Source organism: Terribacillus halophilus (assembly GCF_900162685.1).
In the GTDB taxonomy this organism is placed as follows: Bacteria; Bacillota; Bacilli; order Bacillales; family Amphibacillaceae; genus Terribacillus; species Terribacillus halophilus_A.
In genome coordinates this window covers 1,572,936-1,739,666 of record NZ_LT727828.1, presented here as the reverse complement: position 1 = coordinate 1,739,666, position 166,731 = coordinate 1,572,936, and the positions used below count along the sequence as shown (strand labels likewise).

Here is a 166,731-nt window from a genome sequence, read left to right as displayed (position 1 = left end):
ACAAAATCGCTTGACCCTTTGAAGTCTTACTTTGAGGAAATCAGCAAAAGTATTGATGCTTCGGCAGCGGAGCCAAACTTCGACGCAGCTCAGAAACACTTTGATACATTCCAATCTGACCTAGAGGGTATCTATAAAGAAGCTGACTTGAACGTACCAGACATGGCACAGGCATTAAGCTAAAAAAACGATGCAGATTTTCTGCATCGTTTTTTATTATAGTTGATAAATCTTGCTGTATTTCTCTGTCAAGTAGGTTACAAGATGATCTGCGTTCAATCCTTCGCCTGTAACATCTTGCAGCAATTCCAATGGCTTCTTCGCTTTTCCGTATTGATGAATCTGCTCTGTGAGCCATTGTTTTATCGGTGCAAAGTCCCCTGCTTCTATTAAGCTGTCTGTATCCAAAGATTCTCGCATTTTTTTATTAAATTGCGCTGCATACATGTAGCCTAATGCGTAGGATGGGAAATATCCGAAATCTCCGCCGGACCAGTGGATATCCTGGAGCACACCTTGTGCATCACTTTCTGGTACAATGCCAAGATACTCTTCCATTTTCTTGTTCCATATGTCTGGAAGTTCTGCAACCGTAATCTCATCTTTAAATAAGGCTTTTTCCAGTTCATAGCGGATCATAATGTGCAAAGCATAAGTCAATTCATCTGCCTCAATACGAATAAAAGAAGCCTTGACTTCATTAACAGCCTGATAGAAAGCAGCAAAATCAATCTCCTTTAGGGATGCAGGAGCGTATGTCTTAAATTCCTCGAAATGCCCTTTCCAGAATGCTTCGCTTCTCGCAACAAAATTCTCCCAGAATAAAGACTGTGACTCATGGATTCCCATGCTCGTGCCGCCAGCTAAAGGCGTAGCTGCCAATTCATCACCGATATTTTGTTCATACAGTGCATGCCCGCCTTCATGAATGGTACCAAACACAGCCATTCGGAAGTCTTCTTCGTCATAGCGCGTTGTAATTCGGACATCTTTGGAATTCAGCGTAATTTCAAAAGGATGAATCGTGTCGTCCAGTCTGCCTGCATCGAAGTCATACCCCATTTTCTTTAAGACAGCAACGGTAAATGCTTTTTGCTGTTCCTTGGAGAAGTGCGTTTCCAGTACGCTCACATCTGGCTTTACAGATGATTGTTTAATTTGCTCCAGCAAATGTGTCAGTGACTTTCTAAGCGCCGGGAATACATCATCAAGCTTTTCCATTGTGATGCCTGGCTCGTAAAGGTCTAAAAGCACATCATAAGCATGCTGATCAGGGTTCCAGTACGAAGCGAATTTCTTTTTGTATGCAACGAGTTCTTCTAGATAAGGCTGAAGCAGACGAAAATCGCCTTTTTCTCTCGCCTCTCCCCACACAGATTCCGCTTTAGACTGCAGCATAATATAGGCTTTATGCTCGGCTTCAGGAATTTTCTTATTACGGTCGTATTCTTTTTCACTTTCTGCCAATGATTTCACTAAAATATCATCCGTCGCAATTGGCTTCAGTTCATCAATCAGTTCCTTCATTCTGTCAGATGTAGACAGGCGGTGTGCTTGCTGCGACAGATAACCAATCGCTTCAGCCCGCTGTTCCATACCGGCTTTTGGTGCCTTCGTACGCAAATCCCAGTGCATAAGGGCTATTGCTTCTTCGTAGGCTTTCTGTTCCTGTATTAAGTCCCAATATTGCTGTGTTGCATCTGACATACTATCCGCTCCCTTTTTCAGATATGTTTACCGAAATACTGATAATAGTCGGTCTTAATGAAACCATTGAAAAGCTTGCGTTTCTTCGTCGCCTGTTTTCCGTAACAAGATTCGAAACCTTCATGTGATGTCAGGATATACCCGCTCCAAGAAGGGTTTTCCTGCATAATTCCGCCAAGCTGTCGATATGCTTTTTCCACCTCTGGCCGATCTCCGAGTCGCTCACCATACGGCGGGTTGGTGATCATATAGCCATTGTGAAGCTTAGGATTCCAATCAGAAACTTGCATCTGTTTCCAATCAATCAATTCGCCTAGGCCGGATTCCATGCTGTTCTGTTTGGCAATCTCGATCATCTTATGATCAATATCAGAACCTGAAATATGGAGTTCCTGATCGTAGTTGGCCAAGTCCTCTGCTTCTTCTAATGCTTTTTCCCATATATCGGATTTTATCCAGTGCCAATTTTCCGCATCGAATTCACGGTTGAACCCAGGTGCGATATTTTGACCAATCAAAGCAGCTTCAATGGCAATCGTACCACTGCCGCAAAACGGGTCATGCAACGGAAATTCCGGACGCCAATTTGTCAAAAGTACCAACGATGCCGCCAAGGTTTCTTTAATTGGTGCCTCACCTTGTCCGACGCGATAGCCGCGTTTATGCAAGCCAGTACCGCTCGTATCCAACGTCAAACTTACTGTATCTTTCAAAATGGCAACTTCAATACGGTGTCGGGGACCTGATTCGTCAAGCCACGAAGCAATACCGTATTTTCTTTTTAAACGTTCCACAACAGCTTTCTTCACGATACGCTGGCAATCAGGTACACTGTATAATGTTGATTTTACACTCTTTCCGATAACTGGAAATTCACCATTTTCTTGTATGTACGTTTCCCATGGTAAATCCTTCGTTTGTTCGAAGAGCTCATCAAAAGTAGTTGCTTTAAACTCTCCAACCAGCACTTTAATCCGGTCAGCTGTCCGAAGCCATAAGTTACAGCGCGCAATTGCCGATGGATCTGCCTGAAACAGCACTCTTCCGTTGTCTACTTTTACGTCTTGATAGCCCAGCTGCTTCACTTCACGTGCCACAACAGATTCTAAGCCCATTGCTGCTGTCGCAATCAGGGTCACTTGCCTGTTCATCATGTAAAACCTCGCTTTTATGTATTAAAAAGCCCTCTCTAGCTGAAACCAGTTAGAAAGGGCTGTTTGTTGTATACAGTGGACCAAAATGAATGTTCTGTAAGCCATGTTCTGTACCGATGCACTGCGAGCGGTGGTCAGCCTCGTACAACGGTAGTAATCATCTATCTACAAGCGTATTGCCTGTCCCTTTTTAGGTTGAATTCCCATAATCAAGGGTGCCCCTACCAACATTTGGGTTGCTCACTCGTGGGGTTTACCTCGTTCCACTCAGCAAGTTTCCAAGCTGACTACGTCACTGTGGCACTTTCAAGACATGTCGGCCATATCCGAAGACTTAGGCGTTCTGCCTGCCGTTAGCACATAATGCTACCTTGGCTTATGAATTCGCCAAGCACGAACACTACAGACATCTCAGTCTGTGTGAGCATGGACTTTCCTCTGCATTGCTGCAGCGATTACTCAAACACTCATTAAAGTTGCTTTCTTATTGTAGACGTTTCGACGTTAATAGTCAAGACCGTCCAGACTCAAACATCGTTTTCAGCAAATTTTTTGCCAAATACTGCTTTTTCCAAGTTAGACAAACGCTTTAAAATATCATAATTGACTTGATGATTCGTTTGCGTTTCTCGCACAGGAGCAGTTTGCTGCGGTGCTTGTTCCCTTTGTTGCAACACAGACCGTGATTGTCTGTCCTCACCTGACTGCTGCTGTCTCAGTCGTTCGTTTTCACTCTTTAATCGATCGATTTCTTTTTGGAATGTCTCATAATCTTGAATGATTTTATCCAAGTACTCGTCAACTTCATCTTGATTATAACCGCGCATGCCGGTTTTGAAGTTTTTTTCAAAAATCTCTTTTTGTGTTAGTTGGATATTTGCCAAAGCCATACACAATTCACCTCTTTATACGATTGTATATAAGTATATTCTTTCAAAACTAGCTGGGATTGTCAATTTTCAACTCACGTCTGATCCCAATAAGATGGATCATTCATCTGTTCTCGCTCGACAGTGTCCTGTAAGTCCAGTGCCGTCATATAGTACAGTTCATAGTCATGTGAATCTTTATAGACATGCGCTTCCTTCAAAAAGAAATCCACACTGCCTGTTTGATTTTCATCATACATGACGAGAGCCGCATCGGTTTTGGACAGCATCCATTTATCTCGTGCTTTGAATTGATGAGGTCCTTTATAGTCCCCTTCATAAATAGGCTGGTAAAAGTCCGCCAGCATGATCAGTTCCTGATATTCTTCCTGCAGTTCTTCCGACCAGCGTGCATCTTGGTTATCGAAGGGCGGGATGACCGCGAGCTGGATATCATAGTCTTCTTCTTTTAAATCAAGCACTATTTGCCCTGCCCATAACTCGATACCAGTCTGTCCGGATAAAAGCACCCATTCCAAACCGATCTCCATTAATCCGAGCAGCTTGTCTCGTATCGTTTCTTTCACATAGTGGATACGCGGGTCGTTCATCTTAAAGATTCCCATTTCATAATGCTTGTATCCTGTGAGGTATAATTTCTTCATTAGATACATGCTCTCCTATCTGCTTGCTGTTACTATCTAAACATAAAAGAGCTGGCTTACGCCAGCTCTTTTGTCAGTTTAATACCATTTCTTTTGCGTTGGTTTCGGTTTCGGAGCCATTTGCGGCTGTGGCTGCATTGGCTGCTGGTACATTTCTGGGCTCACTTGCTGCGGCTGTGGCATCGGCATTGGCTGCTGCATTGGCATTGGCATTGGCTTTGGACCGCAATCTTTGCAAGGATTAGGCATTGGTTTGTTGTCATGTGTAGGGCTTAGATGTGTTTCTTCGCACGTTTCTTCATTTGCGAAGGATGTTGAATGCGGGTACATATGAACATTGTTCACTTTATGATGGTTCACCACTGTTGTGTGGACAGGGTGTATATGCTCAATTACCTCTTGAGAGTAAGTGTGTTGTACATTGTTCATGACAGGGTCAACGACAGTCTTCGTCCCGCAGTGTACTGGGTGCGGCGGGCAATGGTGTCTTCTGCGCATGTTCTTTCCCCTTTCTGTATTGGATTCTTTATAAGATATGAAAGGAAGAAGGAACATGTACTATGACAACTACCTATATTTCAGGCGTTTCTTCTGATTAATCTATCCGTATGCCGTAATGCAGATAAAGATTGGGCTCCAATACCAAACATGCTGATACGCAGTTCGAGTTCCAGCTGTTCGAACCTTTCAATCAGCATATCAACTGATTGAACAGCCTCCGGTAAGATGGAACGGCCAAATCCTGCCATGTTGGCTCCGAGTGCAATTGCTTTTGCTGCCTCTACACCATTTGTAATCCCGCCGCTCGCGATTAAGCATGCTGGCGGTGTGGACAACTTACTCAGCTGCTCGACGCAAAGAGCAGTCGGAATGCCCCAATCGAGAAAGGCAGAAGCAGCTTTTTGCTTAATTGCATCTTGGGAGCGGTACTTTTCCACTTCAATCCAGGAAGTGCCCCCCGCCCCTGCCGTGTCTATAAACTGAACGCCCGCTTCTATCAGTTGTTTACAAGTATCCGGAGCGATACCGAACCCTACTTCTTTCACTCCAATGGGTACAGATAATTTTTCAGCTACATCGGCGATTTTACTCAACAAGCTGCTAAAATCTGTGTCTCCTTCATCTTGGAAGATTTCCTGCATACTATTCAGATGCAGTACAATTGCGTCAGCTCCTGTGATCTGAATAATTTGCTCACATTCAGCAGCAGCGTAACCATAATTGAGCTGCACGGCGCCGATATTGGCGAAGATGGGAATAGTAGGTGCTTCCTCACGCAATTGGAAACTGGCAGCTGCCTCCTTATTCTCCAATGCAACGCGGCTGGAGCCGAGTCCGAGCGCCCAGCCCTTCGCTTGTGCAGCTTTTGCTAAATGTCGATTAATTTCATGGGCACGCGGTGTCCCCCCGGTCATGCTGCTAATCAAAAATGGGACTTTCACTTGCTTGTCGAGAAATGCAGCAGAGGTGTCAATGGATTTAAAGCTGAATTCAGGCAATGCTTGATGTTCAAAACGATATCCTTCAAATCCGGTCGTAATTCCCTTTCCTTGCACTTGTTCGTTTAACGTAATATGTATATGTTCATCTTTTCGATTATGTATAGATCGTTGTTCTGTCATTTCTTTTTCCCCCTGGCTTTTGCATCTATCCTTTTATGATTGCTTGTGCTGTCATTTTTCCGCTTAGCGTGACCATCGGTGTGCCACCGCCGGGGTGAGTTGATCCTCCAGCAAACCATAAACCTTTAATATGCTGGTCTTTATTGCTGATTCTGAAAAATGCCTGCTCAAAACTGTTGGAACTCATCCCATAAATAGCACCTCGATAAGCGCGTGTACGAACGGCTAAATCTGCTGGTGTTTGGATTTCCTCATAAATGATTTCTTTCGAAAGCTCGGTAAGACCTCTCTTCTCGAGCTGCTGGACGAGCTTCTTCTTGTACTGTTCTTTATCCTGCAATTGGTTTATGCCTGTTAGGTACGGCGCATTTGCCAGAACAAACAGATTGCTCATAGCAGCTGGCGCCAAATCTGAGTCATCCGCTCCCGAGAAACAAATATACAAAGCTGGATTCTTTACATATTGCTTTTCCTGAAAAATCGAGGAAAATTCTGCTTGATAATCGTCTGGAAAGAACACATTATGATGTGCTAATTGACTGTATCGCTTCTTCACTCCCAAAAGCATGGTAAAACCAGACAAAGAAGGCTCCATTTTTTTTATTTTTTTATCCGTAAAATGCGGCCGGTCAGATGCTTTTAAGAGTCCGCTGTATAAACTAATCGCATCACCGTTGCCAATTAATGTATCACACGTATAATCACCTTTGGTTGTTGTCACACCAGTTACAGCACCATCGTTAACTTGAATACTCGTTACATCTGTCTCTTTTTGAATATGTATGCCTAATTCGGCAGCAAGTTTTTCAAAAGCTTCGATGAGTTTATAGGTACCGCCCGTTATGCCATATACACCTTTTCCGGTTTCCAGAAATGCGAGCATCGCAAATATAGACGGTGCCTGATAAGGAGATGAACCAATGTAAGTCGCGTATCTGCCGAAAAGTCTCCACGTATTCGGATGACGAAAATACCGGCGCAGCAGAGTCTGAAATGTTTGCAAAGGCCGGATACGAGCAAAATTGAGCAGCAGTTTTGGCTGCAGCTTTTCCTCCCAAAGAAATAGCGGCTTCTCGAGAAACGCCGCTTCCGAAATTTGAAACAAGCGTTTGCTTTCAGCTAAGAAAGCTGGATAAGCTTTGGCATCTGCCTTGCTGTAAAAAGCAATTTGCTCCTGCATCATTTCTACGTCGGCTGTCAGCTCCACAACCGAACCATCCGGAAAAAAATTCTTCCCGATTGGTGTAATTGGATAAAAATCAAGATAGTCCTCTGCTTTTCGCCCTGTATCATGAAAAACTTGTTCAAATATATGTTTCATTGTAATCGTACTTGGACCTAAATCAAAATGAAATCCTGCAGCATTCACTTGCTGCAGCTTTCCGCCGAGTGTTTTGTTTTTTTCCAGGAGTTGGACTTGCCAGCCTGCATGCGCAAGATAAATGCTGGCAGTAAGACCGCCCAATCCTCCTCCGATGATAATAGCACGTCTCATTGGTAATATCTCCTGCCTTTCCATTCGTATCCTTCCCCTCGCCAATGAATACGTATAGCATCTAAAGCGAGTAAGATGAAGAAGCTGCATGCAAGCGGATGAAGAAAACATGGCCATTTCTGTATCCGCGCTTGGTAATCAATATGAAATTTAATCAGTACGCCAAGTGCATAAGCAATCGCTGCCATGAGAACCGTCTGCATATCACCGGTCACGGCACCAAAAACGGCTAATGCGACTGGAACAATATAAAGAACACTGTAAAGCAGACAGATAAATAAAGTTAAGAAAATGTTGTTGCCTGTTCCCGAGAATATGTTTTTCCGAAAACCAAGCCAAACTTCATGATTCTTTTCATACATTCGCATACTGGCAAACTGCTCACCTCGAAGCAAGGCAACCGGGTAATTTGCTTGCTTCATTAAACGCATCAATTCCATGTCATCCAGAATAGCGGATTTTATAGCCGCATGTCTTCCCGCTTCGTGGTAGCTTTGCTGGTGAATGCAAATAAAAGCACCATGAGCTGCTGCAAATTTAGGATCGTAACTTCTTTGCACTTGTTTAATCGGTAAATGACATATCACTAAAAAAAGCATAAACGGAATAAGCATTCGTTCCATAAACGTATGGACGCGCTGTCTCGGGAAAGCAGAAACCATCTGAAATCTGCCATCCAAATAGTGCTGAAGCCGCTGAAGTCCTCTCGCTTCCAATGTGACATCTGCATCTAGAAATAAAAGCCACTCACCCTTAGCGTACTCGCCAAGCTGCTGGCAAGCATAGTTTTTCCCTGTCCATCCAGGAGGCAGCGCTTTACCGGAAAATAAACGTAAAGGCAGTTTATGCTCATATTGACGGACAATAGCTGCTGTCTGATCATTGGAATGGTCATCTAATACAAGAATCTCTTTTATGTAAGCTTGCTGAGGAATCAAGCTCTCCAGCAACCGGCCAATGGTTGCTTCTTCATTCCGTGCAGGTATGAGCACGCTCAGTTGCTGTTTGTTTGCCGCTGGCAGATGTTTAGCTGCTTTTGGGAAAGAGCGACTATTATGGAGATTCCAAATCAGCTGCAGAAGGAGTATGCAAATAATCGTAAATAATAAAGGAAACATCGTCCTCCTCCTTTTAGCTGATTTGTGCTTGCGGGTTCGTATTGGACCCGCCTATGATATTCTGTTTTTGTATATCCGCTTGGTCTTCAAGTATTTTTGATAAATACATACTAATGCTGTCTCTCGTCATACTTTGCCAGTCTTCTATAATTGGGTCACCGAAATGGAGAGAAGCATTTGGTTTTTTCTTTTCCCCAAAGTAATAATGAAGCGTCACAGGAACAACTGGGCAGTCCGACTGCTGCAGTAAATAGCCGACACCTGATTGAAACTGGAATGGACGCGTGTCTTGATGCATAATCTCACCTTGCGGGAACAGCCAGACATAATTCTTATCCTCAAGCAGCTGCCGCGCATAGTAAAGCGTGATAAGAACATCACGTATTCTTTGTTTATCTACCGAAAAGGCGCCTAATTTTTGAAAGAAACGATGCTTTTCCATACCTTCTTGCGCCATCAGCATATAATGACTTCCTTTGAGAAGCTTTTCCGCCGCTTGAAAGATTAATAATCCATCCCACCAAGAACTATGATTCGCAATGAAGATGGCAGGCTTTACTGGTGACTGCACAACACCAGTCGCTTCTACGCGGTCGAAATAACGGGGAAGTAAATAGTATTTTTGATATGCAGCGAATAGTTCAATGAACCAGCGCTTTTTTTCTGCCTGGATCAATTATTTTCCTCCCTTGTGTAATCAATACAAATACAATGGAAATTCCTGCCACGATGACAAATCCTTTTTTTAAAGCAAGCAATCCGAAAAACAAGAACATAAGCTGAAGCAGTCGAAATGACGGATGACCTGCAACCTTATCTTTTTGTAAAGGAAGCAGCAGAGACAATACTGCTGCCAGCACGAACCACGTTATAAAGTTGGTTGCCGGAATGCCATAATAAAATCCGCCTTTCCCCCATTGCCAGAAATCCCACGCCAGCGCGACCGGGTCCAGTATTAAATCAATTAACACTACCCAAGCGCCAGTCTCTAAAGCACGAAGCCATTTATTTTGCTGTGTACTAATCATGGTGCTGTTCACAATGAAACCTACCCAAGCAATGGCAATTGTAAAGGGTACATTCAGGATATGAAGTCCCAGCATTGATGTATATGCATACTCACCAAAAGGAAAGCCGGTATAAACACTTAGCGCTTCGATTAACAACGTCGTCACACCTATCGAAACTAGAATGGCGAGTGACTTCCTTTTTCTAGCTTTATGGAAAAAATAAGGATATCCTTGTTCTAAAACTGCCGCCGTATATAAAATCATAAAAATACTATTTGCAAAGTATAACCATTCTGGAAGTTCCCAGAACAATAGCACGAAAAGACCGATCAGCAGCCAAACATTGAAAATGCGATAAATCACGTGATGGATTCTCGTTTTCGGCTAGTTTTTTGTTTTCTGGCAGCTTGATAGAGTGCCAGTTTTCGTACGTGTGGCACATATGCACGTTTTCGAAACACGTCGTAGTCGTTTTCTTTAATAACATCCATAATGGCAGCATAGTAGCTGCTAGCTAGTGTAATGGCAAATGCGCTGTCCTCCGGATACGTGTCGATACCAGTTAAGCCTTCTTCAAACCATCTTTCCGCAATTGTCATCATATTGTCCACCATCTGGCGGAATTGCGGAGATAGCTCTTTGGCACGAAGAGCTTCATCCGTATAATCAAACGCAGTCATAATGGTAAGCGGCAAATAGCGCCGCCCGCGCTCTAGGTCTTCCCCGATATCCCGTAATATGTTGACGATTTGCATTGCTTTACCGAGCTGTATGCCTACTTGTACAATCTGTTCGTTCGGATAATCGTGCAGTACGGGCAAAAGCATCTCACCTACTGAACCCGCAACGTGATAGCAATAATCCTCCAGCTGATCAAAAGTTAGATACTGCGTATCCGCTTCGTCCATTCGCTGCCCTTTCATTTGCGTAAGAAAAGGTGCAGGTTCCAGGTTGGGAAAAGTATCAAAAAGCCAACGCAAAGAAGGCCAGATAAAATGCCCGTCTGCTTGTTCGAGATTACGGAAATGTGCTTCCAGTTCATCTAAGGTGTACACACTGTTTTCAGGTTCATCCATGCTGTCATCAATCATCCGGCAAAATGTATAAATCACAAATACAGCCTCTCGACGCGGTGAAGGAAGTCCGCTGAATGCTTGATAAAAGCTTGTGGAGTGCTGCTTCATCGCTTTTTCACATGCTTTCGCGTATGGTTTTTTGAGCATTATTTCCCACCTCACTCTTGATTAATTCACTCAGATTTTTAGCACCTTGCATTACAATTGGCACGCCTCCGCCCGGATGGACAGAAGCGCCCACAGCATAAAGTCCTTTTACGGGAAATGGTTTATTTTGCGGACGAAAACCGCCAGATTGGAACAAGCTGGGAGCAATCCCGAAGCTTCCGCCTTGATAAAGACCAGCGTCCTGTGCATCCGCTGGTGTCCGCACCTTCAACCACTGAATTGACTCTTTTAAACCGGGCATAAGCATGCGCTCTGCCTTGTCTAGAACACGCTCTGCCAGTAAATCTTGTTCCTGTTCCCAGTCAATCTCATTACCTGATGGAACAGGAACAAGAAAATAAAGAGCAGAGTCTCCCGGCGGCGCAGCCGATGGATCAATTGATCCTGGATGAAAGACGTAAAAGGACGGATCCTCTGGAACGGTTTGCGATTCAAAAACAGCTCGCATATTCTGTTCAAACTGCTCTGGAAGCACAAATTGATGTGTTTTTAAGTTGTCCCATTTCCGGTTTGCGCGGATATAAATGAGCAGACAGCCGCTCGAAGCCTCTGGCTGTTTTTTGGCAGTTTTTTTCTCACCGAGCAAATCGTGTATCGCTGGAAAATCGCCATTGAATACAACGCTGTCATAAGCTGCAAACGAACCGTTTACTTCAATTCCAGTGACACGTTTTGCTGATTTTCGTATCCGGTTCACTTTGGAACTGCAATGAAGTTTTATACCCCTTTTTTGGCAGTAAGACACTAATGTGCTGACAAATCCAGCATAACCGCCTTTCATATACCAAATGCCATGAACATGTTCACTGTAAGAAATCAATCCGTAAATAGCTGGTGTTGCATAAGGTGACCCTCCAATGTATAACGATTGCAGTGCATAAGCATGCTGCAGTTTTGGGTTCGTAAAGTATTTTCCGATATAAGTGTGCACATCACGGTGCGCTTTAGACTTATAAAGAAAATGTAAGTTAGCAGGTGTAAAGAAACGGCGTTTGTTGGAAAAATCCTGTTCCAAAAACTGTCTAACTCCAATCTGGTAGACGTCTTTCATATTCGTCATAAACCGATTAAAATGCCGCAGCTCACCCGGAAACTTCTGCGACAGCTCCTCCCGCTGACGGGCAGGATCTGAATACTTTGTATAACTCGTCCCATCTGCATAATGAATGTCATATAAAGGATCACATTGGACTATATCTAGCTCCTCGGCCGGTATCTCACATGCTTTTAGTACATTGCGAATCATATCCGGCAGCAGTACAATCGTTGGCCCTTGGTCTATTTGAAAGACACCGTCTGATTCATATTGCATTCTGCCGCCAGGCTGATCATGCTGTTCATAGATCGTTACTTGATGTCCTTGCCTTTCCAAAAGCAATGCCGCAGTCAGACCGCCAATGCCGGCACCAATAATGGCAATCTTCACGTTGTCACCTTCTCTTTCGTCGGGTTAACCGGCTGCGGAGCTTTTTTACCATAATAGTCGTTCACCAAATCAGCACTGATTTTGGCTGATTGAAAAATGGTCGGCAGCCCGCTTCCAGGATGGGTTCCGCCTCCTACAAGATAACAATGCGACAGCTCCTTCACTTGATTATGCGGACGATTGTACATCATCTGATCCAGTGAATGAGCCAGATTGAAAACAGCTCCATGATGAATATTCATTGCTTCCCAATCTGCCGGCGTGATGCAATGCTCGGCTTCAATCAACTCTTCTGCATTTTCCACATTTGCTTCCCGTTCCAGTATCCTTAGCATTTTTTGACGCATACGCGGTGCTGCTTCTCGCCAATCTATACCGGACTCGTTGTTCGGCACAGGCATAAGCATGTATACCGCTGATTTCCCTGCAGGTGCCGTAGTTGGATCCAATTTTGTTGGATAGTGGATATAGACGGATGGATCTTCTGAAAGAACGAACTGCTCCGTCATTTCCTCGACGTTCTTTTTGTAATCATCCGCAAAAACGACAGTATGATGTGATAAATCAACTTCCTTTTTCAAACCAAGATAAAGCATCATTGTAGAGCACGAGTATTTTTTATCGGTCATTTTCTTCTGGAATTTATCTGCCCATTTCTTCTCGAACAAATGCTGCACGCTATAGCTGTAATCTGCATTAATAACAACATCGTCGGCATCGATTTCTGCTCCATCTTCTAAGCGAATACCCTTTGCCTGTTTTCCATCTGTTAGTACTTGTGCAACAGGAGCATCGGTATGAACGATGCCGCCGTATTCCTCAATAACCTGGCGCATTGCTTCACAAACACGATTGACACCGCCTATCGGGTGGTACAAGCCAAATTTATGCTCCAGATAAGAAAGAATCGTGAATGTTCCGGGACATTTCCAAGGGGACATTCCTAAGTATTTAGCTTGGAAGGTAAAAGCATATTTCAGGCGTTCATCATAAAAGTAAGTGGACAGTTTGCTGTATACAGTTTGAAACATATCGAGTTTCGGCAGCGCATGCAGCACGTCTTTGCTTAAATATGTTCTTCTATGTAGAAAGGGACGGCGCAGCAGTTTTTCTACCCGATTGAATTTCTCTCCTTCTTTATCCATAAACCTGACAAATCCATCACTCTCACCAGGAAAGACTCGCTCAATTTCTTCCAGCATATCCTTTCTGTCGACTCTAGGGGTAAATGTTGTATCGCCGAAGCGAAGTGTATATAAAGGATCCAGTCTTTGTAACTGGACATAATCATGCAGATTTCGGCCAGCTTCCCCAAACATCTCTTCCAAAAGCTGAGGCATCATAAAAAAGGTGGCACCTAAATCAAACTGAAAGTCTCCCAGTTTCAAACGTGATGTTCGCCCGCCAATCACACTGTTTTTTTCATATATTTCTACGTTGTATCCTTTTGAAGCTAACAGCATTCCTGCTGTTAAACCTCCAGGACCTGCCCCGATAACTATGACCTTTTTCTTACGCAACGGACAAACCTCCATTCTAATTAGTTCTGTATACCCGGTTCACAAAAGAAAAAACCTATCAAACGATAAATTAATAAAAAAGCAAAACCAAAGTGCTGCACACACTTTGGTTTTGCTTTGCCTTTACTATTTAGATGCTCCTTCATCGGAGAACAAATCCTCCGGCTGAAAAGAAAATGGAAGCAGGTTTTCCATTGTAATGCTCTTACTGTTCCCGTGCATATTGGAGATATGGATTACCGCATCAGGAGTGAAGAACTCTGCCATTACCTGACGGCAGGAACCGCAAGGCGGCACCGGGCGCTCGGTATTTGCTACAACAGCAATTTCCGCAAATTCCTTTTCACCATTAGCTATTGCTTGGAAAATTGCGGTTCGTTCTGCACAGCATGTAACAGGATAAGCTGCATTCTCAATATTGCAGCCTTGGTAAACGTTTCCTGCTTTCGTCAAAACCGCAGCTCCTACACCGAACTTCGAGTATGGGATATAAGCCCTTTCTCTTGCTTGTTTCGCCAGGCTGATTAATTCGTCTTTTGTCATCTTACTCTCCCTCTCCTTCTAACCGTTCCAAGTCTTCATTAAGCAGTTGAATGACATAACCGATTGAATGATGATAATCCATGTAACGCTCCGATCGGATGTCTATGTAATAGCTGTGGAGAATGATTAGATGGATGTTTTCTTCTGTAGACTGAATTTGCTGCGGGTGCACACTCACTTCCCGCTGCTGTACAAACGCAGCAGCAGATTCGTTCCACTGCTGCAACAGGTCATACATCGGTTTTGTTTCTCGCTTTACCAGTTCGAAAAATTGTTTATCTTTTTTATCTAATGGCGGTTCATGCGTTAAAAAACGCTCTTTAAGAACCGCCATCTGGTCTGAAAGCTGTTTATTATAGATGCGTAATGTTGTCAATAAAATCCCTTCTCTGCTGATCGTGTTGTTCTATTATACAAGCTCTCAGGCTAATTTACCATGTTGAAGACAGCTTTTTTCCTGCTTTCTATCCAGACGATATTCGGCGCGCAGCAATCGTTCAATTAAAGGCTGCTTCATTTCCATGCGAGAACGGTTAGCCTGGACAGTAAGTCGTTGATCCATTTTTCGATAAGTACCAGTCAACTGAAACAGTGCAAGCTGCAGCTCTTCTTTTGTTGCCCCTTGTTGATTTTGCATATGAATACCTCCTTTTAATGTGTAAAGTTCTGCTAGCATCTGACTTCTCCTGCTCACCTGACAAAACAACAAAAAATACGTCGTGCTTCGCATGAATCAGACCTGTTTCGCTCATCCTAAGTTTAAAGGAGGGTGATAGTGATGAAAAAGCAAGAAAAGAAAACATCAACCGGACAGAAACGTCCAACAGCCCGCACAGCAGGCGATGGTTATGATAAGAAGTTAGATGGACCAAATCGTCCTTCCATATAAGCTGAAAAAGCAAAGCGATCAATCGACCGCTTTGCTTTTTCTTTTGAATAATTTACTCGTTCTATTCATCATACTTCGTTTCCAATAAAACAACGCACCTGCAGGACGGTGTGTTGTTTTATCGGGCTCGGACAGCCAATTCTGTTTTACACCCCCATAATGATACCAATCCGGTCGAATATTATCTTCATGCTGTATGATCTTATAGCACTTTCGCAGTGTTTTGCTGTTGTTCGTTCTGTATTGGCAATACCGTTCATAATCTTCACGTGAGCCAGAATGCGGCACAGTTTTAGCGAACTGAAGGAACATATCATGCAATTTCGGATCAAAAAGCAGCGCACTCAGCTTCTTTCCAAGCTGTATTCGCTTGTCCACACTTGTGAAATGGTGGGCATTCAGCCCGTACAATTCACCTTTTAAGGTAGGGAAAAAGACTGCATTAAGCCGGAGCAAATCCTGCAGCTGATACGGCCAGCGGCTAAAAATATGTTCTTTATAGAAAGATTGCACAATTACAGGCGAACCGATAACATGCTGTTCGTTAATGATTAAACTATACAGCAGTTGCTGTCCATTTCCTTCCTTTATGTAAAGCCGCCAAACTTTTTCCATAAAAGCGGATACACGAAAATGGCGCAGATGATCAATCATGTTAATTTGTTCTTTCTTATGTGCTTCGTACAGCAAAAGCTGCGGATAAGCATCCGAAAAAATAAGCCAATTAGCTCGTTCATACAAGGAGAATAGTTGTTTCCTGACACGAGCCGGCAGCAATCTTTGAAACATATCCAGCTTTAAATCTGTCATATTCCAGCCGGCATTCCTTGAAACCATGGAAGCTAAGAAGGACCAGCGTATTTCTGGATTTGCTTCATAAAATGCTTGATATGCCATCGTTCTTCGGATATTATCTAAGTTCGCAGCATTTGTTTTCTTTTCTATAGAAGCAAGCAGCCGCAGAGTATCATTATTTGTCATGAAATTGCCCCTTTTAGCAGTTGAGATCACCACACAAAGTGAAGTATTCTAAGGATTATGGTATGATCAATCCTATAATGGGGGGAGAAATGTGCAATATCCTAATGGGAAAAAGATCATCAAACAGACTGCTGCCCCTAAAGTAAAGCAGCATGTCGATTTTGGAAACAGGGGGATGACATTAGAGGAAGATATCAATGAGACAAATGAATATTATCTTGCCCAGAAAAAGGCTATCATCCATAAGAAACCTACCCCAGTTCAGATTGTCCAAGTCGATTACCCGAAACGAAGTGCAGCGGTAATTAAGGAAGCTTATTTCAAACAAGCATCCACTACGGATTATAATGGCGTATATCGCGGAAAATATGTAGACTTCGAAGCGAAGGTCACCAAAAACAAGACCTCCTTTCCGTTGTCCAATTTTCACGAACACCAAATCAATCATATGGAGCATGTATGCAGCCATGGTGCTATTTGTTTTGTCATCATGCGCTTTTCTGCGCGTGATCAGACATTTTTTTTTGAAGCAGAGAAACTTTTTCCATGGTGGAAACGTCAATATGATGGTGGCAGAAAATCTATCCCATATGAGGCTATAGCGGAAGAAGGATACCTGATTCCGATGAGATATCAGGCAAAGGTCGATTATTTACACATCATCGATCAGCTTCATTTTAGAACGGAGGAAGAGGAGTAATGGCAGAAAAAGGCCAATCTCGTGCATCACGCAGAAAACAGACAAAGAAGAAAAAACCTTTATGGAAGAAAATCATTTTAACGATTGTATTGTTAGGTGTATTATGTGTTGTTGCAGGCGGTTCTGTATTTGGATATTACGCAGCTACCGCTCCAGATTTGGATGAAGAAAAATTGACTGATCCCGCTTCTAATATCATCTACGATATGAACGGTGAAGAGTTTGCAGAATTAGGATCTGAGAGCAGACGGAAAGTTAACTTTGATGAATTACCGCAGCAGCTAATCGATGCTGTCACAGCAACGGAAGATTCTCGTTTCTTTGAACATAACGGAATCGACTTTATTCGTACTGGAGGCGCGGTGCTCGCCAACTTCCAAGACGGGTTTGGCGCGGAAGGCGGAAGTACAATCGATCAGCAGGTAATCAAACGTTCCTTCCTCTCTCCAGAGAAAACTGTCAAACGGAAAATGCAGGAATGGTGGCTCGCCTTAAAGCTTGACCGCCAATATTCCAAAGAAGAAATTTTAGAAATGTATCTAAATAAGGTGTTTTATGGACAATATGCTTATGGTGTAGCTACTGCAGCAGAAACGTACTTTGGCAAAGACGACTTAAACGAACTTACCTTGCCGGAAACTGCTTTGCTGGCAGGTTTGCCACAGCGTCCAACGGCATATAACCCGTATGAAAACCCTGACTTGGCGCAAGAACGAATGAATACCGTTCTCGACTTGATGGTACAGCACGAGAAAATAACACAAGCAGAAGCCGATGAAGCGAAGCAAACAAAAGTCGAAGACCTGCTTACCGAAAAGCAGCCGCAAGCAAATAAATACGGCGCTTTCCTTGATCAAGTACAAAAAGAATTAAGCGAACGATTTGAAGATACCAATCTTAACCTGGACGGCATGAAGATCTATACGACGTTAGATCCAGATGCACAGGAAACCGTTGAAAGTGCACTTAGTGAAGACAGCGGCATTGTGTGGCCGGACGAACAGCTGCAAGCTGGTATCACCTTGCTCGATACGAAGAGTGGTGCTATCCGCGCTATCGGCGGTAACCGAAATAACCAGCTTGGCGGATTTAATTATGCTATTCAAGGAGATGGCCGACAACCAGGATCGAGTATGAAACCACTCGTTGATTATGGCCCGGCATTAGAGTATGGCGTTTACACGTCCACTTATGAGCAAATCAATGACGAACCAATCGTTGTCGAAGAAGCGCAGGATTGGGAACCTCAGAACTATGATGATCGTTTCCATGGCTGGATGAGTGCAAGAACCGCACTTATGAAGTCTTACAACATACCTGCAGTCAAAACGTTTGAGGCTGTTGGTTTGGATAAAGCCGAAGAGTTTGGCAATGGATTAGGTCTGGAATTTAACTCAGAAACAGGTATTCAGTATTCCGACGCAATCGGAGGTGGTAGTCGCTTCCACTCCATTGATATGGCCGGAGCTTACGCTGCTTTTGGTAACGAAGGCATATATACAGAGCCTTATGCCATTACAAAGATTGAATTCAGCGATGGCAGTACGTTAGATATGAAACCAGAATCTAACGCAGCTATGAGTGAATCGACTGCATATATGGTAACAGATATGATGCGTTCGGTTATGACAGAAGGCACAGGGACCTTAGCTAACGTTCCAGGGTTAGATATTGCCGGTAAAACAGGTACAACGAATCTTCCCAACAACAAACCAGGTAGCCCTGATTCTTGGATGAATGGTTTGACAACCAATTATACCTTATCCATCTGGACTGGTAATCCTGATGGGAACAAGGCAATTAATGACGGCAATGGCGTCAAAGGCACAAATGTTGCCAAATACTTGTTTAAACAAATTATGACCGAAGTGCACGAAGGCAAAGACACAGGAGAGTTTCAAAAACCCAGCAGCGTAGTGGAGGCGAAAGTCGAAAAAGGCTCTCGCCCCGCTGCTTCTCCAAGCTCTGCTACCCCCTCTTCCTCAATCTTGACGGAGCTATTTCTGAAAGGCCACCTTCCAGGAACAACTTCAGAACGTTATGTAGAGGAAGAAATTGATCCTGTCACTGGTCTTTCTGCCAACTATGATGAGGGAAGCAATAGCATTAACGTAAGCTGGAATTACGATGGTGATGCTGAGTTCAGTTTAAAAGCTGATCCTAGCGGTTCCCAAACAACTTCTGACACATCTGCTGTTATAGAGAACGTCGAAGCTGGACAAACCTATGATATCTCTGTTACAGCTTCTGTTGATGGTGAGACAAGTGAAGCAAAAACCACTTCCGTAACTGTTCCTGGTGAAGAAGAAAATGCAGAAGAAGAAAATCCGGATGAAAATGCGGACGAGCAGCAGCAGGATCAAAACGCAGAAGATCAGCAAAATGAAGACGAGCAAAATTCAGAGCAAGACGAAAATCAAGAGCAGAATGATCAGAATGATGATCAAAATGCAAATGATAATAATAACGAAAATAATGGAAACCAAGGTAACAATGGTAACGGAGATTCCAATCAGAATGAAGATCAGTCAGGCAATGGGCAAGATGAACAGCCAGCCAATGGCGATCAAGAAAACGGCGGTTCTGAGGAAGAAGCCGATGATGGCTCTGGTTCCGAATCTGATCAAAATCAGAACGAAGAATCCGAGCAGCAAACAGAATAAAATGCCAACCAAAAAGACAGTCACTCCTATTAGGATGACTGTCTTTTTAATTTGCTTCCGCTTTTAAGCGTTTTTTACCTTCACGGCATATCTCATTCAGTGGACATGCCAAACAGTTAGGATTTCTTGCCTTACAGTGATAACGACCGAAAAAAATCATGCGGTGATGCGTATCACTCCATTCATCTCGCGGCACTTTTTTCATCAATGTGTTTTCTACTTCTGTCACATTATCTTTCCATCGGCATAATCCTAGACGCTTGGACACACGCTCAACATGTGTATCGACTGCAATAGCTGGTTCATTGAATGCTACCGATGCCACAACATTGGCAGTCTTGCGCCCTACTCCGGCAAGCTTCACCAATTCATCGCGGGTATCTGGTACAATCCCATCATATTGGTCAATTAATGTTTGACACAGCTTCTGGATGTTTTTCGCCTTGTTACGGTATAGACCGATAGAACGAATATCATGCTGCAGTTCCTCTAGTGACACAGCTAAATAATCTTCTGGTGTTTGGTATTTGTTAAAAAGGTCCTTTGTTACCTTATTTACTAGGTTATCTGTACATTGCGCAGATAACAATACTGCGATAACAAGCTCAAACGCATTTTTGTGGACCAATTCACAGGCTGCTTCAGGAAACATATCCTGCATTGTATCCAACGCTCTGCGTATTTGTGTTTTGTTCAGCATTGGCTTCTCCTCCTCAGTCTTCTTCCAGCCAATTGTAATACACACTCACATCGCGTGCTGGCGCTGCTTGCTGTTCTGCGCGCACGGCGGCTGCAGCTGGTCGTTGATTCTCATGGAAGGATTTGCTCTCTTTACGTGCCTGTTCTACGGAGCGGACACCTTTGCGTTTCCATTCCCGCAAAATACGGTCGATATAACGGAAATTCAACTTACTCATCAGTACCGCTTCACGAAGAGCGGCTTTGATTAAGGATGGCGGCTGCATATCCTCATCCAGCCATAATGTAACCGTTTCTATCTCAAAAGGAGATAGCGGGCGGCCAAATTCCTGCTCAAATAAAATGAAGATAGCAGCTTCTTCTTCTTTATCTGTGTTCTTTTCCGGCTCCGGATATACAGTTTCCTGAAAGACTAGGTTCCACAGGCCGTTCAAGCTGTATGCCTGGCTGCGCACAGCATTATCCTGTACATCATCTATCTGAATCATATTGCGCTGCACAAGCTTACGTAATATTAATGCTACATCACGCTCCGACAGCGTTACTCTGGCTGCCAATTCGTCTGTTGTTGGAAACATCGTACCTTGCTGCTGGAAAAAGCAAATATGCAAGATAACCATCATTTCTGTCTCGTTTAAACCAAGTGCTGTATATCGTTCCATTAAAATACCGGGAAAGGAAATTGGATTTCCCAGTATTTTCTGGTAGTTCAAATTGTTGTTGTTCATCTGGGTTCTCCTCCTTTAATAGGACAATCCCTCGTCTAATGGACAAGGGATTGTTAATATTTCTATTTATTATTATGGGTACAAGCGATTCAGCAAGCGCGGGAATGGAATCGTTTCGCGAACATGCTCGACACCTGAAAGCCAAGCAACGGTTCTTTCTAATCCAAGTCCGAAGCCTGAATGCGGCACACTGCCGTACTTGCGCAGTTCCAAATACCAGCTGTAAGCATCGCCAGTTAGGTTATGCTCTTCATAGCGTTTTTCCATCAGCTCTAGATCGTCAATTCGCTGCGATCCGCCGATGATTTCTCCGTATCCTTCTGGAGCGATTAAGTCGGCACAAAGGACAACATCTTCGCGATTTGGATCCGGCTTCATGTAGAATGCTTTGATTTCAGCTGGGTAGTGCGTGATGAATACTGGTTTGTCGAAGCTTTCCGCGATTGCAGTTTCGTGCGGTGCACCGAAGTCTTCTCCCCACTCCACATCATCAAAGCCCTTTTCTTTCAGCAAGTCAATTGCTTCATCATACGTAATACGCGGGAAAGGTGCTGTCACTTTAGCAAGTTTCTCTGTATCACGGCCTAAGATTTCAAGGTCCAATTTGCAGTTCTTCAGTACAGAAGCAACTAGGTAACTGATGTAATTCTCTTGAATTTCCAAGCTTTCATTGTGTTCAACAAACGCCATTTCCGGTTCAATCATCCAGAATTCAATCAAGTGACGACGTGTTTTGGATTTTTCAGCACGGAAAGTCGGGCCGAATGAGAATACTTTGTTGAACGCCATTGCAGCAGCTTCCATGTAAAGCTGTCCGCTTTGGGAAAGGTATGCTTCTTCATCAAAGTATTTTGTATGGAACAATTCCGTTGTACCTTCTGCAGAGGAACCTGTCAGAATTGGCGGATCAATTTTTGTATAACCATTTTCATGGAAGAATTCGTATGTTGCACGAATAATTTCATTTCTGATCTTCATCACAGCATGCTGTTTTTGTGAACGAAGCCATAGATGGCGGTTGTCCATTAAGAATTCTGTTCCATGTTCTTTAGGTGTAATAGGGTAATCTGTAGCCGCATGAATTACTTCCACGCTGCTCACTTGAATTTCATAACCAAAAGAAGAACGGCTGTCTTCTACTACTTTCCCTGTTACATACAGAGAAGTTTCCTGTGTCATATTTTTGGCAGTTTGGAATACTTCCTCGGATACGTCGCTTTTTACGACAACGCCTTGGACGAATCCAGTACCATCACGAAGCTGCAGGAAAGCAATCTTCCCGCTGGATCGTTTATTGCGGAGCCATGCCCCGATTGTTACTTCTTCTCCTACATGCTCATTAAGCTTTGCAATTGTAGTCTTCAAAAAAAAACCTCCAATGTCTGTCTACATATGTAGTTGTCTTATTTATATTGGCTGGATAGAGCAAAACTTTCCAACTGCTCCAAACCATCAAGTGTGTAGTAGCTGTAGCCCAAACGGTCATCACCGTCGCGGAACGTTATCTCCCATGCTGGTTCATCCTCATACAGTCCAAGTCGGATATCATCCAGTTCACAGTTATTGCCGCATGCAGACTGCCAGCTGTCTTCTGCCTGCTGTTCATCAGCAGTTTCTGTCGTATAAATGATTTTTTTCGGGTCTTTCTCGCCTTTTATTCTGTAAGCGATGGCTTCCTGTCCGTCAGCTTGTTTGCCCGTGACAACATGGTATACGTGCTCGCCATTAAAGCGTGTCACTTCGTCTGCATTTTCGAGATCGGTATGTTCTGCAACAAAGTTCTCTGAGGATTCAAAGCCTGCTGTACGCTTGTCCTGCGCTGTATAGTAGACATAAATGCCACAGCCAAGTAAAAGCAGCAGTACAGCTGAAACAGCGAGAATAGTGATTTTAGCCCACTTAGGTCTGGTAAATCGTGAATATCGCCTTATCATGATCTTCCTCATCCAATGCTAGTCCGAACATCAAGTCCTTTTCTTTCAGTGTACGATTCAGGGAATCGACCAGCTTGTACAAGTCACTGCTGTATTGTACACGAACGGTGGACAATGTCTCCATTTTATTATTTTCCATCCTGCAACCTCCGAGCAATCCATTTACATGATTTGTTACTCATAGAGACAGCTTTCTGCAACAAACTAATACATGTTGAGAAGCAATCCATTCTTATTATACCAGTTGTACTGGTGTAATTCTAAGACGAGTTCAAAGTTTTTTCAACAAAAATCTTCCTTCACCCAGCAGTTGTGCGTCCTAGTGGCGCACTTTTTTTATAACCAGTGCTCTGCAAGCTCTAAAAGTTCTGCTGTACTTTGGTAATGCGTCGGTACTTCCGGGATTGATGCTGTGAAATAATTGCCGTATCTTGCCTTTATCATTCGATCATCGCAAACAAAAACGATACCTCTGTCACTGGAAGAACGAATAAGCCGGCCAAATCCTTGTTTAAACCGAATAACAGCATTTGGCAGTGCAAGTTCCATAAAGGCATTCTTACCCTCCGCTTTCAGCTTGGCCGCTTTCGCTTCGTAAATCGGATGATCAGGCGGCTGAAAAGGCAGCCGAACGATGACAAGACAGCTTAAGTCCTCTCCAGGAATATCTACTCCTTCCCAGAAAGAGCTCGTACCAAAGAGAATCGATTTCTTATTGCTTTGGAAATTCTTCTTCAATCTGTCACGGCTTCCGCTCGTGATTCCTTGTGCAATTAACATATAATCCTGATCATCTGTCAATTCCTTCACCAAACCATGCGCTTTTTTCAACATGTCATAGGAAGTGAACAGCACGAGCATCCGTCCATCAGTCACAGCAGCAAGACTAAGAATGGCTTCGCATACTGCGTAAATAAACGGATAGTTATCTTTCCCTCGAACATCTGGAAAATCGTTCGGAACGAGCAGCTGCACTTGTTCTTGATAGGAATACGGCGAATCAAATCGCTTCGTGACGGTCTGTTCATCTAACCCTAATTGCAATTGAATAAATTCAAATGACTGTTTCATCGTCAATGTGGCACTTGTCAGCACAATGCTTTTCTTTTCCGAAAAGAAGCGCTCGAACAGCATGTCTGCAATAGCAAGCGGCTCACTATACAAGTAAACGGAATTGCGTGCACCATACACATCAACTTCAATCCATTTAACCTCTTCATCATCGGTTACAAGGAACATACGTTCAATCGAATCAATGATTGACTGCAGTTGATTGACTGCATTTTGCAGCGAATCAGCCATCTTTTTATCAGCTTGCTTTTCCGCTGTTTTCACTAGCTGCAGCAAATGATGGATACAATCTCTGATACCGAATAACAGCCTGCCGCCCATCTCCGCTATTACTTGCAACGCCTTCGTGTTACGCACTTCTTCCAGCCGCAGCTGCATCCGTCCGATGTCGTTCGTTCCCAACTTATTACGATGCTGAGATAGAACGAATTCATGAATATAGCGAAACATATCATCAGCTTCGATTTTTGTTTGTTCCCATAAGCTTTGCCATATTAGCATTTCAGCTTGCGGATGCGGTAGCTGCTCTGTTGCTTTGTCATAAACCTTATTAGCGTGGGAAAGCATATGATGGATAGATACGTAATCAAGCGCCAACCCAAAATGCTTGGCAGCTGTTGCTTCAAAATGATGCGCCTCATCAATGATAGCTCGCTCATATGAAGGCAGAAGCTGGTATTCTTCCTGCATATCACTGCAAAGTAATGCATGGTTTGTCACAATAATATCAGCTTGCCAAGCCGCTTTTTTGGCCCGTTGGTAAAACGAACGAGAAAACCATGGCGAAAAAGGATCTTGTGTATCCTCTGAATCAGCGGACATATGCAAAAAGAAGCGTTTGCCGCTGGAAGGCAGGTTTACCTCATCAATATCCCCAGTTTCTGTAATGGTCAGCCATACGAGCAAGATTGCTTTCGTTAACGTGATATCATAATTGTCATTAGCTTTCTGCTGCAGCTCCGATTCGAATCTGCTGAGACTAAGATAATGCTGTTTTCCTTTCAACAGTGCTGCTTTAAAGGAAAAAGGCAGCAAACGCTGGAGAAGCGGAATCTCTTTTTCCATCAATTGTGCCTGCAGCTGTGTCAAATGCGTACTAATTACCACTCGGCTCTTTTCCTTGACCGCTGTGAACACTGCCGGCAGCAAATAAGCAAGTGATTTTCCTGTTCCAGTCTCTGCCTCGAGCAATGCATGTCTGCTGGAATGAAAAACATCATAAATCTGCTCACTCATTTCCTGCTGACTGCCCCTTGGCTCATAGCTCCGCATACCTTCCGATAATAAGCCATCTTTCCGATATACCTGATCGGCTAGTTCACCGAAAGACTGTGCAATAACTGAATTTGTACGTTCGTTTTCCGGGAGTCTGCGGATCGCCAAACCACGGTACACTTCCAAACCACTGTCTTGTTCGGCTTCAAAAGCAAGGTCCTCCAGCCTAGCATCAAGCAACGCCCTTAGATCACTTTTAAGTGCGCGTTCTAGTGTGAGAAGATGCGCAATAGTTTCATAAGGAAGCTTGTCCATTTTCTCGAGCAATGACAGCAGAAGTTCAGCTGTCACTAGCGTATCCGACAGCGCCCGATGCGGCTGATCATGCTCAAAGGATAGGTATTCACTAAGTACGCTCAGCTTATAGCTTGGTGCGGTCGGCAGCATAATCCGTGCGAGCTCAACCGTATCAAGTACCGGGCATGAAATGGGCGCTAAGCCCGATGCTTCCAATGAACTATTCAAAAAGCGCAAATCGAAATTTGCATTATGCGCTACTACATAACTATCTTGAAAAAATGCCGCTATTTCTTCCGCAACTTCCTCAAAGCGTGGTGCTCCTGTCACATCCTCATCAGATATGCCTGTCAGCTGCGAAATGAAAGGTGGAATCGGCATGCCGGGATCCAGCATTGTCTGAAACTGATCTGTGACTACACGTCCTTGGATAACGACAATCCCTACCTCTATAATTTTATCGCCATTCGACGGCGCGTGTCCGGTTGTTTCTAGATCCACCACTACAAATTTTTCCATGTTCCACCCTCCATACTGCTTAGAAAAGAAAGACTCTTATCCTGGATAAGAGTCCGATAAACTACCTATTTCTGTCCTTATATCATGACAGTAAGCGGCGGTTCTTCCTCGATGATCTCTTGAATTGTATTATCTTCATTCATCAGCGCAATTTTCGGCTTAAAATGAATGAGCTCATCATCTGAAAGCATCGCATAGGAAACGATAATTACCACATCATCTTTTTGTACCAGCCGCGCAGCAGCACCGTTTAAACAAATAACACCGCTGCCAGATTCGCCTGGAATAACATACGTCTCAAGGCGGGCGCCATTGTTATTATTCACGATCTGTACTTTTTCATGTGGAAGGATACCTACCTTCTCCAATATATGTGTATCAATTGTTATACTTCCGACATAATGCAAGTTCGCTTCCGTCACACGGGCGCGATGAATTTTAGCTTTCATCATCGTGCGGAACATATACTAGCCCCCTATATTAGAAACGGTCCATCATAGAACCGTCTGCTTCCAAAACAAGATTATCAATCAATCTGGCCTTCTCAAAAAAGACTGCAGCTGCAATGATAATGCGCTCGCTTATATCGTCAACAGGCTTTAGCGCCGGATATGACAAAATTTCAACGTAGTCTATTCTACCACTTGTTTTGCTGATAATAAATTCTTTTACGTGCGTTATCACATTTTCCACTTCGTTTTCACCATCAGCAATCAGCTTTTTGGCTTGCTGCAGTGCCTGCTGAATGACTGGAGCCTCTTGTCTTTCTTGCTCTGATAAATAAACATTACGACTGCTTTTGGCTAGTCCGTCAGCTTCTCGTACGGTCGCGACCGGAACAACTTCCAGCGGAAAATTAAGATCCTGTACTAATGCTTGAACAACAGCGACTTGCTGTGCATCTTTCAACCCAAAATAGGCCCGGTCAGGCTGAATCAGGTGAAATAATTTTGCTAAGACCGTTACAACACCATCAAAATGTCCTGGACGAGATTTGCCGCATAGGACATCTGCACGATCCGTTACGTGCAGTTTGATTGCACTGTTACCTGGATACATAGCGGATGCATCCGGCATAAAAACAATATCAATACCTTCCTGCGCAGCAATCTGCTGATCACGCGCCATATCTCTCGGATACGTTTCAAAATCTTCTCCTGCACCGAATTGCAGCGGATTTACAAAGATACTTAACACGGTAACATCATTTTCTGCTTTCGAACGTTTCATTAACGCTTGATGACCTTCATGCAGATACCCCATAGTCGCTACGTAGCCGACTGATTTTGCTGTCTTTGCCAAGGTCTGTCTTTCCTGCTGCAAGTCTTTAAGATTTGTAATGATTTTCATAACTCAATCTCCTATTTTAGGCAGCGCCGCCTCATCCATTGTAAAGCTTTGGTCCTCATTCGGAAAAACGCCATTTATTACATTTTCCCGATACGTTGTAAACACATTTGTAACTGTTTCGTTTAAGTCTGCATAGCTGACTGCAAATTTAGGGAGACGCTCAACGCCAAAACGGCTTATATCATGGAAAACGAGTACTTGCCCATCGACTTCTGCTCCAGCCCCAATACCAATAACTGGAATCGTTAACTCTTTTGCAATTCGCGCAGCAAGCTGTTTTGGAACACACTCTAATACAACAGCCATCGCCCCATACGCTTCTACCTTTCTGGCATCTTCCAGTAATTGTTTGGCTGTTTGTTCACTCTTGCCTTGCACCTTATACCCGCCAATTATATGGACGGACTGCGGTGTTAAACCAAGATGACCAACTACTGGTATACCTCCGACGCTGAGCGCCTTGATATTATTCAGAATTACTTGGTCGGCTCCTTCGAGTTTCAGCGCCTGCGCTCCTGTTTCTTGGAATATCCGTCGTGCTTGCGGTACCGTTTCTTCTACAGATACATGATAGCTCATAAATGGCATATCTACGACTACAAACGTATCCTTGCCGCCCCGGGTTACCGCTTTGCCATGATGAATCATATCTTCTACAGTTACAGGAATGGTTGATTCATAACCCAGTACAACCATTCCTAAAGAATCACCTACAAGCAGCATGTCAATTCCTGCTTGTTGTGCTAACTTGGCGGTCGGATAATCATACGCAGTGACCATGGTGATTTTCTCATTGGTTTCTTTCATCTTTTGAAAATCAAGTCTCGTTTTCATTGCTTCACTCCTCTATCCATTCTAATTCTGCAGAGTAAATACGCTGAGTCAACCCATCTGATTTTTCCAGGATCAGCTCACCTTCTTCACCAATTCCTTGAAATAACGCCTCAAAAACAGCTGTAGGAGTCGTCACTCTTACTCTCCGGCCAAGACGGGAAGCAAGCTGCATCCATTCTTCCCGAATACTTGCAAAACCAGCTGTTGTGTAAAGCGCATAGACGCTCTCAAGTTCTTTCCAAATAAGATGAATAAGCTCTTGGCGTTTCCATTCTTTCTGCGTCTCTATATGTATGGAGGTTGCTTTGTCCCGAATATCGGGGGGCAGGTCTGATTCTGTCTGGTTGACATTAATTCCGATACCCAGCACGATATGATGTATATAATCCTGTTCTGCTTGCATCTCTGTCAATATTCCAGCTAGTTTCTTTTCGTTTAGATAGATATCATTTGGCCACTTAATGCCTGCTTCTATCCCTTCCTTGCGAAAAGCTCTTGTTAAAGCTACCGCTGCCGCTAACGTTAACTGTGCTGCTTCTCGCGGTCCGAAATCCGGACGGATAATTAAACTCATCCAAATACCAGTCCCAGCCGGTGAATGCCAGCTTCTTCCCTTTGTTCCCTTTCCGCTCGTCTGTTTATCAGCAAGAACCACTGTTCCGTGTGCAGCTCCTTGGTCAGCCAGCGCTTTGGCCAATACCTGGGTGGAATCAAGTTCTGTTTCAAAGATAATCTTCCGCCCAATCCAAGAAGTATCAAGCTGCCAGTTAAGCGTATTTTTGCTTAATTTGTCAGGCGACTGCCGCACTTGATAGCCTTTGCGCGGAACAGCATCAATCTCGTAGCCATCTGCCTCTAATGCTTTCATATGCTTCCAGATAGCAGCTCTGGAGATACCAAGCTGTTCGGACAAATATTGTCCTGATACATATACACCTTCATGCTCCTGCAGCACTCTAATCAGCCGGTTACGCGTTGTATCCATGAAGCATCCACTCCTTCAGCCGTTCTTTATCATTTGGAATCCGGCTTTCCACAACTGCTTTTTCAGCAGCTTGGACTAATTCACGAATCCAGCTGCCTTTTTTTCTGTCTGGAAACCAGCTGACAAGATCTCCGCCTGAAACAGCCAAGTCAGCACTCTGATGAATCGGCAGTTTCGCTCTTATACGCGCAACATCGTCTTGCACGTCTTTTTCCTTATAAATTCCTGCCAATCGGCAATATCCTGCATCTAAATGGGGCGGCAGCTGGTAAACTGTCCAAGCCGTCAAATCGCTTTGCAGCATGTGAGACAATGCTTGCGCCTCTTGTTTGACGCTATTGGACAGTTTCCAATGTTTCACCCAGTCTTGTACAGAAATGCCGCTGTAAATGGCGCAGAGTGCTATCCATTCACTTAGTCCGCCGAGCGGCTGCATACGCTGCTCCAGCTTTTCAATCAGAGCAGGATGATCGTTAAAGACCGGCAGCGCTTCCCACAGCTTTGCTTGCAAAAGTAAACGAACAGCTGTCTTTACATAGTCGCCACGGCACAATTTCTCAAGTTCGATTGCGATACGTTCAATAGCAATCCGGTTCAGCCACGAACGTCTGCTTTCCATCACTTCGCGGGCTTCCTGATCTAACTCGTAGCCAAGTTGGGAAACGAATCGAACTCCTCGCATCATACGCAGCGGGTCTTCTTCAAAGCGATCATATGCATTACCAACTGTAATAAGCTGCTGTTTACCGATTGCTTCTCTGCCTGAAAATGGATCTACTATCCGGCCATTTCTGTCCATTGCAATCGCATTAACTGTATAATCGCGCCGCGCTAAGTCAGCCGTGATATCCGTTACGAACTCCACACGATCTGGGTGGCGGTAATCCGAATAGGTCCCTTCTGTTCGGAATGTCGTGATTTCAAAGCTTTCTTTTTCAAAACGAACTAAAACCGTTCCATGCTCAATGCCGACTGGAATAACTTTATCAAAAACTTTCATGACTTGTTCCGGTTTAGCAGAAGTTGCAATATCCAGATCCCCGACAGACTTGCCGATCAAGTAATCTCGTACAGCGCCGCCGACCAGATAGGATTCATAGCCATGCAGCTCGAGTTCGTTCATTACTCGAAACGCTTTTTCAAATATCTTCATTGTAATACCTCTTCATAAATAGCTTCGTATTGTGCAACAATATGGTCCGAGTGAAAAGCTTCTTCTGCGTGATGTATTGCTGCTTCGGAGTAGTTTTTCCACTTCTTCTCATCGGTCAGTAAATCCAATGCATAAGCAGCCATTTGGTTCACATCCCCAAGTTTTGTTACAAAGCCATTCTTCTTATGCTGAATAACTTCCGGTATACCGCCTACATCCGAGGCTATACATGGTACTCCGCATGCCATTGCTTCTAATAAGACAAGTCCAAAGCTTTCTTTTTCAGATGGCAGCACCATTAAATCAGCCATATTTAGAAGTGCAGCTACGTTGTTTTGTTTACCAAGGAAAAGAACATTCTCCTCTAATCCTCGCTCCTGTACATCGCGAAGTATATCGGAGTATTCCGGTCCATCTCCTATCAGCAGCAACTTACTAGGCAGTTTTTCCTGCACATACGAAAAAACCTGTACAACATCCTGTACACGCTTCACCTTCCGGAAATTGCTTATATGTACGAGCACCTTTTCATGATCCTCGATTCCAAACTGTTTCCTAATCTTCTTCACGTCGGTTGGATGATAAATCGCTTCATCGATAAAATTATAGACAACGTCAATTGGACTTGTCACATCAAGCATCTCTCTTGTTTGCTTAACAAGGCTCTCGGAAACCGCAGTCACTTTATCGCTCTCTTCAATTGCATGAACAATCATTTTGCGAAGTCCATTATCAATACCAAGCACAGTAATATCCGTGCCATGCAGCGTCGTCACAATCTTCACATCACGCTTGGCAATCGCTTTTGCCAAAATAGCGCAAATTGCGTGCGGTACAGCATAGTGAACATGCAAAACATCAAGTTCTTCTTCATCAATGACTTCAGCCATTTTATTGGCCAGCACTAAATCATAAGGCGGATATTGAAATACAGGATAATGACTCATCTCTACCTCGTGAAAGAAAACATTAGGCAGCAATGTGTCAAGCCGAAAAGGGACACTTGACGTAATAAAATGTATGTCATGCCCTTTCTTGGCAAGTTTTTTACCGAGCTCCGTCGCAATAACGCCGGAGCCCCCAAGTGTTGGATAACAGGTAATACCTATTTTTAGTTTTTTCATAGATCAGGCTCGCGATCCCGGATGATTTCACGCCAATCAAAATCGCCTCTGTCCAAGCCGCGGATAAAGATCTCAGCAGCCGCCAGATTGGTTGCAAGCGGAATACGATGTACATCACACAAACGCATAAGGGCACTCACATCTGGTTCATGCGGCTGAGCTGTCAGCGGATCACGGAAGAAAATAACAAGATCCATTTCATTCGTTGCAATGCGGGCACCGATTTGCTGATCTCCTCCTATTGGACCTGATTGAAACAGCTCCACTGGCAGACCAGTTGCTTCCTTGATACGTGTTCCTGTTGTTCCTGTTGCATAAAGTGTATGTTTTTTTAGCATTTCTTGGTATGCAACAGCAAAACGGACCATCTCTGGTTTCTTCTTATCATGGGCAATTAATGCAATATGCAATGTCGACACCTCAATCCAATATATTTTCCAAACCGTATGCTAACACATCCATTTTCATAACACGTTCTACAGCAAGTTGCACACCAGACATGAACGATGTGCGGTTAAAGGAATCATGTTTGACCGTAAACTGCTCTCCCGGTGCACCGAAAAGCACCTCCTGATGCGCCACAAGGCCTGGCAGACGTACACTGTGGATGCGCATGCCATCGAAATCTGCACCGCGAGCTCCTGCGTGTGTTTCTTTCTCATCAGGATGCCCTTGTTTAACAGGCTCCCGTACTTCCTGGATTAACTGCGCCGTCTTAACAGCTGTACCGCTCGGTGCATCCAGCTTCTGATCATGATGCTTCTCGATAATCTCTACTGTCGGGAAATATTTTGCCGCTTGTTTGGCAAATTGCATCATAAGCACTGCACCAATAGCGAAGTTGGGCGCAATAATGGCTCCAACACCTTTCTCCTCGCTCAGTGTGTGCAGTTCTTCCAGCTGTACATCTGTGAAGCCGGACGTACCTACCACCGGTCGCACACCATGTTCAATTGCAAGCTTTGTATGTGTATAGCCTGTTTCCGGTACGGTCAAATCAATTAGCACATCCGCTTCCACTTCTGCAAAACAGCGAGCAGCGTCTGTATAGATGACCGCGTCGCTGGATGTAAGTCCTTCGATATCTTTGATACGTTCACCCTCGTGTTTGCGATCAATCGCTCCAGCTAATTCAAAGTGTTCTGTGCGCGCTATCAGCTGCAGCGCTTCTGATCCCATTCGCCCTCTAGGTCCTGCTACGATAATCTTAATGGTCTCTTGTGTCATTCTAACTCATCCTCCTGTGTCTTCTTCGTCCATCTGTCTTTATCTCTTGTTTCGAATTTTGACATTGACTTCTCAAATGCTTCAGATAGGTCAATGTCCAAGGAGTTAGCAAAGCATGTCAGCACAAAGATGATATCTCCGAGTTCATCTGTTACAGTGTTAGCTGCTTCACTTTTTTTCTTCGGCTTTTCGCCATATGTATGATTTACTTCTCGAGCCAGCTCCCCTACCTCTTCGGTCATTCGGGCAAGCATGCTGAGCGGAGAAAAATAACCTTCTTTAAATTGGGAAATATAAGCGTCAACACGTGCTTGTATTTCCTCTGTTGTATATGTTGAACTCATGCGCGATCTTCCTTTCGCTATATCATTACCATGTTAGCTTAAATGAGTCATCTTTGACAAATGTTTTTACCTGCAGGATAAATTTGTAGCGTTCGCCATAGTTGTCTATAATATAGAAGGAATTGTCACTTTTAGGAGGTAAGTTATGTTTAAACTGCGTTTGAAGAACATCTTGTTCATCCTGCTTGGCGCGGCTATCTTTTCATTCGGTATTGTGCATTTTAATATTGCCAACAAGCTTGGAGAAGGCGGATTCACCGGTATCACACTTATTTTGCTTTTCGAATTCGACTGGGATCCAGCTATTACGAATTTAGTGCTGAATATTCCGCTGTTTCTGATCGGCTGGAAGTTCCTTGGCCGCACAACATTCGCATATACCATTATCGGAACAGTTGCTGTATCTGTGTTTCTACGATTGTTTCAGACGTATTCCTTCCATATTGACTTAGGAAATGACCTCTTGATTGCATCGCTTTTAGCGGGTGTATTTATTGGCGTCGGACTCGGCATTATTTTTCGGTTTGGAGGCACAACTGGCGGTGTTGATATTATCGCTCGCCTAGCAAATAAATATGTCGGCTGGACAATGGGACGTACGATGTTTATGTTCGATGCTGTCGTAATCGTCACTTCGGTCCTTACTTATCTTGATTTGATTCGCGGCATGTATACGCTTGTTGCCGTATTTGTCGGCGCACGTGTAATTGACTTTATTCAAGAAGGTGCCTACTCTGCGAGGGGAGCTACTATCATTTCCAATAAAAGTGCCGATATCGCCAATCAGATCCTTAAGCAAATGGACAGAGGCGTAACAGTACTTGATGGCCGCGGCAGTTTCACAGGCGAAAAACGGGATGTCTTGTACTGCGTCGTTGCCAGAAACGAAATTGTCCGACTGAAAGCAATCATTACATCGGTTGATCCGCATGCTTTCGTCGCTTTAAGCGAAGTGCACGATGTTATGGGAGAAGGATTCACCCTTGATGCAGAAAAAAATCCATATCAAACGGATTAAGCTCACAGGTGCATCTTGCTCGGTGAATTGGTAAAGTAGAGTAGACTAAAAGAATGGGGTGATAATATGGAACTTTCCGGAAAGAAAATACTTTCTTTTGTAAGTGATGATTTCGAAGATTTGGAGTTATGGTATCCGGTTTTACGATTGCGCGAAGCTGGCGCAGAGGTTCATTTAGCAGGTGAGGCTGCTGATACGGTCTACAAAGGGAAATACGGCGTTCCAGCAACGTCCGATATATCCTTTGAAGATGCAGACCCACAGCAGTATGATGCCCTTCTCGTACCCGGCGGATGGTCGCCGGACAAGCTGCGTCGTTACGACAGTGTATTAGAAATCACGCGTCATTTCCATACGCATCAAAAAGCGATCGGCCAAATTTGTCACGCTGGCTGGGTGCTCATTTCTGCCGGCATCCTGGATGGAGTAAACGTAACCAGCACCCCTGGCATTAAAGATGATATGAAAAACTCCGGAGCCATTTGGCATGATGAAGCAGTTATTGTCGATGGACATATCGTCAGCAGCCGCAGACCACCTGACTTGCCCGATTACCTTCGTGAACTGATTAAAGTGATACAAGCTCAATAATAAAGCAAGTATACACAATTCATTTTCCATGATTAAAAAATCCAAACGATGCTGTCGGGACTGACCCCCGTTTCTGAGACAGGGATCAAAAAACCTTCAAACAGCCGATTGCCGATATTGTATCGGTGATTGGTTGTTTAGTTTCGTTTGGATACGAATATTGTTATAATAATAAATATATTCTTCAACAGTACGTTCTACGATGGCAGTCGAAGTTCGATTTATGCTGTTAAGATAGAATGTTTCAGACTTTAGTATGGAATGAAACGATTCGATAGAGGCATTATCAGCGGGCGTTCCTTTTCGGGACATACTCATGGTAATGCCTTTTGCTTTTACAGCTTCTTGGTACTTATAAGATGTGTACACCGACCCCTGATCACTGTGTAATATGCAGTTCTCAGGCAATGGTGGCAGCTGAGCGAGTGTCTCCAACACGAAAGCTGTATCTTGTTTATCTCCAATAGAGGACGCCACTACTTCGCCATTGCACAAATCTATTATACTGGAAAGATACATTAGTTTCTGACCATAAGGCAGGTATGTAATGTCGGTTACGAGCTTCTCAAGAGGACGATCAGACTGAAAGTTCCGATCCAATAAATTTTCTGCGACGGCATATGGCTGTCCAGTTTTCTTACGTTTCTTCACTTTAACCCGGCACTGCCATTGATTCTCCTGCATTACTCGCTGCACGACTTTGTGGTTAATGCATTGCTCCTGTCTCAGTAAGGCAGTAATCTTTCTGTAACCGTACCGATACTTGTGTTCTCGGCACAATATGCCAATTTGCGTTTTAAGTAGTTCTTTCGAATCGTCTTTCTCTTTGTTCTTCCAGCGATAATAAGATGCTCTCGAGATACCTAAATGTACACAAATATCCTGTATTGTCATTGTGTTATGCAGTGATTCTACAAGTTCGACTGCCGTTTCTCTATCAACTTCCTTTCCAATTCCTTGTACTTTTTTAAAACTTCATTTTGTTGCCTTAAAAATCGGTTCTCAGCTTGTAATTCCTCTACTTCTGAAGAATAGGCTGGCCCTTTCCCGTAGGTGTACTGCTTGCCAACTGGCTGTTCAAAACGATGCGTCTCTTCAGATTTATACCATCTGACCCATGTCTTCACTTGCGATCTACTCTTAATATTTAGTTCGTTCAAAATCTCTTTTACAGGTACGCCTGCCAAGCGCATTTCAACTGCCTTCATTTTTATCTCCACTGGATAACTGACTCTAGTTCCCATAGAAAAAACACCTCCAAGTATTATTTCGGATAACAATCGTCCGTTTTCAACCTTGAAGGTGTTTTTTATTTGTCTCAGCGTATGGGGTCAGTCCCGTCATAAAAACACAGGGTTGTTTGGATTTTTAATTGGCTAAACTATTTCAGCCTTAATTCTACTAATCATTCATCCCTCTGTTAAGCCCAGCTTGCACCCACAATGATCAAAAGAATAAACAAAACAACGATCAGATAAAATCCTGCATTTCCGTATCCGCCTGCACTCATGTTTGACACCTCCTGCTTCTGTGTTAGAACATCTTATGTTAGAAGCAGATGTATGGGTGGGCGAATACGAGAAAATAGGGTATTTAGGAAATTCTTAGATCGAGCTTTTTAAAAAGATGCTAGTCCACCTCCTTCTGGCATGAGCACAGCAATCAAGTTGGCCTCGGTCATTCACAAAGAACAGCCTCCCCCCTTCATGCCAATTCAAATTTGCGCAAAAAAAAACACCCCGAAGGATGTTTTTAATTAGTCTTCATTACCGCCGACAAAGAACATAAGGATGAAACGAACAAGCTCGGCTACAGCTACAAGCGCTGCTGCTACGTAAGTCATTGCTGCTGCATTCAATACTTTCTTCGTCGCCCGCTCTTCATCGTTACGGATGACGCCTGTCGATACAAGCTGCGTCATTGCCCGGTTAGAAGCGTTAAACTCGACCGGTAATGTAACTACTTGGAACAGTACCGCAACACTGAACAGTACAATACCGAACAATACAAAGTTCATAATACCTAACAGCGCACCAGCAATAATAAGAATGAAGGAAAGATTATTCCCCCAAGCTGCTGCTGGAGCAAGCGCTGTACGGAATTTCAAGAAGCCATATTCTTCTGCATCTTGCATTGCGTGTCCCACCTCGTGGGCAGATACAGCTGCAGCTGCCATGGAATGACCATGATAGTTGCTGCTGGAAAGACGGACAACTTTATGACGAGGATCATAGTGGTCAGACAATAGTCCGCGCGTCTCTTCAATTTGCACATCATATATGCCGTTATCATCTAAAATCTTTCTTGCGACTTGTGCACCAGTCATAAGCGATGACGTTTCTACTTTTGAATATTTCTTATACGTGCTTTTTACCTTCGATTGTGCCCATAAAGGGATAATCAGAAGCAGTGCTATATAGATAATATAAGCACCTAGTGACATTATGCATTCCTCCGTAAAATGGTTTATGGAACAACTTATTAAGGTCAATTTTAGTCAAGATTTCGAAAAAAATCAACTATTACGGTCCCTGTTCACACTTTTGTCATTTTCTGCTCGGTATTTTTTATAGCCGACATAAACCAATGTGCCGACAATGCTCGCACTAATACAAAGTATTCCCCAGAACTTTGTTGTATCATAACTGCTTTTTTCCGGGACAGTGACAGTGTACAAATACGCAGGCAGCGCATAATCTTGTTGGTCAAACGTTTGATTTAAATTGTCGTAAGATGACGATTGTGCCTCTGTACGCGATGGCTGCAGGAAATTAGTAACGTTGGCAACGATAAAAAAAGAGGCTGTCAGAACAACAATGACGAGAAGCAGCTTTTTCATCAGCATCCCCTCTTTTTTAGGTGTTCCTACAGGCTATGCAGTAATGATTAGTTGTATGACAACATACGCCTCAATTGACAGAATTATCTTTCCGCTGTGTGGCAGCATATCCGACCATAATGGAGACGATGCTCAGCCAGAACGTAAAATAACCAATTTCGTTACCATAATCTGCTGTCAGCCTTCCATAGATCGGCATCATGTCAAACACATAATCAATGATATCATTATGCAGAACGACGATAGCTGCAACAGCTAAGTGCTGAAGCTTCACTTTATAAAGCGGAGCATAAAGCAATCCTTGAACTGCCATCGCCAAATGAGACGCAATCAGCATGTACCCTTGCCCAGAAAGCGATCCATTCATAGCGAGTGTCAGCAGGTTCATGACAACCGCCCAGATGCCATACTTAAATAATGAAACAACAGCAAGTGCCTCAATATAGCCATTGTGCTTTCCAACAAGCAGCAGTCCTAAGAATATAGTGAAAAAGAGACTGGCTGTCGGACTGTCTGGAACAAAAGGCAGAAATACAGCCGGGGTTAATTCGAGCTGCCAGCCGTACCATATATAACCGTATATTGTTCCGAATAGGTTAACTAGAAATAAAAGCATGATTATGTACCGATGAAAAAGAAGCTGATAGATCATAGACGCGTCCTTCCCTAAAACTGTTATGTATTACTTTTCTATTTTAGCAGATAATTTCTTGTCTATCTGAATAATTAAAATAGAAACAAGAAAAAAGATGCGCAAATCTGCGCATCAATTTAAATGTGTTCAATTAAGTTTCCTTCTTCTTCTTTCAATTGTTTCATTGCCCTGCTAAGCAAGCGGAATTTCTTCTCATCTCTCTTATCAAGCGCTAAATCAATCGCTTCTTGCAACTTTCTCTTTTTGTATTGAAAGTGTGATGCATCAAGAAGTCTCGTTGCCAGCTGACGGTCTTCTTTTGTTACATAATGATCTTCCGGCAAGAAAGGATTGTCTTCCAGTACCGCAACATATTCCATGCTTTGATTGGCATTCTTGAAATTGAGTTGAATATAAACAGGGTCTTTCTTGTTCATGCGAATATCATGGAATGATTTCTCCGCATCAGTTGTGACAATATTGTCTTTATAAAACCGGAATGGTACTTCCTCTGAACAATGGGCTGATATGATGATTCCTCTGGGACTGAATCTTGCTTCACGAATAAAATGAACATTATCAAGAAATGAATCATGATTGATTAAGTAATTCAAGATCCAGACACTTTCCCTGCGCTTCAATTGGTAATTGTCTAAGAACCAGCGAATGAACGTTTTCTTATCCTGCATGGTAACGGAAATATGCATATGTGCCCCCTCCCAGAAAGCGAAATGATTTCAATTCAATACATTTATTGAGACAAGAGCCGATTGATATTCTCTTCCACTTCGATATCAGATGGCTCCAAACGAAGATACTCTTTTAGTATTTCGACAGCCTGTTGCATCCTCCCTTCTTCTAATAAGAAATATCCATATTCTTTTAGAAAATCGCTATCATCTTTGAAGTTAGTATATGCTTCCCCATAAGCGTTTAATGCCTCTTCAAACGATTCTGTTTCATTATAGGCGCGTGCCAATTCCCATCGATAAGCGGCATCTTCTTCATCTGTATCCAATACGTGCGTCAATAATTCAATGATTGCTTCATGGTCTTCATCTAACTTGAAGTTCTCAATCAGATAAAGAACGGCTTCTTTATAACCTGGATCGAGCGCAATTGCATGACGTACAAGGTAATAGCTGCGGTCATTCTTTCCAAGCTGTCTAGCAAGACGGCCTGCTGTAAAGTACAGCTTCTGGTTAAACTCATCCAATGACAACCCTTTTTCTGCCGTTTCAAATGCTTTTTCCATCAAACCTTCTTCTTCATACGCTTTTGCTAAGTATTCATAGACAGAAAGATAATCAGGTTCTTGCTTGACTAACTTTTCCCACGTACTGATTGCAATATCGTATCTGGATAATTTGAAAGCTGTAAAACCATAGCTGAACAGCTGTTCCACGTCATCTACATCTGTTTCTTGGTAGTAAGTCAAAGCCTTTTCAAATTCACCGGTAGCTGCATACGCTTCTGCAAGTCGGAGCGCGATATCAATATCACCCATTGCTGTTTGTATTTCGTATACCTTTTCATAATACGTAATTGCCTTCAAATAAGAACCAGTAGATAAAGCAAGTTCTCCTAACGCTAAATCGAGCACCGGCTCTGATGGATCGAAGCGTTTTGCTGCAAGCAGCTTCTGTTCTGCAACTTCAAATAATCCTTGTGCCTCATATAAATCGGCAAGCTGCATTTGAGCAGGAACATAAAATTCTTCATCTTCCACAATTTGATCTAGCTTATCGATTGCTTCTTGATCTTCATTTAAATCAATAAACAATTCAGCAAGCATCATTTTGAGTTCCATTTCGTCCGGAAACATCTGCTCCAATTGCAGCAAAACAGTTTTTGCTTCTTCGTGCAGTCCCCACTGTATATACAGTTCCGCTATCGTGAACTTTTCTTCTTCACTTGCAGAAGGCAAATACGCTTCCAACGTATCGACTGCTTCTTGAGGTTTGTCATTTTCCATAAGAGTTATTGCTTTACTTAATTCTTCCATTCTAAACACTTCCTTCTATTTAAAACGCCTATCGGCTTTTGCTTCTTTCTTCAGTGTAACCTATAGCTAGTGTTTACGCACAGCAAAAAAGCCTGATTCCCCTAAAAGGGAATCAGACATTATCTATTTTGAAGCATTTTTAAGTCGTTAAAGAAAGCCGGGTAAGAGATGTTGATACTGTCCGCATTCTTTAAATTCGTTTCTCCATTGGCAATTAAGCTGGCAATACTAATCATCATCCCAATACGATGATCACCAAAAGAGTCGGCTTCGGTTCCTTGCAGTGTTTGATTTCCCTTGATCACAAGTCCATCCGGCGTCGTGTCCAATTCTGCTCCGAAACTTCGCAGCGTGCTGGCGATTGCTTCAATACGATCACTTTCTTTGTAGCGCAGCTCTTCGGCATCCTTAATAACTGTTTCCCCTTCTGCCTGTGTTGCAAGCAAAGCTAAGATCGGCAGCTCATCAATCAGACGCGGAATAACATCGCCCCCGATTTCTGTTCCTTTCAAAGAACCGTATCGGACTGTAATATCACCAATCTTTTCCCCTGCTTCAGTCTGGTGCTCTTGAATTTCTATCGCAGCGTCCATGGATTGCATCACATCCAAAATGCCAGTTCGTGTTGAATTAAGTCCGACATTCTTTAAGGTGACGTGACTGCCAGGCACAAGACATGCGGCCACCAAGAAGAACGCGGCCGAGGAAATATCACCCGGCACGTACACATCAGCTGCTCGCAGTGTCTGTCCCCCCCGAATGGTAACAGTCGTCCCATTTACATCAACTTGCGCACCAAAGCTAGTGAGCATCTGTTCCGTATGGTCTCTTGTTTTCACGTCCTCCGATATCTTTGTCTCGCCTTCCGCTAATAAACCCGCCAATAATAATGCTGATTTCACTTGTGCACTTTTGACTGGCGTATGATAAGTCAGTTTAGATAGCTTTTGTCCATCAACTGCCAAAGGTAAAAATTTCCCTTCTTCGCGCCCGTTGATTTTTGCACCCATTTGCCGTAAAGGAAGCACAACACGATCCATTGGCCTTTTCGTCAAAGATTCATCACCATATGCAGTAATGTGAAATGGCAATGCTGCAAATACGCCAAGCAGCAGGCGGGCAGTAGTGCCAGAGTTGCCAAAGTTAATCGGTACGGTTGGTTCTTTAAAGCTATCTTTCCCGTCACTGTTGATGATAACCGTATTTCCTTCTTGCTCAATCGATACACCGAGCGCTCGAAACGCATCAATTGTCCGGAGACAATCCTCTCCGTCCAGAAAATGACGAACAGTTGTCCGGCCTTTTGCAAGTGCCCCAAAAATAATGCTTCGATGTGAAATCGACTTATCACCTGGAACAGTAATAGTTCCAGTAAGTTCTTTTGCAGCCGGCTGCAGTTTTATATTTGTCAATTCTATCATCCTTTTAATCTTGTATCTTCACTTCGTAGCCGAATACTTCCAAAACACCTTTTGCCTTCAGCTGCATCTTTTGTTCCGCAAAGCTGAGACGAAGCACACCTGTCAGCCCTTCGCGAAGTTCGAGTATTTGAATGTTGACAATGCTCAAGCCAGCATCCGCTATGATAGCAAGTACTTTTTGCATGGCACCTGGCTGATCAGTAATGTCGACGTATAAATCAAAATAACCTGGGATGGCACCTTTTTTCCGAGGTTCTAGTCCATCTCGATATTTTTTTGCATCGGTAAGATACGTATGAATTTCATCACGATTATCCTCCGCAAGAAGTGTACGAAGAGTTTGCATTTCCTCTATCCAATCATCTAGAAGCACGGCTATTTTTTCTTTGTTTTGGAAGAAAATATCCTGCCACATGCCCGGATTACTAGAAGCAATACGTGTAATATCCCGAAATCCTCCTGCGGCAAGCTTTGGCAAAAAGCTATGTTTCACTTCCCATTTTTTCGCTTGCTGGACGAGTGCAGATGCAATCAGATGCGGAAAATGTGAGACAACGCCTGTCATCTCGTCATGCTCCTCCGCCGTTAACGTGATAAACGTACTTTTCGTTCCAGATAACAGTTGTTTCAGCCTGTCAATATGCACATCGGTTGCTTGCTGCACCGGTGTCATCACATAAATCGCGTTTTCAAAAAGATGCGCCTTGGAGGCTTCAATGCCATGTTTATGAGAACCAGCCATCGGATGACCGCCGACAAATGTTATTTTATCCGAGCGCATAGCAGCTGCCTGCTGAAATATCGGCCCCTTAACAGAAGAAACGTCTGTAACTAACACGTCCTTTTGCAAATCCATACTGTCGAGCTGCAGAAGCAGCTCAACAGATTTGGAAACAGGAGCTGCTAACAGAATAATGTCAGCCTTACTGGCAGCTTCTTGAAAGGAAGTCATTGCTTCATCAATAATTTGATGCTGAAGTGCATATGCCAATGTACTTTCCCGCTGGTCCACTCCAATTAGATGGACATCTTGATGCATGTGAATATTTCGAGCAAGTGAGCCGCCAATTAAACCGAGTCCTGCAATTACAACGGTCTCCATTTTAGCTTTCTTTCACACTAGTCAGGTATTGGTCGAGCAATACAGTAAAGTCTGTCATATCTTTTTCATTGCCAATCGTGATGCGGACACTGTTCGGAATGCCGAGCGCATCACCGGAACGGATAATATACCCTTTGGACAGCATATGCTGGAACAGTTCATCTCCGCTAACAGGCAAGTCATAGATTAAGACAAAGTTTGTATGTGATTCAAAGTACTTGATGTGATGAGCATCACAGAATGCTAAGAAACTATGTTTTACTTGATTGTTCTTAGCAATTGATTCTTTTATGAACTGCTGATCATCAAGTGCGACAATGGCGGCTTTTTGAGCGATGGTAGTATTGTTGAATGGACTTCTGACCACATTTATTTTATGGATCACATCCGGATGACCAATCCCATAACCGACACGAAGGGCAGCTAATCCATATGCTTTTGAAAAAGTCCGAAGCGTTAGTAAATTCGGATATGTATCTAGGGCAGCTAATGTGTCAAAATAATCATCTGTTTCCAAGAATTCGATGTAAGCTTCATCAGCTACAACAAGCACTTCCGGAGGAACCTGGCGAATGAAGTTCTCAAAATCGGCTTTGCTAATATGGTTGCCAGTTGGGTTGTTTGGCGTACACAACCATACGATACCCGTTTTTTCATCGATTGCATCCAGCATTGCGGGCAGATCATGGAATCCATTTATTGTTTCAATGGACCGGACTTCTGCCCCTTCAATTAGAGCATGATGCGGATATTGAGAGAAAGATGGATGTGCCATTACGGTGTTTAACCCAGGCGCAAGGAAAGTACGGCAAAGCATCATAATAATTTCATCGGAGCCAGCACCCAATACAAGCTGATCCAGATTAACACCAAAACATGCTGCCAGCTTTTCCTTCAGTGCTGTACCGTAACCATCGGGGTAAATCTCCTGCTCATCAGCAAAAGTTGGCAGCGCCTCTCTTACTTTTGCAGAAAAACCATACGGATTTTCGTTGGAAGCTAGTTTTACAATTCGTTTCAATCCGAATTCTTTACGAACTTCTTCCATCGGCTTTCCTGGTTTGTAGGCTGTCAATTCATTTAATATCTGTTTTGCTTTCATTGATGCTCCTCCTTTAGGTCTGGACGCAACTTGATTGCTTGCCCGTGGTAAACGTGATGAATATCCGGCTGTGACAAATCCGTATTTGCTGTCAGCATGACTCGAATACATTTTGACAGGCCGCTCTCGATAGCAAGCTCTTGCATGCACATGACAGGAACATATGTCCAGTCATCGCGAAACAAACGCAATGCCTTTGCCGGGAACGTTTTCGTTAGATCAGGCGTTGCCGAAATTAACACTTGTACAACATCTTCAGGTTCGATGTTGTTCTTGGATACCATTTCTTCTAGCATAGCTGCTGTTGCTTCAATTATTTGTTCCTCCTCATTCTCCTGTACAGTCGTTGCCCCGCGGACTCCACGTATCATGCTCGGCTCATCCTTTCAAGGAAAGATGTAACGGCACGAGAAAGCGTATCGTGATCTACCTTCTCTGTTACCGGCTTTCCGATTTCTCGCAGCAGTACCATATGTACTTCTTTGTTCTCGGACTTCTTATCCATCTGCATTCTTTTGATAAGTCTTTCAGCTGAAAATTCAGGTAATTGTAAAGGGTATTCATTTCGTTCGAGCCAGCTGCGGAATGCATCCAGCTGTAAGTCTGTGCCAAATTTCTCTTCGCTTAATTCCAAGGCAAACAACATGCCGATGGCAACTGCTTCTCCGTGTGTAAAGGTGCCGTAACCAGCTTCAGCTTCGATAGCATGACCAAGTGTATGACCAAGGTTTAAAAACTTTCGCAGATCTTTTTCTTTCTCATCCGCTTCGACAATTTTTGTTTTCACTTGAATACCATGAGATAAATCCCGTATAAGCTGTGCTTGGTTTTCTTTATCGAGCTGTTTTCTTTCAAGCAGTTCATGCAGGAAATCTGTATCACCGATATAGGCTTCCTTCATTAACTCAGCGTACCCGCTGCGCACTTCTTTTTCTGGCAGTGTTGAAATTGTTTCTACATCGTAAACAACAGCTGTCGGCGGATAGAAACTTCCAATTAGGTTCTTACCCGTTTCATGATTGATGGCCACCTTCCCGCCAACACTGGAATCATGAGCAAGAATAGTTGTAGGAAGCTGAACAAAGTCGATACCGCGCATATACGTACTTGCGACAAAACCAGCTAAGTCACCAATCACGCCGCCGCCGAGTGCAAGGACTAGTGCTTTGCGGTCCAGCCCTGCCTCGAACATGCTGTCTAATAGTTCAAAATACATATCCTTGCTCTTCGCTGCCTCACCCGGCTCAATAATCTTGACCGTAACATTGGCTGCCGGCTGAAGCGAAGCTACATACTCGTCCAGATAATGAGGGGCAATGGAAGTGTCCGTCACGACAAATACGGACTGATAGGGTTTTGGCAGGAATGCAGCTAGATTATGCCGGATACCTGCCCCTACAGAAACGTTGTAACTTGACTGACTTGCTTGGACTGTAATTTGTTCCATTAAAACACCCGGATTTCTTCCCGGTAATTTTTGATCGCTTCTTGCAGCTTTGGAAACTGATCATGCGGGAACTGTTCTAAAATCGCCTTTGCAATTTCAAATGCAACAACGTGCTCCATTACCAATGCAGCAGCTGGTACAGCACAGCTGTCGGACCGTTCGATACTCGCATTGAACGGCTCTTTCGTCTCGATGTCTACGCTTTGCAATGGTTTATAAAGTGTTGGAATAGGCTTCATGACACCTTTGACGACAAGCGGCATCCCCGTAGTCATCCCGCCTTCTAAACCACCAAGACGATTTGTCTTTCGGTAATATCCTCTTTCTTCTTCCCATGCGATTTCATCATGCACTTGACTTCCTGGCAATCTAGCAGCTTCAAAACCAATTCCGAATTCCACACCTTTGAATGCATTGATGCTCGATACGGCTCCAGCAATTCGTCCATCTAGCTTACGATCATAATGAACATAAGATCCAATTCCAGCTGGAAGACCTTCTACGTAAACTTCCACGACACCACCAATGGAGTCACCATCTTTTTTCGCTTGGTCAATTGCTACCACCATCTTTTCGGCAGCTTCTGGATCAAGACTGCGCACAGATGAAGCTCTGGAAATAGTGTTTCTTTCTTCGTATGTATATTCCGGATACTCAGCAGCTTTGATACCGGCTATTTCTTTTGTATAGCCGACAATATGTATATCAAGTTCTGCTAATATTTTCTTCGCAACCGCTCCAGCTGCCACGCGTGCAGCAGTCTCCCGAGCAGAAGATCTCTCCAGCACATTTCGCATATCACGATGGCCGTACTTTAAAGCTCCATTCAAATCAGCATGTCCAGGCCTCGGACGGCTGACAATACGGCGGACTGCCTGCGGATCTTCAACTGGGTCTTCCCCCATTACATCAATCCAATGCTTGAAATCATCGTTATGAATGACAAGAGCAATCGGCGAACCAAGCGTGTATCCGTGACGCACGCCGCCAACAATATCAACTAAGTCTTTTTCGATTTGCATGCGTTTTCCGCGGCCATGCCCCTTCTGTCTCTCTAACAAAGAAGCGTTGATATCAGCGGCAGTCAGCGGTAAATAGGAAGGAACACCTTCTAGGATAGTTGTTAGCTGTTTACCATGTGATTCACCTGCAGTTAAGTAGCGCATCTATATTCCTCCGTTGTTTGTAGTTCTTAGTAATTTTATTTACTATAACATAACTCGTTTCTTATGTGGGAACTATTCTGACAATATTTCCGTTTCTGTTTCTCGCATCTATTTTCTAGTCAAATTGTCAAATACCTGCCGAAGTTTTCCCATACGGGCTTCGACTTTTTGGGATGACGCTTCTACTGTATAACCATCTTCGATTAATTCTTTCATTAAGACAACTTTCTTAATCATGTAATAATCAAACCTTCTAGTGGTGTGTGCTTGTTCGTCGACACTCTTGATATACCCTTTGTCTTCCCAATAACGAAGCTTACGAATTGGTATATCGGTAATTTTGGCAACTTCTCCAATGGTCACCGCCATTTGCTTCAGCAGACTGTAATCAATGCCGTCCACTGTTTTCACCCCTTTGTCTTTAATTAATGCCTATTATACGGCATTTTTAACATTTGACAACTTATGAAGATTAGATATAATAATTGGAGATTAGTTACAAAAGGAGTACAATCATGCTTGTAAATTTAAGAACACACCGTATTGTTTGCAGCTTTGTTACTGCAGCAATTATGACTGCTATCATTTCTTTCACTTTAACAGTCGTTAATTCAGGGTTGCATGCTTTTTCTTATCATACTTGGTTCCGCTCTTGGATTATCGCTTTCCTGCTTGTATTTACCGTATCTTTCTTCCTTCCGAAATTTGTACATCGCCACGTATCAAAAATTGTGAGAATTAAGGAATAGAAAAAAACCAAACGTGCTGTGATTTAAATCGCAGTATCGTTTGGTTTTTAATAGCTATAAGAGCATTTTCTTATTGTTTTTGATAAAAGAATGTATCTACAGCTTTCATTCCATATACACTAGGATTAAATATTTGCTCAGTGCTGCCGACAAAAAGATAGCCGTTGTTTGCCAGCGATTTGCTGAATTTATGGTAAATGTTTGCCTTGGCTTCTTCTGTGAAATAAATAAGCACATTTCGGCAAATGATCAAATCATAATTTGTGTCGTAAGCGTCCGCAAGTAAATTATGCTGCTTAAATTGAATGTGCTGCTTTAACTCGTCTTTGATTTGATAAATCGGACCATCTTGGGTAAAGTATGCAGATTTGATGGCAGCCGGCATTTCTTTTAAGGCTCGATCGGTATACTTTCCGTTTTGAGCTGTTTCCAACACACGCTGATCTAAATCTGTCGCATGAATCGTATAAGAAGTCCCTTTTGCATAACGATCTAAAAGAATAGCCAATGTGTAGGGCTCTTCGCCAGTAGAACAAGCAGCGCTCCATATTTTTAAAGGCTTCTTTCTTCTCAGCAGTTCTGGGAGGATACGTTTTTCCAGCACTTCCCACCTTTGATAGTTGCGGTAAAATTCAGACACATTAATTGTCATCCGGTCTAGGAACTCATCCATTAACGAAGCATCTCCGCGTATCGCATGGACATATGTCTTGAAATCTGCAAATCCCTTTTTCTCTCGTAGTGTAGTTAATCGCCTTTTCATTTGGGCTTCCTTATATTGCGACAAATCAATGCCTGTACTTCCTTTTATCTGTTCTACAAAATATTCATAATCAGCTGACATGTTACGTTTCCCCTGTCTGTCTATATGTATGTAGTTCTATCATACTGTATAACAGGAATACTTGGTAGCTGAAAATAATAAAAAAGTAGCAGATATTGTTGCTAGTTATACAATTAGAACAATCGACTAGGATAAAATTAAAGGTGCAGGAGATATCCTAAAAAGTACAATTTCCCAAATAGAACAGGGGAGAAGATGCCAACTACTTCACATCTCCTCTCCTTTTTACGGTTTGCCATTTTAAAAGTTTGTAGACCCTTATCAAGCTCTTTGCAATATTTTTGAAGGAAGTAAAGATACCCGGAAACCTAACTTAGATAAAAAATATCATGAGATCTCAGAATTGGAAATCACCATCTTTCATTAATAAAACTTCCGCACTGCCTTCTTTCATCCCTACCACGTTCATATCTTCGGTACCAAAGGCCACATTGACTAACAAGAGGGACGTATTCAGTCCTGCTTCCTTCAACGCTTTCTCCGATAGGTTGCTGCCATGTTGTAGGTTGGAAGGAGAAGCGTTGCCGATGCCAATATGGCAGGTCGTATTTTCATCAAACAAGGTGTTGTAAAAAAGCATATTTGCCTGAGCAAGAGGAGAATGGTTAGAGGCCAAGGCAATTTCCCCTAGATAATGGGAACCTTCGTCTGTTTCGATGAGACGTTGTAACGCTTCCTGGCCAGTGGCGGCATCATAGGCTGTAATCCGCCCATCTTGAAAAATGATGGAAACATCATAGAGGACCCTTCCCTCATAGACAAGCGGTTTCGTGGCTACGAGTTTGCCATTCACCTTATCCTTATGGGGGGCCGAAAATATTTCCTCTGTGGGAATGTTCGGAAAGAACTGGATTCCCTGTGGATCTGTCACTCCGCCGCCGATAAAGACATGATTGTTAGGCATGCCGACAATCAAATCCGTTCCACGGCTATTGGTAAAATGCAGGGCGTCAAACTGGCGATCGTTTAGAAACGCTTTCCGCGACTCGAAGGATTGGTCATGATTTTCCCAGTCTTTGATAGCATTTGTTCCATCTGCCCGCGCTCCACTTAAGATGGCTTGCCATAACGATTGTACAGCTTCCTCTTTACTTACGTAAGGAAATACTTTCGCGGCCCATGAGAAGGACGGGACAGCTAGAAGACACCAGCGTACCTTGTGGGACCTAATCTTTGCATAATAATCCTCCAACTTGGTGCGGAAGGCCTTTTGAAAGCGGCTGATCCGTTCTGGGGAAACATCCTTAAAGACACCGAAGTTTTCAGAAATAATATGGATGTAAGCAGCACCCGCATCGTCCCACTCCTTAAAGCGGGTATGCTGCCAGTCAGGAAAGTGATCGATGGCATCATCTGAGGCATGTATATAAAATGCTTGGGTCGACTTTTCATCTGTCCAGTCCATCACCACATTTGAAGCCCCTGCTTCATAGGCTGCCGTTTGGATAAGACGTGCAAAAGTTACATTTTTTAAGTCACTATGAATAACCACTAATTGATTTCTTTGCACATTTACACCAATTCGTACCGCAAGCTCGGCATACTTTTGCAAATGTTCTTCACTAACGAGCTCATATATTCCTTTCATCATCACACACTCAGCTCCTAACATTTTATTCCTTGTTAAAAGGATAAATTGTCAAATAAAGTTAGACAAGTATCGCCTCATGAACGTGGTGCCATAATTGAATGATTTTCTTGGGATGTGATTTCTTCTGGAACCCACGGCGGAAACATGCAAAACATGCTGATCCCCCTATTGATGCCAAAATTAAATGTTCTTAGGCTGACTGAAATAAGGGGGTGGTTAAGTATTTATATCACCAGTGACAATAATTCTAACAGTAGGTATATTAATTGATTCCTTTGTCAAATCGACAAACAAAACATCACAACTAGCTAATTTTTTCTTCAATTGTTTAATAACATATCTACCCGCTTGGTTGACACTCTTTATTTTTGGGTTAGATTTATCTAGCATTGAAATATTTGATGTCTTTCCAATGAAGTCTCTTCGGCAACGAGATAATTATCTCTTGCCAGCCAACACTTGAACATAGAAGTTTATACTCAGTTAACGTAGGAAGTGTAATTGGACATAATAAAAATCCGAACTAAAATAAACTCTTATTCAAGAATTCATTAAAGTTCGGAATTTATTTCTAGCTAAAGAAGTTAGCTATATTCATTATTCATATAACCATTTTGCTGTAACTTGTTCGTAACTGAGCAGTTCATCCGCATCAAACATATTCGCGATTTCCCGTTCTGCACTTTCTGCACTGTCGGAACCATGGATGATATTGCGGCTCATCTCCACAGCATAGTCTCCTCTGATTGTACCCGGTGCTGCCTCTGTCGGTTTGGTAGCGCCAATCATGCTGCGAGTTAGCGCAATGGCGTCTTTACCTTCCCAAACCATAGCAAATACCGGTCCTGATGTTATGTAAGTAATTAGCGAACCAAAGAAAGGTTTACTTTCGTGTTCTTCATAATGTGTTTTAGCTTGCTCTTCCGTCACAACCATCATTTTACCAGCACAAAGCTTGAGACCCTTCTTTTCGAATCTCGTTACTATCTCACCAACTAGTCCGCGTTGCACGCCATCCGGCTTCACCATCAAAAATGTTTTTTCCATTGTGCAGCTGCTCCTTTTCGTGTACTTGCTGTCATCATATCAAACATGTAAGCGTTTTACAATCAGGAGCTGCGCTTACCGATATGTCTAGCAATTTGTTTTAATGTATTACGATCTCTTGTAGGCGGCAGCTTGTCCAATTCTTGATATGCTTTCTGTAAGTAACGATCACTCACCGCCAGTGAACGTTCAATGGCGTCTGACGATTTGATATGCTGAATGAATGGCTGTAATTTTTCCTGATTCAACTGTTCCGGATTACGAAATGCTTCCATTAGCCGTTCTTTAAAAGCAGCATCTTCACATGCTAATAAAGCAGGCAATGTCATATTTCCCTGCAGCAGATCGCCTCCGGCTGGTTTTCCCAAATCAGCTTCTGAAGAAGTAAAGTCAAGCACATCGTCGATGATTTGGTAGCTCATTCCCACATAATAGCCGTAACGATACAATGCCCGTTCATAAGCAAGCGGTGCACCAGAAGCTATTGCCCCAATTCGAGAACTTGCTGCTATTAGGATGGCTGTCTTACGCCGTATTCGTCGCAAATAATCTTTAACATGCTGTTCAATGCGATATTTATCTCTTATTTGTTCTACTTCACCTATACAAAGCTCCACAATCGTTTGCGAAAGAATTTGATGGGCACGAGGTTCTTTTAACCTGGATAAGTATTCCAAAGAACGGGCAAAGATGTAGTCACCTGCATACATGGCTACTTTGTTATCCCATTTTGCTTTCACAGTCGGTTTTCCGCGCCGGAGCTCTGCGTCATCAATAACATCATCATGCACGAGCGAAGCCATATGAATCAGCTCAAGTGTCACGGCTACCGTTTGAATACGCGGTAATTCGTATGTGCCGAATTTCCCGCTCAGCAAGACAAACACTGGGCGAATTCGTTTGCCGCCGGCACGTAAAAGCTGTACCGACGCATCCTCCAGGACTGGATGCTCCGCGCGAATTATATCAGTCATCGCATCCTCGATTTTGTCCAGGTCCTTTTTTATATATGAGTAAATCATCGGTAATTTCAATTCACGTCACCTTCATCCGTTCAAGACTGCTGCCAGCTTAGTCTTTTATTGCTGGCTTCTCCCCCATATGCATAGCAGCTACACCGCCTGTATATGTCTTAATCTTTACATTAGTCAACCCGGCTTGTTGGAATAAGCTCCGAAGTTCTTTCTTCCCAGGAAAGTCTTTTGCAGATTCCTGCAGCCAGCTGTATTCATCATAACTTTTAGCCAGTAGTTTCCCCAAGATTGGCATGATTCGCTTGAAATAAAAATAGTACGCTTGTTTGAATCCAATTGTTGTAGGCTGCGATGTTTCAAGACATACTACTTTACCGCCAGGCTTGACCACCCGATACATTTCTTTCAGCACTTGCAGATAATCAGGAACATTCCGCAGACCAAAACCAATCGTTACAAAGTCAAAGGTATTATCCTCAAAGGGAAGCTCCATTGCATTTCCCCAAGTAAATGTTAATTGTTCATGCGGCTTTTCTTCTATCTTTTTTTCCGCTACCGACAGCATGTTCTTGCTGAAATCGAGTCCAGTTACATGCCCTGTCGGTCCAACAGCTTTTGCAAGCGAAAATGACCAGTCTCCGGTGCCGCAGCATACGTCAAGCGCTGCATCTCCAAGCTGTACATTCATCTTCTTCATGACACTCCGTCTCCAAGCTCTATGGCGCCTGAAGGAAATGACAGAATTCATAAAATCATAGCGATCGTATATTTTTTCGAAAACGTGGTGTACACGCTGCTCTTTCGTCTCTTGTGCCATAATTACCCTTCTTCCAGAAATAACTCTTCCTGCCGCTTTCCCTGAAGCAAAAGTTTACGAGTTGCAGCTGCAAAAACCTGCGGCATCGAGTGGAGGTTTTTCGTGAGTCTAGCTCTCGCTTCCTCCAGCTCCTGATTGATTGCTTCGGTAACGGTCAGGGTGCTCTGATCTTGTTCTAAAATTTTGCTCAGTCTTAAAAAGAGCGGTGTCGGCTCATTCATAAATTCTTCCTGATGCAGTCTGCTGATAATAAAGTAATCAACTAGCGGTTCCAAATCCTCTGTCTTTATGAATGGTGAAGCAGCAGCATAAAACAATGTGCCCTCCATTCGGCCAAGAATGCGGAAAAACTCAGCAGCAGAAGAGGTATCATAATATAGTGCCATTTTCTGCTCGTTGATTTCTTTAATTGCAGTGGCTAATTGAGCCACCATATCAATATCTTCAAGTTCAGCTAATATCTTATAGTAGAGTGCACTGTAATAATTACCTGCCAACACGGTCAGCTGTCTATCTACTCTTTCATCTGCTGTCTCATCAGCCTTCGTCGTCCGGATTACGAGATCATGTGTATCCAGCGCCATCTGGATCAGCATAATTGTGACTATATAGTCTGTCTGCTGCTTATCGGGCAGGTTAGCTTGACCAAATAGTGTCTGCAGCAGCAGCAGCTTGTAGTCATCTAAGTATGGTATATCCAAATTCTCGTCAAGATAAGCCTGCTGCATGCGATTCTCTATTTTTTTTCGTAGTGTATGTAGTTCTTCCATGGATGCATAGGACAAAACAATCACCTGCGCCCTTTTTCGTATTTCAAACTGTATAAGAAGTATTATAGCATAGCATGGTGTGATTCGTCTTGTCTGCCATCTTGTTATAGAAAAATGAGGGACACCTGATAGAATCAGGTGTCCCTCATTATAGCCCATATGTAATTACTTCAAGACATCCTTTAGGGCTTTGCCGGCTTTGAACGCTGGCACTTTGCTAGCTGGGATTTCGATTTCTTTCCCAGTTTGCGGGTTACGGCCTTTACGTGCAGCACGCTCGCGTACTTCAAAGTTACCGAAACCAATCAATTGTACTTTGTCACCTTGTTTCAAAGAATCCATAATTGAATCGAAAACTGCATCAACAGCATTCGTAGCATCCTTTTTGGAAAGGTCGCTTTTCTCAGCAACAGTATTAATTAGATCTGTTTTATTCATCATTACACCTCCCTGGCATTACCTTGAACAATAAGACAATAGCATGTGCTATCATTTGTTCACTAAGACGACAGGTTTTATACCTATCTATACCGCTCACTTTGCGATATCAACGCTTATCATATACGACTTAGCATGATATTTCAACAATAAACGCCAGAATTCCTTAAATTTATCGTTTAGCGGGCCAATTTATGCAAAAAAATAAAGCGGCTCATTGCCGCTCATAGAATGATCGCAATAAGACCGCCTGATCCTTCGTTGATAATTCGCTCCAGCGTCTCTTTAAGTTTATATCTAGCATTTTCCGGCATCAAGGAAATTTTTCCTTGAATCCCTTCTCGTACGATAGAGTTGAGGGAGCGGCCGAAAATATCTGAATCCCAAATGGAAAGCGGATCTTCCTCGAAGTCTTGCATCAAGTAACGAACGAGCTCCTCACTCTGTTTCTCTGTACCGATAATTGGAGCAAACTCGGAATGAACATCAACCTTGATCATATGGATACTTGGCGCGACAGCTTTCAGACGAACACCGAAGCGTGAGCCTTGGCGGATGATTTCCGGTTCATCAAGAGCCATATCCTGCAAACTCGGCGCCGCAATGCCATAGCCAGTTTGTTTTACCATATGAAGGGCGTCGGATACTTGATCATATTCCCGCTTAGCATGTGAGAAATCCTGCATTAGCTGCAGTAAATGATCCTTCCCGCGGATCTCTTCGCCGACAATCTCTTTGAGCACCTGATCATAAAGCGCATCCGGCGCATGCAAGTCAATTTCAGCAACACCTTCGCCTAGCTCCATACCGGCAAGATTTGCTCTTGCGATATAATCGTATTCATCAAAATAACCTACGACGCGGTCAACATCACGAAGTCGTTTTATATCTTTTACCGTTTCCTGAATGGCTGCCTGATAGTTCGAGCGAAGCCAATGATCTTCCTTGAGTACCATGACCCAGCTTGGCAAGTTTACGTTCACTTCAAGCACTGGAAACTCATATAACGACTCCCGAAGTACGCTGTATACATCATGTTCTGTCATGCTTTCGACACTCATCGCCAGTACAGGAATATCATATTTCTCAATCAATTCCTGGCGAAGCAGCTCTGTATTCTGGTTATGAGGTGTAACGGAATTGATTACCATAATAAATGGCTTGCCGACTTCCTTTAATTCCGATACAACACGTTCTTCAGGCTCCACATAGTCTTTGCGCGGAATCTCACCGATTGAGCCATCTGTTGTCACAACGACACCAATCGTACTATGTTCTTGGATAACCTTTCGCGTGCCAATTTCAGCAGCATCATGGAATGGAATTGGTTCCTCATACCACGGTGTATTAATCATCCGCGGTCCATTTTCGTCTTCGAAACCTTTTGCACCTTCAACTGTATATCCTACACAGTCTACAACACGAACACTCACTTCCAACCCTTCATCCACTTGCAGCGACACAGCGTTATTTGGAACGAATTTAGGCTCTGTGGTCATAATCGTCCGGCCGGCTGCGCTTTGAGGCAGTTCATCCTGGGCGCGGGCTCTCTCCGCTTCATCCTCCATATTAGGCAGAACAACCAATTCCATGAATTTCTTAATAAATGTTGATTTCCCAGTTCGGACAGCCCCTACCACCCCAAGGTAGATATCGCCATTTGTCCGTTTCGAGATATCTTTAAAAATATCTACTCTTTCCAAAAGATCCCCTCCCGATCTAATTCGATGCATGGACAGTCTTAGCTACATACACTAGCAGTTTATGATGTTGTCCTATCCAAATATGCTAGAAATAATGGATTCCTTGCCTGCTGGCATCAAGGGCTAATTTTTGCAGGAAAGGACGAACAGCATATTGCCCTCTGCCGTAATCTATGCGCCAAGATTTAGGATCATACCTATAAAAAAAAGAAGAAGCGAAAGCTTCTTCTCAAAAGAGACTAAATATACCTAAGGCAACCTAGAAAAATATGCTGGTGCGAGTTAGTTTATGCGTAAAGGGCGAGGGATGGTAAGTTGTTCTGCCCATTTCACGCTTCTTAGTTTTTAAAAAACTTACTTAGCGTGTTCATATCCGCTGGCATGTTGTTTCCGACAATCGCTTTAACGATTTTGTCTTCTTTTTCTGGTGTCAGCGGTTTGCCCGCCATTGCAGCCAGCTGCTTTACCAGACCGCGAACAGTCGCTTCATCTTGGAAATTCGCACTTTTTACAGAGTTAGCCACCTTATAGATATCATCAGCCTTGACATTAGATTTCTTTTGGATCTGATCAATCAAGTTTTTCTGAAAGTCCGCCACGTTAATTCCTCCTTGCAGTTTAACTACGAAACAGTATATGCAAGAAGTGAAAAAAGGTTAGCGTGCATTCAATACATTTTGAAGATCGTTCATTTCATGCTTCGGTAGTCTTGTCATCAATTGATCAACAATATCCTTTGCCTTCGCACCATGGAAGAGGACTTGGTTAATACCTTGCGTAATTGGCATCTCCACACCAGCCTGCTGGGCAAGCTCGGCAACTGCTTCTGTCGTTCGCACACCTTCAACAGCCATCCCCATTTGGTCCAATGCTTCTTCCAGAGTCATTCCTTTACCAAGCATATTACCGGTGCGCCAGTTGCGGCTGTGCACACTCGTACACGTCACAATCAAATCTCCCATACCGGAAAGTCCGATAAATGTAAGCGGGTTGGCTCCGAGCTTCGTACCTAGACGTGCGATTTCTGCTAGTCCGCGTGTGATTAATGCAGCTTTCGCATTATCTCCATAACCAAGACCATCCGAAATGCCTGCGCCTAATGCAATTATATTTTTAAGAGAACCGCCGAATTCTACTCCTACCATGTCGGTAATCGTATATACTCTGAAATTCTCGTTCATGAAGAGCTCTTGTATCTTCTGCGCTTCTTCCATATCGACAGAAGATGCACTAAGTGTCGTTGGCTGCCGTTTGGCAACTTCCTCGGCATGGCTTGGACCAGAGAGAACGACAACAGGACGGTGATCCACTTCCTGCAGTTCCTCTTCTATCATTTCAGATACCCGTTTGCTTGTTTTTGGTTCAATTCCCTTTGTCGCGTGGGCAATAACAGCATCTGCTGGTACATGCGCAGCAAGTTTTGCTGCCACTTCTCGTATAGCTTTAGCAGGAACGACTAAGATGACCGCTGCTGCATCGCGCACAGCTTCTTCTATCGCCTCATAAGCAGTAATACCTTCAGGCAGTACAATGCCCGGAAGGTATTTCTCATTCTGATGTGTAGCGTTCATGCTAGCAACTTGATTAGGATTATGCGACCAGAGCCTCACATTATGACCATTATCCGCTAAGACCATGGCAAGGGCAGTTCCCCAGCTGCCAGCTCCGAGTACTGCTATCTGTTTCGGCATAAGTATCCTCCTCGTTATTGGTTAAGACCTTCTTCTCGGGAAGATCTTGATTGGTGTTCCTGTGAATCCGAATGCTTCTCTGATCCGATTCTCTAAGAAACGGACATAAGAGAAGTGCATTAATTCTGGGTCGTTTACGAATACGGCAAAAGCTGGCGGCTTGACTGCTACTTGTGTCGCATAAAGCACTTTCAAGCGCTGGCCCTTATAAGTTGGTGCCGGATTCATTGCTAAAGCATCCATAATGACATCATTTAGAACGTTTGTCTGAATGCGTTTCGCGTGATTCTCACTCGCTGTCAAAATAGCGGGCATGAGTGTATGAATACGCTTTTTCGTTTTGGCAGACAAGAAAACAATCGGTGCATAGTCAAGATAAAGGAAATGCGCTCTGACCTCGTCCGTGAATTCTTTCATTTTCTTCTCGTCCGACTCGACTGTATCCCATTTATTTACAACAATAACAATTGCTTTACCTGCATCATGTGCATATCCTGCGATTTTTTTGTCCTGCTCAATAATACCTTCTTCGGCATTAATTAAGACAAGCACAACATCCGACCGCTCAATGGCCTTCAAAGCTCGCAAAATACTATATTTCTCGGTCGTTTCATATACTTTTCCTCGTTTACGCATTCCAGCAGTATCGATAATGACAAAATCCTGGTCTTCACGTGTGAATGTTGAGTCAACCGCATCACGAGTAGTACCCGCAACGTCACTAACGATAACACGGTCTTGGTTAAGCAATGCATTCACAAGAGATGATTTTCCTACGTTCGGACGGCCGATTAAGCTGAAGTGAATTGTTTCTTCATCTTCCACCATCTCCGCACGTTCTGGGAAGTGTCCAACGACAGCATCCAGCAGATCTCCAAGTCCTAAGCCGTGTGTTCCGGATATTGGAAACGGTTCCCCGAACCCTAAGCTGTAAAACTCATAAATCTGATCGCGCATTTCTGGGTTGTCCACTTTGTTAACTGCCAGTACAACTGGTTTGTTAGAACGGAAGAGAATTTTTGCCACTTCTTCATCCGCTCCTGTAATTCCTTCACGTCCATTCACCATGAACACAATGACATCTGCTTCTTGAATAGCAAGCTCTGCCTGTTCTCTGATTTCTACTAAGAACGGCGCATCACCAATCTCGATACCGCCTGTATCAATTATGTTAAACGGCTGGTTCAGCCATTCCGCTTCTGTGTAGATTCTGTCACGAGTCACACCTGGGGTATCTTCTACAATTGAAATCCTTTCCCCGGCAAGACGGTTGAATATCGTTGATTTTCCTACGTTTGGTCTGCCTACGATGGCAACTACTGATTTCCTCATGAAAGGAACATCCTTTCCTACTTTCCTTTATATGCTGGTTCTCCACATGCAACCTAACTGTTTTATTCTAGCAAAAGCACCATGTGGAAACAATCTTTTTCGACATCAACTGCTGCTGCCGGTTGTCCATTTCGACTTTTTCCGCAAATAATGTCTTAGTTTATAGAGAAGTTGGGTGCCTATTAAAAGCAGCATTGTCACGCCTAGCACATCCATAGCTTTGAAGTTGCCTGCCTCCTGATACAGACCATACATATTCAGTAATAATAAATAAACGACTTCCCCAACGGCGAAACCGACACAAATAATGCCAATCTGCAAATACATATCTCTTGTCAGATAGAAAGCAAGCGCAAATAGGAGCAGTGCAAATAACAAAGTTCTTGGTAAAAGTATAGCTACTGGGTTTGTGAGTTCCCATAGGAGTAAACCTGCATAACCGACTCCAATACATATACTGCCAAACGTACCGCGTCCGACGCGTTTGCTGGAAAAAATAAATAAGTAGCCGATTACAGCGAGCAAAAATACGGTTGCAAAAATACGGTGACCAGCAAGGTCCATAGAAAAACCGGAAACAGAAATAGTAAGCAGGATGGCTAAAGCAAATAAAGTCCGCGCGAGTGAGTGCCGCATAAAAAAGGTCACAAGAACCCAGCTGATCCAGCATGCCCAATAAAAATAAAAGCCCTCCATCTTCACTCCTCCTTTTATCTGCATTATGACTAGTAAGGAGAAAAACTATACGCTAACACAAAAAAAACACGGCAGCTTTAGCTGCCGTGTTTTTCACTTATTGCTTGTACTTATTCAGTTTATCACCGAGGATATCGCCGAGCTGGAAGCCAGAATGCTCTTCTTCCTTCTCGTATTCCTTGATGACAGCGTTATTTTCATCTTGTTCCAATTCTTTGATGCTCAAGCTCATGCGTTTTTCAGCTTCGTTGACATCAAGTACTTTTACTTGTACCTGCTGACCTGGCTCAAGTACTTCCTGCGGCGTACCGATATGACGGTTCGCAATTTGGGAAATATGGACAAGCCCTTCAATACCAGGGAAGACTTCAACGAATGCACCAAAGCTAACAAGGCGCTTCACTTCTCCATCCAGAACGTCACCTGCTTTTGCACGTCCTCCGATGTTTTCCCATGGTCCAGGGAGTGTTTCTTTCAAGGATAAGCTGATTCGCTCGTTTTCTTTATCCACACCAAGTACTTTAACTTTGATCTCCTGACCTTCTGTTACCACATCCGATGCTTTTTCGACATGCTCATGAGAAAGCTGGGAGATGTGTACTAAACCATCGATGCCTCCGCCAATACCAACGAATACACCAAAATCAGTCAGACGCTGTACCGTGCCGTCAATCACTTGACCTGCTTCCAAGCTATCTAATACATCCTGTTTCTTGGAAGATTCTTCTTCTTCAATAACTGCACGGTGAGAAAGGATCACACGATTCTGTTCGCGATCCAGTTCTACTACTTTCAACGTAAGCGGTTTACCTTTGTATTCGTCGAACTCTTCGACAAAGTATGTTTCCACAAGGGAAGCAGGGATGAATCCGCGCAGACCGACGTCTACAACAAGACCGCCTTTTACGACTTCTTTCACTTCTGCTTCAAAGACCTCACCGGACTCGAATTTCGCTTCCAAATCGTCCCAAGCAAGTTCCGCAGTAACTGCGCGCTTGGATAGAACGACTTCCTCATCGTCTACTTTTTTCACTTTTAGTGTCAACTCTTCACCTTCGCTTACTGCATCAGCAGCATGCTCAACATGAAGACTGGATACTTCGCTGATCGGCAGGATACCTTCCACTTTGTAGCCAATGTCTACCAAAGCTTGTTTATCTTCCACTTTCACCACTTTACCGGTTACAGTATCGCCTACAGACAATTCTTTGAAATCCGTAGCTTGCTCATTCATTTCATCCATCAAAGAGACCTCCTTCAGTTTACGAGACAAAACATAAGTAAAAAAACATAGAAATGTCCTTTTTTCTAACTTCTAACATTTGAGGATATTTGTCAAGTGATAGGGTCTCTATCAGACATGCTCATTTATTAGAAGTTGTATTTCATCCATAATCGCTTGTGACACTTCCTTGGCAGGCGCTTTCCTTTCGCGTAATTCCTGCATGTCAATTGGCGGACCATAGATGACCTTTAATGGCTTTACCCCTTTATAAGAGCCGATAATCGCACATGGAACAACTTTTGCTTCTGAACGCATGGCAAAAAAACCAATGCCCGGTAGCGGTGCACCAAGCGTTCCGTCCTTACTTCGCGTTCCTTCCGGAAATAGCCCCATCGTTTTGCCTTCTGCGAGTAAATCCAATCCGACTCGCAAAGCGGATCGGTCCTGCATACCGCGTTTGACTGGGAATACATTTAAATTCTTCATGAGCCATCCAAGCGGCTTGAACTTGAATAATTCGCTTTTTCCCATGAATGCAATGTCACGCGGACAGGTAATGCCAAGGACAGGCGGATCAAAATTGGAAATATGGTTGGAACATACGAGCACCGGACCTTCTTTCGGAACATGTTCTTTCCCGTATACTTTAATGCGGAATACGGGATAAAGGACAGTGCTGACTACCATCTTGCCAAAAGTGTATAATGACATAATATTCTCTCCTTATCGCCCGATTGCTTCATGCACGACAGCAAGAATCTTATCCACTACACCTTCGATTGATAGTGCCGTCGTATCAATCTCTACAGCATCTTCTGCTTTGACAAGCGGTGATGCTTCTCTTTCAGAATCAAGCTTATCCCGCAGACGAATATCCTCTTTCAGCTGTTCTAAATCTGCTTCATACCCTTTAGAAATGTTTTCTTTATAACGGCGCTCTGCCCGTTCATTAACGGAAGCAATCATAAAGATCTTGACTTCTGCATCTGGAAGAACACGTGTGCCGATATCCCTGCCATCCATGACGATGCCATTGTTTGCAGCCAGCTTTTTCTGACGTTTTACCATTTCTTCTCGGACTAATGCATGTTTAGCCGCGATAGATACATGGTTTGTCACTTCATTCGTACGAATTGCTTCTGTTACATCTTTGTCATTAACGAACACTTTCTGTCCCTCTTCATGCTGCATTAACACAATATCAATGCCTTGAAGCAAGGTTAGCAGCGCATTCTCCGATTCCAGGTCAGCACCAGCTTCCAATGCGGTAAGCGTAAGTGCGCGATACATAGCTCCAGTATCCACATAAACAAATTGCAGCTTTTTAGCAACCAGTTTGGATACGGTACTTTTGCCTGCCGCAGCAGGTCCATCAATTGCGATAGCGATTGTCTTCGAGTTCATTTAATTCAATCCTTTTTCTCTACATAATCATAAATTAAACCTCATAAAGCATACCATAGGTTGCCGTCCTGGTCTATTTGAAGTCTACCTGATCCGCAATCCTTTTTTGCGCTGTTCCCGCTGCCGCTCAAAGCAAAATCGAATGATTGCTTGCCTGTCACGCTCATGAATTTCAACGAATTCAATGCTCGCAGTATTCTTCCTGCTTCTTTCGTTTTTGACGAGACGTACAATACTCCCTGTTGCCTCAAGAAAAGCCGGACCGCTTTTTTGCAGATAATACGCAATATAAAGTTTTACCTGCATTCCTTCTGTAAATGCATGCTTTTCAGGCAGCAGCAGCGAAAGTCCCCCACCGCTTATATCGACCGTTACGGAAGAGATTGGCGGGACATCAGTTTGGACGCCATACATTGCCACATCCGTGCTCGTTTGAATCCGGACATACTGCCGTCTCTGAATTTTTGAGACGTCGTCCGGTTTTGGCATATGCAATTTTAAAGATGGTACTGTCAGTATTGCTCTGCCAATTAACTCTGTACTAAAAGTAAAGGCACTTTCTGCTGTTACGTATATCGCTTTAAAGGTTGTCCCAACCGGAAATATGTCTGTCCGCTTTGTCTGTTCGTTAATCGGATAGTCAATATAAATCATTCCATCCTTCAATTCAATTACCTTCGCCCGATAGCGAACACATTTTCCTCTATCTGTTGTATCTATCTTTTCTAATACTAAAGTGCTACCTATCTTCAGCAAGAGTCTTACCCCTTCCCCCTACATCGTTCTTTCTTCCTATTATTGCAAAAATATTTAAAAAGGGGAAGGCTGATTGCCATTCCCCTTACGTCGTTTGCAAAAATCTTGCCTCAGTTGTAGTCTGTTTCTCGATTTCTTCTTCTTTTCCTGTGTTGGCGTTCACATAGATCCTGTACGTGTCGTTATTTCTTGTTCCCATAATCTCATAGACAAGCGTTTCCTCATGTGTGTCATTCTCAATTAAAGCAAGATGTGTTTCTTGGACTGTAACATTTTGGTTGAGATTTTCCGTGGCTTCTTTTTCTGTCAGCTTTGGTTTTTCTAGCTGCCGTTCATGGTGATTCATGAAATAGTCTCGGGAATTAAGTCCTAGAATATCACCATTATCCAAAGCTACTTTAACTTGAACGATATCCGCATAAATGCGAACGTCATCCTGAACAGGGACAAAGAAGAAAATACCAACCGAATCATATTGACTGCTTTGGACCATTTCCATGTTGGAAAGCTTTTGCTTCTTCAGAAATTCCTCTGCTTTTTGCTGTGCATCGTGTAATCCCAGTTTCGGTTCTTCTCGCTCACGTTGCATCATCAGCGTCAGAATATGGCCGCCTTTTTGACTGACATCGGCATAGCCGCTTTCTCCATCTTTCTGATAAGAAAGGCTATAAAGCGGAACATCTGATCCTTTGCCTGATTTTCCGCCTTCAATACCGGTAATTGTGTTGAGATTAAAAGCATTGGCAGCTATTTTTTTAGCTTGTTTCTGATTGATGCGTTCGCCTGTAACGCCTTCGAATTTATGTTCCTCATTCGAAGAAGGCAAAGCGCCATTGTTGAAATTTTTCTCTTCAGAAAAACCTCCTGTCGTGTCCTCTACTGATTGAAAGCTGCTGATAATCGTATTATCAGAATGATCATTCTCGTCATCCGACAGCGCAAGCTCCACATCTGTCCAATGCAGGTTATTCCCTAGCACTGTATTTTGCACATTTCGCAGTTCGTTTTTGATTTGGCCAGCCTGGTCATGCAGCTTTTCCAGACGCTGCATTTCCTCTTCGGACAGCGGCTCTTTATCAAGATCACGAACAGCTGTCTTGTACGTGAAATCACCGATATTCGTCAGAAACTTTTCTGTCTTCTCAAATGGCAGTAACGCAAGCGGCAGCTGACCTACGTCTGTGTGCGCTTCTGAAGATAGTCGCCATATTTCTGCCAGCTGCGGAGATAGCGAATCTCTCGAGTTCATTGCTAAGGTACCACCAATTTTGTCATGCAATGTATCCATTCGGTAGGTCAGTTCATGAAAGGATCGCTGATAATTATTCTCCGCTTGCATCTGAATATCATTTTTTTCCCGGCGTTCATTCACACCCCAAATCGCTGTTCCTGTCAGCGCAAGAGCGAGTACACCGATTAGCACCCATTTATACATTGTTCGCTCTCCTTTCTACATACAGAAAATGTGCTCACCAATCGTTTTAATTTGCTGTCTGGACCAAATCCAAGGTGAGGTAGCTGTATTCGGATTAAAGTAATAAATTGCCCCTCCAGAAGGGTCCCAGCCATTTATCGCATCTAATACTGCTTGTTTCGCTGATTCATCCGGAGTCAGCCAGATTTGCCCGTCAGCAACCGCTGTGAAAGCTCTTGGCTCGAAGATAACACCAGATATCGTATTCGGGAATGAAGGGTCCTCTACTCTGTTCAGAATAACAGCAGCTACAGCAACTTTACCTACATACGGTTCACCGCGCGCTTCCCCGTTAACGGCATTGGCTATTAATTTAATATCGTTTTGGGAGTAGCCATTTGGTACGTTAACTGCCGATGTATTCGGCGCTTTCTCGTTGTCGCTGCCTCCTCCTCCACTTCCGCCATTGCCGCGTTTCTTCACTTGCTGTTCCTGCGGTGTACCGCCGTAATAAGTAAATGTATTACCTTCTTGAATTTGTTGCATAACAAAGGCTTTATCATATTTCGTATTTGCAGCTAATTTATCTTTCGCCTGCTGCCCTGCAACACCATCAATCTCCATTCCAAATTCATATTGGAAGTTTCGCAGTGCCCAATACGTGCCCCATCCGAAAACACCGTCTATTTTGCCATTATAGAAGCCTGCATACTGCAGTCTTGCCTGCAGTTCCACTACATCATCACCGGTGGCACCGTGCTGAATCACCTGGTCTGAGAATGCGTTTGTCTCGAGCGGTGATACAGCGACTACACTAAACAAGATGAAACCGGCACAGATCCATTTATAAAGCCGAATTTGTCTTTGTCTCATTGTTCATTTCCTCCAACCTAAACTTATCTGACTACCAATAGCTTTCTTCCAGCAAAGTGAAAATATGCAATCAGCTATCAAAAAAAGAGTCAGGCAGTGTTGTCTGCCTAACTCTTTCATTTGGTCGTCTGTATTTTTTCAATTGGATGATTCGTTGCTGCCCTTACCTTCCGCAAACCAATCGTCCATAAAATAATCATGAACGGAACTTGTATGTAGATCCAATGGAATTGCACCACTACTAAGATGTAGTCATAAAATCCATGCAGCAGGAAAGGGATTAGCATCGCAGCTATTATTCGCAGACGAGGATGTCTACTGCCGAATTTCGCTCTGCCAAGATAATAGCCCATAAGAACTCCGAAAAGTGCGTGAGAAGACACAGGAAATAGCGCCCGTGTGAATGCATAATCAACACCGTGAGCAAATAAATACAAAACATTCTCCACCGCTGCGAAACCTAAACTGATGCTGACGCCATAAATAATGCCATCATAAACCGAATCCATCTCCGTGTGCCGGAACGCCGTATACAAGAAGATGAACCATTTAAAAAATTCTTCCAAAAAACCAATTGTAAAAAACGAATAAATGATGGGGTGAGTTCCAATCCCTTCAGCTTGCAATGCATACTGAATAAACATGATTGGAAATACGAGCAATGCCCCGTAAAGAAACGTCCGCAGTACCATGCTCAGTGGCTCTGGCTCCAAACGATCCTTTAAATAAAAGAAAGTAAGGAGTGCGAGTGCTGGGGCAATCGCAGCGGAAAGAATCGTAAGCATGGTAGCACCTCTTCCAACTAACAATCTGCCTTTATCGTACCACGCCCTTTATTTTTTGGGAATATGATACTGGAAAGTAAAAGGAAATAGGTCCTCCGTTCTAGAGTAATCTTTCTTTCTGTTCAGAAGCCAATGCAACAGCAAGCTCCATGCGGGCTTTTTTGCTGTCTGCGTCTTTTCCGAGCAATACACCAGCTTTGTATAAATCATAGGCGCTGCCTTCGTAATCATACGTCGTGTATACATTTCCTTCTTCGGAAGCTGTTGTAAGCATGATCGTTATCCCAGCTTGCAAGCTGCGAAGGATTTCCTCTTTCATTTTAGGGGACACTTGTCCACGGCCTACTCCCTCTAGGACAATTCCTTGCACACCAGCTTCACGGGCAGCTTTTATGAACTTGCCGTCTGCCTGTAAATAACATTTAATAATCTCCACTTGCGGGAGCGGTTTTTGCAACGCATATGTATGTCGTTTAACCGGTTTTTGATACAGATATACTTTATCATTATCAATGATACCTAAATAGCCGAATCCAAATGCATTGAAGCCTTGGATATTCGAAGCATGCTCTTTCTTAACATACTTAGCAGGAAAGATGCGCTCGTTAAACACAACAACAGTACCACAGTCGCGCAATTGCTCGTCGTACGCGGTCAAAACAGCGTGGCGCAAGTTGATGTATACGTCGGAACCTAATTCATGAATAGCACGCTGAGAGCCTGTAACAACGACTGGTCGTGTATCCTGGATCGTCAAATCGAGGAAATAGGCTGTTTCTTCTAACGAATCAGTACCATGCGTCACGACAACACCGTGTACTTCTGGGTCCTTCAGTTGCTGTTCGATTAATTTCTTCAAGTAAACCAAGTCTTCAAAAGTGATGTGCATACTCGGTTTTTGGAGCGCATTTACGACAGATACTTCAATATGTTCTGGCAATGCGATTTGGCTGCGCAAATCCTCTCCTGACATTTCGCCGGATGCAAGTTTTCCGCTTTCTTCATTCGGTACGCTGGCAATTGTACCGCCTGTCGTTACCAAGACAACTTTACCTTTCATTGGATGAACCCTTCCCTTCAGCTCCGTGATGCAATTGATGCGGCAATCTTCCCACCGTGAAAACGGCCATTTTCAATGAATACTTCATTATTATTGTTTCCGGCTGCAATAACGCCAGCAATGTAAATACCTTGTATGTTAGACTCCATTGTTTCCGGATTATAATCTGGTTTACCCGTCTCTGGATGAATGCTGATTCCCATGCCTTGCAGTAAGTTTAAATCCGGACGATAGCCGGTCATCGCAAATACGAAATCCGCCTCCACAGTGTGCAGCTCGCCATTTTCTTCAAAGATGACATGCGTTTCCGTGATTTCTTTAATATGCGCATTGAATCTATGATCAATGTATCCATTACGTGCTAACGATTCGTATTCAGGTAAAATCCACGGTTTGACGCTTTTTGAATACGTGCTCCCACGGTAAAGAGCCGTAATATTGGCACCAGCTTTATGAAGTTCCAGCACCGCATCCACAGCAGAATTCTTTCCGCCGATAACCGTTACATTTTTACCGAAATAAGGATGTGCTTCTTTGAAGTAATGAAACACATGCGGCAGTTTTTCACCAGGTACCTGCATCAAGTATGGCTGATCATAATAGCCTGTTGCCACAATTACAAAATCAGCTTGGTACGTTTTTTCTTCGTCTTTAATCGTTTTCGTTGAGACTGTGAAATCCCCTTTCTCACCTGTTACTTGCATGACGCGTTCGAACGTATGTATCCGTATATCTCGTCGCTGTGCTACTGTCCGGTAATAAGCTAGCGCTTGATTTCGTACGGGCTTTTTCATTTCCGTTACAAATGGCATGCCGCCTACTTCCAGCCGTTCACTTGAACTGAAGAACGTTTGATGTGTCGGATATTGATAGATAGAATTGACAACATTTCCTTTTTCGATAAGCAGCGGCTCTATGCCAGCTTGCTGCAGTTCAATTGCTGCGGAAAGCCCGCATGGTCCTGCTCCGATAATGATTACTTTTTCTTTTTGCATGGTCCTGCTCCTTTCTGCCTCTCTTTTACGAAAAAGAGAAAGCTCTTACCCTGACAGCTGCAGAATAAGAGCACTGTTTTTGTTCTAATTAGATCCAGCCTCTGAACCTGGATGCTTCGGCCATTTTTCTTACACCGACCATATAAGCTGCCAAGCGCATATCGACCCGCCTCGTTTGCGAGGTCTGGTAGACATTGTGGAAACCTTTCAGCATCACTTTCTCTAGTCTTTCTTCTACTTCCTGCTCCGTCCAATAATAGCCTTGGTTGTTTTGCACCCACTCAAAATAAGACACCGTCACACCGCCAGCAGAAGCCAGCACATCAGGCACTAACAAAATACCGCGCTCTGTCAGTATTCTAGTCGCCTCAAACGTTGTTGGTCCATTCGCTGCTTCAATGACAATCTCAGCTTTAATTTGGTGTGCATTATCCTCGGTAATTTGATTTTCTACTGCTGCTGGTACTAATATATCGCAATCAAGCTCCAGAAGTTCTTTATTGGAGATTGTACTTTTGAATAAGTTGGTTACTGTGCCGAAACTGTCTCTGCGATCAAGTAAATAGTCAATATCCAAGCCATCCGGGTCATGCAGCGCACCGTAAGCATCAGAAATACCGATTACTTTCGCACCAGCTTCGTGCATGAATTTCGCTAAATAGCTGCCCGCATTACCAAATCCTTGGATGACAACACGTGCACCTTCCAAAGTTATGCCTTTTTGTTTCGCAGCTTCACGCAGACAAATTGTAACACCCTTGGCAGTGGCAGTCTCCCTGCCATGCGATCCCCCGAGAACAATTGGTTTTCCGGTAATAAAACCAGGATTGTTAAATTCATCCATTCGGCTGTATTCATCCATCATCCAGGCCATAATCTGGGAATTAGTCATCACATCCGGTGCAGGTATATCCTTCGTCGGCCCAACAATCTGACTGATTGCCCGTACATATCCCCGACTCACTCCTTCAAGCTCCCGGAAACTCATTTCCCGTGGATCACAGATAATACCGCCTTTACCGCCGCCATATGGCAAATCGACGATACCGGCTTTCAGACTCATCCAAATCGATAAAGCCTTTACTTCACTCTCACTTACTTCCGGATGGAAGCGTACGCCACCCTTCGTTGGACCAACAGCATCATTATGCTGCGACCGATATCCAGTAAAAATCTTTGTACTTCCGTCATCCATTCTAACTGGAATACGGACTGTCATCATTCGAATCGGTTCCTTTAATAATTCAAAGACTTCCTCCGGATACCCAAGTTTCTGCAAAGCCGATTGTACGACTCTCTGTGTCGATTGTAATACTTCCCTATGCTTGTTGTTGGTGGATTCCGCAGCTTTGTCGGCCACTGTTCTTTACCTCCTAAAAATTTCCCCATCATTATTAAAAAAATTCTTCTTTCTATTCCATAACCATTCTATCAAAAAAGCAGACAGATGGATAATAAGAACAAATAGAATAAGATAAAATCAAAAAGATACCGGCAATAGTGAACTGCACCCCAAAAGTTAGTGTTACTCTAACTTTCAGGGTGCACTTCATAGACCGGTATCTTTTATAGCTTAAGCAAAGTACGAGCAAATCTGCCGTACTGCATCTTTTTCGAAAATTTTCTTGCCATATTCATTAAGCCGCACCGACGTTACAATGCTTGGACTGGCGAATTCGGACATCACTGCAATTAAATTCTCCCGCTGTTCCGGGTGCAGCAGGGTCTGAATCTCCATATAATATAAATCATTCATAAAATAGACGGCAGCGTCTTCAATACCCACCTGCTGTAATTGATGGGAAACGCTGATGATATCTTCAAAATCAGTGAAGGAAAAGATAAGCTCTCTGCTCTCGTCCAATGTCACTTTCATTTCGATATAATCCTCTTCTTCTTCAAAGTCTTCTGTCTGCGGATACTGGGTAACAATGATTTGCATCCCTTGTGCTTGCAGAATATGAACTTGAACAAGAAGTGTTCCTTCCAATTCAAAGCCCAATTCATCACTTGCCTCAAACATCATATCGTGAAAAAGCTGATGAACGCCAGGAAGATCATGCCAGAGATCTTCTTTTGTCAAGCCTCTCTCGATTAAATCGTCGAAAGTAAGAAAGATCTTGAATTGATTTAATGATACGCGCTCTAACTTCATCACTTTTCCCCCTTGGATGCCATTCTAGATATAGATAGCATATGATTCGCCTTATATTTTGTACGCGGCACATCCCTAGAGATGCGTCCATTTTTTAAGTTGATTTCCCTATTCAAACAATTAGCTTTGTACGTATAGTTAGTATATTAATCTTTGTGCTAAAAATACCCTTGTTGTCCAAACTGAAAACGGACTAAAACAAGTCTGGTAACAATGACGGGACATCCGTATACAACATGATATACGAGATTCCGGCTAACACGATGACTGTCAAGATGATAAACCTCACAAGAACGCCATTCCAGCGCAATCGAAAGCCTGTCCGTGCTCCATCATGGATCGTGCGGCGCGGCGGTAAGTTCAAAACATCGATTCGCTGACCTTCTGACTCCGCTTCCTCTTTTATGGCGGGTGCTTCTTCTGGTTCTGCTTTCTGTGCCTCTTCCGATGATTGGGTCACGGACGCTACCAATTCTTCGAGATCGAGGTCTTTCTCTTCTGTCTTTGCCATTGAAGTGTCCTTCCTTCCATTATCCGTTTTCATTGCTGTAAAAGGAAACGGAGTTGCTCCCGCCAGCCTGCTGCATCGTGCTGTGCGCTCACTGGTACTGTTTCCCAGTCCTTGAGGGTATCTCCGCAATTGTCGCAGCAGCGTCCGCTTGCAGGACGTACTGTGCGCTGGAAGTGAGCAAATAATATTCGGCGTCTGCATGTATCTGTGTAAATCCATTCTTTCATACGCTGCAGCTGCACCAATTTATGTTTTTTTCGTTCACCAACAAGGTTCTCTATCTGCTCCAGAAAATCCTTCCAAGTTTGTGCGTTATACTGCAGTTGATTTCCCTTTACTATATCATGTTTTTCCATCTGATATAGTAAAAATCGCCATTGCGTTTCGCCAATCGGAATGTGCTGCACAATTAACTCGTAAGCAGGTAAGTCTGTCATCCCAGCTTGTACCCGCTGATATAAGTGTCGCATCAATTGCTGGATGGAAGACTGTTCTGGCAAATCTTGTTCAATAAGATGTACAGGTATCTGCCAGTCACCAGGACTATACAGGACAACACTAACACTTTCCTTGCCATCTCGGCCAGCTCTGCCTACTTCTTGAATAAAAGATTCCTTGTCATTTGGCAGATGATAATGAATGATCAAGCGCACATCTTCTTTGTCTACACCCATTCCAAATGCGCTCGTACAACAGATGATCTGAAGCTGGCCAGCAAGGAACTGCTGCTGGATCAGAATGCGGTCTTCATTCTCCATTCCGCCATGGTAATAGGCACATGCCATATCTGGCATGTTTATTCGAATCAACGCCGCAACACTTTCCGCCATATTCCGGCTGGAGAAATAGATGATTGTCGGAGCCTGCATTTTCCTTAGTAAGGCCAGCATCGTTTCGTTCTTTTCTTGTTGATCTTGTACTTCTTGCACAAAATAAGCGATATTCGGTCTATCCATTGGGTAGATATGTTTCTCCATCTCCAAATCTCCCAGAAGATGCTGAATATCAGTCTGAACTTCTGGCGTAGCTGTTCCGGTGAGTGCCAGGACAGGTGGGCTTCCAAGTGTTCGAATAACCTCAGCCAAGCGCAAGTAATCGGTGCGGAATTCTTTTCCCCACTGTGAAATGCAGTGCGCTTCATCTACAACAAACAGCTGAATCTTCAGCTGCATCAGGCGGCTGATCAAATAATCATTTTGAAGCATTTCTGGTGAAACATACAGAAGATCATAAGACGCTAGATTGCGAGTCACTTGCTGCTTATCTTCATAATTAAGAAAGCTGTTTAATGCCGCTACTCGTTTGAAACCTTTTGCTCGCAGCTGCTTCACTTGATCTTCCATCAGGGAAAGTAAAGGTGAGACGACAATGACTTGTCCGCTCCGCATGAAGGCCGGCAGCTGATAGCAAACAGATTTGCCGGTACCAGTCGGTAATACACCAAGTGTATGGCGATTCTGCATCACACTCTCTAGTATTTCCAATTGGCCAGTACGGAATTGCTCATATCCGTAATATTTTAATAATGCTTGCTGCAAATCTGTCTTCACGCCTCCACCTCCTGTTCATTACGCAGTGCAAGTGCCATTCTGATCTGAAAATAGTTATACTTTCCGTTGAGCGCAGCGTGGATATGTTTTAGTTTATTTGTATCTGTTTTTTCAGCACAATCCATAATAACTGCTGCATCGGCTTCGCCAATAAATCTGCTTGCCAGCCTTCTGCCTTCCAGCCAAGTCATCTCTACAATATGATCTTTAATCGTATTTTCGGACAATCCCCTAGCCGCCGCAATCTGATCCAGAGTCAACCCGCGTTCGAGCATCATCCTCGTTTTATGTGCGGTAGATGTAATCGTGTTTGACTGCTGTTTCGGTTGTTCAATCAGCGTTCCAAGATACGGAAACAGCGCCTTGTTTGCACTCACTTGATTCAGAAAGTAATGAATCGTAGATGTTTGATAAAGCGGTACATCTATTTCTTGCAAATCATATTTGACCGCTAGCTGCGCTGCCGTTAAACCGATATGCTGGTAACCGCTTATTCGATCGACGAATAAACCTGCCTGCTCTTCTGGCAGGTTCTCAAGCAAGCCGTATAACTCTTCATATAAGGAGCTTCGCCAATTCCCCAGCTGCGTCAGTTCCTGTCGATATAATTGCTTGACCCAATACTGCACTTGCCCTTGGTCGGTAACAGGAATATAACGTTTTTCTCCGTGTGCTTGATTTGACAGCATTTGGAGCAGCAAAAGAAGCCGATACAAAAAGGCGTCGGTTTGTGATTGATAAGCCATTCCATTGAAATATGGAATTGGCGTTTTATTAACCTGTATTTTATTCTCCAGTAAGTCCGCTGCCAGCTTGTCAAATAAATCTCGAGAAAGCTTCGGATAAATTCCAAACAAATTTGTAAGACCATACATGTGGGCATCTTGAAGTGTTTGGGCTGAGCGTTTGCCTTGAAGGAGATGGTAAATGGAGGCCGTACTCCGTTCATTACGGATAGGCTGGACTGCATGAAGTATGATGGAAGCCAGGAGCATGAGGATCAACCTTTCTAAACTTGTATTCCGATTCCTTACGCGCTACACTTAGTATAAAGCATGTGATAGCTTTGTTGGAAGCGGAAGGGGGAAATCTCCGATGGTAATGTATACATATGTTGACCAGGATACGTGTATTGCCTGCGGAACATGCGGAGCTGTCGCGCCCGATGTGTACGATTACGATGATGAAGGACTGGCATTTGTCCTGCTTGATCGTAATACTGGTACTTTTGCTGTACCGGAGGATTTGCAGGAAGATGTAACAGATGCACACGAATCTTGTCCTACGGAATCTATTAAGCTAAGTGATTTAGTTATCGGAAAAGAAGCATTAACACATATATAAGAACCACTTCCCTTGTTAAGAGGAAGTGGTTCTTTTCCTATGAGCCGGTATCCACTTGTCAAATAACCTGCGCAGAACAGGATACAAAATAAAGAAGAAAATACCATTTCCAATTGCATGCATCGTGTCAAAGCTTAAGCCTGCAATATAATAAGCAAGAAAATGCTCCATAATAAACAGGTTAGGCAGTGAAATAAGCAGTCCATAAACATAGCCGGTCAGCACGCTGGCGGCCGTCATAACAAGCAGATGCGGATTCTTCCACAGCTTCCCAATCGAACCGAATAAAAGCCCGATGAGTCCCCAAGCAATTATTTGCCATAATGTCCATAACCCCATACCCAATATCATGTTCGATAACAAGGTAGACAAAACGGCAATAATAACACCCGCAGCTGGACCTAACAAAAGCGAACAGATAATGATGACACTCGTCATCGGCTGCATATTGGGCAGAAATGGGAACAATACATTCGCATAAATCCTGCCTACCGTAGCAAGTGCTGTCAGCATGGCCAACAGTGTCAGTTTACGAGTCGCAAACATTAAGAAGCTTTTTGTAGATTGAAGGCTACTTCATCTTCATCTGAAAGTTCGAGGTCAGCTGCTCCAACTTGTGCCATTTCGCCGTTGACCGTATAAAGCCAGTATTTACTCGCGCCTTCATCCTGACTGTGACCTTCAATGGACGTTATCATACCAGCATCTTCTTCCACTTCAAAATTCTCTTTCATCACATCCATCAGATTAGCACCTTCCTCAAAAGCAACTTCTTTTGAGCTAACTTCTTCCCCATCTTCTGTCAATGTGATGGTGGCTTGCTGCTCGGTCTGCTGCTCTGCCTGCTGGTTATTCTGCTGCGATTGTTCGGTTGTACCGCAGCCTGCGAGTATGCCTGCTGCCAATAGCAGTGCACTCAGCATATGTAGTGCTTTCTTCATAAAAAAATCCTCCCTTTTTGTAAAGGAAAGAGCATCAGAAGCTGTCGCTTCAGCCGCTCAGTCCCCGAAGCGGTGAAACAGAAGCATACAGGCAGGTCTGCTGACTGATACCTTCTTCTACTAAGAACCCTTCCCATCCATCGGACAGTGGTTATGTTCTTTTCGCTGGTAATCACAGCTGCGAGGACAGTCACGGAGTTTCACCGTATTCCCTATCAAGTCTGATCGACACCGTACATGCTTTGAATCGAGCTTATTTTATCATATTATCTCTTTTTTGTATGCTGAGGGAGGCGGATAATGAAGGTCGTCCCTTCATGAAGTCTGCTTGTCACTTTAATCGTTCCGCCGTGCGCCTGCACAATATTGTTAGCGATAGCAAGTCCTAAGCCATTCCCTGTTTTGCCTGTTTTTCTTGTTCTGGATTTGTCCGCCTTATAAAATCGCTCAAAAACGAACGGTAGATCTTCTTCTGGAATACCGCTGCCGGAATCCTTAACAGATATAACGAGCTGCTCTGTATCATCAGAAACTGTCACTTGAACAGAACCAGCATTTTCTGTATGCGTAATTGCATTATCAATCAAATTCGTCAATACTTGCTCTAACGAATCAGGCGCAAATCGGTACGTCTGTTTATCTACCGCATTCACTAAGCCAAGCTTAATCTCTCTATCATCTGCCAGACCTTGGAACTTACGAACAATCCGTTCTAAGAAAGGATTGATGTCTACATCTTCGATTACCAAGTGTGTATCTCCAGCTTCCATTCTGGCCAAATCAAGCAGCTGATTAACGAGTCGGCCAATCCGCAGTGATTCATCATGGATAATTTGAGCAAGTTCATTTTTTGCTTCGACTGTATCAGCTATATCATCAATGATTGCTTCACTGTACCCTTGAAGCAGAGAAATCGGCGTACGAAGTTCATGAGTAACGTTCGTTATAAAATCTTCTCGAAGTTTATTCAAGCGACGTTCCTGGGTCATATCGCGTACAACTGCTACTGCACCTCGTATCGCAGCTTCGTCATACAGCGGGGTGGCAATAATTACCCATTCTCTTCCCTGTATCGTCAATTCCCGTGTTACTTCCGATGCAGTCGTAACTACACTCTCCATAATCTCCAGCCAAACACCAGGCACTTCGCGGAATGTTTCCCCATTTTCAAACTGCCAGTCATGAATGAAAGCCTCCGCGGGTGGGTTTGTTACCGTCAGTTCACCTTGCCGGTTAATCATAACAACGCCATCTACCATGGCATTCACCACTCTGCTAAGATGCTCTTTTTCCTGGCTGAGTGCATTGATATTAAATTCCAGTTGTTTCCCCATTTTGTTAAAAGCAGTTGCCAGCATACCAATTTCATCATGTGTGACGACGGGTACAGTTGTCCCAAATTGGCCGCGAGCTACGTTAAGTGCTGCATCCTGCATTTTAATAAGCGGTTTTGTAATTCTGGAAGATAGGAAAAATGCAAACACAGTCGTCAGAACAAATGCGATACCGGCACCAAGCAAAATTATTTGCGTTGTCTGATTGCCTGTTTCCTTTACAACAGATAATGATTGGTATACATATACAGCACCATTGCCATCCTCAAGCGGCGTACCTACCGCAAGGACACTTACATCTGTATCAGGAAGAACAAGCTGTTTTGACACTTCTTTTCCATCCGTAACTGCCTTGCTTAGTTCAGCATCTTCTAAAAACCAATCTTTGTTCACGCTGGGCAAAACGTCAGACTGTTTATCAGGCACTGACAGCCAAAATGTATCTCCCTGTAAGATAGCGATCCGGGAGTTTGGATCTTGCACGCGATCGGCCGTATCAAAGACCGTACTCCGGTTATCTATCTCCTCAAGTAAAATAGAAACTTTAGCTGCTGTTTGCATAAGCCTTTCTTCAGCTTCTTCAATATGGAAATTACCAAAGAACTCGAGCAGTAAAAAGGTCAGCAAACCGAGAACGACCGAGACAAGCAAGAGAATGGTCAGCCAAAGCTTGTTGACAACACTTCCCCAAAGCATTAGCTGTTATCCGCTTCGAATTTGTATCCGACACCCCAAACAGTCACAATCATACTAGCTGCGTCTTCGGATACTTTGCTCAGCTTCTCTCGAAGTCTTTTCACATGCGTATCAACAGTCCGCAAATCCCCGAAGAATTCATACTTCCAAACTTGTTTCAATAAGTCTTCCCGCCCATAAACCTTGTCAGGTGTGGATGCCAAGAAATGCAGCAACTCATATTCTTTCGGTGTTAACGTCACTTCTTGGTTATCCGCAGTTACGCGGTGCGCATCCTTATCAATTGTCAGATGAGCAAAAACAAGCAGATCTTTCGCTTTCGCATCGGTATGCAAGTATTTAGTTGTCGAAGACCTTCGCAGCAACGCCTTGACTCGCAGCACAACTTCACGAGGACTGAAAGGTTTTACGATATAATCATCAGCTCCAACCTCAAAACCTTCTACCCGATCCGCTTCTTCGCCTTTTGCGGTCAGCATAATAATCGGCGTGCCTTTTTCTTTACGAATCTCCTGACAAACTTCAATTCCATCTTTGCCAGGCATCATAACATCGAGCAGGATAACATCGTAATCGGTTTCTGTCGCCATCTGGAGGCCTTGCTCTCCATCCGCTGCTTCGTCGAGCGTATATCCTTCTTTTTCCAAGTACATACGCACCAGTCTGCGGATTCTTTCTTCATCGTCTACTACTAGAATATGTGCTTCTGATTCCATGATCCTTCCCCTTTTCTCTTGTTATGTTAAGCATAAGCATGCAGGCCTACGATAAGCAAATTTACGGCCAGTAAATTGAACATAATAATACAAAATCCGATTACAAGCAGCCAAGCGGATCGAATTCCCTGCCAGCCTCTCAGCATCCGTATGTGCAAGAAAGCAGCATAAAAAAGCCAAGTAATCAATGCCCACACTTCTTTTGGATCCCAGCCCCAAAAACGATCCCATGCTTGCTGCGCCCATATCATTGCAAAGATAAGTGCACCAAGTGTAAAAATCGGAAATCCAATAGCAACTGCCCGGTAGCCGATATCATCCAGCGTGTCCTTTGGCAGCTTCTGTACAATTGGCTGGAGAACTGCCCCAATTCTTTTTCTTGCAAGTGCAATAATAATGATATATAGAAAAACACCAGCAATGATAGATAAGGTAACTGTATTCAGCTGCTGCGCTGCATTTTCTCCGCGCATCCACTCTGAAACGCTGATATGCACGGGTAACACGGTCGTGACGGTATCATGCGGAACAAACAATGGAGGCAGCTGATACATGACAGAATCTTGGGCAGTTATTACAGCAGCTGTATAACCACTCAGCCGGAATATAAATGCCAGCAGCATATAACCGATAACGGAAAGAAGGATAAGAAACAACCCTTCAATCGCCCATACGCTCTTATGCTGTTTTGTTTGATCGGTTTCATGCAGGATATAAAGAAAACCAGTGAAAAAGCTGATTGAAAGCACGGCTTCCCCAAGTGCAGCGGTTGTGACATGGATATAGAGCCAATGGCTTTGCAAAGATGGCACGAGCGGCGCAACCTCTTGCGGAAACATGGCGGCACATCCAATAATTAAAATTGCAATGATGAGTGCAAGTATTGCTAACAGCGGATAAGGATAAAACCAATAAACAACGAGCAGAACCAAAACCATCATCATGCCAAAGAAGGTCATAAATTCAAATAGATTGCTTACAGGTGCATGTCCGCTGTAAACCCATCGCAGAATGAAAAAGCCAAGCTGTGCAAGCCAGCCAAGTGCTGTTATTCCCCAGGCGAGATTCCTAAACACAGGCTGCCTTCGTCTCGCAGCGGCCCAAGTGAAAAGAATAACACCAATTAAATAGCTAAAAAAAGCTACTTCCAGCAAATGGCCGCTTAACAGATGCAGTTGTTCCATCAGTACCTCCCTCCTTTTCGATAGTTATCTAACAACCTATCTGCTTCTTTTTCTAAGGAGGAAGTATGCTTGTTTGTATACCCAGCAAGCAGATACGTACCATCTTGCTGTTTATGAAGCCATAATCTCCGGTGCTGCCAATAAAGTCCTTGTATAAGGCCCATCATGAAGATGATACCGCCCAGCAGGAATACCGGCAGCGTCCAATCGCGCTTAACCGATAAACCGGTCACATGGTGCGTCTCGTAATCGACTGCAGAAATACTGTAACGGTTAGAGCCTGTCTCAGAGACAACCTCATCCACTGCTGCAAATACTCTTTCGGTATGTTCGCCATCGGTTATATCCATAACAAACGCGGGGTTTCGTGGGAATTTGGAAACTGTTACCACGCTATCTCCATCCAGCTGATAATCCGGATAATAATCAATCAGCACCGCACGCAGACCGTTTTCAAGTTGATATTCTGTATTGGGATCTTGGGTATCAATCTTTATGTCAGCTGTCTGGCCATCTTCATTGAAGGTACGAAATGTCAGGCTGCTGAACTCATTTAATTGATAACCAGACTGATAAATCGTGTACCCTGCTGCCCTGACAGGGTGGTTGACAGAAACTTGAAGATGCGACAGCAAATCAAGGTCAGCCATTTCGCCTGCAAGATGTTTCTCCGTTTGGAAGATGCTTATATTTGTAGTAAAGCTTTTCGGAATGTTTCTTCCTTCCAGTTTGATCGCCTCACTGAATTTCGGGTCATCTGCATTATATGTATCCACAATAAAACGCTCGTTTTTAATAAATAACGACTGATTGGTATTCGGTACGACAGCTGTCTCTCCGTCTCGTATCCATACAAAAGAATCTTGATAAAAAGATGGAAACAGCCTTAGAAATGCAGCAGTTAAAATTAGCAGCAAGCCAATATGGTTCACATACGGCCCCCATCTGGCAAACCTATTTTTCTCCGCCAGGAAATCTTCCCCATCCTGCCGAACATGATATCGCTTTTCTCTCATTTCCTTTACCAGAAGTTCAGGCGCTGTAATTTCTAATTCCCGGACATACTTTTGTTGCCTGAGAAAAGATATACGACGTTTGATTGGCTGCTTTTTCAGTGCGCGGTATAAAGGGAAAAACCGATCAATACTCGCAATTAGAATACTTGCACCAAGCAAGCCAAGCAATATCATATACCACCACGAACTGTAAAGCATATCAAAACCCAAGTAATGGTATGCCCGGCCAAACAGACCATATTGTGATGCATAAAATTCCTGAGGTATACTGCCAGGAGGTATGTAGGCCCGCTGCGGCAGAATTGTTCCCAGCGCAGTCGCAAGCAATGTGACAATCAGTATGTACATGCCGTTTCGTACTGAAGAGAAAAAACGCCATACGTTATCGATAACTGTTCGCTTTTGCTGCTGTGATCTGCGCAGAGCACCTTCATATCGCATATCCCAATTCTTTCGCTGCTCTTCGCATTGACTGCAAAATTTCTCAGACTGCTGCTTTTCCTTTTTGCAAACAGGGCATTGCTGCATCGTCCTCGCCTTCTTTCTCAAGGCACAATCTCATCCAGATACTTCTCAAGCTTTTCTATCTGCAGCGGTCCATAAACCGTTCTGCTTATCGTTCCATCGGCTCGAATAAAAAATGTAGCCGGCAGCGCATCAACACTATATGCCTCCATTACCTGGTTTCCGTTATCTTGTAATAGCGGAAACGAGAGATCATAACGATCACGAAACCGATTGATCACGAGGCTGCTTTGGTCAGCACTGATTGCTGCAAGAATAACGTTTTGTTTTTCATATGTAGGAGCTGCTTCTTCAAATACAGGCATTTCCTGCTTGCATGGTTCGCAATAGGTTGCCCAGAAGTTTACGAGTACACCTTTCCCTTTCAGGTCAGACAGTTTAAATTTCTCGCCTGTCTGGATATTTTCCAATACAAAATCCGGTGCCTTCTCCCCTGCCTCAAGCTTTTGAGACTTTCCTTCATTCAGCAGCTTCCAGCCAGCTGTCAGCAGCACACATGCCAGAACTGTAAGTACAAACAGTCGAATGAGAAAACGCCGTTTTTTCAAGGAATCCATGTGTACTCACCTCTTGCCAAGTATAGCATGTTGCCCGGCTGTCATATTTGACAACTTTTTTACTTTTCTTTGTATTCCTTTTTAATACGATGTACTTCCTCCGGTGTCAGCTTGCGGTGAGCCCCAGGCTGCAGTCCTTCGAGTGTTAAAAATCCGAAACGTTCCCGTTTAAGTTTTTGAACAGGATATTGGATGCTTTCCATCATTTTTCTTACTTGACGATTACGTCCTTCATGCAAAATAATTTGGACAAGACTGGTATTTTTCTTTCTATCTGCACTCATCAGTTTGGTATAAACCGCTTTACATTTATGCCCATCAATCATGACGCCACGCTTTAGCTGTTTTAACTCTTCTGGAGTTGGTATTCCTTTTACTTTCGCTACATAGACTTTATCAATCTTCTGACTTGGATGCATAAGCATATTGGCGAATTCGCCGTCATTCGTCAGCAGCAGCAAACCAGAAGTATCGTAATCCAGCCGTCCGATTGGGTAAACTCTTTCGGTTACTTCCGGCATCAAATCAAGCACTACTTTACGGTCTTTCTCATCTTGCACACTGGAGATAACACCGCGAGGCTTGTACAGCATATAATAAACCGATTTCTCTTTTTCAAGTGGTATACCATTCACTTCAACTGTATCGCTTGATGTAACTTTAACGCCAAGTTCCTTTACGACTTTGCCGTTCACTTTCACTTTACCTTCCAAGATCATCGTCTCGGCTTTCCTTCTTGATGTAACACCGCTATGGGCAATTACTTTTTGCAGACGTTCTGCTTGTTTATCCATTTATTGATCCTCACTTTTTTTTACAAGAACAAAGAAAGAGCGTTAACGATTGTCAACGCTTCTCATGCTCCGAATATAATCGTTACTACAATGATTGAAGCAATTATACCAATAACATCCGCTAACAGTCCAACTTTTAATGCATCCCCCATCTTACGAATCCCTACTGCTCCGAAATAAACGGTCAGCACATAAAAGGTCGTGTCGGTGCTGCCTTGCAAAACAGATGCTAGTCGACCGATAAATGAATCCGGACCATGTGTGGCGATTAGTTCTGTTGTCATACCAAGTGCTGCTGTGCCGCTAATTGGCCGCACGAGTGCCAACGGAACAATATCAGCCGGCATACCAAGTATGCTCAGAACCGGCGTAATGAGACCAATTAAGGCATCCAGCGCACCTGAAGCCCGCAGAATAGAAATGGAGATGAGCATGCCAAGCAGAAAAGGCAGAATCGAGATAGCTAAGCTAATGCCTTCTTTACCACCGTCGACAAACAGTTCATATGTTGGGAGTCGTTTAGCGGTAGCAATGGCTAGCACCACTAAGATTAAGCATGGAATAATCCACAAGCTGGCAGTTGCAAGCAGGCTCATATACGACGCTCCTTCCGTCTTCGAATCTCATAAAAGAGCCGATCGATCAGAATAGCACCTATGAAAGAAAGAATGGATGCCAGCAGCGTCGCACTGACTATCTCAGTCGGCGAATTAGATTCGTACTTCATTCGCACAGCAAGCACAGTTGTTGGGATGAGCGTTAAGCTGGAGGTGTTTACTGCCAGAAAGGTAATCATAGATCGGCTTGCTTTCGGACTGTTACTGAGTTTTTTCATTTCTTCCATCGCTTTAATCCCCATCGGTGTCGCTGCGTTGCCTAAACCAAAGAAGTTAGCTGTCAAATTAGACAGAATATATCCCATTGCCGGATGATCCTTCGGTATGTCAGGAAATAATCTGGAAATGAATGGTTTGGCTAGTCGTACAAGTGCATTTAAAAGTCCAGCAGCTTCCGCTATTTTCGTAATGCCGAGCCAAAATACCATCACACTTATAAGACTGATAGCCAAAACGACCGCATCATCCGCACTTTTAAAGATTGCTTTGTTCACTTGATCCATCGTACCAGTAAACATGGCATAAATAATGCCGCCTATCGCCATTATTGCCCAGATATAGTTCACCATAGACGGACACCCGCTATTTCATCAAATACTTGTTTTACCGTACCAGCCAAAGTTGGCTCCTCCGGTACGGTATAAATAGGGACAGAGCCAATTCGAGTTTTATCCAAGTAATAAACATCCGTCCCGATTTGCTGTTGATGCTCCTGCTGCTTTAGCATGTAAGTGACGCTATGTGCCGCTTTCTTCTCCTTGTCTGTCAGAGGATAAATAATGGAGGTACCTGTCTCCGGCTGCTTTAATTTTGTCAGGCGATATTCATCAAATCCCCATTCGAATAAGTTCTTATGATCGCGCCAATCGTCCGGATCATTGATCGTAACGACGACTAACTCCATCCCATCCTTTTCTGCTGTGCTTACTAGCGTCCTGCCTGCTTTTTTTGTATAACCTGTTTTCCCTCCAGTAGAGTGCTCATAATAACGTGTCAGCATCTTNTTTTGTATAACCTGTTTTCCCTCCAGTAGAGTGCTCATAATAACGTGTCAGCATCTTATTTTTATTGCCCCAGGCGTACCGCTTGGAATCTGCTTTATAAGTTTTCGTACCGCTGATTTTTCGGAAGGTATCATTCTTCATCGCATACCTAGTCAATAATGCCATATCATACGCTGAACTGTGGTGTGATTCGGTATCCAGACCATGCGGATTATCAAAATGGGAATCTTGCATGCCCAGCCATGCTGCCTTTTCATTCATTAGATGCGCAAATCCTTCTTCACTGCCTCCAACATGTTCTGCAATAGCCACAGCGGCATCATTTCCAGAACGAAGCATAAGACCATATACCAAATCGGCAAGCGGAATTTCCTCCCCTTCCTTGAGATAAATGGAGGAGCCTTCCGTATAGATTGCATTTTTACTAACTGTCACTGTTTCATCCATCTTACCTGATTCAATTGCAATAATTGCTGTCATTATCTTTGTAATACTGGCAATCCGCTTTGGATCGGCTGCATTCTTCTCATATAGCACTCTGCCTGTAGAAAGCTCCATCAAGATTGCCGAATCTGCAGCTACGCCAGGTTTCGCTGCTGCTTGTCCAGGCAGAAGCACGGCGCAAAGGGATAAGGCAATCATTATAACGAGCATGCGCTTGAACATGTTACGAACCTCCCTTGATCATCTAACATCATTGTATGCAAGAGAGACAGGCTTATGAACAAGTGAAAAAACCCCTTCTAATTTAGAAGAGGTTATCTTTTAAAATGGCGCCCATTTTACTTGCTTAGCAGTTTCGAAGCGCTGAGCTGCGTTGGCCCAGTTGACGATTTTCCACCAATTTTCTACGTATTGTTTTTTATTCGTCTTATATTGCAGGTAATAGGCATGCTCCCACATATCCAATACGAGAAGCGGAATCGTATCGAGCAGCCCGAAGAACTGATGCTTCTCCAGCGTTTGAATAGCAAGATGATGAGACCTAGGTTCCCATACAAGTATTGTCCAGCCCACGCCCTCGACACTATCTGCCGCTTTAGAGAACATCTCTTGAAAACGACGGAAAGAACCAAAATCCTTCCTGATTTGCTGCGCCAGCTGACCGGAAGGCTCGCCGCCTCCATTAGGCGACATATTATACCAGAAGATTGTGTGCAGGAAATGTCCGGAACCATGGAAAGATTGTTCTCGCAAGTAATGCTTGTAATCGGAGCTTGTTTTATCATCTCGGTTCACATATAGCATTTCCTCGGCCTTATTCAGACCATCGACATAAGATTGATGATGCTTCGTATAGTGCAATTCCATGATTTCCTTGCTGATGTATGGCTCTAAAGCATCAAATCGGTAAGGCAGGGGCGGCAGACGATGCTGTCCCCAGCGGACACTATTTTGGCGATTTGCGTGTTCCGCTCTATCAGCAATCACTTGCGCAGCCTGCCGGAATTGCACAGCAGTTGCTTGATGAACTGCCTCTCCTGCTGCTAACTTGCTTTCTAACTGCTTCTGCAAATCTTCTACATCGGCGCGCCATAACGCATCTCCAGCATGTTTCTCCATCTGCTTACTCCACTGTAATAACTCTTCCAAATATGCTCTCATACTCAAAATCGCTCACCTCACCTCAACGTATGCATACGCCCGGGTGAAGGAAGCTTGTCATTCAGGATCAGCAGGAAAATCTTCAAAGAACAAATCAGCTGCACCTTCTGGATCTTCGGTACCTTCTGGTAAAGGCGGTAAATCGTCCAATGAGTGCAGACCAAAATAAGCTAAAAAGGCTAGCGTCGTAACATAAAGAATCGGCCGGCCGATTCCCTCTTTGCGGCCGTTTTCTTCGATAAAGCCTCTTGCCACCAATGTCTGAATTGGCCTTTCACTTTTGACGCCCCGCACTTCTTCCACCTCAATACGCGTAAGCGGCTGTTTATAGGCAATAATAGCAAGCGTCTCCAACGCTGCTTGTGACAGCTTGCTGTTTTGCGGCGAATCCAGAAGTCTTCTATGATAAGCGGCATGCTCTGCCTTCGTGGTCAGGTGATAGGAACCTTTCATTTCCATAATGGAGAGTCCTCTGTTTGGGGAAGCGTACGCCTCTTTCAAAGCAGCCAGCTCGGTGTTTATTTCTTCTTCTCCGATTTCTAAAGCGTGCATAAGCTGCTTTTTAGTTAGTCCTTCATCTCCAGCTGCAAAAAGCAGCCCTTCTAAAATACTGTTATACGGTACTTCCATCATAGATCCCCATTTCAAATACAGTTAACTCTTCAAAATGCTGTTCTTGCTTGCAAACAATCTGTTTCTTTTTCATTAACTCCAATATGGCCATGAACGTAACCACGATATGCTGCTTCGTCCTTTCGGGAAACAATTCGAAGAAACCAACGCCTTGTTTGCGGAGCTTCACTGCTTCCAGTACTTCCCCCATCCGATCTTCAAGGGCTATTTCTGCCCGCTGTACTTTCGTATCAAGCGGTTTCGTCCATGCTTTTCTGCGGAAAACACGCTCTAGTGCTGCCACCATATCATAAACCGTAACCTCTCCAGGTTCGAGCGGCTTTAGTTCTGGTTTATCCGGCAGCGGTGCTGGTGGTCTCGTATAAAGTTTATCGGCAGACATTTCCTTGTCTTTCAAGTCAGCAGCCGCTTCCTTATATTTTCGGTATTCAATTAACCGATGCATTAACTCATCACGCGGATCTTCCTCATCTGCTTCCAGTTCGTCCTCGAGAGCAGCTTGATTTGGCAGAAGCAGCTGGCTCTTCATCGCGAGCAGCGTGGCAGCCATTACAAGATACTCGCTTGCGATATTCAGCTCTAATTGCTGCATGGTATGTATATAATGCATATATTGCTCGGTGATGACCGCCACCGGAATATCATAAATATCGATTTCATATTGATTGATCAAATGCAGGAGCAAATCGAGCGGGCCTTCGAATCCGTCCAGCTTTACGCTGTATCCTTGCATAAAATCTCCTCCTCCCGAAAAAAGTTCATCACCGCCCATACCACTGCCGGGATTCCTACATACCTTATACCGTAAGATAAATGTTCAGCATTTAAGCATTTATCTGTCACATTTCACAAGGGAGGAATTTCACATGGGTAACTACGGCGGAGGATTTGCTTTAATCGTTGTGCTTTTCATTCTTCTAATCATCGTAGGTGCAGCTTGGCTATAAGCCGATAAGCACAAAGAAAACCAGCCTTCTAGGAGGCTGGTTTTTATTTTAAGCTTCTGTTCCGCATTTCTCAAGGAAATTTTTNCACGTGATGCATCGGCGCATACATATTCCGTACTTCGCAGACAATCTGCCTGCCGATACCGTTGCCGCGATGAGATGGATCAACCGAAATATGCTGCACGATTGCACTATCTCCTTCAATCGCTACACCAACCGCTCCAAGAATATCATCTTCGTCCTTCCAAAGAAATAAATGCCAATCTGGATTATTGTTATATTCCTGGATTAACTGCTGCAATTTCTTTACTTGTTTTACATCGGGCATGAATGATAGTAGTCCCATTGCGATTTTTTCCATTGACTTCTTGTATCGTATTAGCATAATAACCCCTCATTAAGAAAATAACCTTCTGAGCATCGACAGCAGAAAAAGAAAGCTCGCTCCCATCATGACCCAAAAAAGTTTCTTCTCTTGTTTGTCACTATCCTGCAACTGTATTCCACTCCTGTCGTACGTAGTCTTATTTAAAACCTATCTACGTTTTTTGTCAACTTTACACTTCATTCCCTGCCATTTTTTACGCTTTTTTCTGTTCCAACACAGTTAATTCCTGCATAGTTTCTCCAGCAGTGCACATCATCATGCAAGTGATGCAAGCAGAATCTGGCGAGATAGCTATATTATGTGGTAGAATCATCAAGGAGTACATACTCACTTCAATTTTTAGGAGGACAAGCAAAATGGCGAAAAAAGGTTATATCTTAATGCTAGATGGCGATAAGATTGAATTTGAACTTTATCCGGAGGAAGCACCAAACACTGTAGCGAACTTCGAAAAGCTCGCAAACTCCGGTTTTTATAATGGCGTAACATTCCACCGGGTTATCCCTGGTTTCGTAAGCCAAGGCGGCGACCCAACAGGAACAGGTGCTGGAGGCAGCGGCGAAACAATCAAGTGTGAAACAGAAGGAAACCCGCATAAACACGAAGCTGGCAGTCTTTCTATGGCGCACGCTGGTAAAGATACTGGTTCAAGCCAGTTCTTCATCGTGCATGAGCCGCAGCCGCATTTGAACGGTGTTCATACTGTTTTCGGTAAAGTTACTTCCAATCTTGATGTTGCCCGAAACATGGTGAACGGCGACACAATGGAAACTGTTAAAGTTTTCGACGAAGAATAAAAGAAAATCCTGTATGCCATGAGCATACAGGATTTTTTTATTCGTATGACAAGTCCAGCCTTGTTAATTCCTCGGCCTCTTCTCTTTTGACTACAAGTTTATCCACGCCATTTTCAACAAACACAACAGCAGGTCTGCCAAAACGATTATAATTGTTCGCCATCGCATAGCCGTATGCGCCGGTACTAAACACAGCCAGCAGATCACCAGCTTCCGCTTTTGGCAGATCGATATCCCAAATCAGCATATCACCAGATTCACAGCATTTCCCGGCGATTGACACTGTTTCAATCGCTTCCTCATCGGCTCGGTTTGCTAGCTTAGCCTCATAAACAGCTTTATAAAGAGCAGGACGCAGATTATCGGTCATGCCGCCATCCACTGCTACATACTTACGCACACCAGGAATTTCTTTCACAGAACCAATTGTGTAAAGCGTCACTGCCGCATTTCCAACAATGGATCTGCCCGGTTCAATCCAAATTTCCGGCATTGGGATGGAAGCTGCTTCTGCTTCCGCTTTAATTCGGGACACTAAAGCGTGAATATATTCTGACAACGGCAGCGGCTCATCGTTTTCTGTATAACGAATACCAAATCCACCACCGACATTAAGCACTGATGGTGCATAATTATACGTATGATGCCACGATTTAACCAGCTCAAATAGTCTGCTGACAGCCATCAGGAAACCATCCGTCTCAAAAATTTGCGAACCGATATGGCAGTGAAGGCCTTTCATCCGAATGAATTCACTATCTTTTACTAGCTGGAAAGCTTCTTCTGCTTGTCCGTTCGCAATATCAAATCCAAATTTGGAATCTTCATTCCCTGTCAGGATATAGTCATGTGTATGTGCTTCTATTCCGGGCGTAACACGAAGCAAAACATCCATTTGTTTGCCTTGTTCTTTCAATACTGCCTCCAGCAGTGCTATCTCATGGAAGTTGTCTACAACAATACAGCCAATATTATGGGCAACTGCCATAGAAAGTTCTTCATAGCTCTTATTGTTGCCATGTAAATGTATTCTGTCCGCAGGAAATTCCGCTTTTAATGCTGTATGCAATTCCCCGCGGGAAACAACATCCAAACTGAGTTTCTCTTGTTTGGCTACCTGCAGCATAGCGACAGAAGAAAAAGCCTTGCTTGCATAAGCGACCTGCGCGTTGACACCTAACGTTTCAAATGCGTTAACGAAAGCCTTGGCATTTTCCCTTATAATACCAACATCATATACAAATAAAGGAGTACCATATTTTTTTGCTAATGTGACGGCATCAACACCGCCAATTTCTAGAATATGCTGATCATTAATAACAAAAGGATGCTGCATAAAACCATAACCTCCAACTCAGGACTATCGGATAAGCAATCAAACAACGAAAGCTCATCTTTCCGCATAGGAAGAAGATGAGCTTATCGCTTCACAAGCTACACTACCCGAATCTGACAAAATAGATAGAGTAAACTTATCATATTCTTATTTTTCTAGCAACTAAGAATTCGGCATTCTATTCTTATCCTGCGGGTTGGTAATACCTGGACGGATTTTTGATAATGGTGTTGGTGTCCGGTAAATCACTTGTATCAACCCTTTCAAGTTGAATGGGATTAACGGCCACATATAAGGCGTATTTAAAGACTTGGTACCAACAAGTATGAGCATCATCAACGTAATGCTGATAACAAACCCCGGCACTCCAAAGATAGCAGTTGCAAATAAAAAGATAATACGCGTTATTTTATTCGAAACACTAAGCTCAAAACTTGGTGTCACAAAAGAACCAACTGCCGATATAGCTACATAAAGAATAACCTCAGGTGTAAATAATCCAACATTAATCGCTATTTCACCAATAAGTACAGCAGCAATCAGACCCATGGCCGTAGACAGCGGGGTTGGCGTATGAATAGCAGCTAGCCGGAGGAATTCTATCCCTAAATCTGCCAGTAAGATTTGGAGAAATAACGGAATATGCCCTCCACCTTTATTTGGTCCAATAAAGTCAATAGACGCTGGCAAAAGTTCTGGATGAACCGTAACCAAATACCAAAATGGCAATAAGTATAACGATGCAAAGATTCCGATTAGCCGTATCCAGCGGATGAATGTTCCTGGCGCTGGCGATTCTCGATATTCCTCTGCATGCTGCAGATGATGGAAGTATGTTGTCGGTGTGATAATAACACTTGGAGAAGTATCCACGATTATTATGACGTGCCCTTCATATAAATGAATTGCACTTATATCAGGTCTTTCTGTATAGCGAACTAACGGGAAAGGTTTATTCCCTTGTTTAACGAGAAATTCCTCCACTGATTTATCCGCCATCGGAATGCCATCAATCTCTATTTCCTTCAGTTCTTCCTTAATTAATTTGACCAAATTCGGATCTGCAACATCTTCAATATAGGCAATACAAATATCTGACTTGGACCTTTCTCCAACTTGCATCATTTCCAGACGCAATCGCTCATCGCGAATTCTTCTGCGAGTTAATGCCGTGTTTATAATGATATTTTCTGTGTATCCATCCCTCGGTCCGCGAATAACTTTCTCGGTGTCAGGCTCCATTGGCTGCCTGCCCGGGTAAGATCTCGTATCAACCACAAACGCAAAGTCACAACCATCAATGAAGACGACAATTAACCCGGATAGAAAGGCATCGACACAGTCATCAATATTTTCCTTCCGGTTGACTTGCATGTGGACCAAACGATTCTCGATGATTTCTGGAATTTTGTTTGTGTTCTTTTCATCATCATTAATACTTATTAATTTGGAAATAACACGCTGTACAATTTCAGCATCGGCGAGACCGGTTGTGTAGTAGATTTCAATTTGTTTTTTGAGAATGATCAGCTTTCGGTGACCAACATCAAAGGAGATTCCAAGCCCGACACGCTCTTTCATAAAGTCGTTTACTTCATCTATTTTGGACGGGATTGGGTTCTTTTCTCTTTCATCCATGATTGGTTCCCTCCCTTTCTAGAATGATTCGAAGGGCTTGTGCGGTAATCGGTGACCCGATCTCGATTCTGTCTTTACCTCGCATTTTCCCTATGTCTCCAATGGCAACGACTATTGGAAGATCAAGCTGATCGAGTAAGTAAATCGTGTCACCGTTAATACGCCCAAGCTCATCCGTAATCACACCTTCTTTGTCCACTCCAAATGGCTGCAGTTCGCCAGCTTGGTCAATGGAAAAGCTGACTCGGCTCCATTCCCTGTTTTGCGTATGAGCTGCAACGGCCAGCGCCCCAATAATATTAATTTCCGGGTCGGCGGCAATGCTCTGAAGAATCTTCTCTCCGCTTCCGACTCCCGGAACCCCTCCATCGTCCAGCAGCACATATACTGGTTCTTGAGGAGCTGCTTGTATGGCAGCTTTTATTGCGCTCTCATCTGCTGTCATCGGATTATCCGCCAAATAGGACAGCGAGGTTCCCCCAATCTTATGTGCCAGATAATCGATGGTTCGTTTAGCATAAGCGTCTCCGTCGGTTATGAGAATAACTCTTTTCATCTTGTTCATCCCTTCGGCTTAAAGAACACTGCAACAAGAAAACCAAACAGAATGGCAGCAGCAATTCCGGCGGATGTCAGCTGAAACATTCCGAGCGCAATTCCCCAGAACCCATGTTTATCCGCTTGTTCCATCGCACCATGCAGCAAGGAATGACCAAAGCTCGTAATTGGAACTGTAGCTCCAGCGCCAGCGAAAGAAATGAGGTTATCGTACAAATCAAAACCATCCAGTACACATCCTGCCACAACAAAGGTGCTCATTACATGTCCTGCATCCATTTTCGCCACATCCAAAAGCAGCTGACCAACAACGCAGATCAGCCCTCCTATAACAAAGGCCCAGAAAAAGTCCATGTTTATCCCTCCTCTCTGACAAGTACCACACTGTGCGCAATGGCAGGAATGGATTCTTTCTGGCGAATTACGGTCGGGCTCATTAACGCTCCTGTTGCAGTAACCAAAATCCGCTTGTACGTCCCTTTTTTCATTTCATCCAAAAGGTGACCATACGTTACAATAGCAGAACAGGCAGTGCCGCTTCCGCCGGCTAGCATGCCTTGATCACTCGTGTAAAGCAAATTGCCGCAGTCTTTATGAACGGCATCAATATTAATTCCATCACTTCGCAGCATATCCTTAAGTATCGGGGACCCTACACTTGACAAATCACCTGTTACAATCAAGTCATAATCTGCCGGCGTCCTGCCGAAATCACTCAAATGTCTTTTAATCGTATCGTGAGCAGCTGGCACCATCGCACTGCCGAGATCAAACGCATTCGTAGCACCAAAGTCAACAACTTTCCCAATGGTCGCCCCTTCGATACGGATTTTACTTTTTTCCCGGCTTACTAGCGCACAGCCTGCTCCAGTGGCCGTGCTAGTGGCTGTCTCAGGCTTTTGATTGCCGTATTCTGTCGGGAAACGGAATTGCCGTTCTGCAGTGGCATTGTGACTTGAGACAGCAGTCAGGATACGGTCTGCTGCTCCCGCATCGACTAGCTGAGAAGCGATTGCCAAGGTTTCCATACTAGTCGAACATGCGCCAAACATACCAAGATAAGACATATCCATGTCACGTGCCGTATAGTTAGCACTAACATTTTGATTCAGTAAATCTCCTGCAATGAACATATCAATATGCTGCGGTTTTAGTCCTGCTTTTTCTAGTGTTACTTGGATGGAATCCTGTAAAAGTTTGCGCTCTGCCATTTCCCAGTTGTCTTCTCCGCAATAAAGATTCTCATAAGATTTGTCAAAGGAGCTGCCTAGCGGCCCTTTCCCTTCCTTAGGTCCCACGCTTGTACCAGTTTCCTCAATATAGACGGCGTTGTTCAGCGTCCAGGATTGTCTGCCCATCTTTGCCATTTTCTCACCCTCCAACTAGCTGATTAAATACATAGCGGATAATACCGACGATATACGCTGAGGTAACTCCGAACACAATGACGCTACCTGCCAATTTGAACATATTTCCTCCAATTCCCAATACATAGCCTTCCGATTTAAATTCTAAGGCAGCACTTGTAATGGAATTGGCAAATCCCGTAACTGGTACAGCAGTTCCTGCACCAGCAAACTGAGCAATTCGGTCATATACACCTATTCCTGTCAATAAAGCAGAAAGGAGGATAAGTGTCGTAACCGTCGGCGTCCCAGCTTCCTGCTGGCTCATATCGAATACTTGCATATAAAATTTCGTCAACAGTTCGCCGATGAGACAAATGAAGCCGCCGACTAAAAATGCTTTTAAACAATTGCGGAATAACGGGACTTTCGGATAATACGATTTTGCTGTTTTGTTGTAATTTTCTTTTTTGAACTTGGAATCCATACTCTGTCACCTCTTAAATTAATAGGAAAATAAAAGCCATTGAAATAATGATCCTGTAATCTTTCCTAACACGATTGCCATAAAGAACCAGATGATGCTCCCATCCAAGCCGATTCTCCTAGTTAAGATAGGGAATACATTGAGCACCTCTGTCAGCGCTGCAGCCAGCATACCGACAAAAACACCGTGCAATAGACCCCAAAAGCTGATTACAAGCAGCGGTGCATGGAAGTGGAAATAGTGAAAGGAAAGAATTGTACCGGCAAAGGCGCCAGCAGTGACACCAGCTTCATACGTAATAATAAACCCATGTGTTTTGCTTAGCTGTATCAATCTGGGGATGATACCGAGAACGGTTAGAAAGGCAACAAAACCCGCTCCAGTTGCAAGCCCGGCACTGAGCCCCATACCCGTTTCAGCTATGGCGATCCACATTTTGTTTCTCCAAACTGTTTTCGTGGTATGCCACGTAAACGTCCATTTCCCGCTGGTATTTGTGCATTTCTACTTCCAGCGGACTGGGCTCCTCATTCAGTCTCTTCTTGAACACATGATTGAAAAAGAGGATCATCCCCACCCCAATTCCAATACTATAAGGAATTTGCATCCATAGCGGATGGACAAGCTTTTCGCCTGTAAGCAGAAAATGAATCTTTTGCTGGACGGGCTCCATGGCGACATCAAAATGAAAATTCATGATCGTCATAGCGGATCCTATAAACAGAAGCAGCCAAATAAGAATGACAAGCGGCCACACCGTTCTTTTCTTCGAACGCTGCACACGCACGATCGTCTGTTCGGATCCAATCAGCTGCAATTCATGCTCCGGAAAAATCCTCATAAGCTGCTGAAATACAAGAAAGGAGTCGAGGACTACAATATTGCGGTCATTTTCCGTTATCCGGTAAATGACCGTATCCAGCATGCGCTCTTTTTGATCACCGGCATTTGCAATATGGGCAATGTCCTTTAATTTGATTACTGCTTCTGGAGCAGTGGTTATTTTCCGGATAAACCGGATGTATACGATTGCTGGCATAAAAGCACCTCTCCTATGAAGAAGGGTTTCTGTACTTAGTATGGTATAAGCACTTAGAAAACATGCTGGTAATTGCAGGCAATAAAAAAAGCCTTTGCACAATATGTGCAAAAGCTATTTTTCCAGCTGCTCCTTGATGGCAGCCAACAGTTTCTTTTCCAGGCGGGAAACTTGGACTTGTGAAATCCCGAGCCGTTCTGACACTTCTGATTGTGTTTGGTCCTTATAGAAACGCAAATATACAATCAGTCTTTCTCGCTCGCCAAGCGATTGTATTGCTTCCTGTAGAGCAAGCTTGTCGAACCAATTATTGTCTTGTTCTGCAATCTGGTCTAACAAAGTAATTGGATCGCCATCATTCTCAAATACTGTCTCATGAATGGAGTGCGGCAGCTTGGCAGCCTCCTCTGCATGGACGATTTCCTCTGGAGTAAGCTCGAGTTCCGTAGCAATCTCCTGTATGGTTGGCGCACGATTCAGTGTTTTCGTCATTTCTTCTTTTTTCTTGCGTACTTTATTGGCCGTTTCTTTCAAGGATCGGCTCACTTTTAAGCTGCCGTCATCTCGGATAAACCGCTGAATCTCACCAATAATCATTGGTACTGCATAGGTGGAGAATCGGACGTCATAAGCCAAGTCGAATTTATCAATCGATTTGATCAGGCCGATACAGCCGATCTGAAATAAATCATCCGGTTCATAACCGCGGTTAATGAACCGCTGAACGACAGACCAGACGAGTCTTACATTTCGTTCGACAAGGATATCACGTGCTTCTTTATCACCATTCTGACTTAACTGGATGTATGTTTTTACTTGCTTATCGGTCAATTGTTCCTTTGCCTTCTGCTGTTTCAAATATACATCCATTTTCCCCACCTACTGACTCATGGCTTTGCTTCGATTGAACTGCTTATTCATTGTAACTGTTGTGCCTTCGCCTTCTGCTGAAAACACATACACATTGTCCATGAAGTTTTCCATGATAGTGAAGCCCATTCCAGAACGCTCTAAGTCAGGCTTTGATGTATACAAAGGCTCCATTGCCTGTTCCACATCTGAAATGCCCACTCCCTCATCCCGGATAATCAATTCTACATCTCCGTCTTCCAATGTACAGATAATCGTAATCATCTGATCAGGATCGGAATTATACCCATGTATAATCGCATTTGTTACCGCCTCAGAGACGACTGTTTTGATCTCTGTAAGCTCATCCATAGTCGGATCAAGCTGTGAGACAAAGGAGGCAACAGTTACACGAGCGAAAGCTTCATTCCTGCTTTGGCTAGAGAAAGAAAACCGCATCATATTCGTATTCATGATAGCACCACCCCAAATGTTTCCAGCGCAAAGCGCTCATTTTCTTCAAACCTGATAATCTTAAACAAGCCAGACAGCTGGAACAGCCTGTCCACAGCTGGTGTAAGACTGCAGACAACCATCTCTCTTCCTTCTGCTTTCAGTTCTTTATATCTGCCAAGGATGACACCAAGACCGGAGCTGTCCATAAAAGAGAGAAATTCCAAATTCAATACCATATGCTTTATACCTGGCTGCTGCAAAGCAAGCTGCCAGCTTTCTTTTAATTCTCTCGCCGTATGATGATCTAGCTCCCCGCTGAGACGGGCTAGCAAGATGTTCTCCTTCAATTCGTACTCTACTGTCAACCCCATAAATCTCTCCTCCTTTATCCTGCTTATACATTTCTGCAGAAAAAGGCGAAAACCTTTTGGATGACAAAAATAGAAGAAACATTAGTCAATCTGCCATAATCAGCGGAATTTCACCATATCATCAAAACTGCGCTTAATTAACAGCCAATAGCTGGCCGTCGGTACATCTTCTTTCATCACAAGCGGCGTAGAAGAGATTTGTTTGTCCCCACTCCGCACTTCGAGCACGCCTACTTGTTCTCCTGCTTTCAGCGGAAGGGATATTTCTTTTTCATAGACAATCTTCGTTTCTAATTTACCCAGCTCTTCGCCTTTCTTTTGCAACAATGAAACAGGTTCCTCTGTCATAATCGGAACGTTTTGTCTCGCTGCCTTCAGCATATCCAGCTTCGCAACAACTTGATTCTCTCTGTAAAGCTGTTTGACTGCATATTGATTGAAACCGTAATCCAGCAAGCGTGATACTTCATTATTACGCTGCTTTGGCGTTTCTGCACCCATGACGACAGCGATTACTCGCATTCCGTCTTTTTTAGCAGTTGCTGTAAGGCAATATTTCGCTTCTTTTGTAAAACCAGTTTTCAGGCCATCTACACCTGGATAAAATTTTACTAGCTTGTTTGTGTTTACAAGCCAGAATGGGTCTTCAGAATCCTGCCTTAGATAATCCTCATAGATACCTGTGAATTCCGTAATTTCTTCATGACCAACCAGTGCTCTTGCCATCATTGCCATGTCTTTAGCTGTCGAGTAGTGATCGGATGCCGGAAGCCCCGTCGCATTTTGAAACTTAGTATGCGATAGCCCAAGCTCTCTCGCTTTTTCATTCATTTTCTTCACAAATGCATCTTCTGTGCCTGCAATCTTCTCTGCCATAGCGACACTTGCATCGTTCCCGGAAGCAACCGCAATTCCTTTAAGCAGATCTTTAACAGTCATCTCTTCTCCAGCTTCAAGGAAAATCTGCGATCCGCCCATACTTGCTGCGTATTCGCTTGCTCTTACTTTATCTTCATACCGCAGCTTTCCGGCTTCGATTTCCTCCATTATCAAAAGCATCGTCATTATTTTCGTCATACTTGCAGGCGGCAGCTCTTTTTCCATATTTTCGCCTGACAGCACTTGACCAGTGTCACGCTCGATTAAAATAGATGATCGGACCGTTTCTTCTTTTACCTTCTCAGCAAAAACGTGCGGCGGTACCGCTGCAATACTGATAACAAAAGCTAGCAGCACACTGACTAGACTCATTTTTTTCATATCGGGTTCCTCCGTTTACGGTAATACAGTTAGAATCTCCCAAACGAATTGATTTATGAGTTGTTTTTGCATACAAAAAAAGCAGCCCTTTACAGGACTGCTTTTTGGACTAAGAAATTACGTCGTAAATCAACGTCATTTTTTCTATATGTTCTTCGTTAATTGTATACGATTCTAATACTTTGTTGCGAGAATCTGCTGCTTCTGCATCGCGTGCATGTAAGATGGCAATTGTTTCGCCTTCTTTTACAGCATCTCCTTGTTTTTTCTTCAGTGTAATTCCAACAGCATGATCAATGTCGTCATCCTTTGTCGCACGTCCTGCTCCAAGATACATTGCAGCTGTTCCGATTCCTTCCGCGTCGATGCTGTGGACAAAGCCAGCAGCTGGCGCTTTCACTTCGATATGATAATCTGCTTGAGGGAAAAGGTCTGGATTATCGACAAGTGCTGTATCTCCGCCTTGTGCTCCGATGAATGTCCGGAAAGCTGCAAGCGCAGTACCATCATCTAAGCATGCTTCTAGATGAGCGCGTGCTTCTTCGTAGGTGGCAAACTTACCAGCAAGCAGCGCCATATGTGTTGCAAGCTCTACGGAAATTTCACGCAAATCGGTGATCTTCTCTCCGCTTAGCACTTGAATCGCTTCTTTGACTTCATTGCTATTGCCAATTTCAAATCCTAGCGGCTGGTTCATGTCTGTAATGACAGCAACTGTTTGACGGCCTAAATTATTGCCGATTTTAACCATAGTTTCTGCCAATTGACGGGATTCATCAAGTGATTTCATGAAAGCCCCAGAGCCAGTTTTAACGTCTAAAACAATTGCTTCTGCACCAGAAGCAAGTTTTTTACTCATGATAGAACTTGCAATTAGCGGAATCGTATTAACAGTTCCTGTAACGTCACGTAAAGCGTATAGCAACTTGTCAGCAGGTGCCAAGTTACCTGTTTGCCCAGCAACAGCTAATTTGTTTTCATTAACTAAGCCCATAAACTGCTCCCGGCTCAAGTCGATGGAAAAGCCTTTAAACGATTCCAGCTTATCTAGAGTTCCGCCTGTATGTCCAAGTCCGCGTCCTGACATTTTTGCAACCGGTATACCAATGGATGCGACAAGCGGACCTGTAATCAAGGTAATTTTATCTCCTACGCCGCCTGTGCTGTGTTTATCAACCTTTTTACCTGCGATGCTGCTCAAGTCGAAAGTCTCGCCAGAATTGGCCATTTCTTCTGTAAGCCAAGCTGTCTCTTCTTCCGTCATCCCATTAAAATACACAGTCATTAAAAAGGCAGAAGCCTGATAGTCTGGGATATTCCCGCGCGTGTACCCTTGTACAAAAAAGCTAACTTCTTCTTTTGAAAGTTTGCCGCCATCGCGTTTTTTTGTAATTAAATCAACCATTCTCATACTCGATCACCTGCTTTATTTTTTTGGAAGCTGTTTGACGATTTGTTTTACGAATCGCAGGAAGTCTTCACGAACCTGGCTTGTTGTTTCCATTACTTCATCATGTGTTAGCGGCTGATCCAGAATGCCCGCTGCCATATTGGAAATACAGGAAATACCAAGAACGTCAATTTTAGCGTGACTGGCAACGATAACTTCCGGAACTGTCGACATACCGACTGCATCTCCGCCCCAAGTGCGGAGCATCCGTACTTCGGCACCCGTTTCATACGAAGGACCTGTATTGCCCACATAGACGCCTTCTTGCACTTTTAAATTAATTTCTTCAGCAACTGCACGTGCATGCTTCAGAAGTTTTTTGCTGTAAGCAGCAGACATATCCGGGAAGCGTGCTCCTAGCTCATCGTCATTCGGTCCAATTAAAGGATTCGTGCCCATATTATTAATATGATCAGTTATCAGCATCAGATTGCCTGGTTCGAAGCTCTCATTGATGCCGCCAGCTGCGTTCGTCACAATCAACGTTTCTACACCTAGCGCTTTCATCACGCGAATTGGCAATGTGACCAATTCCATTGGATAACCTTCATAGAAATGGAATCGACCTTGCATCGCAATCACTTGCTGGCCCTCCAGTTTACCAATTACGAGCTGGCCCTTATGTCCGCTTACGGTAGAAACCGGGAATCCTGGTATGTCACCATAAGGAACGACAGTTGCATCGGTAATTTCTTCAGCAAGAACACCTAAACCAGATCCAAGAACGAGACCTATTTCCGGTGCAGCAATTAATTTACTTTTAATATAATCGGCTGCCTGTTTAATCGCTTCTGTCTGCATGTTTATTTCCCCTTTTTTAACGCTTGTAAAAAGCTTGTTCCGTGTTCTGGCATGTCAATGTTAAAGTTTTCTGCAATAGTCGCAGCAATATCAGCGAACGTATTCCGAAGCGGAAGTTCTTCCCCTTGCGCTGTACCCGTATGATAAGCGATCAACGGTACGTACTCTCTTGTATGATCTGTTCCATGATGAACCGGGTCATTTCCGTGATCAGCAGTAATCAGCAGCAGATCATCTTCTTTCAGCTTGTTTAATACTTCCGGCAAGCGTTCATCAAAATCTTCCAATGCTTTTCCGTAGCCTTCTGGATCGCGGCGATGTCCATATTTTGCATCAAAGTCAACTAAGTTGAGGAAGCTGATGCCAGTAAAGTCTTCATCCATGCTTTCCACAAGTTTTGTCATACCGTCGTCATTATCTTTTGTGCGGACAGACTTTGTCACGCCTTCTCCATCATAAATATCAGAAATTTTTCCTAATGCGATGACATCATAATTTGCATCTTGCAAACTGTTCATCGTTGTTCTGCCAAAAGGCTTCAGAGCATAATCATGGCGGTTTGATGTCCGCTCAAATGCACCTGGATTTCCAACGAAAGGACGTGCAATGATGCGGCCGAGCATATAAGGATCATCAAGCGTAAGCTCCCGAGCGATTTCGCAAATACGATACAGTTCATCGAGCGGAATGATATCTTCGTGTGCTGCAATTTGCAGCACTGAATCAGCAGATGTATAAACGATCATATCGCCAGTTTCCATATGCTGCTCGCCAAGTTCGTCCAGGATTTCTGTTCCAGAAGCTGGTTTGTTGCCAATAATGCCGCGTCCTGTACGTTCTTTCAATTCATTTAATAATGCGTCCGGGAATCCATCCGGGAATGTACGGAATGGCTGGTCGATGCGAAGCCCCATGATTTCCCAGTGCCCTGTCATCGTATCTTTACCGTTTGACGCTTCCTGCATTTTTGTATAAAAAGCTTTCGGCTGACCGGCAGCTTTGATGCCTTCTACTTCTCTGATATTACCAAGACCTAGAGATGCCATATTCGGCATTTTCAGTCCGTTTCTATGGGAAGCGATATGGCCGAGTGTATCTGCTCCTTTATCACCGAAAGCTTCTGCATCCGGTGCCTCTCCAATCCCGACAGAATCCATTACGATAAGAAATGCGCGTTTAAAATCCAATGTTATTGCCTCCTATATGTATAGCTTAAGCCCGAGGATGGTGGGTTTTGTAAATATCCTTCAGTCTCGTTTTCGTCACATGGGTGTAAATCTGTGTCGTGCTTATATCCGCATGTCCGAGCATTTCCTGAACAGCACGCAAATCAGCCCCATTCTCCAGCAGATGCGTTGCAAAAGAATGACGCAGCGTGTGTGGGGTAATCTCTTTTTGTATGCCAGCATCGCGGCCAATTTGTTTTAATACTTTCCAGAAACCTTGACGCGACAAAGAATTACCATGATGGTTCACAAATAAGATATCACTCGATTTAGACTTAAGCAGCACTTTTCGCGAGCGATTCAAGTAGTCTTCCAATCTTGCCTTGGCTATATCCCCCAGCGGAACAATTCGCTCCTTCGACCCTTTCCCAAAGCAGCGAACAAAGCCCATTTCCAAGTGCAAATCATCAAGTTCCAAAGCCAAAAGCTCTGATACGCGCAGCCCCGTCGCATACAGCGTTTCCAGCATGGCGCGATTGCGAATGGTTAATATGTCTGTTCCTGGACAAGACAAAAGCTTGTCCACTTCATCAGAAGATAGTATCTTCGGAAGCTTGCGTTCTTTTTTTGGTGTGTCAATATGTATACTCGGATCTTCCTTCAGACCATATTCCCGAAGCAAGAACTGATGAAAGAGTCTGATGCTAGATAAGGTTCTTGCGATTGTCGCTGCCGACTTCCCATTATCATGCAGCCAGCGAAGATAAGCGGTCAGTTTAGCCCGGGTGACATATTCCCATTCCTGCACCTCATTTGCCTGCAGATACTTGGAATAAGTACGCAAATCACGTGCGTACGACTGCAATGTATTTTCCGATAAACCTCGCTCGATCTGCAGATAATGGATAAAATCATCCAAAGCTTCTTGCATGTAGCCTACTCTCCTAACCGGAAAAATAACGTCATCCTATCTACTAGACTATTCTCCTGCTCCATTGACGCTACTTTCACCGCATTTCCCTCGGGGGGATCATACCGGTGATAGCTCTCATATTCACTATGGATGAAACGCAATCCAAAATAGAAAAATGTGGAGCATGCAACAAAAACGAGCAAAAGCTTGCCTGTATCAAAAATGAATCGCTTCATATACACTTCTCCTTTCCCTGACATCGTCTTTGTACAGACTATGCCAAAGAAAGCGGAAATTATACGTATAGGTTAACGTTACCCTATTCCTCTGGTTTTGTAAATCAGTTAGTAAAACGAAAGAAAGCCTTATCCATTTGCTAGGAAAGGCCTCCGATGTTTAAGATGTTCGGTTTACTTGAACTGCAGCTGCTTCTAAATCTTCTTCCTTTTCAGCCGCCTGACAAACGCGGCAAATACCGTGGAAAGTAAGACGGTGATCTTTTACTTTGAATCCCCAGTCAGTTTGGACAATTTTCTCAACGTCCTCCAGCAAATCTTCGTCAATCTCCTCAACAGACCCACATTCCATACAAACAAGATGATGATGGAAGTGCGTAGCGCCCTCTTTACGAAGGTCATAACGGGATACGCCGTCCCCAAAGTTTATTTTATCAACGATTTTCAGTTCAGATAGTAATTCCAGCGTTCGGTAAACAGTAGCCAAGCCGATTTCCGGTGCTTTTTCCTTTACGAGGAGGTAGACGTCTTCAGCGCTTAAATGATCCTCTTCTCGCTCTAGCAGCACACGTACCGTCGCTTCTCGCTGCGGTGTCAGCTTGTAGCTCTGCGCATGTAATTGCTTTTTAATGCGTTCAATGCGGTGTTCCAAGTGAATTCCTCCCTCGTAATCCCACACTTATTATATACCGACAGCAAAAAAAGTGTCAAATTATAATTATTATAAATAGTTAATTATAATAATTCTTAACACCCATCTTACAATAATTCCTTCACAAGTAAGGATAGGAGCGGATTTGACAGAAAAGTCTCCAACATAGAAGCAGCAAAAGAACTCCCTAGCAAAATGAGAAAAATAATGCTGTATTGAATAAAATAGCGCCTTAATGATAATGGAGAGCGTTTAGCAATTAATTTGCGCAGCAGTGTCACCGAAAACAGCATGGCGCTTGTACCTGCAATCAAGTAAAGCGGAATCACGATCAGGTTTTGCGGAGCGACTGCCGCTGCTGCCAGCATCAACCCTTTCCATCCAAGCTGATTAACAAGAAATCCTACACTAAAGCCCATCATCAGCCCTTTACTGAACAAAAGCATCCATATAATCGGAATACCGATAATGGAGAGGCCGAGTACATACAAAAACAGCAAGAACTTAACATGTGACAAAAAGCTGGATTGCAAAATCTCCTGCTTACTCATTGCTTGACCTTGCTGCAGCTGGGCAAAGAAACGTTCCAAGTAATAAAATAAATCTTCTTTTTGCGTAAAGTTCATACTATTGACCACAATAGCGCCGAAAATAATTCCAATTAGAAATAAAACAAGCATAAACAAGTAACTTGTCGCATGCTGTCTGACATGCGACAAGAGAATGAATTCTCGCTGCTTCATTTATATCTTCCTCCACATTCTAGTCTAGTTACTAGAATCTATGAAGAAAGCTTGTCTGCTAGAACCATTAGTTGGATGTGTGCTTTAAACGAAGATGCAGCAGTGCATACATTGTTTTTGCATCATGAATGCGTTCTTCTTCTACTAATGCCTCTGCTTCCTCAAGCGTCAGCTCCAATAGCTCAACAAATTCATCTTCATCTCCTGCTACCTTCTCTGTCAGAAGCTCAAGTTCCTCTGCTTCATATACATGAAGTAATTCGTCCGCAAATCCTGGTGAGGTATAAAATGACCCTAGCTTTTTCAGTTGTTTCGCTGTATAACCTGTCTCTTCTTCCAGTTCTCTAATCGCTGTTACTTCCGGTGCTTCTCCCAACTCAAGCTTTCCAGCAGGTATTTCGACAATTGATTTTTCTAATGCTTTCCGGTACTGCTCGACAAAAATGATTTTACCTTCTTTTGTTATTGGTATAATCGCGACAGCACCTGGGTGTTTAATTAATTCACGCTTTGATTTATTCCCATCAGGCAGCTCCACTGTATCAACACGCAAGGAAATCACTTTTCCGTCATATACAGGTTTTGTTTCAATTGTTTTTTCTTCGAATTTCTTCATTATGTACACTCCTTTATCTCATACCTCTAGCTTAACATAGCTATATGTCATTTCGCTTTCTTCATTAGGACACATAAGTTGTTCAACAGCGCCTTTGCCTTTACACTGAAACTGCAGGATAAAAAAAGAAGGTGGGATAATATGCGGACAAGACGTGTTGGTACTTCTGATCTTCACGTTTCTGAGATTTCTTTTGGAACGATGAGCATCGGTACAGATGAACAGCAAGCTATTAAACTGCTTCATGAAGCACAAGATCTTGGAATTAATTATTTTGACACGGCTGATTTGTATGACCAAGGCCGGAATGAAGAGATAGTCGGAAAAGCCTTCAAAGGTCGTCGGGACAACATCATTTTAGCGAGTAAAGTCGGCAACCGGATGAACGCAGACGGAAATGGATGGCATTGGGATGCCAGCAAAGACTATATTATTTCGCAAGTAAAAACGAGCCTGCAGCGGCTGCAAACAGACTATCTTGATCTTTACCAGCTGCACGGCGGTACAATGGAAGATAATATTGACGAGACCATTGATGCATTCGAAACATTAAAAAAAGAAGGGTTAATCCGTTATTACGGCATTTCATCCATTCGCCCAAATGTCATCCGGGAGTATGTGAAGCGGTCAAATATTGTCAGCGTCATGATGCAGTACAGTTTATTAGACCGCAGACCAGAAGAACAAACACTTGATTTGCTTGCCAAAAACAAGATAAGTGTGTTTGCACGCGGAAGTGTGGCAAAAGGTATGCTGAGTGACAAGACAGCTGAAAAAGTGAAGCAAAAAGGCAGCGACGGCCTTTTGACTTACAGTTATGAAGAATTGCTGGCGGCAAGTGAAAAACTGCAGCTGCTCGCAAAAAACGAACAAGCATCTGTCACTGATTTAGCAGTCTGCTATATCTTGCAGCACCCAGCTCTAGCCAGCGCAGTAATGGGCGCAAGCTCCTTGGAGCAAGTGAAGCAAAACGCCGCTTTATCAACCGATCGGCTGCCAGATGGTTTATATGCACAACTTCAGCAAATCACCAAACCGATAACCTATGAAAATCACCGATAGAGTAAACCCGGAACCTAGCAGGCATCTCCCCTGCTAGGTTCCGTTTTTTTCTCCCGAAAATCTGTTTGTGTCAAATGCGTCTGTGGAATCAAGGCATTCAAGTAACCTTCTTTGCTTGATAAGCGGAAAACATTATTGCTAAAGTCCAGTTTCACTTCATCTGCAAAAAACACCTCTTGATGCACATCAATTATGGCCGGGATAGAATCGCTTTCTACCTCCACATCCTTCGCACGCGGTTCTTCCGCCAATCGCACCGTCGGAATGCCATTCACTTTGCAGCCGATCCCTTCTGTATCGTAATATAAAACCAGATAACGATGTGCCTCATCCTGCNCGAGCCTGCAGCGGCTGCAAACAGACTATCTTGATCTTTACCAGCTGCACGGCGGTACAATGGAAGATAATATTGACGAGACCATTGATGCATTCGAAACATTAAAAAAAGAAGGGTTAATCCGTTATTACGGCATTTCATCCATTCGCCCAAATGTCATCCGGGAGTATGTGAAGCGGTCAAATATTGTCAGCGTCATGATGCAGTACAGTTTATTAGACCGCAGACCAGAAGAACAAACACTTGATTTGCTTGCCAAAAACAAGATAAGTGTGTTTGCACGCGGAAGTGTGGCAAAAGGTATGCTGAGTGACAAGACAGCTGAAAAAGTGAAGCAAAAAGGCAGCGACGGCCTTTTGACTTACAGTTATGAAGAATTGCTGGCGGCAAGTGAAAAACTGCAGCTGCTCGCAAAAAACGAACAAGCATCTGTCACTGATTTAGCAGTCTGCTATATCTTGCAGCACCCAGCTCTAGCCAGCGCAGTAATGGGCGCAAGCTCCTTGGAGCAAGTGAAGCAAAACGCCGCTTTATCAACCGATCGGCTGCCAGATGGTTTATATGCACAACTTCAGCAAATCACCAAACCGATAACCTATGAAAATCACCGATAGAGTAAACCCGGAACCTAGCAGGCATCTCCCCTGCTAGGTTCCGTTTTTTTCTCCCGAAAATCTGTTTGTGTCAAATGCGTCTGTGGAATCAAGGCATTCAAGTAACCTTCTTTGCTTGATAAGCGGAAAACATTATTGCTAAAGTCCAGTTTCACTTCATCTGCAAAAAACACCTCTTGATGCACATCAATTATGGCCGGGATAGAATCGCTTTCTACCTCCACATCCTTCGCACGCGGTTCTTCCGCCAATCGCACCGTCGGAATGCCATTCACTTTGCAGCCGATCCCTTCTGTATCGTAATATAAAACCAGATAACGATGTGCCTCATCCTGCAGTGCTTTAATCTTCTCTAACGCTGTTTCGGTAACGGTTAATTTCATAACATATTCCTCCTTTATTTCTTGCTAAGCTGACTGCCAAGCAGCTTCTCCATGAATGCGGGGAAGAGCTGAAACAGTTTACTGCCTGCGCCCATCCAGACTGGCAGATTGATTTCACGCTTCGGATTGCCGATGCTTGCCACAACTTTCCTTGCAACTTGCTCAGGCGCCAGCATATAACGGGAACTTGCTTCACGATAACGTCCGCTCGGATCTGCTGTATCGAAAAAGTTTGTATCCATTGGTCCTAAATTGACTGCTGTCACATAAATTCCATAAGGCTTCAGCTCCTGGCGCAATCCGTTGCTAAAACCAATGACGGCATGCTTACTAGCGGCGTAAATAGCCGCTTTCGGGGTGGCCACCTTACCAGCCATTGAACCAATCATCATAATATGTCCGCTCTGCTGCTTTAGCATGCCTGGCAGAACCGCTGCTGTGGCTTCCATCCCAGCAAGTGCATTGACACGCATCGTTGTTGCCAGCTGCCCAGGTTCTGTTTCTGTAAAATAACGAAAATAGCCAACACCAGCATTGTTGATCAACACATCAATTCGCTGCTCTTGCTGCTGCATTTGTTCTAGCACGGCACGCCACTCTGCTGCTGCGTTCAAATCTGCGCGATATACAGAAACATCTGCACGAAAACGTTCTTCTAACTCTGCAGCAAGCTGATTCAGTTTATCCAGTGACCGAGCGACTAGCAGCAATTTGTGCCCAGCTGCAGCCGCTTCAATCGCAAGTGCCTTGCCGAGACCGCTGGATGCACCGGTAATTAAGACATTCTTTTTAGCTACTTTCATGTGACGTACCTCTTTCTGTTTACCCAACTAACGCGCCAGTTATGTACGAAATGCATACTGGATTGTCTGTTCCATCAAATCAGGGAGTTTGCCAAAACTATAGGTTACTTCCAGACGCTCTGTCCATTGATGTGCATCTTTGCCGTACGGACCTAAATGTAAGACGGGCATCTGCAGCCCTTCCATTAAGTCAGCCGGAAGTGTAAATCCTTTCTCCTGCAACGGCATATTAGAAATCAAGTCTTGAATAGCTGTCGGTGATGTTGGTTTGCCAATAAAACTCGAGTCAGACAAACCCGGGAAAAACTGCACTTCCGTCAAATCCGCATCAAAATCCTTTTTTGCTTCCGTTTGGATCTCCTTAACAAGCTTCTGTACGTACGGATCTTTCTTCGAAGAAACCGCAGGATAAAACGGCGGACTGTAAAAAAGCACGATAACAGGTGCCAGCTCATGACACATGCTCACCAATTCTTTAACAAGCTTCGTCGAGAAGTCTCTGTCCCCTTCTTTTCTTGTCGTTATTAGCCAGTTCTGTCTTCTTTCCACTTCGGCTCTGCCAAACCGGTTGACTGCATAGTCATAAAGCTCTTCATAAAGTATCGTTTTTACTTGGAAGCCAATTGGCTGAAATGCATGGGATTTGGCAGCCGACGCCTTCGCTTTTTCTTGGTAATGTGTTTCTATCTTACTGGCTGCCTGATTCATAGCGACTTTTAATTTATCATTAATCGTTTGAATGGACTGCTCCAGGAACAGAACATTATACATCGCTACTGCAGAAACAGGCGTTTGAACGGAATACGCTTCCTTTAAATCACGCAGCATCAAACTGACTGGCGGCGGCGTCACCTCTCCGTACACTTCTTCGATAAATGCTTCCTGCAGCTCGAGTTCCTGTGACAAATAACTGATCATCAAATTAGCATTAAGTCCGCCAAACGGCTCTCCCACATGCGTCTCTTTTCCGTAGCAGAAAAAGCCGGGAAGTACTTTACCGATGGAACCAGTATATAAATAGTTTCCCGTATCCCCAGGGTACTTACTGAAAACAGGCTCTCCATTCATGCATAACTTATAATTCAACCTTTCCTTATCCTGCAGCTGCTGCAGCACTTCTAAAGCACACAGCATTCCCGCAGAGTTCACTTCCTCATCCGGAACTGACAATAACAGAATATTGCCGTCAAAAACTCCATCCATGGCTCGCTCCAGCATAGAAAGATGAACAGTCAATCCCGCTTTCATATCCATTGTTCCACGTCCAAACAGCCATTCGCCATGCTGTATTTCTGTTTTGATCGCTTGCGGCAGCTCTACATCCCCATTTTGATAAGCTGCTGTCAAATCGCTTACCTTGCAGGCCAAATGCTGTAACGTGCCGAAATCTTCTGTTCCTACCACATCAAAATGGCTAAGAAGAATAATGGTGTCTTTTTTATCAGCTTTCTTTACCAATGCAGTGAGCAGCTGTCTTCCGTCTTGCAAGGGATGCAGCGCTACATAATCAGGGTGCTGCTGAAAGTATGGCTTTTGTTCAAGTAAACTGTACACATGTTCCGGAAAACGTATTTCCTCGGCCGAACCTGTAATGCTTTCAATTTCCACCAGTTCTGCTAGTAATGCGACCAATTCTTCAACTGTTTGCCACTGTTTCATTCTAGCACTCCCTTTTCAAATTGACTTTTGCCGGTTTTTCTCGCACAATTCTACTATACGTATAAGTTCGGGGTGAAAACATGTCTACTAAAATATTTGCACATCGCGGTGCAAGTAATTATGCACCGGAAAATACAATGGCTGCTTTTCAAATGGCTGAAAGAATGCAGGCGGACGGAATTGAAACCGATGTACAACTGACGAAAGACCAAGTTCCCGTGCTGATTCATGATGAAAGCATTAATCGTACGACGAACAAACGCGGATTGGTCCGCAGTCTTACTTACGAACAATTACAACAGTTAGACGCAGGCAGTTGGTTTCATCGTGATTATGCGGGCGAAAAAATTATTTCGCTTGATTCTTTTCTTTCTTGGATCAAACAAACATCACTGCTTTTGAATATAGAGCTAAAAACAAACCAGTTTCCTTACCCGGGCATTGAGGAAATAGTGTTGCAGCGACTTCAAGAACATCAGATGACAGACAGGACAACGATATCTAGCTTTAATCCAGATAGCATCCGCAGAACCGCTGCTCTTGACCCTGCTATTGATACAGGGTTCCTTACGTCGAAACGGCCAAGGGAGCTGTTTTCCCTCATGGAAGAGATTGGTGCTAAAGCTTTGCATCCAAAATTTCGCTTGCTGAATAAAAAGCTGCTTAATGAATGCCAGCAGCGGCACATACCGATTCGTGTGTACACCGTCAATCAGCCGATGTATATCTTAAAAGCACTCGAAGCAGCATGCGATACAATCATCAGTGACGTTCCAGACAGAGCACTGGAGTTGCGCAAAAGCTATATAACTAGTTAATCAAACAAACGGAGGTCCTACAATGGCTACACCTAAATTATTTCAACCTATTACTTACAGAGATTGTACGTTAAAGAACCGTATTGTTGTATCTCCTATGTGTATGTATGCAGTGGAAGAGGAAGATGGGAAAGCAACAACTTTCCATGTCTCCCACTATGAAAGCAGAGCAATCGGCCAAGCAGGCCTTGTATTCGTGGAATCAACAGCTGTTACACCGGAAGGAAGAATATCCAATAACGACCTTGGTATCTGGTCTAATGAACATATTGAAGACCTCCGCACCATCAGCAGCCGTATTCAAGCACACGGCGCTAAAAGCGGTATTCAGCTTGGACATGCGGGCAGGAAATCCAGAGCCAGCGACCCAATTGTAGCACCAAGCAATGTGCCATGGGACGGAGAATCAGCTGAACCAACACCATTAACGATAGACAAAATAAAAGAACTAGTCGAGGCGTACCGCCAGGCAGCGCTTCGCGCGAAAGAAGCAGGGTTTGACGTGATTGAAATTCATGCTGCGCATGGGTATTTGATTAATCAATTCCTCTCTCCGCTAACAAACAAACGAATTGATATGTACGGAGGCGCCCGTGAAAACCGCTACCGTTTTCTTCGAGAAGTTATTGACGCTGTGAGACAAGTTTGGGATGGCCCTTTGTTTGTCCGTATATCGGCAAATGAATACGCAGAAGATGGCAATGATATGAATGCATTCATTTACTATAGCATCGAAATGAAAAGACAAGGCGTCGATTTAATTGATTGCAGTACTGGCGGCGTTGTAGCACAAGGTCCGGACATCGTCTATCCTGGTTATCAAGTGGTTCACGCTGAACGAATCCGCAAGCATGCGCTTGTCGACACGGCTGCGGTTGGTTTGATCACGAACGGTCCATTAGCCGAAGAGATTCTCCAGAATGGACGCGCTGATCTTGTTTTTGTTGCCCGTGCCATGCTGCGAAATCCGTATTGGCCGCTCGAAGCAGCAGAACAGCTGCATTATAGTTTGGAAGCACCAGTCCCTTATAAGCGCGGCTGGTAATAGCAGGAGGCATTTTAACATGGAATTACATTTTCTCGGGACCGGTGCCGGTCTCCCCTCAAAGGATCGCAATGTAACGAGCATTTGCCTTTCAATGCCCCAAGAAAGGCAAGCCGTATGGATGTTTGACTGCGGGGAAGCTACACAGCATCAAATGCTCTATTCCCCGCTGAAAGCTGGAAAAATTGAAAAGATATTCATCACACATCTTCACGGTGACCATATATACGGATTGCCTGGTTTATTATCGACGCGTTCTTTTCAGCAATCTGATTTACAGCTCGAAATTTACGGTCCTCGCGGCATAAAGCAATATATTGAAGTTTCATTGAATATAAGCGGGAGCAGCACAGCGAACAGCTTGATCATACATGAAATTGAACCGGGCCGTATTTTTGAAGACGAAGGCTGGACAGTAGAAGCGATTGCATTGTCACATGGAATCCCTTGCTTTGGCTATATTGTCAAAGAAAAGGATACACTTGGAGAGTTGCGGGTAGATAAACTTAGAGAATTGGGCATTACGCCAGGCCCCATTTACCGGGAGATTAAAAATCAGGAAGTAACGAAATTGCCTGATGGACAGCTAATCAAAAGAGATGACTTTCTCGGACCCGATAAACCTGGCCGCAAGCTGGCAATACTCGGAGACACAACCTATTTACCGGAGTTAAAAGAAGTACTGCAAGATGCCGATATTCTTGTGCATGAAGCGACTTTTTCATCAGACGAACCGGAAATGGCCAAAGCATACGGCCACTCTACTGCCCTGCAAGCCGCCACGTTGGCAAAAGAAGCAAACGTACAAAAGCTGATTCTTACTCATATCTCTGCTCGTTACCACAAAGATGAAGCAGAAATCTTAGCCGAACAAGCGCAAACTATTTTCCCAGCAACTGAACTTGCCGAGGATATGTGCGTTTTTGAAGTGATGAAAAAATGATATGATAAGTAAATAACCCAAGCTATAGCGAAGTCTTTTATGGACTAGTATAGCTTGGGTTTTTATTTTAAAAAACTGTGTAGTCAATCGCCGACAATGTGCTGATATACCTATTCATATTTAATTTACCAAGATACAGGTTTCTATTTTGCTGAAGGTCTTTTAGACTCAAGTGGTACATTATTCTGGATAGGGTTTATTTTCGAAATTCCATTTCTGATTTTAAGCAATCTTCCTCTCATAATTCTTGCTTTAACTAGTATCAGTTTCTATAAAGCATATCGAAATTACTGTATGTTAAAAGAAGCATAAGTCGGAAAAATAAGATCCGTATGTTCTAAAAATGTATCAGTATTCTGCCGAAGCGGCCGACAGAGGATTACATTTAAAAGAGATTCTGAGGCCGTTCGAGTTTTCTTTCATCTTTCACTAAAACTCAAAAAAGAAAAAAGTGGGTAAAGTCATCCGTCGATGACCTTATCCACTTTTTTTAGTATGTTTAATCTGTTTTTTATCATTACTTGCAAGAAGTTTAGACAATGATAAATCCACTGAGAAAGTGCATTTGGTTACCATAAAATCTATGAGTTTAAGTACAAAGTCAACGTTCAATAAAGTACACTTTTCAGATAATGAAGAACATTGCTAATCAGTCTAGTATCACTGCTACTCCTCTGCATTTTTCTTTACCAAAAACCGCAAGTATTGGAAGTACTATGCTCACAAATTAATGAGAGACAAGAAAATAAGAGGTTAAGCTGTTATTACACTTCTTGAACAAGAGCTATTTATGGTATGTTTTCACCATATCTATAGAGTTAAAGTACCGCTTTAACAGAAAGTTCATCTCTGTTCTAACGTACCGCATATTTATGGAATAGCAGCTCTATTTCTTATAATCATCCAAAAAATCCTTCTGAAAACTTGTGCGAACTTCATCTGATGTACTAGTTTGTACGCGGCGGAAAGGATTCTTGCCGAATTTGGAGGTTAAGTCGTCGATTGCTTTATATAGCCCCTCTTTTTCGGCTTCTTTTTCATAAGTAAACAAATCCAGTTGTTTACCAACTTCCTTCTTCTCTGCCACATCGAATACACTGACACCGAGCAGCCGGATCGGCTCTCCGTTCCAATGCTTTTGCAGCAGCGTTTGGGCATACTGGAATACTTCATCTGCCGACTCCAGAAAATGCTGCAGCTTCATGCTTCTGGTAATGGTTTTGCGGTCGTGGTAACGAATCATTAGCTGAATGCCTTTTGCGATGGCTTCTTTTCGGTGCATCCGTTTTTCTACACTTTTACTCAATTGGCTTAATAACTTATCCAGCTCTTTATCATCCGTTGTATCACGCGGCAGCGTTTGGGAACTGCCGATACTTTTAAAGCTGTGTACAGCTTCGGGATCAACAGGTCGGTCGTCTATTCCATTTGCCCGATTGGCAAGCCGTTCACCGTTCACGCCGAAGATCCGTTTTAATTGGTATTTATCTTTATGTGCTAAATCTCCAATCGTCTTAATACCAAGTGTCCGCATCTTCTCTGCTGTCTTGGCTCCGACTCCGTACATCTCCTCTATCGCAAGCGGCCACAGTATAGAAGAAATATCTCTTTTTCTTAAGACGGTAATGCCAAGCGGTTTCTTCATATCTGAAGCCATCTTAGCCAAAAACTTGTTAGGTGCTATGCCTATGCTGCAAGGAAGATCCAATTCTTGTAAAATACGTTCTTGAAGCTTTTGGGCAATTTCTAAGGTGGAACCTAAATGAGAACAATCCGTTACATCCATATAGCCTTCATCAATAGAAACGGGCTGAATAATTGGTGTTACCTCTTGCAAGAGTTTAAACATTTCACTGGAAGCTTTCCGATAGCGATCGAAATTGGGGCGCATGACAAGTAAATCAGGACATAAGCGACGAGCTTCCCACAGCGGCATTGTCGTACGTACGCCTTTCTTTCTTGCTTCATAACTGCTTGTTACGACTATGCCTTTCCGTTCAGCTGGATTACCGCAAATAGCTAATGGCTTGCCGCGAAGCGATGGATCAAAAGCCATCTCAACCGAAGCATAAAAGCTATTCATATCTACATGAAATATCGCCCTTCCTTTACTCTGCATGCTGCTCCTCCTCTCGATGCGAACTGTCGTTCTATTATAGCATGTTTGCAAAATAAATAGGAGGCATGTGCCCCCTATCCTAATTAGCTGTTGGAAACTTCCTGGATGATTGCCGCAACCATTTCTGCGGTCTTAACCAACTCTGTTACCGGTATCCGTTCATTTGTCGTGTGAATCTCTTCGTAACCGACAGACAAGTTTACTGTTGGAATGCCAAATCCAGCAATAACATTGGCATCACTTCCACCGCCGCTTTGTGTCAGTTTACTTTCCCGGCCGATTGTCTTTGCTGCACTGCGCGCAACTTCGACAACACGGTCACCTGCTTGCTGCTTGTAGCCTGGGTACATGATTTTGACATCTACATCTGCATGTCCCCCAAACTCCTCAGCAGTTTGTTCAAATGCTTGCTTCATTTTTTGTACTTGTGCTTCCATCTTGCTCGTCTCTAATGATCTAGCTTCTGCTAAGATTTCCACATAATCGCATACGATATTTGTTTGCTTCCCGCCTGCAAAGCTGCCGATATTCGCTGTCGTTTCCTCATCAATGCGGCCAAGCGGCATTTTTGAGATCGCTTTGGCTGCCAATGTGATTGCGGAAATACCCTTTTCTGGCGCCACTCCTGCATGTGCAGTTTTGCCATGGATTTTCGCAAGCAGCTTTGCTTGTGTTGGTGCTGCCACGACAATATCCCCTACAGAACCGTCACTATCGATTGCATAACCGAATGATGCCTTCACCAAGGACGGATCAAGCGCACGGCTGCCAACAAGGCCAGACTCCTCACCTGCTGTAATAATAAATTGAACAGTGCCATGCGGCAGCTTCTGTTCATTATACACTTGCACTGTTTCAAGTATTGCTGCAAGACCAGCTTTGTCATCTGCGCCTAGAATCGTGGAACCGTCACTCGTAATATAGCCGTCCTTGATTTGCGGTTTAATGCCTTTGCCAGGTACAACAGTATCCATATGAGAGGTAAAGTAGATGTCTTCTTTTCCATCAACAGTGCCTTCCCATGTGCAAATCAGATTGTTTGCTCCGTGACCCGTCTTCTCCATGGAATTATCTTCTTGAACGTGTACGCCTAAATCCGTGAATTTTTTTTTCAGTACTTTTGCGATCTCTTGTTCTTCGCCTGTTTCGGAATCCACTTGAACAAGTTCTAAGAATGTTTCAATCAAACGATCTTTGTTTACTTTTATCATGGTTATGTACTCCTATCTGTCTGTTGGTTTCTCCTTGTCCCCTTACCCGCTTCCCTGTACAATGTACATAAACAGATAAGGGGGCTATACGACATTGGCTAATCAAAAGAAAAAAAGATCCAAGCAAAGTATTGCCATGAAATTCATGGTTTACTTGATGATATTCACGATGCTTATCTCCACTTTAGCAATCACAATGAGCTATTTTGTCTTCTAGGAGACAAAATAGCTCCATCTTCTCTTCCAATCTCTTCAAATGATTTTCCATCTGTAACAATGTGTACTTTTGTACCGACGGGTATTTGTTCATACAATTCTTCCACATCTTTATTTTGCATCCGGATGCAGCCCGCCGATACACTTCTTCCAATTGATTCTGGCCTGTTCGTTCCATGAATGCCGTAGGTCCGGCCTTGTGTATCTTTTGCATTAAAACCAATCCATCGGCTTCCGAGCGGATTATCTTCGTCACCGCCGGCTATTCCCTTTTTCGTATACGAAGGGTACTCGGTCTTGAACAAAGTCATGAATAATCCTTCGGGTGTTGACTCCGCTGTTTTGCCAGTAGCTACTGGGTAGATTTTTACAATCTCTCCCTCGTCTACAAGTGCAAGCTGGTTCGTCGTTTTGTTTACAATGATAAGCGGCCTGCCCGGCATTGGATTTTCGCCAAACGGCCATAACGGTGACAAGATTGATACACAAGTAAAAGCCAGCAGAAGCGCACGCATAAAAGCACAATCCCTTCTAGGTGATGATGCTTTTATTGTTGCTCTATCCGTCTATTTCTATGTTGCAGATCGCTGTCTTTGAATGCTTGCTTTAATTTTAAATAATTTTCCATTTCGTACAGCAACTGAAATAGGTGTGCCCTTGTCTCAAATTCTTCTCTTGATTTTGGAAGCGGATCTTTATCGAAGGACTGTCGTAACGATTCTAATTCTTCTAGAAATAGAACTGCCGTATTTCCCGGATGCACAGAGTCTGCCAATCCAAAATAAAAGTGAGCTAATCGATCGCATTGTGAATACGACGTTTCTGGAAGCCGGCTGACTAGCGGCAGGATTCGTTTTAAGATGGCAAATTGGTTAGTACGCATTTCAAAATAATCATAATACGGATGCTCCGACCGCAGTACATGATTTTCAACGTCACGTCCCACGAGCTGATTCGCTTCCTTGAGAATCTTCTCCGTCTTAGCAATTTCTTCGCCAGACCACGCTTGGTCTCCTTCTTTTAAGTACGTCGCAATCTCTTTCAGTATTTTGGCGAAATTACGTTCCAGCGCAATTTGTTTTCGCCGAATAGTCGCTTCTAAACTTGGCATATAAAGGTTTACAAGTAACGCAATTCCGATACCCACTGCTATTAAGATAAGTTCATTTATAACCAAATCAATGGTAATATTACCGGCACTGTATAAATGCAGAATAATAACAGAACTGGATACAATACCAGGTGAAACGCGCAGCGTAACCGTTATCGGAATAAATAGAAGCAGCAAGATGCCAATACTGTATGGATAGAATCCGATTGACTCGAATAGCAGAAATGAAAGCACAATCGCCAGCAGACAAGCCGCTATGCGATGCCAAGCGGCTAGGAAGGATTTCTTTCTTGTGATTTGTGTGCATAGTATTGTGAGTATTCCTGCCGATACGCTGTTATCCAGCTGCAGCAGTTCCGCTATCCAAATCGCAAGGGGTGTTCCTACCGCAGTCTTAATTGTACGATAGCCTATTTTCACTTTGGTGCTCCTCGTTTAAAATAATCAAAAGCAGAATAGTCCCGCATCCTTTAGGATGGGGACTACTGCTCATACTTCTTTGCAGTGCTCGTCGAACAGTGACTGCAATTTATTGACAACTTCCATCGGTTCATGACCTTCGATATCATGACGCTCAATCATCGTGACGATTTCGCCGTCTTTCATGAAAGCAAAGGATGGAGAACTTGGCGGGAATCCTGTAAAATATCCACGCGCTTTTGCCGTCGCATCTTTGTCTTGACCTGCGAATACAGTCACAAGCTGATCCGGGCGTTTATCATAGTGAAGACTATGTGCTGCTGCAGGACGTGCAATGCCGCCAGCACAGCCGCAGACACTATTGATCATAACAAGTGTTGTGCCTTCTTTCTTCAAGGTACTGTCCACTTCTTCCGGCGTCGTCAATTCGACATAGCCTGCATCTGTCAGGTCTTTTCTCGCTGTTGTTACGATATCGTTCATAAACATTCTGAAATCAGCCATCGCTATTCCTCCCCTTTTACACTAGTTCAAGTGTATCAGCAAATTTAGCTTCTTTCAATTTCTAAAGACTCACTTAATAGACAGGCATAGTAGATTCAGATATGTTCTCGAGAATCTCTTTCACTCTTGCCATAAATTGACCGCAAACAAGTCCGTCCAACACGCGGTGATCAAGACTCAAACATAAATTCACCATATCGCGCGCTGCAAACATATCATTGATAATTACCGGACGTTTTACGATTGATTCTACTTGCAGAATGGCAGCTTGCGGATGATTAATAATTCCCATGCTTTGTACAGAACCGAAGGAGCCTGTATTATTAACGGTAAATGTACCGCCCTGCATGTCAGCTGCTGTCAGCTTGCCATTTCGTGCTTTTCCTGCAAGAGAAGTAATCTGTTTCGCTATCCCTTTTACACTTAAATCATCTGCTGATTGAATGACCGGAACGAACAACTCTTGCTCTTTTGCTACAGCAATAGAAATGTTCACTTCATCATGCTGAATAATCTTATCTCCTGCCCAAGAACTATTCAGCTGCGGGAATTCTTTTAACGCTTGTGCAACTGCTTTGACGAAGAAGGAGAAGAACGTAAGCGAATAACCTTCTTTTGCTTTAAACGCATCTTTTACTTTGTTTCGATATTTAACCAATTCCGTCACGTCTACTTCTACCATCATCCATGCATGCGGTATTTCTGTCGCAGCTTTTACCATGTTGTTAGCAATTGCTTTGCGCACACCTGTAACTGGAATTGCCGCACCTGAAGCAGCTGCTTCTCTCATTGGCGCTGGTGCTGCTTGCTGTTCTGCGGCTGCCGGTGCAGCAGTTTGCGTTTCTGGCTGTGATTTCGTTTGTGCTTGCGGTTTCTCACCGGAGGCAATAATTGCTTCCACGTCTTTTCTCGTGATGCGGCCGCCTTTTCCGCTGCCGTTTATAGCGGAGAGATCCAAGTCATGTTCTTGTGCGAGCCGCATAACAGCAGGTGAATACCTTGCTTTCATCGCTGTTTCTCCAGTCGTTTGCTTTTCTGACTCAGCAGGAGCAGCGCTGCCAGAGGCAACAGAATCAGTTTCTTGTTTCGGTGCCTCTCCTGCATCCTCTGTCTCGATTGAACAAATGAGTGCTCCTACTTCAACGGTGTCACCTTCTGCTACTGTTAATTCTTTGATGACACCTGTGTAAGAGCTGGGAATCTCCGCGTTCACTTTGTCGGTCATCACTTCTGCAATGGCATCGTATTTACTGACTTTGTCACCAGGTTGGACGAGCCATGTGCTGATCGTGCCTTCTGTTACACTCTCGCCAAGCTTTGGCATCAATATCTTTTCTATCGTCATCATTACACCTCGTTTAATATTCCGCTAGTTCTCGCATGCTAGCTTCCACTTTGGCAGGATTAACCATGAAGTATTTTTCCGTACTAGGCGCATATGGCATAGCAGGTACGTCTGGTGCAGCTAATCGCTGAATCGGTGCATCCAAGTCGAAGAGGCAATTTTCACCGATAATTGCTGCAACTTCTCCAATAATGGAGCCTTCTTTATTATCCTCTGTGATTAGCAACACTTTTCCTGTTTTAGAAGCAGCCTCAATAATCGCTTCTTTATCAAGTGGATAAACGGTCCGCAAATCAAGAATATGCGCTTCAATGCCTTCAGCTGCTAGTTTTTCAGCTGCCTGCAGTGCAAAATGAACACATAATCCGTAGGTGATGACCGTAATATCAGAACCTTCCCGCTTTACGTCTGCTTTTCCAATCGGCAGCGTGTAGGATTCTGCTGGTACCTCCCCTTTAATGAGGCGGTAAGCTCGTTTATGTTCAAAGAACAAGACCGGATCGGGATCTTGGATTGCTGCTTTTAGAAGTCCTTTTGCATCATAAGGTGTAGAAGGCATAACTATTTTCAAGCCTGGCTGGTTGGCAAATACCGCCTCTACAGATTGCGAATGATACAACGCGCCGTGTACACCACCGCCATATGGAGCACGAATGGTTACCGGGCAAGTCCAGTCATTATTGGAACGATAGCGGATTTTAGCTGCTTCCGAGACAATCTGGTTTACTGCTGGCATAATAAAATCAGCGAATTGCATTTCCGCAATCGGCTTCAAACCGTACATAGCCGCCCCGATTGCTACACCAGCGATGGCTGATTCAGCGAGCGGTGCATCCAGTGTACGCTCCTCCCCGAATTGATCATACAATCCATCGGTAGCACGGAATACGCCGCCCCGCTTTCCGACGTCTTCTCCTAATACAAATACTTTTTCATCTGCTTCCATTTCTTCACGCATTGCTTGCGTGATCGCTTGGATATAAGACATTACTGGCATTGTTTTTCCTCCTTAATCGGCATACACATGAAGCAATGCGGATTCCGGTTCCGGGTCTTCAGCATGCTCAGCATAGTCTGTTGCTTCATCTACGATTTGCTTGATTTCTTCTTCTAATTGTTTTTCTGCTTCCTCTGTGAGCACACCTGCTTCTCGAAGGTAAGCAGCGAATGTCAGCACGCCGTCTTTTTTGCGCGCTTCTTCGACTTCTTTCTTTTCTCGGTAGGTCATATCATCATCATCACTGGAGTGCGGTGTTAGGCGGTAAGACACTGTCTCGATTAGCGTCGGTCCTTCCCCATTCAGCGCACGCTCCCGCGCTTCTTTTACCGTTTGATAAACAGCTAGCGGATCATTCCCATCAACTGTGAAACCAGGCATACCATAGCCTTGCGCGCGGTCAGATACATTAACACAGCCGAGCTGTCTTTCCTGCGGTATACTGATGGCATATTTATTGTTTTCGACCATTGTTATTACTGGCAATTTATGAACACCAGCAAAATTCAAACCTTCATGAAAATCACCCTGGTTAGAAGAACCTTCTCCAAGTGTTACAAAGCTGACAAGCTGTTTTTTCTCCATTTTAGCTGCAAGCGCGAAGCCAACTGCATGCGGAACTTGTGTTGTTACAGGAGAAGAACCAGTAACAATTCGGGAAGACTTCTTGCCAAAGTGTCCCGGCATTTGTCTTGCGCCAGAGTTTGGATCTTCCGCTTTAGCGAATGCAGACAGCATTAAATCCTTTGCTGTCATCCCGAATGGAAGCACCATGCCTAAATCACGATAATAAGGCAGCAAATAATCAATATCCTTATCTAATGCCATCGCAGCGCCAACCTGCGCTGCTTCTTGCCCTTGACAAGATACAACAAACGGAATTTTACCAGCGCGATTCAATAACCACATCCGTTCATCAACTCTTCTAGCCAAAAGCATCCACCTATACATTTCTACTACTTTTTCATCTGATATTCCAAGAGAAGCATGTCTTGATTCTGACATCGCCGCTCCCCCTTTCTTCATTGTCTCAGCCATGTATTTGCTCTCCATCAACTGCTAAAGCAGCTTCCCCGATAATTTCCGATAAAGTCGGATGCGGGTGGATGGATTGTCCAATTTCCCACGGAGTAGCGTCAAGCAGCTTCGCAAGCCCTGCTTCAGAAATCATATCTGTCACATGCGGACCAATCATATGAACGCCTAGTAAGTCATTTGTCTTTTCATCAGCAATTACTTTGACGAATCCTTCTGTTTCTCCGTAAACTAGCGCTTTACCAATCGCCTGGAAGCTCATTTTACCTGTTTTAACAGTGTAGCCTTCTGCCTTCGCTTGGGCTTCTGTCATCCCGACACTGGCTGTTTCCGGGTAGCTGTATACACAAGCGGGCACAGCACTGTAGTCCAATTCTTCTGTTTGCACGCCTGCAATATGCTCGACTGCCACGATGCCTTCACGTGACGCAACATGCGCGAGCTGCATGCCGCCGATTACATCACCAATTGCATAAATGTGGGATTCGTTTGTTTGATAGTATGCATTTGTGGCGATATAACCTTGCTCTGTGAGCTGGATCTCCGTATTTTTCAAGCCAATATCTGCTACATTAGCAGCACGCCCGACAGATAGGAGAATTTTATCAGAAACAAATTCTTGTTTTTCTCCATCCATCTGCGCTGTTACCGTTACCTTGCTGTCATCCGCAGTACTGCTTTCTACTTGCACATTTGTATGGATAGTAATGCCGCGTTTTTTGAGCTGTTTTTCCATTTCTTTGCTGATTTGTTCATCTTCTGTCGGAAGAATACGATCTTGATATTCAAGCACCGTCACTTTTGTACCAAGATCCTGAAGCATGGACGCCCACTCAATCCCAATCACACCGCCGCCAATAATTGTCATTGTTTCCGGCAGCTCTGTTAGCGCCAAAGCACCCTCTGAGCTTAGAATTCTGTTTTCATCAAATTCGATTCCCGGAAGTGAACGCGGAGAAGAACCGGTTGCTACGATGACGTTCTTCGGCAGCAATATTTCATTTTCACTAGCATCAGCAAATTCAACTGATATTGTTCCTGCTGTCGGAGAAAAGATAGATGGTCCTAAAATACGGCCCAATCCTTGAAATACATCAATCTTTCCTTTTTTCATTAAATGCTGCACACCGCGGTGCAGCTGGTCAATGATTGCTGTTTTTCGCTTTTGTACCCCTTCAAAATCAAGGCGCACATCTGTTGTATGTATACCGAAAGCTGCCGCTTCCTTTGTTTGCCGGTAAACTTCTGCCGACCGCAGCAATGCCTTTGATGGAATGCATCCGCGGTGCAAGCACGTTCCGCCAAGTTCTGCTTTTTCTACAATTGCCGTTTTCAATCCTAGCTGGGAAGCACGGATGGCGGCAACGTAACCGCCCGTACCGCCTCCTAAGATGACAATGTCGTATTCTCTAACCATTGTTATTGCCTCCTATACGGCATAAACTTTCGCCGCTTCTTCTTTCCGCATAACGCGAAGCGCACCTTCTGTCAGGGCACGAAGCTCATTTTCACCTGGATATACAAGCACGTCCGCTATCCAGCTTACCCTGTCTTTCAGCATGGAGATGAACAATTCATCATGTGCCAGTCCGCCGGTGATGGCTATCGCATCTACCTCACCTGTCAGAACGACACTCATCGCACCAATTTCTTTGGCAGTCTGATAAATCATCCCTTCGAAAATGAACTTTGCCTTTTCGTCGCCTTTCTTAATTCTATCGGCGACAAGCCGTCCATCATTTGTTCCGAGATAACCCATGAACCCGCCTTTTGTCGTCAGCATACGCATCAGCTGATCCTTTGTGTATTCGCCGCTTAATGCCAGTTCGATTAAATCACCAGCTGGTACGGTTCCCGCTCTTTCCGGTGTGTACGGACCTTCTCCATTCAAACCATTATTCACATCAATTACAAATCCTTGCCGATGAGCGCCAACGGTAATACCGCCTCCGAGATGAACAACGATTATATTCGCTTCCTCGTATGGCTTCTCTTTCGCTGCAGCAGCTTTACGGGCAATCGCCTTATGGTTCAACGCGTGAAAGATGCTTTTCCGTTCCACACCTGGTAAACCAGATAGACGCGCCAGCGGATCCAATTCATCCACAACAACGGGATCGGTAATGAATGCTGGAATTCCGAGACTGCTGGCAATCTCATAAGCAATCAGTCCGCCAAGATTGGAGGCATGCTCGCCATTATAACCTGCCTTTAGGTCAGCAAGCATCGCTTCATTTACTTGATAAGTCCCGCCTTCAAGCGGTCTGAGCAGTCCGCCGCGTGCACAGACTGCAGTTAGCTTGGAAACATTGATGCCTTCAAAATCCAATGCATCCAAGATGATTTGTTTCCGAAAAGGATATTGATCCATTACTTTTGCGTATCCGCCGATATCTTCCAAATCATGCCGGATAACTCGTTCAAAAATGTTATGCTCATCATCAAACACACCAATTTTAGTGGAAGTAGAACCTGGATTTATCGCTAAAATACGGTTTTCAACAGTATGCACGCGGTTTCCCCCTCGATATTATCTTCTGCTTAATGTATGGTGGCCGTTACGCAAAAATTGGCTTCTGGATCGGCGCATTGTTTCAATTCTTTCTTCGGCCATTCGATCTGCTGCAATACTTGTCGGGATGTTGTCGCGTTTCGCAATTTCGAACACGCGCTGCAAGCTGTCATAAATTGTTTCTACTTTACGAAGCGCGCGTTCGCGATTGTAGCCATGCAATTCGTCCTCTACGTTAATAACACCGCCTGAGTTGATTACGTAGTCTGGCGCATAAACAATGCCGCGTTCGTACAAGATCTGTCCGTGCTGTTCTTCTTTCAGCTGGTTATTAGCTGCTCCAGCAATTACTTTCGCTTTTAAAACACGCAATGTGTCATCATTGATAACTGCACCAAGTGCACATGGAGCGAAGATATCACAATCGACGCTGTAAATCTCTTCTGGATCAACTGCAGTTGCACCGAATGCTTCCACCGCTTTCTGAACAGCTTCCTTGTTAATATCCGTTACAATCAGTTTGGCGCCTTCCGCATGAAGGTGTTCACATAAAGCATAAGCAACGTTCCCAATACCTTGTACAGCAATTGTCTTGCCTTCCAAACTGTCATCTCCAAATGCTTCCTTCGCACTTGCTTTAATTCCTTTGTACACACCATAAGCTGTGACAGGAGAAGGATTTCCCGATGAACCGGATTCGGCAGAAATTCCTGTAACAAAATCAGTTTCTGTATGAATTAGTTCCATATCTTCTACCGTTGTTCCTACGTCCTCTGCTGTAATATAACGGCCATTTAAAGATTGTACGTAACGTCCAAATGCGCGGAACATTGCTTCGTTTTTATCTTTTTTCGGATCACCGATAATAACTGTTTTACCGCCGCCAAGATTCAGTCCAGCCGCTGCATTTTTATACGTCATGCCTTTTGCCAAACGAAGCGCATCGACAATGGCATCCTCTTCCGAAGCATATGTCCACATTCTCGTGCCGCCTAGTGCTGGTCCTAATGTTGTATCGTGAATAGCAATAATCGCTTTCAAGCCAGATTCTTTGTCCTGGCAAAGGACAAGCTGTTCGTAATCATATTGTTCTAAAGTTTCGAAGATTTTCATGTTTCTTCCTCCTAAGCAACTGATGCTGCCGCAATGGCGAAGCATATTGCATAATATTTACTTGTACTGTCATCAGCACGTGATGTGAGAATGACTGGTGCTTTGGTACCAACGAGCAGTGAAGCACTCACCGCTCCCGCTGCATAGGTAAATGATTTATATAACATATTGCCGCTTTCAATGTCCGGAACCAATAGAATATCCACATCTCCTGCGACAGGTGAATCAATCTTCTTGATAGCAGCAGATTGTGCCGACAGCGCACTATCCAATGCAATCGGACCATCAAGCTCACAAGCAGCCAGCTGGCCCCGCTCCTGCATGACGCGAAGCAGCGCAGCATCTGTCGTAGCAGGCATTACCGGATTCACTTTTTCGGTTGCGGCAAGTGCAGCTACTTTCGGTTCTTGGTGCAGCATTTGCGTATAAACATTGACAGCATTTGCAAGTATCTTCTTTTTCATCTCCAATGACGGCGCAATATTAATGCCCGCATCCGTCAAAAAAAGGAGCTTATGATAAGATGGTATATCGAAAATTGCCAGCTGCGATAAGAGATGACCTGGTTTTAACATAGATTTGTCTTTTAAAAGCTTGCCTGCTAGTACATCTGTACTAACGATCCCTTTCATCAGCAAATCTGCTTTCCCTGTCTTCCAGGATTCAATCGCCATGTCTGCTGCCCTGTCTGCTGTTTCGGCATGGACGCAGTTTACACTTTCCTCTCCAAGCTGTTCTTCTTGCATGAACTGCTTCAGCCGATCAATATCTCCATATAATAAAAAGGACGCCATCTGCTGATCGGTTACTTTCTTTACAGCTTGCACAATGGACGGATCATCTGCTGCTGCAATGGCAATAGTGCACCCTTGCTTGGCAGCAGACATTTTTTCAAGAGCGGTAAACTTATGCATCGTATTCTTCCTTCCCCGTTATGAAAAATCTTGCATGCCACTTCTATCAAAATTATACTTATCCATTTTATAGTAAAGGTTACGGATTGATACACCAAGCTGATCTGCTGCCGCTTTCTTATTGTAATCATTGGCTTGTAAAGCAGCTTCTATCAGCTGTTTTTCCAACAGCTCCACTTGCTCCTGCAGCGTCCCATTTGAAGCAGAAAGTGCAGAATCGGCGCTCTGCTGCTGTATATGCTTTGGCTGCACAACACGCTCATGTTTCTCCATAAAAGTCATAGCCTGAGCAATAGCTGTTTCCAGCTCTTTTACATTATGGGTCCATTTCTTTGCTTTCAATACATCAATTGACGATTCAGAAATGGATTGAACAGATGTTTGCAGGAGCTGCCTTTGCTTGTGGATAATTGTGGATAATAACCCTTCAAAATCATCCAGACGCGCCGTTAAGTCTGGGATATAAATCGTAATTCGCTTTAGCTTTTCAAATAAGGGTTCATGAAATCGTTTTTCAAAAACAGCCCGTTCCAGCGGGTGACGCGCGCTGACAACTATTCGCACATCCATCTGTTTTGATTTACCAGCATGAAGCAGAAGCTTCCCCGTTGTCATGAAGTCTGAAAGCTTCTCCTGTAAACGAACCGGCAAGAAGTCTACATCATCCAAAAACAAGGTGCCTCCATTACTTTTTTCGATTAAACTACCAGCACGCTGCTGGCGAACAGAACCAAACAATTGATTTTCTAATGTTTCCTCATCATTTGCTGCACAATCAACACGGATAAATGGGTGATGTCGCCGTTTACTTTCATTATGAATAATTGCAGCAAACATCCCTTTTCCAACACCTGCGTCTCCGCGTAAAAGACACGGCGCATCTGCATGAACTGCAAATTTCACTTGTTCAAGCGTTACTTGCATCGTACCAGAGTCAGCGATCACATCTTTTAACGTATACTTATTTTCCAGACTGCGGATTATCTTCCGAGCGCGCTGTACCTCATCCTGGAGTTCATGCAGTTCGGATATATCATGCAGCACACCGACACTGCCGCGAAGCTTCCCGTCAACGATGATAGGAGCAGCATTAACCATCATTTCTTTGCCGTGCTTCCCGACTCGCATACGAGCTCCTGTCGCTGGTCTGCGTGTACGCAGCACCTGCATATGCAGGCTTTCTCCTTCCATAATATCCGTTATCGCCGGCTTCCCGACAATCTGGTCTGCTTCATAGCCGGTCAAGCGTGTGTAAGCAGGATTAACAATCAAGCCAATACCGTTTTCGTCAACAACACTGATTGCTTCCTGTGACGAATCGATGATTGCTGCCAGCATCGATTTTACTTCACGGACATCCGTTAGCTCTTCTGCCAGCGCCACTATATCAATCGTCTTTTTCAATACTGCAAATGCGCCAGTCACACGCTCTTGGTCATCTTCAATCGGCGCACATGTGTACACGACATCCTCCCCATTCGGGAGTTTTAATTGTTCATCTGTAAAACGTTCCCTTTTTCGAATGGTTTCAGATAGTCTGGAACCGGGTAGTACGGTATTTATGGGTTTCCCGATTACTTGGTGTTTGCAGCTGCCAAGCAGCTTCTCTGCTGCTTCGTTCAAATACATAATTTCATCCTGGCGATTCATGCACAGGATCCCCTCATGCAAGTATTCCAGCGTTTTACTGCGAAATTGCTGGCTATTATATGTAGAAGTCTTTTCTGTATCTTCTGGTGATGCGAATGCAAGCATCATTTGTGCACTTTGTCTGGATATAATCTCTGCCTTACAGAGCGAAGGATTAAGGAAATCTGTTAATTCGCCTGAGACTTCCAGCACAAAATCGACCTGCTCTAATGATTCAGCGGTCACATCTTTCCAAAGCGGGATATCCAGTCGTTCTGCTTGGTATTTTACGATGGCACTCGGGCTTTTAACTAGCATCCCAGCGATGCGAAATTCCTTAATTCGCTGCAACTGCTTAATAAATAAGACAGCCTCATCGCCAGCACCGATAATGAGTAGGTTTTTCATTTTTGATCACATCCTGCAAAGTTTTGCACACTTATAGGGTATACTAGTCTGCAGAAATTAGCAATAATAAGATCTTTGACATGCAAGGAGCGACTTTACGATGACACAATTAACCAATTTATATGAAAAAACAATGCCGTTCTCCCTGCTGAACGACAAAGAGCGCAATGCGCTGTTCGAACAAGCAGAAATCGAGGAATTCTTGGAAAACGAGTATATTGTCTCAGCCGAAGAAAACGAGGAAAATGCGCATGTGCATTATTTTGTCTCAGGTGTTGCAAAAGATATCATTTATCAAGCGAACGGAAAGCAAGTCGCTGTTCGTTACGACTATCCCGGAGATTTCGCCGGCTTATTAACGTTAGTAGCAAATGGCGATATGCAAATCGCTGTGCAAGCGGCAGAGAAAGCGAAATCCATTGTTTTCCCGAAAGCTTCTTTCCAGCAGGCTATGCAGCAAAATGTACAGTTTTCTCAAGCGATTCTCGAACGTGTCAGTCAGATGATGAAAAGCTTGTATGAAGAGGTTAAATACAAAACAAGTGACCTATCCGACCAAACCGAACCGGCTCTTTATAAAAAGCGCGTATCCAGTTTCATGGAGCGGCCAACATTCATTCATCCCGATGAATCCGTTTATGCAGCCGCCGAACTGCTGCAAACTGCTGAAACAGAAGGCGTAGCGGTCAGTGCCAATAAACAGGATATCGAAGGCATGATTGGGTACCGGCAAATATTTGATGCATTAAAAGCCGGCAGATTAGATGCACCTGCCGAGCAGATTATGAACAAAGATTACTATTTTGTGCAGGAGCATGATTTTATTTATGATGCCCTTTCCTTCCTTAAGCATCACCCGGCGGCTGTCATACCTGTGCTCCACGGAAGCAGAGCGGTCGGTTTTATCCGGCAGTCCTCTTTCCTTAGTGTGTCGAACAGCGTTTACTTTGAGCTCACTTACAGAATTGCCAATGCTGATTCAATTGAAACGCTGGCAAGTCTCAGTCCGGTGCACAACAAACAATTTCAGTTGTTCATCCAGCAGCTGATTGACGAGCGAATGTATGGCTATGACATTGTAGAACTGATTTCAAGCTACAATGATCGAATGCATAGGCAGATTATCGAACTGTCAGAACGGGAAATGGTACATGAGGGATACGGCAGGCCAAAGATCAATTACTGCTTTATCGTAATGGGAAGTGAAGGCAGGAAAGAACAGGGATTCAGCACAGATCAAGATAACGGGATTATTCTTGCGGACTATGATGAATTGAATTATAAAGAAGAAATAGAAACCTACTTCGAAAGATTGACAGAAAAGATAAATACTAAGCTCGACGCCTGCGGTTTCCCGCTCTGTACTGGCGGCATTATGGCAAAGGAAAAGAAATGGCGGCATTCTCTGTCCCAATGGTCTCATACCATTGATCAATGGCTGCGGAATTTGGATGCACAAGAAGTAAGAGATTTCACTATATTTATTGATTTCCGCCCTGTGTATGGAGATTTTGATCTTGCTCACAAGCTGCGGGAAAAACTTACACATGCTATGCAGCACGCACCAAAACTGCAGCCAATGCTGATTCGCGACACACTTCAGATACGTGTACCTTTGCAAGCATTTGGCCGTATCTCTACTAGTTCAAAGGACAAGCATCTGAACTTAAAACAGTCAGCTATGATGCAAATTGTTAATGCCGTGCGCATTTATGCAGTCGGATATGGTATTGAAAACGTTCATACCGTTCGGCGCCTTCGCTCCCTTTTAGACAACAACCAAATGTCTAAACGTGATAGTGAAACGGCCATCCAAGCATTGCATGAACTGCTGCTCTTCCGCCTTAAGCTTAACCTGCAGCAGTTGGATGCTGGTGAACCATTAACAACCCAAATTTCTGTAAAAGAGCTGGACAAGCCAGAAAAACAGACATTGAAAAATGCGCTAGCTGCTGCAAAAGGGATGCAGCAAGGCCTTGAACTAAGACAGAACAGAAACAAGGTGAACGGATGATAATCGATTTTCAGCTTCTCCGATATATGCTTTATGGGAAATTAATACAGCATATCAAACGAAAAGCACTAATGAAAGCACCAGCATATGAACGGCTCCGAGAAGTCCTTATCAACTATCGGCCTGCCCGATCGCTCCGTGAGGTACCTTTCGAAGACCAGACATTTACCGTTTTTGATTTAGAAACTACTGGCTTCTTCCCCGACTTGGGGCATGAAATTATCTCAATTGGAGCGGTCCAAGTGCAAGGAAACCGCATACTATCTGATAAGACATTTTATGAAGTTGCCAAACCGATGCTGAAAACACCAAAGAAGATTATCAAATTGACCAAATTAGATCCAAACGAAATAGAGGATGCACCAGCATTCACCGAAGTGATGGAACGTTTTTTGGCGTATAGTAAAGACACCATTCTCGTTGCTCATCCCGCATCATTCGATATTCGGTTTATTCAGACAATGCTGAAGATGTACAAACTGCCTCCCCTATCCTGCTATACGTTGGATTCACAAATAATGGCAAGGATGTTTTTCAAAAAAAGGCAATGTCGTCTGGACAGTTTAATCAGCCGCTTCGAGGTGCCGCAGCTCGATCGGCATCACGCGCTTGGAGATGCGAAAATGACGGCAAACGTATTCGTTCATCTGCTGGACATGGCAGCAGATCGTGGCATCCGTGATTATGCCAGCCTCCAACTGCCTTTAAGTAAGATTAAAAAGAAAATCAGGACAGCGCAACTTTAGGCGCTGTCCTGATTTTTTTTACTGGAAAAATGCGTGATACAAAGATTTTACCGCATCATGAAGCTGTGTCGTTTTTACACCGAACATCAAGGACACTTCAGAGGAACCTTGGTTGATCATCTCGATATTCACATTTGCGTCTGTGAATGCTTTCGTAGCGGTGCTGGACACTCCAATTGTCTCAATCATTCCTTCTCCCACGATCATAATCATGGAAAGATCTCGATCAATCGATACATGATCTGCTTGCAGCTCTTCTTGCAGCCGGCGCACAACAATCGCTTCTTTGTCTGCAGGAAGCTGACTTTCACGAATAATGACACTCATGTCATCAATTCCTGATGGTGCATGTTCAAAGGAAATGTTCTCTTCTTCAAGAATCTGCAGGAGCTTCCGTCCAAAACCAAGCTCCCGGTTCATTAAGTATTTACTAATATAAATACTTAGGAAACCTGCATCACTCGCAATACCGATAACCGGGTTGCCCGCCACTTCCCTCTCCGCTACAATCATCGTACCTGGCGCAGACGGATTATTAGTGTTTTTCACACAAACTGGAATCTTTGCTTGGAATGCCGGAATTAAAGCTTCATCATGGAATACTGAAAAACCTGCATAAGACAATTCCCGCATTTCCCGATACGTTAGTGTATGGATTTCTTTCGGGTTATCCACGATGTTTGGATTCACACTGTACACGCTATCTACATCGGTAAAGTTTTCATATAAAGATGCCTTTACACCAGCACTTACAATTGACCCCGTGATATCAGATCCGCCCCGCGGAAATGTAGCCAGTTTTCCTTCCTTTGTATAGCCGAAGAAGCCCGGAATTACAAGCACTCCTTCACGTTCGCGAAGCTTGTACAAATGATCAAAGCTTTCATCAAGTATACGGGCACCGCCTAATTCCTCTCTGACAAGAAGGCCCGCCTCCTGCGGATTTACATAGGCTGCTTTTACGCCCACTTTGTTTAGATATGCACTGAATACTCTAGCCAGAGAATCTTCTCCTGTTGCTTTCAGAGCGTCCATCTTATCCAGAACAGGAATGGTATCAGCTAGTATCCCTTCTAAATGATCAGCTATTTGCTCAATTAAGTTGTTATCCAGCTCCAATTCGCTGACGATGGAGCGAAATCGTGCTAGTACTTTCTCCACCTGTTTGCTGACGTCTTCCCCTTTGCGATGCGCCTCGCCAATCGCAATCAGCAAATCTGTTACCTTCGTATCTGCATTATCCCGTTTCCCTGGTGCAGATACGACAATAAATTTACGTTCTATATCTTCTTTTACGATTTGTGCTACTTTGCGGAGCTGATCCGCACTTGCTACTGAACTACCACCAAATTTAGCTACCTTCATGTCTCTCTCTCCATTACGCTTTTTCTTTACATAGATAAAATAGTATCATAGGTTTTCTTCCGCTGACTAGATGAAAGACATAATTTTGAGAAAAAAGTGACGATAATAGTTTACATAATTATATTATAGTTAATCTGAGTGCTGATTTGGTGTAGTTCATGTCTTTTTGTTACGTCCAATAACTGGATGTCCTAATTAAATCGGTCGACATCGACTAAATTTGCCCACAATCGTTTCCTGTAACATGTCATTCTGAATTAGGATACATTTCCAATAAAAAAGTAACGGATTCTCGGATTAGCTGCTTCAAACTGTCTTCATTGATATCTGCTATTTTATTAATGTACACACATGCTTTCCCAGCCTTATGCTTACCTAGCTTTTGCAAACGCTCTTCTCTACCTGGTTCACCAGTAGCCAAATACAGACTGAAATTTGTCTTTCTTGGCGAAAATCCTACAAGCGGAGCATCTCCTTCATGTCCAGTCGCATAACGGTAATGATAAGAACCAAACCCAATTATACTCGTGCCCCACATTTTGGCATCATAACCTGTAGTCTCTGAGAAGATCTCTAGCAGCTTATAAGCATCTTCCCGCTTTTTTTGGTTTTCCACAGCTTCAATAAAAGCTATCACGCTATTGTCTGTTTGCTTCGTTTTAAGTTCATAGCCCAAATTAGTTGCGCTCCCTTTTTTAGTATTTATCAAGGTTTCCATGCTACACCAGTTTTTCTTTAAACTTTATCTCTATTCTTTCGATAACCTTTATTCCATTCCCTCTTCCTAGGGCTTTTTTATGGAAATCGCAGCACGATTTCTCTAAAGGTTTCAGTTTCTAATTTAAGATTTTATAAGTAAAGGTAAAGGAGAGGCTGGCACTCAAGAATGGTCAAATTTAGAACTACCAATCTTCTTACATAAAGGAACTTAGAACAGTGCGTATTTCCGAAGCAATGTTCTTAATTCCATTTTGGAGTATAAAAAATCCAAACGATGCTGTTATTAAAATACAGCATCGTTTGGATTGATTATTGCTAGAATACTTTTGTCCGAAGCTTCTTCATTTCTTCGTTATCATATGCTTGTACGCGTCACTTTTTATTGTCGTGATTTTTTCTCGGATATCCAAGAAGAATAGCGATGCTTCCGCAGATTCCGATAAGGATAGGGTAGAAAGAGTATTGCAAGATACTTACTGGCGAAATACCAGCTACACTAGCAGCAGCAAGCAATTGTGCGCCGTACGGAATCAGCCCTTGAATGGTACAGGAGAAGATGTCTAAGATACTTGCGGTTTTTCGCGGATCAATTCCATACTTATCCGCAATATTCTTTGCAAGCGGTCCGGCAATTAAAATGGAAATCGTATTATTCGCTGTCGATAAGTTAGTAAGGCCCACAAGCCCCGCCACACTAAATTCAGCACCTTTTTGGGATTTGATTTTTCGTGTGGCTAGATGAAGCAGATAGTCGATCCCGCCATTATGTTTTATAACTGCTACCATTCCTGCTATTAAAATAGCGAGAAAGGCGATTTCATACATACCTGCGATTCCGTCTCCTATCGTTTGGAAAAGCGTCATCACTTGATAGCTGCCATCGACCAAGCCAATAACACCAGAAAAAACAATCCCTGATGCTAGAACAAGGAACACATTCATTCCAGCTAAAGCAAATATAATTACGGAAATGTAAGGCAGTATTTTTATCCAATTAAAACTTACATGGTCTACTTGTCCTGTTTCACCTATTGTCATTACTCCTAGAATAATGCTGGTTACGATAGCTGCTGGAAGCACAATCCAAAAATTCACTTTAAATTTATCCTTCATTTGTACACCTTGCGAGCGAACGGCAGTGATGGTTGTATCCGAAATAAAGGATAAATTATCGCCAAACATGGACCCGCCAATTATTGCCGCTGTAACGAAAGCTACCGAAAGTTCGGTTTGATCACTTATTCCCACACCGATTGGCGCTAACGCCGCAATCGTGCCTACTGATGTACCCATAGCCAGAGAGATAAAGCAGGCAATGATGAACAGACCTACAATAAGCAGGTTTTGCGGTACAAATGATAATGCGAAGTTAACTGTAGCGTCCACAGCTCCCATGCCTTTTGCTGTCGCTGAAAATGCCCCAGCTAAAAGAAAAATAACAACCATCATCATGACATTTAAATTGCCTGCTCCTTGGCTGAAAATATCAACCTTTCGTGCAAATGTCTCTTTTCGATTCATCGCCAAAGCGACAGCCCCTGCAATCGTAATAGCCACAATAACAGGAAATGCATAAAAATCGCCTGTAATAATTCCTGAACCAATAAATAAAATCAAAAAAACAAGAAATGGGATAAGTGCCCATGGATTCCCTTTCTTCATTGTTCCACCTCCAAAAATAAATACGACAAGTCATTTCCCAACTTGTAACCAAAGAAAGGCCCCTTCTCAAATAAACAAGAAGAGGCCTTATAGCTATAAAACACTTCTCTTATCTTTACAAGCTTTGCTTGCTGGATTTGGCACAGCAACTTAATTACTAAGTTCCGCTGCCGAGATCTCATTGGGCCAGTCCCTCCATCTCTCTTAATAAGAAAATAATATTATTTTTTTGTCGCAGTAAATAAGAGGATACATGATTTAGGTATCTTTATCAATCAAAATCTTAATGGATAATATTAGCATTATCAGGTTACTTAACAAGGAGCAAATGGATTTTGATGCATTTAAGAGTAATGCCGGGATTGTCGAATGGATGCCTTCATTTCGAATCATCTGATTTCTTAAAACCAACTTGTTGAAGAATTTGCTCCTAATTAAAGAAAAGCCGAGGAGTTAACCTCCTCGGCTGGCCTATTTAATATACGTCTTTCCATTCGTTTATATTCTCTTTATCAAACTTAAACGGATCGCCCAACATAATCTGTGTGCCTTCCCCATCTTCCACAACTTCTACTTCTCCGAGGTCACGCAAATCTACTTTCTCGCCAAGTTCGCCGCTTATGTTGTCCTCTCCTAGTTCATAAGCTGTATACGCAGCTGCCTTTCCAACATCAATTGGATTCCACAAGTACATCCAAGGGCTGACGCCACTCTCAATATATGTTGCCATTTCACTTGGAAGCCCTAAACCTGTCAGCGCAACTTCTCCCTCTAGTCCTTTATCAGTAAGTACTTTACCCGCTGCTGCAATACCGACTGTGGTTGGTGCAATAATTGCTTTCAAATCTGGGTAAGATTTTAGCAGTGCTTCTGTTTCAGATACACTTTTATCCCGCAAGTCGTCGCCATAAGCAACCTTTACAAGTTCAATATTTTTGTATTCCTCTTTCTCCAGTTCCTTCTTCATCCATTCGATCCACTCATTTTGGTTCGTTGCCTGACTCGTTGCACTCAATACAGCTATTTGCCCCTCGCCGCCAATCATTTCGGATACTGCTTCAATTTGTACGCGCCCGATTCGTTCTGGGTTCGCTTGGTTCACGTGGATATTACGGCTGGCTGCATTGACTGCCGAATCGACAGACAATACTTTGATTCCTTGATTTCTCGCCTTTTTCAGCGCAGGCTCAAGTGCATCCGGGTCATTACCTGCGACTGCAATTACATCTACTTTTTGCGTAATTAACTGTTCAATAATCTGAATTTGTCCTTCAGCAGTTGGCTGGTCCGGCGATCTTAGAATTACTTCACCGCCCAATTCTTTCACTGCGCTCTCAAAACCTTCCTGCATCTTTTCACCATAAGGATTTCCTGTGTTCTTAAACACAAAAGCATATTTCTTTGGTCCATCGTCTGTATTACTGGATGCACCGTTGGATTCTGGTGCTCCTTGGCTGCAAGCAGCCAGCATGCATACTAACACGAACATTCCTACCCATTTCGCAAATTTCTTCATCATGGTCTCCCCTTTTTCTATTAGTATCAGCTAAGCTGGAGTACTCATTTTCTTTTCATTAAGCTGCCTATCTTTGGAATAGCAACAGACAAAATGAGCAATGCCCCGACAATGATTAAGAACAGCTGGCTAGGCATATTGATTAAGCCAAGTCCGTATTGCAGATAGCCGATAATAAAGACAGCTATTACAACACCGACAACACGCCCTTTTCCGCCAGCGGTACTCACACCACCCAGTGCAGCCATGGCAATAATATCAAGTTCATACATTGTGGCAATATTTGGTCTCGTACTGCCCATTCTGGAAGTTAGGAAAATGGCTGTAATCGCAGCCAATAGTCCTGCCAGCATAAAGACAATTACTTTTATCCGATCAACTCGCACACCAGAGAAACGGCTCGCAGTCGGGTTGTTACCGATAGCAAACACCTTTCTACCAAAAGTTGTTCGGTGCAAAAGAATGCCGAAGACAATAGCCAAAGCTGCGAAAACAATCAGCAGAAATGGGATGCCAAATACATAACCCCATCCAAAGAAGCCGAACCATTCTGGAAAGCCTCCTGCTGCTTGATCTTCCAATATAATGTAAGCAATACCTCGGTAAAGAATCATCGTGCCGAGCGTGACAATGACGGCTGACAGTTCTTTGAATTTAACGATTAACAGGCCATTGATTAAACCGCAAACAGCTCCCGTCACAAGACAAGCAACAATTGCTATTTCCATCGGCAGTCCAGCAGTTGTGTAAAGAGATGCCATGACAACGGAAGACAATGCGACTGTAGATCCTACCGAGATGTCAATATCCCGCATAATCATAATCATCGCCATTGGGAAAACAATTAAAGCCTTATCCAAAAACACCATCGTTCCGTCCCGCAAACTCGGATAATTGAGAAAGTAAGGCGACACATAACTGCCAAACAGCAGAACTGCTACTAAAATGAGCAGAAGCATCCATTCCCATTGAAAAAACAAGCGTTTCCAGGAGAACGGCAGCTGCGTTTCCAACGTACGAGGTTGATAGGTTTGTTTTTTCTGTTCCATCAGCCAGCCCTCCTTAGCAAGTGTGTTCGATCAACACGCCGTTTGACGATGGCATTTACGATGACGGCAAGTAAAATGATAAAACCTTGAATACCGTTCTGCCAGAATGGTGAAACATTCAAAAGCGGCAGTGCATTATTTAAAATTCCGAGTAAAATTGCACCTAACAGGACACCAGCAAGCTTCCCGGAACCGCCCGCAATACTGACACCGCCAAGAATACAAGCAGCAATAACAGTCAATTCATATCCAGATGCCGTATCGCCTTGGGCAGAGGCAAATTTAGACACCCACAGAACACCGCATAAGCCGGATAATCCCCCCATAATTGTATAAACAAGTAACAAAACACGCCCTTGTTTAATACCGCTCACTGCAGCAGATTGCGGATTACTGCCGACCGCATAAATTTGGCGGCCGGTGCGCGTGTAATTCAAGAAGTAGAAGAATACGAGGCAGAAAAAGACCGCAATCCAGATCAGGTGATTTATTCCTAAGAAAGATCCTCCCGCTAATGCAACAAAACCATCTGACATTTGATAAGAACTGACCCATTCTCCATCACTAACCAAAAATGTTAGACCGCGGAATATATTCATCAATGCCAGCGTCGCGATAATCGGAAGCAAGCCTACCCTTGCGATCAGCAAGCCAATGACCATTCCGCATACAGCACCGATTACCGTCCCGAATAATAAACATAGAAGCGGGTTGATCGACGGATTGGCTGCGACCAGCTGCGCTGTGAGCATACCTGACAGCGCTATGACAGCACCTATTGACAAATCAATACCTCTTGTAATAAGGACGATCATCATTCCTAAGGAGAGGATTACTAAGATTGACGTGTTCGTTGCCAAATCAAGGATATTTTCGCCCGTTAAAAAAGAGGGATTTCGTATCTGTACACCGATACATAAAAGAATGATAAAGAATAACAAACCTAACTCACGAAATTGATAGAACAATGTCAGCATATTTTTCTTCGGATTTTCAGCATGTGCCTCTTTGGTCTCCAATGATATCCTCCTCCTTTAGCCGCTTTTCTTCTGCACTGGTTCTTCACCCATTGCGGCTTCTAGGATCATCTCCTGTGTTACTCCCCTATTTACAAATTCAGCAGCAATTCTGCCTTCTTTCATAACGAGAATTCGATCACTCATACCGAGGATTTCCGGCATTTCAGATGATACAAACAAGACCGCATAGCCTGCTTCTGCGAGCTGCTGGACAATCTCATAAATTGCCGCTTTCGCTCCTATATCCACTCCTTTAGTCGGTTCATCCAGCAAGATGACCTTCAAGTCCTTTGTCAGCAGCTTTGCAACTGCCACTTTCTGCTGATTACCGCCAGAAAGGGAGTGGACGGTGTCAAAAATACTTGTTGCTTTAATCTGCACCTTTTCTCCAAATGTTTTCGCCTGCTCTTTTTCCTTTGCACGATGCAGCCAAGTGTACGTTGACAACTCAGACAAATTGGCGAGTGTTACATTTTTCTCGATACTCCAGTCCACTACCAATCCTTGTTCCAGCCTGTCTTCTGCCAAATACCCGATTCCATTCTGCATCGCTTCTTGTGGATTACGACTTTTAACCGAACTGCCGTTAAGCAGGATTTCTCCTTTCTCAAAACGTGTAATCCCGAAAATAGCCTGACATACCTCTGTTCTTCCTGCACCCACTAGTCCCGTCATGCCGAGAATTTCGCCTTTTTTAACCGAGAAGCTGATATCCTCAAAGTCGCCCAGCTTAGATAAGTTTTTTACTTCCAAAACGGTATCGCCAGCTGTCACTATCTTGTCAGGAAATATTTGATTAATCTCTCTTCCAACCATCGCTACAATCAATTTGTCATTCGAAATTTCATCTACATTCCAAGTGCCAATATATTTGCTATCCCGAAGTACGGTTACCCGGCTTGCCAGACGGTACATATCTTCAAAGCGATGAGAGATAAAAATAATAGACGTTCCTTCATCACGCAATTTTTCGGTTATGCGGTACAGCTCTTCACTTTCTCTTGCAGTTAAAGCTGCGGTCGGTTCGTCCATTATGATAATTTTAGCTTTCGTACTGATCGCCTTCGCTATTTCAATAATTTGCTGCTGGGCAACGCTTAATGTATTCATTTGGGCTTTAGGGTCGATGCTGCTACCCAATTCGCGCAAAAGTTCTCGTGCCTGTTTATGCATTTCCCGCCAATTCAGCGTCTTCCAAGTTGGGTGTCTGATTTCATGATTCATAAATATGTTTTCGGTGACAGATAGGTCCGGGTAACTGGTGACATGCTGATAAATCGCTGCAATACCCAGCTTTTCTGCTTCATTTGGATTTTGGAAGCTTATCTTTTCACCGAAGAGGTACATATCTCCTTCAGTAGGCTCGTGCACGCCAGTAATAATCTTGATAAAGGTTGATTTACCGGCACCGTTCTCCCCCATCAACGCATGGATTTCCCCTTTTTTCAGCTGAAATTGCATATCATCCAGCGCCTTGACACCTGGGAACGCTTTGGTTATGCCTTTCATTTCCAGGACAAATTCATTTAGCAAAAGTACCTCCTCCAATCGATAAAGCGCTTACATAAAGAGTATGAAAAAAGTCCCGCTTCGAAAAGGGGACGTCTTTCTGAAATGGTGTCTATTCTTCTGCTGCTTTGGCTAACGACGTGTACGTCTGTATTCGGATGGGGAAAAACCAGTATGTTTCTTGAATAGCTTTGTAAAGTATTTCTGGTCCTGATAGCCAACAGCTTCCGCGACCTCTACCACTTTTGCCTCGGTATTTTCCAACAGCTGCTTAGCAAGTTCCAGCCGTTGATTCGTTACATAGTGCAGCACCGTTTCATTCGTATGTCTTTTAAAGTAAGCACAAAAATAAGTCGGATTCATATACACATGCCCAGCTACTTGTTCAATTGTTATACTATCCTGCAAGTGATTCTGTATGAATCCTTTGGCCCGCTCCACTGCTGTTTGGTCCGACTGCTTTTGAGAATGTATGCACAAATATGCCAATGTTTTCGTCCAGTTTTCAAATGCCTGCACTAACTCTATCTCGGGAAGTGAACGGCTGGTGAGTTTGCCTAAACGTTGCAGCATGTTGTTTACCTCTGTGACTGGCAGACGTCTGCTGACATCATGCAGCATCTCAATGCCAGTTGATTGAAGCAGTGCTGCCGTCCGTTCAACCTGCTGCAATGATGAGAGCTCTTTTCGCAAGCCCGTCAAAGCACTATCCAGCTTATCAAATAACAGTTGTTTGAAAGCAAAGCGCAGGGTACTCAATTTATCTTGCACGCTTTGACTGTATGCTTCTGTGCTTGCGATTTCCGCGAATTTGGGGCGAAGCTTCATCTCGATATGCTCTGTTTCCAAAGCAGCAGGCAGCAGTTCCAATTCCTGCAGCACTTGTCCAGAGGAAGCAATTAACTGAAAAAATGTTCGATGTGATAGTGTTTTTGCGATTCCTTCAAATCTTGGAGACAAATTTGCATTATCACTGTGAACAAGCAGTCCGAAGCTTCGTTCCTGATCCCACCACCACCAAAAATCTTGATCTGACCAGTGCGCGGACAATTCCGCTTCTAGTAAGCGAATAACATTGCTCAGCTCTTGATGGAATCGGACGGGATCACGCTTGGATTTTTGCTGATAAAAGTCCAGTACATGTAGCTGACAAGTGAAATACATACCTTCCGGAAACATCTCGGTCCACTGCTGATCTGCGAGACTGCTTTCGCCCGTAAGCGCCCGCAGCAAATGCAGCTGTTCCTGCTTTTGCTTCTCGGTTACGAGCCGCTTCCGTTTTTCTTGCTTCTTTTCATACAATTCCAGCAGACGCTTTTGCAGCTGCTCCCGATCGATAGGTTTTAGCAAATAGTCACTTACTTTATTCCGCAGTGCCTGTTGGACATATTCAAAGTCATCAAATCCGCTCAATACAAGATAATCACCTGTGTAGCCTGCTGATTTGAGAGATTGAATCAATGTTAAACCATCCATCACCGGCATTTTTATATCCGTCAGGACTACATCTGCTGCCTTCGTGTGTTTCCAGCCATCCATCGCTTCTTGTCCGTTGCTATATACCCCGTTTACCGTACAATGTGGATGGCTGGTAATCAGACGTTCCAGTCCTTGCCGAATTCGGTATTCATCCTCCACAATGATTACGCGTAAATCCTCCATCAAGATTCCCCCAATCTCGATACTTGTTGAAACGGCAAATAAAGCAATACAGTCGCTCCTTGATGATTATTTTCTAACGATACACCATAGTCAGCGCCATACAGCATCTTAATTCTATTTGCAACATTGCTTAAACCATAATGAGCTGATTTGGAAGTTATGCCAGGCTCTAATGCTAGCTCTTTCTCCAGTTCTTCTCTTACGACCGGATCAAATCCTGGTCCGTCATCCTTAATTGTCAGTACAAGTAAGCCTTCGATTTGCTGAATCTTGATGCCAATATGAATGGCAGTTTGGACTTCAAGGCCATATTTAATGCTGTTCTCTACAATGGGCTGAAGGATGAATTTTGGTACTTGTAGGCTCCCTGCTTCATTGGGATAATCTGTCGACCAAGTAAGTCTGTCAAAAAAGCGAAATTGCTGGATAGAGAGAAAGTCTTCGACGTGTCTAATTTCCTCAGCAAGCGATACAAATTTAACACCATTATCCAAGGAATAGCGCAGCATTCTGCCGAGAGTCGTAATAATGCGCATCACTTCCTCCTGCTCCCCTGCTTCTACTGCGTAGTTGATTGTTTCTAATGTATTAAAAATAAAATGCGGATTGATTTGGGTCTGGAGCGCATATAGTTCGGCTTCCTGCTGCTTTAATTTAATCATATAGTTTTTTTGAATAAGATCTCGTATCTCTTCAATCATTATGTTATAACTCTCTGTCAGCTTGCCGACTTCATCCTGCTTCGTTACCGGCAGTGTATTTTGAAACTCACCTTGCTGGACGCTGCGCATATTTTGCATCAGCTGCTTGATTGGATGGGAGACATTATAGGCAGCAAGACTATAGAAAAAAAGACTAAAGCAAATAAATACTAGAAATAAAACAATGGATATCGTGCGTGTTTGCTGCTGTTTGGCAAATAGTATCTCTGTCGGCACTTCATATACCAATGCATACGTCTGCTGTATCGCTGGTGTAATGCCGATAAGCTTCCCGTCTTGCAGAAAACTGCCATTTTCAATCGGATAAGCACTAAGATCGACTGATTCATTGTCTCTGCCGCTAGAATCATAAGCAAGTCTTCCTGACATCTTGTCTACAAGCATAATACGAGCAGCACGATGGTCTTTCATCGATGCTGTTATACGATCCACAAACGAAACGTCTAATGCTAGAAACATGGTACCAAGATAGGTTTGATTGTCGCGGTCTTGAAGTGGTACGCCAATTAACAAATAGTCAGCACCGTTGTTGAATACGAGGTTCGTTTCATGCGGAAGCAAGAGCATGCTGCCTTTTTCCAGTTCCAAGCTTTGTCCATAAACAGCAGCTTCGGTTTTAGAAAACCCACGATAATCCTCCGTTGTTGCGGCAAATATCCGATTTTTAGAAAAAACAAATACACCGAGTAAATCGGATGAGCTGGAGTGAAGGAAGCTATTGGACAAATAGCGTTCCATTTCATATTGCTGCTGCATTGACTCTGCGTGCGATTGAAATGCATCCGCACGCAATATCTCAATTGTTTGCTGTGATTGGTATAGCCTTTCCGGCATTATGGTGACATCTTGTACATTACGATCGATTTGCTGACTTGCCTGTTCGAGCATTTGCGGTACTAATGCGCCGATTTGCTCCTCCGCCGCATTCATATAAGTCGCGTATATAAAGAATCCTAGCAGGGAAACGGGGATAATTGTCAGCAATGTGTAAGAGAACAGCAGCTTTTGCATTAAAGGTAAATGACGGAATATCTGTTTAGAAATCATATTGATCCACATTTTCTACCGTGAAATCAATTGGCTCATCCATAATGATTTGATCTCCATTCACCTGTATTCTCCCGACCCCATCAATCAGCATCCCATCGTCCATAACGGTTCCATCACGTAAAAGTTTTGCAACCATAACCGTCAAGTACCCTAATTTCTTCGGGCTCCATAATGTAACAGTACGCACATTCCCTTCCTTTAAATGCGTATTCATATCACGTGGTGAGGCCAAACCAACAACAGCAATAGCGTCTGTTAATCCTTCTTCTTTCAAAACAGATGCTGCTGCTGGCGGGCCAAGGGAGGCAATGCCGATTATGCCTTTCAGTTCTGGATAAGTGGTGACAACTCGTTTTGCTTCTTGATAAGCTGTGACGGGACTGTCATCTGTATAGGCTACTTCGCGAAGTTCTAAATTCGGATAATAAGTGCGATTATGCTGCTTAATCCAATGCAGCCATTCTTCTTGATTCAACGATGATGCAGACCCAGACAGGATGACATACTCCCCCTTTTCGCCGATTTGTTCTACTAAACTATCCAGTAAGTGCTGCCCTAGCATTTCTGCATCTACCATGTTTATAAAATAGTCTCTAGCTTGTGGGTGCGCATCTGCATCCCATGTCAGGACCGTTATGCCTTGCTTTTTAGCTTCTTCAAGAACTGGCGTTAGCCGGTCTGGGTCAATAACACTTACAGCTAGGACATCCACTTTTTGGCTGATAAAGCGATGAATAATTTTTTCTTGCTGTGCTGCATTTGCTGTTGTCGGACCCTCAAAATGTACAGTTGCTCCAGTGTATTTTGCTGCCTCAGCTACCCCCTCTTGTACAGCTTGAAAGTACGGTATTTCCATTACTTTCGGGACAATCGCAATATCAATTTGCTCTTTAGGTTCAATTTGCTTGTCAGAAGATGCAGTATTTTGGACATAAAGGACACCACTTCCATTGCAAGCGCTTACAAAAAATAACAAGAATAACAAAAATAGAAGTAACTTGCGCATAAAACCATCCTTAGCAACCCCGCAGTAATCCTGCGGGGTCAATTGATTAGTTCACAGCTTGGAACTCTATATTCTGTTTTTCCAAATACGTTTTTGTACCAACATCTATGCCTGTATCAGTGTATACCTTCTGTATTCGATTTAGCTCGGTGATGGTTGCAAACGCACGCTTACCGAATTTACTAGAATCAGCAAGCAAAATAGTTTGACCGGCTATGTCGATCATTTGTTTCTTGATAATCGCTTGTTGTTCATTGGAGTCACTCAAACCATGCTCCACATGCACGCTTTTACAAGAAAGGAAGGTTTTATCGACATAATACGTTGTCAACGATCTTTCTGCCAGCGGGCCGACGAATGATAACGATTTAGCCAGCAGCTGACCGCCGAGTGAAATAACACGAATTTGGTCCTTTGTACTGCAGGCAATTGCAACCTTAATACTATTGGTGATAATGGTTAGCGGCATATTTGGCAATTCCTTGGCCATGTACCACGCTGTCGTACTGGCATCAAGAATAATACGTTCACCAGCGTGGATCTCTGCAACAGCAGCCTTCGCGATTGCCTGTTTCGCATCCATGTGCATGACTTCCCGCGCTTCGTGCGCAATCTCGGATGCACCTTCTTCGATACGGACTGCTCCACCGTGACTACGATGAAGCAGCTGTTCCTTCTCCAGCTTTTCCAAGTCGCGCCGGATAGTTTCTTCGGTCACATGAAAGAGCGCACTCAGCTCGGACACTCGAACACTGGCCCGTTCGTTTACAACATCCACAATCTTCCTTTGTCTTTCTGCAACTAACATACCTTTTCCTGCCTTTGCCACGTTTTGATTATAGTGTAGCATAATCTTCCGTGTTACCGGCGTGCCAATTCGCTTCTTTCGTACTCTTGAACATGCTGCAGCCAAGCAGTGCCGCGCGGAACTTTCATCTCTTGGCAGAAATAATCCCAGATGGCACCAAATGGATAACTCTTCAATTCTTCCATTAACATCAATCTTTCTGTGAACTGGCCTTTTTCTTGATAGTCTTTCAGCTCTGCATGCGGTGTTAATAATGCATAAAGAAGCGCTTTCTGCATATTGCGGGTACCGATTACCCAAGCTGCTACTCGGTTGATACTGGCATCAAAGAAATCAAAACCAATTCGGATTGTATCTAATGCATCATTGCGGACAAGCTCGTTTGCAATTTCTTTTAGCTCGTCATCAAACGTGACAACATGATCACTATCCCAGCGTACGGGGCGGGATACGTGCAGTGCAATTTTGTCTGTAAAAACTTGCATGCCGCTAATTTTATTCGACACCATTTCTGTCGGGTGATAATGACCTGTGTCCATGAGCAAATATTTGCCTCGTGTCAAAGCGTAACCCATGTAAAATTCATGTGAGCCCACTACATAAGACTCGGAACCAATTCCAAAAAGCTTGCTTTCCAAAGCATCTATATTGTACTTTTCATCAATTTCCACTGCGAATACTTGATCAAGCGAATTCTTCAGCCTTTTTCGCGGCGTTAATCGGTCACTTGGAACGTCTTTATAACCATCCGGAATCCAAATATTCGTCAGACTTNAAAACGCCTGTGCTCCAAATCCCGCAGCAATACCCCATAAAACTACGAATGTAAATAACTCGAACATTCCCATGCCACCAAAAGTAAGTACGAGCCATGCAGCAATCCCCATACCTGCACCTATTCCATATAGCAATTTCCGATTTACACGGTCACCAAGCTTTATAAAGACGAAGTAAGTTGCTGCAACTGTTAGTGTCCATAGGAAACCTTGCAGTAAATTCGCCTGCGATGCAGATAAACCGCCCACTGTCTCGTAAATATACGGCATAAAATAACCCATTACACCTGCTACAAGATTCCAAAAAACATAAATACCAACAAGCAGCGTAATTGCCTTGATATTCGCTTTTATGGTGAATAGTTGCTTCCACGATACATCTTGCGTTTCCGTAACTTTACGGCTTTTTTCTTTTTCTTCTGTCCAAATTTTCGATTCACCGATTTGCTGCTGCATAATCCATGTAATTAAAGCGACAACAAAGAGCAATGCAAAAATAATTCGGCTGCCAAGCAGACCTAGTGGAGCTAGCATTACTGATAAAAATAAAGTAATCGCCGGTCCAATTGACCAAGCCAGCTGCCCCCAGCCTACTCGAGCGGCTCTTTCTCCTTTTGGTGCTTCTTCCGCAATATAAGTCCATGCAGCTGGGATAGCTGCCCCTACAGCAATTCCGGTAACCACATAACCTACTAAAAGCATTGGGAAATTAAATGAAAATGTAATTAGCAGAATTCCGAGCATGTACACGAGCAAATCATATTTATAAATGAACTTCCTCCCAAACTTGTCCACTAAAATACCGCCCAGAAAAGCACCAATCGCTGAACCAAAACCATTGGCACTTAATGCACCAAGCAAACCTAACTTCGCATCATTTAAATTCAAATACTCCATCCACAAAGTCAGACCACCAGCACCCGCTACAATCGAACCTGCTTCCAGATAGTTAGACATCGCTACTGTGATGGTGGCCTTTAAACTCCCCTGCTTTTCCGACATTGTTCATCCTCCTCTGCGTTGATTCAACATAAAGCGCTTTCATTTTCGCTTTATGTTTTGGATTATACACCATTTTATTTTATTTGTGTTGATTTATATTCATTTATTTTTGTTTAGTAGCTAGTTGATTTTTATATATTGTTCGCTCTAGTTAACATAATTATAATATGGTAAACAAATAGGCTTGCATTATCTACATGATAATGCAAGCCTATTTATAACTTTATACCGGACGCATTTCGCCCAACAAATTAAAACAACCTTATCAAAATAACGCCACCTAAAATCAGTACCAAACCCACAATCTGAATCCAATCAATTTGCATCTTAGGCGAGTTAATTAAACCAAAACGCTGAATCAGCAAGCTTCCTGCTATCTGACCGAATAAAACTAAGATAACAGTTTGACCGGTTCCTATCTGTCCGACCAAATAAACGTTAACTAAAACGTATACCGCACCTATTAGTCCGCCGATCCACACGATCCAAGGGGCTTTTTGTTTAATAGGCATTTTTACTCCTGCAAAAGAACGCTCTTTCGCAGCAACTACTATGATCAAGGTTACTGCTCCTACAAAGAAGGAAATAAAAGCCGCTTGAACAGATGAATGCAGCACTACTCCGAGTTGGCCGTTAATTGCTACTTGCGTAGATGCCAGCATCCCTGAAATTACACCCACAAGACGCCAAACCCATTGCATAAGGTTATGGTTATTTTTGACTTCTTTTCGTAATCTTACTTCCTGAATGGCAATTGCAAGGAATACGCCGACTAACACGAAAGCAATTCCAAATACTCGATTAACATCAAACGGAACTTTTATAGAAGAAAACCATCCAAAGTTATCTATCAGCATTCCCATAATAATCTGTCCGAGAATAGGCATGATGGCTGTTTGGACACTGCCAAGCTTCGGAAATAACAATATGTTAACCGTAAGAAAGATAACACCAAGCATTCCCCCCAGCCAAATCCAGATTGGCTGATTTGAGATGATATCCCATGAAATTCCAAGTGGTGCACTAGAAACCAATGTAGTAACAAATAAGAAAACAGTCCCTATTGTAAAAGAAATCATTGAAGCTAAATAAGGGGAAATAACAAACTTTCGCAGCTGTGAATTTACAGCTGTTTGAAATGACAAACCTGAACCAATTAATACTCCTAATAACGCAGCAATCATAAACGATAACTCCTTACTATTATTATCATTTTTTCCGTATATTGATAAAGTTACGGAGGCGATAGTGCGTTGTACCATATATCGTTCGTATGTATCTTCCTCTCTAGCCAGTTGTGCTTACTCTTTACCCTTTGTTTGCTGTATCTATTTCCATTTAGGATAAAAACACCTCTCTTTATCGGCGATCGATAAACAGAAGCGTTAACACCTTTACTTTTACTATTATGTCAGAAATAAATCCGTTTGTCGGTTTATTTTAAATCTTTATGCTATTTTTCGCACTATGTGGGCATAACGCTTGCGCCAAAACAATCTGCTTTTTATTCTCTAGTGTAAATCATCCTCATTCAATGCAGAGATTTGTACAATTACTTTCCGACCGATATGCCCTTGCTTGAAATAGGTAAAGGCTGCTTGAATAGCTTCCAGAAAAAAATGGCGGTTCATTGCTGGTTTTAAGCTGCCGGCTTCTGCTATTTCTTTTAATAAAATAAGATCTTCTTGTTTTGGTTTATGTAAGAAGCTGCTGAACCTCTTCCTGCTCATCATTGACATCCATGGACCAAAAAGCAAAACACGTGATAGCCGAGCCTCCGAACCTCCTACATGAACGAATATTCCTCCCGGTCTTAATGCCTGTTTGCCCCAGCTTTATGTTGCCTTTATCACGTAAGACTTGTAATGCCGTCACTCCAGCCATTGGTAATGCGGCTGCTTCTCCGAAAAGATAAGTTAACAGGCTTTAAAGCAAGTGCATGTTCAGGAACAGCCGCATATTGTGAGAAAGCTCCCCACCCACTTCCCGATAAATTTCTAACCGCCCTCTCAAGTTCAGTGCGCAAGTTATACCTTATTTAAGGGATACATTTTTACCTTTGCCGCCTCGAATATGCAGCCATACGAAAAGCGACTTAATTTTCTCATAAAATTTTAGGTGCTCATTACTTGCAGTTTAGTTTTTTATATCAAATTATTTAGAATGAAGTCTGTTACCTATAGTAACTAATAAAAGAAGTATATATCCCTATTCTTAGTGTGTGGCAGAAAAAGTATAATGGGGACATATACAGAAATTGGAGGGATTTAGGTGACAAAACAAGTTCTGTTAGATGAACGATTTGTAAATGAAAAATTGAATAACTTACTGCAATGGCGTTTTGAGCCTCATCATTGGTTTATTGATAAACAGACTTCTCAATTAATACTAAAAACCGATCCCAAAACTGATTTCTGGCAAAAAACGCATTATGGCTTTGAAAATGACAATGGGCATTTTCTCTATATGAAAACAGACAAAAACTTTCGAATGACTACAAAGGTGAAAGCTTTGCCAAATTCAAAGTATGACCATGCGGGATTGATGATACGCTATTCAAAAGATATCTGGGTTAAAACTTCTTTAGAATATATAACAAGTAATTTAAGCAAATTGGGTGTTGTGGTTACAAATCAAGGCTACTCGGATTGGTCAACACAATATGTAAAAGATAAAGATATCGAGCTATACTTTCGGATATCCAGAATTGCTCAGAATTGCTATATTGACTTTTCCTGGGATGGCGAAGAATGGATGCAAATGCGCATCGCTCATTTGGATATTCCCGATAATGCTTCCATTTCAGCCGGATTGTTTGCATGCAGTCCTCAAGGAAAGAATCAATCTGTGCACTTTGATTATCTTACGATAGCTGAACTTTCTTCTGATCCAAATGAAGCATACCTATAATCAACTTACATCGCGCTGCCAGAGGGCAGCTTTTTTCGCTTTCTGCAGTTATTGTATATATTTATTGTAAGAGACGAGAACTCTTTTCCAAATCAACCAATAGAAATGCGATATGCTAATAGAACACATTTTACCGCATGCTGTCCGAGAGAGACTCCAACAATATCGTACATATTAATCGATTCCGTTTCAATCATGTCTCCCCTCTCTTATTGATTACATCCAGTTAAGCTCATCTATTCCCGAGAAGCGCTTTATTATTCTAGTTATACTAGCTCATAAGGACTTAAAATTCTAAATCAAAGGGCAATCGGTTATTAAACGTTACAACAACCATTGGTTTTCCTTCGGCTATGTCGTAACTAACATCGATGTATCTTGTATCTCCAAAATACGATTCTATATACTTTTCAACTTTAGTTGTGATGTCACTTTCCACATGTTTTTTATCATAAAATACCGTAAAGCGCTCATTTGAATCCACATTTATCACTGTATCGCCTTGTTCAAAATAACCATAATATTTAAAGTCAGTGAACGATGAAATAATTTGTATCTCATAATTCAAGTCTGGATAGCTGTTGGCTAAATATTGGTGTGTTTGGCTAATTGCTTCTTTTTGCTCTTTTTCGTTAAAGATTGCCTTTATTTTAAAAGCTGCAGCTATTAACAGAAAAATCACAATGATTCCACCGAGTATGTATGTTAACCGTTTGAGGCCTTTTTTTCATAAGTTTGGAATGTGATCCAGTATTCCCCTCGCTATCCCTATACCTTCGCACGACTTTTCTTTACAAATAAAGATAATTGAAATATGCATTGATGTTGCGTTGATAGTTACAAGTGTCACTTCACTAACTTTCTTAGCCAACAGTACATTCATACGATACCATGCCTCGCAGAAAGGTCGTTAGAAAAGCTGAATATCCTTCCTAAATTTCCCGATAAACAAATTACTCTTCATGTAGTCCCTTTTGCTTTAGCTGGCTTATCAACGTCATGGCAACTGGTTAAAAATCTAATTGTAACTACCCATCAGTTTCTCAGACACACCATAGATATACTACTCCAACATGATACATACTATCTCATTATGTTCATAACAAAAAACGTCCCCTTCATCGGATAGCTCCGATAAACTAGGACGTTTATACATTTCCGAATATAAATTTATACATTTCCGGCAGGAGTTTATCGCTTTATTCGTGCAAACTGTCCGTTAGAAACCGCATAAGACCGGGCTTAAGACGCACGATGCTCAAGCCGCAGACGGTCTGCTACCATTGCGATAAACTCCGAATTTGTTGGTTTTGCTTTTGAAACACTGACAGTATATCCGAAAAGGGAGGAGATGGAATCCATGTTACCGCGGTTCCAGGCTACTTCAATTGCATGACGAATTGCCCTTTCCACACGGGAAGCAGTTGTGTTATATGTTTTAGCAATATCCGGATACAACACTTTGGTGATGGATCCGAGCAGGTCGATATCGTTGTAGACCATCGTGATTGCCTCACGCAAATACATATAGCCTTTAATATGAGCAGGTACGCCGATTTCATGAATAATGTTCGTAATGCTTGCTTCCAAATTCGGTTTCTTGTGTTTTTTCTCTCTTGTAACACGAATTGGGTTAGAGGATTCGTAGCTGCTGCCGTGTCCGCTGACTTGGCGAATTTGAGCTGCCAAGTTTTCCAAGTCGAACGGTTTAAGTATGAAGTAAGCAGCACCAAGGTCGACTGCTTTTTTGGTTACTTCTTCTTGGCCAAAAGCTGTCAGCATAATCACATGCGGCATTGGAGCCGACGTTCTTTCTCTTAATGTGCGAAGAACCGCCAAACCATCGACATGCGGCATAATGATATCGAGTACGACAACGTCCGGCTGGATATCTTCCAGCATATCTAAACAATCTTTTCCATTATAAGCTGTACCAACTACCTCTATATCCGATTGGTCTTCAAAGTATTCCTCCATAAGCTGCACAAGCTCTCGATTGTCATCGACCAAAACTGCTTTTATCTTTTCCATTACCTGCTTCCTCCCTTAATATCCCTTATGATTCCACGTTACAGTTTCGACATATCAAGGTCAATTCCTGCCAAATTGAAAAAAACCTCGCTTTTATTTCCATTGCATGAATTTTTCCCCACTATTCGACAGCATGTGACGCGTAATCTTCCGAACAGATGTTTCTTGTCTTTCCATTATAACGTATGACTTGAAAAAGAAAAAGACACTCCCATTCGTTATCGAATAGGAAATGTCTTTTTTAGCTAGCTTTTTTATCTGATTTGTAAATGTCGATGCCTGCTTCCTGCAGCATCCATTCAATATGCACACCATAGCCAGAGGTTGAGTCATTTACAAAAACATGTGTTACTGCACCAATTAATTTACCATCTTGAATGATCGGACTTCCGCTCATTCCCTGTACGATGCCGCCTGTCTTAGCGAGCAGCCTTTTATCTGTCACTTTAATGATCATTCCTTTAGTTGCTGGATGATCTTGCGGAACACTGTTAACGATTTCTACATCAAATTCTTCAATTTTTTCTCCTTCTAAGACAGTTCGGATAACAGCTGGCCCTTTCTTTACTTCGTCGCTTAATGCGATTGGCAGTGCTTCAGTCTCTTCTGTTTGACGCATATCACTTTCTAATTTGCCAAAAATACCAAAGGGACTGTTTTTTGTGATGGTTCCAATATGATTGCGGTTCATGCTGAATTCGGCGAGCTTCTCGCCTGGTTGTCCATTGTTTCCTTTTTGAATACTTGTAACATTAGAGCGGACAATAGTACCATCATGAATTTCAATTGGTTTTTGTGTATCCATATCTGAAATAACATGCCCTAACGCTCCATAGTTTTTGGATACAGGATCATAAAACGTCATCGTTCCGATTCCAGCTGCAGAATCTCGGATGTAAAGACCCATTCGATATTGCTTGTCTTTAGCATCTAGTGCTGGATTCAATTTTGTTGTCATTGTTTCGTTGCCGCGTTTTACTTTAATACGAACGGACTTACCATCTTTTCCTGCTTGCTCAATCAGCGGTGCCACTTCTTCCATTTTGCGTATTTCCTGATCATTAATCTCTAACAACACATCTCCTGTGTAAATAGCTGCCTCTTCTCCTGGCGATACGGTCGTGTCAGGAGTACGAACTTGATGATGCCCGACAACAAGTACACCTAATGTGTGAAGCTTTACGCCAACAGAATGGCCGCCTGGAACAATCCGAAGGTCAGGAAGTACATCAACGGAAACTTTTTTGACTGGTATACTGCCTACCGTGTAAATAAGTTCTTGCTTGTCAGAAGATTGTCCGCGAAAGGCTTCTTGATCAATTGCTTTTACAGCTTCGCCATCCCCAAATGCAGGAAGCACATCGGCTGAATCGTTATTTGAAAACAACGTCATTGTGTTCGGTATACTCAAAAATGACTGTACTGGTGCTGTCAACGGCGCTGCCACTAATACTGCCAGCAGACAGAGACCAATGGCGATGCGTAAAGCTGCTATCTTTTTCTTCATTTTCTCATCTCCTAGAAGTCCAACCCCACAGCAGTTCATACTTTATATGTACTTCTAGTTTGAGTTTCACAAGCGCTTTTTAAACCCAGAAAACATCAGAAATAACGGCTATCTTTTCCTTTGTAAAAGCAAAATCCTGCCCTATTTGGGCAGGATTAGGAATGTTTGAATTGACCGGCAAGCGTAATCAATTCTTTTGCATGTTCTTTTGTTTTTTCAGTCAATACCGTTCCCGTCATCATTCTGCTGATTTCCTCGACAGCCGCGTCTTGTACAAGTTCTGTTACAGATGTACGCGTACTATTATTTTCTACATGTTTTTCAATCAGCAGATGAGAATCAGCCATAGAAGCTACTTGCGGCAAATGCGTAATACAAAGCACTTGTGAACCAACAGAAATGCCGTATATTTTCTCTCCAATTGCTTGTGCAACCCTTCCGCTAACACCAGTGTCTACTTCATCAAAAATGACACTTGTTACACCTTGGTGGCGAGAGAAAATTCGCTTCAGTGCAAGCATGATCCGCGATAACTCTCCGCCCGAGGCGACTTTGTGCAGTTCTTTTAGAGGCTCGCCAGGGTTAGTGGATATGTGGAAGACAATAGAGTCAAAACCATCCGCCGTCAATTGAACAGGTTTTCCGTCTATTTCCGGATCACCAGCTGAGCCTGATTTCATTTTTACATCTACATGGAAACGAGCTTTTTCGAGATACAGATCCTTTAATTCTTCATGAATCGCTTCTGTTAATTGTGAAGCCGCTTGCACACGTAAGTCATGCAGCTGTTTTGCCTCAAGCATAGCATCCTCACTCATCTCGGTAATTTGCTGCTCCAACTGATGTACATGTGAATCACGATTTTGAATTTGGTCAATTTCTTCTTCAATACGAGATGCGTATTCTAAAATTTCTTCAACGGAAGATCCGTATTTCTTCTTCAATCGGTTAATTTCATTCAATCGCATTTCAATCTCGTTCAATCGCTCCGGGTCGTAAGATAAACTGTCGAGCTGACTGCTCAGCTGGAATGTTAGGTCCTCGAGCATATAATACTGCTCACTGACTGACTGATGATGCTTTTGAATCTCTTCATCAAAGGCGCTTGCTGATTCTAAGCTTGCCAAAGCATGTCCTACCCAATCTAATCCCTTTTGTTCGCCGTAGAGTGCATTATACGCATCGTGGAGTGATTGATAAATGCGTTCATAATTCATCAGTTTTGTCCGCTCTTCGGTAAGTTGATCGTCTTCACCAGGCTGAAGCGCAGCCTCTTTCAATTCATTATATTGAAACTGAAGCAAGTCTTGACGCTGTGCCATTTCCTGTTCATTTGTGTTCCATTCTTTAAAACGTTTTTTCAATTTTTGAAGTTCTTTGAATTGAAGCAAATACGCTTCCTTCGCCTTACCAATTGCCTCAGCATTGTATAAGTCAAGCAGTTCGATATGTCTGTCAGCGTCCATCAGTGACTGTGTCTCATGCTGCGTATGAATATCGATCAATGATTTACCAAATTCACGTAAAATCGCCAACGTTACAAGCTTGCCATTTACACGACAAATACTTTTACCGCTCGCAGTCATGGTTCTTTCCAGCACGACCATCCCATCATCAATGTCGACACCAAATTGTGCGCCTACTGCATAAATGGGATGGTTTTCGGAATCTATAATGAAAAGACCTTCCAGTTCGGCTTTTTTCTGACCGTGACGAATGAACTCAACTGAACCTCTGCCGCCGCTTAGCAACTGGACGGCATCAATGACAATAGACTTACCTGCTCCGGTTTCCCCGGTCAGTACCGTAAGTCCTTCCTTGAAATGAATCCGGATGTGGTCAATAATCGCAAAATCCTTAATGGAAAGCTCTGTAAGCATCGTATCCCCTCATTTCACTTCCGATTACAACATGGCCAGCAGTTTATCTTTTACGAATTCCGTATCAGCTTCCGTACGACAGATAATTAAGATGGTATCATCACCGCTGATTGTGCCAAGAATCTCTTCCCAATCAAGATTATCCAATAATACAGCAAGCGCGTTACCGTTACCAGGAAGCGTTTTTAATACGATAAAATGGCTTGTCGTATCAATACTGACAAATGCGTCCATAATAAGCCGCTTTAATTTTTCCAACGGATTAAAGCGGTTGTCAGCTGGGAGACTGTATTTGTAGGCGCCCTCAAATGTTGGTACCTTAACGAGATGTAATTCTTTAATATCTCGGGAAACAGTAGCTTGCGTTACGTTGAATCCCAAATCTTTTAATTGATCAACTAAATCATCTTGTGTTTCAATATCTTGATTCGTAATTAATTCACGAATTTTTATATGCCGTTGAATTTTACTCATTGTCTTCCTCCATCGTTTCTTCAGATGCGCCTTTCCTTGCGGATAATTGCTGATGCGCATCATCGACGACTGCTTTGATTGCATGTGAGTCAGGGTAATGACTAACAGCATCCTTGTTATGCCATGCCAAATGGACAAGAAATTCGATATTCCCGTCTCCTCCAGTTATTGGCGAAAAGGTTAAATCTTTATACTGAAATCCGAGCGATTCACTGAATTTCAGTGTATCTTCCAATACATCCATATGGACGTTGCGATCCCGCACAATTCCTTTTCGGCCTACTTGGTCGCGTCCTGCCTCAAACTGCGGTTTAATTAAGGCCACGATGTCACTTTCAGTAGCAAGAATTTCTTTTAAAGCAGGCAAAATCAATCGCAACGAAATAAATGATACATCTATCGAAGCAAAATTCGGAAGTCCTTCTGTCAGCATGTCAGGCGTGACATAACGAAAGTTCGTCCGTTCCATTACCACTACTCGCGGATCATTCCGGAGTTTCCAATCAAGCTGGTTGTATCCGACATCAATTGCATAACTGCGCGCAGCTCCTCGCTGCAAAGCACAATCTGTGAATCCGCCCGTAGAAGACCCAATGTCGACCATTGTCCGACCTTCCACATTAATGCCGAAATAATCTAATGCTTTTTCCAGCTTCAACCCGCCTCGGCCAACGTAAGGAATAACTTTTCCTTTAACAGTCAGCTCCGCCGTATCGTCCACTTTCACGCCAGGTTTATCAAGGCGAACTTGACCGGAATAAACGAGTCCGGCCATAATTGTTCGTTTTGCTTTTTCTCTTGTTTCAATAAGTCCCCTTTCAACGAGGAGTACATCCAATCTCACTTTTGCCATTCACTCAAGCCCTTTGCTGTTCATTAAATCGTATCATTTGACGCACTTTATCCGATACGCCTTCTTTTGTCAGACCAATTTCCGCCATTTGTTCTGGTACGCTGCCATGCTCTACAAAATAGTCTGGTACTCCCATTCTTCTCACAGAAGCAGCATTATAACCGTTCTCTTCGGCAAATTCCATGACCCCGCTGCCGAACCCGCCTTTTAAAACAGCTTCTTCAATCGTTAAAACAGGTAAGCCAGATGCGAAAATTTCATGCAGCATTGCTTCATCCATCGGTTTAATAAACCGTGCATTTACAACACGTACAGAAATATTATCTTCAGCTAGTGAAGCTCTCGCTTCCTGTGCGAGCGGAATAGTTGTTCCGAAAGTTAAGATGACTGCATCTGTTCCTTCTTGCAGCACTTCCCAGCTTCCAATCGGCAAGTTATGCGTTTCTTCGTCCATCTTCACTCCAAGACCATTGCCTCTAGGGTAACGCAATGCAATCGGTCCATCTTCATAACTAAGTGCGGTATGCACCATATGCTGCGCTTCATTTTCGTCTTTCGGCATCATAATGGTAAAGTTCGGCATCGCACGAAGGAAGGAAATATCAAATACACCTTGATGCGTTTCTCCATCTGCTCCTACAAAGCCAGCTCGGTCAATTCCTACAAATACATTGAGATTTTGTCTGGCGATATCGTGCAGCAGTTGGTCATATGCCCGCTGCAGGAAAGTGGAGTAAATGGCCAAGAAAGGTTTAACACCTTGAGTAGCCATTCCAGCTGCCATCGTTGTTGCGTGCTGCTCCGCAATTCCGACATCAAATAAACGATCCGGTATTTCACGCTTAAAGTTGTCTAGCTTAGATCCTAGGATCATTGCTGGCGTGATGACTGCAATTCGCTTATCTGTTCGTGCTTTTTCCAATACAGCATCGCTAATGATTTTACTCCATGCTGGAGCTGCTCCGCCGCTTGTAATTTTCTCACCGGATTCAATTTTGTAAGGCCCTACACCATGCCAATTGTCGGTTTTGTCCAATTCAGCTGGCTGATAACCCTTCCCTTTTTGGGTCACAACATGAATAATTTTCGGACCATTGGTTTTCTTCGCGTAGTTGATTGTTTCTTCTAAGTCTCGCAAATCATGCCCGTCAACTGGTCCAAAATAAGTAAAGCCGAGTTCCTCGAAGAACATGCCAGGAACCATAAAGTATTTCATGCTGTCCTTCATCCGTTCCGCGGCAGTTGCTAGTTTGCCGCCAACCGCCGGAATTCGCTTGAGCAATGCTTCCATTTCGTCTTTTGCTCGATTATATTTACCTGCACTGCGCATTCTGCCAAGCACGTGATGCAGCGCACCAACATTATTCGCTATCGACATTTCATTATCGTTCAAAATAACGGTGATGTTCTTTTTCTCATCGCCGATATTGTTTAATGCTTCAAGTGCCATACCACCTGTCAAGGCGCCGTCCCCAATAACCGGTACTACGTCATACTTTTCATTCATCATATCGCGAGCGACAGCCATTCCCATTGCAGCGGAAAGCGAAGTGGAACTGTGACCAGTTTCCCAAACATCGTGTTCACTCTCTATTCGTTTCGGAAAACCGCACATTCCTTTATATTGGCGAAGCGTATCAAAGTCAGCCGTTCTGCCTGTCAAAATCTTATGGATATATGCTTGATGTCCTACATCCCAGATAAATTTATCTTGCGGGCTGTTGTATGCTTTATGCAATGCGAGCGTAAGTTCCACTACTCCAAGGTTCGCTCCGAGATGCCCTCCTGTAGTAGACAGCTTTTCAATCAAGAACTTCCGAATAGAAGCTGCAAGATCCTTAAGCTCCTCATTCGACATTTCCTTTAAAAACGCCGGATTTTTAATTGCTGTTAAATCCATATTACCTTCCCCTTTTGTCACCGGCCAGATCAGCCTTGACAGCATAATATAAATAGGTGCATTTCCCTCGCCGAACGAAGAAATCATTCCTGTAGGTCTATACCCGGTATCTATCTTCCCTACTTCAATTTCAGACAATTTCTGCACTTTTTGCGGTACGGGAGCTTTATCAAAAAGAAGCCGCTAGCACATGTGTGATAACGGCGTTTTCTATGTTCGTTCGTATCAGTTTTGTCCTATATTCCTAGTAGAAATATATCACAGTATACTAGTGGCTTACAATCAATAACAGTCAGCTCGTCCTTTTGCTAAGGTAAACAGTCAGCTCCTGCAGTCTGGAAGTCTCGATGTTTGCTTCCAGCAGACATTGATTGGCAAGATTGACGTATTTGTCCATCTGCGCCTTCGCACCATCCAGTCCAAGCAGTTTTGGGTAGGTGCTTTTTTTGTTTCCTTCATCACTGCCGACAGGCTTGCCGATAACGGCAGCATCGCCTGTCACATCCAAAATATCATCTTGCACTTGGAATATAAGGCCGATATACTTGCCAAACTTTTTCATAAGCTCTAATGTTTCATGTCCAGCACCAGCACAATATGCTCCGGCTACAATTGCATATGTTAATAACTTGCCCGTTTTTAGATTATGTATTTGCTCTAATTCCTGCAATGTGCTTTCTTTGTCTTCCGCTTCCATGTCCAGTGTCTGACCAGCAATCATGCCCGCAGAACCAGCTGCTTCTGACAAATAAGTCATTAGGTAAACCTTCTCTTCAGGTTGCAATTCCTTTGCTTGACCAATAACAGAGAAACTTCTTGTTAGCAATGCATCACCTGCAAGAATGGCTGTCGCCTCGCCGAATTTTTTATGATTGGTCAGCTGTCCGCGGCGATAATCATCATTATCCATTGCAGGCAAATCGTCATGAATTAATGAATAAGTGTGGACCATTTCTAAAGCAGCAGCAACAGGAAGCGCCTTTTCACCTTGCCCGCCAAAAGACTCGTACGCTGCCTGCATTAAGATTGGGCGCAGACGTTTGCCGCCAGCACGCATGCTGTAAAGTACGGACGCAGCAAGCGACGACGGAAGCATTGCGTCATTTTCGAGTAATTCCAGGACATAGCTATTAACACGCTGCTGTTCTGTTGTAAGGTAATCCTGCAACGATTCAACCACTTATTCTTCCTCCTGTACCGTGAAAGGCTCCGTTTCGCCGCTGTTGTTCACGATTTCAACCATCTGCTTTTCTACTTGCTCCAGCTTATCACCGCATATTTTGGATAATTTCATGCCTTCCTGGTAGAAACCGATTGCTTGCTCGAGCGGAACATCTCCTTGCTCCAGCTTGCCTACAATTTCCTCTAGTTGTTCCATCGCTTCTTCAAAGCTCTGTTTTTTCTCCTCAGCCATTTGTATCCTCCTTTACATCCTTGACGATACAATCTATCGTGCCATCAGCAAGATGGATTTGCACATCATCACCTGTCGTAACCTGCTCTACACTTTTTAAGAGCGTATCCTGCTTATAGGAAATACTATACCCACGTTTCATTGTCTCAAGCGGGTTTAACAAAGAAAGCTTATTCAGCTGATGAACAAACTTCTGCTGTTCCTGCTGATGCTGTTTTTCCATTGCTTGGTGCAGTCGATGCTCAAGGGAATCCAGCTGCTGTTTATACCTTTCAGCCTGTCTGCCCGGATGTACGAGGCTGAGTCGATTTGCCAAAGTAGTAAAACGCTGCTTCCCAGCTGATACAGCTGCCAGTCCTGATCTGCTTAAGCGATCAGACAGCTTATCAAGTTCAATTTCCTTCTGTCTGAGCATTTGTTCTGGATAACGGAAAGCATACGATGCCTTTAGCTTTGCCAATCTGTTTGCTTCCTGTCTATAGGATTGCCGCACTACATATTGCATTCTGTTTGCCAGCTGCGTTAAGCGATGCAGCAGCTCCTCACGAGCCGGTACTGCCATTTCAGCTGCACCAGTCGGTGTTGCTGCGCGAACATCGGCGACGAAATCACTGATTGTGAAATCTGTCTCATGGCCTACGGCTGAAATGATTGGAGTGCTGACTTTATGTATGGCACGTGCTACGCTTTCTTCATTAAAGCTCCAAAGTTCTTCAATCGAACCGCCGCCTCTGCCTATAATCAGGACGTCAAAGTTATGATTCTCTGCGTATGATAGAGCTTGTACAAGAGAAGGCGCTGACCGCTCCCCCTGCACAGCAACTGGCAGCACCGTCACTTTCACTATCGGATAGCGCCGTCTGATTGTGGTTAAAATATCTCGAACCGCCGCACCTGTTGGAGAAGTAATAACCCCAATATGCTCCGGATAGGCTGGGAGCAGCTTTTTATGTACAGCAGAAAACAAGCCTTCTTTATCAAGCTTTTCTTTCAGCTGCTCATATGCTTGATACAATGCCCCTACACCGTCAGGTTCCATATGCTGAATATACAGCTGATATTGTCCTTGCGGTTCATACAGCCCTATTTCAGCGCGGATTAACACCGTCATACCGTTTTCTGGCGTGAATTTGAGTCCTTTATTTTGGCCAGCAAACATAACAGACTGAATTCGAGCTCCATCGTCTTTTAAAGTCATATACATATGCCCACGACTGTGATGCTTAAAGTTGGATATCTCAGCACGCAGCCAAATGTCCTTTAAATGCTTGTCCGTTTCCAGCTTCCGCTTCATATAGCGGGTAAGTGCGGTTACGGACAAATAACGGTCGTCACTCATACTTTGGGCTCCTTACACGACTGCAGCTGCTTGGCGTCTTGCCGCTTTAATTGTGTTATGCATCAGCATTGTAATCGTCATTGGGCCAACACCGCCAGGTACAGGTGTAATAATAGATGCTACTTCCTTGGCATTTTCAAAGTCGACATCTCCCGTCAGCTTTCCTGCTGCATTACGATTGACGCCCACATCAATAACAATAGCACCTTCCTGGATGTCTTCCGCTTTGATCATATGCTCACGGCCGACAGCGACAATAAGTATATCTGCCTGCTTGGTAAAGTGTCTAAGATCAGGTGTACGAGAGTGCGTATGAATAACAGTTGCATGTTCATTCAAGAGCAGCTGGCCAATTGGCTTGCCGACAATATTACTGCGTCCAACAATGACAGCTGTTTTTCCAGCAATTTCGACATCCTTCGATTTTAGCATCTGTATGATACCGTACGGCGTACATGGATAGTATGTATCTTCCCCTAACATCATCTTTCCAACATTCGCCGGGTGAAAACCATCCACATCTTTTTCAGGATCAATGCTGTCAATAACTGCTTGCTCGTCAATATGTGCCGGAAGCGGCAGCTGGACAAGGATACCATTCACCTTCACATCAAGATTTAAGCGCTCGATAAGATCCAATAACTCTGTCTGTGTCGTTGAGCTCGGCAGTTCAATTAGATCAGAACTAATACCGATTTCTTCTGATGCTTTCTCTTTTCCTCTTACGTAAGATTTGGAGGCAGGATCGTCTCCAACTAAAACCACGGTTAAATGAGGCAGAATATCTTGTTCTCTTAATGCTGCCGCGTCTTGTTTTAATTCTTTCCGAATCGTTGCTGCAAGTTCTTTTCCATAGATTAATTCTGCTGTCATTATGTATCCGCTCCCTTTAGCTTTTAATAATTCTGGATAGTACACCATTGACGAATTTTCCGGACTTTTCATCGCCGAATAAATTCGTAACTTCAATTGCTTCGTTGATGACGACACCTTGCGGGACATCTTCATGATGCATTAGCTCATACACGGCAATTCGCAAAGATGTCTTTTCGACACTTGCAAGCCGATCGAATGACCAGTTCTGCAAATGTTCGCCAATTTTCGTGTCGATTGCTGTTTGATGCTCAATTACACCATTAATTAAATTTGTCAGGAAAGCATCTTTTAACGGCTCTCCCATCACATTTTCCACTGCCTCATCTGGCTGAATATCATTCATGTCCATCTGAAAAAGGACTTGAAAGGCAGTTTCACGTGCCATACGTCGTTTCATAATCTATCTCCTTTTAACTCATCTCATCAAATCATAACATGACACATATCTTAAAATCTATCCTTGAACAAAAGAAAAGACCTAAGCATAGCCAGCTAAGGTCTTTTCCAGCGATTTCAGTCTATTCGACAGTGTCCGCCTTTTGTTCAAGTTGTATACCTACAATATGGACGTTGATCTCTTTCGTCGCAAGCGATGTCATTGTCTCCAATGCTTGTCGGATATGCTGCTGGATCTTTTTAGCGACTTCAGGCATTTTACTGTCAGCACTCACGGCGACATAGACATCGATTAGCACGCCTTGTTCTGTGAGCTCAACTTTGATTCCTTTGCCATGTGTCTTTCGGCCGAGCTTCTCTGCCACACCTGTGGCAAATCCTCCGCGCATGGAACTAACACCCTTCACTTCACTCGCCGCAATACTTGCAATCACCTCGACAACTGCGGGTGAAAGCATGACATTTCCAAGCTGACCCTTATGTCCGATTGATACGAAAGAATGTTCTTGCAAAGATCTCACATCCTTTAGGTTTTATTATTCTATAATCGTATAGTTCTCAAGGAAATTCGTGTTGAAGTCGCCTTCGACGAAGACAGGGTGCTCCATCATCCGAGAATGGAAAGGAATAGTTGTATGTACACCTTCCACAACAAACTCGCCCAACGCACGTTTCATTCGGGCGACGGCTTCTTCTCTTGTTTTTCCGTAAGTAATTAGTTTTGCAACCATACTGTCATAGAATGGCGGTATAGAGTATCCAGGATACGCTGCACCATCTACACGCACGCCGTAACCGCCTGGTGTAAGATATAGATCAATTTTACCTGGTGAAGGCATGAAATTCTTGAAAGGATTCTCTGCGTTAATACGGCATTCAATTGCCCAGCCTTCAAACGTAATATCTTCTTGCGCATAGCGAAGCGGTTCGTTATTTGCAATGTGGATTTGTTCCTTGATCAAATCCACTCCTGTTACAAGTTCTGTAACTGGATGCTCTACTTGAATACGTGTATTCATTTCCATGAAGTAGAATGTGCGCTCTTTTCGATCAAAGATGAATTCAATCGTACCTGCTCCAGAGTAATCCACAGCAAGGGCAGCTTTCACAGCAGCTTCTCCCATTTTCGCGCGAATATCTTCTGTTACTGCAGGAGATGGTGATTCTTCAATCAGCTTCTGCATACGGCGCTGAATTGTACAGTCACGCTCCCCTAAGTGAATGGCATTCCCGTGATTATCAGCAAGAACTTGAATCTCTACGTGGCGGAAATCTTCTATGTACTTCTCCAAGTAGACTCCGGGATTACCGAAAGCTGTAGCAGCTTCTTGCTGTGTAACACTGATTCCTTTTACAAGTTCTTCTTCTGTACGAGCAATGCGGATACCTTTACCGCCACCGCCTGCTGTTGCTTTAATGATAACAGGATATCCTATTTCTTCAGCAACTTGTTTACCTTCTTCAGCATCTTCTACGATACCATTTGAGCCCGGTACAATTGGCACACCCGCCGCACGCATCGTTTCACGCGCAACATCCTTCGTACCCATCTTGTTGATGGCATATGCACTTGGACCAACGAATGTAATATTACATTCCGCACAAAGCTCAGCGAAATCTGGATTCTCTGCTAAGAAACCATAACCAGGATGGATGGCATCCACGCCAGTCAATGTCGCCACACTGATAATATTTGAAAAGTTCAAGTAACTGTCTTTACTAGGTGCTGGTCCTACACAATAAGCTTCATCCGCCAGCTGTACATGTAATGCTTCTCTATCTGCCTCCGAGAAGATTGCCACGGTCTCAACGCCCATTTCTTTGCAGGCACGAATGATTCGAACAGCAATCTCTCCACGGTTAGCAATCAGTAGTTTCTTTATCAAAACAAGTCAACCCCTTAGTTAGCCTTCACTCTGAACAGAGGTTGTCCATACTCAACAAGCTCTCCATTCTCTACAAGTACTTCAACGATTTCACCGGTTACGTCCGCTGTGATTTCATTGAACAGTTTCATTGCTTCTACGATACAAACAACAGTTTCTTTTTCCACTCGGTCACCGACTTTAATAAAGTCCTCAGAGTCAGGATTCGGTTTGCTGTAGAATGTACCTACCATCAAAGATGTAATTTCGTAATCGTAATTCTTTGCAGCTGCTTCCTGTGCTGGAGCTGCTGGTTGTTCTTGCTGTGCTGGTGCAGCCGGAGCCTGCGGCGCTTGCATTACTTGCTGCGGCGCTTGCTGTGTCACCTGAACAACTTCTTCTTTCAGTTTGCGAAGGGAGACCTTTTCCCCTTCCGTTTCGTAATCGAATTCATCTATGGAAGATTGGTCAATTAATGTAATAAGTTCTTTTAATTCTTCTAATTTAAGCATTTTGGCACTCCTTTACAATGGTTCTTCATGATAAGTCTGCAAGTTAATCACTAACATATTTTACGCAAACGTTTTAAAAAGCGCAACACCTAACGCTTTTAGCTGGAGGAAGGAGGCTGTTCCTTTTGGTTCTGGAGAGCAGCATAAAAACCTTTCTGTTCTAGCAGTTGCGCGTGATTTCCACGCTCTTTAATCTCCCCATCCTCTAGTACAAAAATTGTATCCGCCTGTTCAATCGTATTTAGACGATGGGCGACAACAATACTCGTCCGTCCCTTCATCAAGACTTCCATTGCCTGCTGAATTCGTAATTCAGTAATTGTATCAATACTGGAAGTCGCTTCATCCAGCAATAGAATATCCGGGTCTCTGAGAAGTGCTTTAGCAATGGAAAGCAGCTGACGCTGTCCCTGGCTGAGACCGCCCCCATCCTGACCTACAAGGGTATGATAACCGTCCGGGAGCCGGGAGATAAACCGATGCGCATTCGCCTGCTTGGCAGCCCGCATGACTTCTTCGTCTGTTGCTTCTAATTTACCATAGCGGATATTTTCCATAATTGTTCCCTTAAACAAGAAATCTTGCTGCAGCACTACGCCGATATGATTGCGGTAGCTGTTTAAATCAATTGCAGACAACGCTTTACCATCAATCATTACTTGGCCGTTATCCGGCTGATAGAAACCTGCTATCAGGTTCATAATTGTCGTTTTTCCGGAACCAGTAGGACCGACAAAAGCAGCCATTTCTCCGGGACGAATAGTAAAACTAACATCTTTCAATGCCGGCTCGCCTTCATAAGCAAATGTGACATGATCAAAGCTGATATTTCCTTGCAGCTTGGTTATTGTTTGTTTCGACATGTCTTGATGTTCTTCCTGCTCATCCAAGATACCAAATACGCGCTCTGCTCCCGCAAGTGCCGAAAACAGCGAGTTGAATTGGTTAGCGAGTTCATTTAACGGACGAGTAAACTGCCTGGAATATTCCAAGAATATGACAATTGTTCCTACTGTTATGCCAGCTTGGCCGTATCCAATCAGAAGTGCACCGATACCGGCAATGACGGCGAAACTGATGTTATTCAGCATGTTCATCCACTTTGGTATAAAGCCAGAAAATGTTTGCGCCCAAAACCCTGCCTGCTGGAGGTTTTCTGTTTTCTGTTTGAAATTATCAATCACTTGCTGTTCCTGCGCATATGCCTTTATAACTGCCTGTCCTGATAAACTTTCCTCTGCATACCCATTCACACTGCTAACCGCCTGCTGTTGGGCGCGGAAGGCATGTCGCGTTCTGTTCGTAATCCATCTAATTCCAACAAACATAATTGGCACTACTAATAATGTCACAATCGTTAAAATCGGGCTAAGGATGAGCATAACTGTTAGGATACCAATAAACGTAATCACACTGGACACAATTTGCACCATCGAGGTATTGAGTGTTGTTGATATATTATCTACATCATTGGTCATTCGACTCATTAATTCGCCATGCTGCCTTTTATCAAAGAAAACTAGTTTCAGCTTCTGCAAATGTTTAAATAAATCCTTTCGTATAGAGAAAACGGCTGTCTGGGAAATCGTAATCATCCAATAACCTTGCAGGAAAGTCAGGACTGCCACCGCTGTATAAATGACCAGCAGCCACCCTAACTGCTGCAAAAGATAACCAACCGTATAATTTCCGCTCACAAATTGATCGACAATATGCCCAAGAATGACCGGGCCGACTAGTGTCAGTACAGAGCTTACGAGAATCATGCATAGTGTGGCTATAAGCAGCCTTTTTTCCATCAGCATATAACGCCAAATCCGAAGAAGCGTCTCTTTCGGATTCTCTACTTTTGCTCTTTGTTTTTGCTTACTTTCCATATAAGTTGGTCGCTTATACCGAAATGCAGCTAATATGTTTTTCATGATGACGCCTCCCTTTGCTGCTGAGAAGCTTGAATAGCACGAAACAGTGCAGATTGTTCCATCAGTTCATCTGCAGTACCGAACGCGGTCATTTTTCCGTCTTCCACGAGCAGAATGCGGTCACACTGCATCGCAGTGCTCAGTTTCTGCGTGACAAGTACTGTTGTACAGTTATACTGTTCCAGTGCCTGAAGTAATTTGCGCTCCGTTTCCAAATCGAGTGCACTCGTACTGTCATCCAGCAACAACAGCGACGGCTGCATGACAAGCGCTCTGGCAATTGTCAATCGCTGTTTCTGCCCGCCAGAAAGATTGATGCCATTCTGACCGAGCCTCGTATCCAGCTTGTCCGGCAATTTCTCAATCGTTTCATAAAGCTGCGCATTTTTAGCGGCAGAAATGATTGCTTCATCACTGGCACTCCCGATACCCCAAGCGATATTCTCCCGGATAGTTCCGGAAAAGAGCTGTACATCTTGTGACACAAAGCCGATTTGCTTACGCAGATTCCTCATATCCTCACTTTGTACCTGCTTTCCGTCTGCCAGCACCTGTCCCTGATCTGGTTCAAACAAACTAATAAGCAAATGCAGCAGTGTGGACTTTCCAGAACCGGTTTCGCCGAGTATGGCAACGCGCTCACCTGCACGGATATGAAGTGTAAAATCCTCAATAATCGGCAGTTTTCCATTCGGGTACGTGTAGGTCACATGATCAAGTGCTATTTCACCTCGGAAAGGCGGCTTTTCTATAGCGGCTTCTTCTTGTGACTGTAGTGTTAGAACCTCGCTTATACGGGAAGTGGAAGCCTTTGCTCTCGCATAAAACGTAATCAGCATACCGACGACGCTTAAAGCACCAGTAATACGTGTGGCATAGTTCACAACAGCAACAATATCCCCAACGTCCGTCTGCTGGCGAATACCGCCAATATATAATATGGCTAGTATGGCTACATTCATCACCAAAGTCAGCAGCGGCACGGACAATTGCGTATAACGAAACGCTCGAAGCATATTCTGCCGCAGCTGATTACTAGCAGCTTCAAACCGTTTTTGCTCATGTTCTTCCCGTACAAAAATTCGAATAAGCCGCAGCCCTACTAAGTTTTCACGCATCACGTGATTAACCTGGTCTACGCCTCGCTGGACAATTCCAAAATAGCGGATACTTTTTTTCATGATAAAACGGAGGAAAATGAGCAGAATTGGAATAGCAACCAGTAAAATGAGCGCAATACGAGCATTCACAATAAAAGCCATAATCGTTCCGCCAACAATCAGAAATGGTGCTCTGATCATAAACCGGAAGAACATAACCAGTGTAAGCTGTATTTGATTAACGTCATTCGTCAGTCTCGTTAAAAGCGTACTTGTACCGAAGCGCTGTGTTTCCTGCAGCTCCGCTTGCTGCACTTTCTTATACATCTCATCGCGCAAGTTTTTGCCAAAACTTTGACCCAGATGGTCGGCCAAGAATATATTCACAATCCCAGCTCCAAAGCCAATAATAGCAATTGCTACCATCCCCAGACCAAGCTCGATGACAAGCTGATTATCTCCAGCAGTAATTCCGTCATCGATAAGCAGCTGTAGTAAAAACGGCTGCAATAGCTCAACAGACAGCTCGATGAGAATAAAAAACAACGATATGATTATAAGGAGCCAATAAGGTTTAAGATAACTAAAAACTGTCTTCACTGCGTTTCCTTCTCCCTGCTTATGTATAACCTGCTGCTATTTATACCCTAGCATACCACCACTTCAAACAAAATCGAACTAAACAGACTCTTGAAGGGGATACGTTCTTATGTCTAACATGCAACAAAAAAACCCGAACTTATGCAGATTCTTGTTAAAGAATCACATCAGCATTCGGGTCTTCTGCAACTGAATCTAATTCATCCCAGCCTTTTCTCGCTTACTTTTGCGGAATATACTTCACGTCCACTTGCGCGCCGCTAAATTCATCGGCTGCCATTTGCATGATGCTGTTGGCTTCCTGTGCAGAAAGTTTGTCAGCTTTTACTGTGATCTGTACGTGATCTTCTTGTGCTCGAACTAAAACTTCCTCAAATCCTTTTTCAGCTACAATCGACTCTTCCAAAATAGATTCTTTTGATGCGAATTGTTCCATGAGCTCAATCTGGCTGACTGCTTCATTCTTTTCTTCTGTACTAGTGGAGGAGCTGGCTACGATTTCTTCGAGTCTTGTTTTTGCTT

Annotated in this window: 175 protein-coding genes, 1 other RNA gene, 1 pseudogene and 2 riboswitches; of the genes and pseudogenes, 19 read left to right on the top strand and 158 right to left on the bottom strand. The window is 43.5% G+C overall.

What is annotated here, in order from left to right:
- Positions 1-183: hypothetical protein (locus tag B1K52_RS18015; protein WP_179106553.1), on the top strand; the 183-nt coding region annotated here is incomplete at its 5' end.
- A gap of 33 nt (positions 184-216) precedes the next feature.
- On the opposite strand, the gene B1K52_RS13445 is transcribed toward B1K52_RS18015, so the two are convergent.
- The 17 genes from B1K52_RS13445 to B1K52_RS13365 form a co-directional block, all read right to left on the bottom strand.
- On the bottom strand, positions 217-1,707 hold the full coding sequence (locus tag B1K52_RS13445; RefSeq protein ID WP_077309073.1) for a carboxypeptidase M32: 1,491 nt from the start codon (positions 1,705-1,707) through the stop codon (positions 217-219).
- Between the two features lie 17 nt (positions 1,708-1,724).
- On the bottom strand, positions 1,725-2,858 hold the full coding sequence (locus B1K52_RS13440) for a THUMP domain-containing class I SAM-dependent RNA methyltransferase (protein WP_077310599.1): 1,134 nt from the start codon (positions 2,856-2,858) through the stop codon (positions 1,725-1,727).
- 95 nt (positions 2,859-2,953) lie between these two features.
- An RNA gene (gene rnpB, locus B1K52_RS13435) (RNase P RNA component class B) lies at positions 2,954-3,328 on the bottom strand.
- Between the two features lie 60 nt (positions 3,329-3,388).
- A complete protein-coding gene (gene gpsB / locus B1K52_RS13430) occupies positions 3,389-3,751 on the bottom strand; it encodes a cell division regulator GpsB (RefSeq protein ID WP_077309071.1) in 363 nt (120 codons plus the stop codon).
- Between the two features lie 74 nt (positions 3,752-3,825).
- Positions 3,826-4,395, bottom strand: a complete 570-nt coding sequence (locus B1K52_RS13425) for an SLOG family protein (RefSeq protein ID WP_077309069.1) — start codon at positions 4,393-4,395, stop codon at positions 3,826-3,828.
- A 78-nt stretch (positions 4,396-4,473) separates the two neighbouring features.
- Complete coding sequence (locus B1K52_RS13420; RefSeq protein ID WP_179106552.1) at positions 4,474-4,893, bottom strand: CotD family spore coat protein; 420 nt, start codon at positions 4,891-4,893, stop codon at positions 4,474-4,476.
- Positions 4,894-4,973: 80 nt separating this feature from the next.
- A complete protein-coding gene (fni, locus tag B1K52_RS13415) occupies positions 4,974-6,017 on the bottom strand; it encodes a type 2 isopentenyl-diphosphate Delta-isomerase (protein WP_077309065.1) in 1,044 nt (347 codons plus the stop codon).
- A gap of 25 nt (positions 6,018-6,042) precedes the next feature.
- Entirely contained in the window at positions 6,043-7,512 is a 1,470-nt protein-coding gene (locus B1K52_RS13410; RefSeq protein ID WP_077309063.1) for a phytoene desaturase family protein, read from the bottom strand.
- Positions 7,509-8,630 carry a glycosyltransferase gene (locus B1K52_RS13405; protein WP_077309061.1) on the bottom strand — a complete coding sequence of 374 codons (1,122 nt, stop codon included), beginning with the start codon at positions 8,628-8,630 and terminating at the stop codon, positions 7,509-7,511. The genes B1K52_RS13410 and B1K52_RS13405 overlap by 4 nt, the downstream gene beginning before the upstream one ends.
- A 13-nt stretch (positions 8,631-8,643) precedes the next feature.
- A complete protein-coding gene (locus B1K52_RS13400) occupies positions 8,644-9,306 on the bottom strand; it encodes a lysophospholipid acyltransferase family protein (RefSeq protein WP_077309059.1) in 663 nt (220 codons plus the stop codon).
- Positions 9,272-10,003 carry a carotenoid biosynthesis protein gene (locus B1K52_RS13395; protein WP_077309057.1) on the bottom strand — a complete coding sequence of 244 codons (732 nt, stop codon included), beginning with the start codon at positions 10,001-10,003 and terminating at the stop codon, positions 9,272-9,274. Before B1K52_RS13395 ends, B1K52_RS13400 begins: the two co-directional genes overlap by 35 nt.
- Positions 10,000-10,863 (bottom strand): phytoene/squalene synthase family protein, encoded by an 864-nt coding sequence (locus B1K52_RS13390; protein ID WP_077309055.1) that lies wholly within the window; start codon positions 10,861-10,863, stop codon positions 10,000-10,002. The genes B1K52_RS13395 and B1K52_RS13390 overlap by 4 nt, the downstream gene beginning before the upstream one ends.
- Positions 10,832-12,310: a phytoene desaturase family protein gene (locus B1K52_RS13385; protein ID WP_077309053.1), complete on the bottom strand. Its 1,479-nt coding sequence runs from the start codon at positions 12,308-12,310 to the stop codon at positions 10,832-10,834. The genes B1K52_RS13390 and B1K52_RS13385 overlap by 32 nt, the downstream gene beginning before the upstream one ends.
- The gene (locus tag B1K52_RS13380; RefSeq protein WP_179106551.1) at positions 12,307-13,830 is read right to left on the bottom strand and encodes a phytoene desaturase family protein; all 1,524 of its coding nucleotides are present in this window, start codon (positions 13,828-13,830) and stop codon (positions 12,307-12,309) included. Before B1K52_RS13380 ends, B1K52_RS13385 begins: the two co-directional genes overlap by 4 nt.
- A 126-nt stretch (positions 13,831-13,956) precedes the next feature.
- Positions 13,957-14,373 (bottom strand): cytidine deaminase, encoded by a 417-nt coding sequence (locus B1K52_RS13375; RefSeq protein WP_077309049.1) that lies wholly within the window; start codon positions 14,371-14,373, stop codon positions 13,957-13,959.
- Between the two features lies 1 nt (position 14,374).
- Entirely contained in the window at positions 14,375-14,749 is a 375-nt protein-coding gene (locus B1K52_RS13370) for a DUF1798 family protein (protein ID WP_256855913.1), read from the bottom strand.
- A gap of 45 nt (positions 14,750-14,794) precedes the next feature.
- Positions 14,795-15,010 (bottom strand): hypothetical protein, encoded by a 216-nt coding sequence (locus B1K52_RS13365; protein ID WP_143588888.1) that lies wholly within the window; start codon positions 15,008-15,010, stop codon positions 14,795-14,797.
- A 141-nt stretch (positions 15,011-15,151) separates the two neighbouring features.
- Here B1K52_RS13365 and B1K52_RS17725 point away from each other — a divergent pair, with 141 nt between their 5' ends.
- Positions 15,152-15,262, top strand: a complete 111-nt coding sequence (locus tag B1K52_RS17725; protein WP_143588940.1) for a spore protein — start codon at positions 15,152-15,154, stop codon at positions 15,260-15,262.
- Positions 15,263-15,280: 18 nt separating this feature from the next.
- Here the strand turns inward: B1K52_RS17725 and B1K52_RS13360 are convergent, their stop codons facing one another.
- The gene (locus B1K52_RS13360; protein WP_077309045.1) at positions 15,281-16,243 is read right to left on the bottom strand and encodes a DUF2515 family protein; all 963 of its coding nucleotides are present in this window, start codon (positions 16,241-16,243) and stop codon (positions 15,281-15,283) included.
- A gap of 91 nt (positions 16,244-16,334) precedes the next feature.
- Here B1K52_RS13360 and recU point away from each other — a divergent pair, with 91 nt between their 5' ends.
- Together recU and B1K52_RS13350 are read left to right on the top strand one after the other, a co-directional pair.
- A complete protein-coding gene (recU, locus tag B1K52_RS13355) occupies positions 16,335-16,943 on the top strand; it encodes a Holliday junction resolvase RecU (RefSeq protein WP_077309043.1) in 609 nt (202 codons plus the stop codon).
- The gene (locus B1K52_RS13350) at positions 16,943-19,606 is read left to right on the top strand and encodes a PBP1A family penicillin-binding protein (protein ID WP_077309041.1); all 2,664 of its coding nucleotides are present in this window, start codon (positions 16,943-16,945) and stop codon (positions 19,604-19,606) included. Before recU ends, B1K52_RS13350 begins: the two co-directional genes overlap by 1 nt.
- Positions 19,607-19,652: 46 nt before the next feature.
- On the opposite strand, the gene nth is transcribed toward B1K52_RS13350, so the two are convergent.
- From nth to B1K52_RS13275, 15 genes are all read right to left on the bottom strand, one after another.
- Positions 19,653-20,306: an endonuclease III gene (gene nth, locus B1K52_RS13345; RefSeq protein WP_077309039.1), complete on the bottom strand. Its 654-nt coding sequence runs from the start codon at positions 20,304-20,306 to the stop codon at positions 19,653-19,655.
- A 13-nt stretch (positions 20,307-20,319) separates the two neighbouring features.
- On the bottom strand, positions 20,320-21,033 hold the full coding sequence (locus B1K52_RS13340) for a DnaD domain-containing protein (RefSeq protein WP_077309037.1): 714 nt from the start codon (positions 21,031-21,033) through the stop codon (positions 20,320-20,322).
- A 72-nt stretch (positions 21,034-21,105) separates the two neighbouring features.
- A complete protein-coding gene (asnS, locus tag B1K52_RS13335) occupies positions 21,106-22,398 on the bottom strand; it encodes an asparagine--tRNA ligase (RefSeq protein WP_077309035.1) in 1,293 nt (430 codons plus the stop codon).
- Between the two features lie 38 nt (positions 22,399-22,436).
- Positions 22,437-22,967: a cell wall elongation regulator TseB-like domain-containing protein gene (locus B1K52_RS13330; RefSeq protein ID WP_077309033.1), complete on the bottom strand. Its 531-nt coding sequence runs from the start codon at positions 22,965-22,967 to the stop codon at positions 22,437-22,439.
- Positions 22,933-23,106 (bottom strand): YpmA family protein, encoded by a 174-nt coding sequence (locus tag B1K52_RS13325; RefSeq protein ID WP_077309031.1) that lies wholly within the window; start codon positions 23,104-23,106, stop codon positions 22,933-22,935. Before B1K52_RS13325 ends, B1K52_RS13330 begins: the two co-directional genes overlap by 35 nt.
- A gap of 197 nt (positions 23,107-23,303) precedes the next feature.
- Positions 23,304-26,069: an ATP-dependent DNA helicase DinG gene (gene dinG, locus B1K52_RS13320; protein WP_077309029.1), complete on the bottom strand. Its 2,766-nt coding sequence runs from the start codon at positions 26,067-26,069 to the stop codon at positions 23,304-23,306.
- Positions 26,070-26,146: 77 nt separating this feature from the next.
- A complete protein-coding gene (panD, locus tag B1K52_RS13315; RefSeq protein WP_077309027.1) occupies positions 26,147-26,533 on the bottom strand; it encodes an aspartate 1-decarboxylase in 387 nt (128 codons plus the stop codon).
- Positions 26,534-26,549: 16 nt separating this feature from the next.
- Positions 26,550-27,419 carry a pantoate--beta-alanine ligase gene (gene panC, locus B1K52_RS13310; protein ID WP_077309025.1) on the bottom strand — a complete coding sequence of 290 codons (870 nt, stop codon included), beginning with the start codon at positions 27,417-27,419 and terminating at the stop codon, positions 26,550-26,552.
- A 3-nt stretch (positions 27,420-27,422) separates the two neighbouring features.
- Positions 27,423-28,253, bottom strand: a complete 831-nt coding sequence (panB, locus tag B1K52_RS13305; RefSeq protein ID WP_077309023.1) for a 3-methyl-2-oxobutanoate hydroxymethyltransferase — start codon at positions 28,251-28,253, stop codon at positions 27,423-27,425.
- Positions 28,254-28,257: 4 nt separating this feature from the next.
- On the bottom strand, positions 28,258-29,238 hold the full coding sequence (locus tag B1K52_RS13300; RefSeq protein ID WP_077309021.1) for a biotin--[acetyl-CoA-carboxylase] ligase: 981 nt from the start codon (positions 29,236-29,238) through the stop codon (positions 28,258-28,260).
- Positions 29,222-30,391 (bottom strand): CCA tRNA nucleotidyltransferase, encoded by a 1,170-nt coding sequence (locus B1K52_RS13295; RefSeq protein WP_077309019.1) that lies wholly within the window; start codon positions 30,389-30,391, stop codon positions 29,222-29,224. The genes B1K52_RS13300 and B1K52_RS13295 overlap by 17 nt, the downstream gene beginning before the upstream one ends.
- Positions 30,388-31,515: an N-acetyl-alpha-D-glucosaminyl L-malate synthase BshA gene (gene bshA / locus B1K52_RS13290; protein WP_077309017.1), complete on the bottom strand. Its 1,128-nt coding sequence runs from the start codon at positions 31,513-31,515 to the stop codon at positions 30,388-30,390. Before bshA ends, B1K52_RS13295 begins: the two co-directional genes overlap by 4 nt.
- The gene (gene mgsA / locus B1K52_RS13285; RefSeq protein WP_077309015.1) at positions 31,512-31,925 is read right to left on the bottom strand and encodes a methylglyoxal synthase; all 414 of its coding nucleotides are present in this window, start codon (positions 31,923-31,925) and stop codon (positions 31,512-31,514) included. Before mgsA ends, bshA begins: the two co-directional genes overlap by 4 nt.
- A gap of 10 nt (positions 31,926-31,935) precedes the next feature.
- A complete protein-coding gene (gene dapB / locus B1K52_RS13280; RefSeq protein WP_077309013.1) occupies positions 31,936-32,742 on the bottom strand; it encodes a 4-hydroxy-tetrahydrodipicolinate reductase in 807 nt (268 codons plus the stop codon).
- The gene (locus tag B1K52_RS13275) at positions 32,739-33,086 is read right to left on the bottom strand and encodes a nucleotide pyrophosphohydrolase (RefSeq protein ID WP_077309011.1); all 348 of its coding nucleotides are present in this window, start codon (positions 33,084-33,086) and stop codon (positions 32,739-32,741) included. Before B1K52_RS13275 ends, dapB begins: the two co-directional genes overlap by 4 nt.
- Before the next feature lie 145 nt (positions 33,087-33,231).
- Between B1K52_RS13275 and B1K52_RS13270 the strand changes: the two genes are divergently transcribed.
- Complete coding sequence (locus tag B1K52_RS13270; RefSeq protein ID WP_077309009.1) at positions 33,232-34,104, top strand: YitT family protein; 873 nt, start codon at positions 33,232-33,234, stop codon at positions 34,102-34,104.
- A 66-nt stretch (positions 34,105-34,170) separates the two neighbouring features.
- Complete coding sequence (locus B1K52_RS13265) at positions 34,171-34,695, top strand: type 1 glutamine amidotransferase domain-containing protein (RefSeq protein ID WP_077309007.1); 525 nt, start codon at positions 34,171-34,173, stop codon at positions 34,693-34,695.
- A 96-nt stretch (positions 34,696-34,791) separates the two neighbouring features.
- Here B1K52_RS13265 and B1K52_RS13260 read toward each other — a convergent pair.
- The 14 genes from B1K52_RS13260 to B1K52_RS13190 all read right to left on the bottom strand — a co-directional run bounded on the left by B1K52_RS13260 (position 34,792) and on the right by B1K52_RS13190 (position 46,813).
- Positions 34,792-35,939, bottom strand: a protein-coding gene (locus B1K52_RS13260; RefSeq protein WP_143588887.1) for an IS3 family transposase whose coding sequence is annotated in 2 segments (ribosomal slippage) — positions 34,792-35,666 and positions 35,666-35,939 — 1,149 coding nt in all. Because the reading frame shifts where the segments join, the coding sequence is not laid out codon by codon here.
- Positions 35,940-36,115: 176 nt separating this feature from the next.
- A complete protein-coding gene (locus B1K52_RS13250) occupies positions 36,116-36,205 on the bottom strand; it encodes a YjcZ family sporulation protein (RefSeq protein WP_077309003.1) in 90 nt (29 codons plus the stop codon).
- Between the two features lie 246 nt (positions 36,206-36,451).
- Complete coding sequence (locus B1K52_RS13245; RefSeq protein WP_077309001.1) at positions 36,452-37,138, bottom strand: zinc metallopeptidase; 687 nt, start codon at positions 37,136-37,138, stop codon at positions 36,452-36,454.
- A gap of 72 nt (positions 37,139-37,210) precedes the next feature.
- Positions 37,211-37,534, bottom strand: a complete 324-nt coding sequence (locus B1K52_RS13240) for a sporulation protein YpjB (RefSeq protein WP_179106550.1) — start codon at positions 37,532-37,534, stop codon at positions 37,211-37,213.
- Positions 37,535-37,604: 70 nt separating this feature from the next.
- Positions 37,605-38,186: a lipoprotein heptaprenylglyceryl N-acetyltransferase LhaT gene (locus B1K52_RS13235; protein WP_077308997.1), complete on the bottom strand. Its 582-nt coding sequence runs from the start codon at positions 38,184-38,186 to the stop codon at positions 37,605-37,607.
- A 119-nt stretch (positions 38,187-38,305) separates the two neighbouring features.
- Complete coding sequence (locus B1K52_RS13230) at positions 38,306-38,875, bottom strand: ReoY family proteolytic degradation factor (protein ID WP_077308995.1); 570 nt, start codon at positions 38,873-38,875, stop codon at positions 38,306-38,308.
- 44 nt (positions 38,876-38,919) lie between these two features.
- Positions 38,920-40,173: a tetratricopeptide repeat protein gene (locus tag B1K52_RS13225; protein ID WP_077308993.1), complete on the bottom strand. Its 1,254-nt coding sequence runs from the start codon at positions 40,171-40,173 to the stop codon at positions 38,920-38,922.
- Between the two features lie 119 nt (positions 40,174-40,292).
- The gene (gene aroA / locus B1K52_RS13220) at positions 40,293-41,585 is read right to left on the bottom strand and encodes a 3-phosphoshikimate 1-carboxyvinyltransferase (protein WP_373022483.1); all 1,293 of its coding nucleotides are present in this window, start codon (positions 41,583-41,585) and stop codon (positions 40,293-40,295) included.
- Between the two features lie 13 nt (positions 41,586-41,598).
- Positions 41,599-42,696 (bottom strand): prephenate dehydrogenase, encoded by a 1,098-nt coding sequence (locus B1K52_RS13215; RefSeq protein WP_077308989.1) that lies wholly within the window; start codon positions 42,694-42,696, stop codon positions 41,599-41,601.
- 1 nt (position 42,697) lies between these two features.
- Positions 42,698-43,798 carry a histidinol-phosphate transaminase gene (gene hisC, locus B1K52_RS13210; RefSeq protein ID WP_077308987.1) on the bottom strand — a complete coding sequence of 367 codons (1,101 nt, stop codon included), beginning with the start codon at positions 43,796-43,798 and terminating at the stop codon, positions 42,698-42,700.
- A complete protein-coding gene (gene aroH, locus B1K52_RS13205; protein ID WP_077308984.1) occupies positions 43,795-44,169 on the bottom strand; it encodes a chorismate mutase in 375 nt (124 codons plus the stop codon). The genes hisC and aroH overlap by 4 nt, the downstream gene beginning before the upstream one ends.
- A complete protein-coding gene (gene aroB / locus B1K52_RS13200) occupies positions 44,166-45,245 on the bottom strand; it encodes a 3-dehydroquinate synthase (RefSeq protein ID WP_077308982.1) in 1,080 nt (359 codons plus the stop codon). The genes aroH and aroB overlap by 4 nt, the downstream gene beginning before the upstream one ends.
- A complete protein-coding gene (gene aroC / locus B1K52_RS13195) occupies positions 45,245-46,411 on the bottom strand; it encodes a chorismate synthase (RefSeq protein ID WP_077308980.1) in 1,167 nt (388 codons plus the stop codon). The genes aroB and aroC overlap by 1 nt, the downstream gene beginning before the upstream one ends.
- A 108-nt stretch (positions 46,412-46,519) precedes the next feature.
- A complete protein-coding gene (locus B1K52_RS13190) occupies positions 46,520-46,813 on the bottom strand; it encodes a MerR family transcriptional regulator (protein WP_256855912.1) in 294 nt (97 codons plus the stop codon).
- Positions 46,814-46,926: 113 nt separating this feature from the next.
- On the opposite strand from B1K52_RS13190, the gene B1K52_RS13185 reads away from it, so the two are divergent.
- Entirely contained in the window at positions 46,927-47,160 is a 234-nt protein-coding gene (locus tag B1K52_RS13185) for a DUF2798 domain-containing protein (protein ID WP_077308978.1), read from the top strand.
- Between the two features lie 70 nt (positions 47,161-47,230).
- Here B1K52_RS13185 and B1K52_RS13180 read toward each other — a convergent pair whose 3' ends face one another.
- From B1K52_RS13180 to B1K52_RS13055, 26 genes are all read right to left on the bottom strand, one after another.
- Positions 47,231-48,004 (bottom strand): CheR family methyltransferase, encoded by a 774-nt coding sequence (locus B1K52_RS13180; RefSeq protein ID WP_077308976.1) that lies wholly within the window; start codon positions 48,002-48,004, stop codon positions 47,231-47,233.
- Between the two features lie 337 nt (positions 48,005-48,341).
- Entirely contained in the window at positions 48,342-49,595 is a 1,254-nt protein-coding gene (locus B1K52_RS13175; RefSeq protein WP_077308974.1) for an aminopeptidase, read from the bottom strand.
- A 597-nt stretch (positions 49,596-50,192) separates the two neighbouring features.
- On the bottom strand, positions 50,193-50,642 hold the full coding sequence (gene ndk / locus B1K52_RS13170) for a nucleoside-diphosphate kinase (protein WP_077308972.1): 450 nt from the start codon (positions 50,640-50,642) through the stop codon (positions 50,193-50,195).
- 62 nt (positions 50,643-50,704) lie between these two features.
- Positions 50,705-51,676, bottom strand: coding sequence for a heptaprenyl diphosphate synthase component II (hepT, locus tag B1K52_RS13165; protein WP_077308970.1), 972 nt, complete (start codon positions 51,674-51,676; stop codon positions 50,705-50,707).
- A gap of 37 nt (positions 51,677-51,713) precedes the next feature.
- Positions 51,714-52,433: a demethylmenaquinone methyltransferase gene (gene menG / locus B1K52_RS13160; RefSeq protein ID WP_077308968.1), complete on the bottom strand. Its 720-nt coding sequence runs from the start codon at positions 52,431-52,433 to the stop codon at positions 51,714-51,716.
- Positions 52,434-52,435: 2 nt separating this feature from the next.
- Positions 52,436-53,218, bottom strand: coding sequence for a heptaprenyl diphosphate synthase component 1 (locus B1K52_RS13155; protein WP_179106549.1), 783 nt, complete (start codon positions 53,216-53,218; stop codon positions 52,436-52,438).
- A gap of 150 nt (positions 53,219-53,368) precedes the next feature.
- The gene (locus B1K52_RS13150) at positions 53,369-53,641 is read right to left on the bottom strand and encodes an HU family DNA-binding protein (RefSeq protein ID WP_077308964.1); all 273 of its coding nucleotides are present in this window, start codon (positions 53,639-53,641) and stop codon (positions 53,369-53,371) included.
- A 224-nt stretch (positions 53,642-53,865) separates the two neighbouring features.
- Positions 53,866-55,344 carry a stage IV sporulation protein A gene (spoIVA, locus tag B1K52_RS13145; RefSeq protein WP_077308962.1) on the bottom strand — a complete coding sequence of 493 codons (1,479 nt, stop codon included), beginning with the start codon at positions 55,342-55,344 and terminating at the stop codon, positions 53,866-53,868.
- A 338-nt stretch (positions 55,345-55,682) separates the two neighbouring features.
- Positions 55,683-55,943, bottom strand: a complete 261-nt coding sequence (locus B1K52_RS13140; RefSeq protein ID WP_077308960.1) for a stage VI sporulation protein F — start codon at positions 55,941-55,943, stop codon at positions 55,683-55,685.
- 57 nt (positions 55,944-56,000) lie between these two features.
- Positions 56,001-57,035: an NAD(P)H-dependent glycerol-3-phosphate dehydrogenase gene (locus B1K52_RS13135; RefSeq protein ID WP_077308958.1), complete on the bottom strand. Its 1,035-nt coding sequence runs from the start codon at positions 57,033-57,035 to the stop codon at positions 56,001-56,003.
- Positions 57,036-57,056: 21 nt separating this feature from the next.
- Positions 57,057-58,367: a ribosome biogenesis GTPase Der gene (gene der, locus B1K52_RS13130; protein ID WP_077308956.1), complete on the bottom strand. Its 1,311-nt coding sequence runs from the start codon at positions 58,365-58,367 to the stop codon at positions 57,057-57,059.
- A gap of 105 nt (positions 58,368-58,472) precedes the next feature.
- Positions 58,473-59,063, bottom strand: a complete 591-nt coding sequence (locus tag B1K52_RS13125; RefSeq protein ID WP_077308954.1) for a YphA family membrane protein — start codon at positions 59,061-59,063, stop codon at positions 58,473-58,475.
- A 97-nt stretch (positions 59,064-59,160) separates the two neighbouring features.
- Positions 59,161-60,306, bottom strand: a complete 1,146-nt coding sequence (gene rpsA, locus B1K52_RS13120) for a 30S ribosomal protein S1 (protein WP_077308952.1) — start codon at positions 60,304-60,306, stop codon at positions 59,161-59,163.
- Between the two features lie 111 nt (positions 60,307-60,417).
- Complete coding sequence (locus B1K52_RS13115) at positions 60,418-60,999, bottom strand: lysophospholipid acyltransferase family protein (protein ID WP_077308950.1); 582 nt, start codon at positions 60,997-60,999, stop codon at positions 60,418-60,420.
- Between the two features lie 12 nt (positions 61,000-61,011).
- Positions 61,012-61,692, bottom strand: coding sequence for a (d)CMP kinase (gene cmk / locus B1K52_RS13110; RefSeq protein WP_077308948.1), 681 nt, complete (start codon positions 61,690-61,692; stop codon positions 61,012-61,014).
- Between the two features lie 84 nt (positions 61,693-61,776).
- Positions 61,777-62,448: a flagellar brake protein gene (locus B1K52_RS13105; RefSeq protein WP_077308946.1), complete on the bottom strand. Its 672-nt coding sequence runs from the start codon at positions 62,446-62,448 to the stop codon at positions 61,777-61,779.
- An 85-nt stretch (positions 62,449-62,533) separates the two neighbouring features.
- Positions 62,534-63,883, bottom strand: coding sequence for a germination protein YpeB (gene ypeB / locus B1K52_RS13100; RefSeq protein WP_077308944.1), 1,350 nt, complete (start codon positions 63,881-63,883; stop codon positions 62,534-62,536).
- A gap of 15 nt (positions 63,884-63,898) precedes the next feature.
- Positions 63,899-64,735: a spore cortex-lytic enzyme gene (gene sleB / locus B1K52_RS13095; RefSeq protein WP_077308942.1), complete on the bottom strand. Its 837-nt coding sequence runs from the start codon at positions 64,733-64,735 to the stop codon at positions 63,899-63,901.
- Positions 64,736-64,851: 116 nt separating this feature from the next.
- Positions 64,852-65,520, bottom strand: coding sequence for a glutamic-type intramembrane protease PrsW (prsW, locus tag B1K52_RS13090; RefSeq protein WP_077308940.1), 669 nt, complete (start codon positions 65,518-65,520; stop codon positions 64,852-64,854).
- Positions 65,521-65,620: 100 nt separating this feature from the next.
- A complete protein-coding gene (locus B1K52_RS13085; protein ID WP_077308938.1) occupies positions 65,621-66,580 on the bottom strand; it encodes an asparaginase in 960 nt (319 codons plus the stop codon).
- Positions 66,581-66,597: 17 nt separating this feature from the next.
- Positions 66,598-67,575 (bottom strand): YpdA family putative bacillithiol disulfide reductase, encoded by a 978-nt coding sequence (locus tag B1K52_RS13080; RefSeq protein ID WP_077308936.1) that lies wholly within the window; start codon positions 67,573-67,575, stop codon positions 66,598-66,600.
- A gap of 88 nt (positions 67,576-67,663) precedes the next feature.
- A complete protein-coding gene (locus B1K52_RS13075) occupies positions 67,664-68,935 on the bottom strand; it encodes a Glu/Leu/Phe/Val family dehydrogenase (protein WP_077308934.1) in 1,272 nt (423 codons plus the stop codon).
- A 213-nt stretch (positions 68,936-69,148) separates the two neighbouring features.
- Complete coding sequence (locus B1K52_RS13070; RefSeq protein WP_077308932.1) at positions 69,149-69,730, bottom strand: genetic competence negative regulator; 582 nt, start codon at positions 69,728-69,730, stop codon at positions 69,149-69,151.
- Between the two features lie 193 nt (positions 69,731-69,923).
- The gene (locus B1K52_RS13065; protein ID WP_077308930.1) at positions 69,924-70,241 is read right to left on the bottom strand and encodes a hypothetical protein; all 318 of its coding nucleotides are present in this window, start codon (positions 70,239-70,241) and stop codon (positions 69,924-69,926) included.
- 29 nt (positions 70,242-70,270) lie between these two features.
- Positions 70,271-71,791, bottom strand: a complete 1,521-nt coding sequence (locus B1K52_RS13060; protein WP_077308928.1) for a RecQ family ATP-dependent DNA helicase — start codon at positions 71,789-71,791, stop codon at positions 70,271-70,273.
- Entirely contained in the window at positions 71,788-72,786 is a 999-nt protein-coding gene (locus B1K52_RS13055) for a YpbB family protein (protein ID WP_077308926.1), read from the bottom strand. Before B1K52_RS13055 ends, B1K52_RS13060 begins: the two co-directional genes overlap by 4 nt.
- A 100-nt stretch (positions 72,787-72,886) precedes the next feature.
- Between B1K52_RS13055 and B1K52_RS13050 the strand changes: the two genes are divergently transcribed.
- Positions 72,887-73,135, top strand: coding sequence for a ferredoxin (locus B1K52_RS13050; RefSeq protein ID WP_077308924.1), 249 nt, complete (start codon positions 72,887-72,889; stop codon positions 73,133-73,135).
- 15 nt (positions 73,136-73,150) lie between these two features.
- Here the strand turns inward: B1K52_RS13050 and B1K52_RS13045 are convergent, their stop codons facing one another.
- The 15 genes from B1K52_RS13045 to B1K52_RS12980 form a co-directional block, all read right to left on the bottom strand.
- Positions 73,151-73,681, bottom strand: coding sequence for an ECF transporter S component (locus tag B1K52_RS13045; protein WP_077308922.1), 531 nt, complete (start codon positions 73,679-73,681; stop codon positions 73,151-73,153).
- Positions 73,681-74,076, bottom strand: a complete 396-nt coding sequence (locus B1K52_RS13040) for a DUF4430 domain-containing protein (protein ID WP_077308920.1) — start codon at positions 74,074-74,076, stop codon at positions 73,681-73,683. Before B1K52_RS13040 ends, B1K52_RS13045 begins: the two co-directional genes overlap by 1 nt.
- Before the next feature lie 74 nt (positions 74,077-74,150).
- Positions 74,151-74,327, bottom strand: a riboswitch (cobalamin riboswitch).
- A 15-nt stretch (positions 74,328-74,342) separates the two neighbouring features.
- Complete coding sequence (locus B1K52_RS13035; RefSeq protein ID WP_077308918.1) at positions 74,343-76,106, bottom strand: ATP-binding protein; 1,764 nt, start codon at positions 76,104-76,106, stop codon at positions 74,343-74,345.
- Positions 76,106-76,822 carry a response regulator transcription factor gene (locus B1K52_RS13030; RefSeq protein ID WP_077308916.1) on the bottom strand — a complete coding sequence of 239 codons (717 nt, stop codon included), beginning with the start codon at positions 76,820-76,822 and terminating at the stop codon, positions 76,106-76,108. The genes B1K52_RS13035 and B1K52_RS13030 overlap by 1 nt, the downstream gene beginning before the upstream one ends.
- Positions 76,823-76,848: 26 nt before the next feature.
- Positions 76,849-78,006, bottom strand: coding sequence for a c-type cytochrome biogenesis protein CcsB (gene ccsB, locus B1K52_RS13025; protein WP_077308914.1), 1,158 nt, complete (start codon positions 78,004-78,006; stop codon positions 76,849-76,851).
- Positions 78,006-79,550: a cytochrome c biogenesis protein ResB gene (resB, locus tag B1K52_RS13020; RefSeq protein WP_077308912.1), complete on the bottom strand. Its 1,545-nt coding sequence runs from the start codon at positions 79,548-79,550 to the stop codon at positions 78,006-78,008. The genes ccsB and resB overlap by 1 nt, the downstream gene beginning before the upstream one ends.
- Before the next feature lie 17 nt (positions 79,551-79,567).
- Entirely contained in the window at positions 79,568-80,104 is a 537-nt protein-coding gene (resA, locus tag B1K52_RS13015) for a thiol-disulfide oxidoreductase ResA (protein WP_077308910.1), read from the bottom strand.
- A 59-nt stretch (positions 80,105-80,163) separates the two neighbouring features.
- Complete coding sequence (locus tag B1K52_RS13010; RefSeq protein WP_077308908.1) at positions 80,164-80,898, bottom strand: pseudouridine synthase; 735 nt, start codon at positions 80,896-80,898, stop codon at positions 80,164-80,166.
- A gap of 62 nt (positions 80,899-80,960) precedes the next feature.
- Entirely contained in the window at positions 80,961-81,494 is a 534-nt protein-coding gene (locus tag B1K52_RS13005) for a spore maturation protein (RefSeq protein ID WP_077308906.1), read from the bottom strand.
- Positions 81,491-82,084 carry a nucleoside recognition domain-containing protein gene (locus B1K52_RS13000; RefSeq protein ID WP_077308904.1) on the bottom strand — a complete coding sequence of 198 codons (594 nt, stop codon included), beginning with the start codon at positions 82,082-82,084 and terminating at the stop codon, positions 81,491-81,493. Before B1K52_RS13000 ends, B1K52_RS13005 begins: the two co-directional genes overlap by 4 nt.
- The gene (locus B1K52_RS18495; RefSeq protein ID WP_373022474.1) at positions 82,078-82,515 is read right to left on the bottom strand and encodes a D-alanyl-D-alanine carboxypeptidase family protein; all 438 of its coding nucleotides are present in this window, start codon (positions 82,513-82,515) and stop codon (positions 82,078-82,080) included. The genes B1K52_RS13000 and B1K52_RS18495 overlap by 7 nt, the downstream gene beginning before the upstream one ends.
- Positions 82,496-83,077: a D-alanyl-D-alanine carboxypeptidase family protein gene (locus B1K52_RS12995; RefSeq protein WP_444851942.1), complete on the bottom strand. Its 582-nt coding sequence runs from the start codon at positions 83,075-83,077 to the stop codon at positions 82,496-82,498. The genes B1K52_RS18495 and B1K52_RS12995 overlap by 20 nt, the downstream gene beginning before the upstream one ends.
- A gap of 207 nt (positions 83,078-83,284) precedes the next feature.
- Positions 83,285-84,124, bottom strand: a complete 840-nt coding sequence (locus B1K52_RS12990) for a superoxide dismutase (RefSeq protein ID WP_077308902.1) — start codon at positions 84,122-84,124, stop codon at positions 83,285-83,287.
- Positions 84,125-84,181: 57 nt separating this feature from the next.
- Positions 84,182-84,754, bottom strand: coding sequence for an SMC-Scp complex subunit ScpB (gene scpB / locus B1K52_RS12985; RefSeq protein ID WP_077308900.1), 573 nt, complete (start codon positions 84,752-84,754; stop codon positions 84,182-84,184).
- Positions 84,738-85,490, bottom strand: a complete 753-nt coding sequence (locus B1K52_RS12980; RefSeq protein ID WP_077308898.1) for a segregation/condensation protein A — start codon at positions 85,488-85,490, stop codon at positions 84,738-84,740. Before B1K52_RS12980 ends, scpB begins: the two co-directional genes overlap by 17 nt.
- A 133-nt stretch (positions 85,491-85,623) precedes the next feature.
- On the opposite strand from B1K52_RS12980, the gene B1K52_RS12975 reads away from it, so the two are divergent.
- On the top strand, positions 85,624-85,704 hold the full coding sequence (locus tag B1K52_RS12975; protein ID WP_077308896.1) for a YjcZ family sporulation protein: 81 nt from the start codon (positions 85,624-85,626) through the stop codon (positions 85,702-85,704).
- A gap of 70 nt (positions 85,705-85,774) precedes the next feature.
- Here the strand turns inward: B1K52_RS12975 and B1K52_RS12970 are convergent, their stop codons facing one another.
- Positions 85,775-86,032, bottom strand: a complete 258-nt coding sequence (locus B1K52_RS12970; RefSeq protein ID WP_444851941.1) for a GNAT family N-acetyltransferase — start codon at positions 86,030-86,032, stop codon at positions 85,775-85,777.
- 416 nt (positions 86,033-86,448) lie between these two features.
- Here B1K52_RS12970 and B1K52_RS12965 point away from each other — a divergent pair, with 416 nt between their 5' ends.
- Positions 86,449-86,889, top strand: a complete 441-nt coding sequence (locus B1K52_RS12965; RefSeq protein ID WP_077308892.1) for a peptidylprolyl isomerase — start codon at positions 86,449-86,451, stop codon at positions 86,887-86,889.
- 37 nt (positions 86,890-86,926) lie between these two features.
- Here B1K52_RS12965 and lysA read toward each other — a convergent pair whose 3' ends face one another.
- From lysA to B1K52_RS12865, 20 genes are all read right to left on the bottom strand, one after another.
- Positions 86,927-88,225 carry a diaminopimelate decarboxylase gene (lysA, locus tag B1K52_RS12960; RefSeq protein ID WP_077308890.1) on the bottom strand — a complete coding sequence of 433 codons (1,299 nt, stop codon included), beginning with the start codon at positions 88,223-88,225 and terminating at the stop codon, positions 86,927-86,929.
- 162 nt (positions 88,226-88,387) lie between these two features.
- Positions 88,388-89,863, bottom strand: coding sequence for a spore germination protein (locus B1K52_RS12955; protein WP_077308888.1), 1,476 nt, complete (start codon positions 89,861-89,863; stop codon positions 88,388-88,390).
- Positions 89,856-90,419 carry a stage V sporulation protein SpoVABEA gene (locus B1K52_RS12950; RefSeq protein ID WP_256855910.1) on the bottom strand — a complete coding sequence of 188 codons (564 nt, stop codon included), beginning with the start codon at positions 90,417-90,419 and terminating at the stop codon, positions 89,856-89,858. Before B1K52_RS12950 ends, B1K52_RS12955 begins: the two co-directional genes overlap by 8 nt.
- A gap of 5 nt (positions 90,420-90,424) precedes the next feature.
- The gene (spoVAE, locus tag B1K52_RS12945) at positions 90,425-90,775 is read right to left on the bottom strand and encodes a stage V sporulation protein AE (protein WP_077308884.1); all 351 of its coding nucleotides are present in this window, start codon (positions 90,773-90,775) and stop codon (positions 90,425-90,427) included.
- Between the two features lie 2 nt (positions 90,776-90,777).
- Positions 90,778-91,788 (bottom strand): stage V sporulation protein AD, encoded by a 1,011-nt coding sequence (gene spoVAD / locus B1K52_RS12940; RefSeq protein WP_077308882.1) that lies wholly within the window; start codon positions 91,786-91,788, stop codon positions 90,778-90,780.
- Between the two features lie 4 nt (positions 91,789-91,792).
- Positions 91,793-92,254, bottom strand: a complete 462-nt coding sequence (gene spoVAC / locus B1K52_RS12935) for a stage V sporulation protein AC (RefSeq protein WP_077308880.1) — start codon at positions 92,252-92,254, stop codon at positions 91,793-91,795.
- Positions 92,255-92,272: 18 nt separating this feature from the next.
- Positions 92,273-92,689, bottom strand: coding sequence for a stage V sporulation protein AB (locus tag B1K52_RS12930; protein WP_077308878.1), 417 nt, complete (start codon positions 92,687-92,689; stop codon positions 92,273-92,275).
- The gene (locus B1K52_RS12925) at positions 92,670-93,293 is read right to left on the bottom strand and encodes a stage V sporulation protein AA (protein WP_077308876.1); all 624 of its coding nucleotides are present in this window, start codon (positions 93,291-93,293) and stop codon (positions 92,670-92,672) included. The genes B1K52_RS12930 and B1K52_RS12925 overlap by 20 nt, the downstream gene beginning before the upstream one ends.
- Positions 93,294-93,407: 114 nt before the next feature.
- Complete coding sequence (gene sigF / locus B1K52_RS12920; RefSeq protein WP_077308874.1) at positions 93,408-94,163, bottom strand: RNA polymerase sporulation sigma factor SigF; 756 nt, start codon at positions 94,161-94,163, stop codon at positions 93,408-93,410.
- Between the two features lie 9 nt (positions 94,164-94,172).
- On the bottom strand, positions 94,173-94,616 hold the full coding sequence (spoIIAB, locus tag B1K52_RS12915; RefSeq protein ID WP_077308872.1) for an anti-sigma F factor: 444 nt from the start codon (positions 94,614-94,616) through the stop codon (positions 94,173-94,175).
- Positions 94,613-94,969 carry an anti-sigma F factor antagonist gene (spoIIAA, locus tag B1K52_RS12910; protein ID WP_077308870.1) on the bottom strand — a complete coding sequence of 119 codons (357 nt, stop codon included), beginning with the start codon at positions 94,967-94,969 and terminating at the stop codon, positions 94,613-94,615. Before spoIIAA ends, spoIIAB begins: the two co-directional genes overlap by 4 nt.
- A 99-nt stretch (positions 94,970-95,068) precedes the next feature.
- A complete protein-coding gene (locus B1K52_RS12905) occupies positions 95,069-96,229 on the bottom strand; it encodes a D-alanyl-D-alanine carboxypeptidase family protein (protein ID WP_077308868.1) in 1,161 nt (386 codons plus the stop codon).
- Between the two features lie 109 nt (positions 96,230-96,338).
- Positions 96,339-97,640, bottom strand: coding sequence for a pyrimidine-nucleoside phosphorylase (locus B1K52_RS12900; RefSeq protein WP_077308866.1), 1,302 nt, complete (start codon positions 97,638-97,640; stop codon positions 96,339-96,341).
- 15 nt (positions 97,641-97,655) lie between these two features.
- A complete protein-coding gene (locus B1K52_RS12895) occupies positions 97,656-98,480 on the bottom strand; it encodes a purine-nucleoside phosphorylase (protein ID WP_077308864.1) in 825 nt (274 codons plus the stop codon).
- Between the two features lie 2 nt (positions 98,481-98,482).
- Positions 98,483-99,667 (bottom strand): phosphopentomutase, encoded by a 1,185-nt coding sequence (deoB, locus tag B1K52_RS12890; RefSeq protein ID WP_077308862.1) that lies wholly within the window; start codon positions 99,665-99,667, stop codon positions 98,483-98,485.
- 25 nt (positions 99,668-99,692) lie between these two features.
- Complete coding sequence (gene xerD, locus B1K52_RS12885) at positions 99,693-100,577, bottom strand: site-specific tyrosine recombinase XerD (protein WP_077308860.1); 885 nt, start codon at positions 100,575-100,577, stop codon at positions 99,693-99,695.
- A gap of 5 nt (positions 100,578-100,582) precedes the next feature.
- Positions 100,583-100,795, bottom strand: coding sequence for a DUF4227 family protein (locus B1K52_RS12880; RefSeq protein WP_077308858.1), 213 nt, complete (start codon positions 100,793-100,795; stop codon positions 100,583-100,585).
- 160 nt (positions 100,796-100,955) lie between these two features.
- Complete coding sequence (gene fur, locus B1K52_RS12875) at positions 100,956-101,447, bottom strand: ferric iron uptake transcriptional regulator (protein ID WP_077308856.1); 492 nt, start codon at positions 101,445-101,447, stop codon at positions 100,956-100,958.
- 107 nt (positions 101,448-101,554) lie between these two features.
- Positions 101,555-102,190 (bottom strand): stage II sporulation protein M, encoded by a 636-nt coding sequence (gene spoIIM, locus B1K52_RS12870; RefSeq protein ID WP_077308854.1) that lies wholly within the window; start codon positions 102,188-102,190, stop codon positions 101,555-101,557.
- A 67-nt stretch (positions 102,191-102,257) separates the two neighbouring features.
- Positions 102,258-102,806: an NUDIX hydrolase gene (locus tag B1K52_RS12865; RefSeq protein ID WP_077308852.1), complete on the bottom strand. Its 549-nt coding sequence runs from the start codon at positions 102,804-102,806 to the stop codon at positions 102,258-102,260.
- 141 nt (positions 102,807-102,947) lie between these two features.
- Here B1K52_RS12865 and B1K52_RS12860 point away from each other — a divergent pair, with 141 nt between their 5' ends.
- Positions 102,948-103,868: an aldo/keto reductase gene (locus B1K52_RS12860; RefSeq protein WP_077308850.1), complete on the top strand. Its 921-nt coding sequence runs from the start codon at positions 102,948-102,950 to the stop codon at positions 103,866-103,868.
- A 14-nt stretch (positions 103,869-103,882) separates the two neighbouring features.
- Here B1K52_RS12860 and B1K52_RS12855 read toward each other — a convergent pair.
- A pseudogene (locus B1K52_RS12855) lies at positions 103,883-104,188 on the bottom strand (iron-sulfur cluster biosynthesis family protein); the annotation flags it as partial.
- A gap of 22 nt (positions 104,189-104,210) precedes the next feature.
- On the opposite strand from B1K52_RS12855, the gene B1K52_RS12850 reads away from it, so the two are divergent.
- Complete coding sequence (locus B1K52_RS12850; protein WP_077308846.1) at positions 104,211-104,819, top strand: aldo/keto reductase; 609 nt, start codon at positions 104,211-104,213, stop codon at positions 104,817-104,819.
- A gap of 14 nt (positions 104,820-104,833) precedes the next feature.
- On the opposite strand, the gene B1K52_RS12845 is transcribed toward B1K52_RS12850, so the two are convergent.
- The 3 genes from B1K52_RS12845 to B1K52_RS12835 are packed head-to-tail and all read right to left on the bottom strand — an operon-like array spanning position 104,834 to position 107,664.
- Positions 104,834-105,202, bottom strand: coding sequence for an iron-sulfur cluster biosynthesis family protein (locus tag B1K52_RS12845; protein ID WP_077308844.1), 369 nt, complete (start codon positions 105,200-105,202; stop codon positions 104,834-104,836).
- A gap of 14 nt (positions 105,203-105,216) precedes the next feature.
- Positions 105,217-106,005 carry an SDR family NAD(P)-dependent oxidoreductase gene (locus B1K52_RS12840; protein ID WP_077308842.1) on the bottom strand — a complete coding sequence of 263 codons (789 nt, stop codon included), beginning with the start codon at positions 106,003-106,005 and terminating at the stop codon, positions 105,217-105,219.
- Positions 106,006-106,044: 39 nt separating this feature from the next.
- Entirely contained in the window at positions 106,045-107,664 is a 1,620-nt protein-coding gene (locus B1K52_RS12835) for a M20/M25/M40 family metallo-hydrolase (RefSeq protein ID WP_077308840.1), read from the bottom strand.
- 80 nt (positions 107,665-107,744) lie between these two features.
- On the opposite strand from B1K52_RS12835, the gene B1K52_RS12830 reads away from it, so the two are divergent.
- The 3 genes from B1K52_RS12830 to rnz are packed head-to-tail and all read left to right on the top strand — an operon-like array spanning position 107,745 to position 110,470.
- On the top strand, positions 107,745-108,482 hold the full coding sequence (locus B1K52_RS12830; protein WP_077308838.1) for a glycerophosphodiester phosphodiesterase: 738 nt from the start codon (positions 107,745-107,747) through the stop codon (positions 108,480-108,482).
- A 22-nt stretch (positions 108,483-108,504) separates the two neighbouring features.
- Positions 108,505-109,527, top strand: a complete 1,023-nt coding sequence (gene namA, locus B1K52_RS12825) for an NADPH dehydrogenase NamA (protein WP_077308836.1) — start codon at positions 108,505-108,507, stop codon at positions 109,525-109,527.
- Positions 109,528-109,546: 19 nt separating this feature from the next.
- Positions 109,547-110,470, top strand: coding sequence for a ribonuclease Z (rnz, locus tag B1K52_RS12820; RefSeq protein ID WP_077308834.1), 924 nt, complete (start codon positions 109,547-109,549; stop codon positions 110,468-110,470).
- An 886-nt stretch (positions 110,471-111,356) separates the two neighbouring features.
- Here the strand turns inward: rnz and B1K52_RS12815 are convergent.
- Together B1K52_RS12815 and B1K52_RS12810 are read right to left on the bottom strand one after the other, a co-directional pair.
- On the bottom strand, positions 111,357-112,589 hold the full coding sequence (locus B1K52_RS12815) for a DNA polymerase IV (protein ID WP_077308832.1): 1,233 nt from the start codon (positions 112,587-112,589) through the stop codon (positions 111,357-111,359).
- A gap of 83 nt (positions 112,590-112,672) precedes the next feature.
- Positions 112,673-113,800 (bottom strand): M20/M25/M40 family metallo-hydrolase, encoded by a 1,128-nt coding sequence (locus tag B1K52_RS12810; RefSeq protein ID WP_077308830.1) that lies wholly within the window; start codon positions 113,798-113,800, stop codon positions 112,673-112,675.
- A 136-nt stretch (positions 113,801-113,936) separates the two neighbouring features.
- Here B1K52_RS12810 and prli42 point away from each other — a divergent pair, with 136 nt between their 5' ends.
- Positions 113,937-114,017, top strand: coding sequence for a stressosome-associated protein Prli42 (gene prli42, locus B1K52_RS18490; protein ID WP_373022649.1), 81 nt, complete (start codon positions 113,937-113,939; stop codon positions 114,015-114,017).
- Here the strand turns inward: prli42 and B1K52_RS12805 are convergent.
- From B1K52_RS12805 to B1K52_RS12755, 11 genes are all read right to left on the bottom strand, one after another.
- Complete coding sequence (locus tag B1K52_RS12805) at positions 113,992-114,531, bottom strand: L,D-transpeptidase (RefSeq protein ID WP_077308828.1); 540 nt, start codon at positions 114,529-114,531, stop codon at positions 113,992-113,994. The genes prli42 and B1K52_RS12805 overlap by 26 nt on opposite strands.
- A 32-nt stretch (positions 114,532-114,563) precedes the next feature.
- Positions 114,564-115,547 carry an aromatic acid exporter family protein gene (locus B1K52_RS12800; protein WP_077308826.1) on the bottom strand — a complete coding sequence of 328 codons (984 nt, stop codon included), beginning with the start codon at positions 115,545-115,547 and terminating at the stop codon, positions 114,564-114,566.
- A 69-nt stretch (positions 115,548-115,616) separates the two neighbouring features.
- The gene (locus B1K52_RS12795) at positions 115,617-116,051 is read right to left on the bottom strand and encodes a BrxA/BrxB family bacilliredoxin (protein WP_077308824.1); all 435 of its coding nucleotides are present in this window, start codon (positions 116,049-116,051) and stop codon (positions 115,617-115,619) included.
- A 73-nt stretch (positions 116,052-116,124) separates the two neighbouring features.
- Complete coding sequence (locus tag B1K52_RS12790; protein ID WP_077308822.1) at positions 116,125-117,396, bottom strand: dihydrolipoamide acetyltransferase family protein; 1,272 nt, start codon at positions 117,394-117,396, stop codon at positions 116,125-116,127.
- 13 nt (positions 117,397-117,409) lie between these two features.
- Positions 117,410-118,393, bottom strand: coding sequence for an alpha-ketoacid dehydrogenase subunit beta (locus B1K52_RS12785; RefSeq protein WP_077308820.1), 984 nt, complete (start codon positions 118,391-118,393; stop codon positions 117,410-117,412).
- Between the two features lie 12 nt (positions 118,394-118,405).
- Positions 118,406-119,419: a thiamine pyrophosphate-dependent dehydrogenase E1 component subunit alpha gene (locus B1K52_RS12780; RefSeq protein ID WP_373022647.1), complete on the bottom strand. Its 1,014-nt coding sequence runs from the start codon at positions 119,417-119,419 to the stop codon at positions 118,406-118,408.
- Positions 119,420-119,423: 4 nt separating this feature from the next.
- The gene (gene lpdA / locus B1K52_RS12775; protein WP_077308816.1) at positions 119,424-120,845 is read right to left on the bottom strand and encodes a dihydrolipoyl dehydrogenase; all 1,422 of its coding nucleotides are present in this window, start codon (positions 120,843-120,845) and stop codon (positions 119,424-119,426) included.
- 12 nt (positions 120,846-120,857) lie between these two features.
- Positions 120,858-121,940: a butyrate kinase gene (gene buk / locus B1K52_RS12770; RefSeq protein WP_077308814.1), complete on the bottom strand. Its 1,083-nt coding sequence runs from the start codon at positions 121,938-121,940 to the stop codon at positions 120,858-120,860.
- 18 nt (positions 121,941-121,958) lie between these two features.
- The gene (locus B1K52_RS12765; protein WP_077308812.1) at positions 121,959-123,053 is read right to left on the bottom strand and encodes a Glu/Leu/Phe/Val family dehydrogenase; all 1,095 of its coding nucleotides are present in this window, start codon (positions 123,051-123,053) and stop codon (positions 121,959-121,961) included.
- An 11-nt stretch (positions 123,054-123,064) separates the two neighbouring features.
- Entirely contained in the window at positions 123,065-123,967 is a 903-nt protein-coding gene (locus tag B1K52_RS12760; protein ID WP_077308810.1) for a phosphate acyltransferase, read from the bottom strand.
- Positions 123,968-123,985: 18 nt separating this feature from the next.
- A complete protein-coding gene (locus B1K52_RS12755) occupies positions 123,986-126,004 on the bottom strand; it encodes a sigma 54-interacting transcriptional regulator (protein ID WP_077308808.1) in 2,019 nt (672 codons plus the stop codon).
- A 100-nt stretch (positions 126,005-126,104) separates the two neighbouring features.
- Here B1K52_RS12755 and B1K52_RS12750 point away from each other — a divergent pair, with 100 nt between their 5' ends.
- Together B1K52_RS12750 and B1K52_RS12745 are read left to right on the top strand one after the other, a co-directional pair.
- Positions 126,105-128,018, top strand: coding sequence for a DUF294 nucleotidyltransferase-like domain-containing protein (locus B1K52_RS12750; protein WP_077308806.1), 1,914 nt, complete (start codon positions 126,105-126,107; stop codon positions 128,016-128,018).
- Positions 128,015-128,764 (top strand): 3'-5' exonuclease, encoded by a 750-nt coding sequence (locus B1K52_RS12745; RefSeq protein ID WP_077308804.1) that lies wholly within the window; start codon positions 128,015-128,017, stop codon positions 128,762-128,764. Before B1K52_RS12750 ends, B1K52_RS12745 begins: the two co-directional genes overlap by 4 nt.
- A gap of 18 nt (positions 128,765-128,782) precedes the next feature.
- Here the strand turns inward: B1K52_RS12745 and B1K52_RS12740 are convergent, their stop codons facing one another.
- From B1K52_RS12740 to B1K52_RS12675, 14 genes are all read right to left on the bottom strand, one after another.
- Complete coding sequence (locus B1K52_RS12740) at positions 128,783-130,129, bottom strand: aspartate kinase (RefSeq protein WP_077308802.1); 1,347 nt, start codon at positions 130,127-130,129, stop codon at positions 128,783-128,785.
- 247 nt (positions 130,130-130,376) lie between these two features.
- Complete coding sequence (locus tag B1K52_RS12735; protein ID WP_077308800.1) at positions 130,377-130,847, bottom strand: DUF1801 domain-containing protein; 471 nt, start codon at positions 130,845-130,847, stop codon at positions 130,377-130,379.
- 374 nt (positions 130,848-131,221) lie between these two features.
- Positions 131,222-132,511, bottom strand: a complete 1,290-nt coding sequence (locus B1K52_RS12730) for a Na+/H+ antiporter NhaC family protein (protein ID WP_077308799.1) — start codon at positions 132,509-132,511, stop codon at positions 131,222-131,224.
- A gap of 106 nt (positions 132,512-132,617) precedes the next feature.
- A riboswitch (SAM riboswitch) is annotated at positions 132,618-132,725 on the bottom strand.
- 261 nt (positions 132,726-132,986) lie between these two features.
- A complete protein-coding gene (gene rhaS, locus B1K52_RS12725; protein WP_179106548.1) occupies positions 132,987-134,027 on the bottom strand; it encodes a rhamnose ABC transporter substrate-binding protein in 1,041 nt (346 codons plus the stop codon).
- A 44-nt stretch (positions 134,028-134,071) separates the two neighbouring features.
- A complete protein-coding gene (locus B1K52_RS12720) occupies positions 134,072-135,076 on the bottom strand; it encodes an ABC transporter permease (RefSeq protein WP_077308795.1) in 1,005 nt (334 codons plus the stop codon).
- Positions 135,076-136,095, bottom strand: a complete 1,020-nt coding sequence (locus B1K52_RS12715; protein WP_256855908.1) for an ABC transporter permease — start codon at positions 136,093-136,095, stop codon at positions 135,076-135,078. The genes B1K52_RS12720 and B1K52_RS12715 overlap by 1 nt, the downstream gene beginning before the upstream one ends.
- Positions 136,096-136,110: 15 nt before the next feature.
- Positions 136,111-137,628 (bottom strand): sugar ABC transporter ATP-binding protein, encoded by a 1,518-nt coding sequence (locus B1K52_RS12710; RefSeq protein WP_256855907.1) that lies wholly within the window; start codon positions 137,626-137,628, stop codon positions 136,111-136,113.
- Positions 137,629-137,736: 108 nt separating this feature from the next.
- On the bottom strand, positions 137,737-139,266 hold the full coding sequence (locus B1K52_RS12705) for a response regulator transcription factor (RefSeq protein ID WP_077308793.1): 1,530 nt from the start codon (positions 139,264-139,266) through the stop codon (positions 137,737-137,739).
- On the bottom strand, positions 139,266-141,035 hold the full coding sequence (locus tag B1K52_RS12700; RefSeq protein ID WP_179106547.1) for a sensor histidine kinase: 1,770 nt from the start codon (positions 141,033-141,035) through the stop codon (positions 139,266-139,268). The genes B1K52_RS12705 and B1K52_RS12700 overlap by 1 nt, the downstream gene beginning before the upstream one ends.
- Positions 141,025-142,044 (bottom strand): autoinducer 2 ABC transporter substrate-binding protein, encoded by a 1,020-nt coding sequence (locus B1K52_RS12695; protein ID WP_077308789.1) that lies wholly within the window; start codon positions 142,042-142,044, stop codon positions 141,025-141,027. Before B1K52_RS12695 ends, B1K52_RS12700 begins: the two co-directional genes overlap by 11 nt.
- A 46-nt stretch (positions 142,045-142,090) precedes the next feature.
- On the bottom strand, positions 142,091-142,852 hold the full coding sequence (locus tag B1K52_RS12690; RefSeq protein ID WP_077308787.1) for a DeoR/GlpR family DNA-binding transcription regulator: 762 nt from the start codon (positions 142,850-142,852) through the stop codon (positions 142,091-142,093).
- A gap of 53 nt (positions 142,853-142,905) precedes the next feature.
- On the bottom strand, positions 142,906-144,585 hold the full coding sequence (locus tag B1K52_RS18305; protein WP_306278152.1) for an L-rhamnose isomerase: 1,680 nt from the start codon (positions 144,583-144,585) through the stop codon (positions 142,906-142,908).
- A 296-nt stretch (positions 144,586-144,881) separates the two neighbouring features.
- Positions 144,882-145,814: a DMT family transporter gene (locus tag B1K52_RS12680; protein ID WP_077308783.1), complete on the bottom strand. Its 933-nt coding sequence runs from the start codon at positions 145,812-145,814 to the stop codon at positions 144,882-144,884.
- A gap of 327 nt (positions 145,815-146,141) precedes the next feature.
- Complete coding sequence (locus B1K52_RS12675; RefSeq protein WP_077308781.1) at positions 146,142-146,432, bottom strand: MDR/zinc-dependent alcohol dehydrogenase-like family protein; 291 nt, start codon at positions 146,430-146,432, stop codon at positions 146,142-146,144.
- Between the two features lie 469 nt (positions 146,433-146,901).
- On the opposite strand from B1K52_RS12675, the gene B1K52_RS12670 reads away from it, so the two are divergent.
- Positions 146,902-147,540, top strand: coding sequence for a DUF1349 domain-containing protein (locus B1K52_RS12670; protein WP_077308779.1), 639 nt, complete (start codon positions 146,902-146,904; stop codon positions 147,538-147,540).
- A 286-nt stretch (positions 147,541-147,826) separates the two neighbouring features.
- Here the strand turns inward: B1K52_RS12670 and B1K52_RS12665 are convergent, their stop codons facing one another.
- From B1K52_RS12665 to B1K52_RS12580, 18 genes are all read right to left on the bottom strand, one after another.
- Positions 147,827-148,222, bottom strand: coding sequence for a hypothetical protein (locus B1K52_RS12665; RefSeq protein WP_077308777.1), 396 nt, complete (start codon positions 148,220-148,222; stop codon positions 147,827-147,829).
- Positions 148,223-148,782: 560 nt separating this feature from the next.
- The gene (gene spo0A / locus B1K52_RS12660; protein ID WP_077308775.1) at positions 148,783-149,571 is read right to left on the bottom strand and encodes a sporulation transcription factor Spo0A; all 789 of its coding nucleotides are present in this window, start codon (positions 149,569-149,571) and stop codon (positions 148,783-148,785) included.
- Between the two features lie 241 nt (positions 149,572-149,812).
- Positions 149,813-151,078 (bottom strand): SpoIVB peptidase, encoded by a 1,266-nt coding sequence (gene spoIVB, locus B1K52_RS12655; protein WP_077308773.1) that lies wholly within the window; start codon positions 151,076-151,078, stop codon positions 149,813-149,815.
- Between the two features lie 155 nt (positions 151,079-151,233).
- On the bottom strand, positions 151,234-152,958 hold the full coding sequence (recN, locus tag B1K52_RS12650) for a DNA repair protein RecN (RefSeq protein WP_077308771.1): 1,725 nt from the start codon (positions 152,956-152,958) through the stop codon (positions 151,234-151,236).
- A gap of 24 nt (positions 152,959-152,982) precedes the next feature.
- Positions 152,983-153,432 (bottom strand): transcriptional regulator AhrC/ArgR, encoded by a 450-nt coding sequence (gene ahrC, locus B1K52_RS12645; RefSeq protein ID WP_077308769.1) that lies wholly within the window; start codon positions 153,430-153,432, stop codon positions 152,983-152,985.
- Positions 153,425-154,285 (bottom strand): TlyA family RNA methyltransferase, encoded by an 861-nt coding sequence (locus B1K52_RS12640; RefSeq protein ID WP_077308767.1) that lies wholly within the window; start codon positions 154,283-154,285, stop codon positions 153,425-153,427. The genes ahrC and B1K52_RS12640 overlap by 8 nt, the downstream gene beginning before the upstream one ends.
- Before the next feature lie 4 nt (positions 154,286-154,289).
- The gene (gene dxs, locus B1K52_RS12635) at positions 154,290-156,185 is read right to left on the bottom strand and encodes a 1-deoxy-D-xylulose-5-phosphate synthase (RefSeq protein ID WP_077310594.1); all 1,896 of its coding nucleotides are present in this window, start codon (positions 156,183-156,185) and stop codon (positions 154,290-154,292) included.
- A gap of 292 nt (positions 156,186-156,477) precedes the next feature.
- Positions 156,478-157,365, bottom strand: coding sequence for a polyprenyl synthetase family protein (locus tag B1K52_RS12630; protein WP_077308765.1), 888 nt, complete (start codon positions 157,363-157,365; stop codon positions 156,478-156,480).
- Complete coding sequence (locus B1K52_RS12625) at positions 157,366-157,599, bottom strand: exodeoxyribonuclease VII small subunit (protein WP_077308763.1); 234 nt, start codon at positions 157,597-157,599, stop codon at positions 157,366-157,368. It lies immediately after the preceding gene.
- Positions 157,592-158,938, bottom strand: coding sequence for an exodeoxyribonuclease VII large subunit (gene xseA / locus B1K52_RS12620; RefSeq protein ID WP_077308761.1), 1,347 nt, complete (start codon positions 158,936-158,938; stop codon positions 157,592-157,594). The genes B1K52_RS12625 and xseA overlap by 8 nt, the downstream gene beginning before the upstream one ends.
- Before the next feature lie 12 nt (positions 158,939-158,950).
- Entirely contained in the window at positions 158,951-159,811 is an 861-nt protein-coding gene (gene folD / locus B1K52_RS12615; protein WP_077308759.1) for a bifunctional methylenetetrahydrofolate dehydrogenase/methenyltetrahydrofolate cyclohydrolase FolD, read from the bottom strand.
- A 16-nt stretch (positions 159,812-159,827) separates the two neighbouring features.
- Positions 159,828-160,211 (bottom strand): transcription antitermination factor NusB, encoded by a 384-nt coding sequence (gene nusB / locus B1K52_RS12610; RefSeq protein ID WP_077308757.1) that lies wholly within the window; start codon positions 160,209-160,211, stop codon positions 159,828-159,830.
- A gap of 121 nt (positions 160,212-160,332) precedes the next feature.
- Positions 160,333-160,722, bottom strand: coding sequence for an Asp23/Gls24 family envelope stress response protein (locus B1K52_RS12605; RefSeq protein WP_077308755.1), 390 nt, complete (start codon positions 160,720-160,722; stop codon positions 160,333-160,335).
- Between the two features lie 24 nt (positions 160,723-160,746).
- Complete coding sequence (gene accC / locus B1K52_RS12600; protein WP_077308753.1) at positions 160,747-162,096, bottom strand: acetyl-CoA carboxylase biotin carboxylase subunit; 1,350 nt, start codon at positions 162,094-162,096, stop codon at positions 160,747-160,749.
- A 14-nt stretch (positions 162,097-162,110) separates the two neighbouring features.
- The gene (gene accB / locus B1K52_RS12595; RefSeq protein ID WP_077308751.1) at positions 162,111-162,587 is read right to left on the bottom strand and encodes an acetyl-CoA carboxylase biotin carboxyl carrier protein; all 477 of its coding nucleotides are present in this window, start codon (positions 162,585-162,587) and stop codon (positions 162,111-162,113) included.
- A gap of 98 nt (positions 162,588-162,685) precedes the next feature.
- Positions 162,686-164,512 carry an ABC transporter ATP-binding protein gene (locus B1K52_RS12590; protein WP_077308749.1) on the bottom strand — a complete coding sequence of 609 codons (1,827 nt, stop codon included), beginning with the start codon at positions 164,510-164,512 and terminating at the stop codon, positions 162,686-162,688.
- Positions 164,506-166,209, bottom strand: coding sequence for an ABC transporter ATP-binding protein (locus B1K52_RS12585; protein ID WP_077308747.1), 1,704 nt, complete (start codon positions 166,207-166,209; stop codon positions 164,506-164,508). Before B1K52_RS12585 ends, B1K52_RS12590 begins: the two co-directional genes overlap by 7 nt.
- A 220-nt stretch (positions 166,210-166,429) precedes the next feature.
- A partial coding sequence (locus B1K52_RS12580) for a SpoIIIAH-like family protein (RefSeq protein ID WP_179106546.1) occupies positions 166,430-166,731 on the bottom strand: 302 nt, incomplete at its 5' end.

Excerpts from the sequence above, each read along its gene's own strand:
- B1K52_RS13445 (WP_077309073.1), bottom strand. The coding sequence starts at position 1,707 with ATGTCAGATGCAACACAGCAATATTGGGACTTAATACAGGAACAGAAA.
- B1K52_RS13440 (WP_077310599.1), bottom strand. The coding sequence starts at position 2,858 with ATGAACAGGCAAGTGACCCTGATTGCGACAGCAGCAATGGGCTTAGAA.
- gpsB (WP_077309071.1), bottom strand. The coding sequence starts at position 3,751 with ATGGCTTTGGCAAATATCCAACTAACACAAAAAGAGATTTTTGAAAAA.
- B1K52_RS13425 (WP_077309069.1), bottom strand. The coding sequence starts at position 4,395 with ATGAAGAAATTATACCTCACAGGATACAAGCATTATGAAATGGGAATC.
- B1K52_RS13420 (WP_179106552.1), bottom strand. The coding sequence starts at position 4,893 with ATGCGCAGAAGACACCATTGCCCGCCGCACCCAGTACACTGCGGGACG.
- fni (WP_077309065.1), bottom strand. The coding sequence starts at position 6,017 with ATGACAGAACAACGATCTATACATAATCGAAAAGATGAACATATACAT.
- B1K52_RS13410 (WP_077309063.1), bottom strand. The coding sequence starts at position 7,512 with ATGAGACGTGCTATTATCATCGGAGGAGGATTGGGCGGTCTTACTGCC.
- B1K52_RS13405 (WP_077309061.1), bottom strand. The coding sequence starts at position 8,630 with ATGTTTCCTTTATTATTTACGATTATTTGCATACTCCTTCTGCAGCTG.
- B1K52_RS13390 (WP_077309055.1), bottom strand. The coding sequence starts at position 10,863 with ATGCTCAAAAAACCATACGCGAAAGCATGTGAAAAAGCGATGAAGCAG.
- B1K52_RS13375 (WP_077309049.1), bottom strand. The coding sequence starts at position 14,373 with ATGACAAAAGACGAATTAATCAGCCTGGCGAAACAAGCAAGAGAAAGG.
- B1K52_RS13365 (WP_143588888.1), bottom strand. The coding sequence starts at position 15,010 with ATGCAAAATCAACAAGGGGCAACAAAAGAAGAGCTGCAGCTTGCACTG.
- B1K52_RS17725 (WP_143588940.1), top strand. The coding sequence starts at position 15,152 with ATGAAAAAGCAAGAAAAGAAAACATCAACCGGACAGAAACGTCCAACA.
- B1K52_RS13360 (WP_077309045.1), bottom strand. The coding sequence starts at position 16,243 with ATGACAAATAATGATACTCTGCGGCTGCTTGCTTCTATAGAAAAGAAA.
- B1K52_RS13350 (WP_077309041.1), top strand. The coding sequence starts at position 16,943 with ATGGCAGAAAAAGGCCAATCTCGTGCATCACGCAGAAAACAGACAAAG.
- nth (WP_077309039.1), bottom strand. The coding sequence starts at position 20,306 with ATGCTGAACAAAACACAAATACGCAGAGCGTTGGATACAATGCAGGAT.
- B1K52_RS13340 (WP_077309037.1), bottom strand. The coding sequence starts at position 21,033 with ATGAACAACAACAATTTGAACTACCAGAAAATACTGGGAAATCCAATT.
- B1K52_RS13330 (WP_077309033.1), bottom strand. The coding sequence starts at position 22,967 with ATGATAAGGCGATATTCACGATTTACCAGACCTAAGTGGGCTAAAATC.
- B1K52_RS13325 (WP_077309031.1), bottom strand. The coding sequence starts at position 23,106 with ATGGAAAATAATAAAATGGAGACATTGTCCACCGTTCGTGTACAATAC.
- dinG (WP_077309029.1), bottom strand. The coding sequence starts at position 26,069 with ATGGAAAAATTTGTAGTGGTGGATCTAGAAACAACCGGACACGCGCCG.
- panD (WP_077309027.1), bottom strand. The coding sequence starts at position 26,533 with ATGTTCCGCACGATGATGAAAGCTAAAATTCATCGCGCCCGTGTGACG.
- panC (WP_077309025.1), bottom strand. The coding sequence starts at position 27,419 with ATGAAAATCATTACAAATCTTAAAGACTTGCAGCAGGAAAGACAGACC.
- panB (WP_077309023.1), bottom strand. The coding sequence starts at position 28,253 with ATGAAAACGAGACTTGATTTTCAAAAGATGAAAGAAACCAATGAGAAA.
- B1K52_RS13300 (WP_077309021.1), bottom strand. The coding sequence starts at position 29,238 with ATGGATACAACGCGTAACCGGCTGATTAGAGTGCTGCAGGAGCATGAA.
- B1K52_RS13295 (WP_077309019.1), bottom strand. The coding sequence starts at position 30,391 with ATGAAGATATTTGAAAAAGCGTTTCGAGTAATGAACGAACTCGAGCTG.
- bshA (WP_077309017.1), bottom strand. The coding sequence starts at position 31,515 with ATGAAAAAACTAAAAATAGGTATTACCTGTTATCCAACACTTGGGGGC.
- dapB (WP_077309013.1), bottom strand. The coding sequence starts at position 32,742 with ATGACACAAGAGACCATTAAGATTATCGTAGCAGGACCTAGAGGGCGA.
- B1K52_RS13275 (WP_077309011.1), bottom strand. The coding sequence starts at position 33,086 with ATGAGTTCAACATATACAACAGAGGAAATACAAGCACGTGTTGACGCT.
- B1K52_RS13270 (WP_077309009.1), top strand. The coding sequence starts at position 33,232 with ATGTTTAAACTGCGTTTGAAGAACATCTTGTTCATCCTGCTTGGCGCG.
- B1K52_RS13265 (WP_077309007.1), top strand. The coding sequence starts at position 34,171 with ATGGAACTTTCCGGAAAGAAAATACTTTCTTTTGTAAGTGATGATTTC.
- B1K52_RS13250 (WP_077309003.1), bottom strand. The coding sequence starts at position 36,205 with ATGAGTGCAGGCGGATACGGAAATGCAGGATTTTATCTGATCGTTGTT.
- B1K52_RS13245 (WP_077309001.1), bottom strand. The coding sequence starts at position 37,138 with ATGTCACTAGGTGCTTATATTATCTATATAGCACTGCTTCTGATTATC.
- B1K52_RS13240 (WP_179106550.1), bottom strand. The coding sequence starts at position 37,534 with ATGAAAAAGCTGCTTCTCGTCATTGTTGTTCTGACAGCCTCTTTTTTT.
- B1K52_RS13235 (WP_077308997.1), bottom strand. The coding sequence starts at position 38,186 with ATGATCTATCAGCTTCTTTTTCATCGGTACATAATCATGCTTTTATTT.
- B1K52_RS13230 (WP_077308995.1), bottom strand. The coding sequence starts at position 38,875 with ATGCATATTTCCGTTACCATGCAGGATAAGAAAACGTTCATTCGCTGG.
- B1K52_RS13225 (WP_077308993.1), bottom strand. The coding sequence starts at position 40,173 with ATGGAAGAATTAAGTAAAGCAATAACTCTTATGGAAAATGACAAACCT.
- B1K52_RS13215 (WP_077308989.1), bottom strand. The coding sequence starts at position 42,696 with ATGGAGACCGTTGTAATTGCAGGACTCGGTTTAATTGGCGGCTCACTT.
- hisC (WP_077308987.1), bottom strand. The coding sequence starts at position 43,798 with ATGAAAGCAAAACAGATATTAAATGAATTGACAGCCTACAAACCAGGA.
- aroH (WP_077308984.1), bottom strand. The coding sequence starts at position 44,169 with ATGATACGTGGAGTCCGCGGGGCAACGACTGTACAGGAGAATGAGGAG.
- aroB (WP_077308982.1), bottom strand. The coding sequence starts at position 45,245 with ATGGAACAAATTACAGTCCAAGCAAGTCAGTCAAGTTACAACGTTTCT.
- aroC (WP_077308980.1), bottom strand. The coding sequence starts at position 46,411 with ATGCGCTACTTAACTGCAGGTGAATCACATGGTAAACAGCTAACAACT.
- B1K52_RS13185 (WP_077308978.1), top strand. The coding sequence starts at position 46,927 with ATGCTTGTAAATTTAAGAACACACCGTATTGTTTGCAGCTTTGTTACT.
- B1K52_RS13180 (WP_077308976.1), bottom strand. The coding sequence starts at position 48,004 with ATGTCAGCTGATTATGAATATTTTGTAGAACAGATAAAAGGAAGTACA.
- B1K52_RS13175 (WP_077308974.1), bottom strand. The coding sequence starts at position 49,595 with ATGATGAAAGGAATATATGAGCTCGTTAGTGAAGAACATTTGCAAAAG.
- ndk (WP_077308972.1), bottom strand. The coding sequence starts at position 50,642 with ATGGAAAAAACATTTTTGATGGTGAAGCCGGATGGCGTGCAACGCGGA.
- menG (WP_077308968.1), bottom strand. The coding sequence starts at position 52,433 with ATGGCACAAGAGACGAAAGAGCAGCGTGTACACCACGTTTTCGAAAAA.
- B1K52_RS13150 (WP_077308964.1), bottom strand. The coding sequence starts at position 53,641 with ATGAATAAAACAGATCTAATTAATACTGTTGCTGAGAAAAGCGACCTT.
- B1K52_RS13135 (WP_077308958.1), bottom strand. The coding sequence starts at position 57,035 with ATGCCGAAACAGATAGCAGTACTCGGAGCTGGCAGCTGGGGAACTGCC.
- der (WP_077308956.1), bottom strand. The coding sequence starts at position 58,367 with ATGAGGAAATCAGTAGTTGCCATCGTAGGCAGACCAAACGTAGGAAAA.
- B1K52_RS13125 (WP_077308954.1), bottom strand. The coding sequence starts at position 59,063 with ATGGAGGGCTTTTATTTTTATTGGGCATGCTGGATCAGCTGGGTTCTT.
- rpsA (WP_077308952.1), bottom strand. The coding sequence starts at position 60,306 with ATGGATGAAATGAATGAGCAAGCTACGGATTTCAAAGAATTGTCTGTA.
- B1K52_RS13115 (WP_077308950.1), bottom strand. The coding sequence starts at position 60,999 with ATGTCATTATACACTTTTGGCAAGATGGTAGTCAGCACTGTCCTTTAT.
- cmk (WP_077308948.1), bottom strand. The coding sequence starts at position 61,692 with ATGAACTCGAAGACAATCGCTATCGCAATTGATGGACCTGCTGCGGCA.
- ypeB (WP_077308944.1), bottom strand. The coding sequence starts at position 63,883 with ATGTATAAATGGGTGCTAATCGGTGTACTCGCTCTTGCGCTGACAGGA.
- sleB (WP_077308942.1), bottom strand. The coding sequence starts at position 64,735 with ATGAGACAAAGACAAATTCGGCTTTATAAATGGATCTGTGCCGGTTTC.
- prsW (WP_077308940.1), bottom strand. The coding sequence starts at position 65,520 with ATGCTTACGATTCTTTCCGCTGCGATTGCCCCAGCACTCGCACTCCTT.
- B1K52_RS13085 (WP_077308938.1), bottom strand. The coding sequence starts at position 66,580 with ATGAAAGGTAAAGTTGTCTTGGTAACGACAGGCGGTACAATTGCCAGC.
- B1K52_RS13080 (WP_077308936.1), bottom strand. The coding sequence starts at position 67,575 with ATGCAAAAAGAAAAAGTAATCATTATCGGAGCAGGACCATGCGGGCTT.
- B1K52_RS13070 (WP_077308932.1), bottom strand. The coding sequence starts at position 69,730 with ATGAAGTTAGAGCGCGTATCATTAAATCAATTCAAGATCTTTCTTACT.
- B1K52_RS13065 (WP_077308930.1), bottom strand. The coding sequence starts at position 70,241 with ATGGCAAAGACAGAAGAGAAAGACCTCGATCTCGAAGAATTGGTAGCG.
- B1K52_RS13055 (WP_077308926.1), bottom strand. The coding sequence starts at position 72,786 with ATGCTCCTGGCTTCCATCATACTTCATGCAGTCCAGCCTATCCGTAAT.
- B1K52_RS13050 (WP_077308924.1), top strand. The coding sequence starts at position 72,887 with ATGGTAATGTATACATATGTTGACCAGGATACGTGTATTGCCTGCGGA.
- B1K52_RS13045 (WP_077308922.1), bottom strand. The coding sequence starts at position 73,681 with ATGTTTGCGACTCGTAAACTGACACTGTTGGCCATGCTGACAGCACTT.
- B1K52_RS13040 (WP_077308920.1), bottom strand. The coding sequence starts at position 74,076 with ATGAAGAAAGCACTACATATGCTGAGTGCACTGCTATTGGCAGCAGGC.
- B1K52_RS13035 (WP_077308918.1), bottom strand. The coding sequence starts at position 76,106 with ATGCTTTGGGGAAGTGTTGTCAACAAGCTTTGGCTGACCATTCTCTTG.
- B1K52_RS13030 (WP_077308916.1), bottom strand. The coding sequence starts at position 76,822 with ATGGAATCAGAAGCACATATTCTAGTAGTAGACGATGAAGAAAGAATC.
- ccsB (WP_077308914.1), bottom strand. The coding sequence starts at position 78,006 with ATGGAACAACTGCATCTGTTAAGCGGCCATTTGCTGGAAGTAGCTTTT.
- resB (WP_077308912.1), bottom strand. The coding sequence starts at position 79,550 with ATGCAGCAATGCCCTGTTTGCAAAAAGGAAAAGCAGCAGTCTGAGAAA.
- resA (WP_077308910.1), bottom strand. The coding sequence starts at position 80,104 with ATGGATTCCTTGAAAAAACGGCGTTTTCTCATTCGACTGTTTGTACTT.
- B1K52_RS13010 (WP_077308908.1), bottom strand. The coding sequence starts at position 80,898 with ATGGATAAACAAGCAGAACGTCTGCAAAAAGTAATTGCCCATAGCGGT.
- B1K52_RS13005 (WP_077308906.1), bottom strand. The coding sequence starts at position 81,494 with ATGAGCCTGCTTGCAACTGCCAGCTTGTGGATTATTCCATGCTTAATC.
- B1K52_RS13000 (WP_077308904.1), bottom strand. The coding sequence starts at position 82,084 with ATGGTGAACTATATCTGGGCAATAATGGCGATAGGCGGCATTATTTAT.
- B1K52_RS18495 (WP_373022474.1), bottom strand. The coding sequence starts at position 82,515 with ATGCTGACACGTTATTATGAGCACTCTACTGGAGGGAAAACAGGTTAT.
- B1K52_RS12990 (WP_077308902.1), bottom strand. The coding sequence starts at position 84,124 with ATGAGAGCATATTTGGAAGAGTTATTACAGTGGAGTAAGCAGATGGAG.
- scpB (WP_077308900.1), bottom strand. The coding sequence starts at position 84,754 with ATGGAAGTACCGTATAACAGTATTTTAGAAGGGCTGCTTTTTGCAGCT.
- B1K52_RS12980 (WP_077308898.1), bottom strand. The coding sequence starts at position 85,490 with ATGCAAGGATACAGCGTAAAGCTGGACGGATTCGAAGGCCCGCTCGAT.
- B1K52_RS12975 (WP_077308896.1), top strand. The coding sequence starts at position 85,624 with ATGGGTAACTACGGCGGAGGATTTGCTTTAATCGTTGTGCTTTTCATT.
- B1K52_RS12965 (WP_077308892.1), top strand. The coding sequence starts at position 86,449 with ATGGCGAAAAAAGGTTATATCTTAATGCTAGATGGCGATAAGATTGAA.
- lysA (WP_077308890.1), bottom strand. The coding sequence starts at position 88,225 with ATGCAGCATCCTTTTGTTATTAATGATCAGCATATTCTAGAAATTGGC.
- B1K52_RS12955 (WP_077308888.1), bottom strand. The coding sequence starts at position 89,863 with ATGGATGAAAGAGAAAAGAACCCAATCCCGTCCAAAATAGATGAAGTA.
- B1K52_RS12950 (WP_256855910.1), bottom strand. The coding sequence starts at position 90,419 with ATGAAAAGAGTTATTCTCATAACCGACGGAGACGCTTATGCTAAACGA.
- spoVAE (WP_077308884.1), bottom strand. The coding sequence starts at position 90,775 with ATGGACTTTTTCTGGGCCTTTGTTATAGGAGGGCTGATCTGCGTTGTT.
- spoVAD (WP_077308882.1), bottom strand. The coding sequence starts at position 91,788 with ATGGCAAAGATGGGCAGACAATCCTGGACGCTGAACAACGCCGTCTAT.
- spoVAC (WP_077308880.1), bottom strand. The coding sequence starts at position 92,254 with ATGGATTCCAAGTTCAAAAAAGAAAATTACAACAAAACAGCAAAATCG.
- B1K52_RS12930 (WP_077308878.1), bottom strand. The coding sequence starts at position 92,689 with ATGTGGATCGCCATAGCTGAAACGGGTATGGGGCTCAGTGCCGGGCTT.
- B1K52_RS12925 (WP_077308876.1), bottom strand. The coding sequence starts at position 93,293 with ATGCCAGCAATCGTATACATCCGGTTTATCCGGAAAATAACCACTGCT.
- sigF (WP_077308874.1), bottom strand. The coding sequence starts at position 94,163 with ATGGATGTATATTTGAAACAGCAGAAGGCAAAGGAACAATTGACCGAT.
- spoIIAB (WP_077308872.1), bottom strand. The coding sequence starts at position 94,616 with ATGAATACGAATATGATGCGGTTTTCTTTCTCTAGCCAAAGCAGGAAT.
- spoIIAA (WP_077308870.1), bottom strand. The coding sequence starts at position 94,969 with ATGGGGTTGACAGTAGAGTACGAATTGAAGGAGAACATCTTGCTAGCC.
- B1K52_RS12905 (WP_077308868.1), bottom strand. The coding sequence starts at position 96,229 with ATGAAAAAAATGAGTCTAGTCAGTGTGCTGCTAGCTTTTGTTATCAGT.
- B1K52_RS12900 (WP_077308866.1), bottom strand. The coding sequence starts at position 97,640 with ATGAGAATGGTTGATTTAATTACAAAAAAACGCGATGGCGGCAAACTT.
- B1K52_RS12895 (WP_077308864.1), bottom strand. The coding sequence starts at position 98,480 with ATGCAGACAGAAGCGATTAAACAGGCAGCCGATTATATTAAAAGTAAA.
- xerD (WP_077308860.1), bottom strand. The coding sequence starts at position 100,577 with ATGCAAGAAGCTTTGGATGATTTTATCCATTATCTGCAGATCGAGCGA.
- B1K52_RS12880 (WP_077308858.1), bottom strand. The coding sequence starts at position 100,795 with ATGAAGCGATTCATTTTTGATACAGGCAAGCTTTTGCTCGTTTTTGTT.
- spoIIM (WP_077308854.1), bottom strand. The coding sequence starts at position 102,190 with ATGAAGCAGCGAGAATTCATTCTCTTGTCGCATGTCAGACAGCATGCG.
- B1K52_RS12865 (WP_077308852.1), bottom strand. The coding sequence starts at position 102,806 with ATGAAGAAATTCGAAGAAAAAACAATTGAAACAAAACCTGTATATGAC.
- B1K52_RS12860 (WP_077308850.1), top strand. The coding sequence starts at position 102,948 with ATGCGGACAAGACGTGTTGGTACTTCTGATCTTCACGTTTCTGAGATT.
- B1K52_RS12845 (WP_077308844.1), bottom strand. The coding sequence starts at position 105,202 with ATGAAATTAACCGTTACCGAAACAGCGTTAGAGAAGATTAAAGCACTG.
- B1K52_RS12840 (WP_077308842.1), bottom strand. The coding sequence starts at position 106,005 with ATGAAAGTAGCTAAAAAGAATGTCTTAATTACCGGTGCATCCAGCGGT.
- B1K52_RS12835 (WP_077308840.1), bottom strand. The coding sequence starts at position 107,664 with ATGAAACAGTGGCAAACAGTTGAAGAATTGGTCGCATTACTAGCAGAA.
- B1K52_RS12830 (WP_077308838.1), top strand. The coding sequence starts at position 107,745 with ATGTCTACTAAAATATTTGCACATCGCGGTGCAAGTAATTATGCACCG.
- namA (WP_077308836.1), top strand. The coding sequence starts at position 108,505 with ATGGCTACACCTAAATTATTTCAACCTATTACTTACAGAGATTGTACG.
- rnz (WP_077308834.1), top strand. The coding sequence starts at position 109,547 with ATGGAATTACATTTTCTCGGGACCGGTGCCGGTCTCCCCTCAAAGGAT.
- B1K52_RS12815 (WP_077308832.1), bottom strand. The coding sequence starts at position 112,589 with ATGCAGAGTAAAGGAAGGGCGATATTTCATGTAGATATGAATAGCTTT.
- B1K52_RS12810 (WP_077308830.1), bottom strand. The coding sequence starts at position 113,800 with ATGATAAAAGTAAACAAAGATCGTTTGATTGAAACATTCTTAGAACTT.
- prli42 (WP_373022649.1), top strand. The coding sequence starts at position 113,937 with ATGAAATTCATGGTTTACTTGATGATATTCACGATGCTTATCTCCACT.
- B1K52_RS12805 (WP_077308828.1), bottom strand. The coding sequence starts at position 114,531 with ATGCGTGCGCTTCTGCTGGCTTTTACTTGTGTATCAATCTTGTCACCG.
- B1K52_RS12795 (WP_077308824.1), bottom strand. The coding sequence starts at position 116,051 with ATGGCTGATTTCAGAATGTTTATGAACGATATCGTAACAACAGCGAGA.
- B1K52_RS12790 (WP_077308822.1), bottom strand. The coding sequence starts at position 117,396 with ATGACGATAGAAAAGATATTGATGCCAAAGCTTGGCGAGAGTGTAACA.
- B1K52_RS12785 (WP_077308820.1), bottom strand. The coding sequence starts at position 118,393 with ATGCCAGTAATGTCTTATATCCAAGCGATCACGCAAGCAATGCGTGAA.
- B1K52_RS12780 (WP_373022647.1), bottom strand. The coding sequence starts at position 119,419 with ATGAAGAAAGGGGGAGCGGCGATGTCAGAATCAAGACATGCTTCTCTT.
- lpdA (WP_077308816.1), bottom strand. The coding sequence starts at position 120,845 with ATGGTTAGAGAATACGACATTGTCATCTTAGGAGGCGGTACGGGCGGT.
- B1K52_RS12765 (WP_077308812.1), bottom strand. The coding sequence starts at position 123,053 with ATGAAAATCTTCGAAACTTTAGAACAATATGATTACGAACAGCTTGTC.
- B1K52_RS12760 (WP_077308810.1), bottom strand. The coding sequence starts at position 123,967 with ATGCATAAGTTTACCGCTCTTGAAAAAATGTCTGCTGCCAAGCAAGGG.
- B1K52_RS12755 (WP_077308808.1), bottom strand. The coding sequence starts at position 126,004 with ATGAAAAACCTACTCATTATCGGTGCTGGCGATGAGGCTGTCTTATTT.
- B1K52_RS12750 (WP_077308806.1), top strand. The coding sequence starts at position 126,105 with ATGACACAATTAACCAATTTATATGAAAAAACAATGCCGTTCTCCCTG.
- B1K52_RS12745 (WP_077308804.1), top strand. The coding sequence starts at position 128,015 with ATGATAATCGATTTTCAGCTTCTCCGATATATGCTTTATGGGAAATTA.
- B1K52_RS12740 (WP_077308802.1), bottom strand. The coding sequence starts at position 130,129 with ATGAAGGTAGCTAAATTTGGTGGTAGTTCAGTAGCAAGTGCGGATCAG.
- B1K52_RS12735 (WP_077308800.1), bottom strand. The coding sequence starts at position 130,847 with ATGGAAACCTTGATAAATACTAAAAAAGGGAGCGCAACTAATTTGGGC.
- B1K52_RS12730 (WP_077308799.1), bottom strand. The coding sequence starts at position 132,511 with ATGAAGAAAGGGAATCCATGGGCACTTATCCCATTTCTTGTTTTTTTG.
- rhaS (WP_179106548.1), bottom strand. The coding sequence starts at position 134,027 with ATGAAGAAATTTGCGAAATGGGTAGGAATGTTCGTGTTAGTATGCATG.
- B1K52_RS12720 (WP_077308795.1), bottom strand. The coding sequence starts at position 135,076 with ATGGAACAGAAAAAACAAACCTATCAACCTCGTACGTTGGAAACGCAG.
- B1K52_RS12705 (WP_077308793.1), bottom strand. The coding sequence starts at position 139,266 with ATGGAGGATTTACGCGTAATCATTGTGGAGGATGAATACCGAATTCGG.
- B1K52_RS12700 (WP_179106547.1), bottom strand. The coding sequence starts at position 141,035 with ATGATTTCTAAACAGATATTCCGTCATTTACCTTTAATGCAAAAGCTG.
- B1K52_RS12695 (WP_077308789.1), bottom strand. The coding sequence starts at position 142,044 with ATGCGCAAGTTACTTCTATTTTTGTTATTCTTGTTATTTTTTGTAAGC.
- B1K52_RS12690 (WP_077308787.1), bottom strand. The coding sequence starts at position 142,852 with ATGTTAGTTGCAGAAAGACAAAGGAAGATTGTGGATGTTGTAAACGAA.
- B1K52_RS12680 (WP_077308783.1), bottom strand. The coding sequence starts at position 145,814 with ATGATTGCTGCGTTATTAGGAGTATTAATTGGTTCAGGTTTGTCATTT.
- spo0A (WP_077308775.1), bottom strand. The coding sequence starts at position 149,571 with ATGGAAAAGATAAAAGCAGTTTTGGTCGATGACAATCGAGAGCTTGTG.
- spoIVB (WP_077308773.1), bottom strand. The coding sequence starts at position 151,078 with ATGAAGAAAAAGATAGCAGCTTTACGCATCGCCATTGGTCTCTGTCTG.
- recN (WP_077308771.1), bottom strand. The coding sequence starts at position 152,958 with ATGCTTACAGAGCTTTCCATTAAGGATTTTGCGATTATTGACCACATC.
- ahrC (WP_077308769.1), bottom strand. The coding sequence starts at position 153,432 with ATGAGTAAAATTCAACGGCATATAAAAATTCGTGAATTAATTACGAAT.
- B1K52_RS12640 (WP_077308767.1), bottom strand. The coding sequence starts at position 154,285 with ATGGCAAAAGTGAGATTGGATGTACTCCTCGTTGAAAGGGGACTTATT.
- dxs (WP_077310594.1), bottom strand. The coding sequence starts at position 156,185 with ATGGATTTAACAGCAATTAAAAATCCGGCGTTTTTAAAGGAAATGTCG.
- B1K52_RS12625 (WP_077308763.1), bottom strand. The coding sequence starts at position 157,599 with ATGGCTGAGGAGAAAAAACAGAGCTTTGAAGAAGCGATGGAACAACTA.
- xseA (WP_077308761.1), bottom strand. The coding sequence starts at position 158,938 with ATGAGTGACGACCGTTATTTGTCCGTAACCGCACTTACCCGCTATATG.
- folD (WP_077308759.1), bottom strand. The coding sequence starts at position 159,811 with ATGACAGCAGAATTAATCTATGGAAAAGAACTTGCAGCAACGATTCGG.
- nusB (WP_077308757.1), bottom strand. The coding sequence starts at position 160,211 with ATGAAACGACGTATGGCACGTGAAACTGCCTTTCAAGTCCTTTTTCAG.
- accB (WP_077308751.1), bottom strand. The coding sequence starts at position 162,587 with ATGCTTAAATTAGAAGAATTAAAAGAACTTATTACATTAATTGACCAA.